The organism is Trichococcus sp. TS_SC_9 (genome assembly GCF_056156325.1).
Genome location: NZ_CM149591.1, coordinates 2,464,538 through 2,695,223 on the forward strand (window position 1 = coordinate 2,464,538; position 230,686 = coordinate 2,695,223).

200 protein-coding genes and 2 pseudogenes (1 of these 202 only partly in view) are annotated in these 230,686 nt (G+C 45.7%); 64 read left to right on the forward strand and 138 right to left on the reverse strand.

Annotated features, from left to right (window positions below):
- Nucleotides 1-345 precede the first annotated feature (345 nt).
- Genes AC0J5I_RS12080 through AC0J5I_RS12095 form a run of 4 tightly spaced genes read left to right on the forward strand, consistent with a single transcriptional unit; the run spans nt 346 to nt 3,224 of the window.
- Nucleotides 346-1,074, forward strand: coding sequence for an amino acid ABC transporter ATP-binding protein (locus tag AC0J5I_RS12080; RefSeq protein ID WP_107995210.1), 729 nt, complete (start codon nt 346-348; stop codon nt 1,072-1,074).
- A 28-nt stretch (nt 1,075-1,102) separates the two neighbouring features.
- Nucleotides 1,103-1,900 (forward strand): transporter substrate-binding domain-containing protein, encoded by a 798-nt coding sequence (locus AC0J5I_RS12085; protein ID WP_475300116.1) that lies wholly within the window; start codon nt 1,103-1,105, stop codon nt 1,898-1,900.
- A 12-nt stretch (nt 1,901-1,912) separates the two neighbouring features.
- Entirely contained in the window at nt 1,913-2,560 is a 648-nt protein-coding gene (locus AC0J5I_RS12090) for an amino acid ABC transporter permease (RefSeq protein WP_107995212.1), read from the forward strand.
- A 7-nt stretch (nt 2,561-2,567) separates the two neighbouring features.
- Entirely contained in the window at nt 2,568-3,224 is a 657-nt protein-coding gene (locus tag AC0J5I_RS12095; protein WP_107995213.1) for an amino acid ABC transporter permease, read from the forward strand.
- A 53-nt stretch (nt 3,225-3,277) separates the two neighbouring features.
- Here the strand turns inward: AC0J5I_RS12095 and AC0J5I_RS12100 are convergent, their stop codons facing one another.
- Nucleotides 3,278-3,445 (reverse strand): hypothetical protein, encoded by a 168-nt coding sequence (locus AC0J5I_RS12100; protein WP_159072144.1) that lies wholly within the window; start codon nt 3,443-3,445, stop codon nt 3,278-3,280.
- Nucleotides 3,446-3,507: 62 nt separating this feature from the next.
- Here AC0J5I_RS12100 and AC0J5I_RS12105 point away from each other — a divergent pair, with 62 nt between their 5' ends.
- Nucleotides 3,508-4,077 carry an SF0329 family protein gene (locus AC0J5I_RS12105; protein WP_475300126.1) on the forward strand — a complete coding sequence of 190 codons (570 nt, stop codon included), beginning with the start codon at nt 3,508-3,510 and terminating at the stop codon, nt 4,075-4,077.
- A 77-nt stretch (nt 4,078-4,154) separates the two neighbouring features.
- Here the strand turns inward: AC0J5I_RS12105 and AC0J5I_RS12110 are convergent, their stop codons facing one another.
- Entirely contained in the window at nt 4,155-5,660 is a 1,506-nt protein-coding gene (locus AC0J5I_RS12110) for an amino acid permease (RefSeq protein WP_475300131.1), read from the reverse strand.
- A gap of 120 nt (nt 5,661-5,780) precedes the next feature.
- Between AC0J5I_RS12110 and AC0J5I_RS12115 the strand changes: the two genes are divergently transcribed.
- From AC0J5I_RS12115 to AC0J5I_RS12195, 17 genes and pseudogenes are all read left to right on the forward strand, one after another.
- Nucleotides 5,781-6,227, forward strand: a complete 447-nt coding sequence (locus AC0J5I_RS12115) for a GAF domain-containing protein (protein ID WP_475300135.1) — start codon at nt 5,781-5,783, stop codon at nt 6,225-6,227.
- Nucleotides 6,220-7,212 carry a sensor histidine kinase gene (locus tag AC0J5I_RS12120; RefSeq protein WP_475300139.1) on the forward strand — a complete coding sequence of 331 codons (993 nt, stop codon included), beginning with the start codon at nt 6,220-6,222 and terminating at the stop codon, nt 7,210-7,212. Before AC0J5I_RS12115 ends, AC0J5I_RS12120 begins: the two co-directional genes overlap by 8 nt.
- Nucleotides 7,209-7,841 carry a response regulator gene (locus tag AC0J5I_RS12125; RefSeq protein WP_107995219.1) on the forward strand — a complete coding sequence of 211 codons (633 nt, stop codon included), beginning with the start codon at nt 7,209-7,211 and terminating at the stop codon, nt 7,839-7,841. The genes AC0J5I_RS12120 and AC0J5I_RS12125 overlap by 4 nt, the downstream gene beginning before the upstream one ends.
- 10 nt (nt 7,842-7,851) lie before the next feature.
- Nucleotides 7,852-8,541: a sirohydrochlorin chelatase gene (locus AC0J5I_RS12130; protein ID WP_475300144.1), complete on the forward strand. Its 690-nt coding sequence runs from the start codon at nt 7,852-7,854 to the stop codon at nt 8,539-8,541.
- Nucleotides 8,529-8,990, forward strand: coding sequence for a precorrin-2 dehydrogenase/sirohydrochlorin ferrochelatase family protein (locus tag AC0J5I_RS12135; RefSeq protein WP_107995221.1), 462 nt, complete (start codon nt 8,529-8,531; stop codon nt 8,988-8,990). The genes AC0J5I_RS12130 and AC0J5I_RS12135 overlap by 13 nt, the downstream gene beginning before the upstream one ends.
- A gap of 380 nt (nt 8,991-9,370) precedes the next feature.
- Nucleotides 9,371-11,794 carry a nitrite reductase large subunit NirB gene (nirB, locus tag AC0J5I_RS12140; protein WP_107995222.1) on the forward strand — a complete coding sequence of 808 codons (2,424 nt, stop codon included), beginning with the start codon at nt 9,371-9,373 and terminating at the stop codon, nt 11,792-11,794.
- 1 nt (nt 11,795) lies between these two features.
- Complete coding sequence (locus tag AC0J5I_RS12145; protein ID WP_107995223.1) at nt 11,796-12,113, forward strand: nitrite reductase (NAD(P)H) small subunit; 318 nt, start codon at nt 11,796-11,798, stop codon at nt 12,111-12,113.
- Nucleotides 12,110-13,081, forward strand: a complete 972-nt coding sequence (gene cobA, locus AC0J5I_RS12150; RefSeq protein WP_107995224.1) for a uroporphyrinogen-III C-methyltransferase — start codon at nt 12,110-12,112, stop codon at nt 13,079-13,081. The genes AC0J5I_RS12145 and cobA overlap by 4 nt, the downstream gene beginning before the upstream one ends.
- Nucleotides 13,069-13,842 carry a formate/nitrite transporter family protein gene (locus AC0J5I_RS12155; protein WP_475300159.1) on the forward strand — a complete coding sequence of 258 codons (774 nt, stop codon included), beginning with the start codon at nt 13,069-13,071 and terminating at the stop codon, nt 13,840-13,842. Before cobA ends, AC0J5I_RS12155 begins: the two co-directional genes overlap by 13 nt.
- 61 nt (nt 13,843-13,903) lie before the next feature.
- Nucleotides 13,904-14,788, forward strand: a complete 885-nt coding sequence (hemC, locus tag AC0J5I_RS12160) for a hydroxymethylbilane synthase (RefSeq protein WP_475300163.1) — start codon at nt 13,904-13,906, stop codon at nt 14,786-14,788.
- Entirely contained in the window at nt 14,785-15,456 is a 672-nt protein-coding gene (locus AC0J5I_RS12165; RefSeq protein WP_475300165.1) for a uroporphyrinogen-III synthase, read from the forward strand. The genes hemC and AC0J5I_RS12165 overlap by 4 nt, the downstream gene beginning before the upstream one ends.
- Nucleotides 15,457-15,621: 165 nt before the next feature.
- On the forward strand, nt 15,622-16,752 hold the full coding sequence (locus AC0J5I_RS12170) for an AAA family ATPase (protein ID WP_475300168.1): 1,131 nt from the start codon (nt 15,622-15,624) through the stop codon (nt 16,750-16,752).
- A gap of 186 nt (nt 16,753-16,938) precedes the next feature.
- Nucleotides 16,939-17,862, forward strand: coding sequence for a cysteine synthase A (cysK, locus tag AC0J5I_RS12175; protein ID WP_475300172.1), 924 nt, complete (start codon nt 16,939-16,941; stop codon nt 17,860-17,862).
- Between the two features lie 166 nt (nt 17,863-18,028).
- A pseudogene (locus AC0J5I_RS12180) lies at nt 18,029-18,289 on the forward strand (phosphodiester glycosidase family protein); the annotation flags it as partial.
- A complete protein-coding gene (locus AC0J5I_RS12185; RefSeq protein WP_475300175.1) occupies nt 18,267-18,689 on the forward strand; it encodes a hypothetical protein in 423 nt (140 codons plus the stop codon). The pseudogene AC0J5I_RS12180 and the gene AC0J5I_RS12185, both read left to right, overlap by 23 nt.
- 36 nt (nt 18,690-18,725) lie before the next feature.
- Nucleotides 18,726-19,649: a metallophosphoesterase gene (locus AC0J5I_RS12190; RefSeq protein WP_475300179.1), complete on the forward strand. Its 924-nt coding sequence runs from the start codon at nt 18,726-18,728 to the stop codon at nt 19,647-19,649.
- 209 nt (nt 19,650-19,858) lie between these two features.
- A complete protein-coding gene (locus AC0J5I_RS12195; protein WP_159072146.1) occupies nt 19,859-20,557 on the forward strand; it encodes a DNA/RNA non-specific endonuclease in 699 nt (232 codons plus the stop codon).
- Nucleotides 20,558-20,620: 63 nt separating this feature from the next.
- Here the strand turns inward: AC0J5I_RS12195 and AC0J5I_RS12200 are convergent, their stop codons facing one another.
- Nucleotides 20,621-21,079: a VanZ family protein gene (locus AC0J5I_RS12200; RefSeq protein WP_107995233.1), complete on the reverse strand. Its 459-nt coding sequence runs from the start codon at nt 21,077-21,079 to the stop codon at nt 20,621-20,623.
- 244 nt (nt 21,080-21,323) lie between these two features.
- Between AC0J5I_RS12200 and AC0J5I_RS12205 the strand changes: the two genes are divergently transcribed.
- From AC0J5I_RS12205 to AC0J5I_RS12230, 6 genes are all read left to right on the forward strand, one after another.
- Nucleotides 21,324-23,771 (forward strand): Lon protease family protein, encoded by a 2,448-nt coding sequence (locus tag AC0J5I_RS12205; RefSeq protein ID WP_475300187.1) that lies wholly within the window; start codon nt 21,324-21,326, stop codon nt 23,769-23,771.
- A 262-nt stretch (nt 23,772-24,033) separates the two neighbouring features.
- Nucleotides 24,034-26,433, forward strand: coding sequence for a L,D-transpeptidase family protein (locus AC0J5I_RS12210; protein WP_475300191.1), 2,400 nt, complete (start codon nt 24,034-24,036; stop codon nt 26,431-26,433).
- 101 nt (nt 26,434-26,534) lie between these two features.
- Nucleotides 26,535-27,338, forward strand: coding sequence for a carbon-nitrogen hydrolase family protein (locus AC0J5I_RS12215; protein ID WP_475300193.1), 804 nt, complete (start codon nt 26,535-26,537; stop codon nt 27,336-27,338).
- A 190-nt stretch (nt 27,339-27,528) separates the two neighbouring features.
- A complete protein-coding gene (gene nifJ, locus AC0J5I_RS12220; RefSeq protein WP_475305707.1) occupies nt 27,529-31,053 on the forward strand; it encodes a pyruvate:ferredoxin (flavodoxin) oxidoreductase in 3,525 nt (1,174 codons plus the stop codon).
- A gap of 178 nt (nt 31,054-31,231) precedes the next feature.
- Nucleotides 31,232-32,488 carry a hypothetical protein gene (locus AC0J5I_RS12225; RefSeq protein ID WP_475300195.1) on the forward strand — a complete coding sequence of 419 codons (1,257 nt, stop codon included), beginning with the start codon at nt 31,232-31,234 and terminating at the stop codon, nt 32,486-32,488.
- Between the two features lie 76 nt (nt 32,489-32,564).
- Nucleotides 32,565-32,795 (forward strand): MerR family transcriptional regulator, encoded by a 231-nt coding sequence (locus tag AC0J5I_RS12230; protein WP_107995239.1) that lies wholly within the window; start codon nt 32,565-32,567, stop codon nt 32,793-32,795.
- 72 nt (nt 32,796-32,867) lie between these two features.
- Here AC0J5I_RS12230 and AC0J5I_RS12235 read toward each other — a convergent pair whose 3' ends face one another.
- Together AC0J5I_RS12235 and AC0J5I_RS12240 are read right to left on the reverse strand one after the other, a co-directional pair.
- Nucleotides 32,868-33,848 (reverse strand): hypothetical protein, encoded by a 981-nt coding sequence (locus tag AC0J5I_RS12235; RefSeq protein ID WP_475300202.1) that lies wholly within the window; start codon nt 33,846-33,848, stop codon nt 32,868-32,870.
- Nucleotides 33,849-34,098: 250 nt separating this feature from the next.
- Nucleotides 34,099-34,818, reverse strand: coding sequence for an IS1096 element passenger TnpR family protein (locus tag AC0J5I_RS12240; RefSeq protein WP_475300205.1), 720 nt, complete (start codon nt 34,816-34,818; stop codon nt 34,099-34,101).
- Nucleotides 34,819-35,005: 187 nt separating this feature from the next.
- Here AC0J5I_RS12240 and AC0J5I_RS12245 point away from each other — a divergent pair, with 187 nt between their 5' ends.
- The 7 genes from AC0J5I_RS12245 to AC0J5I_RS12275 all read left to right on the forward strand — a co-directional run bounded on the left by AC0J5I_RS12245 (nt 35,006) and on the right by AC0J5I_RS12275 (nt 41,116).
- Nucleotides 35,006-35,566, forward strand: a complete 561-nt coding sequence (locus AC0J5I_RS12245; protein ID WP_475300209.1) for a hypothetical protein — start codon at nt 35,006-35,008, stop codon at nt 35,564-35,566.
- A gap of 56 nt (nt 35,567-35,622) precedes the next feature.
- Nucleotides 35,623-36,600, forward strand: coding sequence for a hypothetical protein (locus tag AC0J5I_RS12250; RefSeq protein WP_475300212.1), 978 nt, complete (start codon nt 35,623-35,625; stop codon nt 36,598-36,600).
- 181 nt (nt 36,601-36,781) lie between these two features.
- The gene (locus AC0J5I_RS12255) at nt 36,782-37,720 is read left to right on the forward strand and encodes an AEC family transporter (protein WP_475300217.1); all 939 of its coding nucleotides are present in this window, start codon (nt 36,782-36,784) and stop codon (nt 37,718-37,720) included.
- Between the two features lie 142 nt (nt 37,721-37,862).
- A complete protein-coding gene (gene udk / locus AC0J5I_RS12260) occupies nt 37,863-38,480 on the forward strand; it encodes a uridine kinase (RefSeq protein WP_475300221.1) in 618 nt (205 codons plus the stop codon).
- Between the two features lie 155 nt (nt 38,481-38,635).
- Entirely contained in the window at nt 38,636-39,340 is a 705-nt protein-coding gene (locus tag AC0J5I_RS12265; protein WP_475300224.1) for a TrmB family transcriptional regulator, read from the forward strand.
- Nucleotides 39,337-40,602: a diaminopimelate decarboxylase family protein gene (locus tag AC0J5I_RS12270; RefSeq protein ID WP_107995244.1), complete on the forward strand. Its 1,266-nt coding sequence runs from the start codon at nt 39,337-39,339 to the stop codon at nt 40,600-40,602. Before AC0J5I_RS12265 ends, AC0J5I_RS12270 begins: the two co-directional genes overlap by 4 nt.
- Before the next feature lie 133 nt (nt 40,603-40,735).
- Nucleotides 40,736-41,116, forward strand: coding sequence for a hypothetical protein (locus AC0J5I_RS12275; protein WP_475300227.1), 381 nt, complete (start codon nt 40,736-40,738; stop codon nt 41,114-41,116).
- A gap of 66 nt (nt 41,117-41,182) precedes the next feature.
- Here AC0J5I_RS12275 and AC0J5I_RS12280 read toward each other — a convergent pair whose 3' ends face one another.
- Together AC0J5I_RS12280 and AC0J5I_RS12285 are read right to left on the reverse strand one after the other, a co-directional pair.
- Entirely contained in the window at nt 41,183-41,896 is a 714-nt protein-coding gene (locus AC0J5I_RS12280; protein WP_159072147.1) for a M50 family metallopeptidase, read from the reverse strand.
- 190 nt (nt 41,897-42,086) lie between these two features.
- Nucleotides 42,087-43,055 (reverse strand): DUF1002 domain-containing protein, encoded by a 969-nt coding sequence (locus AC0J5I_RS12285; protein ID WP_475300234.1) that lies wholly within the window; start codon nt 43,053-43,055, stop codon nt 42,087-42,089.
- A gap of 366 nt (nt 43,056-43,421) precedes the next feature.
- Between AC0J5I_RS12285 and AC0J5I_RS12290 the strand changes: the two genes are divergently transcribed.
- Complete coding sequence (locus tag AC0J5I_RS12290; RefSeq protein WP_475300238.1) at nt 43,422-43,973, forward strand: tyrosine-type recombinase/integrase; 552 nt, start codon at nt 43,422-43,424, stop codon at nt 43,971-43,973.
- 158 nt (nt 43,974-44,131) lie between these two features.
- Here the strand turns inward: AC0J5I_RS12290 and AC0J5I_RS12295 are convergent, their stop codons facing one another.
- On the reverse strand, nt 44,132-44,809 hold the full coding sequence (locus AC0J5I_RS12295) for a PspA/IM30 family protein (RefSeq protein WP_107995248.1): 678 nt from the start codon (nt 44,807-44,809) through the stop codon (nt 44,132-44,134).
- Nucleotides 44,810-44,822: 13 nt separating this feature from the next.
- Nucleotides 44,823-45,956 carry a hypothetical protein gene (locus AC0J5I_RS12300; RefSeq protein ID WP_475300245.1) on the reverse strand — a complete coding sequence of 378 codons (1,134 nt, stop codon included), beginning with the start codon at nt 45,954-45,956 and terminating at the stop codon, nt 44,823-44,825.
- A 277-nt stretch (nt 45,957-46,233) separates the two neighbouring features.
- Here AC0J5I_RS12300 and AC0J5I_RS12305 point away from each other — a divergent pair, with 277 nt between their 5' ends.
- Together AC0J5I_RS12305 and AC0J5I_RS12310 are read left to right on the forward strand one after the other, a co-directional pair.
- Nucleotides 46,234-46,788, forward strand: a complete 555-nt coding sequence (locus tag AC0J5I_RS12305; protein WP_475300250.1) for a redoxin domain-containing protein — start codon at nt 46,234-46,236, stop codon at nt 46,786-46,788.
- Nucleotides 46,789-46,958: 170 nt separating this feature from the next.
- On the forward strand, nt 46,959-47,342 hold the full coding sequence (locus AC0J5I_RS12310; RefSeq protein WP_107995250.1) for a hypothetical protein: 384 nt from the start codon (nt 46,959-46,961) through the stop codon (nt 47,340-47,342).
- Between the two features lie 604 nt (nt 47,343-47,946).
- Here AC0J5I_RS12310 and coaBC read toward each other — a convergent pair.
- From coaBC to trpX, 11 genes are all read right to left on the reverse strand, one after another.
- Nucleotides 47,947-49,167, reverse strand: coding sequence for a bifunctional phosphopantothenoylcysteine decarboxylase/phosphopantothenate--cysteine ligase CoaBC (coaBC, locus tag AC0J5I_RS12315; RefSeq protein WP_475300256.1), 1,221 nt, complete (start codon nt 49,165-49,167; stop codon nt 47,947-47,949).
- 24 nt (nt 49,168-49,191) lie between these two features.
- A complete protein-coding gene (locus AC0J5I_RS12320) occupies nt 49,192-50,670 on the reverse strand; it encodes a phosphate:AMP phosphotransferase (protein WP_475300261.1) in 1,479 nt (492 codons plus the stop codon).
- Nucleotides 50,671-50,772: 102 nt separating this feature from the next.
- The gene (locus AC0J5I_RS12325) at nt 50,773-51,189 is read right to left on the reverse strand and encodes an OsmC family protein (RefSeq protein ID WP_107995253.1); all 417 of its coding nucleotides are present in this window, start codon (nt 51,187-51,189) and stop codon (nt 50,773-50,775) included.
- Between the two features lie 137 nt (nt 51,190-51,326).
- Nucleotides 51,327-51,566 carry a glutaredoxin-like protein NrdH gene (gene nrdH, locus AC0J5I_RS12330; RefSeq protein WP_068559518.1) on the reverse strand — a complete coding sequence of 80 codons (240 nt, stop codon included), beginning with the start codon at nt 51,564-51,566 and terminating at the stop codon, nt 51,327-51,329.
- A gap of 120 nt (nt 51,567-51,686) precedes the next feature.
- Entirely contained in the window at nt 51,687-52,340 is a 654-nt protein-coding gene (locus tag AC0J5I_RS12335; RefSeq protein ID WP_475300269.1) for a YczE/YyaS/YitT family protein, read from the reverse strand.
- 89 nt (nt 52,341-52,429) lie between these two features.
- Nucleotides 52,430-53,707 (reverse strand): dihydroorotase, encoded by a 1,278-nt coding sequence (locus AC0J5I_RS12340; protein WP_475300272.1) that lies wholly within the window; start codon nt 53,705-53,707, stop codon nt 52,430-52,432.
- 29 nt (nt 53,708-53,736) lie between these two features.
- The gene (locus AC0J5I_RS12345; protein ID WP_475300277.1) at nt 53,737-54,678 is read right to left on the reverse strand and encodes an aspartate carbamoyltransferase catalytic subunit; all 942 of its coding nucleotides are present in this window, start codon (nt 54,676-54,678) and stop codon (nt 53,737-53,739) included.
- Between the two features lie 397 nt (nt 54,679-55,075).
- Nucleotides 55,076-55,930 (reverse strand): LD-carboxypeptidase, encoded by an 855-nt coding sequence (locus AC0J5I_RS12350; RefSeq protein ID WP_475300281.1) that lies wholly within the window; start codon nt 55,928-55,930, stop codon nt 55,076-55,078.
- A 19-nt stretch (nt 55,931-55,949) separates the two neighbouring features.
- Nucleotides 55,950-56,744 (reverse strand): ABC transporter ATP-binding protein, encoded by a 795-nt coding sequence (locus AC0J5I_RS12355; protein ID WP_475300284.1) that lies wholly within the window; start codon nt 56,742-56,744, stop codon nt 55,950-55,952.
- Nucleotides 56,737-57,633: an ABC transporter permease gene (locus tag AC0J5I_RS12360; protein WP_107995259.1), complete on the reverse strand. Its 897-nt coding sequence runs from the start codon at nt 57,631-57,633 to the stop codon at nt 56,737-56,739. Before AC0J5I_RS12360 ends, AC0J5I_RS12355 begins: the two co-directional genes overlap by 8 nt.
- A 5-nt stretch (nt 57,634-57,638) precedes the next feature.
- Entirely contained in the window at nt 57,639-58,682 is a 1,044-nt protein-coding gene (gene trpX, locus AC0J5I_RS12365; RefSeq protein ID WP_234402568.1) for a tryptophan ABC transporter substrate-binding protein, read from the reverse strand.
- Nucleotides 58,683-60,574: 1,892 nt separating this feature from the next.
- Here trpX and AC0J5I_RS12370 point away from each other — a divergent pair.
- Complete coding sequence (locus AC0J5I_RS12370) at nt 60,575-62,278, forward strand: NFACT RNA binding domain-containing protein (RefSeq protein WP_475300293.1); 1,704 nt, start codon at nt 60,575-60,577, stop codon at nt 62,276-62,278.
- Nucleotides 62,279-62,579: 301 nt separating this feature from the next.
- Here the strand turns inward: AC0J5I_RS12370 and rpoN are convergent, their stop codons facing one another.
- The 8 genes from rpoN to lspA all read right to left on the reverse strand — a co-directional run bounded on the left by rpoN (nt 62,580) and on the right by lspA (nt 69,340).
- A complete protein-coding gene (gene rpoN, locus AC0J5I_RS12375; protein ID WP_475300297.1) occupies nt 62,580-63,905 on the reverse strand; it encodes an RNA polymerase factor sigma-54 in 1,326 nt (441 codons plus the stop codon).
- Between the two features lie 164 nt (nt 63,906-64,069).
- The gene (gene pyrE, locus AC0J5I_RS12380) at nt 64,070-64,702 is read right to left on the reverse strand and encodes an orotate phosphoribosyltransferase (protein ID WP_107995263.1); all 633 of its coding nucleotides are present in this window, start codon (nt 64,700-64,702) and stop codon (nt 64,070-64,072) included.
- 1 nt (nt 64,703) lies between these two features.
- The gene (gene pyrF, locus AC0J5I_RS12385) at nt 64,704-65,417 is read right to left on the reverse strand and encodes an orotidine-5'-phosphate decarboxylase (RefSeq protein WP_107995264.1); all 714 of its coding nucleotides are present in this window, start codon (nt 65,415-65,417) and stop codon (nt 64,704-64,706) included.
- Nucleotides 65,407-66,336 (reverse strand): dihydroorotate dehydrogenase, encoded by a 930-nt coding sequence (locus tag AC0J5I_RS12390; RefSeq protein WP_086941438.1) that lies wholly within the window; start codon nt 66,334-66,336, stop codon nt 65,407-65,409. The genes pyrF and AC0J5I_RS12390 overlap by 11 nt, the downstream gene beginning before the upstream one ends.
- A complete protein-coding gene (locus AC0J5I_RS12395) occupies nt 66,333-67,109 on the reverse strand; it encodes a dihydroorotate dehydrogenase electron transfer subunit (protein ID WP_475300303.1) in 777 nt (258 codons plus the stop codon). Before AC0J5I_RS12395 ends, AC0J5I_RS12390 begins: the two co-directional genes overlap by 4 nt.
- 120 nt (nt 67,110-67,229) lie before the next feature.
- Nucleotides 67,230-67,769 (reverse strand): bifunctional pyr operon transcriptional regulator/uracil phosphoribosyltransferase PyrR, encoded by a 540-nt coding sequence (gene pyrR / locus AC0J5I_RS12400; RefSeq protein WP_475300307.1) that lies wholly within the window; start codon nt 67,767-67,769, stop codon nt 67,230-67,232.
- Between the two features lie 173 nt (nt 67,770-67,942).
- A complete protein-coding gene (locus AC0J5I_RS12405; protein ID WP_107995265.1) occupies nt 67,943-68,848 on the reverse strand; it encodes an RluA family pseudouridine synthase in 906 nt (301 codons plus the stop codon).
- A 12-nt stretch (nt 68,849-68,860) separates the two neighbouring features.
- A complete protein-coding gene (gene lspA, locus AC0J5I_RS12410; RefSeq protein ID WP_107995266.1) occupies nt 68,861-69,340 on the reverse strand; it encodes a signal peptidase II in 480 nt (159 codons plus the stop codon).
- Nucleotides 69,341-69,600: 260 nt separating this feature from the next.
- On the opposite strand from lspA, the gene AC0J5I_RS12415 reads away from it, so the two are divergent.
- Both AC0J5I_RS12415 and AC0J5I_RS12420 read left to right on the forward strand, forming a co-directional pair.
- Nucleotides 69,601-70,980, forward strand: a complete 1,380-nt coding sequence (locus tag AC0J5I_RS12415) for a polysaccharide deacetylase family protein (RefSeq protein ID WP_475300315.1) — start codon at nt 69,601-69,603, stop codon at nt 70,978-70,980.
- Nucleotides 70,980-72,227 (forward strand): putative glycoside hydrolase, encoded by a 1,248-nt coding sequence (locus AC0J5I_RS12420; protein ID WP_475300320.1) that lies wholly within the window; start codon nt 70,980-70,982, stop codon nt 72,225-72,227. The genes AC0J5I_RS12415 and AC0J5I_RS12420 overlap by 1 nt, the downstream gene beginning before the upstream one ends.
- Before the next feature lie 85 nt (nt 72,228-72,312).
- Here AC0J5I_RS12420 and AC0J5I_RS12425 read toward each other — a convergent pair whose 3' ends face one another.
- The 7 genes from AC0J5I_RS12425 to AC0J5I_RS12455 all read right to left on the reverse strand — a co-directional run bounded on the left by AC0J5I_RS12425 (nt 72,313) and on the right by AC0J5I_RS12455 (nt 79,898).
- Nucleotides 72,313-72,945: a copper homeostasis protein CutC gene (locus AC0J5I_RS12425; RefSeq protein ID WP_475300324.1), complete on the reverse strand. Its 633-nt coding sequence runs from the start codon at nt 72,943-72,945 to the stop codon at nt 72,313-72,315.
- 27 nt (nt 72,946-72,972) lie between these two features.
- A complete protein-coding gene (locus tag AC0J5I_RS12430) occupies nt 72,973-73,470 on the reverse strand; it encodes a mannose/fructose/sorbose PTS transporter subunit IIB (RefSeq protein ID WP_475300329.1) in 498 nt (165 codons plus the stop codon).
- 70 nt (nt 73,471-73,540) lie between these two features.
- Nucleotides 73,541-73,921 (reverse strand): DUF956 family protein, encoded by a 381-nt coding sequence (locus AC0J5I_RS12435; protein ID WP_107995269.1) that lies wholly within the window; start codon nt 73,919-73,921, stop codon nt 73,541-73,543.
- A gap of 130 nt (nt 73,922-74,051) precedes the next feature.
- On the reverse strand, nt 74,052-74,978 hold the full coding sequence (locus AC0J5I_RS12440) for a PTS system mannose/fructose/sorbose family transporter subunit IID (RefSeq protein ID WP_475300335.1): 927 nt from the start codon (nt 74,976-74,978) through the stop codon (nt 74,052-74,054).
- Between the two features lie 17 nt (nt 74,979-74,995).
- Nucleotides 74,996-75,796 (reverse strand): PTS mannose/fructose/sorbose transporter subunit IIC, encoded by an 801-nt coding sequence (locus AC0J5I_RS12445; protein WP_475300339.1) that lies wholly within the window; start codon nt 75,794-75,796, stop codon nt 74,996-74,998.
- Nucleotides 75,797-75,817: 21 nt separating this feature from the next.
- Nucleotides 75,818-76,804, reverse strand: a complete 987-nt coding sequence (locus AC0J5I_RS12450) for a mannose/fructose/sorbose PTS transporter subunit IIA (protein ID WP_107995272.1) — start codon at nt 76,802-76,804, stop codon at nt 75,818-75,820.
- Nucleotides 76,805-77,021: 217 nt separating this feature from the next.
- Nucleotides 77,022-79,898, reverse strand: coding sequence for a sigma-54-dependent transcriptional regulator (locus AC0J5I_RS12455; RefSeq protein WP_475300343.1), 2,877 nt, complete (start codon nt 79,896-79,898; stop codon nt 77,022-77,024).
- A gap of 192 nt (nt 79,899-80,090) precedes the next feature.
- On the opposite strand from AC0J5I_RS12455, the gene relB reads away from it, so the two are divergent.
- The 3 genes from relB to AC0J5I_RS12470 all read left to right on the forward strand — a co-directional run bounded on the left by relB (nt 80,091) and on the right by AC0J5I_RS12470 (nt 81,193).
- A complete protein-coding gene (relB, locus tag AC0J5I_RS12460; RefSeq protein WP_475300346.1) occupies nt 80,091-80,312 on the forward strand; it encodes a type II toxin-antitoxin system RelB family antitoxin in 222 nt (73 codons plus the stop codon).
- Nucleotides 80,313-80,314: 2 nt separating this feature from the next.
- On the forward strand, nt 80,315-80,581 hold the full coding sequence (locus AC0J5I_RS12465; protein ID WP_475305713.1) for a type II toxin-antitoxin system RelE family toxin: 267 nt from the start codon (nt 80,315-80,317) through the stop codon (nt 80,579-80,581).
- Between the two features lie 150 nt (nt 80,582-80,731).
- On the forward strand, nt 80,732-81,193 hold the full coding sequence (locus AC0J5I_RS12470; protein WP_475300350.1) for a DUF2798 domain-containing protein: 462 nt from the start codon (nt 80,732-80,734) through the stop codon (nt 81,191-81,193).
- A 107-nt stretch (nt 81,194-81,300) separates the two neighbouring features.
- Here the strand turns inward: AC0J5I_RS12470 and addA are convergent, their stop codons facing one another.
- The 25 genes from addA to AC0J5I_RS12595 all read right to left on the reverse strand — a co-directional run bounded on the left by addA (nt 81,301) and on the right by AC0J5I_RS12595 (nt 115,993).
- The gene (addA, locus tag AC0J5I_RS12475; protein ID WP_475300353.1) at nt 81,301-85,113 is read right to left on the reverse strand and encodes a helicase-exonuclease AddAB subunit AddA; all 3,813 of its coding nucleotides are present in this window, start codon (nt 85,111-85,113) and stop codon (nt 81,301-81,303) included.
- Nucleotides 85,110-88,739 carry a PD-(D/E)XK nuclease family protein gene (locus tag AC0J5I_RS12480; protein WP_475300357.1) on the reverse strand — a complete coding sequence of 1,210 codons (3,630 nt, stop codon included), beginning with the start codon at nt 88,737-88,739 and terminating at the stop codon, nt 85,110-85,112. The genes addA and AC0J5I_RS12480 overlap by 4 nt, the downstream gene beginning before the upstream one ends.
- 273 nt (nt 88,740-89,012) lie before the next feature.
- Entirely contained in the window at nt 89,013-89,471 is a 459-nt protein-coding gene (locus tag AC0J5I_RS12485) for a hypothetical protein (protein ID WP_475305716.1), read from the reverse strand.
- Nucleotides 89,472-89,906, reverse strand: coding sequence for an AbaSI family restriction endonuclease (locus AC0J5I_RS12490; protein ID WP_475300360.1), 435 nt, complete (start codon nt 89,904-89,906; stop codon nt 89,472-89,474).
- Between the two features lie 58 nt (nt 89,907-89,964).
- The gene (locus tag AC0J5I_RS12495; protein ID WP_475300363.1) at nt 89,965-91,476 is read right to left on the reverse strand and encodes a zinc-ribbon domain-containing protein; all 1,512 of its coding nucleotides are present in this window, start codon (nt 91,474-91,476) and stop codon (nt 89,965-89,967) included.
- A 104-nt stretch (nt 91,477-91,580) separates the two neighbouring features.
- Nucleotides 91,581-92,342, reverse strand: coding sequence for an exonuclease/endonuclease/phosphatase family protein (locus AC0J5I_RS12500; protein ID WP_475300367.1), 762 nt, complete (start codon nt 92,340-92,342; stop codon nt 91,581-91,583).
- Nucleotides 92,343-92,636: 294 nt separating this feature from the next.
- Nucleotides 92,637-94,238, reverse strand: coding sequence for an IS66 family transposase (gene tnpC, locus AC0J5I_RS12505; protein ID WP_475300370.1), 1,602 nt, complete (start codon nt 94,236-94,238; stop codon nt 92,637-92,639).
- Between the two features lie 89 nt (nt 94,239-94,327).
- The gene (gene tnpB / locus AC0J5I_RS12510) at nt 94,328-94,681 is read right to left on the reverse strand and encodes an IS66 family insertion sequence element accessory protein TnpB (RefSeq protein WP_475300374.1); all 354 of its coding nucleotides are present in this window, start codon (nt 94,679-94,681) and stop codon (nt 94,328-94,330) included.
- Nucleotides 94,678-94,872, reverse strand: coding sequence for a hypothetical protein (locus AC0J5I_RS12515; RefSeq protein ID WP_475300378.1), 195 nt, complete (start codon nt 94,870-94,872; stop codon nt 94,678-94,680). The genes tnpB and AC0J5I_RS12515 overlap by 4 nt, the downstream gene beginning before the upstream one ends.
- A gap of 326 nt (nt 94,873-95,198) precedes the next feature.
- Nucleotides 95,199-96,740 carry a hypothetical protein gene (locus tag AC0J5I_RS12520; RefSeq protein WP_475300381.1) on the reverse strand — a complete coding sequence of 514 codons (1,542 nt, stop codon included), beginning with the start codon at nt 96,738-96,740 and terminating at the stop codon, nt 95,199-95,201.
- Nucleotides 96,741-97,229: 489 nt separating this feature from the next.
- Nucleotides 97,230-98,261 carry a phospholipase D-like domain-containing protein gene (locus tag AC0J5I_RS12525; protein ID WP_475300384.1) on the reverse strand — a complete coding sequence of 344 codons (1,032 nt, stop codon included), beginning with the start codon at nt 98,259-98,261 and terminating at the stop codon, nt 97,230-97,232.
- Nucleotides 98,258-98,386 (reverse strand): HTH-like domain-containing protein, encoded by a 129-nt coding sequence (locus AC0J5I_RS12530; RefSeq protein WP_475300387.1) that lies wholly within the window; start codon nt 98,384-98,386, stop codon nt 98,258-98,260. Before AC0J5I_RS12530 ends, AC0J5I_RS12525 begins: the two co-directional genes overlap by 4 nt.
- Nucleotides 98,383-98,496 carry an HTH-like domain-containing protein gene (locus AC0J5I_RS12535; protein WP_475300390.1) on the reverse strand — a complete coding sequence of 38 codons (114 nt, stop codon included), beginning with the start codon at nt 98,494-98,496 and terminating at the stop codon, nt 98,383-98,385. Before AC0J5I_RS12535 ends, AC0J5I_RS12530 begins: the two co-directional genes overlap by 4 nt.
- Before the next feature lie 470 nt (nt 98,497-98,966).
- A complete protein-coding gene (locus tag AC0J5I_RS12540) occupies nt 98,967-103,043 on the reverse strand; it encodes a HigA family addiction module antitoxin (RefSeq protein ID WP_475300394.1) in 4,077 nt (1,358 codons plus the stop codon).
- A gap of 245 nt (nt 103,044-103,288) precedes the next feature.
- On the reverse strand, nt 103,289-104,113 hold the full coding sequence (locus AC0J5I_RS12545; protein ID WP_475300398.1) for a hypothetical protein: 825 nt from the start codon (nt 104,111-104,113) through the stop codon (nt 103,289-103,291).
- Between the two features lie 635 nt (nt 104,114-104,748).
- Nucleotides 104,749-105,639 (reverse strand): hypothetical protein, encoded by an 891-nt coding sequence (locus AC0J5I_RS12550; protein WP_475300402.1) that lies wholly within the window; start codon nt 105,637-105,639, stop codon nt 104,749-104,751.
- Between the two features lie 83 nt (nt 105,640-105,722).
- Nucleotides 105,723-105,902 carry an SEC-C metal-binding domain-containing protein gene (locus AC0J5I_RS12555; protein ID WP_475300405.1) on the reverse strand — a complete coding sequence of 60 codons (180 nt, stop codon included), beginning with the start codon at nt 105,900-105,902 and terminating at the stop codon, nt 105,723-105,725.
- The gene (locus tag AC0J5I_RS12560; protein ID WP_475300408.1) at nt 105,865-107,808 is read right to left on the reverse strand and encodes a hypothetical protein; all 1,944 of its coding nucleotides are present in this window, start codon (nt 107,806-107,808) and stop codon (nt 105,865-105,867) included. Before AC0J5I_RS12560 ends, AC0J5I_RS12555 begins: the two co-directional genes overlap by 38 nt.
- Nucleotides 107,809-108,908: 1,100 nt before the next feature.
- Nucleotides 108,909-109,229, reverse strand: a complete 321-nt coding sequence (locus tag AC0J5I_RS12565) for a hypothetical protein (RefSeq protein ID WP_475305718.1) — start codon at nt 109,227-109,229, stop codon at nt 108,909-108,911.
- 8 nt (nt 109,230-109,237) lie between these two features.
- The gene (locus tag AC0J5I_RS12570) at nt 109,238-110,158 is read right to left on the reverse strand and encodes an MFS transporter (protein ID WP_475300412.1); all 921 of its coding nucleotides are present in this window, start codon (nt 110,156-110,158) and stop codon (nt 109,238-109,240) included.
- Between the two features lie 562 nt (nt 110,159-110,720).
- The gene (locus AC0J5I_RS12575; RefSeq protein ID WP_475300416.1) at nt 110,721-111,584 is read right to left on the reverse strand and encodes a cysteine ABC transporter substrate-binding protein; all 864 of its coding nucleotides are present in this window, start codon (nt 111,582-111,584) and stop codon (nt 110,721-110,723) included.
- Between the two features lie 39 nt (nt 111,585-111,623).
- On the reverse strand, nt 111,624-112,367 hold the full coding sequence (locus tag AC0J5I_RS12580) for an amino acid ABC transporter ATP-binding protein (RefSeq protein WP_475300420.1): 744 nt from the start codon (nt 112,365-112,367) through the stop codon (nt 111,624-111,626).
- Between the two features lie 17 nt (nt 112,368-112,384).
- Nucleotides 112,385-113,062 carry an amino acid ABC transporter permease gene (locus tag AC0J5I_RS12585; protein WP_475300424.1) on the reverse strand — a complete coding sequence of 226 codons (678 nt, stop codon included), beginning with the start codon at nt 113,060-113,062 and terminating at the stop codon, nt 112,385-112,387.
- Nucleotides 113,043-113,702, reverse strand: coding sequence for an amino acid ABC transporter permease (locus AC0J5I_RS12590; RefSeq protein ID WP_475300427.1), 660 nt, complete (start codon nt 113,700-113,702; stop codon nt 113,043-113,045). Before AC0J5I_RS12590 ends, AC0J5I_RS12585 begins: the two co-directional genes overlap by 20 nt.
- A gap of 401 nt (nt 113,703-114,103) precedes the next feature.
- Nucleotides 114,104-115,993, reverse strand: a complete 1,890-nt coding sequence (locus AC0J5I_RS12595; protein ID WP_475300430.1) for a S8 family peptidase — start codon at nt 115,991-115,993, stop codon at nt 114,104-114,106.
- A 237-nt stretch (nt 115,994-116,230) separates the two neighbouring features.
- Here AC0J5I_RS12595 and AC0J5I_RS12600 point away from each other — a divergent pair, with 237 nt between their 5' ends.
- On the forward strand, nt 116,231-116,569 hold the full coding sequence (locus AC0J5I_RS12600) for a GNAT family N-acetyltransferase (protein ID WP_107995289.1): 339 nt from the start codon (nt 116,231-116,233) through the stop codon (nt 116,567-116,569).
- Between the two features lie 89 nt (nt 116,570-116,658).
- On the opposite strand, the gene AC0J5I_RS12605 is transcribed toward AC0J5I_RS12600, so the two are convergent.
- Nucleotides 116,659-119,241, reverse strand: a complete 2,583-nt coding sequence (locus AC0J5I_RS12605) for a glycosylhydrolase-like jelly roll fold domain-containing protein (RefSeq protein WP_475300434.1) — start codon at nt 119,239-119,241, stop codon at nt 116,659-116,661.
- Between the two features lie 19 nt (nt 119,242-119,260).
- Entirely contained in the window at nt 119,261-120,646 is a 1,386-nt protein-coding gene (locus AC0J5I_RS12610) for a PTS transporter subunit EIIC (protein WP_475300436.1), read from the reverse strand.
- Between the two features lie 176 nt (nt 120,647-120,822).
- Between AC0J5I_RS12610 and AC0J5I_RS12615 the strand changes: the two genes are divergently transcribed.
- The gene (locus AC0J5I_RS12615; RefSeq protein ID WP_475300439.1) at nt 120,823-121,824 is read left to right on the forward strand and encodes an AraC family transcriptional regulator; all 1,002 of its coding nucleotides are present in this window, start codon (nt 120,823-120,825) and stop codon (nt 121,822-121,824) included.
- A 206-nt stretch (nt 121,825-122,030) separates the two neighbouring features.
- Here the strand turns inward: AC0J5I_RS12615 and AC0J5I_RS12620 are convergent, their stop codons facing one another.
- The 5 genes from AC0J5I_RS12620 to AC0J5I_RS12640 form a co-directional block, all read right to left on the reverse strand.
- The gene (locus AC0J5I_RS12620) at nt 122,031-122,798 is read right to left on the reverse strand and encodes a SagB/ThcOx family dehydrogenase (protein WP_475300442.1); all 768 of its coding nucleotides are present in this window, start codon (nt 122,796-122,798) and stop codon (nt 122,031-122,033) included.
- 108 nt (nt 122,799-122,906) lie between these two features.
- Nucleotides 122,907-123,125, reverse strand: coding sequence for a helix-turn-helix domain-containing protein (locus AC0J5I_RS12625; RefSeq protein ID WP_475300445.1), 219 nt, complete (start codon nt 123,123-123,125; stop codon nt 122,907-122,909).
- Between the two features lie 10 nt (nt 123,126-123,135).
- Complete coding sequence (locus AC0J5I_RS12630) at nt 123,136-123,615, reverse strand: DUF2975 domain-containing protein (protein WP_475300447.1); 480 nt, start codon at nt 123,613-123,615, stop codon at nt 123,136-123,138.
- 172 nt (nt 123,616-123,787) lie between these two features.
- Complete coding sequence (locus AC0J5I_RS12635; RefSeq protein ID WP_475300449.1) at nt 123,788-124,624, reverse strand: Cof-type HAD-IIB family hydrolase; 837 nt, start codon at nt 124,622-124,624, stop codon at nt 123,788-123,790.
- Between the two features lie 23 nt (nt 124,625-124,647).
- A complete protein-coding gene (locus tag AC0J5I_RS12640) occupies nt 124,648-125,031 on the reverse strand; it encodes a VOC family protein (RefSeq protein WP_107995294.1) in 384 nt (127 codons plus the stop codon).
- Nucleotides 125,032-125,221: 190 nt separating this feature from the next.
- Here AC0J5I_RS12640 and AC0J5I_RS12645 point away from each other — a divergent pair, with 190 nt between their 5' ends.
- Nucleotides 125,222-126,136, forward strand: a complete 915-nt coding sequence (locus tag AC0J5I_RS12645) for a LysR family transcriptional regulator (RefSeq protein ID WP_475300453.1) — start codon at nt 125,222-125,224, stop codon at nt 126,134-126,136.
- A gap of 83 nt (nt 126,137-126,219) precedes the next feature.
- A complete protein-coding gene (locus AC0J5I_RS12650; protein ID WP_475300457.1) occupies nt 126,220-127,161 on the forward strand; it encodes an NmrA family NAD(P)-binding protein in 942 nt (313 codons plus the stop codon).
- 123 nt (nt 127,162-127,284) lie between these two features.
- Here AC0J5I_RS12650 and AC0J5I_RS12655 read toward each other — a convergent pair whose 3' ends face one another.
- Nucleotides 127,285-128,619: a hypothetical protein gene (locus AC0J5I_RS12655; protein ID WP_475300461.1), complete on the reverse strand. Its 1,335-nt coding sequence runs from the start codon at nt 128,617-128,619 to the stop codon at nt 127,285-127,287.
- Nucleotides 128,620-128,721: 102 nt separating this feature from the next.
- Complete coding sequence (locus AC0J5I_RS12660; protein ID WP_475300464.1) at nt 128,722-129,693, reverse strand: PD-(D/E)XK nuclease family protein; 972 nt, start codon at nt 129,691-129,693, stop codon at nt 128,722-128,724.
- 263 nt (nt 129,694-129,956) lie between these two features.
- On the opposite strand from AC0J5I_RS12660, the gene AC0J5I_RS12665 reads away from it, so the two are divergent.
- Entirely contained in the window at nt 129,957-131,681 is a 1,725-nt protein-coding gene (locus AC0J5I_RS12665; RefSeq protein ID WP_475300468.1) for an ABC transporter ATP-binding protein, read from the forward strand.
- A gap of 81 nt (nt 131,682-131,762) precedes the next feature.
- On the opposite strand, the gene AC0J5I_RS12670 is transcribed toward AC0J5I_RS12665, so the two are convergent.
- Nucleotides 131,763-133,304 carry a flavocytochrome c gene (locus tag AC0J5I_RS12670; protein ID WP_475300472.1) on the reverse strand — a complete coding sequence of 514 codons (1,542 nt, stop codon included), beginning with the start codon at nt 133,302-133,304 and terminating at the stop codon, nt 131,763-131,765.
- A gap of 243 nt (nt 133,305-133,547) precedes the next feature.
- Nucleotides 133,548-134,321, reverse strand: a complete 774-nt coding sequence (locus AC0J5I_RS12675) for an ABC transporter ATP-binding protein (RefSeq protein ID WP_475300476.1) — start codon at nt 134,319-134,321, stop codon at nt 133,548-133,550.
- A 174-nt stretch (nt 134,322-134,495) separates the two neighbouring features.
- Here AC0J5I_RS12675 and AC0J5I_RS12680 point away from each other — a divergent pair, with 174 nt between their 5' ends.
- The 5 genes from AC0J5I_RS12680 to ilvA all read left to right on the forward strand — a co-directional run bounded on the left by AC0J5I_RS12680 (nt 134,496) and on the right by ilvA (nt 140,119).
- The gene (locus AC0J5I_RS12680) at nt 134,496-135,365 is read left to right on the forward strand and encodes a patatin-like phospholipase family protein (RefSeq protein ID WP_475300480.1); all 870 of its coding nucleotides are present in this window, start codon (nt 134,496-134,498) and stop codon (nt 135,363-135,365) included.
- Nucleotides 135,366-135,736: 371 nt separating this feature from the next.
- Nucleotides 135,737-137,425, forward strand: a complete 1,689-nt coding sequence (ilvB, locus tag AC0J5I_RS12685; protein ID WP_234402573.1) for a biosynthetic-type acetolactate synthase large subunit — start codon at nt 135,737-135,739, stop codon at nt 137,423-137,425.
- A gap of 4 nt (nt 137,426-137,429) precedes the next feature.
- Nucleotides 137,430-137,690: an acetolactate synthase small subunit gene (gene ilvN / locus AC0J5I_RS12690; protein ID WP_107995301.1), complete on the forward strand. Its 261-nt coding sequence runs from the start codon at nt 137,430-137,432 to the stop codon at nt 137,688-137,690.
- Nucleotides 137,691-137,777: 87 nt separating this feature from the next.
- Complete coding sequence (gene ilvC, locus AC0J5I_RS12695; RefSeq protein ID WP_475300490.1) at nt 137,778-138,773, forward strand: ketol-acid reductoisomerase; 996 nt, start codon at nt 137,778-137,780, stop codon at nt 138,771-138,773.
- Nucleotides 138,774-138,856: 83 nt separating this feature from the next.
- The gene (gene ilvA / locus AC0J5I_RS12700) at nt 138,857-140,119 is read left to right on the forward strand and encodes a threonine ammonia-lyase IlvA (protein WP_107995303.1); all 1,263 of its coding nucleotides are present in this window, start codon (nt 138,857-138,859) and stop codon (nt 140,117-140,119) included.
- Nucleotides 140,120-140,292: 173 nt separating this feature from the next.
- Here ilvA and AC0J5I_RS12705 read toward each other — a convergent pair whose 3' ends face one another.
- The 5 genes from AC0J5I_RS12705 to opp3b all read right to left on the reverse strand — a co-directional run bounded on the left by AC0J5I_RS12705 (nt 140,293) and on the right by opp3b (nt 146,198).
- Nucleotides 140,293-141,942, reverse strand: a complete 1,650-nt coding sequence (locus AC0J5I_RS12705; protein WP_475300493.1) for a peptide ABC transporter substrate-binding protein — start codon at nt 141,940-141,942, stop codon at nt 140,293-140,295.
- Between the two features lie 161 nt (nt 141,943-142,103).
- Nucleotides 142,104-143,048 carry an ABC transporter ATP-binding protein gene (locus AC0J5I_RS12710; RefSeq protein WP_107995305.1) on the reverse strand — a complete coding sequence of 315 codons (945 nt, stop codon included), beginning with the start codon at nt 143,046-143,048 and terminating at the stop codon, nt 142,104-142,106.
- The gene (locus AC0J5I_RS12715; RefSeq protein WP_475300495.1) at nt 143,048-144,193 is read right to left on the reverse strand and encodes an ABC transporter ATP-binding protein; all 1,146 of its coding nucleotides are present in this window, start codon (nt 144,191-144,193) and stop codon (nt 143,048-143,050) included. Before AC0J5I_RS12715 ends, AC0J5I_RS12710 begins: the two co-directional genes overlap by 1 nt.
- A gap of 11 nt (nt 144,194-144,204) precedes the next feature.
- Nucleotides 144,205-145,251, reverse strand: coding sequence for an oligopeptide ABC transporter permease (opp3C, locus tag AC0J5I_RS12720; protein WP_234402574.1), 1,047 nt, complete (start codon nt 145,249-145,251; stop codon nt 144,205-144,207).
- A gap of 2 nt (nt 145,252-145,253) precedes the next feature.
- Nucleotides 145,254-146,198 carry an oligopeptide ABC transporter permease gene (gene opp3b, locus AC0J5I_RS12725; RefSeq protein ID WP_107995307.1) on the reverse strand — a complete coding sequence of 315 codons (945 nt, stop codon included), beginning with the start codon at nt 146,196-146,198 and terminating at the stop codon, nt 145,254-145,256.
- Nucleotides 146,199-146,367: 169 nt separating this feature from the next.
- Here opp3b and AC0J5I_RS12730 point away from each other — a divergent pair, with 169 nt between their 5' ends.
- Nucleotides 146,368-146,730 carry a DUF3899 domain-containing protein gene (locus AC0J5I_RS12730; RefSeq protein ID WP_475300504.1) on the forward strand — a complete coding sequence of 121 codons (363 nt, stop codon included), beginning with the start codon at nt 146,368-146,370 and terminating at the stop codon, nt 146,728-146,730.
- Between the two features lie 54 nt (nt 146,731-146,784).
- On the opposite strand, the gene AC0J5I_RS12735 is transcribed toward AC0J5I_RS12730, so the two are convergent.
- The 9 genes from AC0J5I_RS12735 to parE form a co-directional block, all read right to left on the reverse strand.
- Nucleotides 146,785-148,461, reverse strand: coding sequence for a peptide ABC transporter substrate-binding protein (locus AC0J5I_RS12735; RefSeq protein ID WP_107995309.1), 1,677 nt, complete (start codon nt 148,459-148,461; stop codon nt 146,785-146,787).
- 361 nt (nt 148,462-148,822) lie between these two features.
- Nucleotides 148,823-150,826: a type I pullulanase gene (gene pulA / locus AC0J5I_RS12740; protein ID WP_475300510.1), complete on the reverse strand. Its 2,004-nt coding sequence runs from the start codon at nt 150,824-150,826 to the stop codon at nt 148,823-148,825.
- A 139-nt stretch (nt 150,827-150,965) separates the two neighbouring features.
- Complete coding sequence (locus tag AC0J5I_RS12745) at nt 150,966-151,925, reverse strand: magnesium transporter CorA family protein (protein WP_475300514.1); 960 nt, start codon at nt 151,923-151,925, stop codon at nt 150,966-150,968.
- Nucleotides 151,926-152,078: 153 nt separating this feature from the next.
- A complete protein-coding gene (locus AC0J5I_RS12750) occupies nt 152,079-152,903 on the reverse strand; it encodes a metallophosphoesterase (RefSeq protein WP_475300518.1) in 825 nt (274 codons plus the stop codon).
- Between the two features lie 95 nt (nt 152,904-152,998).
- Entirely contained in the window at nt 152,999-153,928 is a 930-nt protein-coding gene (locus tag AC0J5I_RS12755) for a manganese-dependent inorganic pyrophosphatase (RefSeq protein WP_107995313.1), read from the reverse strand.
- Between the two features lie 99 nt (nt 153,929-154,027).
- A complete protein-coding gene (pflA, locus tag AC0J5I_RS12760; RefSeq protein ID WP_107995314.1) occupies nt 154,028-154,789 on the reverse strand; it encodes a pyruvate formate-lyase-activating protein in 762 nt (253 codons plus the stop codon).
- A gap of 163 nt (nt 154,790-154,952) precedes the next feature.
- A complete protein-coding gene (gene pflB, locus AC0J5I_RS12765) occupies nt 154,953-157,181 on the reverse strand; it encodes a formate C-acetyltransferase (RefSeq protein WP_107995315.1) in 2,229 nt (742 codons plus the stop codon).
- A gap of 300 nt (nt 157,182-157,481) precedes the next feature.
- Complete coding sequence (gene parC / locus AC0J5I_RS12770; protein ID WP_475305720.1) at nt 157,482-159,917, reverse strand: DNA topoisomerase IV subunit A; 2,436 nt, start codon at nt 159,915-159,917, stop codon at nt 157,482-157,484.
- A 26-nt stretch (nt 159,918-159,943) separates the two neighbouring features.
- Nucleotides 159,944-162,013: a DNA topoisomerase IV subunit B gene (parE, locus tag AC0J5I_RS12775; RefSeq protein WP_475300529.1), complete on the reverse strand. Its 2,070-nt coding sequence runs from the start codon at nt 162,011-162,013 to the stop codon at nt 159,944-159,946.
- 181 nt (nt 162,014-162,194) lie between these two features.
- Here parE and plsY point away from each other — a divergent pair, with 181 nt between their 5' ends.
- On the forward strand, nt 162,195-162,800 hold the full coding sequence (plsY, locus tag AC0J5I_RS12780; protein ID WP_475300533.1) for a glycerol-3-phosphate 1-O-acyltransferase PlsY: 606 nt from the start codon (nt 162,195-162,197) through the stop codon (nt 162,798-162,800).
- Between the two features lie 95 nt (nt 162,801-162,895).
- On the opposite strand, the gene AC0J5I_RS12785 is transcribed toward plsY, so the two are convergent.
- From AC0J5I_RS12785 to AC0J5I_RS12860, 16 genes are all read right to left on the reverse strand, one after another.
- Nucleotides 162,896-163,768 (reverse strand): aldose 1-epimerase family protein, encoded by an 873-nt coding sequence (locus AC0J5I_RS12785; RefSeq protein ID WP_475300537.1) that lies wholly within the window; start codon nt 163,766-163,768, stop codon nt 162,896-162,898.
- Nucleotides 163,769-163,804: 36 nt separating this feature from the next.
- Nucleotides 163,805-164,623 (reverse strand): GTP-sensing pleiotropic transcriptional regulator CodY, encoded by an 819-nt coding sequence (gene codY, locus AC0J5I_RS12790; protein ID WP_107995319.1) that lies wholly within the window; start codon nt 164,621-164,623, stop codon nt 163,805-163,807.
- A 71-nt stretch (nt 164,624-164,694) separates the two neighbouring features.
- Nucleotides 164,695-166,101: an ATP-dependent protease ATPase subunit HslU gene (hslU, locus tag AC0J5I_RS12795; RefSeq protein WP_107995320.1), complete on the reverse strand. Its 1,407-nt coding sequence runs from the start codon at nt 166,099-166,101 to the stop codon at nt 164,695-164,697.
- Nucleotides 166,102-166,117: 16 nt separating this feature from the next.
- Complete coding sequence (hslV, locus tag AC0J5I_RS12800) at nt 166,118-166,642, reverse strand: HslVU peptidase proteolytic subunit (protein ID WP_475300545.1); 525 nt, start codon at nt 166,640-166,642, stop codon at nt 166,118-166,120.
- 12 nt (nt 166,643-166,654) lie between these two features.
- Nucleotides 166,655-167,572, reverse strand: coding sequence for a tyrosine recombinase XerC (gene xerC / locus AC0J5I_RS12805; RefSeq protein ID WP_475300548.1), 918 nt, complete (start codon nt 167,570-167,572; stop codon nt 166,655-166,657).
- Nucleotides 167,573-167,643: 71 nt separating this feature from the next.
- Nucleotides 167,644-168,954 (reverse strand): methylenetetrahydrofolate--tRNA-(uracil(54)-C(5))-methyltransferase (FADH(2)-oxidizing) TrmFO, encoded by a 1,311-nt coding sequence (gene trmFO, locus AC0J5I_RS12810; RefSeq protein ID WP_107995323.1) that lies wholly within the window; start codon nt 168,952-168,954, stop codon nt 167,644-167,646.
- A gap of 17 nt (nt 168,955-168,971) precedes the next feature.
- Complete coding sequence (gene topA, locus AC0J5I_RS12815; protein WP_107995324.1) at nt 168,972-171,041, reverse strand: type I DNA topoisomerase; 2,070 nt, start codon at nt 171,039-171,041, stop codon at nt 168,972-168,974.
- Between the two features lie 114 nt (nt 171,042-171,155).
- Nucleotides 171,156-172,064 (reverse strand): DNA-processing protein DprA, encoded by a 909-nt coding sequence (gene dprA / locus AC0J5I_RS12820; protein ID WP_475300555.1) that lies wholly within the window; start codon nt 172,062-172,064, stop codon nt 171,156-171,158.
- 137 nt (nt 172,065-172,201) lie between these two features.
- On the reverse strand, nt 172,202-172,978 hold the full coding sequence (locus AC0J5I_RS12825; RefSeq protein ID WP_475300558.1) for a ribonuclease HII: 777 nt from the start codon (nt 172,976-172,978) through the stop codon (nt 172,202-172,204).
- The gene (gene ylqF, locus AC0J5I_RS12830) at nt 172,975-173,853 is read right to left on the reverse strand and encodes a ribosome biogenesis GTPase YlqF (RefSeq protein WP_107995327.1); all 879 of its coding nucleotides are present in this window, start codon (nt 173,851-173,853) and stop codon (nt 172,975-172,977) included. Before ylqF ends, AC0J5I_RS12825 begins: the two co-directional genes overlap by 4 nt.
- An 86-nt stretch (nt 173,854-173,939) precedes the next feature.
- Complete coding sequence (lepB, locus tag AC0J5I_RS12835) at nt 173,940-174,602, reverse strand: signal peptidase I (protein ID WP_475300564.1); 663 nt, start codon at nt 174,600-174,602, stop codon at nt 173,940-173,942.
- Between the two features lie 33 nt (nt 174,603-174,635).
- A complete protein-coding gene (gene lepB / locus AC0J5I_RS12840) occupies nt 174,636-175,184 on the reverse strand; it encodes a signal peptidase I (protein ID WP_475300568.1) in 549 nt (182 codons plus the stop codon).
- 155 nt (nt 175,185-175,339) lie between these two features.
- Nucleotides 175,340-176,821 carry a S41 family peptidase gene (locus AC0J5I_RS12845; protein ID WP_107995330.1) on the reverse strand — a complete coding sequence of 494 codons (1,482 nt, stop codon included), beginning with the start codon at nt 176,819-176,821 and terminating at the stop codon, nt 175,340-175,342.
- 21 nt (nt 176,822-176,842) lie between these two features.
- Complete coding sequence (deoD, locus tag AC0J5I_RS12850) at nt 176,843-177,544, reverse strand: purine-nucleoside phosphorylase (RefSeq protein WP_107995331.1); 702 nt, start codon at nt 177,542-177,544, stop codon at nt 176,843-176,845.
- A gap of 21 nt (nt 177,545-177,565) precedes the next feature.
- Nucleotides 177,566-177,679: a YozE family protein gene (locus AC0J5I_RS12855; protein ID WP_475300577.1), complete on the reverse strand. Its 114-nt coding sequence runs from the start codon at nt 177,677-177,679 to the stop codon at nt 177,566-177,568.
- A 109-nt stretch (nt 177,680-177,788) separates the two neighbouring features.
- Nucleotides 177,789-178,412 carry a YpmS family protein gene (locus AC0J5I_RS12860; protein ID WP_475300581.1) on the reverse strand — a complete coding sequence of 208 codons (624 nt, stop codon included), beginning with the start codon at nt 178,410-178,412 and terminating at the stop codon, nt 177,789-177,791.
- A 177-nt stretch (nt 178,413-178,589) separates the two neighbouring features.
- Between AC0J5I_RS12860 and trhA the strand changes: the two genes are divergently transcribed.
- Nucleotides 178,590-179,246: a PAQR family membrane homeostasis protein TrhA gene (trhA, locus tag AC0J5I_RS12865; RefSeq protein ID WP_106448815.1), complete on the forward strand. Its 657-nt coding sequence runs from the start codon at nt 178,590-178,592 to the stop codon at nt 179,244-179,246.
- A gap of 60 nt (nt 179,247-179,306) precedes the next feature.
- On the opposite strand, the gene AC0J5I_RS12870 is transcribed toward trhA, so the two are convergent.
- The 6 genes from AC0J5I_RS12870 to ahpC form a co-directional block, all read right to left on the reverse strand.
- Nucleotides 179,307-179,795 carry a dihydrofolate reductase gene (locus tag AC0J5I_RS12870; protein WP_475300588.1) on the reverse strand — a complete coding sequence of 163 codons (489 nt, stop codon included), beginning with the start codon at nt 179,793-179,795 and terminating at the stop codon, nt 179,307-179,309.
- A 99-nt stretch (nt 179,796-179,894) separates the two neighbouring features.
- On the reverse strand, nt 179,895-180,842 hold the full coding sequence (locus tag AC0J5I_RS12875) for a thymidylate synthase (protein ID WP_475300592.1): 948 nt from the start codon (nt 180,840-180,842) through the stop codon (nt 179,895-179,897).
- 19 nt (nt 180,843-180,861) lie between these two features.
- Complete coding sequence (locus AC0J5I_RS12880) at nt 180,862-182,757, reverse strand: ABC-F family ATP-binding cassette domain-containing protein (RefSeq protein ID WP_475300596.1); 1,896 nt, start codon at nt 182,755-182,757, stop codon at nt 180,862-180,864.
- 191 nt (nt 182,758-182,948) lie between these two features.
- Nucleotides 182,949-184,625, reverse strand: a complete 1,677-nt coding sequence (locus AC0J5I_RS12885; protein WP_475300601.1) for a formate--tetrahydrofolate ligase — start codon at nt 184,623-184,625, stop codon at nt 182,949-182,951.
- Nucleotides 184,626-184,788: 163 nt separating this feature from the next.
- The gene (ahpF, locus tag AC0J5I_RS12890; protein ID WP_475300604.1) at nt 184,789-186,321 is read right to left on the reverse strand and encodes an alkyl hydroperoxide reductase subunit F; all 1,533 of its coding nucleotides are present in this window, start codon (nt 186,319-186,321) and stop codon (nt 184,789-184,791) included.
- A gap of 11 nt (nt 186,322-186,332) precedes the next feature.
- Complete coding sequence (gene ahpC / locus AC0J5I_RS12895) at nt 186,333-186,893, reverse strand: alkyl hydroperoxide reductase subunit C (RefSeq protein ID WP_107995336.1); 561 nt, start codon at nt 186,891-186,893, stop codon at nt 186,333-186,335.
- 429 nt (nt 186,894-187,322) lie between these two features.
- On the opposite strand from ahpC, the gene AC0J5I_RS12900 reads away from it, so the two are divergent.
- From AC0J5I_RS12900 to AC0J5I_RS12915, 4 genes are read left to right on the forward strand one after another with little or no spacing between them, the layout of a single operon-like run.
- Nucleotides 187,323-187,760 (forward strand): MerR family transcriptional regulator, encoded by a 438-nt coding sequence (locus tag AC0J5I_RS12900; RefSeq protein ID WP_107995337.1) that lies wholly within the window; start codon nt 187,323-187,325, stop codon nt 187,758-187,760.
- The gene (locus AC0J5I_RS12905) at nt 187,702-188,322 is read left to right on the forward strand and encodes an NAD(P)H-dependent oxidoreductase (RefSeq protein WP_475300613.1); all 621 of its coding nucleotides are present in this window, start codon (nt 187,702-187,704) and stop codon (nt 188,320-188,322) included. Before AC0J5I_RS12900 ends, AC0J5I_RS12905 begins: the two co-directional genes overlap by 59 nt.
- 13 nt (nt 188,323-188,335) lie before the next feature.
- Nucleotides 188,336-188,638 (forward strand): YciI family protein, encoded by a 303-nt coding sequence (locus AC0J5I_RS12910; RefSeq protein WP_475300616.1) that lies wholly within the window; start codon nt 188,336-188,338, stop codon nt 188,636-188,638.
- A 39-nt stretch (nt 188,639-188,677) separates the two neighbouring features.
- Nucleotides 188,678-189,613: an aldo/keto reductase gene (locus tag AC0J5I_RS12915; RefSeq protein ID WP_475300620.1), complete on the forward strand. Its 936-nt coding sequence runs from the start codon at nt 188,678-188,680 to the stop codon at nt 189,611-189,613.
- A gap of 283 nt (nt 189,614-189,896) precedes the next feature.
- On the opposite strand, the gene lepA is transcribed toward AC0J5I_RS12915, so the two are convergent.
- The 9 genes and pseudogenes from lepA to truB form a co-directional block, all read right to left on the reverse strand.
- Nucleotides 189,897-191,720, reverse strand: a complete 1,824-nt coding sequence (gene lepA / locus AC0J5I_RS12920) for a translation elongation factor 4 (RefSeq protein ID WP_107995341.1) — start codon at nt 191,718-191,720, stop codon at nt 189,897-189,899.
- A 171-nt stretch (nt 191,721-191,891) separates the two neighbouring features.
- Nucleotides 191,892-193,538 (reverse strand): phosphoenolpyruvate carboxykinase (ATP), encoded by a 1,647-nt coding sequence (locus tag AC0J5I_RS12925; protein WP_107995342.1) that lies wholly within the window; start codon nt 193,536-193,538, stop codon nt 191,892-191,894.
- 214 nt (nt 193,539-193,752) lie between these two features.
- The gene (gene dnaJ / locus AC0J5I_RS12930; RefSeq protein WP_107995343.1) at nt 193,753-194,898 is read right to left on the reverse strand and encodes a molecular chaperone DnaJ; all 1,146 of its coding nucleotides are present in this window, start codon (nt 194,896-194,898) and stop codon (nt 193,753-193,755) included.
- Nucleotides 194,899-194,997: 99 nt separating this feature from the next.
- A complete protein-coding gene (gene dnaK / locus AC0J5I_RS12935; RefSeq protein ID WP_107995344.1) occupies nt 194,998-196,818 on the reverse strand; it encodes a molecular chaperone DnaK in 1,821 nt (606 codons plus the stop codon).
- A 47-nt stretch (nt 196,819-196,865) separates the two neighbouring features.
- Nucleotides 196,866-197,405, reverse strand: a pseudogene (gene grpE, locus AC0J5I_RS12940) (nucleotide exchange factor GrpE); the annotation flags it as partial.
- A gap of 19 nt (nt 197,406-197,424) precedes the next feature.
- A complete protein-coding gene (gene hrcA, locus AC0J5I_RS12945) occupies nt 197,425-198,459 on the reverse strand; it encodes a heat-inducible transcriptional repressor HrcA (RefSeq protein WP_107995346.1) in 1,035 nt (344 codons plus the stop codon).
- A gap of 135 nt (nt 198,460-198,594) precedes the next feature.
- A complete protein-coding gene (gene hemW / locus AC0J5I_RS12950) occupies nt 198,595-199,725 on the reverse strand; it encodes a radical SAM family heme chaperone HemW (RefSeq protein WP_475300637.1) in 1,131 nt (376 codons plus the stop codon).
- A complete protein-coding gene (ribF, locus tag AC0J5I_RS12955; RefSeq protein ID WP_475300640.1) occupies nt 199,726-200,688 on the reverse strand; it encodes a riboflavin biosynthesis protein RibF in 963 nt (320 codons plus the stop codon).
- Nucleotides 200,689-200,710: 22 nt separating this feature from the next.
- Entirely contained in the window at nt 200,711-201,622 is a 912-nt protein-coding gene (gene truB / locus AC0J5I_RS12960; RefSeq protein ID WP_475300642.1) for a tRNA pseudouridine(55) synthase TruB, read from the reverse strand.
- A 172-nt stretch (nt 201,623-201,794) separates the two neighbouring features.
- On the opposite strand from truB, the gene AC0J5I_RS12965 reads away from it, so the two are divergent.
- The gene (locus AC0J5I_RS12965) at nt 201,795-202,646 is read left to right on the forward strand and encodes a DegV family protein (protein ID WP_475300644.1); all 852 of its coding nucleotides are present in this window, start codon (nt 201,795-201,797) and stop codon (nt 202,644-202,646) included.
- A 46-nt stretch (nt 202,647-202,692) separates the two neighbouring features.
- Here the strand turns inward: AC0J5I_RS12965 and AC0J5I_RS12970 are convergent, their stop codons facing one another.
- From AC0J5I_RS12970 to tig, 10 genes are all read right to left on the reverse strand, one after another.
- Nucleotides 202,693-202,956 carry a DUF1294 domain-containing protein gene (locus tag AC0J5I_RS12970; RefSeq protein WP_107995351.1) on the reverse strand — a complete coding sequence of 88 codons (264 nt, stop codon included), beginning with the start codon at nt 202,954-202,956 and terminating at the stop codon, nt 202,693-202,695.
- The gene (gene pepT, locus AC0J5I_RS12975) at nt 202,953-204,194 is read right to left on the reverse strand and encodes a peptidase T (protein ID WP_107995352.1); all 1,242 of its coding nucleotides are present in this window, start codon (nt 204,192-204,194) and stop codon (nt 202,953-202,955) included. Before pepT ends, AC0J5I_RS12970 begins: the two co-directional genes overlap by 4 nt.
- A 14-nt stretch (nt 204,195-204,208) precedes the next feature.
- A complete protein-coding gene (locus AC0J5I_RS12980) occupies nt 204,209-205,342 on the reverse strand; it encodes a Nif3-like dinuclear metal center hexameric protein (protein WP_475300654.1) in 1,134 nt (377 codons plus the stop codon).
- Nucleotides 205,339-206,040 (reverse strand): tRNA (adenine(22)-N(1))-methyltransferase, encoded by a 702-nt coding sequence (locus AC0J5I_RS12985; RefSeq protein ID WP_475300659.1) that lies wholly within the window; start codon nt 206,038-206,040, stop codon nt 205,339-205,341. Before AC0J5I_RS12985 ends, AC0J5I_RS12980 begins: the two co-directional genes overlap by 4 nt.
- 137 nt (nt 206,041-206,177) lie before the next feature.
- A complete protein-coding gene (gene rpoD, locus AC0J5I_RS12990; protein ID WP_107995355.1) occupies nt 206,178-207,314 on the reverse strand; it encodes an RNA polymerase sigma factor RpoD in 1,137 nt (378 codons plus the stop codon).
- Nucleotides 207,315-207,340: 26 nt separating this feature from the next.
- A complete protein-coding gene (gene dnaG / locus AC0J5I_RS12995) occupies nt 207,341-209,218 on the reverse strand; it encodes a DNA primase (RefSeq protein WP_475300665.1) in 1,878 nt (625 codons plus the stop codon).
- Nucleotides 209,219-209,328: 110 nt separating this feature from the next.
- On the reverse strand, nt 209,329-210,612 hold the full coding sequence (locus AC0J5I_RS13000) for an MFS transporter (RefSeq protein WP_475300669.1): 1,284 nt from the start codon (nt 210,610-210,612) through the stop codon (nt 209,329-209,331).
- Between the two features lie 119 nt (nt 210,613-210,731).
- The gene (yihA, locus tag AC0J5I_RS13005) at nt 210,732-211,340 is read right to left on the reverse strand and encodes a ribosome biogenesis GTP-binding protein YihA/YsxC (protein WP_475300673.1); all 609 of its coding nucleotides are present in this window, start codon (nt 211,338-211,340) and stop codon (nt 210,732-210,734) included.
- A gap of 145 nt (nt 211,341-211,485) precedes the next feature.
- Nucleotides 211,486-212,739: an ATP-dependent Clp protease ATP-binding subunit ClpX gene (clpX, locus tag AC0J5I_RS13010; RefSeq protein WP_107995359.1), complete on the reverse strand. Its 1,254-nt coding sequence runs from the start codon at nt 212,737-212,739 to the stop codon at nt 211,486-211,488.
- A gap of 244 nt (nt 212,740-212,983) precedes the next feature.
- Nucleotides 212,984-214,264, reverse strand: coding sequence for a trigger factor (gene tig / locus AC0J5I_RS13015; RefSeq protein WP_475300677.1), 1,281 nt, complete (start codon nt 214,262-214,264; stop codon nt 212,984-212,986).
- Nucleotides 214,265-214,488: 224 nt separating this feature from the next.
- On the opposite strand from tig, the gene recU reads away from it, so the two are divergent.
- Together recU and AC0J5I_RS13025 are read left to right on the forward strand one after the other, a co-directional pair.
- Nucleotides 214,489-215,103, forward strand: coding sequence for a Holliday junction resolvase RecU (gene recU / locus AC0J5I_RS13020; RefSeq protein ID WP_107995361.1), 615 nt, complete (start codon nt 214,489-214,491; stop codon nt 215,101-215,103).
- Nucleotides 215,104-215,119: 16 nt separating this feature from the next.
- Complete coding sequence (locus tag AC0J5I_RS13025) at nt 215,120-217,687, forward strand: PBP1A family penicillin-binding protein (RefSeq protein ID WP_475300683.1); 2,568 nt, start codon at nt 215,120-215,122, stop codon at nt 217,685-217,687.
- Nucleotides 217,688-217,761: 74 nt separating this feature from the next.
- Here the strand turns inward: AC0J5I_RS13025 and nth are convergent, their stop codons facing one another.
- From nth to AC0J5I_RS13085, 12 genes are all read right to left on the reverse strand, one after another.
- Nucleotides 217,762-218,409 carry an endonuclease III gene (nth, locus tag AC0J5I_RS13030; protein WP_107995363.1) on the reverse strand — a complete coding sequence of 216 codons (648 nt, stop codon included), beginning with the start codon at nt 218,407-218,409 and terminating at the stop codon, nt 217,762-217,764.
- Nucleotides 218,410-218,424: 15 nt separating this feature from the next.
- Nucleotides 218,425-219,132 (reverse strand): DnaD domain-containing protein, encoded by a 708-nt coding sequence (locus tag AC0J5I_RS13035; protein ID WP_475300690.1) that lies wholly within the window; start codon nt 219,130-219,132, stop codon nt 218,425-218,427.
- A 105-nt stretch (nt 219,133-219,237) separates the two neighbouring features.
- Nucleotides 219,238-220,521, reverse strand: coding sequence for an asparagine--tRNA ligase (asnS, locus tag AC0J5I_RS13040; RefSeq protein WP_475305722.1), 1,284 nt, complete (start codon nt 220,519-220,521; stop codon nt 219,238-219,240).
- A gap of 47 nt (nt 220,522-220,568) precedes the next feature.
- On the reverse strand, nt 220,569-221,759 hold the full coding sequence (locus tag AC0J5I_RS13045; protein ID WP_475300693.1) for a pyridoxal phosphate-dependent aminotransferase: 1,191 nt from the start codon (nt 221,757-221,759) through the stop codon (nt 220,569-220,571).
- 15 nt (nt 221,760-221,774) lie between these two features.
- Nucleotides 221,775-222,251 carry a cell wall elongation regulator TseB-like domain-containing protein gene (locus AC0J5I_RS13050; protein ID WP_475300697.1) on the reverse strand — a complete coding sequence of 159 codons (477 nt, stop codon included), beginning with the start codon at nt 222,249-222,251 and terminating at the stop codon, nt 221,775-221,777.
- 97 nt (nt 222,252-222,348) lie between these two features.
- Complete coding sequence (locus AC0J5I_RS13055) at nt 222,349-225,096, reverse strand: helicase C-terminal domain-containing protein (RefSeq protein ID WP_475300700.1); 2,748 nt, start codon at nt 225,094-225,096, stop codon at nt 222,349-222,351.
- Between the two features lie 271 nt (nt 225,097-225,367).
- Complete coding sequence (locus AC0J5I_RS13060) at nt 225,368-225,844, reverse strand: hypothetical protein (RefSeq protein ID WP_107995368.1); 477 nt, start codon at nt 225,842-225,844, stop codon at nt 225,368-225,370.
- A gap of 112 nt (nt 225,845-225,956) precedes the next feature.
- Nucleotides 225,957-227,522: a CCA tRNA nucleotidyltransferase gene (locus AC0J5I_RS13065; RefSeq protein WP_475300705.1), complete on the reverse strand. Its 1,566-nt coding sequence runs from the start codon at nt 227,520-227,522 to the stop codon at nt 225,957-225,959.
- A complete protein-coding gene (gene dapB, locus AC0J5I_RS13070; protein ID WP_107995370.1) occupies nt 227,519-228,307 on the reverse strand; it encodes a 4-hydroxy-tetrahydrodipicolinate reductase in 789 nt (262 codons plus the stop codon). Before dapB ends, AC0J5I_RS13065 begins: the two co-directional genes overlap by 4 nt.
- Before the next feature lie 63 nt (nt 228,308-228,370).
- Nucleotides 228,371-228,922, reverse strand: coding sequence for a YpiB family protein (locus tag AC0J5I_RS13075; RefSeq protein ID WP_107995371.1), 552 nt, complete (start codon nt 228,920-228,922; stop codon nt 228,371-228,373).
- A 31-nt stretch (nt 228,923-228,953) separates the two neighbouring features.
- Nucleotides 228,954-230,237 (reverse strand): tetratricopeptide repeat protein, encoded by a 1,284-nt coding sequence (locus tag AC0J5I_RS13080; protein ID WP_475300712.1) that lies wholly within the window; start codon nt 230,235-230,237, stop codon nt 228,954-228,956.
- 202 nt (nt 230,238-230,439) lie between these two features.
- Nucleotides 230,440-230,686, reverse strand: the 3' portion of a protein-coding gene (locus AC0J5I_RS13085) for an HU family DNA-binding protein (RefSeq protein ID WP_068560639.1). 29 nt of this gene lie beyond the right edge of the window; 247 of the gene's 276 nt are visible here — the last part of the coding sequence; its start codon lies beyond the right edge, outside the window; it ends in the stop codon at nt 230,440-230,442.

The following is a 230,686-nucleotide window of genomic DNA, read 5'->3' on the forward strand; positions in this document are numbered from 1 at the left end:
CATATATTGGAAAATGCAAAAGAAGGATATGGCAAAATTAAAAAAATATTCTGGACAGCTCCTGATTGCGGGAAGCAATCTGATTGGTTGGGATTTTCTAATCATTAAGTGGTGAAACTGCCATAAAGTCAACTGATCGCCAATTATCCATTTAATCGATCCGGCCTAGAGTATCGTACAAATTGCGAATGATGTGAAGGTAAAAATCCGTAAACCAAAAATGGAAGCGCTATATACGAATTATTTTGTGAATAATCGAATTAACATTAAGAAATTGCTATTGTAATTTGTTTCTAACTTTGCTTTAATAAAAGTTAAATATTACACAATGGGGAGATCCAAAAAATGATTGAATTTAAGAATGTCAACAAGTATTACGGCAGTTTCCACGCTTTGAAAAATATCAATGTCAGGTTTAATCAAGGAGAAGTGACCGTCATACTTGGTCCATCTGGTTCCGGTAAAAGCACCTTGATCCGCTGCATCAATGGATTGGAGGAAATATCCGAAGGCGAATTATTGATCGAAGGGGTTAATATCCACGACAAAAACACCAACATCAACTTGATCCGTCAGGAAGTCGGTATGGTGTTCCAGCATTTCAATTTATATCCGCATAAAACAGTGTTGGAAAATATCACTTTGGCTCCGATCTTCAAGTTGAAGAAATCCAAAACAGAGGCTATCGAGCAGGCCGAAAAACTTTTGGACAAAGTGCAGCTGTTGGATAAAAAGGACATGTATCCGAATCAGTTGTCCGGAGGGCAGAAACAGCGTGTCGCAATTGCGCGCGGTTTGGCAATGAATCCGAAAGTGCTGCTGTTTGATGAGCCGACTTCTGCACTGGACCCTGAAACGATTGGAGAGGTATTGAAGGTCATGTCGGACCTTGCCAAAGAGGGGATGACGATGATTGTGGTGACCCATGAAATGGGCTTTGCGCGCGAGGTTTCCGACCGTACGTTGTTCATGTCAGATGGCGAAATCCTGGAAGACCGCCCGAGCGAGTCCTTTTTCTTGGATCCTCAAGACGAACGAGCCAAGCAGTTCCTCAGCAAAGTTATCAACCACTAATTTAAAGTCGAAAATAAGGAGCAATGGTATGATTAAAGTTACGAAGAAAAAAGTGCTCTTGACAAGTGCGCTGTCGCTGCTTCTGATGAGCGGCTGCATGAAAGTTTCGGATAAAAGCGTGATGGAGCGCATAGAAAGCGGGGACAAGAAAATTGTCTGGGCCACCAACGTTACCACACCCTTAGTAGGGCAATTGAATGTAGAGACAGGTGAAGTAGCCGGGTATGATTCTGATGTTGCGCGCGCGCTGACTGAAGTGATCACTGGGTCTGCTGAAAATGCGGTTTTTGTTGAGGTATCTAGTCAGAACCGGGTGGCATTTGTAAAGAACAACATAGCGGATGCCGTCATCAGTACGATGACGATTACAGACGAAAGAGAAAAGCAAGTTGATTTTACGGACTCCTATTATATCGGCGGTCAAGCATTGATCGTGCCCGAGGACAGCGAAATCCAAGCGATCGAGGATTTGACTGCCGACACGATTGTCGCAGGAGCCAAAGGAACAACGATGATGATCAATATGAAGACGATTGCGCCGCAAGCCCCGACAAGGGAATATGACACGGAATCCGAAGCCTTTACGACTTTGATTGCCGGCCAAGCTGATGCCTACACATCCGACAATGTCGTTTTGATGGGGATGATGTCGAAAACGGCCGGTTTCCGATTTGCCGGCGGAAGAATCACCGATGAACCATACGGAATCGCGCTCAACGAGGATGAGGACGCATTCCGGGAAGCATTAAACGAAGCAATCGCAATCATTCGAGAAAACGGCACTTTAGCGGAAATCGAAGATAAGTGGTTCGGCGACTATTACTAAGGAGTGCGAAAAATGATTGAAATATTAACGGAGCATTATAGTACATTACTAACAGCTTTTTGGCACACTTTGGCCATCAGCATGGTTTCGATGCTGCTGAGTTTGCTTTTCGGAACCATTTTGGCCATGTTCCATGTTGCCAAGAACAAGACTTTGAATAAAATCAGCGGCTATTACGTGGAATGCTTCAAAAATATTCCGCTGCTGGTCATCACCATGTTTTTCTACATTGCCATTCCGATGGCGTTGGACATCAAAGTGAACGGAATGATTGCCGGGGCGATCGGCTTGGTCATCTACTCGACCTCGTTCATCGCGGAAATCGTGAGGACCGGAATCCAAGCGGTACCGGCCGGCCAGCTGGAAGCTGGGCTTGCTTCAGGCTTCTCCTACTGGGAAACGATGTACCATATCGTATTGCCGCAAGCTTTCAAAATCGTCATCCCGCCGTTAGGGAATCAATTCATTACCTTGGTGAAGGATTCCTCGGTTTTAGGCTTCGTAGCCGGAATGGATTTGATGTACTACGGGGACCTAATAGCAGGCGAAACATTCAATATGATGGGCTCCTATCTGGTCATCAGCATGTTCTATGTGATCATCACGCTGCCTTTGAATTACCTGATGGCGCATATTGAACGAAAAATGGAAATGGCATAGGGGGACAATGAAGATGTTTGATATTACAGGTGCCTTGTCAAATGGCAATTTTATTTATCTGATGAAGGGCGTAGGCAGCACACTATCTTTCTCCGTACTGGCCATCGCAATCAGTTTCATCATCGGCTTAGGACTCGGGGTCATCCGTTACATGAAGGTTCCGGTCGCGTCGAATGCTCTCGGCTTCCTTATGGACGTCATCCGCAGCGTGCCTTTGCTCTTGATTATCGTGGTCTTCTATTTTGGTTTTCCGCAGTTAGGCTATCGTTTCAGTGCCTTTGGAGCGGCATTGATCGCCTTCGTTGTGTTCGAATCATGCATGATCGCAGAAATCGTACGCGCCGGACTGAAATCAGTCGCAGTGGGGCAAATGGAAGCGGGGCTTTCGACTGGGTTCACTTTTGCCGAGACGATGCGGCACATCATCATACCGCAAGGCGTCCGTTCGATGGTTCCGTCTTTGGTGTCGCAATTCATTTCTTTGATCAAGGATACCTCCCTGACGACGATCATCTCGTTTTCGGAGCTGACTTATCGCTCAAAGATCATCTATTCGATGGATTCGGCCTATGTATTGCCGATGTACGTCATCATGGCTTTCCTGTACTGGATCATTTGCCACACGCTTTCGAAGGCTTCCAAACGCTTTGAAGTCGATTATTGATTCTACTTATTGAAAAAATGAAAAGAATAGGGTCCCGGGATAAAACCGGAATCCTATTCTTTTGTCTGCGTTTCCGTCTGATTGGGCGTCCCTGCTGCAATGTAGATGGCTTGTTTGTCCATCTGTTCCCAGGTCAGGATAAAGTTCTGCCGATCGACTTTCAAAAAAAATACGATTTTGATGTTAAAATAGGATTGACCTACCCTATCTTTATTGTCCATAATGATAAAAGTCAGATTGAAGAATAAATGGACAACAATAAAGTTGTCTGATGGAGGATATTATGATCTGGAGTAAGATGAAGCCGCTGCTGGAGAACTTCCTCGCGCCTGCGATGGCGGACAGAGTGGGGTACCTATCCACTAGCTACCGCTATTCACCCGATAAAAACGGCCAGTGCTGCATAGCCGTGGACAATAAAAAAATCTTCAACATGAAGGACGGAACGACTGGGATGAAGTGGTACCAGTCGGAACAGGATATCAAAAATGATCCCGCCGTCGTGATTCCGCTCAGCGAGGCCGAAATTGAGCATATCAGGCAGGAAACCGGCGGAAAAGTGCCGGAAGAACGGTTGGCAGTGATCGCGAGGGACCGCAAACTGTTGGCTTACGCGAAGGATACGATTGCCGCCCAAGTGGCTTTAAGCAAATCTGATTTCTACAAAACCGCAAATGTGTTTCTTACCCAACCCATCGAAGCCAGTCTTGCCAGTACGGATATATTATTGAATTGTTTGGCGTTGCTGGACAGGCGCATCGGCAAAAAGCGAATCATGGACATGGAAAAATCCGTAAAAATGAAGCATCCGATTGTGCAATACTTCTACAGCTTAAGACGCGCCGCGATTTAGTGGCTGGTGCAGAAACAAAAAAGGAACCGCTCAAGCTAGTCAGCTGAGCGATTCCTTTTTTGTTTCAGTAAAATCCGTTAATTAGTTTCAAACAATAATTGTGCCCGTTTCTTTTCGAACCTTTGGTAAATACCGCTGCCGAGAAGCCCGAAGAGAATCGGTCCAATGATCAGCAACAAGGCTTGGACATATTCTCCGGTATGGAACGGCTGATACACTTGGAAAGTGATGGCGATTAAGGTAGCCGTGCAGACGCTCAGCGAGCAAAGGTACCCTTGCCAGTGCGAAGCAATCAATGAATGCTTCAGCAGTCCAGGGTTCTTGATGCGATAGAACGGATAACTTGCGGCTACGACGAAATATGGAATGGCGCGGGCTACATTTGTCATATAGGTCAATTGATTGAATAATGCACCTAAAATGGTACTATTTAAAGATAATCCAATGATGCATACAGAAACAACCCCGGCTTGGATCCAAAGCGCCGTTTGCGGCATTTCTTTTTGATTGATTTTTGTCAGGAATTGCGGCCAGATTTCCTTTGGCGTTCCTTGAATCAAACTTTTTAACGGAGTGTAGGTGATGGACGACAACAACCCAATATAGGCTACGAACAAGGTAAAGGCAGTGTAGCGTATGAACGCTTGATAAAGGAACGTCTGAGCGGCTGCTGAAAGACCGAATGAAATGCTGATGTTATTGGCCAGGCTACCCATCAAGCCGTACATCAGATTCCCCAGGTGAAATTGATCGGTTTCGCGCAGCACATTCAGGTTGTTTGCGCCGCTCCAAAGCATGATGCCACCGAAATAGAGGACGACGATGATCGCGGCACTGATGATCAGCGCTTTTGGGAATTTCTTTCTTTGTTCGCCGGATTTGTCGACCAGGCTGGCGATTGTGTCGAGCCCGCCGAATGCGGTGATGGCGAAAATAAAGAAGGGCAACTGCGAAAGGAATGAGTCACTGGTTCCTTTGAAGAAACTCGGGGCGGCCAAACTCTGTTGCATGTTTTGCAAGATGAGTTGCGGATTGTTCACCATCAGCAACAGGTTGCCAATCCCGGAAATGAGCAACAGACCGACCATTGCATAACTACTTGTCTTCAGAAATGAAAAGACGGCTTGGTGTCCACGGTTGATCACCCAAGTCATGCAGAATACGGCGAAAAGCGAGAGCACCATGATCCAGTACGCTGTGTCGATTCCGAACCATTGCTCGGCGGAGGTCAAATCCTGTCCGAAAAGCATGATGGTAAATGGAATCAACAATTTCATGAATAGGCTGATGATCCATGTGAAATAGCTGCAGTACCACAGGAAAGCCGTGATGAAGGCGACTTTGGGTGAAAAAGCATCTTTCAGCCAAGCATATATGCCACCGGTGCGATTCGAATAACTTCGCGTATATTCTGATACAATAAGGGCATAGGGGATAAAATAAAAAAACGCGCTGATCAAAAACCAAGGGAATGCTTTCAGACCCATCATGAAAAAAGAGGACGACATACTTGAAAAAGAGTATACTGTCATGACGATGATCAGAATCAGATTGAAAAATGATAGACTTTTGATTTGTTTCATAATAAACTCCTTAGTAAATAATTTACTTCCAACAATTGGTATCATCATAGTAACTTTTTGGAAAAAGGGCAACAGAAATCCACAGATTTCGAAAAATATAGGGAATTGGAGTAGTGAACTATGTCACAAATGGATGTGTGGTTGGAAGAGCAAAGAAAGGAATGGCAAGCGGATTTTTTGGGTTTGGCCCAGGATGTTGCCCCGCCCTGCCAACAAACCGAATTGCGCTGGACGCATGTAGCCGGAAATACAAGTGATCACTACAAATCCATTCGCTTGCGGATCGGCAAGGGCATCGCTGGTGAAGTTTGGCGCACAGGCAGGGAACAACGCGCCACTGATATTCAATCAGACAGTCAAAATCTTTTGAAGTATCCAATCGCAAGGCTCGAGCAGCTAGATATGACAATCGGTATTCCGATAATGAAGAACGGCATCATCCGAGCAGTTTTGTTGCTGGGGTACCGCAAACCGATCGATTCCGATAGGCCAGACGTGGTTGCTGTCTATGCAGGTTTGCCAGGTTTAACGGCCCTGTTGGAAGAGGTGGGGCAAATAGATGACTAATCTGAAGGAACGCATTCCCCAATTTTTGCCCCAACCGACTTGGCTCATGGATGCTGACTATAATGTAGTCGAAAAAAATGCCCAGGCAGAAAAGTTCGAGAAAGATTATGTTGTTTTAATGGAATATGCGGTGCAGGTAGCCAAGGGCACTTGTTGCGCTTTCCATACCGATAAAACAGCATGCAAAAACTGTCCGCTCGAGAATAAATGGGCTGCCTCGGATGGTTTTCCCATTACTTTTATGGGCCGCGACGGGGTGTCTTATGAATTTTTCGGAAAACTTGTAAAAAGGGAACACCATTGGATTCTCGAGATCCGCTATATCGATAAACCCTTCGAATCGGAGGGAAAAAGCATGCTGACATACTTGAACGAAGCACGAGAGAGTGAGCAAAAAAGGATTGCGCGCGAACTCCATGATGGGATTGCCCAGAGCATCTACAGCTTGATGCTTGAAACGAGAGGGCTGAAGTGGACGCCTATTGAAGATCATCAGCAAAAGCTTCAAGCAATCGACCGTCATTTCGCGGACGTATTATTGGAAATCAAAAGTTTGGCTACCGAATTGCGACCGAGTATTTTGGATGATGTCGGGCTTATCCCGGCGATAAATCAGTTTGTCGAACAGACAATGGAAATGACAGGATTCGTCATCCATGTTAACGTTGACGGGGAGCGGAATGCTCTCACCGGACGAGGGAATGTTGTCATCTACCGCAGTATTCAAGAGGCAATCTCAAATGCTTTGAAATATTCCGGAGTGAACGAAGCGAGCCTCACCCTTAATTTTGGCCATGAGGAACTGCGTGTCACGATTGCGGACGAAGGTAAAGGGTTTATTTACGATCCTTATCATCTCGGATTCGGTCTGCTGAATTTGCGGGAACGCGCCCACTCTGTAGGTGGAAAAATAGAAGTCGATACAGGTATAGAAAAAGGGACACGCATCACCATGAGCGTGCCTTATAAGGAGGGGTTGGCATGAAAATCATTATTGCAGACGATCATGCACTGGTGCGTAACGCGCTGACCTTCATGTTGAACGCGCAACCGGACATGGAAGTCGTCGGGGACGCCGCTGACGGCAATGAAGTTTTCATGAAGCTGGAAAATACGCTGGCGGATCTGGTGTTGATGGACATCAGCATGCCTCCAGGGGAAAACGGTTTGCATACAACGCGTCGAATCAAAGAAACGCATCCGGATGTCAAAGTGATTGTCTTGACGATGCATGATGAGGAAAGTTACGTGAGGGAAGCTTTGAATGCGGGAGCTGATGGTTTCATCCTCAAAAGCACAACCGACGACATCTTATTGGACGGCATCCGGAAAGTCCATGCCAATCAACGTTACTACAGTGGCTATCCAAGCGACAGGTTGGATGAGATGGATACGTTTGAGGGCGACAGTCTTTACGCGAGTCTTTCGAAACGTGAAAAAGAAGTCCTTCCGCTCGTCGCTTTAGGGCACAACAATCGGGAAATAGCCGAAAAACTGTACATTTCCGTCAAAACGGTAGAAGTCCATAAAGCAAACATCAGGAAAAAACTGAAGGTCGACAGTTACGCCGATCTTTTGCGTTATAGTGTGAAAAACCATCTGGTCGATTTCTAGGAGGAATAAGATGAAAATCGGAATCATATACGTGCTTCACGGCAGAAAAACCAGCATACCTCAAAAACTTTTTGATATCGTCAAAGATTTCAGTGACAGCTTGGATCTGCCCCAAGCGATCGGAATGCTGGAAGGGCAACAACAGACATTGGAGGACGCAATCCAAGAGGTGGAAAAACAAAAGGTGGACAAAATTATTGTTGTTCCTGTTCTGCTTTTCCCGGCCACGCACGCCCGCGAGGATATCCCGCAGCGCATGCAGTCATGCGCTGCGGTTCCGTTTGAAATCAGCGAGACACTGGGGACGACGAAAGCAATCTATGACTGGTTGAAAGACCGGTTGCAGGAAGCCGCCGAGAGCCACCCTACGTTCCCGGTCATGTTGGTCGCGCACGGCACGACCCATTATCCTGAACCCGGCGAACAACTAAATAGGATCGCGTCGGCTTTGAGCTCCGATTTGGGGCGCGAAGTTTACGCGACCAATCATTTGGGGGAACCGCATTATCAGGCGATTTCCGGAGAAGACCCCTTCATCATCCAAAGGCTGTTCTTTACAGACGGCTATTTGGCCAAAAAAATAGGATTCTGGTTCGAAAAAAATCGGCCTCAGGATGTGCTGCTGGAGCAGTTGCTCGATTCGGAGGCAGTCCATAAGGCCCTTAAGGAACGGTTGGAGGATGCTGGATGTATCCGATGATGGTCGACATCAGCAAACGGAAAGTCGTGGTGGTAGGCGGCGGCAAGATTGCTACGCGGAAATTGAAGGAATTGATCCTTTGCGGCGCTAAGCCGACCATCATCGCCCCTGCCGTCAGTCCGGAAATCCAGGAGTGGGCAGCAAGTGGCAAAGCAATACTGGTCGGACGCGCCTACCAAACCGGCGATCTATCAGGGGCGAATTTCATTTTCATCTGCACGGATCATCCGGCAACAAACAAAGCGGTACGATCGGACGCCGGTCCGCATCAGCTCCTTAATGATACGACCGACCACAGCAACAGCGACTTCATCAATCTCGCGACGCTGCGCCAAGATGACTATCTCGTGGCTGTCTCCACCTACGGGAACGACCCGCGGAAAGCCAAACAGATACTTCATGAAATAGCCGAAAAAATAGCTGAAAACACAAATCCGACTCAAGCCTAGTGCTTGAGTTTTTTTGTTACGGCGGGAGCTTTGCGGAGCGGTGACGACCACGGGAAACCAGGTGGTACGATACTGTACCTCCGACGAGCGCCGCTTCGCAGGGGGTCACGACTCTTTTACGGGCGGTACGCCGGCGAAGGCTGCTTAATCGGAGCTGAACATGGTGAAAAACGGCCTAACTCCGGCCGGCTTGCCTTTAACCGGAGTTAGGCAAATTGGGCCGGATCCAGATGCTCCTTTTGTTCCTCCGTTGCGCCCGCGCACAACATTTTTTGTCCAAAATATGGCATCCCTCAAAACATAGGCGTTTCCCTAATATTAAATGATTCCTAAAACCTTTATTGTGAATTTTATAACAACGAATAGAAGAGGGTGCGCAAATGAGAGAACAGTTGGTCTTGATCGGAAACGGTATGGCAGGGGTTCGTTTGGTTGAAGAGATTCGGGAAAGGGATCCGGAACGGTATGATATCACCATCATCGGGAAGGAATGCTACCCGAATTACAATCGTATCATGCTATCCAATGTGTTGCAGAATAAAATGACGGTGGATGAAATCATCACCAATCCTTATACATGGTACGAAGAGAACAATATCACGCTGATCAATGAAGATCCGGCGGTCGGCGTCGATACAGCGAACAAACTTGTCACAAGCGAAAAAGGGCTGAAAATCCCTTACGATAAATTGGTTTTTGCCACAGGTTCCCATCCGTTCATTTTGCCAATACCCGGTTCGCAGAAGGATGGAGTAGTCGCTTTCCGAACCATCGATGATACAGCTGAAATGATGGAAGCTGCAGGCAAGTACAAGAAAGCTGTCGTCATCGGCGGCGGATTGCTTGGGTTGGAAGCCGCAAAAGGCCTTCAGCTGCAGGGAATGGATGTCACAGTAGTCCATTTGGCAAAATGGTTGATGGAAACACAGTTGGATGAAAGAGCCGGAAAATTATTGCAGGGCGATCTGGAGGCACAGGGATTGAAATTCCTGCTGGAATATGCGACAACCGAAATATTGGGTGACGCGCGCGTCACCGGCCTGCGCTTCAAGGACGGAACCACGCTCGATACGGATCTTGTCGTCATGTCGATCGGTATCCGACCAGCTGCCGAGTTGGCGCGCGAAGCCGGTCTGGAAGTGAACCGCGGTCTTGTCGTGAATGACTTCATGGAAACCAATTTGCCTTCAATCTACGGAATCGGTGAATGTGTCGAGCATGACGGGAAAACCTACGGATTGGTGGCCCCTTTATTTGAACAGGGGAAAGTGCTTGCCGACGTATTGACCGGCATCGAAGCCAAACCATACCAAGGTTCCAAGACGTTCACTTCCTTGAAAGTTTCTGGATGCGATCTGTATTCGGCCGGGAACATTATGGAGACTGAAGGCATGCAGAGCATCGAAGCCTTTGATGGCGTCAACCGGAACTACAAAAAAGTGTTCATCAAGGACAACCGCATCGAGGGCATCGTCCTCTACGGCGAAACAGCTGACGGCAACCGATACTACAACATGATGAAAAAAGGCCAGGAAATCGCTGATCTGCAATCCATCGCGATCTTGCAAGCCGTAGGTGAAGACGCAGTCAGTGATGACGTCGTTGCTTGGGATGATGAAGAGACCGTCTGCGGCTGCAATGGCGTCACGAAAGGCGACATCATCAGAGGCATCCGCGATAAAGGATTAACGAATGTGGCTGAAGTCGGCAAAGTAACCAAAGCCGGGACCAGTTGCGGGAAATGCAAACCGCAGATCCAAACTTTGTTGGAGCATGAACTGGGCGAGGGCGTCACAGCTTCAACCGGCATCTGTTCCTGCACGGATTTGAACAGGGACCAGGTCATGACACAGATCTATGCGAAGCATCTGACGACCAGCTCGGATGTATTCAAGGAACTTCATTTCGCAAATCCTGAGGGTTGCGCGAAATGCAGACCGGCAGTCAATTTCTACTTGAATGTCGCCTTCCCTACTGAACATAAAGATGAACGCCAATCACGCTACGTGAATGAGCGGATGCATGCCAATATCCAAAAGGACGGAACGTTCTCGGTCATTCCGAGAATGAGGGGCGGCCAGACGAATCCGCAGCAATTGCTGCAGATCGCCAAAGTAGCCGAAAAATACAGCGTGCCATTGGTGAAAGTCACAGGCAGCCAACGGATCGGCCTTTACGGCGTCAAGAAGCAGGACCTCCCGGCCATCTGGAAAGAATTGGACATGGTTTCTGCGCAAGCCTATGCGAAAGCCTTCCGCTCGGTCAAAACCTGCGTCGGCAAGAACTTCTGCAGATTCGGCACCCAGGATTCGATGGGGCTGGGCATCAAACTGGAAGAACGCTTTGAGTTCATCGACACACCGCACAAATTCAAAGTCGGCGTATCGGCTTGTCCGCGCAGTTGCGTAGAATCCGGCGTGAAGGATTTCGGCATCATCTGTGTGGAAAACGGCTATCAGATCTATATCGGCGGAAATGGCGGTACTGAAGTCAAAGAAGCGCTGCTGCTTACGACAGTGGAAACGGAAGAAGAAGTCATCGAATATTGCGGCGCTTTGCTTCAGTACTATCGCGAAACAGGCATTTATGCCGAAAGGACCGCACCATGGATGGAACGCTTAGGATTTGAAGCTGTCAAACATATCCTGAGCGATGCTGAAAAACGGAAAGACTTGATTGAGGCACTGGATGTGGCAACAGCAGTGAAACGGAAAGATCCATGGCATGAAATTGTCGGCGATCGCGACATCCAGGAAAAATTGTATTCGATTGACAGAAGAGAACTTGTGACGGTGGGTGATTAAGATGACAGAAAAAATATTATTGACAACAACAAACGCCTTGCTTCCGCAAATCGGACGCTCCGTATCAATCGGGAATAAAAAGATAGCCCTGTTCCAACTATCCGACGGCCGCATCACAGCCATCGAAGATTTTTGTCCGCTGACAAATGGGCCTGTACTGGAAGGGATTGTATCAGGGGAATATCTCTACGAACCACTGCGGGATTATAAAATTTCCTTGCTGGACGGGCGCATCCAGGATCCAGATGAAGGCCACTTAAAGGTGTATGAGCTGTTGCTTGAAGACGGGAACATATACTTGAAGGGCGCTTCCTTATGATCCATTTCGTCGGCGCCGGACCGGGCGATCCGGAATTGATGACTGCCAAAGGTGTGCGGCTGTTGCAGCATGCCGATGCGGTCATCTATGACCGGCTGGTTAATCCATTGTTGCTCTTTCATTGCAAGGAGGATTGCCTTTTCATCTATGTCGGCAAAACACCTGATCGAAAATCGATCAAACAAGCAGAAATCAATGCGAAACTGATCGAAACCGCCGGCACCAATGACTGTGTCGTACGTCTGAAAGGCGGCGATCCAGCCATCTTCGGGCGTCTGACCGAAGAATTGGAGGCTTGCCAAGCTGCGGGCTTCGGTTTCGACATCACGCCAGGAATCACTGCCGCCAGCGGCACAGCCAGCTACAGCGGCATTTCGCTGACGCAAAGAGGCGTAGCCACTTCGGTGACTTTCACTACCGGCAGACTGATCGATAACGAGAAAAACACTTTCCGGCAATTATTGAATGGCCAGACCGTCTGCCTTTATATGGGCATCGAGGCGCTCGACCGCTTCGTGGAGGCGGCCCTTGCGCAAGGGATGCAAGCGGAAATGCCCGTCCTGATCGCGCAATGGGGGACATACGGCAGGCAGTCGAAAATTCAAGGAACGCTTATGGACATCAGGCAAAAAATCAGCGATACAAAAATCGAAAACCCGGCCATGATCATCCTTGGGGAAGTCGTCCACGCCGGGGAACGCTTCGACTGGTTTTCGGACTTGCCGGAAAAAGGCGAAGCTAAGCTTTATGTCTCAACCCGGAAGCCGGCTATGGAAGCCTTGCTGGAACAGACGCAAAGAGGCGCGGATGTCTGGTGGCTGCAAGTAGGCGATGGGCGGGACCGCCGCTTTGATGCAGTAAACAGCCACTATTTGGCAGAACAGCAATTCGAGACCATCATTTTTGATGATGCAGCAGCAAAAAATATATATGAATCGGAAAAGGTGAAGCCATTATGGGAGCGTTGAGCCCGAAAGAATTATTAGAAGAAGCCATTCTAAGAGGCAAACATAAAACCGAGTACACTTTCATCACGATGGCTACATTGGGCATCATGGCGGGTGTCTTCATCGGGCTGGCGGGCGTTGCCATGATCCGCACGATGGGATCGATGCCGGCTGAATGGGGTACGCTCGTCAATTTATTTGGAGCGATGGTTTTCCCGGTCGGACTCATCTGCCTACTGTTGGTGGGTGGTGAATTGGTGACAGGGAATATGTTGTCCGTATCACTCGCATTGTTCGCAAAAGAAATATCCGGAAAATCATGGCTGAAGAACATGGCGGTCGTCACACTCTTCAACCTGATTGGAGCCCTTTTTGTAGCTTACTTCTTTGGCTATCTGTCCGGTACGCTGCAAGGCGCGTTTGTCGATAGGACGATTGCTGTTGCCAGAGGACGGATCGATGTAGCACCCGTGCAACTGTTCTTCTCTTCGGTTGCTTGCAATATTTTGGTCTGCACGGGCGTTTACATGAATTATGCAGCCAAGGATTTCATTGGGAAAATCTTCGGTACGTTTCTGCCGATCATGGCTTTTGTGATCGCTGGCTATCAGCATGTCGTCGCAAACATGTTCTTGATTCCGGCAGGGATTTTTGCCGGTGGGGCGACTTGGGGGGAATTTATGCTGAACATCAGCATCGTCTGGATCGGAAATCTGGTAGGAGGCGGTTTCTTCATGGGCGGACTCTATTTCTTGGCATACAGAATCGGTATGCAAAAGTAACGATATCCGTTTGATTACAAGCGAAAGTCCTCTATAATAGTGAAAGAAGGGAGGTCGCTGCATGAAGACACTAAAAGTAGGGACGCGCAGCAGTGCGTTGGCCCTGAAACAAACCGAGCTGGTCATTGCGGCTCTGAAAAGAGTGGACCCCACAGTGACTGTCGAGGTGGTCGGCATCACCACCAAAGGGGACAGGCTGGTGCATGTGCCTTTAACGCAAATCGGCGGCAAGGGTGTATTTGTAAAGGAAGTCGAGGCCCAATTGTTGGATAAGACAATTGATTTTGCTGTGCACAGCCTTAAGGACATGCCTGCCCGTTTGCCGGAAGGTTTGACCATCGTCGCGACACCCAAGCGGGCTAATCCGCTCGATTGCTTGATTTGGAACGACGACAAACCTTTTTTGGGTATAACAGCGCCTACGGTGATAGGAACGAGCAGTGTGCGCCGAATCAACCAATTGAAGTCTGCATATCCGAACATGTCGTTTGTGCCGATCCGCGGCAATATCGAGACCCGCCTCCGGAAGATGAAGGAGGAAGGATTGGACGGCATCGTGTTGGCGGCGGCAGGCCTTGAAAGGATGGACTACCTGAAGGATCTGCATACGCGCATGCTTGAACCGGAAGTCTGTGTTCCGGCGATCGGACAAGGGATCATGGCTGTCCAATGCCGTGAGGAGGATAAGGAACTGATTGAGCTGCTCAGCGGCATCAATGATGAAGCTGCTTCATTAGCTTGTCTTACGGAGCGTTTCTTCCTGCATCGCGCCAATGGCAACTGCGACTTGCCGATAGGCGGGTATGCGCATCGATTGGACGATGGGAAATGGGAATTTTTGGCGTTTTTGGCTGGTTCGATCGACGAACCCGGAGTCACGAGATGTTACATCGGGGATGATCCGTTGAAACTGGCGGAAACAGCAGCAGACGAATTATTGCCATGACGAAAAAAATGTTGTTGACGAGACCGCTAGCCATGAATGCCGAAGATCAAATTCGGTTCCGTGCGCAAGGGTTCGGACAGTTTTATGAAATCCCCCTATGTGCAATCAAACCGTTGCCGATAACGGAAGCCATCAAAAGAAAAATCAATGCGGCCGAGTGGCTTTTCTTTACGAGTCAAGCGCCTGTAGCAAGTGTTCTGGCAGTCATCGAAAAGGGACATTGCCCGTTGATTGCCGTTATCGGCAAAAAAACCGGTGAAATGGTCCGGTCCTGCGGATTTGAAGTGGCTTTCGTCAGCCCACAGGAAACAAAAAAACAGTTTGTTTCAGCCTGGCAAGAACAATTTCCGGCGGGGACATCGATTTTCTACCCTAAGAGCCAGCTCGCCGATGATTCTATCGAAAAACTCTTGGGGATTGAAAATGAGGTAATCGGTTCGGTCCTGTACCGCAATGTCTTCCTGGAGGAACGCAAAGCGGAATTGGCGGAGCTGCTCAACTTGGGCGAACTGTCCGCTGTTTACTTCGCCAGCCCATCGGCATGGAAAAGATTTCTTTCGGTCTACAATAAAACCGACAAAAAATCGCTCCTTTTCTTCGCCATCGGAGAAACCACAAAGAATGCTATTAATCAAAGCGGATATGAGGCTGTTCTGTTCCGACGATAAGCAAGCAGGCGCAAGGATCATCCCGATCTGAGCGCTTGCTTTTGTAGTTGAATCAGCCTGGAAGAGGACATTCGTGCTATGAGATGCGGGGAGGAAGTTGTAGAATGTATATAAAAGGTAGGTTAAGTACCGTAGAGAATACGTTCTGCAGAAGGGAGAATCGAGATGGGGAATCTGTACAAGGATAAATTAAGCGGCAGCCGGATCGGCATCGTTTTCGGAGCCTTCGCGCCTTGCCATATCGGTCATTTGGAAGTCATCTTGGAGGCCAAGAAGGAGAATGACGGTTGCGTCGTGATCGTCTGCGGCCAGGAGGGCGATTTCGGCGAGCCGTTCGGTCTGGATGTCTACAGAAGATTCCGCTATATGCGTGAATTGTTTGCAGATGATAACCAGATTTATGTCGTGATGGCAGCGGGCCAAGCTATCCCGCAAAAAGAAACCGAGTGGGAGTCCTGGTTGCAAATCATCAACCTCAAGATAGCTGATTCGCTTCAGCACAACGATGCTCAAAAAATATGGTATACCGGAAAAACAGCGCAAGCTGAGGCGTTGGGAAACGAGTCCACCGATGAAGTCCATTTGGTGGACACCAGTCTCTATCCGGTAACCGGCCTGAATATCCGTAATGATGCCTTGCGCTATTTTAACGCCATCGCATTGCCTTTCCGGCGCGCATTCACGAAAAAAGTGCTGGTTTTGGGCGCCCCGAGCGGCGGCAAAACGACACTTGTTAAGGATTTGGCTAAACTGTATTCCTGTCCCTACAGTTTCGAATATTCACGTCAGTACCAAGAGGAATCGAATGTGAATGATTTTGAACTGGATGGCATGGATTATCAACGGTTGGTCACCGGTCAGTTCCAGCTGAACCGGGACACGATAGCTGATCCCGCCAGCCAAGGGATGGCAATTTTGGATACAGATGTGATGGTCACAAAAGTATACGCTCGCCTAGGCGCGGAAGATAAAGATTATGCTATCACTTCGGATGAATATGCGATAGTGGCGCAGTCGGCCAACGCTTTCATTGCGCGCCAATTGTGGGATCTGATCCTGGTTGTGCCACCGACACTGAAATATGTCGACGACGGCTACCGCAATATGGAATTTTCTGAGAATGCGTTTTTGACGACCATCCACGAGATGATGCTTGAGGAGATCGCAAGCAGCGGAAACATGGATAAAGTCGTCATGCTGGATGCGAAAGGGATCGGCGAGAAGGACGAATTCAGCTATTATGCCCGTTACAAACAAGCAAAAGCAGCGATAGATCTATTGATGGGGCACAAATAATAGAACAATGATAATCGAAGGTGAAGGGTGTTCGGGAAATCCGATCACCCTTGTTCGTTTATGTCTGATTTTCACGGAAGCTTTCGCGTGTTATGCTACCCCTATCACCAAGTTCAGAGAAGTGACATCATTCTCGGATTTTGGCACATGTATTCATAAATAACAAACTCAATGGGGGAATTCAGCATGGTTAAAATAGTATCGTCTGTAGCAGCGTTGATCGGAGATACGCCAATCATCAAATTAAACAAAGTCGTACCGGCAGGCTTCGCCGATGTGTATTTGAAATTGGAGGCGTTCAACGTCGGCGGCAGCATAAAGGATCGCATTGCCTTGAATATGATTGCGACAGCGGAAGCAGACGGAATCTTGAAGGCGGGCGATACGATCGTTGAGCCGACCAGCGGCAACACAGGCGTAGGCTTGGCGATGTTGGCGGCAGCGAAAGGCTATAAATCCATCTTTGTGATGCCGGATACGATGAGTATCGAGCGGCGTCTGTTGCTTTCGGCTTATGGCGCTGAGCTCGTGTTGACTCCAGGGGCTGAGGGGATGCCTACAGCAATCGCAAAAGCCAGAGAAATTGCAGCCCAACCTGGCCATTTTCTGCCATTGCAGTTTGAAAACCCAGCCAATCCAGCTATCCATGAAACGACAACCGGTCCGGAAATCATTGCAGCTTTCGATGGCATCGGCCCGGATGCCTTCCTATCGGCTGTCGGAACAGGCGGCACGATCTCAGGGGTAGGCAAAGCCTTACGAAAAGCGAATCCGGATGTGGGCATATATGCCTTGGAACCTTCCGAATCAGCGGTATTGAGCGGCGGCCAAAAAGGACCGCATAAGATCCAGGGAATCGGTACTGGCTTCATTCCGCAAGTCTTGGACACAGCTGTCTTCGACGGCGTGTTCCAGGTTTCGAGTGAAGAAGCTTTCGAGATGACCCGCAGATTGGCCAAGGAAGAAGGCATTCTTGTGGGCATCTCCAGCGGTGCAGCAGTTGTAGGAGCTATCGCCTTGGCTGGTCAACTGGGCGCAGGCAAGTCGGTAGTGACGATCGCACCGGACAATGGCGAAAGATACCTTTCCACACCAGTGTTTCAAAATTAAGCATCATATAGACTAATGATAGTGCCCCAACCACAGGAATTTCTCCTGATGTGGTTGGGGCACTTTTTTTTGCGCGCCAGATTTGATGGCGGCTTTTATTTGTGTGTGTTTCGCTACTTTTTTTCCGCAATTCTTCGTATAGATTTCGAGGAAATGAGGGGGGGCTCCGCGGACTGCCATCGGCCAAATCTCGCCGTTGCACTACATCATCATCGTATCGGATGGCCGGATTGATGAAAGCGAAGGCTTTTCGCTGTTGCAGTTGGCAGAAGAAATGCAGAACAGAGGGGCTGTCACGGCCTACAATTTGGCTGGCGGCGGTTCATCAACACTATACTTCAACGGCGAAATCATCAATAATCCGACAAATGGCAATAACACAGAGGAAAGGAAAGTGAGCGACATTGTCTATTTTGGATATGAATAACAAGTTTTCGGCATCAAAGAAAACGGGCATCACCTATTTCATTTTGACGGTTGTCACGGTCATCATCGAAAAAATTTACAGGCTTTTCGGCCACGGCATCACCTCAGCGTCAATGACTTGGATGCTCCTGTATCCTTTAGCAGGAGGACTGCTCATTTATCTCGTGAGCCTCGCTAAGGTTGGTAGCGGCGATGCTGAGCGGTTCCGCAGATTTTCCAACCACTACCATTCGGGGATCGCCACTCTCACGATAGGCAGTTTCCTGAAGGGGATTCTCGAAATAGCCGGAACTGATTCAGTCAATCTCCCTTGTTTTTACATTGTTGGCTTCGGTATGGTCCTTTTGGGCATCCTACCATTTACTCTAAATAGTGGCACTTCTGGCCTCAGAGAACTATAATAGAGTTAACTTGTTTAATGAGATGAGGTAAAGTGCATGTTTACGGATAAACGGCTGACAGAGGCCTACGAGAAAGCCAGAGTGGAATACATCGATGATACATCCAATTATGTTTTTTTGAGTGACTGCCACAGAGGCGATGGGAGTCTCTCTGATGAATTTTCACGGAACAAAAATATTTTTTTGCATGCGATGGAGTACTATTATAAGAATGAATTCATATACGTTGAAAACGGAGACGGTGATGAACTGTGGGAACACCACGAGTTCAAGCACATCAAAAATGCTCATCCGGAGGTATTCGCTATCCTGAAACGTTTTTATGACGAAAAACGTCTGATCATGATCTACGGGAACCACAATATCTTTCTGAAAAATCAATGGTATGTGGAACGAAATTACTTCCGGAACTACGATGAGTATACCGAGTTCTTCTATGATTTCCTCCCTGGGATCCGACCGATCGAAGCCTTGGTTTTGAAGGACCGGAAGACGAAACAGGAAATATTCGTCGTTCATGGGATGCAGGGCGATCTGCCGAACGATCAACTGTGGTATCCGACGATGCTTTCCCTAAAGTACTTTTGGCGGTTCCTGCACGCATTCGGCGTCAAGAGCCCGACAAGTCCTGTGAAAAATATGAACAAACGGCACAAAATCGAAAAAAACTATGTGAAGTGGATTCAGAAGCATGAAAAAATGCTGATCTGCGGCCACACACACCGTTTTAAATATCCGAAGACTAAAGATTTGCCTTACTTCAATTCGGGTTGCTGCATCTATCCAACAAGCATCACTGCCATCGAGATTACCGCGGGCCAGATCCAATTGGTCAGATGGAAAACACGGGTGAATGAGGATGGAATGCTCCAGATCAAACGGGAAATCATGCGCGGACCGGATCCGATCGGAAAATTCGATATCCGGGCGAGTGTCAAAAATGAAGAGGCAACAGTGTAATCTTACCCAAACGACTCTTCTTTTCGTATAGAAGAGTCGTTTTTATTGCAAAAAAAGCTTTAAAAACTATGGGATTCGATTTGATAGTTGACAGAATTTGGTTTGCACTCCTAATGGTTGACTGATAGAATGAAGGAATGCGTTCATTGGATGAAGCCATTCTTTATCCATACGGAACGACTTTTCAATTTTTGACAGTGGGGGTAGAAATGGCAAAAAGAAAAACCTCAGGCAAGCACAAACTGTTGCGGCTGCTGTTGCTGTTTACATGGTTTCTCATCCTTACCTGGATAGAGATACATGAAGGAGTCGATCCGACTTCAAACCAGGACGGCCCAACCAACACGTCAGTAATCCTGTCCGCGGATGATGCGCCTCAATATACAGGTCCGGACTTTCTTGAAATAAACGGTGGAAAGAGCACCTTTGATGATTCAGAATTGCACTTTGAAGGGGAAGGCTGGATCAGTTACGGCGATCTGGATGAGCTGAACCGCGTAACGACAATGAACGCCATGATCACACCGGAAATGTACCAGACGGGAACCGATGCAGACAGCCGCATCCTACCGACTGGCTGGTCGAAAAGCAATCAGAATGATTCGAATCCCAAACAGCTGAACCGCGGCCATCTGCTGGCGGATGTGCTCGGCGGAAGCGGTGAGGACTGGCGCAATCTGGTGACGTTGTACCGCAACGCGAACTATCCGGCAATGTATTTCGCCTCGGAATTCATTGTCAGTGAAGCAATCCAGTCGGGCACCACGGTCCGCTATCGGGTAACGCCGATTTTCAAAGATGATGCATTGATCTGCGAAGGGCTGCACATCATGGCGAAGAGTGTCACGGATGATTCGGTCGACCTGAACATCTACGTATTCAACGAGCCAAAAGACGCTGTCGATTAGGGCTGCGGGATAAAGCTCCTATCATTTCAAAACAGGCATCCATCAGCAATGACGGATGCCTGTTTATTTTTTGAAGCAAATCTGATTTTTTCGCTCCATCACCCTCTGTTTCCATTCATAAAGAATGATGCCGGTCAGTCCCCCGGCTGTATCGATCAATACATCGGAAAAGGCTGGACCTCTCCCCGGAACGAAGGATTGATGGAATTCGTCCGATGAGGCATACAGAAATACGAACAGCACTGTATAGAAAGCTGATTTTCCCGATGGTCCTCGTTCTTTCCGATAACGCAAAAACAGGATAGCCAAAATCAAATATTCAGTGAAATGACCTGCTTTGCGGACCAGGAAACTGAGAGCGCCCTGAACGGAACTGCCGGGCCCGATCCCAATGAATTTCAGCAACTCCAAAAGGATGCCGCTGGTTTCGGATGAATCTTGACCATTTTGGTGCGACAAAAGAAAAATGACGCCCATCCAGAGGCATAAAACTGCAAATTTGGTGTTAAAAGTAAAACGCATGCTCGTGAGTCCCTCCGTCCTATTGCATCAGTATAGCGCAGCAATCCATACCTGAAAAGTGGCTAATGTTTTTTTGCGCAATAATTGCGGGTGTAATAATCAAATCAAAAAGGAAAACATTCCACATCTCATCAAAATTGTTATACAATAGAGATAGAAGAATGTGAACGCTTACTATAGCGAGTCCGGCGACCCTTTTTTGCCGGCACAAACAGCGCAATCCAACAGTAAAGGAGTCCTTTGCATGTCGCTTGAAGAAAAATACCGTATTCCGGTCGAGAAGCTACGCTGGAGTTATCTGCATACCGGCGAACTGAATTTTTGCGAATCATCTAGGGATGTCCCTCCCTTGCAGGGCATCATCGGCCAGGATCGGGCCGTGAAATCGATGGACTTCGGTTTGGGAATGACAGTGCCTGGCTACAATATTTTCGTTTCCGGCCCACCAGGAACCGGAAAGAGCACCTACGTCCAGACGGTAGTATCCAGATTGGCCGAAAAAGGTATTACGCCTGATGATTGGTGCTATATTTATAATTTTGCCGATCGGGACAAACCAATCGCGGTGTCTCTGCCACCAGGGCAAGGCAAAGTATTCCGCAATGACATGACCGAGTTTGTTGAGGACATGCGCAGCCTCATTCCGAAAACGTTCGAGAGCAGTGATTATGATCAACAGAAAGGCACCATTATCCAAGTGGTTCAAGAAAAGGTGGATGCTGTTTTTCGTAACATCGAACAGGAGGCACTCAAGGCGGGATTCGTCGTCAGGCAAGCACCTGGACGCGTGGCTTTGATACCGATCAAAGATGGCAAGCAGCTTTCCCCGGAAGAATATAAAGCTCTTTCGGCTGAAGAACGCAAAACCATTGATGAAAATACCTACAAGCTTGAAAAGAGGCTCGATGAAATCATCCGCGGATCCCGTGCACTCGAAAAAGAGGCCGACAAACAGCTCAAGGAATTGGACAGGCAGATAACCCGATTTGCGACAGAGCCTCCCATCGCCAGATTAAAAGAAAAATACGCATATTCGGAAAAAATCCAGGATTACCTCGACAAAGTGCAGACGGACATCACCGAAAACAACATCATTTTCCGTTTGGCCGATGCACCGCAAGCGCAAAATCCGTTTCAACTGCCGGAAAACGACGGTGACCCCTTCATAAAATACAAAGTCAACCTCTTTGTGAACAATGAAAACAGTAAAGGCGCTCCCGCGATCATTGAACCTTTTACGAATTATTACAATATTTTCGGGAAAATCGAATACAAAAATCAATTCATGTACACGACCACTGATTTCACTATGGTAAAAGCCGGCGCTATCCATCAGGCAAACGGCGGATATCTGGTGCTGCAGGCCAAAGATGTCCTTTTTGATCCATTCATGTGGGATGCCCTGAAAAAAGTTTTGAAACATCAACAAGCCTTGATCGAGAACATCGGCGAGCAGTACCGCTATGTGCCGACCGTGACTCTGAAACCAGAGACCATTCCATTGAACGTCAAAATCATTTTGATCGGTAGTCCGATATTCTACAAAGTGCTGACTTATGATGAAGATTTCAGGAAACTGTTCAAAGTAAAAGTCGATTTCGATATCAGTATGGACCGCAACGGAGAGAATATCAGAAAATATGTCTCATTCATCAGCTCAATCTGTGAGGAAACAGGAATCCTCCATTTTGACCGAAGCGGCTTAGGTAAAATCATTGAGTACGGATCACGTCTTGCGGGCAATCAGACCAAATTATCCACTCAATTCAACGAAATCACGGAGATTGTCCATGAATCCAGCGCCATCGCCAAATACGAGGGGGCACCGATGGTTTCGGATATTCACGTGAAAAGAGCTCTTGCTGACAGGAAATACAGGGCAAATATGATCGAGGAAAAATTCCAGGAAATGTTATTGAGGGACAAAATCATGATCGATACTCAGGATTCAGTCATCGGTCAAGTGAACGGTCTCTCAGTGATCCATACAGAAGAATACGCTTTTGGCCACCCGACGCGGATCACAGCCCGTACCTATATCGGTTCGAACGGAGTGACAAACATTGAGCGCGAAACCAAAATGAGCGGCAGTAGCCATTCAAAAGGGGTATTGACGTTGGCAGGCTTTCTCGGCGGGCAGTTTGCACAGGAAAAACCGCTGGCAGTAAGCGCCCAATTGACTTTTGAACAGAATTACGGAGGTGTCGACGGGGACAGTGCCTCCAGTGCTGAACTTTATGCGCTCCTGTCCAGCCTTGGTGATGCGCCACTGAGACAGAATCTTGCTGTCACGGGTTCCATCAATCAGAAAGGTGAAATCCAACCAATAGGCGGTGCCACCGAAAAGATCGAAAGCTTTTTCGATCTTTGTGAGGCGAAAGGTTTGACTGGAGAGCAAGGGGTCATCATTCCGAATCAAAATGTGGACGATCTGATGCTGAAGGAGGAAATCATCGAGGCAGTGAATGCTGCTAAATTCCATATCTATTCCGTCAAAACCGTTTCGGAAGGTATCGAGCTGTTGACGGGGCTGAATTGCGGAAAACGCGAATCGGACGGAAATTTCACGGAAGGCAGCGTCTTCCGTAAAGTCCAACAGAAACTGGAAAAATACAACAAGAGCATCGAAGCTGCTCAAGCTGCAAGTGACCGGTACGGCAGCGTCAGTAGCGACGAGTACGACTTAGAATGATGCAGCTTTGGCTTAGTGTCCTCGTGTACTTTAGATGAAAGGAAGAGTTGAGCAGGGACCCGATCGGTTTCAGCTCGGCTCTTTTCATATGTCCGGCAGCCAATTTTTCAATAAAAAGCAGGGATTTGATGAAATATATTGAAGATACAAAATATATTGATATACTAGAAGTATAAAGATGATTTTCGAATCGCTATCACTAAATTTTCTGCGTGAATATATGTAAGCCTTTACAATATCAAACAGATTGGTGGGGTAAGTCATGAAAAAATTGCGTAAAGTCAAATCTCAATGGTGTGCCGTTTTGGTTTGCGGTCTGTCCGCAGCTATGCTGACTGCGGCACCGGCACCTTCAGTTTTTGCGGAAACTACCGGAGCGAATGCAAGCAGCACCATTGGGAGCGAGTCGTCCCAAACAGAAACACCGGATATAATTGAGCAATCATCCATCCTCTCTGAGGATACAGACAAAACTGCTATTCCCTCAGAGGAAACAGTAACTGCAACACCAAATCTTTCAGAAGATGCCCTTTCGGATAGCTCTTCGGAAGAACCTGGAGAAGATATATCAGCAATCAAGAATGACACTCCTACAACAAGCGAATCAATTCCAGCAGCTATCGAATCCAGTACTCAATCAAGCGATCCCACTAAGATTCAGTCTGCACCCACAATGGAAATGACGGCAGCGCCATCAACTTTACCCGAAGTGAAGGAAAGTGCTTCTGACATTGCTGTTTCCTACACAGCCGTCATTGCCAAAGGGGATTTTACGCTCGACAGTCTTCCTTGGGGCTACTCAGGCTATGCATTCCGCTACATGACGAACGATTTTGTAGGTCAAAAAATCGAGGTAACCAGAGAATCGCAGAACGGTCTTTACGCATTGGCAGTGCTGAACGGAGAAAAGTTGGGTTGGGTCGACAAGCGCGCCTTATCCGATGTAGTCGTCATTCCTAAGGTACGAGACCTAGCATCAGCGATTGCCGTGGATTACACTGCACGCATTAACGCAGCAAATTTTTCGATTGATAGTCTGCCATGGGGTTACTCGGGGTACATGCAGATGACGACGAGCGCAACTTATTTGAATCAAAAAATTCAGGCCGAAAAGGAAAGCCCAAATGGTCAGTACGTGCTGATTTCCCTCAATGGAGAAAAGTTAGGTTGGATCGACAAGCGCGCTCTGTCGGATATTTACAGTCAGCCTAAAGTGCAGGATATTGCATCAGCTCTGACGGTGGACTATGCCGCCCGGATTGGCGCAGCCGGTTTTTCCATAGACAGCTTGCCGTGGGGCTATGCCGGTTATGCTCAGATGACAACGAGTTCGGCTTATTTGAACCAAAGTGTAAAGGCAGTCAAGGAGACTGCTAACGGCCTCTATGCGCTGATCGCATTGAACGGCAACAGATTGGGGTGGATAGATAAACGGGCACTGACGGATATCTATATCCAACCAAAAGTACAGGAGTTGGCAACGGGGATATCCGTAGATTATAAAGCGACCATAGCAGCCCTTGGATTTTCTATCGACAGCCTGCCATGGGGTTATGCCGGGTATGGGCAAATTGATACGACCAGCAACCATATCGGAGAACGAATCCAAGCTATTCAAGAGTCGCTGAATGGACTTTATGTTTTGATTTCTTCCAATGGGACCCGATTGGGATGGGTTGATAAACGAGCACTCACCGATATCGCCGTTACGCCAAAACTGCAGGATGTAGCATCTGCAGTCGTTGTTGCTTATACGGCAGCCATCACTTCGCCGGGCTATTCGATCGACAGTCTGCCGTGGGGTTACGCCGGCTATCAACAGATGGCCACTTCAACCGACTATCTCGGACAACGATTTGAGGCGGTGAAAGAAGCAGCCAACGGATCGTATGTGCTACTTTCCCTGAACGGCAAAAAATTAGGTTGGATCGATAAAAAAGCTTTGGGGGATTTCAGCTACAGATCCCAGGCACAGAATATATCCGGCGGAACCGCCGTGAGCTATTCACCGACAATCGCTAAAGCGGGTTTTTCGGTCGATACCTTGCCATGGGGCTATGCTGGTTATCAATGGCGTACGAGCACGGACAGCTATGTCGGACAGAAGGTCGATGCGATCAGGGAATCCGCTGACGGTCATTATGTCCTTCTTTCCCTGAACGGCAGCTACATCGGTTGGGTGGACAAAGCCGCTCTTTCAGGTTTGCCAACCTATGCAAAAGGTCCGGATTGGACAGTGATCAACGGATATTTCCGTAGCAATTCGGGCGTCAATTACTACATTGGCAACAGTTATATCATCGTCAGCTTGAGTCAACAGAGCGTCTGGGCCTATAAAGGCGAGACGATGCTTGTTTCCGCTCCGGTCATCACCGGTAAACCATCGGCCAATAACGCAACGCCGCGAGGCTTGTTCTATATTCAGCCGTTTAAACAATCGCCATCCGTTCTGATCGGTGAGGACTATGCTTCACCCGTCAGCTTCTGGATACCGTTCGTGGGAAACATGGTGGGTTTGCACGATTCGCCTTGGCAGACGCATGGCTATGGCGGCGATATCTACCTCTACTACGGATCGCATGGTTGCGTCAACACACCGTATGAAGCTGTCCGGACGTTGTATTACAGTTATCCGGTTGGTACACCAGTTGTTGTCTATTAGATTTCTAAAAGCAGAGATGGGCAATCCAGCCGTCTCTGCTTTTTGTGACACTAGGGCAGTAAAACGTTATACTTATGGAAACAATCAGGAGGGTGATGGGAATGAAAATAGCCTTGCTTCAGATGATGGTCACAGCGGATAAGGAAACGAACCTGAAACGTGCAGAGGAAATGGTCAAAAAAGCAACCCAGGGTGGAGCGGATATGGCGGTGCTCCCGGAAATGTTCAATTGTCCTTATGATAATGCTTATTTCAGAGAATACGCAGAGCCGAAAGGCGGAGAAACCTACCGAAGGCTCGCAGAGATGGCGAAAGAAAATGCCATCTATGTGGTCGGCGGATCGGTTCCTCAGATCAAGGAAAACAACATCTACAACACAAACTATACATTTGATCGCCAAGGCAACGAAATCCACGACTACAGCAAAACCCATTTATTCGATATCCAGGTAGAGGGCGGGCAAGCGTTCAGAGAATCCGATACGTTGACTCCCGGGGACGGGCTGGGCGTGTTTCAGACAGAATTCGGACTGTTCGGCTTGGGTATCTGCTTTGATGTTCGATTCCAAAGCGACTGGCAGCTGCTCCAAAAACAAGGAGCCCTCGTTTGCATTGTACCCGGTGCATTCAATATGACGACCGGCCCGGCCCATTGGGAATTGCTGTTCCGAGCCCGCGCAATCGACAATCAGCTGTTCATGGTGGGGGTCAGTCCTGCTCGTGACCTCGATTTCAGTTATCATGCTTACGGCCACTCGCTAGTAGCGGATCCTTGGGGAAGCCTTCTGACCCAGCTGGGTTTCGAGGAAGATATCGCGATTGTGGAGATAAATCTCGAACGCGTTGCCTCCGTCAGAAGGCAAATCCCTATCCTCATTCCAAATGAAATGATAAAGAACCCTTAAGCTTTCAGAAATCCGGGAAGAAACGCAGTTCTTTGTGTACCGGAGCACTTACTATTTTGCTATAATAAAATCATGCAAATGCATCAGCTGATGCCATTCTGCAGGATATGGCCGAAAAAAACAGTTGTTTTATCACCTATATGTGAACTATACGATTTGAGAGAAGGAATCCTTTATGTCCAACGAGAAAATGTATATGACTGTCGACGGAAATACGGCCGCAGCCTATACATCTTATGCTTTTACTGAAATTTCAGGGATTTATCCCATTACACCCTCTTCCCCGATGGCCGATTCTGTCGATCATTGGGCGCAGGAAGGCCGCAAGAATATCTTTGGTCAAACCGTAAAAGTGACCCAAATGCAATCTGAAGCCGGCGCGGCGGGTACTGTGCATGGCGCCCTGCAAGCAGGCGCTTTGGCATGTTCCTATACATCATCGCAAGGATTATTGCTGATGATACCCGACCTGTACAAAATGGCCGGACAATTGTTGCCATCCGTCATCCATGTAGCGGCGCGTGCGTTGGGGGGGCATGCGCTTTCTATCTTCGGCGATCACTCGGACGTGATGGCCTGCAGACAGACCGGCTATGCTTTGTTGGCTTCCTCGAGCGTACAGGAAGCGACGGACTTGGCAGCTGTCGCCCATTTGGCGGCAATCAAAGGGCGCGTGCCATTTTTGCATTTCTTCGATGGTTTCCGGACTTCGCATGAAATTCAAAAAATCGAGGTCCAATCGTATGACGACCTAGCGGAAATGCTGGATCAGGATGCTTTGAAAGCCTTCCGTGACCGCAGTCTCAGCCCGAACCATCCGACATTGCGGGGAACGGCCCAGAATCCAGATGTCTTTTTCCAGACCAAAGAAGCCGCGAACAGATATTATGATGCTGTTCCGGAAATTGTCGAAGGATACATGGAAAAAATGAACCAGTTGACCGGCCGGGACTACCGCCTGTTCAATTATTACGGTGCTGCGGATGCAGAGCGGGTCATCATCTGTATGGGCTCCGTATATGAAACAGCCTGCGAGACGGCAGATTACCTGAATCGCTTAGGGGAAAAAGTAGGTGTCCTCAATGTGCATCTTTACCGTCCATTCAGCGTCGGACACTTTTTGAAGGCTTTACCGGACTCAGTAAAACGGATTGCGGTACTTGACCGCACGAAAGAAGCCGGCTCCATCGGCGAACCGCTCTTTTTGGATGTCGTCGCGGCCTTCAACAATCGAATCGATCGTCCGATGATCATCGGCGGCCGTTATGGCTTGGGTTCGAAGGACACAACGCCGGAGCAGCTGTTCGCAGTTTATAAAAACCTGAAGAAGGAGGAACCGAAACATCCCTTCACGATCGGCATCAACGATGATGTCACCCACCTATCGCTTGCGATCGATGAACAGATCGACGTCCGTCAGGAAGGCACGTTCGAGGCGCAGTTCTGGGGATTCGGTTCTGACGGGACAGTCGGGGCCAATAAAAATTCGATCAAAATCATCGGGGATCATACCGATATGCACGTACAGGCTTATTTTTCCTACGATTCGAAAAAATCGGGTGGGGTCACCATTTCCGATCTGCGTTTCGGCAAGGAGCCGATCCATGAGCCGTATTTGATCGAAAAGGCTGATTTCGTGGCTTGCCACAATCATGCCTACGTAAAAAAATACGACATGCTGAAGAACCTGAAGCCAGGCGGCGCTTTCCTGTTGAATACCAATTGGCGCGCAGAGGATCTCGAAATGCGTTTACCTGCCAAGATGAAACGGTACATCGCCAAAAATGAGATTGCCTTCTATACGATCGATGCCATCAACCTTGCCAAGGAAATCGGCCTGGGCGGACGGATCAATACAATCTGTCAAGCAGCCTTCTTTAAAATACTGCCGGTCATACCTGCTGAAGAGGCCATGCAGTACATGAAAGAAGCGGCCCACAAGTCATACGGGCACAAAGGCGAAGCAATCATCTCCATGAACGAGAAAGCGATAGATGCCGGCATGGAAGCAGTCCAAAAAATCAGCATTCCGGAAAGCTGGAAAGATGCACAGGATGAGCCCGAGGTATTGAATGACCACCCGGACTTTGTCCGCAACATCGCCAACATGATGGAGCGGATGGAAGGCAACCAATTGCCTGTCAGTGCCTTTTTGGACCGGGCTGACGGAACTTTCCCTCAGGGGACGACACAATACGAGAAACGCGAAATCGCTGTCCAGATCCCGATCTGGAATCCCGAGGAATGCATCCAGTGCAACCAATGCTCCTTTGTTTGTCCGCATGCCGCCATCCGACCGTTCCTGGCTACCGAAGACGAGGCAGCCAATGCACCTGAAGGCGTGGAATTCCTTGATGGGATGCGCCCATACAAAGACTACAAATACCGAATCCAAGTGTCCGCTGCCGACTGCACGGGCTGCGGCATCTGCGTCTTGACTTGTCCTGCCCGCAAAAAAGCGATCGAGATGAAAAACCGCGAGGATCATCTGGAGGAAAACAATAACTGGGATTACATGATCCGTCTGCCGCACAAGGAAAATCCTGTCGGCATCAACACAGTGAAAGGCAGCCAATTCGAAAAACCGTTGTTCGAATTTTCAGGTGCCTGTGCTGGCTGCGGCGAAACGCCATACATCAAACTGGTCACCCAAGTGGTGGGGGATCGCATGCAGATAGCGAATGCGACAGGTTGCTCATCCATCTACGGCGGATCGGCCCCTTCCACACCGTATACGACAAATGAATCCGGCTGCGGGCCATCATGGGCAAATTCCCTGCTGGAGGATAATGCGGAATTCGGCCTTGGGATGCACCATGCAACGAAACAATTGCGCCAACGGACACTGGAATTGACAGGTGAGCTTCTGAACCTGCAGATCGACGATTCGCTCAGAACGGCCGCCACAGCTTGGACTGAGGGATTCAGCGACAAAAACAGCGCCCGCAAGTTAGCCGAAGCGTACATCAAGGCTTTGGAAACTGCTGACACAACAGATCCGAAAAACCAACAATTGGTCCACGAGCTAGTGGACTATAAAGATTATCTGATGAAACGTTCCACTTGGATGATCGGCGGAGACGGCTGGGCCTATGATATCGGCTTCGGCGGAATCGACCATGTTCTCGCAAGCGGGGAAGATGTGAACATCCTCGTGCTGGATACGGAAGTCTATTCCAACACAGGCGGACAGGTCTCGAAATCATCCAACCTGGGTGCCATCGCCGAGTTCGCTTCCGGCGGAAAATCCGTCCGCAAAAAAGATTTGGGCATGATGATGATGAATTACGGGTATGTCTATGTCGCGCAGATTGCGATGGGCGCAAACCCTAGGCATACGCTGAAAGTCATCTCCGAGGCGGAAGCCTACGATGGTCCTTCCATCGTCATCGCCTACTCGCCATGCATCAGCCACGGCATCAAGTGCGGGTTGACCGTATCGCAGGAACACGAAAAAGATGCTGTGGATGTCGGCTATTGGCATCTTTACCGCTTCCACCCGGAAAACAAACTGAAAGGGAAAAACCCGTTCAAGTTGGATTCCAAGGAACCACAATTTGAACGATTCCAGGATTTCCTGATGGAAGAGGTCCGCTACTCTTCATTATATAACCAGTATGATGCTGAACATGTACAGGCGATCTTCGATGAAAGCCTCCTGGCAGCAAAAGACCGTTATCAGTCCTATGCACGCTTGGATTCTTATACTGACTAGCTCCAATCCGGACCAGACACCGCCTAATCGTGGTGTCTGGTTCTTTTTTCGCGTTCAGTCAAGCGTCCAAAGTTACGACTGCGTCCGTAATGTTTTGAGAAAAGCGACAGGTAAGGCTATAATGGAGGAAAGAAAGCGCTTTTGGAGAACGGTTTTGCAAAGGAAGCGAGGAAGCATCATGACGGCAGAAGTAGGGATATTGAACGCGAACGGATTGGTACTGGCGGCTGATTCCGCTTTGACGATGGGGAACAGCGAACAAATGAAAATATTCAATTCCGGCAATAAGATCTTTTCGCTCGGACCGAGCCACTCGATTGGTATCATGATGTTCGGGAATGTCCAATTCATGGGGATTCCATGGGAAATCATCGTAACTGGCTTCCATCAGAAAATTGGGGCACGGCCGTTGAATACAGTTTGGGATTACTGCACGGAATTCTTCAATTATCTAGAGAGTGTGGATGAAATCTACTCCACGATCTTTACCGAAGTGCTCATCATCGGGTATGCAGAGAATGTCAGCAATATTTTGGAGAATACGACATATATACCTTCACCCGGTGCATTCACTCTGGCCGATTACCAAAAGGCTGTCGAGGAAAAAATTCCGGCGTTGCTGAAAGAAAGCGAAAAGATGAAGAGCATCACCAAAAAGGCGCCGCTCAAAGCCTTCTCTGACCGTTACGGGGAGAAGCTGGATGAAGTTTTTAAAGAACTTTTCGATACCGTATTCTTGGGCTTGAACCTCTACGATAAATTCAAGCCGGATCTTTACAAAATCGTGCGGAATTATGTTTACAGCGACAGCTATTATCCCGACACGTACTCAGGTCTGGTGATCGCCGGCTTCGGCTACAACGAGTTGTTCCCCAGCATATACCAGTACGACATATCCGGCGTCGTCGATAGAGTGATCAAAAAACGGCTGACTGTGCGCCAGATCGTGATGAACGATTTCGCCGAAGACAGGTGTTCCTCAGCCATCGTCCCGTTTGCGCAGCAGGATATGGTCCATACGGTCATAAACGGCATAGCGCCTGATTTGGAGGCTGACCTCGGGGAATTGCTCCGCGCCACACTTGAAAAATTTGTTTCGGAATTGACCGAGAAAAAATTGTTGAAGGAAAGCGATGCTCCGGAAATCAGCAAATTAAAGGCGACGCTGATCGAATCGGGCTTGAATGCCTTCGAAAACATGAAACAGGAACGGCATTTGACCCCCGTATTAATGACGATCGATTCGATGCCGAAAGAGGAACTTGCTTTGATTGCGGAGACGTTGGTCAATATCACTTCCTTCAAAGGGAAAATTTCCTTTTCCATGGAAACGGTCGGCGGACCGATCGATGTGCTCTTAATCACAAAAGGGGACGGCCCGGTCTGGGTCAAGCGGAAGAACTTCTTCAATCCCGATATCAATCGCCTGCGCTGATGGGACAGAAAATTTTCCCCCAAATTTCCGGACTTGGTGTAAAATGAATGAAATGAAGTTTATGGAAGGTGTTATTATGTATCTGAATATTCAAGAAACAGCCGACTATCTGGAAGTGCCGATCAGCGAAATCCATCGTTTGATCCGCGAGCGTCAAATCCGCACAATCAGCGTGGATGATGACATACTGCTGAACCGCGATCAGTTCAATTTTTTCATCGAGCAAAGGGAAAAGTACAAACACGAATTGGAGGCCTATTTAAATACGCCTTTGCCAGAAGATCCTGACATCAAGGACGAGGATTGAAAAAAGCAGCGGGCTCTCTTTTGAAGAGAGCCCGCTGCTTTTTTCGTTTTTGAAGGTGATGATTTGATGGGCTTACAGGTTTTGTTGGCGTCGGTATTCTGAACGCGAGAGGCCGTTTGCTTCCGTATTTTCGACAGCCGGCTGTTCCGGTGTGAAGACAGCTTTCGGTTGTTTGGGGTGCTGCTTGGCAGGCTTTACGGTAGAGCGCTTCTTGCTTTTGAATTTGCCCGATTTGAACAGATCCAGCGCAAGGAAGACCGCTGCTGCGATGAAGAGACCGTACGAGAGGGTGCCCATCCATCCGGAAACACCCAATAGGTCGTCCAGCGTTGTCCGGAGATGGATGTATCTAAACAGTGCCCCCAAACCTGCGCACAGGATCGCTCGTTTGCTGTTGCCGCTGGTCACTTTCAAGCGTTTGTTGCCCTCCATAAGAATACTGAAGACAGCAATCGCATAACTGGCGAGTGCGGCGTACAGAAGCAGGCCGTTCTGCCCCGTGGTGTTCGCCAATAAGGCGCCGGCCATCGTTTGCGTATCCAGAAAAAGAAACAATGTGCCGAACAGTGCGCCGAGTACGCCGTTTCTGATATGAGTGCCTTGCTTCTTCAGCAGTTTATTCAGATTAGCCGAGAAGGAAAGGAACGCCAGTGCGTAGCAACCGATAGCCAAATAGAGTGTCAAATCGGAAATGCCTGTTCTGGCAGTTATCAGTTGATCGCTGGCTGTTTGGGTGTGCAGATAGAGGAAACCGGTCCCAAGAATCAAGCCGGATACGCCGCTGCGGAATCGGGCATTCGCTTCGCGTTTCTGCCTGCTTTTCCCAACCAAGACCTGGAGAGTGGCCAAGCTTAAAAAGGCGAGCGAAAGATAGAGGCCAAGATCCGGAATGCCGATGATGCTGCCGACAGCAGTGGCTTGCTGCAGGTATCCGAAGAGTACGCCGAGAAATACTGATGTAAATGGAAATCTGGATTCCTTGCCGTTGCGTTTTTTCATGATATGGATAAACGTCAGGACGAGAATAAAAACGAAGATGATCGGGTAGGTCATACCTATTCCCCCTTGTATGTCTATTTGCTCAAAACAATAGTTGCAACGAAACTGCTTTTGTTGTTCAGGAGCATTCAATGGACATCATAACACAGATTTATGATGCATTTGTTTCGGAATGACGATTATTTTGTTAAGAAAGTATGACCTAGCCAAATTATTGTTTGAGATAAAGCGCGACTACAATATCAATTGGCACAGAAACAGCAGACCACTTTTTACGGGTGGCCTGCTGTAATTTTTTGAACTTTCAATAATTGGGCGGCGAATCTTCCGTCTCATCAGGCAATGCATCATCCCAACTTGTATCGATCGCATATTCTGACCCAAAGTCTTCATATTCCGTGTCGAAAATATCCGAGTCGCCCAACTGGGATAATGCGAAGTTAATCAAACGGATCAACTCTTGTGTGTCCGTCAGTTTCAATTTATCCCGATTCTGCAGAATCGTGGTGCGGTCTTCCATTTCGTCGGGACTGGCATTTTCCGCGGCTACACAAATCGGATAGCTACAATCTTCTCGCGGCACAACCATCTCCGTGAGGTGGATATCCACTTCTAGGACTGCATCCGTGAAATAGATGTAGGTCGCCGCATCATCGATATCGGTGAAAAATTTCTGAAGCATCTGGTCCTCATTTTCTGCGCTGTCGTTTTCATCGTAATAGTCGTAGTCATTTTCTTCGATTTCATCCACGTCTTCACGTTCCTCATCGGAATATTCCCTGAGGTCGCTCTCGTCCGTATAATCTTCCAAGGTGTCCAACGGTGTCTCCTCGATGATGATGGGAAGCAGGTCTGTGCCGCCGGAGCGCGTGATTTCAAAACGGTGTTCAAAAAACCCGCTCCAACTGAATGCCGCTTGGATGATGCTGTTGAAGTCGTAGAAAGTCTCATCGCTGTTCACCTGGATATCCCGCCATATAGGCACGCCGATGTCGCGGACAGCAATCCTGAATTCATAAATCATCTTGACCACCCCTGTTCTCTGCTTTACTCAAGTATAACCCTTTCTCAAGGGTGCGAGCAAAGATTAACACACGGCTTTTTTATTGGAAATGCAAGGTTTTGAAATGCAGTTTACAAATCTATTTCGTTATAATGGTACTGACAAAGGTTTTTCAGGGAGAGAATGTGATAATGGAGGAGGAAGTTGTATGTTGGACAGTAGATACATCAGCGCTTATGGATTGACGAGTGAGGAAATCGACTATTTACGCAAATGCAGCGAAGGGATAGAGTGCGAGCTGTTGACTGTAGGGGATTATCGCGATTTGATGTCAACAGGCCATTTCCTGTCCATCATTACCACGGAGAGGCTGGATAAGGAAGCCGTTGTCGTACTGTCGGAATATTTCCGGGAGGTCGACGGCAATTTGACAAAAGTGATATTGGTTGGCCCGGTGGTGGACGGATTGACGGAAGCCGCACATGCAGAAGCTTTTGAAAACTTTTCCGAACTGAAGGACAAGTTGCCTGGGCTCTTGTCGAAGGCAAACCAGAAAGCGAAAAGTGACGAAGCCACGATCCATACACTTTCCAATATTATCCAGATCCGGGATCTCATCGAAAAAAATCCGGAAACCACGACACAGAAATTGGCGAAAGCCATCGACAAAAACGAAGCCACCATCAGAAGGTATATTGAGATTTTGAGGATCATGGGAAATCAGATAGATTATGATCCCAACAGGAAGACATGGTCTTGTAGGCAATAACCCGGATTAGGTCAAACTGTATCAGCCGAACTAAGGCCAAGAGAGGAGCCTGTGTCATGTATCCAGTCGTTGCAAAATTATTACAATCTCCAGAGCCATCCATCCGGTATGCAGCCAGGGTCCGGTTATTGGGAGAAAATCCTGATTCATCCGAAATCGGCGAGCTGCTGTCGGAAATAAAACATTCAGATCGGGTCAATAAAATCCTGAGCAAAAAAGATGCCTCCGGACTGTTGCTGCCGTTGGACAATCCATACAAAAAATGGGATGGCGCGCATTGGGCTCTAACGCTTTTGGCTGACCTCGGCTATCCAAAAAACGATCCCACTATCTTGCCGATAATCGACCAAGTCTGCAAGCAGTGGCTGAAACCGGAATTCTGGGAAAATGATCCTGTCAACGGAAGGTTCCGAAGGCATGCCTCTCAACAAGGGAATGCCTTGTATTCCCTGTTAAGCTTAACCGATCAGTCCAGGATGGAGTCGGCAGTGTTGTTGGTGGATTTGCTTTTGAAATGGCAGTGGCCGGATGGCGGATGGAACTGTGATCCGAATCCGCAGGCTGACGATTCGTCTTTCACTGAATCTTTGATCCCATTGCGGGCATTGGCTCTCTACGGAAGGAAGACTGGTGATAAGGAGGTTATGGAGGCATGTGGAAAAGCAGCCGAGGTCTTCCTGTGCCGCCACCTTTTCCGCAGGCGTTCGAATAACAGGATCATCAAGAGCGATTTCACATTATTGCATTATCCTTGTTATTGGCACTATGATATCCTCTTCGCCTTGAAGGTCATGGCAGGGATGGGGATCGTTAAAGACAGTCGTTGCGATGATGCGTTGGAGCTGTTGGAATCCAAACGGCTCCCGGATGGCAGCTGGCCGTTGGAAGCAAAATATGGCCGAACGCTTGATGAAAAAACTGCAGATAGACCATCAAACAGTACTTATCTGGATTGGGGGGAAGTGGACGGCAAGAACGGCAATGAGTGGGTAACATCAGATGCCTTGTACGTATTGCGCGCAGCAGGAAGATAAAGTGTACTCTGCTATTGATCAGCACCCTGACAAGGATCCATTCAAATTATCCCTGCCTCCTGCAAACAGTGTCCCTTCAACGAAAATCTATGGTACACTGATATTGTCGCTTGATTCAGCCTTTTACTACGCAGAAAGGCTATGTATTATTAATTATACTTCCAAAAAAGGAGATGATTTGTTGGGGAATTTTTCCATTGCGGTGAATGCAGTAATGCCTTTATTGTTGTACATGTTGATTGGGCAGGGATTATTGCGGGCCAAGCTGTTGGACGGCACGACTTATCAAAAATTGAACAATGCCATTTTTCGGTTCTTTTTGCCGATCAATCTCCTTATGAACGTTTACGAAGCGGACGTGAGAAGTACTTTCAGAGTCGATGTGCTTTTTTTTGCTGTCGGACTTACTTTAAGTTTCTTTTTGCTTTTTGCATTGTTCATTCCGCGGATCGAAAAGGACAATGCCAAACGCGGTGTGATGCTGCAAGGGACATTTCGTTCCAATTTCGTCCTGTTCGGATTGCCGATTGCTACTTCGTTGTTGTCGGAAAGCCAATTGGGGATGACCTCGATACTGATTGCAGTCATTGTTCCCTTGAATAATGTCCTGTCCGTTGTGGCACTTTCCATCTATTCGGATCATAAAATCCAACCCGGTCGCATCCTATTGGATATCCTTAGGAATCCGATGTTCATTGGTACGATAGTAGGTATCCTGATCAGCCTGTCCGGATTGAAATTCCCGCTGTTCCTCGACGATACGCTGAGTGGCATCAAAGGGCTGGTCACACCTCTAGCACTGATTGTCATGGGCGGTACTTTCCGCTTTGATGCTTTGAATAATGCGCGGATCCAACTGGCAATGACGGTATTCTTCAAGTTGGTTTTGATCCCAATAATCGGTCTGACGCTGGCTGTCCTCTACGGATTGACCAGAGAAAATTTGGTGCCGATGATGACGATGCTGGGCGGTCCAACAGCCGTATCCAGTTACACGATGGCGCAACAGATGGGCGGGGACCCGGATTTGGCGAGTCAAATCGTCGTTTTCACTACCATCTTTTCGATGTTCAGTTTGGTTGTGTTCATAACGGTCCTGAAATCATTATTCTTGATTTGAATACAATGTAAGGAAACAAGAGCCTGCTGCAGAAGCAGATTCTTGTTTCCTTTTTTGTCCATTCGCGTTCGCCTATGGCCCGGTGAAAGCTTATAATGGATGTATAAGGAACACAACCATCTTATGACAGGGGACGATAAAGATGATTATCATCGGGATTACCGGAGGATCGGGAGCCGGCAAAACAACCGTAGCAAAAACGATCGCGAAAAGACTGGGCAAGGGCAATGTCGTCTATGTATCGCAAGATTGGTACTACAAGGATCAGACGCATCTGAGTGTGGAAGATCGCGTAAAATTGAATCTCGATCACCCCAATGCGTTCGATAACGAACTCTTGATTTCAGATTTGGCCAAACTCCGTTCAGGACAAGATATTGAGGCGCCGATCTACGATTTCAGTGTGCAAGCCCGTTCGGACAAGGCAATCACTATCGAATCAAAACCCGTTGTCATATTGGAAGGCATTCTGATTTTAGCCATACCCAAGTTAGTTTCCATGATCGACATCAAAATTTTTGTGGATGCGGAACCGGACATCCGCCTGATCAGAAGAATCGAAAGGGATATCCGCGAACGGAACAGCACGTATGAGAGTACGATTGCCCGCTATCTGACGACCGTAAAACCGATGCATGATGCCTTCATCGAGCCGTCCAAAGTGCAAGCCGACATCATCGTGCCGCGTGGGGGCCAGAACGACATCGCAACCGATATGCTGGGAGACTTGGTGGAGCACTATAGCCATCATCATGTCTAAAGAGTAGTATGTTCCCAACAGGTAATTCTTTTAAAATTATTTCATGAAAAAGGATTAGAAATAGACAAGAAAACAGAAATAGTATATAGTGTTCCTATGCAGTAATACTACTGTCAAAAAAGCAGAACACGCATCGAAATGAGAGGATCTATTCAGTGGACAACACAGAATTATTGACGCGATTTAATCTGACCAGGCACGAAGCAACCATCTACCTGACCTTGCTGTCGGACGGGGACCTCAACGGCTACGAAGTATCGAAAATAACCGGTATTTCACGTTCGAACGCCTATGCCTCATTGGCTTCGTTGGTTGAAAAAGGAGCGGCCTTCATCATCGAAGGGGAGACGACCCGATACACTCCAGTACCTGTGGAAGAATTCTGCGGGAACAAAATCCGATCCCTTCAGGAATCCAAGCAGGAATTGATCAAGAATATCCCTCAAAGAAGAGAAGATGCGGAGGGGTACATAACCATCACAGGCGAACACCGTATAATGGACAAAATGCGCAATATGATTTCCGAATCGAAGTCTCGCGTCTATTTGTCCGTTTCCGGTAATATTCTGCCGGAACTTTTGAAGGAAATGCAGGCAGCGCATCAGCGCGGCATAAAGCTGGTCGTCATAACCGATACTCCGTTCCCTCAGGAGGGGATGACCGTCCATCTTCTGGAGAAACCGAAGAAGCAAGTAAGGATCATTGTGGACTCCACAACCGTTCTGACTGGAGATATCGATGAGGGCGAGTTTTCCACCTGCCTGTATTCCGGAAAGAAAAATGTAGTTGATTTGTTGAAAGAATCTTTGCAGAACGAAATCAAAGTAGTCGAAATGATGAGAGGATTTGAAGCGAAATGACAAAAAAAGTATTTGTTGAAAAAGAGCAATTGGAAGAAATCGTGCAACAGTATCCTACACCCTTCCATTTATATGATGAAAAAGGTATCCGTGAGAATGCGCGCAAATTGAATGCGGCTTTCTCCTGGAACAAAGGCTACAAGGAATACTTCGCTGTGAAGGCAACACCGACACCGGCCATTCTGAAGATTCTGAAGGAAGAAGGCTGCGGCGTTGACTGTTCGACTTACACAGAGCTGATGATGTCAGATGCGCTCGGCTTCAAAGGCGATGAAATCATGTTCTCCTCGAACGTGACGCCTAAGGAGGATTTCCAATTCGCCCGCAAAATGAATGCGACCATCAATTTGGACGACATTACCCACATCGATTTCCTGGAAGAGGCAGCCGGATTGCCGGAAACGGTCAGCTGCCGTTTCAATCCAGGCGGCGAGTTCACGATCAATAATGAAATCATGGACAAACCCGAAGACGCAAAATACGGCTTCACACGTCCGCAATTGACGGAAGGCTTCAAAAAGTTGATGGCAAAAGGCGTGAAACACTTCGGCCTGCATTCATTCTTAGCAAGCAACAACGTTGCGGATGAGTACTATCCGATCCTGGCAGGCATCCTCTTCCAGACTGCCGTTGAACTGAAGGAAGAAACCGGAGCGGATATCACGTTCATCAACCTTTCAGGCGGAATCGGCATCCCGTACCTTCCGGATCAAAAAGCTGCGGATGTAGCGAAAATCGGTGAAGGTGTCCGAAAGGCCTTCGAAGAGATCATGGTGCCCGCCGGCTTGGGCGATGTCGCGATCTATACGGAGCTGGGCAGATTCATGCTTGGGCCATACGGTTGTTTAGTGGCAACGGCCATCCACGAAAAGCACATCTACAAAGATTACATCGGTCTGGATGCCAGCGCAGTCAATTTATTGCGTCCGGCAATGTATGGCGCTTATCACCACATCACCGTGATGGGCAAAGAAGATCAGCCAGCAGACCACCTATATGATGTGACCGGCGGATTGTGCGAAAACAACGACAAATTCGCCATCAACCGCATGCTGCCTAAAATCGACATCGGTGACTTGGTCGTGATCCATGATACAGGAGCGCACGGCTTCTCGATGGGGTACAACTACAACGGAAAATTGCGCTCGGCCGAAATCCTGTTGAAGGAAGACGGTGGCACGGAAATGATCCGTCGCGCGGAAACACCAGCGGATTACTTTGCAACGTTCGACTTCACCGGTCTTTTCAAAGACGTGAAATAAACGGAATCAAATAAGAGGGGCCAACGAGCACATAAACTGTTCGGTGGCTCGTCTTTCTTTTGCTTCGCTTCAATAAATTGATCTGACTGCATGATATAATGTTCCCTGGATGAACAAACGAGGGGTGAAATACATGTTCCGAAAAGAAACAATCAAGGAAAGCGTATCGGCGCTTCCATTGAAGCCGGGAGACTATTGCGTCATCACCGGAACGGCACTGGTTATGCATGGCATAAAAGAGGAAACAAAAGATATCGACATCAACTGCACCAAGGAAGCGTTCCATATTTTAGCGGCTCAAGGATACCCGATCAAACAGGGTGCCTTTGCCCGCAAAGTGATCTACAGCGATGATGTGGAAATTTTTGAGGATTGGCACAGAGGAGCTATCACGATGATCGAGGAGGTTGCGGTCGCGAGCCTGGAATCAGTCATCGTCATGAAGAAACAACTGGGCCGGGAAAAAGATCAGATCGACATTGCCAAAATTGAAGCGCATCTGGCCCAACAATAAAAACACAAAAAAAGCTGAATAAACGCCTCTATAAGAGCGTTTATTCAGCTTTTTGGATTATCTGATTTAAACCAACAGTAGTTGCAGCCAAGAGGGGGCGAAATAGGCTCCGCCTAGGCCAAGCAGAAAGAGACCTTTCCAGATGAAGGTAGGGATAAACGTCCTTGTCGCCAAGGCTGTTCCGTCCCAATGGCTGTCATTTTTCAAAAGCAAAACGATGAAAAATTGATGCGCCAGTCCAAGCATATACCAGATGACGAAACCGATTGTGATGACATCCACTGATTGATAGATCCTCACCAGAACGCTGGAGTCGTTCCGGTAAATCAGAATCGAACCGCCGATCACAATCAGGATGATCAGGTTCTGCCAAAAGCTCTTTTCCCGCGCCAATAAATTAGTAAGCAAATAGATGCCCAAGAAAAGCGGAATGATCCAAAGCAACAGTCCCTGTACATAGAGATAGGATATCACGACAAAGAACATCGCCTGCGACACATAACCACCCAGCAGGCTAAAGAACATCCCTAACCCGCTGCGGTTTCCGATTTCGGCCAAACCGAGGATGCCGCCGCTTCTGACGATTGAGGGAAGGACATTGAATTTAATCGACTGGATGCTTCCGCCCCACAAGCGCGCCGTCAGAGCATGGCCGCATTCATGGATGATGACGTTGGGGAGGTCGAGATAAATGCCGAACGTATACGCAAGCATGCCGCGGCCGGAAAAGGTTAAATAGGCCACCGCAATAAAGAGGACAATCAATAAGGGAAGGTCCATCTTACTATACCTCCTATCGTTACATGCTTCAGCACTCTTCCAAGCGGTTAACATGCAAATTTTATTTTTTGTGAAGAGGATAGGGAACTACCTTGATTAATTCCAATTGAACCCATAAATAGAGAGAAGCCTTCCTTTCGATAAAATCAGAAAGGGAGGCTTCTTCATTATGCAGCTGGTAAAGCTTGGGTTATTCGGTTTCAGTCGTTGTGCTGTCATTCCCGCCGAATAGGTTCGTGAAGAATTGGACGATGGATTCCCAGATGCCCATGCTGTCTTCCTTCAGTTGTTCCTGATCGACATTGCTCCAAGCCGTTTTTGCTTGCTCGAACAATTCTCCGCCCGTCGCCTGTAGCTCTTCACCAAAAGCGGCGATTTGTTCTTTTTGCTCAGTTGTCAGATTGATGTCGCCAAAATTGATCATCAGATTCTGGATGTTCGTGATGTTGTCCGCGGAAAGGATGCTGTCAAGGTTGTAGTTCTTCAGCACATCCTCAACAATTTGGCGGATTTCGTCAGCGCTGATGTTGCCGTTGTTGGCATCCTTCGCTTCTTGGATATCCTGTTTCATTTCCACGATCGCCGCGTTCATCAATTCATCCGAATAGCCGCTATTGGCTTCGTTTTCCTCGGTTACTGCAGAAGTGACAGCCAATTCTTCCTGGGCGACCTCAACAGCCGCTGCGTCCAGTGTGTTCCCTGAATCAGCAAAGGCTTTGTAAACTCCGGCCAATGCACCGGATCCGTCAACTGTGACGGCGGATGCTACCTTGATGTCCACATCCACTGCGCCGGCAGTGATGGCTGCATTCTTGTATTGCGCCTCCGTGATCGCAGTGATGGTTTCAGGAGTCAGGATTTCCACCGAAACAGCACCATCGCTGTCGGCAGGCGTGATGTACGTACTGGAATAGACTTGGCTATAAGGGTAATCATCCTGCAGCAAGCCATTCAATTCATTGACTGCCACGACCAACTCGTTCGTCCCCTCGGCTACTCCCAGCGTTTCTCTGGTTTCTTCCAGTTGGGCGGCGTTCAGGCTCTCGCCGTAAGTGAAGATCGGTTCGATTGCGACTTTATCGGCGAACGCTGCCGGAGCGGTAATTCCCAACAAGGTAAATGAAGCCAGACCCACTGTAATAAATTTCTTCAGTTTCATGATTAAACCTTCTTTCTTTCGTAGCATGCTTGCATTGTATCAAAGATAACCTACGAAATGTATTATGATTTCTTTAATTAATTATGAAGCTTCCGCGACGCAAAGTCAAAGCATTCCCTAAGATTAGCCTGTCGCGCCGTTTCACGCACAGTTGGCCGCAATCATGCCCGAAATCGTCTGAAAAGTCGTTTCTGCAGCTTGCTAAATTATGGGTTTAGACGCTGAAAGAGGGAACACATGTATAATTGTGTTCCTCATAAAACGTTGATTTATCAACACCAAAATGGTATGCTTTTTTTATCGAAATCAACCGAAAAGCCCCGGATATCGGAGGGCACAAAATAGAGGAAACAAGAGGACATTTCAGTGAATACCACCCACGCAATCAAAGACATCAGCCAAATCCAAACATTGATGGATGTTTATCCGCCATTTTCCAAAAATCGCCTGCTGCTGGAGTACGCCATTCGGACCGGATTGCGCATCAGCGACATCCTGAACGTGAAAGTAGGGCAAGTGCTGGGGAAAGAGTCGTATCAGATCGTCGAGATGAAAACGAGCAAGAAGAAAGAACTGGCCATCCATGACCGCTTGAAACAATCCATTTCGGAGTATGTGGAAAGGGAAGGGCTAGCTACAGCTGATTATTTGTTCTATTCCAACGCCGACAGGAACAGCCATATCAAGCGTACACAGGCACACCGTATCATCGCGCATGCCGGAGATATGATCGGCATCACGTTGAGCGCCCACTCGCTTAGGAAGAGCTTCGGCTATCACTCCTACAAGCAGGGTGTGGACATTTCCTTGCTCCAAACAATCTTTCAGCATTCTTCGCAGGCGGTCACACTCCGCTATATCGACATCACCCAAGAGAACATCAACAACGTATACAAGCGGGTCGATTTCGGGTTTTAACACGTTCAAAAAAATAACGCGTTTTGAGATAGTTTCGTGATGGTCGGTACGTCTTTCCATTTGAAATCGCCTCAAAATACGTTTCCGCAAAACAAGCAAAAAATGCACCTTGCCATCGAAAACGGGCAGGGTGCACTTTTCATAAATTTGGTATGGGATTACACGCCCATATCTTTTTTCATTTTCTCAAGCTCCTCTTCTACAGATGCCGATCCTTGGCTCGCATATTTTTCTTCCAGCGCTTTCGCTTCATCGATCGGCTTCATGTTCAGCTCGGACATCGCATTCGCCTGATCCAACATTTTGTCGGCTTTTTCTTCCATACGTTCAAAGGAACTCATGGCACCTTTCGTGCTGGCAATGGAATCCGTCGCTTTGTTCAGAGTCTCCTGCGTTTTGGCGACCGCTATCTTGGATTTGATCATTTCGCGGCGAGATTTGAGCGTTTCGATGTCGGTTGCCAGTTTATCGTGCATCTGGCGCATCTTGACGGCATTCTCATGTGCTGAAGCATATGAAGTCGCTAATCCTGAACCGACATTTTCCAATTCCTGCTTTTTGGTCAGGAAGATGCGGGCATCATTTTCATTGCCGGCTTCTAAGGCTTTTTTGGCGTAATCCGTGTATTTGATGACTTCGGCTTGGTTTTCATCGACCAATCGCTTGGTCCGAGTCTCTTCGGCCATGACACCGGCCGTGCTTCTTTTCACTTCAGCCAAATCTTCCATCATGTCGCGCAGGTATTGGTCGATCATTTTTGCCGGATTTTCCATTTTGTCGATCATAGCATTGATGTTCGCACTGATGATATCCGAGAATCTCTCTAGTATTGCCATTTCTGTTTCCTCCTTATGGGGTCGTGTCTTCGTGGGGTTCGTCTTCTGCCTGCGGGGTAGGGCTGGAATCGACTTGCTGCGGGACAGCGGCATCACATTTTTTCGTCAATTCATCCGCCTCTGTATTGCCAAACGTATCCAACGGCGTCTTAAGTATGTCTTCCGTTTGCTGCGCTTCCAGATTCTTCTGATTTTTGGCATGCCGCCACCATAAGAACAGGAGGGCGAGCAGGATGATGACTCCGAATACAATCAGAACAGCAATCCATGGGGAACGCGTTACTTTCATGATGCGATCAGCTGAATCCCGGAATGCGTCGCTGAAAAATTCTTCATCCGTTTTATTGTCATCATAATAGTAGGAATCGATGTAATCAAGCAAGACATCTCCAGCCTCTGTATCGATTACAGTGGCAGCCTGCGTGCCGACCACATAATAATCCATGTACATGCCGGACTGGTATTCGAAGAATACCAGCAACAGATGGGCTTCGTCCGCAAAAAGTTCGTCATATTTTTCGTTTGCAAAGTTTTCCAAATCCTCCAATGAAGGATTTGTGGAACCATTTATGTCATCCGCCAAGAATAGGTAGGGTTGCACACCGGTTTGCTCGTAGAAATGTTTCATTCCTGAGGTCAATTCAGAACGGTTTCCGATCCAACCAATCGTATCTGTGTAATAATCCGTTTCCGTGACTGAACCATCCGGAAGGGGCTCCCGTTCCACTGTAGAAAGGGTGATTTCATTGTTCCCACTCGAACCGGAAAGCGAAGAACCTGTGCTGAAAGAGAAAATCAAACCGAACACCACAGCCAGAATGATCAGTACCAATGCGATCGTTCCACAACCTAAACCGCAGCCTGGAGCACCTCTGGGACTTCCTCCGGAATAATTTGGCCCACCGGAAGATGGCCCTCTAATAATAGGGCCGCTTCGGAAAATCGGACCACTTGAACCGGATCGGGGGATATTAAACCCGCCACTTCCAAAAGATCCGCCACCGCCTCCACGACCGCCTTTGCTGCTGCCGAAAGAGCCTCCGCCAAAAGAACTGCCGCGACCGCCGCTACTGCGGCCTCCGCCACCACGGCTTCCGCCGAAAGAACCACCACCGCCCCGTGATCCGCCACCGCCTCCTCTTGCCATACATACACCTCCTTGAGTGCTTGTTCGCCTCATCAAAGTCAATCTATCACAGTGAGTAAGCGCTGTCAATTTAAAGCCATTGGATAAATATGATAACACTTACAGCCCTCAGAAAAAGATATGTCAGATTTTCTGACGAATAATGTAACAATATCATCGACAAAATCTGAAAGAAACGGTAAGATATTCTTACATAGAGTCAACAAATTGTGTTAATTGAACGGAAAACTGCATCAGCAACAACCTGGTGCGGGGAAAAGCGAAAGGGGTGGGCCAAGTGAAGTTGACCGAAGGAACCGAAATAGAAGATTTTTTATTTTTGACGAAGAATGGAAATTGTGAAAGTTTTCGTTCTCAGCTGAAACGCGATTTCACTGCGGTGATTTTCCTTAGACATCTGGGGTGCGGCATGAGTCAACTGGATATGCTTAAATACCGTGATGCCTATCAATTCCTCAAAGATCAGGGGATCGAGATCATGATGGTGATCCAAGGTGCAGAAGCTGCCGTTGCAGAAAGAACAGCGAAAATGAAAATACCATTTACGGTCATAGCAGACCCAGAGCAGTCCGTGTATGAACACTTTGAAATCCCTTCTTCGGAATCCATGCGCGATCTTGTTTACGGCGTTTCCGAAGAAAAACTGCTGGAATTCGAATACTATGGGATCGAGTGTCAACGTTTTGAGGGAAATGAACTGCAACTGCAAGCGAGCATCGTCCTCGATAGAAAAGGGCAAGTTGTTTTGAGCCATTACTCTGAAAACATAAGCGACGTGCCATCTCCATCAGAATTGTACCAAATGCTGCAGGCGGTGCCTGTAAGAAACTAAAATAAAAAAATAGAAGCGAATGCGTCCATTTCCTGAAAGAAGAAAAGGGCGCATTCGCTTTTTTGTTGCCTATCCTCCAAATGCTATCATTCGTCCAATCAGCTTCCATGGTGGTAATATATAGGTGTAAACGACACTGGTAGCCTGTTTGGAGTGAGGAGTGAATGACCATGAAAAACGTAACAGTCAACAGGTTGAAATTGGAGCAGTTTTTGCTGGTTCTGAAAGAAAGGGTGACTCCGGAATACAAGAGTCAAACGGAACAAGATATTCTGACCTTCATGGAAGAAATCATCACGGAGCAAAGAAAAAACGTGAATTATGATGATTTAATCAGAAAGCTTCAGTCCTATTCAGGTTGTAATCGTGCTTATCTGGAAGCTGGGCTCGACATTCGCATGAATAAATTTCCCCATGGTTCTTTAGCCGAACTGGTTATCAACAGCGTGGATACGGATGATTATCTCACCTTGCTGGAAATCGAAAATCCTGTTGCGTCAGATTTGGAATTCCTTGATGAAGTCAAAGAAAAGCTTTTTGAATATTTCGATTGACAATTATGATGTATAATCTGGCCATTCAGCTCAGATAAGCCTATTTATATTTAGGCTCAGCTATATATGAAAAATCTCATCATTCCGTCGAATGACCCGAATCCCATTGCAAACCTTCCTGTGCCTTAAGATTCCTTTATTCGTGGATCAATAACTTGAATCAGCTGGTCTTTCAACAATAATTATCTACAACGCGATCTGATTATGTTCGTGTCAATGTAATCCATAAATGCTTGTATTAGCTGACTGTCCAACTAATTATTTTGTTGGATCGCCAGCATATATGGCTTGAATAACCCTGAATTACATTGAATCTAACAGATAAGCATGAATAATAAGCGATAATTGTGAGTCGATAACCTGAGGTGAATTTGGGCCGACAAACCCTTGAAAAACAGGGGGTTACGGCCAATCTAAAGCCCAACTGTAAAAATTCCATATTCTAGTTTACATAATATATATTATACGAAGTTATATGTAGAAGTTATAAGAAACCGCAATAATCAAATTTAACCTAACCGTACCATGAGAAAATAGCAAAATTGCGAAATAATTACTATTTTCGCAATTTTGCTACATTATGTTATTTTTTTGTTTTTACGACTTAGTTTGATCCGCCTTCATCATGCATCGATTCGATGGCGGCATACAAGATTTCTTCAGCAATCAAATCTTTTGATCTCACCGAAATTTGGATTGGTTCTTTATCCACTTGGTAAATGATCACTTCGTTTGTGTCTTTATTGAATCCTGCATATTCTTTTGAAACGTCATTTGCTACGATCATATCAGCGTTTTTGCGTTTCAGCTTATCTATCGCATAATGTTCGACTTCATGCGTTTCAGCCGCAAAACCGATCAAAAATTGACCCGTTTTTCTTTTTCCAAGTTCAGCCAAGATATCCGTCGTTTTCTCTAACACCAAGGTCAAATCCTCGTTGGTTTTCTTGATTTTGACTGTTGCTTGCATTTTTGGTCTGTAATCTGATACAGCCGCTGCCATGATGACCATATCGATATTGTGAAATTTATCTAAAACTGCTGATTCCATCTCTTTGGACGATTGCACGGGTATAGATTCGACCCCGAAAGGAATCGGCAACAGGTTCGTTGCGGTGACCAATGTCACTTCAGCACCTAAGTCACGGGCAGCTTTCGCCAAACTATAGCCCATTTTTCCGGAAGAATCATTGGTTATGAATCTGACCGGGTCTATGCGCTCCTTCGTCCCACCTGCTGTGATGAGCACCTTTTTGCCTTTCAAAGGTAGTTCTTTGGCATTATTCAAAACGATCAGCTGCGCTGCTTCAACAATATTTTCCGGTTCAGGCATGCGCCCTTTGCCTTCGTAGCCTTCAGCCAAAAAGCCCGTGTCAGGTTCCATGATTTCATAGCCGTAACTTTTCAGAGCTTCCATATTCCGGACCGTAGCCGGATTCTCCAGCATATGCTGGTTCATGGCAGGAACGATTAGCCTTGGAGCCGTCGTCGCCAATAGCGCAGTCGACACAAAATCATCGGCAATGCCGTTCGCCATTTTGGCGATGATGTTTGCTGTTGCCGGCGCTACGACGGCAAGCTCAGTCCAGTCAGCTAAATGGATATGACTGACGAACTGCGCATCTTTTTCATCGAAGGTGTCTGTATATACGTCATGCTTGCTCAATACTTGAAAAGTCAACGGTGTGACGAATTCCTGAGCTGAAGCGGTCATCGCGACTTTAACTACGGCGCCCGCTTTGATAAATTTTCTGACGAGGTCGGCTGCTTTATAGACTGCAATGCCGCCCGTTACATAGATGGTTACTCTCTTGTTTGTTAACAAATTATACGCCCCGCTTACATTCGACTATTTTCCTTGCTTTTTGCCCTCTTGGATAGCGATGAAGGCTCTTGCCCGGCTGATGAATTCTTTCAACACTTTGATGCGGGCATATTCTTTCTGAGTCCCTTCGACAATAATCCACGGAGCATCTTTCGTGTCCGTTCTGGCGACCATTTCGTTCATCGCTTTTTCGTATTGCTCGAATTTTTCATGATTCCGCCAATCTTCATCGGTCAGTTTGTAGTTTTTTCCCGGATCGTTTTCCCGGTCTTTGAAGCGTTTCTTTTGCTCTTCTTTATCTATCACGATCAGGAATTTGATGATCAACAAACCATCGTGGGCCAAATTGTGTTCCATTTCATTGATTTCTTCATAGGCAGCGGCCCATCGGTGCTCTGGCGTGAAGCCTTCCACCCGTTCCACCAGTACACGGCCGTACCAGCTTCTATCATAGATGGTCATCTTCCCTTTTATCGGTAATGTCTGATAGAAGCGCCAAAGATAGTTATAACGGCTCTCATTTTCCGTAGGTGCTGCTGTCGTGGCGACGTCATAACTGCGGGGATCGATCAATCTTGTCAAGCGGCTTATTGCTCCGCCCTTACCGGCAGCATCCGTCCCTTCGAATACCAGGACACACGGTATCTTTTTCAACCACATTTCGTATACCAATTCACTTGATTCTTCCTGCAGTTTCGCAAGCTGAGCTTCATACTCTTCTTCTGTTATTGCAGCTTTCAAATCGACTTTGGCTAGTGGCTTTTCCTTCAGACCGGAACGAATCGGCACTGGGGGTTTCTTTTCGGTTTGCTCAAGGTGGCTCTTCAAAGTGCTGCTTGCAATGCTTATCGCTTCTCGGGAAGCATCTTTCAAATCCTCTGATGAGAGCACGTGCCACGGTGACGCCTCGAAACTGGTCATTTCCAATATTTTATCAAAGTGTTTCAAATATTTATTGTATTTGTTGAGTTGTTTTTCATCGTCTTTCGTGATCAGAAACTCTCTGTACGGATCTCCTTTCAACTTCTCAATCCGTTTTTCCATCGTTTTTTCCGAGTGGTGCAAAAACAGTTTCAGGACGATTGTGTTATCGGCCACCAACATGCGTTCCAGAAAGCTGATATAGCCAAGATGATGTTCCAAGCGTTCATTTTTCACTTTCAAATCGTTCATGAGTTCAGAATAGAAACTGCGATCAAAAAAAGCTATTCTGCCTTTTCCGGGCAAATCCCTCGCGAAGCGCCATAAAAAAGGATGATCTGCATCATCGTCCAGCGCGTCATCAAAGACACTTACTTCGAAATAACGCGGATCCAATTCCCTCGTCAGGTCCTTCAATATATGCCCTTTACCTGAGGACTCCCAGCCATCGACGATGATTAACATGGATGAATCGCTGTTGACCAGTTTTCTTTGCAAAGCGGCCAATTCACTGCCGAGTTCAGACCTTTTTGTGCTGGATAATGTCGTGTCTTTTTTGTCAAAATCAAAATCTTTTAACATACGCTACGCCACCTTTTCTGCTTTTCACTATTTTATCATAAAACAGACTGGAACAAAGGGATACGGTTTAGCTGCCGATTGAAGCAACGGGTTTGAAGCCCTTTATTCCGCGTACGGGACAACTTCCAGCGTGACATGATTGTAGTCACCGATGATTTTTGAAACAGGACAGCGTTTATGGGCGGATTGCGCAAGTTTCTCGACGTCTGCAAACTCCATGCCTTCGACCGAAATAAATGCCTTTAAATCGAAATAAAAACCTTTGCCATCTGCTTCCCTGCAGAAATCTACATGAACTTCGGCTTTGCTTCTGGCCGCGGCTCCCCTCGCCTTCAGTAAGGCTTCGATGGTCGCATTCAAGCAAGTTGACCATGATAATCCGAATAGTTGTTCCGGATTGAAGCCGGCTAAATCCTTCAATGGATCTGATGTTTGCAGGGATTCTCCATCCGAAACGGAGGCAGTCCCGTTCAATCCTTGATCATTGATTACTTCCGTATGGTATAACGATTTATTCATAAAAAATATGTCCCCTTTCTAACCGCGGATATTGTTTTTGCTTTCCTATATCTTAACATGATTCACCGCATTTGGCTGAAAAAAACAGCACCGGATGTCCCCTAAAGGGAAATCTGGTGCTGTCGGATGTTGCGAAATTAAGCCGTGATCAACTGTTCAAGCAGATCAGGTCTGAAGCCGAAAAATGGCTCAACGCCATCAAAGACGACTACCGGCAAAGATTGGAAACCCAATTCTTTGACTTCGGCCAAGGCCACTTCGGATTCCTGAATGTCTTTGATTTCATAACGGATGCTGTTATCATCCAAAAATTTCTTTGTGAAATTGCACTGCATGCAATTCGGTTTTGTATATACTGTGACATTCTTGTTAGACATGATAGTTTCCTCCATTGGTTATCCGATAAGAATTCTCTTTTCGAATAAAGCTTATGGATACATCATACAGTATTATTTTGTAAAAAACAAACCATATATAGTGATTCAGAGCGGAAATAATCAGTCCAGATCGATGGAAAGTTCTTGTGCAGCGGCCGATGCTTTGAGTTTTTCATAAACGAAATTCATACTTGGTGGGAAGAAAAGCATGCTGATGATGGTCCCTTCGCGCACCGTAATAGGGGTGTCGGTAGAAAATGCGATCAGTAATGCGGATGCGATCAACAAAATATCGACTATTTGGCGCACTTTTCCAAAGTTGAAGCCAAAGCGGCTACTGAAGGCCATACAAGCGCCCTCCAAAGGCATATTGATGTAATTCAAGGCCATCATTGATCCGACACCGATTGCTGCTATAATGCCCCCTAAAATGACCATCGCGATTTTCACCCAGTAATGGTCGATCGTCACGCTGGAAAATACCGTGTAAAGCATCAGGTTCATCACTTGGCCGAGGATCAATGTGACAGGAATCTGAAATAATTGTCTCAGTGAAAAATCTTTTTTCATCAAAAACCATTGGATCACTACACATATGATATTCAGTATAATCGCCAGTGTTCCGATTTTGATGCCGGAAAGTTGGCTGATGCTCATGTTAAGGGCTTCGTAGGCACCCACGCCGACATTGGCTTTTACTGTTATGCTTGCTCCGATAGCGGTTATGATTACCGCCACGATGACCAATAGCATGTTCTTTAAATGTTTCGTCATTTTTTCACCTGTCCATTCATTATTCTGCCTTGTCATTATAAAGAAGTAAGCAACGAATTGCAATTCGTTGCTTACTCCGGATCATCTATTTATTTTGAGTAGACGACTTTGCCGTCCACTAGTGTATAAAGCGTTTCGCCTTTGACTTTCCAGCCGGTGAATGGCGTATTTGTAGCTTTCGAAAGGAAATCTTCGCTGCGGATTTCATATTCGTTATCTAAGTCGAATATGACGATATCCGCTTGGGATCCGATATCCAGTGTTCCTGATTCCATGCCGAACAGTGCAGCAGGCTTGACGGTCATCCAATCAACCAGTTGTTTCAAAGTGAAAACGCCGCCCAAAACGAAGTTGGAGTACATCAGTTGGAAAGCTGTCTCGATGCCTACGATGCCGAATGGAGCGCCTACCATGCCGCCTTGTTTTTCTTCTTCGCCGTGCGGTGCGTGATCAGTTGCAATGCAGTCGATCGTGCCGTCCAACAAGCCCTCGATCAAGGCTGCACGGTCCTCAGCTCCACGCAACGGCGGGTTCATTTTGTAGATGGCAGTATCCGTCGGGATGGAACCATCTATCAGAATCAAGTGATGCGGTGCGACTTCGGCAGTGACATGGATCCCAGCGCGTTTGGCATCACGGATGACGCGTACGCTTTCTTTCGTGGAAACATGGCAGACATGGTAATGACAACCTGTCGCTTCCGCCAAAAGCACGTCGCGGGCGATTTGCGTCGATTCCGTCACGCTCAAGATGCCCGGCAGATCCAATTCGTCGGAACGGGTGCCTTTGTGCATCACGCCTCCAAACAACAGCGAGTCGTCTTCTGTATGCGCAACAAGCGCGACATTATTCTTTGCGGCTTCCTGCATTGCCAAATACATCGTTCCGGCTGTTTGGACACCTACACCGTCGTTGGTGAAGGCGAAAGCGCCGGCTTCCAACAATTGTTTCTGATCGGTCAAGACGTCACTGCGCAAGTTCTCGGTGATGGGCGCGTACTGTTTGACTTTAATGATGGCAGTGTCTTTGATCAGTTGTTGGATAGCAGCGAATTTATCAGCCGTATCCGGAACTGGATTCAGGTTCGGCATTGCGCAGACTGTCGTGAAACCTCCGCGAGCGGCTGCCTGTGTTCCTGTTTCGATCGTCTCTTTATAAGTGAAGCCTGGTTCACGCAAATGCACGTGCACGTCTATCAATCCGGGAGTTACCAGACCGCCCTTGGCATCGATGACTGTTGCATCCGCAGCTGTTCCTTGCAGATCCTGGCCGATTGCGGCAATTTTATCGTCTTTCACATATATCTCTACAGGAATAAGTTCCTCTTTTTGACCCAACATTTTCGCATTTTTTATCCAAACTGACATGTGATCCCTCCACTGGTGAATTTTTATGATTATACGTTCGTTGTTCTTCCGTTTACGATGGCTTCCAATATGGCCATTCTCGCAAAGACGCCATTCTTCATCTGCGTCACGATCCGTGAGCGGCGGCATTCCACTAGGCTGTCTGCCAATTCCACGTCGCGGTTGACAGGAGCTGGATGCATGATGATGGCTGATTCCTTCATACGGGCTTCGCGTGCGACTGTAAGTCCGAATTGATCGAGATACTCTGCTTTTGTATAGCGCATTGCTTTTCCGCCATGGCGTTCCGTCTGGACGCGGAGCAGCATCATGACATCGACTTCTCCGATGATGTCATCGATTTCCACATGCGTGCCGTATTGATCAAAAGTAGGATCGTACCATTCTTTAGGACCCGTGAAATAGACTGTCGCTCCAAGTCGTTGCAGCATCTGCATGTTTGTTTTGGCTACACGTGAGTGCGACAAGTCGCCGCAGATGGCTACCTTCACTCCGCTGAAAGTATGGAATTCTTCATAGATCGTCAATAAGTCCAGCAAGCATTGGCTCGGATGCTGGCCGGCACCGTCTCCGCCATTCACGACGGACGCTGTAACGCCCGGGCTTTCGATCAACTCTTTGTAGTAGGCTTCCGCGCTGTGGCGGATAACGACCACATCCACGCCGATCGCCGACAAAGTCAGGACTGTGTCATACAGTGTTTCGCCTTTGCTGACGCTGCTAGTCGAAGTGTCAAAGCCGATGACTTGCATCCCCAACTTGTGTTCCGCCATTTCGAAACTTTTGTGTGTGCGTGTGCTGTTCTCGAAAAACAAGTTTGAAGCGTAGATGCCCTCCGTCAAATTTCGATCTGGGAGGACTCCGTTTTTGAATTCGGATGCACGCAGGATCAGGGACATGATTTCCAAATTCGTGAGTTCCTCGACACTTACAAAGTTTTTTAATGCAATCTGATTTGTTGTCTGCATCATTTTAAAGCCCTCCAATTAGTTTTTTGTGAATGGAGGCAAAAAGAACCCGAAGAATTTGTAAGTTCTTCAGGTTCTAGGCCAGCCGCTCGCATATTTGGATACAGAGCGGCCATCTAGTGACCTTGCGGGCCTCACTGGACCCCCTTAAAGTCTCACATTCGCTATTAAGTTGTGCGATAGGATAAATCTCCAGAAAAAAAGCCCATGGTCAAAGAGACAATGGGCATAAAGTCATGATAAAGGCGCAGTAGGCCTGATATGCTCCTTAGTAGTCTCTCTGGACTCTCGTTAAAGGAAATTCATTCTGTTGCTAAAATAATAACGCGCACAATCGCTTTTGTCAATGCTGGCTAAGCGGATGTTGTGTTTTTTCTCGATCAGGCAAAACAAAACCCCTTCAGCCGATGCGTATCGGCTTGGAATAGTCATCATGTCCGATGAGGTCCGTTTCCCATACCGGGAACCCGTACCGAGAAGCGTAGTTTCGGCACACTTTCAAAAAGGCAGGCATTTTATCGTCCAAAGCCAGTTGTGTGAATTGTCCGATCAGCATGCCGTTGATTTTTCCGAATGCCCCCAACTGCTCCAGTTGCGCTAAACCGCTGCACATCGCTTCGTATCTGCCGCCTGCCGATTCAAGGACCAGAACTTTATTTTTCATTTCCGGCCAATAAGGGGTCCCTGCCAACTTCAGGAAGCAACGCAGATTCCCGCCTGCAAAAACTGTAGCAGATTGCTTAGAGGTGCGATGATCGCCTATTTTAAATACTCCAGTCCAATCAGCATCGATTTGGTCGATCAAATCACGTAGGGCTTGAGTTTGGAACGCTTCCGCCTCACTCACAAGCACTTTCGGGTTATAGAGGATGTTCTGGATGCCAGTTTTGGCTTGGATTGCATTTACGATTACAGTATTGTCGCTATAGCCGAAGTAAGGCTTGGGATTGCTTTTGATGATCTCAAAATCGAGATAAGGCAATATTTCATTGGCTAAATCCCCACCGGATAAATCAAATATCGCTTTTACGCTCGCATCAGAGTAAAGGGACAATAAAGCCCCTGCACGGGATGCAGGGGCCTCGGTTTGCTGTGTCTCTTTATCCAGAAAAAGGACGTCACTCATTAAGGTCTCAAGGCCAAAATCATTCTTGAGTTTTCGGCTTAGCGACGAAACGATTTCCTGCGAGCGATCATTATTCGTCAATCCGTTCGAACAGCTGATGAAGCCGATCGCATCTCCCGGATGCCACATAAAGATCACTACCTTTCTGTCAGACCAAGATATCTTGGATGGATAATTCCTGAAGTTCAGCAAATATTTTTTCGGGCGTCAATGTTTTCTTCGTTTCAGCGTCATAATCATTCATGATTTGACCGTGATGCAGCACCAGCATACGATTGCCGTACTGAATGGCGTCCTGCAGGTTGTGGGTGATCATGATGCTGGTGAGGTTGTTGTCGAGCACTTGTTGATTCGTCAATTCCAGAACCAATTTGGCCGTTTTCGGATCCAAAGCTGCCGTATGTTCATCCAACAACAGGATGTCCGGGCGTTTCATCGTTGCCATCAGTAAAGCGATAGCTTGTCTCTGACCACCGGACAAGAGCCCAATTTCTGAGCCCATCCGGTTTTCCAGTCCTAAGCCTAATTTTTTCAGTTCCTCTTTGAAGAATACTTTTTCTTCCTGTGATGTCCCGAAGCGCAGCGTCCGTTTTTGCCCTCTGCGGTATGCCAAGGATAAATTTTCCTGTACTGTCATCCGTGGGGCGGTACCCATTTTGGGATCCTGAAAGACCCGGCTGATGTAAGGCGCCCGTTTGTCTTCTTTGAAGAAGGTAACATTTTGTCCGTTTACGATGATATCGCCTGTGTCAGGCAGAAAGTTCCCGGAAATGGCATTCAACAGGGTTGATTTGCCGGCTCCGTTGCCTCCGACCAAAGTGATGAAATCACCTTGTCTGACAGTCAGATTGACGTCCTGCAGTGCGTTGACCTGATTTGCTGAACCAGGGTAGAACGTTTTGGAGACATGTGACATCGTCAACATCGCTTCCTGATTAGTCATTTCGCTTCACCTTCTTTCGCAATGAGTACATGTAGTAAGTTTCCTTGATTTTCGGCAACGCCAAGAAGAAGGTCAACAATACAGCTGAAATCAACTTGAAGTCATTCGGGTTCATACCTGCTTCCAATACCATGACCATGATCAGGCGGTACAGGACCGAACCGAGCATCAAGCAAACCAAACGCATTTTGAAAGAGACATTCGTGAACAATACTTCGCCGATGATGATCGAAGCCAAACCGATGACGATCGTTCCGATACCCATGCTGATGTCGGCGTAGCCATTGTCCTGTGCGATGATGGATCCCGCCAAAGCGACGATCCCGTTCGAAATCATCAAGCCGACGATTTTCATTGTGTTGGTGGAAATGCCCAATGAGCGGGCCATTGCTTCGTTGTCACCCGTTGCGATGACAGCTTGACCGAATTCCGTTTTGAAAAAGATGACGTAGAGCCCGATGATCAGGACTACCACCAACAAGCCCACTGTGATCGTATCGAAATGTCTGGGAAGATTCATATTTTTGAAAACTGTGAAAATCGTATCTTTACCCAACAGACTGATGTTTGCTCTCCCCATCACGCGCAGGTTGATGGAATAGAGTCCGGTCATCGTCAAAATACCTGCCAAAAGACTGGGAATCTGCAATTTTGTGATTAAAAAACCAGTGATCAAGCCAGCTGAGCTGCCAGCAATGATGGCAAATATAATAGCGATATAAGGATTCGCCCCTAAAGTGATGGCTTGAACAGCCACAGCCGCGCCGAGGGGAAACGCACCCTCGGTTGTCATGTCGGCCAAATCCAAAATACGGAAACTTACAAATAAACCAAGCGCCAGAATACTCCAAAGCAATCCTTGGGAGACGGCGGAAATAATCATATTCATTCAGTCTACTCTCCTTTACCTACAAAGATGGCGTTCTGTGCGACATCATCGGGAATCGTGATACCCAATTGGTCCGCTTTCGCTTGATTGATGACCAATTGAATGCCTGTCGCGTATTGTACAGGATAAGTAGCTGGATCGGCTCCCGCCAAGATATCAGCTGCCACAGCACCAGTCTGGGTGCCCAATGCATATTGATTCAAACCGATTGTCGCCAACCCGCCTTCTTCAACCATTGTGTCCACAGCAGGGAACACCGGGATGTTGTAAGAATCCGCAACCGGGATCAATGTCGCCAATCCACTTGCAATGGTGTTGTCTGTCGGTACGTAGATGGCATCCACTTCAGAAGCAAGGCTTTCAGCGACTTGCGCGATATCGTTCGTTGAAGTGACAGTTTTTGTTATTGTCTTCAAGCCTAATGAAGCAGCAATTTCCTCAGCCTCTTTAGCGGAGCTGATTGAATTGTCCTCAGCCGATGAATAAAGGATACCGATCGTTTTGGCTTCAGGAAGCAATTGTTGAATCAGAACAAATTGATCGCGGGCCGGAGTCTTGTCGCTGACGCCGGTGATGTTGCCGCCCGGTTTTTCCATAGATGCCACTAGACTGGCAGCTACCGGATCAGTGATGGCTCCCAAAATGATCGGAATATCGCTGGATGCATTAGCCAACGCTTGTGCTGCAGGGGTAGCGATGCCGATCATGATATCCGCGTCATTCGAAACGAACCGCTCTGCTATCGACTGCATATTGGACTGATCGCCTTGCGCATTCTGGAAATCGATTGTTGCCGTTTCGCCGTCCACATAACCGGCTTCTTCCAATTGGTCGATAATGCCTTCCCCAATCTGATCGAGTGCCGGATGGGTCGTCAATTGCATAATGCCGATGTATGGCAAATCCGGATTGATGCTGTCGGTTGAGCTTGCTGCGGAACCGTCTGAAGAGGTGTCTGAATTATTGCCTTCTGTATTGCCGCATGCCATCAATACTGTTGCTGCCATTAGGGTCAAGATACTTGCCCGTGCTCTGAATAGTTTTTTCATTTCTGATTCCTCCAATTTTTCTGCTTCTTATTCTGTAAAAAGGTGATAAAAAAGCCGCCATCTGAACCCAAGTATGGCGGCTGAATACAGAAAACGCCACACAGACCGATATTGTCTATGTGGCGGCTTAAATATCTTTAGTAATCCACATAGATACTGTTCAGATGTTTCATCTGAGGCTGTATCTACGGACAATCAATACGTCACAAAGAACAACCTACTCCACGTGGCTTTGCCAATCGAAAAAATTCACTTTGGAAACGCGAGTAAATGTTGACATAAATGATTGCTCCTCTATATGATTGATAATTTAATAGTAACCAATGCGAAAAACAAAGTCAAGAGTAGGATTAGAAAAAGATGAGGTATTCTCATATTACCTTCCCCACCCTTAAAAAAAAACAAAAAAATGACCCAGGAAACCTCCTGCGGTCATTTTTTTCCCTTGAATGGCCCAAAAAAACTTCGTGGGGGAAGTTGATATTGGCTTTCGAGATGATCTTACCTGTTTCGCGTGTACGTGTAATCGAAGTGTGCAGAATAAAAGATGGATATGCATTGAATAATGGCAGTATACATCTGCAAAATGAGCTTATGAATAACTGAGCAAAACTCCACACCTTGCAATCTTGTTGATTCATCCATTACGTACTCCATCCCCCCAAGGTTATCCCTCATTACCACACACAGTAATGAGATTGTTGATATGCGACAAGCCGCCAAGTTAAGCTGTCGCGATGGTTTCATTTTGGATATCGCAACCTTTTTCTTCTGCAACACCGCATGAAGCTACATGTAAACAACTATCTGTTGATCATTAGGAATGAACAGCAGGCCCCCATTATGACGGGCTCCAATCATAGTGGTGCTGACATTCAAAAATACCGAACAGTAAGCGTTTACAATTACGTTCGTGTTTCGATTACTTTCTTAGTATAAGTCACCATAATCGTAAATGCAACATTAAATGTTAATTTATTTACTATTATATAATCAGTCGCAAAAAACAGTCTGATGCCTGTCCAGGATTCAATTTATATGGTGTCATTTCATAAAACGGATTTCTCGAGATCTATCCACCCGGAAAATCAGTTGGGAATGCTGACGATACCTATGTATAAGCATTTCATCATACTATCTTTACACTCTGTTCACTAGGACTTTACATTTTTTGAATGAGATATCCAACACAACTTGCATTGTTGTTTATTAAAAATCGGCAAACTCTGAAAATCAAATATAATAGCACTATGTTGAGTATTTGCTCGGGAAACTAACAGTATTTTGTTTTCATCCCCCCCTCCCGAATTTTGAATGTCCAAAAAACGAATAACTCCCCTTGCCTTTCAGGACGTTGGAACGTCTGTATGGTGCTCCGAAAGAAACTCGAAGGAGAAATCATCGAAGAGATTCACTAATTAGGCAATGACCGGATCCTCATTTTCTGTTTTCAGAACTTCGATGAACTTGGCGACCAGCAGTAACTGGAGCCCATCGTCGAATTGATACTATTCTTGTTTGAATACACTTTGTAGTTGTCGCATTTTTTAGCGACCGTTCGTTTACAACATGTGTTTATTTCTAAATCTACTTCTTTTAGAAAAATAAAAGTAAAAACCCGAATATTTTCGCACGTTTCTTCTTTATTCTGAGATTACCAAAATTAACGAAACTTATGTTTGTGTATTTTTCCGTTGTTAGGGTTGTACATTGTCTTTCCGCATGCCGTTTTGGATATCTGCCATCCGGTGAATGATTATATAGGTACATACCAAGTGCGCCTTCCCTTATGGTTTGCACCAAAATATGACACAATGAAGAAACACGCCAGACGGCGGAGATGATATGGTATAATGAAAGGCGTATATTGACATGTACTAGGAGGTGTTTTCATGTCTTTTGATGGTGTATTTACACGTGCCATGGTCAAGGAATTGAACCGCGACCTGGAAAACGGAAGGATCAGTAAGGTCTATCAGCCGTTTCAGCACGAAATTATTCTTACCATACGAGCCAATCGGAAAAACAAACGGGTATTGCTGTCAGCTCACCCATCCTACGCTCGGATACAAGTAATCAATGATAACTTATCCAACCCCGATTCAGCGCCCAATTTCTGTATGGTGCTGCGCAAAAATCTGGAGGGTGCCTACATCGAAGACATCAAACAATTGGGCAACGACCGGATCATCATTTTCTCATTCCGGAATTTCGATGAACTCGGCGACCAGCGCCAGATGGAATTGATCATCGAATTGATGGGACGCCACAGCAACATCTTCCTGATCGATAAGCAAACTAGGATGATCATCGATTGTCTGAAGCATGTGCCGTTTTACCAAAACAGTTTCCGGCCGCTGCATCCAGGCGTCGCCTATCAGTTGCCGCCCCATCAGGACAAAGCGAACCCTTTTGAGATGGAAAAGGAGGAACTGGCATCTGTCTCAGCCACATTCAACGATGAATTACCGCTGTTCAAATCATTGCAAGGAGCTTTTCAGGGCTTGGGCAGCGATTCCGCAATGGAAATCAGCTACTATACGGAGCAGGATAGTTTGTCTGCAGCGGATGCGATTCTCGCATTTAAACAACAGCTGGACACAGCTATCCCTACATTGACCGAGGAATCCGCAAAGAAACAACATTTTACACCCTTCCCGTTCCGGAGTCTTCCGGGAGAGAAAAGGCATTACGACAGCCTCAGCGAATTGTTGGACGCCTACTATGATGAAAAAGCATCCCGGGACCGCATCAACCAAGTGGCTTCCGAGCTGCTCCATGTCGTCAACACGGAACGCAAGAAGAATCAGCTGAAGCTGAAGAAGCTGGACCAGACGCTGTTGGAGACGGAAAAAGCTGATGTCTACCGGATCAAGGGAGAGATCTTGACGGCCTATCTGCATCAAATGAAAAAAGGCGATATGGAAGTGACGCTCAACAACTTCTACGATGATGAGAATCCGATAACGATTGCTTTGAATCCAGCGCTGACCCCTTCCCAGAATGCCCAAAAATACTTTTCCAAATATCAGAAGCTCACCACTGCCGTCGCATACGTGAATGAGCAGGTCGAACATACCCATGCAGAGAACGAATATTTGGAATCCATCGAAACGCTGATCCAACTCTCCGACCCGCAGGACTTGGAGGACATAATGGACGAGCTGCGCGAATCTGGATATTTGAAGAAAAAGTACAAAGGTAAACAGAAAAAACACAAAACCAGCAAGCCCCACAAATTCCTGTCATCGGACGGCACGACCATCCTGATCGGAAAGAACAATGTGCAGAACGACCAGCTGACGCTGAAGACGGCAAAAAAATCGGATATTTGGCTGCATACGAAAAACATACCCGGTTCGCATGTCATCATCGAAAGCAATCACCCTTCCGAGGAGACGCTCTTTGAAGCGGCGACATTGGCCGCTTATTATTCCAAGTTCCAGAATTCTTCGAACGTCCCTGTCGACTACGTTGTGGTCAAGAACATACGCAAACCAAACGGTGCGAAACCCGGCTTCGTCATCTACGAAGGGCAAAAAACCCTTTATGTAACACCGGATAAGGAACTGGTCCGGACGCTGAAGGCCGATTGAGAGCAGATTACCGTTGCATCGCAAAATCGATAATACAAAGTCCGCTTCTCCTAAAGCGTGCAAAGAGGCCCGAGAAATATTTCTCGGGCCTCTTCATATGCCTGCGCGATTTTCGTATTTGTGCTGTGCGGAACGTCGGGTTGCCTCTAAATGAGGCAGTCATTTTTTTCGCATCCGGTTTCCGTTCAGAGTGGTTTGATAATGTTCCCGATAAGATTGGCTCACCAACCCCTGCCAATGATCGCATCATCCCTACTTTCATCCATTGATCGTCTTGTTATCCACTCACCGATTGACATAATTATGGCCTTTTTCTTTTCGAACTGGAGGGAATGCCCAGACCCATGCGGTATTTCGCTACTGTCCTGCGGGAAATGTCGATTCCCTGCGCAGTGAAATGATCGGCAATCACCTGGTCGGAAACCGGCTTTGACTTTTCTTCGCTGCCGACTATTTGCTTTATTTCGGTTTGGATGACGATGGATGAGATGGCTACCTGATCTCCGTCATCCTCTTTCATAAAACCGCTCCGGAAGAAAAAACGCAATTCAAAGATGCCTTTCGGGGTCGCCATGTATTTGTCGTTCACGACCCGGCTTACCGTCGAAATACTCAGGTCCGTCAGTTTGGCGATGTTTTTCATCGTCATAGGCTTCATCGAGGAGGCTTTTTCCAAGAAATAATCCGTCTGCAGCTGCAGGATGGCTTCCGTTATTTTGATGACGTTCTGTGTCCGTTGGAGAACACACTGCTGAATCCAGGATATTTCTTTCTTTTTTTCTTCCAGATAACGTTTCATATCTTTATCCGCCAACGCCAGCAATTCGCTGTAATAGTCTTCGTTGAACGCAACCGATGGCAGACCGCTTTGATTGAACGAGACGTCCAGTGAGTTGTCCTCGGCTATTGCTACATAGATGTCTGGTTCGATGAAGACCGTCTCCTCGAATACGGTCTCCCACTGCAGCTTCGTCTTCAGCTTGCTCATGTAGGTGATGATTTCGATCAGTTCGTCATGTTCGATCTCCTCGACGTCCCTAATCGACTCCAAGCGATAGGTAGATAGCTCCTTGAAATAATTTTCCAGTATGTAGTAGGCCAGCGGGGGCGACTGTTCGTCCCTTTCGGTTTGCAGCATCAGAAACTCCTGCAGGTCGCGGGCACCGACACCGGGAGGATCCAACTGTTGCAGGAGCGTTAGGGCATCCAACACTTCCGTTTCCTCGGCCGCAGTTGCCTCCGCAACCTCTTCCAGCTTGATATCCAAATAGCCGTCATCCGTCACGTATCGGATGAGGAACAGAACCAGCTGCCTGAGCGGCGTGTTTTTCATGTTCAGATAGATCTGTTCATGCAGAAAATCATAGAGGGATTGATTCTTGCTTTCCATGCGTTCATACCAGGGCGTCTGATTATCCGCTGTGTATACATTGGAGACGGCCACAGCGCCCGTGTCCGATGCCCGCTTTTTGATGTCCATCAACGGATTACCCAATGCCTGGTCCTCTATGTAGCTGGAAAGTTCCGACATGGGCATCTGCAGAATGTGCAAAGCCTGTCGCAGCTGCTGCGTCATCTTGATCGATTGTTGTTGCGTTTGCTTCAGCTGGAATTCCTGCCTCGCCATCACTATCACCTCTTCTCTGTTCTTCTCTTCTGTGTCTAAAAATACATGGAACCAGTATACCACCATTGGAGCGCTTACTTGCAAAAAATGAATCAAAAAACCCGACAAACAAGATTCCAGATCTTGTTTGCCGGGTTTGACATGGCAACTATTCGGACGTAGGATTAACCCTTGAACCAGTTCTCAGGGTCTTTGCTCCAGTCTTTCAATAACTCCAATTCTGCTTCGGAGATGTAGTTTGTTTCATGGGCAACTTCCAGCAATGTGCTGTAGTTGGACAACGTGTCGATCGCAAGACCGGCATCGGCGAAATTTTTCGTTCCTTTAGCCAATTCATAAGTGAAGATAGCGACGCAACCCAATACGTTTGCGCCTTCCAGCTCAGCTGCTTTGGAAGCTTCGATGACGCTGCCGCCAGTGGATATCAAGTCTTCGACTACGACCATTTTTTGGCCTTCAGTAATTTTGCCTTCGATTTTGCGGCCTGTTCCGTGGTCTTTCGCTTTGCTGCGAATGTAGACCATCGGCAAGTCCAAAATGTCAGCGATCCAAGCTGCGTGTGGGATGCCTGCAGTCGCAGTTCCGGCGATCACTTCTGCATCCGGGTATTTTTCTTTGATCAGATCAGCCAATCCTTGCGCAATCTGTTTGCGCACTGCCGGAAAGCTCATTGTCACACGGTTATCGCAATAGATTGGGCTTCTCAAACCTGATGCCCAAGTAAACGGGTCTTGCGGGCTCAAGCTCACTGCTTTGATGTCCAATAATGATTTTGCTACTTCTTTTGCTATCGTCATTTTATTCCGCTCCATTCCATTGGTTCTTGATTTCGTGATAGGCTGCAACCGGATCAGCCGCCTGGGTGATCGGACGACCGACTACGATGAAGGTTGAGCCGATTTCTCTTGCGCGCCCTGGTGTCGCGACACGCTTTTGGTCTCCAACCGCACTGCCGGCCGGGCGGATACCCGGTGTCAAACAGATGAAGTCATCATTCGTGTGATCCTTGATCATGCGCGCTTCCCATGCGGAACAAACGACGCCGTCGAGTCCGGATTTGCAGGTAAGGTCTGCGTAATGCAGGACGCTCTCCTGCAGGCTGACTTTGATCAACTGTTCTGACTGCATCGCTTCTTCGGAAGTGGATGTCAATTGTGTGACCGCGATCAGTTTCGGAACGGCGCTTCCTGCCGGGGTGCCTGCGATCAAACCTTCTTTAGCGGCTTTCATCATTTCCGAACCGCCAGCTGCATGGACATTGACCATATCGATATCCAATGCGGCCAAGCCTTTCATGGCGCGGTGAACAGTGTTCGGGATGTCATGCAATTTCAGGTCCAGGAAGATTTCGTGGCCCATTTCCTTGATTTTTTTCACGATTTCCGCTCCGTGTTGGTAATACAGTTCCATACCCACTTTTACATATAGCGACTCATCTTTGAATAGCAAAAGGAAGTCCTTGATTTCTTCGCTCGTTGAAAAGTCCAACGCTATTATCGGTTTATCGTTCATTGAGGATGCCTTCTCTCACTTCATTGATTAATTCCTGCAGGCTATTGATGCCCAGTTCGTCCATGCGTTGCGGAAGCTGTTCGATCAATTTCGGGCAAACGAACGGATCGGTGAAGTTGGCCATGCCGACGCCGACTGCGCTTGCTCCAGCCATGAACATTTCCAGCACATCATCCACCGTGTAGACGCCGCCCATCCCGATAATCGGAATATTGACTGCACGCGCCACTTGATAGATCATGCGGATCGCTACCGGTTTGATGGCAGGACCGGAAAGGCCGCCCGTCTTGTTGGCGATGATCGGTTTGCGTGTGTGCAGATCGATGCGCATGCCCACCAAAGTGTTGATCATTGAGATACCATCCGCCCCGGCTGCTTCAACCGCTTTGGCGATTTCGACGATATCCGTAACGTTCGGTGATAATTTGACGTAAACCGGAACGGTTGCACCTTCTTTAGCCGCACGCGTTACGGCAGCTGCCATCTCCGGATCGGTGCCGAACTGCAGTCCGCCTTTATGGACGTTCGGGCAAGAAATGTTCAATTCGATCGCTTTGACGTTCGGTGATTGGGAAACGGCTTTGCAGACTTGGTAATAATCATCGACTGTGTTTCCGGCGACGTTCGAAATCAAAGGCACATCGTATTTCTCAAGCGCTGTGTGCTTCTGTGCAACAACGACCTCAACACCAGGATTCTGCAATCCAATGGCATTCAGCATGCCGGATGGTGTTTCCGCCAAACGCGGTGTAGGATTGCCTCTGCGGGGCTCCAACGTCGTTGCTTTCGTCATGATGGCGCCCAATAGGCTCAGGTCATAAAACTTGCCGTAATCCTCGCCGAAACCGAAACATCCGCTTGCAGGGATGATTGGGTTTTTTAATTCTAAACCGGGTAAACTGACTGCTAATCGATTCATAATACTATCTCCTCTGCTCTGAAGACCGGTCCTTCGACACAGACTCTGAAATTATCATAAGCTGATGTGCTGTCTTTCTTGTCGCAGACGCAACCGTAACAGGCTCCGATACCGCAGGCCATGCGCTCTTCCAGCGAAAGGTAGGTTTTCCTCGGGTCGAATGTCTTCGCTACCGCAACCAACAAGCCTTTCGGGCCGCAAGCGAAGACTGCGTCCGGAACGAAGCCGTCCAGTTCATCGAAGTATTGCGTCACGAAGCCTTTCTTGCCGTAGCTGCCGTCATCCGTCGCGATGTTCACCTTGCCGAATGCTGCAAATTCTTCTTCATAGAAAACTTCTTCTTTATTTTTGAAACCGAAGCAGCTCACCACATTGATGCCTTTCGCATGCAATTGTTTCGCCAATTCATAAAGCGGAGGAACACCGATGCCGCCGCCGATCAGCAGAGCATTCTGCCCTTTTTCAAGCATGTCGATCGGATAACCGTTGCCTAATGGCCCCAGGATATCCAATTCGTCGCCTGCTGTAAGCTGGCTGATGATTGTGGTGCCTTTTCCTTCGGTACGGTAGATAATGACGCATTCTTCCTTTTCGGCATCGATTGAAGCGATGCTGATGGGGCGTCTCAAAAGCAGTTCATCCCCTGGGACACGGATATGCAAAAACTGATCCGGTGCTCCCATTTCATTGACCAACGCGCCTTTCAGGCGCAATTCGAAGATATCCTTTGCGATTTCTGTCTGGCTGACGACTGTCATCATAGCTTGACTCATAATTATTTTCCTCCTTAATTTTGACAAAAAAGGTGATCTAAAAAAATGCGATGGAGCAAGCTTCAAAGCAAATTCTTCTGTGTCTCTCTGGACACAGTTAAAGAATCACCGACCTATTGTTTACGCTCTGATCAATGTAACTTTTTCGATGCCGTCGACTTCATCCAACTGAACGGAAATCTGTTCTGCCTGGGATGTCGGGATGTTCTTCCCGACGTAATCCGCCTTGATCGGCAGTTCCCGGTGGCCTCTGTCGATCAGGACCGCGACTGTGATCCGTTTCGCTCTCCCCAGATCCATCACCGCATCCATGCCGGCCCGTATCGTGCGGGCGGTGAACAGGACATCATCCACCAACACGACATGCTTGCCGGCAACCGAAAACGGAATGTTCGTTTCGTGCAACACAGGGTTGTCATTCGTGTCTCGGTGCACATCATCGCGGTAAAGCGTGATGTCCAATTCCCCTACCGGCAGCTCGACTCCTTCAAAATCTTTGATCCGTTCGACTATGCGCTTGGCCAGGTAGATGCCGCGCGTCTTGATGCCCACCAAAATCAGGTTCTTGGTGCCGTCGTTCTTTTCCAATATTTCATGTGTGATGCGGGTCAGCGCGCGTTTCATCGTCTGGGCATCCATGATTTCGATTTCTTCTGACATTTCCACTACTCCTTCATCGCCAAAATGAAAAAAAATACCCTTATGCATGTGGGCATAAGGGTACAGTCACGTGACGCTATACAAAATGTGATGCACCTTTTAGCCTCTCTGGACTATTTTAAAGGTTCCTTCAATATTACTGTAATGATAACGAATAGAGGCGTTGCTGTCAATCAGTTTTTGCGCAGTTCCGCCAGTTTTTCGCTGTAGAAATCAGGCAAAGGTGCTTCGAAGCGCATTTCCTTGCCCGTCGTCGGGTGGATGAAGCCCAAAGTGGACGCATGCAAATATTGGCCATGGCCGCTGAGTGTTTCAGCCGGTCCGTACATAGGATCGCCAGCTACTGGATGGCCGATGTATTTCATATGGACACGGATCTGGTGCGTACGGCCGGTTTCAAGGTGCAATTTCAGCAAAGTGAAATCACGGAAACGCTCGATGACATCAAAATGCGTCACTGCCTTTTTGCCGCCGTCAGCCACTGTGCGTTTTTTGCGGTCAATCAACATCCGGGCGATCGGCGCATCGATTGTGCCGTCTTCATGCGGGATCACGCCATGGACCAAAGCAAGATAGGCCCGTTCCATCGTGTGGTTCTCCAACTGCTCCGCCAATTTCTGGTGCGCTTCGTTCGTCTTGGCGACGACCAACAAGCCGGATGTGTCCATATCGATGCGGTGAACGATTCCTGGACGGATATTTGCCGTGCCGTCGGATAGCGCGTTTACGTGAAACAACAAGCCGTTGACCAAGGTACCGGAAAGATGCCCTTTGGATGGATGCACGACCATGCCGGTTGGCTTATTGACGACCAACAGCGCATCGTCTTCATAGATGACATCCAATGCAATGTCCTCCGGAGTGACGTTGATCTGTTCCGGTTCCGGAATCGTCAATTCCAGAAGATCCCCTTCTTGGACCTTGTAATTCGATTTGACGGCTTTGTCGTTCACCATCAGATTGCCGTCTTTGACCCACGCCTGAATTTGCGAACGGCTGGTGCCTGTCATGAAATCCGCCAAGATCTTATCAATCCTGCCGGTTTGACCATCAATGTTAAATACGATTTTTTCTGTCATTTGAATCCCACTTTACTTTAGCTTATTTTTAGAACTTATTTTTTCTTCTTCCTCTTCCATGAAAAGGATATAGATCGTCATCAGGATGACGCCTATCGTCAAACAAACATCCGCCACATTAAAAATCGGAAAATCAATGAAGTCCAGGCGGAACATGTCCACCACATACCCCAAACGCATCCGATCGATGAAATTGCCAAGAGCACCGCTCAAAAGAAAAGCGTAACTGATGCCCACGATTTTTTTGTCGAATCCCTGCTTGTGCGCATTATAGACCATTGCGCCCACGACAACTACAGTGATGATGAAGAAAAAGAACATTCTTCCTTCAAATATCCCCCAGGCAGCGCCCTCGTTCTGAATGTAGAACAGGGACAAAATGCCCGGTAACACTTCCTTCACTTCGTGCAATGCAAAATTATTTACGATGGCAATTTTACTCCACTGGTCCAGGACCAACAGCAAGATGGCCAATATATAATAGATAATCATCCGATAGCCTCACTTATTCTGAAATTAACGTTTTTCCGTATCTTTTGCCTCTATCTATTGTAAACTAATTTTTCAAATTGTATAGTCATTGATTCCGGCATTTCCGCCTACAAGCTGACTCATCATGGCAATTGTGACCCTTTTTTAATGATTCTTTAACAATTTTCCGAAGATATGGCAATCTACCTTGATAAAGAATAGCCATTTTCGGTATAATGAAGCTTGTATTGTTATATATCACGTAATAAAGGAGCTTGTTTATGTTGAGAGGTAAGAAGATTGGATTAGTGTTTGCCGGTGCTCTGGTATTGTCAGCTTGCGCAGACCAAGTGAAAGAAACGTCAGAGACGATCACCCAGATCAAAACCGAGGAAACCGAAATTGTTTCCCAATTGAATGAGCTGCAACAATTGGAGACCGCGTTACAGAAATCATTCGATGAATCGTTGGCCAGCGATGAAGAATTGAAGAATTTCAAAGACGGCTCTGCAGCCGTGTTCAGCAACTTGGAAGAACGCCGAACCTTAGCCGATTCGATTGAAAGCGCTTTGGAAGGCTTATCCGAGACGAAAGCCGACTTCGTTGCGTTCGACGAAGAAACCCTACCACTGGATCAGATGCAGGCAATCGGCGAAACGCTGGATTTGTTCAGCGAAAATTCATTGACTTACTTGGCGGCCTATCGAGACAGCTTGGATAAAGAAGAAGAACTGTTGACCGGATTTGGAGCGGACGATGCCACTTTCGATACCTTCTTTGCGGGAATCGAAGCAATCAATCTGAGTGCCGAAACAAACCAAACCAATCTTGCGCCCGTCGCTGAAAATTTGACGACTCTGGATGCACAATTGGTTGAATTGGAAGCAGCCATCACCGCAATAGGGACGGAAGGAAGCACAGCCGCCGATTCTTCTGCCGGCACCGCGGAATCCTCAGAGACTGCCGCTGCAGAAAAACCAGCAAAAAAAGTTGAACCTGTAAGCTATGAATACCGCATCAATCCGGAGATTTCCACAGTCCAACCGATTGCTGAGGATGGCAACACGCAAGTCGCTTTGTTGACTTTCGATGATGCACCGCAGCAACCGAACAGCTACACCGTGGAAATTGCCGAAACCGTCAAATCGAAGGACGCCAACGCCATTTTCTTCGTGATGGGACAATTCCTCACGAATGAACAGGCGCGCAAAGACATCAAGACCGTCTATGACATGGGCTTCGAAATCGGTAACCATTCCTATTCTCATCCGGATTTCCAAAGCTTGACCTACGATCAGCAACTGGAAGAAATCAAATCAACAAATGATCTGATCGAAGAGATCACCGGCGAGCGTCCGCGCTTCCTGCGCGCCCCTTACGGACAGTACAATGACGACACCATCGCAATCGCTGCAGCAGAAGGCATGACAATCATGAACTGGACCTACGGCTATGATTGGGTGGAAGAGTTCATGGAAGGCACTGCTTTAGCCGACGTTATGGTGAACTCGCAGTACCTGGGAGACGGCGCGAACTTGCTGATGCATGATCGCCCATGGACAAACGACGCGATCGCTGCCATCATCGATGGCCTGCGCGCGAAAGATATCACAATCGTAGACCCGAATGTGATCGAATCGCCTGAACGGGAGGAAATGTAATGATGACCTATTTTAAACAGACACTCGCTGCCGCCAGTTTATTGTTTTTCCTATCAGGTACGACAGTCGTATTGGCCAGCGAAACCGAAAGCTCCGCTGCCAGCGACAGCGCAACCGCGGAAACAACAGCAACCACAACCACTACAGCGCTTACGCTGCGCCAAGGTGCCCTTTTGAAGACACCCACAGCTAAGGAACTGCCGAAGAAATTCTTCTATGACAGCGGCGTCGAAATCGCCTATCCAGCTGACGGCGTCAAAGGAATCTATGTGACGGCCTACTCGGTCGGCTACGAAGAAAAATTCAACAAATTGCTCGCTTACGTCGATTCGAACGACCTGAACGCGATGGTCATCGACATCAAGGACGACATGGGCGTTGTGACGGCTGATTTCAACTCCGATGATACCCACATCCAGGAAAATACGGAAGAGTATATCCCGGATGTCAATGAGCTGATGGACGTGATGGAAGAGAAACAGATCTATCCAATCGCCCGCATCGTGACCTTCAAGGATACCTTGTTGGCTAACGAACAGCCGGAAATGTCCTTCACCGAAAGCGATGGCTCCGTCTGGGTTGCATCGAATGGCGAATCATTCATCAACCCATTCCTGAAGCAGACTTGGGATTACGCCGTCAATGTCGGGATCGAAGCTGCCAAAGTCGGATTCAAGGAAGTCCAGTTCGACTATGTCCGCTTCCCGGAAGGCTTTGAAGTCTGGGGAGATACATTGAATTACGACATGGGCGAATACGCTGATCTGAATATGACCGATGACGAAAAACGTGTGCAGGCCATCACCGATTTTACCGCTTATGCGAAAGAAAAACTGATGCCTTACGGCGTGGACGTATCCGTTGATATCTTCGGCTATACCGCCTCTGTCGTTGAAGCATCCGGCATCGGCCAGAACTTCCCTGAGATTTCCGAGAATGTCGATGTTATCTCTTCGATGATTTACCCGAGCCACTGGGGCACCGATTACTTTGGCATCTACAAGCCGGATCTGTACCCGTATGAACTGGTATCCGAATACATGATAGTCGAAAACGAGTTGCTTGCAACGCTTGAGACTCCGCCAATCAGCCGTCCTTGGCTGCAGGACTTTACCGCTTCCTACTTGGGATCCGGATTCTACCAAACCTACGGCAAAGAGCAAGTCGATGCTCAAGTACAGGCACTGTATGATGCCGGCGTCAACGAGTTCCTGTTGTGGAATGCGTTGAATAACTACACTTATTAATAATGCATAACAAAAAGCTCGGCCGGGAAAATTTCCCGGCCGAGCTTTTTGTCACCGATTGTCGGCTATTCCGTAATGGAGAATCCTACACAATTCTTGTCCCGTGCACTTCGGTGAATTCCAATATTTTTTCAAGGTCTGCGAGATTGTCTTTCGTAATGCCGCCGCCCGGCATGATCGTCATGTCTGGACTGATTCCCGCGAGTTCGCCGAGATGCGCTGCGTTGTCGAAAATTGTGTTTTCTTTTGGACCGCCATGCGTCAAAATCCGTGTAAACCCAATTTCTCCCAACCACAATAATGCGTCTTTTTGCTTATCTTCCGGTATTTCATCAAACGCCATATGGAAAGCAAGTTCAATCCCATTATCGTTGGCCAGCTTGGCTATTTCTTCCAAAAAGGGTTTATCCAACTCGTTGGGTGCGGTTAAAGCTCCTACCGCTATACCATTGGCCTGCAAGGCAATTATTTCTTCCAAATCCCGCATCATGATGGCTTTTTCCATAATCGAATAAACAAAATCTCCGCCTCGTGGCCGCAGGATCACAATAAGGGATACACCTTTTTCGGAACAATACTCCGTTGCAATTTTGATGACGCCGACGCTGGGTGTTGTGCCCCCTACCGCCAAGTTGTCACACAGTTCGATCCGTTTAGCCCCGCGTGCGATGAATTCCGGAACGTTCGTAAAGTTTTCTGCACATGCTTCTTTTAGCATTCTGTCACCTCATGGATACTTTAGCCCTTAAGTTAATCCTTCTTTTTTCAGCACTTGCATGAGATCCAGTTTATTGTCAGCGACGACTTTTCGGATATCCAAGTGGATGCCCTTATAGTTCAAGTACTCAAAAGCCTGAATATCGCGTTTGCCAACCGCTACTGCGTTTGTGATCATCTTCTTACCGTCCGAATAGCTCATGCCGCCGATATTGACGGAATCGATTTTGACACCCTTTTGCACGATTCGGGCGACATCGGTAGGGTTCGTAAACAAGAGCATCGCCCGAAATTGGTTAAGCGTATCATCAAAGTAAATTTCGACAAACTTTTCTACTGGAATCACACTGACCTTCACACCTGGTGGAGCAACCTGACGCAAGAGTGTCTTACGCAGATGATCCTGCGCCACCTCATCACTGATGACAAGAATCCGCTCTGCTTTGCTTATCTTCGTCCACACGGTTGCCACCTGTCCGTGAACCAAACGATCGTCGATTCGCACTAATCGAATATCCATTACCACTGTTTAGCACCTCCTTAAATCGCCCATCCAGCAACCGCCAACAGAATGCATCTTGATTTCCCGCCGCAATTTAGGATGCTTTCTTTTTGAACATGTGCTTGAAGGCATTCTTCAAAACATCGAAGAAACCCAATGATTGAACCATATGATCTGGGTTTACATAGATGCGAATCGCACGTAACACGTCCTTGGGATTTTTTGATGAAAAAGTATACGTACCATCTTTCTTTGTCTGAAGCGCAAAACGTGGAATCCATTTTCCTTTGAACATCACGGATGCCATGACATAATCGACCTCTTCCCAAGGAATTTGAATGAACTTTCGTGGATCACGATGATGATAAAATTCAAACGCTTGATCTCCTATCATAATTTTACCGTAGTCCGTTAACCCCATATAAGAAGTGCCATCCACTACCATATCAACCTTTGCATTCAGGGATTCAACCATTGTATATGCCCCTCTCTCTTTTCGTCTGGTTTGAGTATAATATACACTCATTGCTTTTTACAAGAAAAAGTAAGGCTCAGGCAGCTTTGCCTGAGCCTCACAAACGTCATTTTTTTGATGCATTTGAAAATTACAGCAATCCGATCAAGCGTCCGCCGATACCAACAACGAACAGACCAAGAATGATCACGATTGGAGAAACTTTCTTCTTCAACAACCACATGCATAAGAATGTCAACAGCAACGCTGCCAAGCCAGGGATCAATTGATCCAAGTTATTTTGCAAAGTCGTTACTTTTGTATCAGTCAGGGACAAGCCTGAAGTATACTGTGCCAGGGCTTGCTGGATGCCAGCAGTGCCACTTGGCAGGTTTTCCCAATCAATAAACGCACCTTCTGAAAGTTTCACTGAAGAAACGATCGGAGCAAACGAGATGGATACCCAACGTTGCACCAAGGCAGCCAATACGAACATCCCAAGAATGGAAGCTCCTTTTGTCAAATCTTGAAGTATTCCGCCAGATAAATCCTCAGTGATTTTTGATCCAGCCTTATAACCGAATTCTTGGGTATACCACATGAATCCCCAACGGATAATGTTCCATGCAACAAAGAATAGGATAGGTCCTAAGATATTTCCTGTTAAGGCTAAAGAAGCACCTAAAGCTCCAAGAATCGGACGGACTGTAAACCAGAACACAGGGTCACCGACACCGGCAAGAGGTCCCATCATTCCGACCTTCACACCTTGAATCGTAACATCATCCACTGGAGCTCCGTTTGCGCGTTCTTCTTCCAACGCCAGCGTTACTCCTAATACTGGAGATGCCACATATGGATGTGTATTGAAGAATTCCAAGTGGCGTTTCAATGCCAGGACGCGATCTGCTTTTTCTGGATAAAGTTTCTTGATTGCTGGAATCATTGCGAAAGCCCAGCCACCGTTTTGCATCCGTTCGTAGTTCCATGATCCTTGAATGAAGGTGGAACGCCAAGCAACCGCTAGTCGATCTTTTTTAGTTAATACAAATTTTTTATCTACCGTATTTTGTACCATGTTTGCAGTCTCCTTTCCTAATAGTCATTCAGAATTTGATCGAGTGGGTCACCCATATTGCCAGAACCGCCATTACCGGAACCGCCCATTTTGGAAAGGTTCAAGTAGATCAAGGCCATTGCAACACCTAGGGCTCCTAATGCGATCAACGTCAATTGTGATACAGCGGCAACAACGAAACCAATGATGAAGAATGGCCATACTTCTTTGGTGGCCATCATATTGATTACCATTGCATAACCAACGGCTACGACCATACCGCCACCGATTGCCATTCCATCAGTCAACCAACCTGGCATTGATTCCAACCCAGAACGGACAGCGTCAGCAGGGATGAACAGAAGCAAAGCAGCAGGAATTGCGATACGCAAACCTTGCATGGCAATAGCCCCCATTTGAAGCCATTCAATCTTGCGATAGTCGCCTTCTTCTGCAGCTGCGTCCATCAAATGAACGATAGGAACAGCGAGTGTACGAACGAACATTGTCAATACCAATCCAGCAACAGCCAGAGGAATCGCAATGGCGATAGCGGATGAAACGCCATTTACGCCTTGACCACCTAAAACTAAAATAATTGCCGATGCAACAGATGCAAGTGCTGCGTCAGGAGCTACAGCAGCTCCGATATTTGCCCAACCTAAGGCGATCATTTGTAATGATCCACCAAGAATAATACCAGCTTCAAGATTACCTGTGACAAGTCCGATAAGTGTACATGCAACGAGCGGTTGATGGAATTGGAATTCATCTAAAATGCCTTCCATCCCGGCAAAGAATGCCACGATGATGACAAGAATAATTGAAACGACTGACATAATATACCTCCTCTTTTCTTGTTATGCCTTAGCTAATTCTTCTTTAGCTTTTTTCAGCAACGTATCCATTTTTTCCGATGAATCATTCGGAACTTTCCGGACATCAAATTTAACACCTTTTTCTTTCAATGCTTCAAATGCTTTCACATCTGCAGGTCCCATTGACAAGACCTTATTCACAACAACTTTGCCGACAGAGTGAGCCATTGATCCAACATTTAGTTGCTCAATATTCACGCCACCTTCCAACGCCCGAAGGACATCTTGCACGTTTTCAAAAAGCAACAGAGCATGAGTGTTCCCAAAACGTGGATCCTTAGCAATTTCAATCATTTTTTTGATTGGAATTACATTGGCTTTGACTCCTGGAGGAGCCGCTTGCACGATAAGGTTTTTCCGCAATTCATCTCTTGAGACATCATCCGAAACCACGATGATCCGATCTGTTCCAGTTGTTTTCGCCCAGGTTGTTGCCACTTGTCCGTGAAGCAACCTTGAATCCAAACGAACGAGAGATAACTTGATTTTGCCATCGCCAACGACTGTCCCTGCGGGAAGGCTGCCTTTCAGCGCTTGCCCCTTAGAAGCCGCTTCCACTTTTACAGGCTCCAGGCTTTCCGGTTTAGCTTTTACGCCATCCTTCGCTGCTGGAAGAATTTGTGCAGCAACTTTAAGTGCTGAGTCAGTGCTCAACCTTGCTGCGTACGCTTCGATGACCATTGGAAGGTTCATTCCAGCGATGATTGCCCATGTGTCTTTATGTGCTTCATAAAGACTGTTGGCTTGGTTAAACGGTGTTCCGCCCCATAGGTCGACTAAGAACAATACTTCCTCTGGGTTGTCAAAAGATGCGACGGCCTCTTGCATTTTAGCTTTGACATCGGCCGGTCCTTCGCTAGGCGCTAAGGTCACTGCTTTGACATTTTCTTGTTCGCCGAAAATCATCGAGGCAGATTGCATAATGCCTTCAGCGAAATCCCCGTGACTTGCTAGGATAATTCCTACCATTTGTTTACCTCCTATTGAATGTATTTTGTGACTGTTTGGATAAATAACTTGGCAGGCCATTTACCAGACATAATACTATATGCAAAAAGCGTGCCAACTTAGTGTATGGCCCATTCCTTTGGATAAAAAAGCGAAAAAAATACACTAAAACCCACAGTGTTTTAGTGTATCGTTTTTGTTCGGCTTTAGTGTATCAGACACTGTATCGCTAATAGCGTTAGTCTTGGTAGGCCAACAATTGCTGCAAATAGTATATTTCATCTTTCGGCATTTCAATTTGGAAGGTGCTGCTGAGGAGATTCATGGACTGTTCCAGCTGTTTAAATGTTTCTGTCTGTTCCGTCATTTCCAGTTCTTCTTGCGGTGCGATCAATGTATCTTGGCGCAGGGAACGCTCAAACATTCCCGCGATATGCATCAATTGATTGATTGCTTGGGAATAATTTTCTTCATTTTTCAATAAGGAACGACTGAATTTCCACAAAGGTTCGATCAGTTTTTGCGGGTTCAAGAATGTAAAGCTTTCCGTCATGTATTCCACGCATATCTGCTTAGCCTTTTCCGCTGTCAACTCACTGTCATCATAGGCTTCGGACTCTTCCACTAAATAGTCCAATACTTTTTCGGCATCCCCATTGAAAAAATGTTCCATTGGAATGTAAACGGCATCGATTTTGGGTTTGACGATCCCTGTTGTAGCAAGGATTTCATACTTCTGTTGCAAGCTAACCAACTGCTCATCCATTTCAATCACCGAAATCGGCAGCACCTCGATTTCCACATCAAAATATTTCTCCAAATGCTTGTCGATGAGCTCTTTCATCTTTTGCGCTGTTCCTTCACCCGAAGCGCAGATCGCAATGATTGCCTTTTTGCGCTTTAAAGAATGGCCGTTCTCTTCGCGCGTGGTCACGTTGCTGCCTGCATACCCACGAAAAGATTGGAGCGAACGATAAATTTCATCAAGTGTCGTTTCAACAAGATCCGTCTTGCGTACCGTCTCCAATACGAGCGGGGTCGTGACCATATCGATCGTTTTGACCTCAATCCCTGTTTTTTCTGTGATTTTTTCCGAAAAAGTCGCCAGTGAGCCCATATCGACCAACAAAATGACGCCGCTCCCTCGATCGATTTCTTGGACACAATGAATAATTTTTTCGAGCGCCACTTGGGGCTTCATCTCAAGAGGCATGTCGACAGCGCGGATATTGTCGACCCCCAACAAGGTCGTGACAACCTCCGCCATGCTCGTTGCCGTACTCTTGCCATGGGCTGCAATAACAACACCCACTCGCCCTGTGGCCTTGTCCTGCTTTAATGAAACAAGCAGCAACGTCAGATAATAGGTTTCTACCTCAGGAATTTTAATGCTGTATTCTTTTTGCAGCTCCTGCTTCATCCATTTAGCTACAGTAAACTCTTGGGGATAATCCTCCACCATATTTTTGATGCTTGCATGGAGCGTCCGGCTGCTTTCCCCTAGTTGAATCCGCTTTAAAAACGAACTGATATGGAGACTCATCGCATAGACGAAATTCCGTTGGAAGTGATAATCCAAATGATCTTGGGCATACTCAAACATATTTTTGGCAAAGCGGATAATGCGTTGATCAATGATTTCGGAAAGCTTTTTCTCGGTGTCAAAGGTCAAACCGGTATCGCGATAAAAAGACTTCAGATGGACATTGATGTCGGTCGTAATATAATGGTTGATGGATTCCTTATCAAGCCCCTCATCCCGCAGCAGCGCGGCCTTATTCCCGATAATTTCATACAAATTATAAGGTAGCTCATAGGAATCGGTTATCAGCGGACTTTCCGCTCCTTCATTCGGCACCAACGTCAGCACGGGCTCCAGCATCCGAGTCAGCTCATTCAAGCGCTCGCGATGATTATTCGCCAGATTGAGCAGACCGTTTTGGATCTCCGGCGTGAGCTCATCCAGCGTGATCGAAATTTCACTGGAATTCATATAGTTCAAAAAGGCCCGCGCGCAAACCAGCTGGACATTCGATTTCAGCTGCCCGACATTCCCGTAGGTTACGCTGCCGATCAAAGCCTTCACAGCATCCTGTTTCACATGGATACTTCTTTGGATTCGGTTGGCTTCGATCGCGACCATCCGCTTCAACAAATCCACCTGTTCCGCAATCGGACGCTCCGAAAATTGCGGCAATTTGATGACGATCGGGATGCGTCGCACAAAGGTCTGGAGCAAACTGGAAGCGGGATCTTCCGTCGTTGCACAAACAAGACGGACGTTGACTTTATTGGCTTTATCGGTTTCGCCTAATCGATTATAGGTGCCGTGATCCAGCAGATAAAAAATCATTTCCTGCCCTTCAGGCGGCAGGCGGTGCACCTCATCCATAAAGAGCATCCCGCCGTCTGCCCGTTGGATCAAGCCGTCCGTCGTTTCCGTCGCTCCTGTAAAAGCACCCTTGCGGTATCCGAACAAGTGAGCCATCAATAATTCGGGATTGTGCGCGTAGTCGGCACAATTGAACACAACCAGCTCCTTATCAGCTGCGAACACTTGATTTGCCTGCGCGAAACGAAACATCGAATGCACAAAAAAGGTTTTGCCGCTTCCTGTCGGTCCGGTGATCAAGCAACTTAACCCCTTGGGAGGATAGAGAATCGCGGCCTTTGCCTGATCAACTTGAGTCCGCATACTGTCATTCGACCCGACTACATTCGCAAATCCTTCGTTATTTTTATCGCGGCTGCCCACAGCCTTTCCCTCCCGGGTTGCGGGAACACGAGAAATTTCAGAACCAGGCACGCGTGTTTCGCTGGTTGCCCTTGCTGTTGGCTTGGGTTGGTCTTCTATATATGAGTCCATCTTTTTATATGGTCGCTTCTGGCTTTTCAAAGAGTGATCCGCATATCTGACTGGCCGTCCAGAGGATTTGATCAGCTTTCCCTGACGCACGAGCTCATTTAAGTCGCTGCTTGCGTTGGGCCGTTTGATATCGAGCTGCATCACGACTTCCTGAGTCGTCACACCGTCGTTCTCTTGCTCAAAAGCAGCTTCTGCCCACTCCTCTGAGCGGATTTTGATATACTCGTAGATTCGATCAATTCGTTTCATCGAGATTCCTCCTTTTACTTCATCCCCATAAAAGTACCATAGTCCCGAAAAAAACGAAAGTGGAAGCTTACGAAAAGTGCCGTTCCACAGCCTGCTTTTTCAGCGGGTTGGCAAATATCCCCAATAGGCTTTCAAAACATTTGAACAATAGTTGCATTTGTAATACAATGTACATACAAAGGAGTGATTATAATGAGCACTATATCATTACGCATGGATGAAGAAGAAGAAAAATTAATCAAAGAATATGCGAAAGCCAAAAACATTACGATTTCTGCTCTCTTCAGGAATGCAGTATTAGAAAAAATCGAAGATGAAATTGACTTAGATCTTTACCATGTAGCCATGAAACAACACGTTGAGAACCCTCAAGTTATTTCTTTCGATGAAATGATGAAGGAATTAGATTTCTGATGGTGGCATATAAAGTAGAATTTGAAAACAGTGCTCAAAAGACACTGAAGAAAATGGATCGTTATCAAGCACAAATCATTTTATCTTGGATAAAAAAGAATCTGGTGGATACGGAGAATCCCAGACAGCACGGAAAGGGACTTGTCGCGAACCATTCTGGTGAATGGCGTTATCGGATTGGTGATTACCGTCTGATTGCAGACATCAATGATGATACAATCACTATATTAGTTCTTGAAATCGGCCACCGGAAAGATATCTATAAATAGAAAGAGTCTGTCTCTAGTCACACTCCCCTATATAATAGCCAGATAATGAATTTCAAAATACTTAAATTAATCCTGAAAATACTTCTTACACGCTTTCTATATTTGTGATACCATGGTTGACGTTGCACAAAAATTAGAAGGAGTGTTTATATGCCCACAAACAAAAAAGAAGGAATTATTTTTACGACGATAATGTGCTCTATGATGGTGTTAGGAATGAGCCTTTACAATCTGCTGTTACATGATAAATTAGGGTTTGTGCCGCTTGTGGCAGGCTTAGTGCCAGGATTTGTTGTCGCATTTATTTTGGACGTATTCGTTGTAGGAGTGATCGCAAAGAAAATTGCTTTTCGACTACCCATCAAAAAAGAAAATAAGTTGCAGTTAATTTTGACAATCTCCAGTTTGATGGTTCTAGGGATGGTCACTTTCATGTCATTATTCGGTGTTCTTATTGAAGGCGGCATCCCTGATAATTTATGGGCGGCCTATAGTGAAGCGTGGAGAATGAATGTTATTGTCGCTTTGCCATTACAATTGTTGGTTGTTGGACCTATTTCTCGGACAATTCTTGGTAATATCCAAGCCAATAGTCAGCTTATTTTGGAATAAACTTTAGCGCACAATTGTTGAAATATCAAAAAAGGTGCAGCACACTTGGCAATAACCAAGGATGCTGCACCTTCTGTTTATCGTTCAATAACAACATACCGCATTAATCAGACAACCACATTCGTATGGTTCGACAACAGCGCGATGTAAGCAGCGCTGACGGGCTTCTGACGGATAGTCTCGAGGCCTTTTTTGTACAGGTTCATCTGGCCGCGGTACTTGTCGACGATATTCTCGGGCAATACCGGCGCTTGATCGCCCACGAAATCGGTTTTGAAGTCGTAGAGGACGATATGATCGTCGTATTCGATGAAGCCGTCGATGATACCGTGGATCAGCAGATTGTCGGTTGAGTCTTCCGGCATCTCCGCGAATATCCGGCTTGCCGGGATCAGCAGCGAGAACGGCATCTCCCGTCTCACCCTGTCGGCATTCGCCTGGATTTCTTGGCCCAATTCCGTCCGGAAGAACAACGCAATCTGTTCCGCGTCGAGCCTCTCCGCAACAGCCTTCTCCAGCAACCCTTCATCTACCAATTCAAGCAACAGTTGCGCCACATAGGCTGCGGTGATTTCCTTTTCCAGATCCACGGACTGCATCACGAAGTGGGTCGCGGTACCGATCTCGGCGCTGTTAGGCATCACCATCTCCTGCATGAAGCGCGGACGCGGGAATTCGGGCTCCACATAGCGGGAGACCCGTTTGGTGTCGGAAAGGTCCAGCTTCAGCATATGGCTCTCATCCGGATCCTCGAACAGGCGCTTGATCTCCGAAACGGATTGGTAGCTGGTTGTAGTCGTTGCCGCTTCGTGGTTATATTTCGCCTCCATCAGGGCAACAGCCAGCTTCATCTCTTCCGCCAGCGAATGTTCATGCGTTTCGACTTTTGCCGTCGCCATCTGCTCGATTTCGTCTTTCCACTTCGATTCGTTGATTTCCTCCATGGCGACCGGGATGTAGGACAATAGGTCTTCCTCGCGGTAAGTCTGGATGCTAAAGTGCACCGGATAGTGCGTCAGTTCGCCGCGATACTCCTTAGGGAAATGGTCGTTCTCGGCATCCTCATGCCGGTACAGGCACATACCGAGCCATTTCATCATTGAGCTAGCTTGCAGGCGCAGATAATCCGGCAGCAGCTTTCCTCTTGTTCCGTCGGCCACCTGCCAATCGGCCCAGAGCTTCTCCTCGGATTTATAGGAACCGACCAGGAACAGTTTCTGCTCGGCGCGGGTGAGAGCCACATAAAGCTTACGCATCTCTTCAGCCAGCAATTTTTTCTTCTTCTCGATCGCCAACGCTTGGCGCGCCAAGGACGGATACTGGACCCGTTGTTGGACGTCGAAATAATCGGTCCCGAGTCCTTGCGTCTCCGAGAAGATATATTTGCTTTGCGTGTCGCTCAGGTTGAACCGCTTCGACAGATCCATCAGGAAGACGACCGGGAACTCCAGCCCTTTGCTGGCGTGGATGGTCATGACTCGGACGGCATCCTCATCGTCACTGAAGGAAGTCGGCTCCGCCAAATCTTTGTCGCGCTGTTGGATCTTCTCGATGAAGCGGATGAACTGGAACAGCCCTTTGTAGTTCGTTTCCTCGTACTTCTTGGCCCGCTCGTAGAGTGCATGCAGGTTGGCCGTCCGCTGCTTGCCGGCTACCATGCCACCTACGTAATCCAAAAAATGGGTGTCGTTGTAGATGGTCCAGATCAGGGTGACGAGACTGCTCCGTCTGGCCGTGTTGCGCCATTCGTGCAAGCGTCCCATAAACAGGGCCAATTTGCTGTGCGCGTCCTTGATTTCCGCAGTCTGGTCGATTTCAGTAGCTTCGGATATTTTGATGAAATGCTGCACGGCTTCGTAGAAATCGCCGTTCTTCTGCTGGATGCGGATCAGCGCCAGCTGCTTCTCGTCCAAACCGACAATCGGCGAACGCAGCACTGCCGCCAGCGGGATATCCTGGCGCGGATTGTCGATTACCTTCAGCAAGGACAGGATGATCGAGACCTCGGTGCGCTGGAAATAGCTTTCCGTGTCGTTCAGGATGAGCGGTATCTGGAAATCCTTGAAGATCTCAAGGATGACGAGGTTGTTTTTCTTCGTCGGCGTCAACAGCACGATGTCACGGTAGGAAAGCGGTCGCTCTTCCTTGTTCTTCTTGTCGTAGATCAGAAACTTCTCATCGATCAGCGCCTTAATTTTCTGCGCTACCATCGTGACTTCCCCGGCTGTCTTATCGTCGATCGTCAGGTCGGCTTCGAGATCGTTCTCCGGCGTGAGGGCTTCCTCGCCGTTGTCGGCATTCTCCGACAGGTAGATCAGCAGTTCCGTCTGGTTGCGCTCGCTCTCCGGAAAGGATTTGTTGCCGGCCTGGAGCTTCGCTGCTTCGTCGTAGTCCATCTGGCCAACTTTTTCGTCCATCAGCTGTTCGAAGATGAAATTCGTGAAATGAATGACTTCTGCGCGCGATCGGAAGTTTTCCGCCAGAATGATCCGTTCTCCGCCGTTTTTGTCGGCAAAGGCCGCGTATTTGCGCAGGAACAGGCTTGGATCAGCCAAGCGGAAGGCGTAGATGGACTGTTTGACATCCCCGACCATGAACAGATTCTCGGTTTCCGGCTGGTGCCGCGTCACCCAGTAGAGGATGCTCTCCTGCAGCTGGTTCACGTCCTGATATTCATCGATCAGCACTTCCTCGAATTTATTGCGGTAATAGGCGCTCGCGTCGCTCATCTTGCGCTCCCCGTCCTCGGCGATCGGCGCCAGAATCTGCAGCGTCAGATGCTCCAGATCGTTGAAATCGAGCACATTGTCGTCCAATTTTCGTTCCCAATAGGCTTCGGAAAAGCGTTTCGTCACCCGGGCCATCTCTTCCGCATAGGGGTGGATGCCGAGGAGCACTTCCTCCTGTTCAGCAAGCGGCCTGTTGAGGTACTGCGCGCTCAGTGCGGCGAAATCCTTCTTGTATTTGTCGCGCAGGCCTTTCAGCAGCGCCTTTTGATCCTTCACTTCATCCGGATCGGCCTTCTTGCTGCTCGGCCAACGCGCAAACTGCACTTGTTCGTTTGCGATCGTGTAGGCCAATTCGTAGTCATCCTGCTGGACAGCTTCCAACAGGCGGTCGGCATAGCCCTGTTCGGTTTCAAAAATTTCGCGTTGGGCAGCCGTATCCACGTCATCTCCGGCCAGATGCCGCGCTTGTTCGATGTCGTAGCGGATGCCTTCAATCAGGCTCAGCAACTGCGGCTTCAGCAATTCTTGGTAGAGCACACTGTTCGTCAACCCGTCTTCGGTGTTGTACAGAGACGGCAAGGAATCCAGCCAGCGGTAAGGAATCGGATTCGCGCGCGAAAAATCATAAAGCGAGAAGATCAGCTTCATCACATCGTCATCGCTGCGGTCCTTCGAATAGGCCTTGGCCAGATTCTTGAAGTGCGTATCCGGCTCCCCGTAAAGCTCCTCCTTGACCTCTTCCCAGACGTCCTCCTTGAGCAGCTCGACTTCGATCGTGTCCGCCAATAAGCGGAAGACCGGATCCAGATCGATTAGATAGAAATAGCGTTGGATGACCTTCAGACAGAAGGCGTGGATCGTCGAGATGTTCGCTTGCGGCATCAGCGAGAGCTGCTTGATCAGGTGCAGGTATTGTTCCTGCGACTGGGCTTCGTTGATGGCGGTCTGGATGGCGCCCGTCATCCGCTCCTTCATTTCCTTGGCTGCCGATTCGGTGAAGGTGACGACAAGCAGTTCATCGACGTTCGTTCCGCCCTTCACTTTTTCGATGATCCGCTGAATCAGGACCGTCGTTTTGCCGGATCCTGCCGAGGCGGAGACGAGGATGTTGTCCCCGGTCTGGTAGATCGATTGCCATTGCGTTTCCGTGAATTTTTCATTGGGTGTGCGTGCCGGTATGCCCGTCATCATTGCTCCTCCCCTTCCTCGTTGGATTCTTGATTATTCTCGTCGCGTTCTTGCTTGATCTTCGAAAGGACTTCATCCTTCGTCAACTTGCTGAACTTGCGGTAACGGTTCTCCGGCAGCGTGTTGTCGAACTGCGAAATGGCGCGATAAGGCCCGCTGACGGTCGGCGTATACGGCCGTTCCTTGATCGGGTCCAGCTTCAGGTCGCCGGAAAGAATCTTGTCGCCGGCCTCCACCATGTTTGCCCGATTCTTAGCGATCAAATGGTTGAAATCATCCAGTGTGATCAAATCGTCATTTTTGCCCAGATTGCCGGCCTTGAGTTTTTTGAAGGTGAAGATTTCCGAAGCCTGGCCGCTTTCAACAGACGGATCAATCAGGTCCAACACGGCCGTATCGTTCAACAACAACCCTTTCAGCTTGTAATCGGTGATGATCGTCTTTTGGTAATCCTCTAATGTCATGAAGCTGTTCTGCTTGATGAACGGATTCTTGACGTGCAAGTAGAAGGCCCCTGCCGGCAAGGTTTTCCCGGCCAGCAACTTGTCCGCGTTCAGCAAAGCCACATCCAGATAGGTGATCATCTGCATCGCCAAGCCATAGTAGGCGTCGGAGAAATCGAAGCTGTGCGCGCTCGATTTGTAGTCGAGGATGGTCAGGTAATTCGAGTCCCCGGCATTGACCAGATCGATCCGGTCAATCTTGCCGCGGATGTGCAAGGTGCCGCCGTTGTTCAGCGGCATGTCGAGCCCATCCAGCATCTGTTCGCCGCCCATTTGCCCGAAGACCGCTTCGGTGCGGATGTTCTTCAGCGCCGTCCGTCGGCTGTGCTGGTTGAGCACCCAAGCCATTTTCTGGATCGTTTCACCCAACTGGTCGCGGATGAAGGCCATTCGGTTGGAGGTCCTCAGAATTTTGAATTTTTCGCTCCCGTAGAGCTCATCCAGGACGGCATCGGCAATCTGTTTGACCGTCTCCTCGCTCAGATCAGCGGTATCGATGAGCCTGCTCTTCAGCTGGTTGACGATCTTTTCCAAAGCTTCATGGAAAAATTCGCCTGTGCCGGCAGCGGACAGCTCGTATTTCGCCCGTTCCTTGAGCTTCAGGCCGTATTGCAGGAAGTGGCTGTACGGATCTTCGAAATAGCGCTCGAGCTGCGAGACTGACAGATACAGCTCTTTCCCGTAGAGTTGTTCGGCTACCGGAGCCGTCAGCTTGCTCGGCACGTTCTTGTGCCAGAGGCTGGCGAAAACCTGCTGCATGATCCGTTTGGCTTGCGGATCCTTGGAGATGTAGGTCAAAATGTATTTCCATAGCGTCGGAACCGGCACGTTCGTCGCGCGCTGGTGGCGCAGCAGATGGACCAGTTGGCTGATGTTCTGTTGTTTGCTGCCAAGGAATGCAGTCGTATCCTCCGCATCGGCGATGTCCTGGTGTTTGATTTCGACAGGGATCTGTAGCGCATTGGCTACGCGCGACACATAAGGCGAAATCTTCGGCGATTTCTTGCTGTCATCCGCACTCATCGGATAACTGAAGATGACCCTCTCCGTCCCCGAAAGGAAAGCTTGGTAGGCCACATACGGTTCGGCGGCCATCGATTCCGAGGTCGTCGGGTGCAGGTATTTCTCTTCATTATTATTCAACGAAGCGCTGAGACGCTCGCGATCCTCTTCCGTCAGCAATGATTTGTTTTCTTTCTGCGCAGGCAAATGGTCCTGGGTCATCCCCATCAGGAAGACCACCTTGGCCGGCTCGAAACGTGCCCCCTCGATGCTCGAGAAGACGACCTGATCGATGCTCGGCGGCACCAGGCTGAAGGTCGCGTTCTGGAAACCGGTCAAAAGGATCTCATGGAAAGCTGCAGCCTGGAAAGGGCTGTCCCCCAGAATTTCGACGTATTCGTCCAGCAGATTCAGGAAAACTTTCCAGATCTGCTCCTGTTGCCGCGCCTGGATCAGGTTCCCCTGCGCCAAGGCTTCATCGCGCCAGAACAACATCTGTTTGTCGACTTTGGCGGCGATCAGGAAATTGTAAAGGTTTCTCGCTGCTTCCCGTCCGGTTTTGGCCTTCGCCATCTTCTGGAAGAACGGCAGCAGCAGATCCCTCAGATAATTGCGGACCTCGTTGGAAGTATCCTGCATCCGCCTGTCCTCGGGGCTCTGGTTGCTGTTGCCGTCCTCGTCCCTGAATGTCGCGAAATACCAGTCATCTTTAGAAAGCCAGCTGTTGCCTTCATAGCCATATGCCAGCAAGACATTCTCAATCACGTCGACCTGTTCGCGGAAGCGCAGAACGGCTGCCGATATTTCCTCCAGCCCTGCCGGATTTTCATGGTTTGCCGGCGTCAACAGTTCCGTGCGCAGCAAGCGCATGATGTCCGGATAGCGCCAATGATGGCGGCGGATGCGGAACAATGCGTCGATGAAGTCCATGAACGGATGGTGCTTCATGGCATCCGCTTTGTCGTAGAAGACATCCATCCCATCCTTGTCGAAAACCGGCTTCACCATCGTTTCGTATTCTTCGACTGTCCGCGCCAAAATCAGGATGTCTTTGTAGCGGTAGCCGTCCTCGGCGACCAGTTTCTTGATCTCGTTGGCAACGTGGAAAACTTCCGCCTGTTTCGTTTCGCAGCCCCAGACCCGGATAGCTTCCTTCTGGTCGGCAGTCAGCTCGAATGAGCCTTGGACTTTGTTGGCGGTCGCATCGGTGGATGCGATCCAATAATTCTCCAGAACCAACATAGCATCCTTATACCCATCCGTGTCCTTCGCAATCCGTTGGTCCTTCATTACAGGAACGCGCAGACCCCTAGCCAAATGATAGAGCGTGTAGTAGGTCGATCCGGCCGTATAGAACAGCTGATGCATGGCCGGCGGTTCGCTGACATAGGCTTTGTCCAGCGCCAATGTGATCGTGACTTGTTTTGCGGAGCGCAGCAGCGTCGTGACGATCTGCAGCTCGCGGGCCGTGAAACGGTAGAAGCCGTCGATGAAGACATAGGTGTTCTGCATATCCAGCGTTTCGATGACACCGGCCAGCGCCTCAAGAATGACCTCCTTTTCGAGGTACTTATCCAGCAGCGCTTCATTGAAGGCATGGTAGAGCTCCTTCAGTTCCGTCAACTTGAGCTGGAAATCGGCCTCATTGCCGGATTCGGCTTGGTTCGCCAGAATCCCCTGCAGATCTTCCTCTTCGATGCGGCCGCTGCGCAGCTCCAGAAACAGATCAGTCAGCTGTTTGATGAAGCCTTCCTTGTTGGCTTCCCGGCGGAAAAGGATCAGCTCCTGTTCTTTCTCCATCAAAATCTTCCGCACCAGCATGCTGAGGCCGGCTTCCGACAATTGCTGCTGCTGGAAGATCGGCGACTTCTTCAGCAAATACCACGCCAACCGGCTGAAACTGAACGTCTGCAGATTCATCGAACCCATCATATCCTGCCCGCGAAAAGTCTCGAATTCCCAAAGCTTTTCCAAAATCGACATCTCCGCTTCGAACTTCGCGTGCTCCGGAACCAGCACAAACACCTCCGCATCCGGCTCCTCAGTCATGATTCCCGAAATCCGCTCATATATCGCTTGTTTCTTGTCCGCCGATTCCTTGCCTAAAATAAACTGCAACCCCATCGGATCGCCTCCTGTTCGTGTATGTCAATAATGTTATTTTACCATAAGGGGGTGGGGATACCTTGAGTTAAAGGGTAAATAAAAAGCGGAAATCCATTTAAGCTGGATTTCCACTATTTTCATATTTTATAATAATAAGCAGTGTCATGATACGCACATGCATATCACATGTGTTGCTGCGGCTTTTTATCTCATCAGCTATGTTAGAATCCCCTAACTAAATTGGCCAATCAATTATTGATAGGGCTCTCCGTATTGTGTCTAAATGAGGTTTTAGAGTTTCTCCATCAATAACTGTTCGTTTTCATAATTAATATACAAGCGATCACTTACTTTTTGATATCTACGCAATTTACTGTCCACTGAAATTTCCCTCAGCCGAAAATTCCCAATATATCTATAACTAAATTTCCCAGAATTATCTTTGATTCTAGCAAAGACCACTCTTAAATTACCTACTTCATGATCAACTGTTTTACCGTCTTCACGAATATTCTTTTCTATGATAACACTCCAGTCTTCATTTAAGTAGTTCAACCATTGACTATGCTCTTCTTTTTCTTTTGTTGAAATAGTCGGAAACCAAACCTGTGTATGTTCATCAACAATAGTAACTACGAAACTTGCCTGTTGATATCTTGTATAATTTTTGAAAAACAACTGGTTAGCAACGTCAGGAATTACACGAAAGCGGTAAAAATCATCAACCGATATATATCCATTTTTCTTTATTCACTCTTTAATAGGTATATCTGTATCCCATTCTTTAATTTTTTTATCTACTATTTTTTCTTTTATCTCTGCTGAAACTGTTTCTATTCGCTCTGTTAAATTTCGTAATGGTAACGTTGCATCAATCCGTTTTAATTCAAATAAGCTATCTTTACGAATGGATGATAATTTTTCTTCGATAGTTAATTCACGTTTTAAATCAGATTCAATATTTTTTTTATGAAAAGCCTCGTCTACTTCTACCCCTATATTTAATTGAGGAAAGTACAAATCGATTAAATAATATTCATTATTATCACCCTTTACATACTGCTGCGTTACAGGTCTTATATCTAAAAAATCAATTTTTTGCCAGATAGCATTCAGTATATAATTCTCATAATCTTTTCGTTTAGTCCGAGAAAAAGTCTTAATTAAATATTCCAGCTTGTCCATCTAATCCTCCTTGGAAATTTCTCACTTTTAGGAATCTCTTTTAACTATGATACCGTTCTCAACAATATTCACACTTAACACTTCTTCTACTATTAGGTGATCTCTCAAATTCATGCCCTTTATCACACTTCCACCAGAAAACTTTTTTCGAAAATCTGGTTATTTTATCTGGAGTAATCTTATTTTTTTCAGTATCCCATTGTTTAGCTATCTCTGGAGCCTTAGCAGCTAAAGAGTTCTCTTTTTGTGTTTTTTTAAGAGCTTTTCTTCCGTATAGTTCATAACACTCTCGACAACCTGTTCCATTCTTTCCTGCTCTCCTAGAAATAGTAGCTTCATAACTATGACTTTCTTTACATAGCCAATATACCTTCTTCTTGCTTCCTCTTGTTATTTCATCAGGTTTAACGTTAAGATTTTTTTCATAGTCCCATTCTTTGATTAAATCTTGATGTGTAGTAGAAAGACAATTTGTAGCATTCACTCTTTTTCCGGCACAATAAGGACAATTCTCACCGCCTCCTGTCCTCTCATTAATAATCTTATCGTAAGTAGTTTTACAAATTTGACAGTCCCAATATACTGTTTTATTGGAGTATGGTAGATACTCATCCGGATTCTTTTGGTTTTTACTATAGTTCCATTCTAAAGCAAGATTGGGGAATGATAGTGCTAAGTTATTTTCTTTTGTCGCTACTTGTCCATCACACACCTTACAACTATGCCCTTTTGTTTTACTGCCTATCTGAGCTAAGTAAGAGTGCTCTTTGTCACATTTAAAATACGCCATGTAGTTTGAGGAAGGAGGGAAATGTTCAGGTCTCATTAGGACATTTTTTTGATAGTCCCATATTTCTTCTATAAACGGATAATAATCTAATACATTTATCTTTGCTACTACAGGAGGCAGCGTTGATAATATAGCCATATTATCTCTATCTACATCAATATTCTTTCTTATCTCCCCTATTACTAAATCTAGCTCTTTGAATCTATTGATAAGCATGTCTAACAAGTGATTAAGCATGTGTTGAACTGACTTATTGCCTTCCCGTTTGTATGAATATTCTTCAACGTCTTCAATATTTATAAGAGGCAATCCATTATCTCTTATTCTAATGATTACATACCCTTGCTCTACTATTAATTCACTTTTCTCTATATCATTGTTAACTTTGTTAGCATGAGTATGTCCTCCGTCATACTCAATGATCAATTTTAAAGAAGGTACATAGACGTCTACAGACTTATAAGGTTCAATATTTTTTATTTCAGAATTTAACTTTATATCTTCAAAAGAGTCTTTAAGATAATAGAATATTGCCATTTCAGGAAAAGAAACATTGTAGCGTTCCATGCACTTAGGACAACCGGTTTTTTTAATTGCTCTACTTTTTACTTGTGCATTCCAGAGGTGGCCACATTTCTTACAACGCCATTTCACTATTTTATCTGATCCAGCTGAGACATTATAAGGAGTATCCTCTTTATTAGAGGATTTATACCATTCTTCTATTAAGTCAGGCTGTTCTACTGCTACTGAATTTCTTGCTTTGTACTTTTTCGCCATACTCTATCCCTTTCAGATTTTGAATGTGTTTCTTATTTTCTTCTCATTTTCATATCGATTTTCTGTTTTTGGAAGACTCAGCAAATGCTTTTACCATTGGTCCTTCATATAGAATTAAAATGTACAATTATTGCAGAATGATCTGTGAAATTATTGACTCTTAATGTATCATCAATTTCAACTTCTATAAGATCTCTATACAGTGAGGGTGTCATTAGTGCATAATCAATTCTCTTTTCTGTATTAGCTGTTGGTTTACAATCTGGTTTTCCCTTTTCTAACCAGGCATCAATCGCGCCATATCCCAGCAATTCATTAAACTTCTTTTTTTGAGTTGTTCCAGGATCAAAAACATTCATATCTCCTATAAACAGTAATTTTTCATTATTTTTACATTTATAATAATTAATCATACTATTCCAATAAGGTTCATCCCCTAAAGGAACATGAACTCCAACAATTGTATAATCATGTAATTTAATTTCAACTGATCTTCTTGTTCCAGAAAAGTTTTCTTTTGAATCTTGAAATTTTTCATATTTAATAAACATTGCTGTAATGCTAGGATCACCTTTTAAGCATGCTTCTTTAAAACTATTAGGATAAACTATTTCGTAACCCCATTTATTCAGTTTACTAGTAAATGATTTTGCAACTGGTGAATTACAATCAAACTCTTGAACAATAACAATATCAAATTTATTGTCGTATATATATTCTTGGATTTTCTCCGCATTAAATTGAATATTCAGATTTTTTCTCCAATTTCTAACTGCTTCTTTCCAACCGCTGGGGTCTTTAGGTGTATATAATGGTTTAGAATTTATTCCGCCAAAGTTGTTTAGATTTATACTTAAGATTTTCATTATTTAGAATCGCCTCTCTCCATTTAGCATATTTATTATTCATAGCCTTTTTAATGGCTTTTTCCGATAGGGTAAAAAGCCCCTTTTACTATCTTTTTATATAGATTGATACCTTTGGTACTTAAATTTATAACTACTAGTTATCAGTTATTGTATCATTTATGTGCTTAAACAAATATATTTAATCTGTCTTAATGAAAGTAAGCCCGAAATATAAAAAATAGCGCACCCTCTGGTGCGCATCACGAATAGCCGTATACCATGCGATTTTTTCGCGAGTATCCGGCTATTTCTTTATTTGTTGCCACATGCCTCTTGGATATTTTTCGACCACGGCATATACTCTTCTAGCACATCGTTGCTTTGATGGAAGTCCAGATTGGGTAAATCCATAAACAGCTTTTTGATGTATTCATAGAAATCAACCCCATTGCTTTTGGCAGTCTCTGCCAGACTCAAACAAATGGCGTTCGCCTGCGCTCCAGCTTCACTGAAAGAAAAAAGCCAATTTTTTCTCCCTAAAACATTGGGTCTTATGGCGTTCTCGGCAGCGTTATTGTCGATTTCAATGCGCCCATCGTATAAGAACGCCTTTAATCCATCCGCTCGTTTCAATGTGTATTCAGCTGCAGTCACTAAGGCGCTTTTGCCAGTAAACCACGAGGTTTCAATCCATTTGAAAAATTCGTCTATGATCGGCTTCGAGTGTTTTTGGCGTTTTTTGCGGTGTTTACTTGGAGATAGCTTCTTGAAAGACTTTTCCAGTCGATACAATTTATCGCAGTAATTCACGCCAATCCGTCCTTTTTTACTGTCTACTTTTAACCAGTAGCGACGCACGTGTGCCCAACAATTCGCAAAAGTCACATCTTGAAGCTTGCCGTAGGCAGAATAGCCATCACAAATGATCGTCCCTTTGTATCCTTCCGTGAAATGTTCAAGAACCGCACGCGAGCGTGACAAGGCGCTATCGAACAAGACGATTGTTGGTCCTTGGCTAGGTACACTGCGATAAACCCAGTTATAGGCATGCGTTTGTCCCTTTTTCCCGTCGGAACGCTGAATGATTTGGGCATACGTTTCGTCGACATGTAAAATGGATTTGGCCATTAGGCCTGCCTTCATGTGTTCATAAACGGGCAACAACCAGTCCGTAGATGCCCGGATGACCCAATTGGAAAGATTTTTGTCATTGGTTTGCAGTCCGTAGCGGTCCCATTCCTTTACCTGGCGGTAAAGGGGAAGGTATTGCACAAATTTGTCATAGATAACTTTGGCGAGGACAGTAGGACCTGCGAGGCTGCGCTGGATTGCTGATTTTGGCGCTTTTCCGCGTTTGATTTTAGCTGACTGTAAGGTATCTCCTTTGCAGTTCTTGCACTCATAGGCATGTTTAATATGCTGTACCCTCATCATTTTTGCAGGAATAAAGGCAGCTTCCTCGCGGGCAAGCGTACTGCCGATTTCGGTCATCTGATGTTGGCAACAGTCGCAAATGGTGTTGTCCGGATGGTGGTGAATCGTCTCCGTCTCGACATCCCCACGAAGGGAGTCGTTTCTTTTCTTGTTGTGGAGCTTTCGTACAACAGTATAAGAAATCTCCTGTTGGCTTTGTTCTTCTGTATGCTCAGAATCTGAAAAAGACGAGGGATGCTCATCTTCAAATAAAGATCCTTGCCCATCGGGCGTAAGGTACTTGGATTTTTCCGTTTTGGATCCGTACAAGAGCTTGGTTAATTGCTGTAGCTGTTGGTTTAAAAATTCGATTTGATCCAAGGATTTATCCAGCTTTTGGGATAACGTATTAATTTGTTCGTTCGCATGGGCTAACTGCTCCTCTAGCAATCGGATTAATTTCTCGGATTGATCTTCCTTCTTAAAAGAATCTTTTGCCACAACACTCACCACTTTCGTCCAATTTCGTTCTTTATATTATACGCAATTTCAGAAGCGAAAAGAAAGAGTAAAATGGTAAGAGTGTGAATTCAGAACACGCCTTTTGACGAAGGCAGAATCGCTTTGGGTTGCTGAATGGATAGACCTTCCAAAAGCCAACGCAGTTCTTTCTGCGAAAGTAGGCGCACTTCATTTTCATCTTTGGGCCATTGCAGCTTTCCGGCATCTAATCGTTTGTAAAGCAAGGCGAATCCGTCTCCATCAAAATACAAGCATTTATAGCGGTCTTTGGATCTCCCAGAGAACAAGAAAATGGCGTCTTCATAAGGATCAAGTTCATAAACGTCTTGAACAAGTGTAGCTAATCCATCGATGCCTTTCCTCATATCCGTCTTGCCGCAAACGATGTAGATGTTTTTTACGCTGGTATAATCATATTTCATCGAGGCTCAATCCCCCTCATAATCACCTGCACGACGTGCGGATCTATGCCATTGAAGAACGATATTTCAACGGTGGGCGTTTTAATCGTACAAATCGGTTGCAAAGGTGGTATCGCTGAGTCGGTGACAGAATGAAATTCTTGTTCGGGGTGTAATTGAACGGGGACAATGATGGGTTTTTGTTGTGGCATATGAAAAGCACCTCCTTAAATTGATACGTTTATCGTACCAGGAGGTGCGGATCGTTTATATGCGTCTTTTGAATGCGGGCTTACTATGATATAGAGCATGACTTTTTATCAGATGGTTCCACTTTACAAATATCAAAGAGGAACCGATGGGCGTGTATAAGATAATCAGAAAAAGCAGCTATTCTTAGAATAGCTGCTTTTTCTAACAAATAAAAACCTCATTTACTTATGGTACGGTTCTCCGTATTGGATCTAAATGAGTTTTTTAAATTATATAGTATGCTATAACAAACATAAAAATTAATTCATTTCAATATTATTCAAATTTAATCGTCAAACTTAAAATTAGTTTCAAGAATAGACTTAATTCTAGGTCCTATCCCTGGAATCTCTAAAAGTTTTGAAGAAGAGGAAATCGAATTCTTTCGTTTGAAAATATCGTATGCTAATTTGCCCCCTAATCCATTTACACTTAGCAAATCTGCCAAACTAGCGGTTTGAAACGAATGATTTATCCTTGTTTCTTTATTTCTCATAAAATCATGTATATCTTTTTCACTTATATTTACCTCTTCCCTTTCATCAGTTCTTCCTGAAAACTGTGATATATCAATAATATAAGTATTAATAGCCTTAGAATCATTAGAATATACTGGAGTACAGTTAATTTTATGTGATTCACAATCTGCAAATATTACATAATATCCAGTATTTGTTAAATGTTGTTTCATATATTTATCTGTCTGGACAAATCCTTGAAATATATCTATTAATGATTCTAAATTCTTAAATACTTTAACTTCTATTACTTGATCTCCTTTAGTAGTTGTAAGTATATCTAATCTATCTTTATAAAACTGTTTTTCTATTATAGGTTTGAAACCTTTATCAAATAAATATTCTGCTAGATTTAATTGTAAAGTTTTTTCTAGTTTAGAAGGGCCAAAAGTTTTAATAAGCTTTTGTACTTTCGTAACATTAAACTGTTCTATTTTCATAGCGTACTGCTTTATACTAAAATCAATACTCCAACTTGAATTTAATTCATTTATCAGAGATTCTTCGATTTTTATTAATTTATATTCCCAATCACTTTTATCAATATATCCGCCTACTATCAAAGTTCTATTTTCGTTTCGATATTTTTCGATTACCGAATTATTCATATACACCGATTTTAAATTAGGATAAAAATAATAAAATTGTTTCAAATACGATAATATTTCTATTAAATATTTTTTTACATTAGTTTGCTCAATAAATTTTATCTGTTCATTGTACATAGAAAGTTTTCGAATAAGATTTTTAAGATTTTCCCAATTTAGTAATATACTTACTTCTTGTAAAGTTACTCCATCTAATATTTGCTCCAAAAAGATGTTTTGATTTCGTATTTTTAATTTCATCGGATTTTTTGCAAGGTATATTTCTTCTATTTCTTTATTTAATTTATGTTTTTCTATAAATTTTTCAAATTTTTCAAAGACATGTAATAAATAATCAGCGTCGTGTATCGAAGGCTTTTTACTTAAACGCAATGAAAGTGGAATGATATAATCATCTGGGTCTTCTTTCTTTAATAGTGTTTTCCAGTTTTTAGAAGCTTCTTCAATTTCCATGAATATCATAAGATATTGATTGTAAATAATATATATATCTTTATAAAAATCGATTAATTCATTTTCTAAGTATACTTCTTTATTAATTAATTGAGACAAACCTGCGGTAATAAAAGTATCTCCAGATAAATCATTGAATAAAGAAGCAATATAATTAGTAAAATCAGGACTATCTTTTTTCATTAAAGCCGATTGAAAACCCCTCTGAACTTGTTCTACTTTGAGTTCATATTGATATAAGTTTTCCATTTCCCATTCCTTTCACCTTGAATATTCTAAATCCCCTTACTTTTTTGCAGCCAAAGATACGTTTACTTCATCCGGATTCCCATTGTCAAATGTACCAACGACTTCTTTATGCATTAAAGTATAGGTATACTGCGAGTTTGAAGGAATCTGCGTTCCGGTATTTAGACAGGTAATGATTGCTTCAAAATTCGTAGTTCCATCTGTGTCACAGATGACGTCTTCCATACAAGCTTTATTACCATGACGGTTGAGCATACTCTCTTGTAGGGAAATGTTATAGTCTTTCGACACCCCCCTTCCGAGTAAATCCGGAATGACATATCTAACAAGTCACTTACGACACTATGAACCTTCGCCTCGTCAGAATAGTATCTGCCAGACGATGAGACAAATTTATTACTATCATTTTGTATAACGATTTCTTCGGCAAGGACACGAACATGTGACCCAATTCATCTGCAATATTCATTATTGCCACGAACCCTATTCTTAGCTAAGTTTCATTACTTCTATTACATGATTTGCAAACTCTTTTGTTAATCGAATTTTATCTGCTCCAAAGTTCAATGCTCCAAGTGTTCCGCCACCTTTGTAAGTTATTGGTGTTCCAGAATCATACGAACTTTGAATGTTACAGATTGTATTATTGTAGTTATTCCATTGACTGCTATATTTCGGCAAAAGATTTTTAGCTTTTACTGACCAAGGCCAGCGATCTCCATTGATCCCAGAATGCACTGGATCTTCCAGCGCTTCAAAATACCCTAGCAGTTTAGTGGTTCCTACTCCATAGCAAATTAAGATGTCTCCAGATTTTACTGACGCTGATTTTCTTCTAGAAAAGTGGAGAGTTTCAATATCATGAGACAAGACCCTACTTGTTGAAAATGGGTTTTCCGACCAGCCAACGGGTTTTATAAAATAACTTATATGCGCTTTATCTACTCTTTCAACTGAATCAATTATATTGCTAACCTTCAAATCTACTCTTGCTTTTTGAGGTAATCCTTCTTGCTTTACATAATCATCAATCTTAATGATTATATTCGCTATATCTTCCGCCGTTAACGGCACGCCTCTCACACTCGAAATCTCTTGTTGAATTTTTTCTACTTGAATTTGATCATTTAATACAAGTCCCCATTCGTGATTTTTTTCTAGACCTGCTCTTGTAAAGTTTGCTGAAGTGACTATTCCTTGAGTAGGTTTCCCATCAATTGAAGAGATATAAATCTTTCCATGTAATTGATTGTCTACGAATAGATTATAATCTATTCCTGCTTTCAGGCAATTTACACAAAAAGAGTAAAAAGAGTTTGCCTTAGGCAATAAATCTGGGTCATTGTCTTTCAAAGTAATAGTTAAGGTAATATACTTTATATCTGCTTTTTTAGCTTCGGCAATAAACGCTTCAAAAGACTCCGTTAAGAAAGGGCTTACAATATGAAATTCATTTCCTTTCAATAATAATGCTTTTATATAATCGTAATGGGTTGAAGAAAGGTTATTCAAAATGCTCATTGCTTGACTTCATTTTTTAATGCGACATACTTTGAGAGATTAACACCTTTATTTACTTCAGTAGCATAAGAAACCTTCATACCTGCGACTCGAACGATTTCTTTAGGTTTGTAATTGTGCTTCAAATATACTGCCCATACTTGATTCCAAACAGGTGAATATTAAGAACCTGTTCTCCCTCTTTCGCATTTGTATACATATCTTTTAAATATTTAGCTAAATCATCTCTCGTCAATTATATCGGCTCCCTTCAAATTCTGAATTAATAGATAAATATTACTAAATAAATATTATCACAAAAATCTAAAAACAAATATATGTTTTGTATATTTTTAGTAGATACTCATCACCTCCTTTCATCAAGTCCCTTTACCATTTCAATAAGAACAGAAAAGGGCCGGGAGAACTCTGTAATAGTAGAGTTCTCCCGACCCTTAGTAGTGAAGTGTTTGACGACTTCTCTATTGAGTATTATTTGAATGGTATCGATCTTTCGCGTTTCTGAAATGGTAATTTTGTCGATCAACAGATGTAACAGTTGCTTTCGTTGTTCATAGGTAAGTGATTTTTTATAGAATCTTACAAATTCATTCAAAATGATTAGAACATAAACAAGCTCATAAATAACTTTGGTGAAAGACAAGAGTGCCCCTATTTTTATTAGGGGCACTCTTGTACTTTAAAGCCTAATTCCATAAACTAATCCTAATCGTGTAATCTATTCATAACACTTTCTTCAGAATCCTGTCTTCTAGCATCACTATCGTATGACCTAGCGATGTCCTCTAAAATTGTCCCAACATAAGGATATTCAAAATGTAATTGTTCAGCTAAATCTCGATATTTTTTTGCTAACTTTCGTTCTCGTTCTCCACCTGAGCTCTGCCAGAAAGCACCTTGAGAATTTAGAACTCGTATTAAAAATCCTTTAGCAATATCTGGAGATGATATTTCTTGCATTACTTCACAGATTTCTTCTGATGGCCATATACCAAATTCAGAAACAGGTGCATTAGCAAGAAGCTGCCCTACGCATTGATCAGCGATCTTTTTGCGACCAAGATCTTGACATACGCGCTGTACTTCTGCAATCCATTCACTCAACACTGTTACATCAACTCTACCACTTTTATTCATACCTGGAATTTTAGTGATATTATCTAACAGAAGATGTGCTGATGAGGCAATTGCTCTTCTTTGCTCAGGATTATCGATTTTCCATTCTATCGGGTCATCACCATCGTTGCTTCTTTTATAAGCAAATCCAATTGCTTGGATAAATAGAGAGGGTGATTCTCCAATTTGGTATTCAAGATTGGGAATTCCGTGTTTTGTTTGAGTTAATGCATCAATATAGAGAAATTCTAGTTGGGCCATCTCTTCACGGGTGACATTCACCCGACTCTCCAGCGAATTTAATGCTTGAGAAATAGAGTAACTCTCCAACTTATACTGGCTATAAGGTTCAGTATCAACTTTTGCTACATCGTATAATAATCTTTTCAGGAGCGAGGTCTCTAGATTATTAAAATCCATCCGTACTGCATTGAAAGCGGCGCGTGGTCGTTGGACTTTTAAAAGAGAATCGACTATTTCAATTAACTCGGAAGGTGTATGTGATCTCCAAGAAGGGTTAACGATCTTCCAATAACCTATGCGGATATCATCTCCATACTTGTCCAATAATCGCCAAGTAGATGATTTAAATGGTGCACATTTAAATAATCTCTGTTGATCTTCTGCTGATAAATCGTTGGCTGCCTCATTTAATATCTCCTGACGTGAATCTTCATCAATTGCTAAGAGGAAGGTCTCAATGCACCAATCATACTTACTTCTTAATTCACCATTAACTGAAAGGCATTTATGAATAAATTCCACTCTCTGTTCAAGTCGGGTAATACTTGCAGAAGCATAGTGTCCTATAACCCCGCTAGCCTTACTACTAGAAATCAAGTCCAAAACTCCATCGAAACTATATTCTTTCCAAATTTTTAACATAGCGTCTTGGCGCAGCCTATCAATTCTTTCATCACGCTTTAAATAGTCGAAATCTTGCTCGTCAATTTCGTCAGCCGATTCTTGCACCCAACTATCAACGAACAACCAAGCATGACGGGTCACCAAATTCAAGGGTTGAAGAATAGTGTGAACTTCTCGAGCACGATCACGGGTAGCAATCTCCCCACCCCGGTGACGACTTCTCCGGGTAAAGGCAAATTTTCTTATACACTCCCGCAACTCTGCTTTCGAACTATCATTAGCAGTTTCGGACCACTTCTCAATCAAATCCCATACCTTGGTTTGATCTTCTTCAGACATATTCTGTAAGGACGCTACAAGATCAGCAAAGGTCTTTTCATTATGATCTGGCCATGTTATTAAGAGATCTAGAGATTTTCGAGTAAAGTCATACATTTCTTTTTTTGTAACAACTTGTCCTGCACCTGACGCATCCCCACGCCATTTTGGCTTATAACTAGAGTGACCAATTCTAGAACCTGGTTTAATTTGATCGATACATATCTCCCAACCAAGATCTGGGTAACGTTTAGCAAGTATATCTATCGCCTTATTTCTCTGTTCTACTGAGGCAGCGGTCTGTGGCATCCATGATCTAAAGATTGCTTTAAGACTTGCATCTGGTTTATTTGTCCAATTATCATCAATTTTTAGTTTTGAAAGTTGAGCTAGTATTGTTGACACCCGTAGAAGGTTTTGCGGTTTCCATGCAAGACACTCCAACGCCCATAAAAGTCCGGTACGCGCTGGGGATACTCCAAACAAACTGCTATCGACCGGTTTAAGAAGTCCAAAGACAATCGGATCTTTGTGTTGCAGATCACCTTCAATGATTTTAAGAAATTCGTCAGGTGCTGCTTCTGCGTAGTGTGGCATATTGAGATTTTGAGAAAGTAGTTTCTCAAAAGTTAAGGGAGTTAAAAGTTTTCGAATTAGTAATGCTACACGACTATCAATATCCATACCAATACGGTTTTGAAATAAGTTGTTCCCGTGAACGGATAAAATGACTAGTGTTTCACAAATACCTTGATTTAATGCACTTGAGTGATTTCGTGTCTTGTTATAAAGTGCAGCAGCCCATCTATCCTTTTCTGGCAATTCGAGCGCCGGATCAGACTCAGAAAGGACGTATTCAGCAGCCACAAAGAAGCGATCGAGGTCCTCCCATGTAACCATCCTCTCAATAGCAAACAAAGTATCAATCTTTGAGATGACACCTCGGTAACGTCCTGCAGACCAAAGTGGACTGTCATCAAACCGAAGAAGACGAGCGATGTCATTCTCAATTAAATCATACTTTCGAGCTGCTACATTGGAGATTATCTTTCGATCAGCTTCCGACTCTGCATACCAAGCACCAATTAGAGCCGTCGGTACTAGCGCCTTTGCTCTTTCGTCATCATTAGCCCAAATTGGTTTCCTTATTGCAGCATTTTGAGAAAGGCGGCGACGTAGAATCGTTGGCGAACGACCTGACTCACTAGCAAGTCTTTTAATATTCTCTTCTTTAACTCCTATAGAGATAAGGGCTTTTTCGAAATTTTCGTAGCTTAATATATCAAGCTTGATATCTGCTTCTGTATCGACTGCATTGCGAGGACGCAGAACGATATATTTTAGACGTTTATGGGCATCCAATAGCTCACGTTCAGCCTCTTCTGAAGTAACTATTGGAATGAAATTTATAGATGAAGCAACTAATTTTTTTAGCTCCTCGGGTGATGTGAAGATCGCAGTTATATCTTTAAATTGTCTAACATCCTCTTCATTGAACAGACAAGCAAGAAAAGCTAGAGACTCGTCTCGAGAGTCAGCTGCGACAACATAGGACTTATCGGTAGATTGAATAAGCCATTCTTTAAATTGTGCTTTGTAAGCTTCGATTGATGGAACAAATAATTCAGAAGTAAGGCGAGGCTCACTTGCATTTGCCCAGCGGTTCCATGCCTGCTCTAGTGTTTCGTAACCTTTAGCTGTTGACTCAAGTTGTTCTGCTAGCCATATTTGTGCAGGTACCGATTGTTCAAGCCACTGTTCGAGATCACTCGCATCGAAAGCTCTGACAGATTTCCAGTCGCCATCTTTATTCTTCTGCTTTAACCACTCACTCTTACCATGCCAATGGCGAGGCGTTACAAAAACAAAAGTGCTATTTGAGCGTTCTGATGGATTAATTGAAGCTAGACGTGCGATGTAATCACTTTCAGCTTTACTCCCCGCTCTCTTATCGGTGCCGAACTCCCAATAAGATTTGCCCTCAGGAATCCAAGGTGTAGCTGCTCCTGACACGACAAAACCGTCGGAACCTTTACGCTGAGAATTATCATAACCTGGAAAATCTACCTGATGTAGGTCATTACCCGTCGAATGAACCAATTTTCTTAATAAAACTGGAAATCGACTACGAGCATCAAGTTGGCTATTTACCCAGTCCTCAATCTGCCTCGACTTTATTGTTAAAAAGTCAGGAACAAAGGCGCGCACAGCGATCTCTTTGTTAGCAGATAGTTGCAGTTTTCTATCATATTGGATTTGCAATTGAAGCAATTGCTTCTGATCGACGTCAAAAGTTTTTGCTAATCTGGCTGCCATCATTGGCGAAAGCGATGATTTACCGTTTAGGAAGTTCGATAATGCTGGCCTGCCGATACCCAACCTTTCAGCTGCAGCTTTAACCGTCATGCCTGAAGGAATGATATTCTGTTTAACATACGTACCTGGATGAGTTAAGTATTCGATTATATCCAACTCCCTCAAAATTAATATTTACTCTCACTCACCTTAGTGTATCGTGTAACGCTACACGCGTCAACAAAAAGCATTTAGAGTCTAAAATACATAATATTTGAAGATAAAATAATTTTTAACAGAAAAAAACAAGGAAGATGTACCTTCCTTGTTTACTGACAAATTAATATTGAGTTATATTTCAACTCTGGCAAGCTCCTCGCTTCCCCATATATTTATTATATTTATGGCGGGGACCCAGGGAGTTGCCAAATTCAGTACTTCTTTAATTCATTAGGTTGGGATTGGGCGATATCTTTTTTCTTCATTGTATTTCCGTCACACAATTCAAACAAATCATTTCTCCATTCTATATTATCAAAATTCGTTAATTTGTCAATTTGCGCTCCAAATAAATATCTTTTTTTGTTTTTTATTATTCCAAATCTCTGGGCAGAAGAATTTGGTTTTCTATATATTCCAACGAGCTGAGGTGCACCACCGCAATGCTTATCTTTTATATTAAATAATGTATCAGTAAAGCAGTGAAACACATTTCTAGAAGTATTTTGATTTTTCCCTTCTTGGTATTGCTTATAATTCTTCGAGAATTCTACCTTTCCGCTTCCAAGCACAAGAAGTAAATCTGATTGCTTTGGAAGTGGAACTTCCTGGCCCCTCCAACCTTTTCCACGGCTCCATTCAATTAAATGACAAAAAAACTTTTTATTATCACTGGCTTCACGAGATATGTAGACAACTTGCAAAACGTCGCTTGTTATTGTATTAACTTCATTAGGATATTTTAAGAACGATTGAACTAGAATTTCTTTTATAACTTCAAATTTTTGTTTAGATGTATATTCTTCTTTAAATAACAATCCGCAATTCTCCATCTCTACTATTTGCGAAAGAACAATAGAAGGAAATAATACATCGCCACAATATCCTATTATATCTGGAGAATTATTAAACGCGAAAACCTTTCGTCCATAGTCAAACTTACTTCTATTTCCCCAAGAAATTCTACTATCACTAGTTAGATAGGCTGCACTTGCTCCATGAGTATCTACAGCTAACCAAGAAACAAGAAGAGTCATCTATTTCACCTCAACTTTATTGAATTACAAACTACTAATAAATTACCCTCACATTAATGTTATTCATCCTACTTCTCGAAGACATAAAAATTTTTCAGTTATATAAAATTCTACTTTATCTTTTTCGACTACACGCTATATAATCCAAAACCTCACTTACTTATGGTACGGTTCACCGTAATTTATCTAAATAAGATTATTGAATATATTAATTTCCATTCTTCGAATTCATTATTACTTGGTAAATACTTTCTACAATTTCATCTAATGTATATTTTTTTGTATCTAGAGCAAATGTGTCCAATAAAAAAGAGTTATAATCCCGAACTTACTCATAAGAGACGTTATGCCAAATTGGTAATATGATAATCTTTTTTTCGTTAATTTCTCGATTTAAGAAGCTTTTAAAGAGGATAGCACTTATCCTTCTATCCAACGTATTCAATTTTCGTTTGATCAGTATACTCCTGAAAATATAATGTCCCATCTTCGTCAAACCACTAGAATCAATAAACCCATTAATCTTCCATTTCAGTTTTATAGTCTCACAAAAGCTTGACCTTACCTTGACCTCATATTATGCTACCACAAATAGTCTACCTACATCAATGATTATTTTTTCACTTTTACTTCCACTACACAAAAAACTCATTTATCTTTGGGTACTTTTTCTTATTTGCTTTAACCCTCTTCACAATAAATTGTTTGAACTCTATAGCATCATGAATGGCTTCATCAACTTCTTTGAATGTAGGTATTCTCCCCCTATGTATTGTTCTATTTCTTAATTCATATGTGTTTTTATACCACTGTCCAATCTCTGTTTTATCTTTGGTAACGTCCCAAATCCCACCCAAGTACGCTGACATTTTCTTTTTAATTATTGTCATAAACGAAGTATTCTCTAATGTTTCTTTTACTTTGTCAGCTGTCATACCGTCATTCTTTAACAATTCTTCGAAGAGTGTCCTTATTAAAACTTCTACACTTATTTGAGCATGGTTTATTGCTTCCATATAGAATCCCTGCTTGAAATATCTCTTTGCACTTAGCACGTGCTGTTCACCCGCTACAAAAGGGTTATTATCCCATAAAACAACTCCTTGTAATCTTGTAAATTCATAAAACTCATCATTTGTAAGTGGCTTCTTTTCAAATGGCACATGTGGGTGTAGCATAAATACACTCAGCTCATTTTCCCATGTTTCAAGATTTGTTGACCTAACCAATATTGTCGACTGTAACATTTCCTTTGTTAGATAATGACAGTCATCATCTTTACTTGAAACCATATAGCCTAATACTAATTTATTCAGGTCATTTAACAATATATCAAAATAAGTATTGTAGTAAGCCTCTGTATCTTTTAAGAACTCATCATAATCTAAATCAATAGCTGCCATCATAAGCATCTTTGTTTTATGAATATTAAGAACAGGTACATCTTCTCCAAATGGATACTTATAAGATTCATTTGTTGTAACCATATCAAATCTAAAGCTCAAATATCCCTGTTGTGTACCCAATGTCATTGTCTTGCTAATGTACATTGGTATATGGAATGGTAGAACTATCTCGAATTCAATAAATGTTTTTGGCTTACATAGCTCTAAGTTATAGACAGGTAAAAATCTTTCTCATATACCTCTTTTGTCAATATCATAGGTGACTTATCTTTCTTATTTAAACAACAATACTTATATTTTTTACCACTGCCACAAGGGCACGGATCATTTCTCCCTGTTTTCATATTAATTCCCCTCAACCTCGGCTGTGCAAAGATCATCATTTATCTTTATCATAATCGTTATTAATAATTTAAGAGCATACAAATAATTCACATAATGCTCATTTTCATTATTATGGCTAGAAGATGTACCATGTAAATACTTGTTCCTCAAGTCATATCCATTGATAAACTTGCTTTTATTCAGACAGTAATCTATATAATCAGATTCTTGTGTTGTTAGTAATCTATTTTCAGCAACTAAAGCTCCCTCGTTCAATAGCTTATTAACTTCTTGCTTTAGACTATCTGATAGTTTACTAGTTACAACTACTCCGTTAATGTGAATATAATAATATATTAGCGTACGTTTCTTCTTGACCAAAACTATTTCATTCTTGTCGTTTACTGTTACAAATTCATGTTCAATAAGCCAATCTAAAGATGATTTTTGATAATCCTCTAGGTCATGTAAATATAGCTTGTCAGCACTCAATCTTTCAAACAGCGTATCATATTGACTGTCCCCATAACTCGAGAAATAAGTAATATTACTTTGGTCAGAGAACATAATATTTTTCATTATTCTAGCCTCATCATTATTTGGCGATATGTATACGTATCTATCATTTGTCATGCTTGGACATTCAGAAAATGGCAAAGGCTTGCTTTCCATTTGTACAAGTTCTTCATCAATGTAACCATCTTCTAAATAAAACTTATACTTTTTAAGTATACTTTCAATAGTCGGAAATATAGATTTACACTTTTCAAAACTCGGATTATCAATAGGTGGCAGCTTAATATTGAAGTTTTCAATAGAGAATTCCTCTTTGAGATAAACGTTGAAAAACCATTCAATTATTGCTTCAAAGTCTTTATTTTTACTTTTTAAAAATGAATAATAGACATGCATTTGTGCTAAGGAGCGAGATTCACTCAATGAGAAAGTTGTACATGTCCTGTATTCTTTCTCATGAGAAAAACCAAATCTTTCAAAAACACTTGCATATATTTCCTTGTATGGAAATTTAGAGACCATATTACTATCTACGAAATCGAATATGTATATAAAGTTGTTTAATAATGTTGGGTTATCAAGATTTGATTCTAACCAGTCTGTATCAACTTCTGTTCCCACTTTACTTAATGTGAAATGATGCCTTACAGTCCCCTCTACATTTTTTTTGAACTCGACTACTATATTAGTTCCATGCCCGCTACTATCTTTAAAGAGTTCACTTTCAATTCTTTCGCTTACTCTTTTTGCTTTCAGTTTAACTCTTGCATCAAGAGCAAACTCTTTCGTATTCTGTAGATTACTAAGAAGCCTTGTGTAATTCAAATTAGGCTTATCGACATCTAGATAGGCGCTAATAATTTCCCCTTTGTCTTCTATATTCAATGAATGTGGCAAATAAGGTTTCTCTCGTTCGCTCACACGCTTTAGTAAATATTTATCCAAAAGTAAATCTGTACTTCTTTCTGGACAATTAAGCATATATTCTCTCAATTCCGCATCATATTTCATTACTAGTCTAGATTGCTTAAATATTTGCCATGAAAATCCATCAAGTTTATCAAGAAACATCTTGAATCTGCTTTCTGTAATATTATTCAATTTTCTTTTTTCAATTATTTCCCAAAAGGATTCCTTATATCTGAAATCAACCTCTTCATATACGGCTAGGATGTCTGAATGCTGATTAATATATTTACCTACTGACGAATTAGCTATACTATTTTTTGCTTTAAGCCATTCCTCTTTATCCTCACCAAGATATAATAGAAACGTATCGTCCTCTACATACTTGATTATATTATATAATTCTAAAGCTTCATTGATATTCACTATTGAATGATCTGTCGCCAACTCTTCATAAATTTCTTTAGCCTGATTTAACATATATCCTTTTGCCAAATCTGGCCCTTTATAGTACTCCACACCCCTATATCTTTCTTTTACCATACTTCTCTCTCCTTTCTTTAATATTCTTTTATAAACTCCTATGTTGCCTTCTCTATATATGCTCATATCGCTTTGCGTAAGCCAAAAGGGCAATCAACAGCGACTTAATTGCTATCCCATTGGGTGTTACATATTCTTTAAAATCAAAATAGGTATTCGACAGATTTGGAATCTTATTTTGCTTTAGCGTTAAAAAGTGACGTATAAAATCACTATCGTCATACGCAGTTTTTTCTTCGATAAGATTCCAATATTTTTCATAGTATGCCTCTTGGTTAAAAGGAGTTTCTCCCATCAAAATAAAGTTTGTAATTTTGTCACCCTCGCTTAAATCCAATCCGGTAGAGTTTAAATTTTCAAATATTAACTAGGAATCATCCTCTGGCGAGTCTAAGCTGACTTGCATGATTTCCAGTTTTTGTAAGGCATTGAATAGTTCATTGATATTAATGTTCTTTTCTTGGATATAGTTATATGAGTATAGATATATTACGGTCATATTTGATGACATAATAAACTCATCTGAATCGCCAAATAATTTTTGAAAAGCAAGATTATCTTTTTTTTGGCTTCAGTTTCAATTTTTCGTCACCTTTTTTAAAAGAGTTGGCCAAGTATAAATCCTTGATCATTTCAGCCTTACTTTGTTCGTTGGAAGTCACTTTCCCTTCAAATAATAGATTCATAATTGCCAACAGCAATAAGGAAACTGTAGTCAAACGTTGCTACCCATCAATAATGATTACCTCACTCATCATCCCAATAGGCTTATAAACGATACTTCCGAAAAAATGCTTCTTCTTGTAAGTCTGTGATCCATCGATCAAATCATCATAAAGTTATTTGCAGTTAGCCTTCTTCCAATCATAATTTCTTTGATAAACGGGGATAATGATGCGAGCTACCCCCCCTTGCATAATTACCCTGCTGACAAAATATTATTAATGTTATTTTAATTTAATTGTACCATTTCAAAAGCAGGAAAGATTTTTTTTATTTCGATATTTTAATTACTATATAAACAAAAAAAGATGCTCTCATTCAAGAGAGCACCCTTTCAAATCTCGTTCAGATAACAATTTTTGGTCATTTATGTGCTATTAAGCCTTTTTCAGATCACGTTTTCTTAACGTTACAGCGAAGAAGAACGATGCTAAGCACACAACCATGAAGACGATGCTAACGATGATTGTCGTGTTGTAGCTGCCAGTTGCATCATAGAAGTAGCCCAGCAGCGGGCCGCCCAAAGCTAAACCTAGGCTAGCTGCAGTCGATAAGATGCCCCAAATGGCGGTGAATTCCTTTTTGCCTAAAACCTCAAACGTCACTAATTGGTTCATTGCGGCAGGAACGCCTGTGCTCACTGCATAAATCATCGCTGCTCCGGTTAAGACAGTGATGTTATCCGTAGCAGCGAAAATACAGAATGCTAGGTCGTGAAGATGTAGAAAGCTTTTGTTGCACCCAGCTTGTCGCTGGCGATGCCCATGACGATTTTGGAAGCGATCATGACGATGGCCGCAATCGACAAAACCATACCCGCTTGAACATCCGTAGCGCCTTTTGTCGTAAAGAAGATCGGGATTTGTTGCGTAAATGTGGAAATCATTGCGAAACACACGAATGACAAGGCCAATAAGTAGAATACCGGCGAACGCAATGCTTTCGAATAAGTCATATCCGTATCTTTGTGCTTGAGGTCAACCGTCGAAGAATCATTCGTTGATTGTTCTGCTTCGGCTGAAAGCGAATTTTCCGAAACACCATAAGGCAACATGCCGACCTCAGAGGGCTTTTCGATCAACAGGAATGCTCCCAGGAACAAAGCGACTGCATACATGCCGCCCAATAATAAGAAGCCTTTTTCCCAGCCGTAATTTTGGATGAAGGAAGGGACAACTGCGCTCGTGATTGTGGTGCTTAAGCCGATTGTTGCAGCAACGAGTCCCATAACCAAGCCGTGGCTTTTGCGGAACCAATTATTCACCAGCGTTACGGCAACGATAGCCGTTGATGACATCATGAATGACCCGATGACGATTGCCGCCAAGTAGAATTCAAACAAGGATTTTCCGTTGGCCAGCAGGATGAATCCTAACGCTCCGAAAACACCTCCCAGGATGGAGGTTTTTCGCAAGCCAATTTTAGGCAGCAAAAATTTGGTGACTAAAGGTACCGCTACAATTCCGGTCAAATTAAGGAAACTGCCCACCAAACTGAACTGAGAAACTGAAAATCCGGTTGCTTCCGTTACGGGTTTGAAAAATGAAGCCAAACCATTCATCGGAATCCCTACACCTAGCATCAACAGCATGCCGGCAATGATAATCCGTATATATTTTTTCGACATAATAAAACGCTCCTCACAATGATATTTTTTATGTTGTTCAAAATTAACTCACTATCTGCAACTGGATATACTCTATTACAGGGAATAGGTTCAGCCTGTAATGTAATTATATTTATCCACATCAGGAATACCGCTTTCATTTATGAGACATTATTCACATATGTTTTCATTTAAATGCAATTTTTCGTGTAGCCAGAAAACGGACTCAGAATGATTATCGTTGTTTGTATAGATTCATTAGCAGAATACGTCCAAACCAACATCCCTCATTATAGAGAGTCCACTAGGCATGTCAAACGGCAAAATTTTCACAGAATCCCCTTTCCACACTGCAACAAAAACGTTTTTCTGAAATATTGTCTGAAATTCAACTTTTTCTTGAATTCTAATTAACTTTCAGTATAATTCGCTATATTTTCATTTTATATAAACAGATTAACTGATTTATTTTCACGATATATGAGAAATACAAAAAGGCCGTAACCGAAGTCCTGACCTTTTTGAGTATTGAGAATACTTTTATCGCTGACTAAGCTGACTAAGCCGACAATTGCATCTCTTATTATTGATTTATCAGGACTGATGCAGGATCAATCTCGGAGCTGAATGCTGGCGCTAATGTCTTTTCGTACGCTTCTGCGATAAAGCCGTTTTCATTCAACGTATCAATCTCTTCATTCACCCACTCCAACAAAGCGGTGTCGCCTTTTGCTACTGCGGGTGCGATTGTATCTTCATTTCCGATGGCTTCAACTCCTGCCACAAAGCCAGGATTTTCTTTGATCCATCCAAAGATCAAGGTATTGTCGTGTGCTAGAGCGGCGCCACGGCCATCCAATAAGGCTTGGAACGTTTCTGTGTTTTGTTCATAGACCAACAGCTCGATATCAGGGTAATTTTCTCTGAAGTAAGCTTCAGCGGTTGTTCCTTTGTTGACGATCAATTGTTTGCCTTCCAATTGGGAAACATCAGTGATGACGTCACCTTCAGGGGAAACGATGCCGATGGATACTTTCATATACGGATTGGCGAAATCAACTACTTCGGCACGTTCAGGTGTGACGGTGAAGTTGGCCATCATCAGGTCAACCTTGCCTGTTTCCAGATATTCCACACGGTTAGCCGCTTCTGTGATAACCCATTCAATTTTTGAAGAATCACCCAGCAGATCTTCTGCGATTTTTTTGGAAATCTCAACGTCGAAGCCTTGGTTATCTCCGTTCGCATCCACATAGCTGAAGGGAGGTTTGTCGCCGAATACGCCGATGCGGATGACGTCATTTTCTTTGATTGTGTCCACTGTCGTTTTATCTTCAATATTGGCAACGGAGCCTTCTGAAGAATCACTTGTTGCGCCAGCTCCGCAAGCCGCTAGACCCACTGTCGCTGATAATATGGCCAATGATTTGATAAATTTGTTTTTCATTCTTCATTCCTCCAATGTTTTTTTATCTATATTGTCTTTCTATTGAAACCTGAATGTGTTGATGAATTCGTTAGCCCTTTGCGATTGGGGCTGTTTGAAAAATGCTTTCGGATCGCTTGATACTTCAACGATGTTCCCTTTTTCCATAAAAACGATTTTGTCGCTCACTGCCTCCGCAAAAGCCATTTCATGGGTGACGATCAGCATCGTCATGCCATCTTTTGCCAAATCGAGGATGACATTCAGGACTTCCCTGATCATCTCCGGATCGAGCGCTGCCGTCACTTCATCGAAGAGCATGATTTCCGGGTGCGTCATCAACGCGCGCACGATCGCAACACGTTGTTGCTGCCCGCCGGACAATTGCCGTGGGAAGCTGTGCGCCTTATCTTCAAGGCCGACCCGTTTCAGCAACGCAATGGCCTCTTCGACTGCCTCATCCTTCTTGCGTTTTTGGACTTTTAAAGGAGCCAACAGGACATTGTCAAGAACCGTCATGTGCGGGAACAGGTCATACTTTTGAAAGACCATGCCAATTTTCTGCCGGACTTCTTTCCAATTCGTCCCTGCAGCGGCAATTTCTTTTCCATCCAGCAGGATGCTGCCGGAATGAATTTCCTCCAGCCCATTGATGCAGCGCAAGGCAGTCGATTTGCCGCAACCTGACTGGCCGATGATGGTCACAACTTCGCCTTTGGCTACAACCAACTGGATATCGGCCAAGGCCTGAGTTTCTCCATAATATTTGTTTACATGCTTCAACGTTAATATTGGGTTTTCCAAGTTTTTTTCACCCCTCCTCACTCTTGCCATTTCAATTCCAATTTTTTTGATAATTTAGATAGCGGATAACAGACGATGAAATACAGGAAGAAGATCAACCCATAGATCCAGAAGGAGGCACTCGGGTAATCCTTCACGGATACTTCAATCACTTGCTGTCCGACTTTGATGACTTCAATAATCCCTATCAGCGGTAGCAGCGCTGTCGTTTTCACCATCCTCGTGGCCAAGTTGATGGCCGGCGGAACGATGCGCCGCACTGTCTGGGGAATAATGACATACACATAGAGTTGCCCTGCAGACAATCCCAATGCCTGTCCGCTTTCCCATTGGATTTTGGGTATGGAAGTGACGGATGCTCTGACGATGTCGGCCATTTCAGCTGTTCCCCAAAAGGTAAACACGAAAATGGCGATCACCCTGTTATCAATATGAATGCCTGTCCAACGTGTAAGGCCGAAGTACAGGATGTACAGCATCACCAATACGGGGACAATCCGGACGACTTCGAGGTAGAATCTTGTGACGAATCGGACAACGATATTTTTGCTTGTCATGAGCATTCCGACCAAAAGTCCCAATACGAATGAAAGCACGACTGATAAAATTGCGATAAAAATGGTTTGCCCCAAGCCTTCCAAGATACGTTGCAGATTTTGGCCTTCAAATAAAATGTTAATTCCCGAGTCCTGCAAAACGCAACCTCCTTTCGATGAAATGGATCAAAAGGGATATCGGCAATAAAAACACCAGATAGGTTATGACCATCAAGAACAGCGCCTCATTGGTTTTGTAATACAATCCCATGATGTCTTTTGCGACAAAAACCAGGTCGGCTAATGCGATTGCGCTGAACACGGAGGTTTCCTTCAGCAAAAAGATGATGTTAGCCCCGATGCTGGGAAAGGAGTTTGCGATCGCCTGCGGGAAAATAACGTACAGGAAAATTTGAGTGTTTGACAAACCCAGGCTGGAAGCTGATTCCATCTGAATATTTGGGACGGATTCCAAACCGCCCCTTATCGCTTCCGCAAAGTAGCTGCCTCCCAAAAAAAATAACCCCAGTATGCCGCAGACTTCGGCGCTCAACTGGATGCCGACTTGCGGCAAACCAAAATACAGAAAAAACAACTGGATCATCAAGGGCGTGTTGCGCGACAATTCGATGTATCCTTCAAAAACTTGCGATAACAAAGGCAATTTATAATAGCGCACAATACTGATGATCAAGCCGATGGTAAAAGCAAAGATGATTCCGATCCCACCAATGCGCAACACAAGGAAGGCCGCTTCCTGATACATGGGGATAGCTTCTCTGATAAAATCTAAATCCATTGTCTCCCTCCAATCCTTTATTGCTTTTGTACAGTTTCTGATCATCACCTCACAAATAAAAATACTTCCCGGTATATTCAGGAAGCAACGATTACTTTAGCGCTTTTGTCAGCTTTTACAGTTTGCTTACATCAATATACCAAGACATTATTTTCGTAAAAAGATGATTAAACCAGAAATTTTCTGTCGTATTTTTTCCATTGAATTTCTATTCACATATGGTATCATGACTGCCAATAAATGAATATTATACAGAATCGAACACAGTTGATAGGTTTTACCGAACAGCTGGACGCAGCAAAAAAGACTTGAACCTTCGGCAAGTGAAGTTCAAGTCTTTTTATTAGCATTGTAGCCTAGAATGTCCAGCTATTCCCAATCAAGGATAGCTGGACGCTCTATCATTTCGTTATCGAATTTGTCGTCTGGCCGCTAAGCGTACAGTCAGCATCGCCTATAAACACGCTATCGACAACAAATGTGAAAGTTTGTTGTTCAGTCGACTGGATCACTTTTTCAGATGTGAATGATACCGTCCCGCTTTTTCCGGTGTTACCAGAATTGAGGCCTGATGTTGCTTCTTCCCAGTGGCCAGTAACAGTTGCATCGGCCACTTGTGCTCCGGCTTCCATGACCTTCACTTTAGCTGTAGTCCAAATCTGATTTATTTTGTTTATTTTTCTGGTAGTGGCACTCATCTCGACAACAACATCCACAGTCCTTGTAGCTGCAGGTGCAACCTTTATCGTCACTGTTCCGGTTGCAGTGCCGCCCGCGCTGTCTTTCACTTCATAGGTAAAGGCATCCGCGCCTGTGAAGTCTATGTTCGGAGTATAGGTGATATCTGATCCTGCCCCACTGACTGTTCCGTTTGCGGGAGCTGATGCAATCGTATAGGTCAGCGTATCGCCATCTGGATCTGCAGCGACAAGCGTGATATTTACAGAAGTGTTTTTCGTTGTGTGAACCGCCTGGTTATACGCGACAGGGGGCTTATTGGTAACAGGCACAATACCCAGCGCTGAGGAAGCGTCCACTAATCCGTAACCGTATTGGTTATCCCTCCCAGAATCCCCTAAATCCAAAGCCGTCTGATTCATTTTGTTGCGGACTGCCTCCGCAGTATAGTTCGGATCAGATGCCATCAGCAAAGCTGCGACTCCTGCAACATGAGGTGAAGCCATTGAGGTTCCGTTTGCTTCAATGAAGTACTCGCCTGCGTAACCTGCGAACGAAAACGGCTGTGGACCCGCAATGTTGAGACCGTCTTTCCATGTCGACAGAATGGATACCCCCGGCGCAGCTATTTCAACGTCCGAGCCCGTGCTGGAAAAACTGGCCCGCTGATTGGTTTTGTCGAGAGCCGCAACGGCCACCACTGATTCATAATTAGCAGGGTAACTGACATTATTGCCATTGCCCGCAGCGCGCCCGTCGTTGCCTGCTGAGCCTATGTGCAGAACCCCGGAGCTTGCCAACGCATCAAATGCTGCCCCAAGCTGGGACGAATTGGATCCGGTGCCGTAGCTATTGTTTGTGATGCGTATCGGTGAATCGGGATGCGCGGCATTGTAATTCTGAATCCACTGCAAGGCTTCGATGATCCTGCTTGCGGTGCCTTCCCCATTGTCATCCAGAACTCTGAGTGCTACAAGCTGTGCGTCTGGTGCAACGCCGACAACCCCAAATCCGTTGCTCGCTGCAGCAAGTATCCCTGCTACATGCGTGCCATGCCCATAAACGTCCTCGGGGAAGAAGTCATCCGAAACAAAATCGTAGCCTAATTCATTTGCGGAAATATCAAAGTTATCCTGAAGGTCGAAGTGATTGAAATTCACTCCGGAGTCCAAAACGGCAACCTTGACCCCCTCGCCAGAATACCCGGCTGCAAGAGTTGCATCGGCGTTGATGTGATCGGCGCCCCAACTGTTCCCAAGCTCGTTTTCTGACGAATATTCGAGTGCCTGCACAGTGTAATCCAATTCGACTACTTCCACTTGTGGATTATTTTTCAGTGCTTCGATGGCCTTCGCCGGAAGTCTTCCGGAAATCGCAGGAATGATGGTGAAAACATTGCTGACATCGCCACCCAGGCCCTTAAATGCATGTAATTCCGCCTGGCCCGGTTTGTCTTTAAATTTTACAATCACATCCTGAAAATCGGCCGAGTTATTCGGGGTTGCTGCTGCTTGGGCTGGCGATTCGGCCGCCATTGCCTCAGTAGTTAGTAAGGCATGGCTAAAAATGAACAAAGATGTGAATACGACTGCATAAAATCTTTTCGAAAACATATCATTTCCCCTTTCTTGCTATCAAAAATCGACCACGGATGGCCGGTCACGCCACAAATTAATAAATTATGAACAGAGCTTTGCCGAGATTAGCACTCAACGATTATAACATTTAATTCCCTGTACAATATTTTTATTGTATACCGTTTCATCGATGATTTACAAGTGCAAGTTGCCTTACGTCGAGACTATCTTTTCAAGGCGAATCGCTTGACGGGCATCAACCGCAGGAATATTATGAAATCAAAACAGGGTACTCAGTGGCGGAAATACATCAAAAATTTAAAAGGGGATTACACTATGAACTTTGATAGCGGCGACTCACGTTTCTACAAATATGACGAAAACGAAAACTTGATCTGCGAAATAATCTATTCTGCTGCAGACAGCAGTAAAATCAGCATCGACCGTACCTATGTGAATGACGATTACCGTGGCCAGGGAATTGCCGCGCAATTGGTTGATCGCGTGGTGGAAATGGCCAGGGAGGAAAACAAAAAAATCATCCCTCGCTGCCCGTTCGCCGAGGGCATGTTCGAAAGAAATGGCTCCCTTTACGCTGATGTAATGTGTTAAGATTTCCTCTTGATCAATTTGAAAATAGCCAAGCAAAAAGCGGAATGACTGTGTATTGAAACAATCGTTCCGCTTTTTTGCTTATACTTCTATACGTTAATTCCGTATATCAGATTTATTTCCTCAGTCATCCCGAAAGGTTCAATCAGCAAGTATTGGGACAGTGGATCCCTGATGCTGGTGCCGAGTGTATTGGTCACTTCGATGCGCAGGGTATTCTTGCCCTCGCGGAAGCAGTCTTTTTTAGCGAAAACATATGGGGGTGCGATTTTGGTGCCGATGCTTTTGCCGTTAACGAAGACTTCGGCGATTTCATAAACCATGCCCAAATCCAGTCCGATAACGTCATTGGCGTCACTCACATCCAGTTGCGCTTCGTAGGCGACTGTCCCTGTGGCACGGTCATAGCCTTCCAGCTCGCTCAAAGGCTGAATGCCATCCTGCAATGTTGTGACGGATTCGAACATTGGGTAAGCCAATGCTCCCGCAAAACTGACTTCCCATTCCGCTTCGATCGGCTTTCTTTCCGATTCTTTTTGCGGATTTCCGGTTGTCGCAGACATTTTTCCTTCCGTGAACACCCATACGAGCGTCTCATAAGGGGCCAATTTCAGTGCAATGCCTTTCTGGTTGACTTCCAGTTCGTTTACCTGATTGAGATAGGCATCGAACGCATAACCGTTTTTCCCTGGGTAGGCTGGGATGGACACTGTCGTATCGATTTCTTCGGAGATGCTCTCGTTGAAGTACATCCAGTAGTCGTTGCCGTCTTTTTCGTAATGGTAATAGACAAGCTCGCGGAAAGGCTGCGCCAGTTTCAACTCGCGGACATCATCGAGCTGATTCGGCAATTCCTGCAGCGGGCTTACTTCATAACCGACTTTGTCCGCGGCATCGAAATTCTCCGGCAAGCCATCCACGAAAACGATGCGCAAGCCTTCCTGTTTCAATCTTACGAGGATCTCCATCATGGCTTTTGGCATGTAGGAGGCGTACGGGATGACCAATGCTTCGAACGTTTCATACAGAATACGCAGTTTGTTGTCGATGACAAGCGCGTCCTTCAGATGGTCGAAGCTGACGATATCCATATCGATCTGCGCCTCGGTCAATAAGCGGACCGGTTTTTCCACCGGCATCGATTCCCCTGCCCATTCGAACTCTGCCGGATAGGCGACTGCCACCGGCGCGCGGTGGGTGCCGTCCGAGAAGATGTGCATCAAACGGTTGGCGTAATCGGTCAGGTGCGTCATGTAGCGGTATTGCGGATTGTTGCCGCGGGCGTAGAAATGCGGCGGGCAATCCCAATCGGGAAACTCTTTCGGGCTGAAGGCATGCGGAACCAGGTAATTGATGCCCCGTACAATCAGGTGGTCGGTGATCCATTTCATGGTCTTCAGGCCTTCGTTCCAGCCATAGGCGCCGAATGCCTCGCACATGGCGCGCCCGTTTTTGTGTGCAGTCAGATGCGCTGCCGAAGCGCCCAGCTTGGCCAAGGCAAAATGGTAGAATTCGCCGTCGCTGCCGCCTGTCTGGAAGGCATCGTGATGGAACGGCATGCCCGGAACCACTTGCGTTCCGATGACGTCGATTCCGGAAAAATGCTGTGCTTCCTGTGCCCGGAAGAAGTGGCCGGCGCCATAGCCGAGTCTTGCGTGCGCGCCATTGTCCTCGATGTTGTGGCCTAGGTATGCCACGCCCTTATCCTCGCACCAGTCAGCCAACACTTTTGTGAAGTTCTCGTTGTACAGAGTTGTGATCTTATCCATATAGGCATAGCGCACTTCTTTTTCCGCTCCCTGGGCAGGAGTCCAAAGCAACGGTAACAGAATCGGTTCGAAAGCCAATTCTTTTTCCAGGCCCGGTCGCCAAGGCAACACCATATCCAATTTCCCTATCCGTGATTCCGTCCCCTTCTGGTTGCCGAAGCGCGGTTCATCTGAGAAGAAGGCGGTGATGGTTTTGCCGAAATGATCCCCGACCTGTTGCAGATGCTTCTCGTACACTTCCTCGACCAGCACTTGGGTGGCTTCCTTCACCAACGGGTTGAGGTAGTCCTTCGTTGCTTCCTCGCCGCCGCTGTGCGTGGAGAAGACGACGAAAACGCTCCAGGCGCCCTTCTCCAAATCCAGTTGGATCGTATCGTTTTGATAATGGTCCGTGATATCCACTAAAGTAGTCGGGTCGATGGGATCCCCCTCGACCGTATAATTTGAAGTTCGTTTCGCCAGGTATACGCCGAGTGTCTCGATGACGTCCGTGCGTTCTTTGCTCCAAGGGCGTCCCTTCAGCATCGAAGCATCGATCCGGGCTTTCTTCATCGGACCGGCCACGTCATATCTGCGCATTGACAAGTATTGTTTACCTAAAGCCGGGAAATTGTCGCGGATTTGGCCGTTGGCGAAGCCTGTCGGGAAATGGGAATCATCCAGCACCCAAATTTCCATTCCGCGTGTTTCGCATTCGCGGATGATGATGCCCAGATCTTCCCACCACTTGTCCCCAACAAAATCCGGGTGCGGCCGCGATTCAACGCAGACCGCCCGCATGCCGGATTGATGGATCTTCTCCACATAGGTCACAAGTGTTTCTTCGTCTTCCCCGTGCTGCCAAAAGAACGGGTAGAAATGATTCGGTAATTTTTCGATCGGTCCTGTAATAGTTTTCAACATAAACTCACTGCTCTCATAATTATTGGTTTTCTTTTGGTGCTTCTCCAGCCGGGACAAGGAAATAGGCGATTGCGGCGGATACTGCCAATGCCAATGCTGCACAGGCGATGAAACCGTAGAAGCTGATGTCCAAACCTGCCGGATTGATCATAGCCGGGATACGGAACAAACCATCCCCTCCAAATGCGTACATCTTGCCGCCCAATGCTGCCAGGATGCCTCCAGCAACTCCGCCGCCAATCCAGGCAGCCGAAAAGATTTTGAAGTTCGGGATGACGATCGAGTAGATGGTCGGCTCGGTCACGCCGCACAAGCAGGAAGCCAGATTACCGAATCCCAATGATTTTTGTTCCTTGTCTTTGACTTTCAAGGCGTAACCAAGCGATACACCTGCCAGCGCCCAGACCGTAAGTCCCAAGATCGCATTGATAGGGTCGCTTCCCAAAGTGATCAGATTGTTGATCAGCACCGGGATGAATGCCGCGTGCAGCCCCAGCAGGACCATCAATTGCCAGAAAGCGCCGAACAGGACGCCGCCGATGATCGGGCTCATGTTGAAGATGCCCAATACAGCAGTCGAAAGCGTTGAGGAAACGAGATTCATGATCGGTCCGATGATCAACAGCGTCAATGGGACGATGATGGCAAGCGTCAAAGCCGGCACGAACATCAACTGCAGGATCTGCGGCAACGTGTTCTTGAAGAATTTTTCGACATGCGACGCTGCCCAGACCGCTACGATAGCCGGCAGCAACGATTGGGAATAGTTGACGAGCTGCATCGGCAGCCGCAAGAATGTCAATGGCGCGCCTTCAGCCACCGCTGTGATGATCGAAGGATACATGATGGCTGCGCCAACAATCGCTCCGATGTACTGATTGGATTTGAAAACGCGCCCTGCGCTGAAACCGACCAGGATCGGCATGAAATACAATACTGCATCTGCTGCTGCGTAAAGAGCCAAATAAGTGCCGCTTGTGTTTGTCAATAATCCGAAAGTCACCAATATCGCCAGTACACCTTTGATCATCCCCGATCCGACCATCACGCCGAGTATCGGTGAAATGCAGCCGCTGATCACCTTGAAGAATCGGTCGAACAGGCTGCCCGCTTTTGCTTCGGACTTCTCCGCGGTTGCGGTTACATTTTCCGATCCGATGTATTCGCGTACGACCGGAATGATATCCGATACTTCCGTGCCGATGATGACTTGGTATTGCCCGCCCTGGTTCATGATGCCTTTGACTTGCTTCAATTGCTTCAACGCCGATTCATTTGCGGCGGCATCGTCCTTCAGCACAAAGCGTAAACGCGTCATGCAATTCGTCACATCGACGATATTCTCTTTGCCCCCGACATGCGCTACAACATCTTTCGCTAACTGGTCATAATCTTTTTTAGCCATAATTGCAGTCCTCCTAATTGTTTTGGAATATAGCTGCGGATATCAAATATTTAGGCGCCCACCTTGACCACATCTTCATTCCGTTGTCTTAACAACTTGAATTATAGCGTTTCCAATGTATAATAAGAATATCAATCAACGGTATATTTCGTACCATATTTTTAGGTGGTGTAAACGTGAACTTCATCGAACTGGATTCCTATTTGCGCAAACACAGTGCCAGCGAGGAACGTTATTTGAAAGAGCCTGTGTTGTCGGAATGGTTTAAGGATGACAATAAAGTGCTTATTGATGGCCGCAAAGTTTTTCATTTCTCCAAACCATTTTTTTCGGTTTCTGCAAATCAGGATTATTTCGTCAACAAACATTCGCGCTTCATCCATGTCCCGGAACATATCCATGAGTACATCGAACTGAATTTTGTCTACAGCGGGCAATGCGGGCAGACGATCAACAACAAAGATGTGCTGCTGAATAAAGGGGATATCGTTCTGATCGATACCGATATTCCGCATTCCATCGGGACGACCGGGGAGGATGATATCATCATCAACCTTATCATCAATCAGAATTTCTTTTCCAAGTGTCTTTCGCAGATTGTCGCAACTGAAAGCTACCTTTCTCAGTTTCTTTTGCAGGCGATATCGGATACGCAGAAACACAACCAGTATTTGATTTTCCGCAATACGAACACGGAGAAAATTTCGCTGCTGTTTCAGCAGTTGTTGTGCGAAGTCTATGAACCGGGCATCGGCACTAAGGAAATGCAGGATCTTTACATCCAGTTGATTTTTCTGGAACTGATCCGCTCATTTTCGGTGGAGGTCAATGGTACGGAACTGGAAACTCAGCAGACGAAATTGGCTTTGGATATTTTGGGTTACATCGAGGAGCATTACGAGACTTGTTCGCTCGGCGAAACTGCCGCTCATTTTGGGTATAATGCATCCTACTTTAGTCACATGATCCGGAAGACCACTGGCATGAGCTTCAAGGAGCTGATCCTGAACAAGCGGATAGAAAACAGCCGCATACAGTTGATCCATTCAGCCAAACCGGTCCGGGAAGTCGCATTGGATTGTGGGTTCACGAACCTCAATCATTATTACAAGCTTTTCCAGGAGCACTTCGGCATGACACCTTCGAAATACCGGAAAGCGAATCAGATCAGCGAGTAGGAAATGAATAGGAATCTTTATTCTGGTCCATGGCGGGGGCCCGTTATTCCCCGCCAAAAGGGCTTTGACGGGGAATCTCGTGTTGCCCGCGGACGTTTTTCCCCACCAAAGTGGTTTTGGCGGGTTTTCTGGCTGTGTTTTGAACAGAAATAGCCCGCCAAAAGCATTTTGGCGGGCTATTTCTGTTCATACATTCTATTCTGATGTTACTTCTTCTCCACTTTCTTACCGACTGCCGCCAGGAAGATCGTGAATTCATCTTCGCCGTCCAAATGCAGCAACTCGTCGACCATGTCCTGATCGTAGATGCCCAATGCGCAAGTACCGGCATCGATCGATTCGCTCGTCAGGTACAAGTTTTCCATGACCGCGCCGATGTCGATCAGGATTTTCTTGTGCGCCGTGATGTCGTATTTCCATTCCGAACGGTATGGGATGCAGCTCCATGAGAAGATGACCGACGCGCGTTTGGCGAAGTTCGGCACGAATGGCTGATCGAGCGTCATTTTGTCTACCTGTTCATCGATGTCGTTGACTTCGCTCAAGTACAGCAGTTTGTGACAATCCGCCAAATAACGGTAAACGCCCTTTTCCAAACCGTCCACGTTCAGGATGAACAGATAGGTCTCAAAGGAATGCGTGCCGCCGCTGCATGGAACCGTGCGGAAAGTGATGCCTGATCTGTTTGTGCCTGTGATGGCTTGCGTACTCCACAAAAGGTAGGACAATTCGTCCAAAGTGAGCGCATCTTTCGCATAATGGCGGACGCTTCTTCGTTCCTTGATGATTTCGTAGATGTTTTCCTTCTTCACAACCCCGCCATCGACGGCAGGCAGGTCCACGATTTTTGCATCCGTATCGTAAGCTTTGACGTTCGGTGGCTGCGGTATCCCCTTTTGTTTATCTGTTTCGATCGCGCTGAATGTTTTGAAATCCGATTTCAGAAAATTGCGTTGTTTTTCATATCTAGCCATGGTAGGCCCCCCATTTTTCCTACTATTTTACCACAGATTGTGAATGTTCGCACTAATCCAGGCTAAGGGTTTCCCTTGTATTTTTCAGGTCAATCTGGCTCAGAATCGCTATTCCACTTCTTCATCATCTCGGTATTCCAGAATATCGCCGGGTTGGCAGTCCAACGCTTTGCAGATGGCTTCCAAGGTCGAGAAGCGGATCGCCTTCGCTTTTCCGGTTTTCAGGATGGAGAGATTGGCCATCGTGATGCCGACGTGCTGCGACAGTTCGGTGACGCTCATTTTGCGTTTTGCCAACATGACGTCTATATTGATGATTATTGCCATTTTCCGCACCTCATATCGTATAGTCGTTTTCTTGTTTGATTGCGATCGCATTTTGCAGGAGTTTCTGAAGGACGGCGGCAAATACGGCAATCACCATGCAGGCGAAAATGATGATCAAACCGATCAGGACGATGCCGGGAGCGTCATCCATATCACCCATCATAAAAATGAGCGGCATGAACAGGATGAACAACCCGCCGATCGCAGCCGCACAGCGTTTGATGTTCTTCAGCACATGCACCGTCAAATCGGAAAACGCCAAGTCCTGATCGATGTAGCCCAGCAGTTTAAAGACTTGGTGCAGAGCGACGAAATAGATGCCGGCAGATGCGTACAGGCCGATCATGAATGGATATTGCAAATACACCAGGCTTGGGACCAGTTCGACCAAGAAAGCCGCAATTTCCGGGATAATAAAAATGCATAGCGCCACTACCGGAAGCCCCATCAGAACGACGACCGCCTTCAAAAAGAATGTTTCTCGTTTCATATCTTCAACACCTCATTTGGATTTGTTACTGTTAGTTTAGTCTACGATTTATCGTTTTACAATAAATATTTATTCTTTTAAACAATTCTTAAAATATGTACTCGGCTCAAAAAAGCCAGAAGCGCGCAAAGGCGATTCTGGCTTTTCCCACTCATTTCATTATTGAATGTTCCTACAGATATTTCTCAAGCATATGCGCGATGCCGTCCTCATTGTTGGATAACGTGATTTCGTTTGCGCTCGCTTTCAGCGCATCGATCGCATTCCCCATCGCGACACCAACCCCTGCGTAGGCGATGATCGAGGTATCATTTTCTCCGTCGCCGAAGGAAATGACATTTTCGCTGCTGATCCCCAGCGGTTGCAGGGATTTATCCAGCGCAAAGGCTTTATCAATGCCTTTGTCGGTGAATTCAAAGTAGAACGGCGCGGAGAAATACCCGCTCACGCGTCCTTCGAACGGTAGCATGATTTCTTTCCAATTTTCTTCCAGATATTCCGGTTCCCCCGCGACCAGGATTTTGTGCAAGGGGAAATGGACGAACTCGGCAAGGTTGTCCACTTCGCACAATTTGAAATTGCCGCTGCGCGATTCGTACTCGATGATGTTCTTCAATCCATGCGGCGGTGCGGTGATCATGCAGTCGTAGACGTTGTTCACGTACATGTAGTCCTTGTGCGCGACCATCGGCTTCACTTCAAAGTTCGCCAGATGCGCCAGAATTTCCTTGCCCACTTCGTCGGACATGCTTTGGCTGAACAAAGTCTCGTTTGTTGCGCAATCCGTCACGCACGCCCCATTGTAGGACAAAAGCAGACCGTGGTGCTGCTCCATTTTGAGTTCCTTGGAGAACCGCTCCATTGCGGAAATTGGCCTTCCCGACGCCAACACGACTTTGATTCCGGCTTCTTGCGCTTTCAACAACGATTTCCGTGTTCTCGGGCTGATTTCTTTCTGGTCATTCAATAACGTACCGTCGATGTCCAAAACGATTGCTTTCAGATCCATTCAGTTCACCTCATAATTTATTGTCAAATCGTGATTTCGATTCTGTTTCCTTCCGGATCGCCGATGACCGATTCATAGTAGCCGTCGCCAGTCACTCTGCACGGGCTCAACAAGGGATAGCCTGCATCCACCAGTTTTTGCGTCAAAGCATCCACTATGTCTTTGCTGCCGACCGCGATGGCCAGATGCGCAAAGCCTAATATTTCATTTGTATGGGAACCTTTGATCACATCTTCGCGATGCATAATCTCCAATCTGGCACCATCCGCGAAGGACAAGAAATAGGATTGGAAGCCTGATTTCTGATTGTGGTACTTTTCACCTGCCGTTGCTTTGAAGAAATCACAGTAAAATTCTTTCATTTTTTCCAAATCTGCAGTCCAAAGACCGATATGTTCTATTTTCATTTGAATACCTCCTCGATAACTACCGTAAGTATATGCCACTCATCCAAAAATGACAGGCGAAACGCTTATGTTGAAATAAATTTGTCTGTACGCTTCCATTCAGACTCGAATTCGTGACACATTCTTGTCAAAATCTCTAATTGCCTCTTAACAGTAGGTTATGGTACTTTACAGTCAGAAGGATTTTTGATTGGAGGCGAACCGCATCAACATCGAAAAAATCAAATACTACATTGACCTGGTGGACTGCCGCAGTTTCACGGAGACAGCCAAACGGAACTATGTGTCGCAGACGACCATCAGCAAGACGGTCGCTTCATTGGAGGAGACGTTCCAGATCCGGTTGATCAACCGCAAAAAGACGCCAATCGAGCCAACGGAAGCCGGTCAGCTTTTCTATGAGGAAGCGCTGGTGCTGTGGAAGCAATACCAAAGCATGCAGCAGAAAATGCGCAATTTCCAGGTCAATCAGCGGGAAACGTTGTCGATAGAATATTCAGCCATGACGGACATCCAGACGTTGCTTTCCGTTATCCCGGCTTTCCGGAAAGAAAACCCGCTCGTCGAACTGAATCTGAACAAGGTGCTGTTGAAGAACATTTCCGATTATCTCGTGAAAGGCATCTATGATGCGGCCATCGCTTTCGATTCCGAATTCGAGGGCAAAAAGGACATCACGACAGTGCCTTTGTATGCTGGTAAATACCAGGCCGTCGTCAGTGCAGGCCATCCCTTGTTCGACAAAACGTCGGTTACCCTTGATGAACTTTATCAGCACCCGCTCGTCATGCTGGACCCTTCCGTCATCGGCGCCTCCTATGATCTGATGCTGCAGCATGCCAAAAAAGACGGTTATCAGCCGCAGATTGCCAAAACCGTGGATGATGTCGAAACCGAGCTGTTCGCGATCCGGACCGAAAACCTGATTGGCTTCTTTCCGGACAATTACAATCTGAATTACTCCTCAGACGAAATCCGCATGATTCCGATTGAAGGCTCCTTCCATACTTTCGAGATTGTCTTGGGATATTTATCCGCCAATGCCAAGCCGGCTATCCAAGCGCTGATCCGTTCCATCAAAGCGCATTATTCGATTTCCGAATAACCCATTCGCTTTTTGTATTGGAGTTTGCTCTTTGTTTCACATATCATGAAGATAGTTAAAAACAGACAGGAGACGATACAAATATGGGTAAATTATTATTGACAGGCGTTGATGGAAACCTAGGAAATCAGGCGGCGGAATACCTTTTGGATTTGGTTGAAAAAGATCAACTGATTTTCTGTGCATACAGCGAGGCTGCCCTAAAAAAATATGCGGACCTTGGTATTGAAACGCACGTCACAAACTTTAATCACAAGGATGGCTTGGCTGAAGCATTCTCAAATGCCGATAAAGTTGCATTGATTTCGATGCCTTTTGTTGGCAAAAAACGCCAAAACGCACATAAAAATGTGGTGGATGCAGCCAAAGAAGCCGGTGTTCAGCAGATCATTTACACTTCGTTGGTCAATGCGGCTGACGAATCCAACCCGAGCGTCGAAAAAATCGACCATATCTTCACAGAGGACTACATCAATGAAGTCGGTATGGATCATATTTTCCTGCGCAACTCCCAATACGCTGAAGCCATGGTCACCAACTATTTCACTTTCGTAAAAATGGGCGGCGTGATGCAGAACAATCAAGCTGACGGGAAAATGGCCTACATTTCCCGTAAAGATTGCGCCAAAGCGGTTGCGCATGCTTTGGCTACCGACAAATACCACGATGCAGTCCTGAACATCAACGGACCTGAGTTGATGACCATCACGGACTTCGTTAATTACGGCAACGCAGCGACCGGCAACAACGTCAGCTATCAAGCCATCTCTGATGAAGAAAACTACGCTATCTTTGACGCAATGGGCGTGCCGAGAACAACAGAAGGTGCATTCAAAAAAGACTCCGAAGCACCCTTCTCTTCTGAAGGCATGGTCACTTTCGGAGAAGCTATCCGCCTAGGCAAGATGGACAACTTCACGGATGATTTCAAACAACTGACCGGCGAAGAAGCCATCACAGTGAAATACATGTTCGAAAATGCTGACGACTTCCAAGTCGGCGAACGCCATTCGGAAGATAACTAAATTAATACAACAAATGGAAGCCATAAGTTAATGATAACTTATGGCTTCCATTTGTTTAGCCTAGGGCCTCTAATTTGTTGTTAAACCGTATCCTGAAACCCAGCAATTTTATGGATAACTCAACTATATTTTATTTGCTATATCCCGTAGTAATTTTGCCCCTTCTCGTGGTACAACCTCACTAATATGATCAAATACATGGTGATCGTTTACGGTTAAGTTGATTAACCTATCAAATATTTCAGACACAGACAGTAGACTTTCTTTTATATCTGTCAAATGATCATTTTCAATCATCCAAAGTAAGTGTCCCAAATTAAACTTTTCAACACATAATAATTCAATCGTCGGTATATCTTTGACAGATTCATCATTAACCGCAACATCAATATCATATTTTTCAATAATATCACTTTCCGCATCTTCGTCAATTCCAGCTTTATTTAAAAAGCTTTGAATACTTCGTATAGTATATTGAATGATATAAATGATAGAATTATCCAAAAGATAAACTTCTGCTTCTAATTTATTATTTTCATAAATCGGAAATTTAGGAATAACGACTGGCCGAAAATTCCCTGAATATATTAAATCGTATATTTGAGATCCTAGTAAAGCAGCTTCTTCTTCGGAAGGCGGATCCTCATCACACATCAAATATTCAAAATCACTTTTATATATATTTTGCGAAATTATTCCTTTATATAAGAAAGGATAATTATCGAATTCTCTCATGTAGATTGACTTCAATTCAAAATTAGCTTTCGGGCATTTCCATTCTAGTTCATCAAATGCATTCCATTTATTAAAATAATCTTGAACTTGTCTATAATATTTGATCCATGGAATTTCATCTCCAAACAAATTTACTGAAATCGATCTTCTTAATATATCAAAATAGACGGAATTACCCTTTAGACTCTGCTCAGATAGAAATTCAATATCCATGAGCCCATGATTTATTATCCCTTTGAATGGAAAACAGTATTCATGATACTCATCCAAGGATTCCCATAGTTTTGAATAATACATTGCCAAATCAAGACACTTTTCACGTTGATTCAAAATATCCGTTGTTTTTTTTGAAGATAGCATCTGAAGTTCAGTTTCACTAGCGCTTTCAATAATCTCTTTAAACAGTCTATACAAACCTGCATAAACATCTTCAAAAATAAAAGCCACACTACATTCTACAGTATCATCTTGAATAGATACATCGTCTATTATGCATAACAATGGATCATTCCCAATTTTTTTATAATATTGATTTTTTACGAAACTACTTATCTTTTCTTCATTTTCAATTCCATTGATTCTAAAACAAATGGCCACATACATGAAAACAAAAACCTTACCTTGTTTAGTCTCCTTGTAAACTTGTTCATCTAACATCGTAAACCCGATTTCATTTGTCCATTTTTCAATGGTGGATTGCCATCGACATGTATGTTTTCCCATTAGACTACTCCTTATAAGTTAAGTGTTTCTAGGTTGAGATTGTATGTTCACCATTAATTAATTGTAAAGAAGCTTATGCCATAAAGAAGGGCCTCAATACATTCAAGGCTGATATTTAAAATAACCACTGGCAATATCATCCAATATTGTTTCCATTGTTCTTATTTTTGTTTTGTAATTACTTTCATCATACGCCAATAACCCTACTGTCATAAATTTACCATTTCTATGTCTCTTTTTGTAAAATGCTCCTTCTTTTGAAGAAATATGGTTGTAGAGTGCAGTTTTAACTGCATTAACATCTTCGTTGTTAGGATTTTGTATTTTTACGGCAATTTCATTATTTTCAATTTGTAAGTACAATTCTGAGATGCCATAATCCAACACGTTGCAATTTGTTAATTCTTGTTCAGATAAATAATGCCACCAGTGCCCGAAGAACCCGCCCGATTTATTGGGTACGTATCCCCAGCCGGTAAGTTTCTTTTCATTGATAATTTTTTCCTCTTTCAGATGCTTAAAAAAACCGCCATAAGATAACCCGCTAAATTGGCTTATTGGGATATGCTTGTAACTCTCTACCTCATTATCTATGTTCATTAGTCTTTCGTGATAATCAATGAATATATTATTTTCCGTGGCACCTACATATTTGTCAAAGATTGCTATCATATCTTTTCTGGTGAAATTAATGTCTACGTTTTCCGAATGGTCTTGTTCAACAATTTTATTGTATACGGTTATAATGTTGCTTTTTCCAACATCCATCAAGGCTTGCTTATATTTCGCTATTTGGTCGTGATGTTGGCCTGTATACGTCTTATCTTCAATGATGATATGATATTTTGAGTTCACTTCTACTAAGACATCAATATTCTTTTGCTGTCTATCTATTTTTGTTACAACTAGAGGAGATTTATCTCCTGTAAAGTAAGCTAGTATTTCTCTAGCACATGAGGCTAGTGCCAGATCTTCGAGTTCATGTTCTTTCATTGCAAAAGCAAGTAGCCAACAAATAAAGGCATCTTGTGATAACTCTTTAGTAGCATAATCGAATAAGTTGTTTTTAGACATAACGGATTCACCAACCTTAATTAGTTTATTTTCAAGCGAATTCCCCATATTAATCTTTAGTTAATTGAAAATATATTTTAATATAATCTTACCACTATAATTGTTCGAAGCAATATAATTCATGTAGATATATCAATTTGATATGCTTGAGGTACTAAATTCTGACAATAGAATTTTTGACCCCATAAATTCAAGGCCAATTAATACCGCGATCAAATAATCTGTGTTATAACTATATTCGAATGATTTTAGAGGAGGTACTCATGCTTAAACGTTTTTTCGGCTATTATAAACCCTATAAGCAGCTTTTTATGCTTGATTTTTGTTGCGCTATTTTGGCGGCTGTCCTGGAACTTTCTTTCCCGGTCGTCGTCAACAGCATCATTGACTCCATTTTGCCTTCCGGGGAGTGGGATCTGATCCTCTTGGTTTCGCTGGGGCTGTTGATTTTGTACATCGTCAACACGGCGATGCAGTATATCGTCGTCTATTTCGGGCATGTCCTCGGGGTCAACATCGAGACCGATATGCGCCGGGAACTGTACGGCCACATGCAGAAGCAGCCTTTCAGCTACTATGATGACCAACAGACCGGCAAATTGATGTCGCGGCTGACGACTGATCTGTTCGAAATCTCCGAAGTAGCGCATCACGGACCCGAAGATATCTTCATCACCATCATCACCTTGCTGGGATCGTTTCTGTTGATGCTGCAGATCCATGTGCAGTTGGCGATCGCCACTTTCGTCATGATTCCCTTCATTACGATTGCGCTCGTCTTTTTCAACAAGAAAATGACGAAAATCAACACCCGCATTTTTGAAGAGCTGGGGGAATTCAGCGCGGGGATTGAAGCATCTGTCAGCGGCATCCGCGTCGTGCAGGCATTCGCAAACGAAGCCTATGAAGCGAAACGGTTTGAAGGATTGAACCAGGCTTATCGCCGTTCCAAAATTGCCTTCTACAAAATGATGGGCATCAGTTCTTCCTATAACTATCTGCTGATCCGGTTGATCAACCTGTTCGCGCTGTTCTTCGGCGCCTACTACACGATACAGGGCCAGCTTTCCTACGGCGAGTTCGTCGGTTTCATCCTCTTGTCCAACATTTTTGTCCGTCCGATCGAAAAAGTGAACACGATGATCGAAAGTTATCCGAAAGGGATCGCCGGCTTCAGACGCTTCACTGAAGAGTTGGACCGTACCCCGGATATTCTGGATAAACCGGGTGCCATCGAGGTGAGTCATTTGAACGGCGACATCGTCTACAATCAGGTGTCGTTCGGCTACGACGGTTCCAAAAAAGTGTTGGACGGGATCGATCTGAAGATCCGCGCCGGTGAGACTGTCGCTTTCGTCGGTCCAAGCGGTGCCGGGAAAACGACCTTGTGCAACCTCCTTCCCCGCTTTTACGAAGCAACGGAAGGGACCATCACTGTCGACGGCATCAACATCCAGGATCTGACACTCCGGTCCTTGCGCAACCAAATCGGCGTCGTGCAACAGGATGTCTTCCTCTTCCCTGGAACAGTGAGGGAAAACATCGCTTACGGGAAATTGGATGCTACCGATGCCGAAATCGCCCAAGCAGCCCAGATGGCCAATCTCGACAAGGTCATCGCGGAGATGCCGCTTGGATTCGATACGATGATCGGAGAACGCGGCGTCAAATTGTCCGGCGGGCAGAAACAGAGGCTTTCGATTGCGCGCATGTTCCTGAAAAATCCGCCTATCCTGATTTTGGATGAGGCGACTTCCGCGTTGGATACCGAAACCGAACAAGTCATCCAGGAATCCTTGGATAACTTGTCTAAAGGTCGGACGACTCTGATCATCGCGCACCGCTTGACGACCATCAAGCATGCCGACAGGATCATCGTCGTCGATGAACAAGGGATTTCCGAACAAGGCTCTCACCAGGAATTGCTGGCTCAGGACGGAACCTACCGTCGTCTCTACGAAGCCCAGTTTTTGGGAATCGACCAATGATCCTCAAAAGTAACTAAAGAAAAAACAAGAACGACAACCCAGCGATTGGGTTGCCGTTCTTGTTTGTTATCGGTGATTTATTTATTCCATTGATTGGACGTAGCTGGCTGATTGATTCCCTGCTTGGCGTCCGAATACGATGATATCCGCTACAGCATTGCCGCCGATACGGTTGCTCCCGTGTACGCCTCCGGTAACTTCGCCGGCAGCGTAAAGACCTTCAATGACAGTGTCTTCCGTACTGATGACTTGTGCGTTGGCATTGATTTTCAATCCGCCCATTGTGTGGTGGATACCAGGCGCAATCTGGATTGCGTAGTAAGGTGCCGTGGCTAACGGGTTATTCAGGGCTGTTTGACGGTTGAACACGCCATCCACTTGAGAAGCGACTGTTTCGTTCCATGTAGTCAATGTTTGCGCTAATGTTGCGCCGTCGATTTCCAGTTGACCTGCCAAAGCCTCGATTGTTTCATCCGATTGGACAAAGCCTTTTTCGATGTACGTATTGACTGCTTTCACACGGTCCTTCACGCCTGCATCAAAAATAAGGTAAGCATAGCCTTCTTCTAAAGCATTGATTGCTGCTGAAACTGTGTCGCGGGTTTCCATTTCATTGATGAAACGTTCGCCTTGTTGATTCACAAGGATAGCGCCTTCGCCGCGGATCGCTTCAGTGATCAGGTAAGAAGATTCCTGATGCACGGTCGGGTGGATCTGGATTTGATCCATGTCGACGACTGCGGCTCCGATAGCTTGCGCCATTTTGATGCCGTCTCCTGTCGATCCTGGTTGGTTGGTGGTGACATAGCCTTCAAGTTGAGGTGCAAGTTCTGTGACCATCTCCAAGTCAGCTCCGAATCCGCCGGTTGCGATGATGACTGCATCAGAAGAAACCGTGATTTCACCTTCGTTGTTGAAGTCGACTTTGACGCCGCTTGCTTTATCGTCAGTCACGATGACTTCCTTTACATCCGAATTCACGAACAATGGAATCTCGCGTTCCATGACATTCGCGTATAAACCTTTAACCAAGTATTGACCGACTGCTGAACCATCGGATGGACGATGCGTACGGTTCACGCTCATTCCGCCTGTAACGGTGATGTTATTCAAAGTGATGCCCATTGTGTCCAACCAATCGATGGCGGATGCGGAATTGTCGACAAGATAGTGCAATAATTCGGGATTGTTTGTGCTCTTCCCGCCAGCCAATGTTTCTTCATAGAATAATTCATTTGAGTCTGCGATGCCTTGTTCCGCTTGGAATTTCGTTGCGGATGCGTTCATGCCTGCGGAAGACTTCATTGTATTTCCGCCGTGGACTGGCATTTTTTCGAAGATGACCGGATTTAGGCCGGCATCCTTCGCTGAAATAGCCGCTGTCAAACCAGCGCCGCCGGAACCGATAATGATGACATCATAGCTTTTCTTCAGTTCTTCAGGATCAGTATAGGTAACCTCTGATGCGCCTGTCACAGCCTCCACTGATTCAGAACTTGCAGCAATCGATTCCTCACTTTCAACAGCAACACTTGAGTCTGCTGCGTTGTCCGTGTTCGCTCCACAACCGGATAACAACATAAACATACTTAAAGCAGATATTAAGCCTATTCTCTTTTTCATTCTTACTCCCCCACTTCTTTTACTTACTTTTACATTGTATTTTTTTTATCATGATTTGTACAGGGATAATTTGATAAACAAGGCTTTCTAACAATATTCTTATTTACATTCGAGATGATTCACGGGAAACATTTATATTTTTCGCACAATCTTTTTTTTGGCATGGAGATTTAGAAAAAAACAGCAACGAAAACAAATATCTGCATATTGGTTTCGCTGCTGTCTTCTCTTCACTCTAATTCTTCATTTGGGAAAGACCGCCAGCCTGTTTTTGGACATGCGGACTATTTGCACCGGTTTTTCATAGAAATCATTCAGGATTTCCTCTTTCAGCAAGTCGCTTGTTTTGCCTGTCTTATGGATGGAACCGTCCTTCAGCAGCATCAGTTTTTTGAAGCACGGCAGGATTTCCTCGGTGTGGTGGCTGACATAAATCATCGTCGGCCCTTCAGGTTCATCAGCTATCCGCTGGATATCATCCAAAAGTTTCTCTTTTGCGAACAGATCAAGGCCATTGCAGGGCTCGTCCAATATCAAGATTTCCGGTTCGGCCATCAAAGCACGGGCGATTAAAATGATCTGTTGTTGGCCTTGAGATAGGATGCCGTAACGAAAACCGATCAGTTCTTTTCCGCCGCATTTTATCAAGAGATCCAGCGCCTGTTGTTTTTCAGCTTCAGTTGGGATGGTCCAGACGCCGATTGAAGCGAACTTTCCGCTGAGGACGATGTGTTCGGCGATGTCGTTGGGATTCAGCTGTTGTTGGAGCGCCGAACTGACCCAGCCTATCCGTTTGCGCAATTCCGGTATGGCCGTTTGCCCGAAAGTCTCGCCCAACACGATCAGTTTGCCGCTGCTAGGCCACAGATAGCCGTTCAACAGTTGCAGCAAGGTTGTCTTGCCGGAACCGTTCAATCCGAGTATGGCCCAGTGTTCGCCTTTGGTTGCGTGCCAATTGATGTCGTTCAAAATTTTCCGGTTTTCGCGAATGACGTTCACGTGGTCGAATCTGATCATTACATCACCCCATCTATAGTATTGTGGTTATTGGGCATCCTTTAGTGCGAATATACCACATTTGCCCCATCCGGAAAAGGCTTTCGCCACCACACACCTTACACAACAAAAAATGAGAAAAGCATCGCATCACACCGCAATGTCATCTATACTATAGAATGAGGTGGAAAATGTATGGAACAGAATAAAGAAAAAGTATCCTTGATCATAGAAGGAGGGGCCATGCGGGGCGTCTTTTGCGCAGGGGTCATCAGCACTTTGCTGCGTCAAGAAATCTACTTGGATTATGTCATCGGTGTCTCTTCCGGATCGGCCAACGGCATCAATTATGTCAGCCGTGACCTGGTCCGCACGAAAGCATCATTTGTTGATATCGCCGCCAATCCGGCTTTTTCGGGAATGAAATATCTGCTCAACGGGCAGGGATATTTCAACACCAAATATATTTATGAAGATGCAATCACGACCGATATTCCCTTTCAATTCGATTCATTCAAGCAAAATCCAGCTTCAATGAAGATCGTCGTTACGGACATGGAAACCGCTAAGCCTGTTTATTTCGATAAGGATGACATCGCAACCAGTGCAGAATTGGGCCTCAAAATCAGGGCCTCCTCCACGGTGCCTTTGCTGATGCCCCCTACCCAAATCAACGGCAAATTCTATCTGGACGGCGGCATCGTCGACTCGCTTCCGATCGAAAAAGCGATAGCAGACGGCAACCAAAAGCACGTGATCCTGCTGACGCGTCCGCGTGGCTACATCAAGGAAAAGCAGCGCTTCAGCGCCATAATCCGGCGCCATCTGCGGGCTTATCCCGAAATTATTGCAGCCATTGAACAGCGGCACATCGCCTACAACCGATCGATGGCGTTGATTGAGCAACTGGAAAAGGAAGGCAAGGCGTTTGTGATCGCGCCAGACCAGCTTGCAATCGGCAGGATGGAACGCAATGTGCAGCGTCTGGATGCCTATTATCAGTATGCCGCACGCGCCTCGGAAAGGCAGCTCCCTGATTTGCGGGACTTTTTGGCAAGACGATGATCCGCACAAAAGAATCACCCAGCCTATTCATTTTGGGCAATTATTAGAAATAAGTGAAAATAATATGAAAATTACCGTTGACACTCTCATGTAAATCTTATATGATTATATCAATCACTTAAGCAATAACAAATCCATATAGAAATCAGGTATCCCATATGAAAACGATGAATCCACTAAACATTATTATCGTCTTAATGATCTAGGAGTTAAACACTGTAGAAATTTTTTGCAGATTGTTTAAGTCCTATTTGTGGTAATCAAATGGGATGAAGCATCCCATCATTGATTGATGAGGATGCTTTTTTTTATCCATATTGCAAACGGACAAAGGAAAAACGAGAAACGGGGAGATTAAAATGGAATCTGAAATGAAGACTAAAACAAAAAAAGGCGTAACCCTTCTTGTTGAAGCGTTGAAAAATGAAGGTGTTGAAGTTCTGTTCGGCTATCCAGGCGGCTCTGTTCTTCACATCTACGATGAATTCTACAAGTCCGAATCGAATCACGTATTGACAAGGCATGAACAAGGCGCTGTCCACGCGGCTGACGGCTATGCCCGCGCTACCGGCAAACCTGGCGTCTGCATCGTTACAAGCGGGCCCGGCGCAACAAATGCTTTGACCGGTATCGCGACTGCTCAAATGGATTCCGTTCCATTGATCGTGATCACCGGCCAAGTGCATGAAGCAGGCATCGGCAAAGATGCTTTCCAGGAAACGGACATGATCGGCATGACGACACCTGTGACGAAATACAACTATCAAATCCGTGATGCCAAGGATATCCCGCGCATCATCCATGAAGCTTTCTACCTTGCGAATACGGGCAGAAAAGGACCGATCGTCATCGATATCCCGAAAAACATCGGTGTCCAGGAAGTCGCCTACGAAGATTACAACCAACCCGAAAAAAATCTGCCGGGATACAAACCGGAATGTCTGCCTGTTCCGGAACAGATCGCAAAAGTGAACGAAGCGATTGCAGCAAGCAAGAAACCGATCATTTTGGCCGGTCATGGCGTTATCCATGCAAAAGCTGAGAAAGAATTGCTGGCTTTCGCGGAATACTACCAAATTCCCGTTGTAAACACGCTATTGGGTCTGGGAAGCTTCCCTATCAAACATGAACTTGCGTTGGGCATGGGCGGTATGCACGGCTCTTACGCTTCGAATATGGCTTTGATGGAATGCGACTTGCTCTTGAACTTCGGCGCTCGCTTCGATGACCGTGTAGCAAGCGACCCAACTAATTTTGCACCCGATGCTGTCATTGTCCATGTTGACCTTGATAATGCTGAAATCGGTAAAATCATGCACACGCATATCCCGGTGTTGTCTGATGCCAGATTGGCTCTGATCATGCTGAACGACACAAAATTGGCTGAAGTGCCCGACCACTCTGTTTGGTTCAGCCACGTGATGGACAACAAAAAGCAACACCCTTTCCGTTATGAAAAATCCGATACGTTCATCAAACCGCAACATGTAGTCGAGTATGTCGGCGAATTGACGGACGGTGAAGCCATTGTCGTAACCGATGTAGGCCAACATCAGATGTGGGCGGCTCAATATTACCCGTTCAAGTACGGCAAGCAATTGCTGACAAGCGGCGGCTTGGGAACGATGGGCTTCGGCATTCCGGCAGCGATCGGCGCTCAAATGGCTTATCCTGACAAAACGGTTGTCTGCTTCGTCGGCGACGGCGGCTTCCAGATGACTAACCAAGAATTGGCGATCCTGAATGCCAACAGGCTGAATGTGAAGTACTTCATTCTGAATAATGAAGTACTGGGCATGGTTCATCAATGGCAGAACAAATTTTACAAAGGCCGTTACTCTCATTCCGAGCTTCCGGATTCTCCTGATTTTGTTAAACTTGCTGATGCTTACGGCATCACAGCTGCGAGAGTATCCGATCCCGATAAAGTGGATGAAGCGATCCAGACAGCCTTGAATTATCCTGGTCCTTATGTTTTGGATATCCTGATTTCCAAAGATGAATTGGTATACCCTATGGTTGCTTCAGGCAGGCCAAATAACGAAATGGAAGGTGTGTAGGACGATGCTAAGATTAATCCAAGCCAAAGTCGTGAATAAACCCGGCGTTTTGAACCGCATCACGCAAGTTATCCTGAAGCCGCAATACAATATCGATACCTTGACGCTGACAGGTACGGAAGATTACGACGTATCCTTGATCACAGTCGGCCTCAACTTCGATACCTTGGAAGCAGCTGAATTATTGACGAAACAGTTGGAAAAACAAGTAGACGTCATCAGCGCAACCGACATCACCGAAAAACGTTTAGGCTTAAGAGCATAAACCCAACCTACCGCACCACCCTACTGACCGAATCAAATTGCTTAAAAAGCATTGAGAATATAAAAAAAATAAGGAGGTCATTTCAATATGACTAAAGTATACTACGATCAAGACGTAACAGTAAAAGCACTAGAGGGCAAAAAAATCGCCGTTATCGGATATGGTTCTCAAGGACATGCACATTCACAAAACCTACGCGACAACGGTAATGATGTCATCATCGGAATCCGTGCAGGTAAATCTGCAGACAAAGCAAAAGAAGACGGATTCGAAGTATTCTCTGTTGCTGAAGCAACAAAACAAGCTGACGTAGTAATGATCCTTATCCCTGATGAGCAGCAAGCTGAAGTTTATGCAGCTGAAATCGCTCCTAACTTGGAAGCTGGAAATGCCATCGCATTCGGTCACGGATTCAACATCCATTTCGGTACGATTACACCTGCTGCTGATATCGATGTATTCATGGTTGCTCCAAAAGGCCCAGGCCACATGGTTCGCCGTCAATTCGCTAAAGGATCGGCAGTGCCTGCTTTGTTCGCAGTCTTCCAAGATGCAACAGGCAACGCAAAAGATATCGCTCTTGCTTGGGCACAAGGAGTCGGCGCTACACGCGTAGGCGTTTTGGAAACAACTTTCAAAGAAGAAACTGAAACTGACTTGTTCGGTGAGCAAGCTGTACTATGCGGCGGAACGACTCACTTGGTTCAAGCTGGTTTCGAAACATTGGTTGAAGCTGGTTACCAACCAGAAATCGCCTACTTCGAAGTATTGCACGAATTGAAATTGATCGTTGACTTGATGTACGAAGGCGGCATGGAAAAAATGCGCCACTCTATCTCAAACACAGCTGAATACGGCGACTACGTTTCAGGACCACGCGTCATCACTTCAGACGTGAAAGACCGCATGAAGGACGTCTTGACTGACATCCAGACAGGCGCATTCGCTAAACGCTTCACTGACGATTACAAAGCTGGCTTCCCTGACTTCCACGCAATGCGCGCTGAGCAACAAGGCCACCAGATCGAAGCAGTCGGTGCTGAATTGCGTAAAATGATGCCTTTCGTGAATGAACAACAATAATGAATCAGGTGTAGGTTGAGAGCATCCTTATTTTTAAGCCTTCTCTCTTCATCATTGTATTCAATAGATTAGGAGCAGATAGAATGACGGATGAGTTAGTGAACAAAGAAGACGTGCTTAAAGCATATAAAGTACTGCGCAACGTGGTCAAGCAGACACCTTTGCAGCATGATGCGTATCTATCGCAGAAGTATCATGCCAACATCTTTTTGAAACGGGAGGACCTTCAGATCGTCCGTTCCTTCAAATTGAGAGGCGCTTATTATGCCATTTCGCAGCTGAGCGAAGCCGAAACGGAGACCGGAGTAATCTGCGCCTCAGCCGGCAACCATGCGCAAGGGGTAGCTTACACATGCAATCATTTGGGCATCAACGCTACCATTTTCATGCCGTCGACAACCCCTTCTCAAAAAATAGACCAAGTCCGTTATTTTGGGAAAGAGTATGTTGAGATCAAACTGATCGGCGATACCTTCGACGAATCGAATGAAGCCGCCCATGCCTACGCGGATGAACACAATCTGACTTTCATTGAACCTTTCAATGATCGCAATGTGATCGCCGGGCAAGGCACTTTAGCAGTGGAAATCCACCAGGATCTCGTTGCTGAAGGCGAAACGGCTGACATGGTATTCGCGGCAATCGGCGGCGGCGGCTTGATTTCAGGCGTCAGCAGCTACATGAAGGAAGCCATGCCCGAAACAAAGATCATCGGCGTTGAGTCCATGGGCGCCCCTGGCATGAAAGCTTCGCTTGATGCGAATAAAGTGACGACTTTGACTGATATTGATAAATTCTGTGATGGGACAGCCGTAGCGACTGTCGGTGACTTGACTTTTAGACACTGCCAACAAAATGTCGATGACATTTTGTTAGTGCCTGAAGGACAAGTTTGCGGAACCATCATCGATTTATACACTAAACAAGCTATCGTAGCGGAACCATCCGGCGCACTCTCCGTTTCTGCCTTGGAACAATACAAAGAAGAAATCAAAGGCAAAACGGTTGTCTGTATCGTCAGCGGCGGGAACAATGATATCAACCGCATGGCTGAAATTGATGAACGCTCCCTACTCTATAAAGGTCTGAAGCACTATTTCATCGTGAACTTCCCGCAGAGGGCCGGCGCGTTGAAGGAATTCGTGAATGACATATTGGGCAGTAACGATGACATCACCAAGTTCGAATATACGAAAAAGGTTCACCGCAGCGAAGGGCCTGTATTGATCGGAATCTTGTTGAAAAATAAGGACGATATCGAAGGCCTGCTCAGCAGGCTCGAAAAATTCGATCCGCATTACATTTCGGTGAACGAAAATTCCAAACTGTATTCATTCCTGATCTGATCCGTACCAATTCTTGTGAAGTAACTAAAGAGACTGACGTGAGCCACTTGAGTGGGTTGCGTCAGTTTTTTTGTTTTGTTGATTTGGTTCGGCGCGATGTTACCAGCGGCCGCACAACACACAAAAGGACCGACTCTCAACGGAGTCGGCCCTTTTGTGTGTGCTGAACATTCTTATTCTTCGAGATACGCTCTGCTCAGGTCAAATTCATTACCCACTGAATTGAAAATGATGCCCTTCAGGTTAGGGTTTCTGAGTTGTGTTTCTGCTTCTTGGTACAGTGGGATGATCGCTGCATCTTCCATAATCAGCTTGTGTGCAGCCATTAGGTCAGCCCAACGCGCTTCAGGGTTGTTTGCGTTTGTGGTTTTTGAAGAATCGATCAAAGCATCAAATTCTGCATTTGCATATTGCCCTTCGTTGTAAGCGGATGTGCTGTACAGCAAGTCCATGTAGTTGATTGCGTCGGCGAAATCCGCACCCCAACCGGTCTGCAACAAGTCGAATTCATCTTGATTCGCCAATTCCAAACGGTTTTTCTTCGGTACATTGCGCAATTCTACAGTGATGCCTTCCAAGTTGTTTTGGATTTGGCCTTGGATGTATTGGCTTATTTTTTTATTCTTTTCATCATCATCCCCGACCAAGGAGAACGTGATTTCATCTACGCCTAATTCAGCTTTCGCTTCAGCCAGAAGCGTTTTTGCTTGTTCCAGATCATAGTCCAGATAAGAGCCGGCTTCAGCGGCAAAATCTTCGCCGGTCGCAGGGTTGCTGACAAAATCAGCCGGCAGGAAGCCGCCGATTGCTGTCGAACCGTCTCCGATGACGCTATCGACCAATTCATCACGATTGATGACAAGTCCGATGGCAGCTCTCAGCTTCGCATTTTGCAGGTAGACATTGTCGTGGTTAAATTCGATGTACGCCGTGCGGGCTTTTTTCTGAACAACTACGTTAGGATCAGTCGCCAATTGTTTAACCAATTCGCCGGTCACTTGTGCGTTGTCTACTGATCCTTGTTGGAAGAGATTCACAACAGTGCTCGTTTCTTTGATTACTTGAACGTTGACTTCTTCCAACTGCACTTCGTCAGCCGCGTAGTAATCTTCATTTTTCACCAGATCCCAAGTCAGGCCGGTGCCGTCCCAGTTCTCGATAGTGAAAGGTCCGTTAGCCAAAACATTTTCGCTGCTTGTTCCGTACTTATCGCCTTTTTCAGTCACAAATTCCTCGTTTTGCGGGAAAAATGCGCTGAATGCCAATAATGATTCGAAGTATGGCGTCGGCTGCGTCAATTCGATTGTGATTTCAGTGTCGCTAACCGCTTTTACGCCCAACTCTTCAGGATCCATTTCTCCGGCCATGATCTCATTGGCATTTTTGACGGTCTCAGCCAAGTAAGCGTATGATGCGCCGGCTTCCGGGTCCACCAATCTTTGCCAAGCGAATACGAAATCGTTCGCTGTAACAGGCTCTCCGTTTGACCAGACAGCATCATCGCGGAGTTTATAAGTATAAGTCAGGCCATCTTCCGAAACAGTGCCGGCTTCCGCAGCGATTGCAGGTACAGGCTCTCCGTCTGCATTGATTTTCAATAAGCCTTCAATCGCATGGCTGATATAATTTGAACTGTTGATGTCCGTCATCAGTGTTGTATCCAACGTTGCCAACTCGGTCGGCGCTGTATAATTGACTACTTGTCCACTGGAGCCTTCACCTACTGTGTTTGCTGTGCTGTCGTCCGTTGCGCCGTCTCCTCCGCAAGCCGCCAAGATGACTGCTGTTGTAGCTAAAATGAAAGAACTTTTCAATCTCCTCATGTATCTCTCCCCTTTTTCTATTCGTATTCTAATATTATACTATAAATAATCCGGATATTCTATAAATAATGGGGAATATCATCACAATAATTTCATCATTTCTTCATTTAATTAATTTTCTATGGCAAAAAAAGCCCAGAACAAGTTCCGGGCTTTTTGTATCAATAATTTTCGTATTTCTCTTTCAAAACGGGAACATCGGATTCGCGGCAATATACAAAGTGCCCTGGAACGATTTCCCTCATTGCTTCCGGCTCACCATTCTCTTCCCGAGGGACATAGGTGAAGCGGGTGCGGGTGCGCTCATAGACCGGATCCGGCAGCGGTATGGCCGATAACAGGCTTTCCGTATAAGGATGTAAAGGTTTGTTGTAAACGTCGTCTGCGGGCGCTAATTCGACCAATTTGCCGAAGTACATAACGCCGATACGGTTGCTGATGTACTTGACCATCGACAGATCATGCGCGATGAACAAGAAAGTCAGTTTTTGTTTTTTCTGCAATTCCATCAGCAAGTTGACCACTTGCGCCTGAATGGATACGTCCAACGCGGAAATGGGCTCATCGGCAATGATGAGTTTTGGATTTACCGCTAAGGCTCTTGCGATTCCGATACGCTGTCTTTGACCGCCGGAGAACTCATGCGGATAACGGGAAGAATGATCTTTATTCAATCCGACCAAATCCAACAATTCCGCAACCTGGTCATCGACTTCCTTCTCAGTAGTCGCAAGCCCATGGATCTTCAAACCTTCCGCAACGATATCACGCACTTTCATGCGGGGATTCAAAGATGCATAAGGATCCTGGAAAATCATCTGCATATCTTTACGGAAAGCCAGTTGCTCTTTTCTGTCATGCAGCGTATGGATTTCGGTGCCATCGAAAAAGATTTCACCGGAAGTCGGGTTGTACAATCGGATGATTGCGCGACCAGTCGTCGTTTTTCCACAACCGGATTCGCCTACCAAGCCAAGTGTTTCGCCTTCGTAGATATCAAAGGAAACATCATCAACTGCGCGTACTTCATTCTTTGTGCCGACGTTGAAATATTGCTTCAAGTTTTTTACTTCCAGAATCTTTTTCTGTCCTGTTGAGTCATACATTACAGCAGTCCTCCTTTCTCAGTGATTTTCGGATCGATGGCAGGGCCATTTCCGTGAGGCAATACAGCCTGTTCCTTGTCTGATGTGTCCATTACTTTCAATTCATCGGATGGTGCGAGTTTCATTTCGGAGAAAGTCGCGCGTCGGTTCATGATGCCTATGGGAGGATTCACAGACGGTGCGTCAGGATGCAACAACCAGGTAGCGGCCGAATGGGTATCAGATACCTGAAAGAATGGCGGATCGTACATGGTGTCGATCTTCATTGCATATTCACTCCGTGGCGCAAATGCATCACCAGTCGGAGGATCCAACAAGTCCGGAGGTGTTCCCGGGATTGCGTACAGCGATCCTGCAGTGTCCAATGTAGGCATCGAGCTCAACAGCCCCCAAGTGTAAGGGTGTTGCGGGTTGTAGAAAATTTCATCGACAGTCCCTACTTCGACGATTTTGCCGGCATACATAACGGCTACACGGTCAGCGACGTTCGCCACTACACCCAAATCGTGGGTGATGAAAATGATTGATGTCTTGATTTTCTGCTGCAGATCCTTCATCAACTCCAGGATTTGCGCTTGGATCGTAACGTCAAGCGCTGTAGTCGGTTCATCCGCAATCAGAATATCCGGGTTGCAACCCAATGCGATCGCAATGACGATCCGTTGGCGTTGACCGCCTGAGAATTGGTGCGGGTACTGCTTCATTCTTTTGGCAGGGCTTGGGATACCTACTAGCTGCAGTAATTCTTCAGCTTTTTTATAGGCTTCTTCCTTGCTGATGTTTTGATGTTTGATGATTGGTTCAGCGATCTGTTTGCCGATTTTTTGAGTAGGATTCAAAGAAGTCATCGGATCTTGGAAAATCATTGCGATTTCCGAACCACGGATCTTCTGCATTTGTTTTTCGGTTTTGTGCACTAAATCTTCGCCTTTGAACAAGATTTGACCGTGTTCAATGTTGGCGTTGTTTGCCAATAGACGCATGATGCTGCGGCTAGTCACTGATTTACCAGAGCCGGATTCACCAACGATGGCTAATGTTTCACCTGGCTTCAGGTCAAAACTGACGCCACGGATAGCTTTTACTTTACCTGCATAGGTATCAAAAGTAATTTGTAGGTCTTTTACTTCCAATATATTTTCCATCTGGTTACCTCCTAATCTCTCATTTTTGGATCGAACGCGTCACGGAGTCCATCAGCCAACAAGTTGAAGCAAATCATGATGACGCTCATGATTCCGGCTGGATACCACATCAGATGCGGCAAGAAACGGAATGTCTTGTAACCATCGTTGATCAATGTACCCAGCGATGCGTTGGGAGCAGGAATACCGATACCGATAAAGCTCAAGAACGCTTCGAAGAAGATAGCCGATGGAATAGAGAACATAACTTGAATGATGATGACACCTGCCAAGTTAGGCAAAATGTGCCCGAATGCAATTTTCATCGGTGATTGACCCAACGTGCGGGCAGCCAGGATGTATTCTTGATTTTTTAATTTCAAGGTTTGCGCGCGGACGACACGCGCCATCGAAAGCCATTCAGTCAAAGCCAAAGCAATAATGATGGAACTAATGCCGGGCTTCAAAACAAGCAACATCAAAATAACGACTACCAAGTTAGGCACACCCGAAAGGATTTCAAGAATTCGCTGCATGATATTGTCGACTTTTCCACCTAACCAGCCGGATGTCAGACCATAGACAACACCGAGTGTAAGATTGAAAAAGGCTGCCATAAAAGCAATGAATAAAGATACGCGAGTCCCGTACAGGATACGCGACAACAAATCGCGACCCAAGCTGTCTGTACCAAGATAATAGTAAACATCCTCAGGAACGTTGGACGCCTCGTACTTATCGATGACGACGCCATTCTGCTTCACGGTTCCGTTCAAACCATTAATGTCGATACCGGGAATCTTCGGGGGCATATTAGCGTACTGAACCGTTTGCGCATTCGGGTCATGCGGTGCGATGACAGGAGCCAACAAACTGGACATGCTGATGATGATCAAGATGATCAAACTGACCATGGCAACTTTATTTTTCTTCAGACGACGCCAAGAATCTGCCATAAAGCTCAGGGAAGGCGCTGAGATTTTCTCTTTGTCCTGCATACTGGACTCGGATGCCGTTTCGAAAAGATCTTTCGTGACTGTCGGCATAGTTGTTGTACTGCGTAATTCATTTTCACTCATTCTTATTCCCCTCCTTCTGTAGCGACTCTGATACGAGGGTCGATGATACCATAAAGGATGTCAACCAACAAAATGACGATCACCAACATGGTCGAATACATCATCGTAACGCCCATGATTGTCGGATAATCATTTGTCAGGATGGATTTTACGAACTGTTCCCCGATTCCAGGGATGGCAAAAATATTTTCAACAACCATCGAACCTGTCATCAAACCGACTGTCATCGGGCCTATGATAGTTACTAAAGGAATCAGCGCATTACGGATACCGTGTTTGAATGCGACTTCCCAACGGCTCAGGCCTTTTGCTCTCGCGAGTTCGACATAGTCGCTGCCCAAGACATCGACCATTTCGGTTCGCATGAACCGGGCCGAATCGGCCAGCGGTGAAATGCTCAACGCGATCGTAGGCAGAATCGAAGAACGGAAGCCTTCATTCCATAGTGCGATCGGCAAGATTTTCAGCCATACGCCGAATACCAATTGAAGAATAACAGCAAAAACAAAGTTAGGGATCGAGCGGCCGACAATGGCTGTCAAAGTGGCAACTGTATCCACCCAAGTACCCTGTCTCATTGCTGCGATTACACCCAGCACAATACCGAGGATCGTTCCTATGATAACTGCTTGAAGCCCTAATTGCATGGAGGGTCCAATTCTGCTGCTCAACAAATCCGTAACCGGTGTATTGTTGAATTGGAATGAAACACCCATGTCTCCACGTAGTAGTCCAAAAATGTAGACTGCGTATTGGACCATAATCGGTTTATTCAGCCCATACTTCTCATTCATGATAAAAATTTGTTCCTCAGATAACTTGTCTTGGTTACTGTATGGTGTACCCGGCAAAGCTTTCATCAGAAAAAAAGTTATCGATGCAATCAAAAACAAAGTAATTGCCATGTATAAAATACGCTTGCCGATGTACTTTGCATAACTTTTCATCGTTTGTCATCCTCCATTATTTAGTTATTTTGTAAATAGCACCTGATAGTATATCATATTTAAATATACAAAAAAGAAAATGAACACAAAATCAAATCATATTTTAATTGAGTTTTCTTTCTTTTTTTTGTACATTTAAAATTGAGAAAACAAAAAGGAGCCAAAATAAGTGAACTTCACAAAAAAAAACATACTTGTTTCATTATTCATTTTTATATGTGCACTGGTATATCAACTGATTAAATATGGATCCTTAAGTTGGACCGAAACATCCAACATCCTGTTCATGATAGCGGGTATTTTGTTGATTATCGGTTTATCCGGCCTCGTGTTGGCTTCCGGAAGTTTCGATTTCTTCCACTACAGCGTCAGAAAAACGCTCAGAAGAGATCCAAAGGAGGATGGCTTCAAAGAACCATTGAATCCGCATGCTTTATCATCTTCCGTCGGGAAAAGTTATCAAAATATCTTGACTATCGGTCTGTTACTGTTGGGGATCAGCATGATCTGTCTCTGGGATTATATTTTATAAATAAAACATCCATCTGGCATGAATGTATGCCAGATGGATTTTTTATTGCCTTAATTAATCCACGTTCTGTGCTCCAGAATTTGAGGCCCATTTATATGAGTAGTCAGCACCGACTAAGTGCTCGCCCAAATCTGTGACATACGGTTTTTGCAGAACTGCATAAGAACGTTGATATAGAGGTGCGATTCCCGCATCTTCCATCAAGATCTTTTCAGCAGCAAGCAGGCTAGCCCATCTTGCATCAAGGTCAGTCACGTTTGTACGTGCTTCATCGATCAAAGCATCGTATTCAGCGTTAGAGTAACCTGATTTGTTGTTGCCGTTTTCTGTCTGGAACAATTCCAGGAAGTTGATTGGGTCAGCGTAGTCTGCTCCCCATCCGGATAAAGCGATATCGTATTCGCCGGCAGTATCAGCTTCTAGACGGACTTTGAAAGGTACATTACGCAATGTTACAGTCAAGCCAGGCAGGTTTGTCTGTAATTGGCTTTGCAGGAATTCAGAAGAACGTTTCGCATTTTCTGTGTCATCGCTCAACAATTCCAAAGTGATTGACTCAACACCCAATTCAGCCAAACCTTTTTCAAAGTATGTTTTAGCTTCTTCAGCGTTGAAAGTCAAAAGATCGCCATTTTGTTCACGGTAATCTTCGCCTGTTGATGGGTCCAAAGCAAGTTTTTCAGGAACCAATCCATTTGCAGGAATAGAACCATTTTGCAAGACAACATCAGCGTATGCTTCTTTGTCGAAAGCCATAGCTAAAGCTTTACGGATATTAGCATTCAGTAACGGTGTATTTTCTCTTTGTTGGTTGAATTTCAAGTAGAATACTGAAGAAGTCGGCATTGTGTGCAATTCAGCATCACCGGTTCTTTGTGTTACGTATTCCCCAGTCAAAATCATACGGTCGATCGCATCTGTATCATACAGATTCAAAGCAGTGGAAGTTTCTTTGATGACTTCTACGTTGATTGCATCCAATTTTACAGCGTCTTTATCCCAGTACTCAGCATTTGGTTCATACGTCCATGACAAGCTTGCTGCATCCCAGTTAGCTAATACAAATGGTCCATTGTACAATAAAGCATCACTGCTTAAGGCGTATTGGTCGCCTTGTTCTTCAACAAAAGCTTGATTTTGAGGGAAGAACATAGCCAATGTCAAAAGATCTTTGAAGTATGGCACTGGAGAAGCTAACGTGATTTCCAACGTTTTTTCATCGACTGCTTTAACGCCTAATTTTTCAGGCTCAACTGCGCCATCGATAATTTCAGTTGCGTTGGCAACAACACCTGCCATCATGTATGAATAAGATGCAGCCGATGCAGGGTCCACCAATTTACGCCATGAATAAACAAAATCTTCTGCCGTAACAGGCTCACCGTTTGACCAGTTCGCTTCATCACGAATAGTGAAAGTGTATACCAAACCGTCTTCGCTGACTGTAGGATCTTCTGCTGCGATACCTAATTCAACCGTTCCATCCAAACCTTGGCGATACAGACCTTCATTTACGTTGCTCAAAGCAGTAAACGCGACTGTATCCGTAGCTTGCACAGAATCCATTGTAGGGATTTCAGCGCTTTCAATCAGATTTAACACCTGATCGCTGTCTTTTGCACCTGCAGACTCTGATGAATCGGCCGTGCTTCCCTCTCCGCCACATGCAGCTAATACAAGTGCGGAGCTTAAAGATAATAACACTAAAGATGAAAGTTTCTTGTTGCCCATATTTCTTTTCCCCCATTCCCACTGTTTCTATAATTTCTATAGTAAGGTTAATTATAGTTCTGACTGATATTAAAATCAAGTTTGGGAATTTAATAAATTGATTAAATTTAGATTAACATATTCATATTTACACTTATTTTGAGTATATTTACGGATATTAGATATATATTGAGAATCTAACACGTCATGTTAGAACATTCAAAAATATTTGTAAGCGAAACCAAATGTTGTCAAAACGGCAAAAACAAGGTATGAACATTTGTTTATTAAGAAACATTGATTTAATATATGAATGTTGGTATATTTGCATGATAAAGAGATATTTAATCGTTTTCACAAAAAAATACGTACACAATCCTGTTTAAATATCATTTTCTTTCTGGTTTTCCGCATAAAATACGGAGGTCGTATGAGCTTTGACTAGAACTGTATCCATCACGGCTGCTTCAAACTTTCGATCCAAGAATACCTGGTTGTCTTCAACAAGGGTGGCATATTTTCTTTTTTCCATCCGAAAAAACGTATCATTTTGATTCGCATTGAAAACGACGATATACTTTTTGTCTTCGTCGTGCAAAGCAAAGGCCACGATATTGAAATTTTCGCTGAGCGGTGTGAAATGCGCTTCAATTTCTTCGTGGGTATGCATGCGGAACAAATACTCGCTTTTGCGCAGCGCAATCAGACCTTTTACGTAGGCCACTGATTGCTGAAACATTGTCATCCGCTCCCATTCAAACTGGTTGATTTCATCGGGAGACTGATAGCTGTTGGCTACCCCTTCTTTTGTCCTTAGAAATTCCTGTCCGCCATGGATAAAGGGAATACCTTGAGACAGCAACACAATGCTCGTTGCCAATGTGTGTCTTTTTATGCGCACCTCTTCACTGTCATTCGGATTGGACCGCAATAATTTATCGTAAAGCGTCAAATTATCATGCGCTTCCACATACTGGATGACTTGTTCAGGGTCGATGAAATTGCTATGGCTGGAAAGATGCATGCCGCCTTTTATGTTTCGGATCAGTAGATCTTCCTGATAATTTTTGCCGCTGATGAAGCCCCTGTCCTTTTCGTCACCCAAATCACTGCCTTTCAAAGCTACCCGGATTGAATCGTTGAAATGGGCAATTCTTGGCATCGCTTGGGCATTTCTCTGGGAAGCTTTTAAGTCCTCCGGGAGTGGCGTACTCATTTCCCATCCCTCACCGATGAGGATAATGGACGGGTCGATTTTATCCAACGCTTCCCGGATCGCATTCATTGTGACCGAGTCGTGGATTCCCATCAGATCGAAGCGGAAACCATCAAGATGGTATTCGTTTGCCCAGTATTTTACGCTGTCGATGATGTATTTGCGCATCATATGTCTTTCCGACGCCGTATCATTTCCGACGCCGGTGCCATTCGCCAGCGCCCCATCGGCGTCGTAACGGTAAAAATAGCCCGGAACCGACCTTTCCAAAGCTTGATCTTTTGGATCGTAGACGTGGTTGTAGACGACATCCATGATCACCCTCAGACCGTTGGCATGCAGCGTTTGGATCATTTCCTTCAATTCGATGATCCTGTTGAATGGGTCGAAAGGGTTGCTGGAATAGGAGCCTTCCGGCACATTATAGTTCAGCGGGTCATAGCCCCAATTGTATTGCGGTTTCGTCAGATTCGCCTCGTCGACTGTGGCATAATCGAACATCGGTAAAATCTGGACATGGGTGATTCCCAAATCAATCAGGTGATCCAAACCCGTGCTTATCCCACTGGGGTTTTTTGTATTTTGTTCAGTCAAACCCAGGAATTTCCCTTTGTTCACGATCCCACTCGTTTCGGATATGGAAAAATCCCGAATATGCAGCTCATAAATGATTGATTCTTCCGGAAGACCGAAGGCAGGCAGACGTCCCCCCCACCCGACCGGATTTGTCCTGAGCAAGTCCGTAATGACCGATTTTATTCCATTTACCGTCGTAGCGCGGGCGTAGGGATCAACCGTGATGGTTTCATGATTGTTCAGGAACAAAATATTGTAGACATAAATAGTACCGTGCTGATCACCTGGCAGGTAAGCCTCGAATATCCCCTTTGGTTTCTGCACCATCGATATTTTTTTTGATTTGCCCTTGAGGGAAGCGTCCGCATAAATCCAAACTTCCACGGATTTGGCTGTTGGGGTCCAGATTCTCAATAGCGTGCCTTCTTTTTCATACAGCGCTCCCAATGCGCCGTCATAAGAAAAGTAGTTGTCAAAATCATTCGATCGGACGAAGAGAAACATTTCCTTGTCGATTGTTTCTCTATCCCTCTTGTCGCTGAAGAGTTTCTCTAAATCATAGCTCTCCAACCATCCCTGGAAATCTTCCACCATCTCGCATCACCTCCCTCCTATAGTATACCAACCCGGGCAGATTTCCTGTACCCAAATGGTACAGCAAAAAGCGTAACCGACAGAAATAATTGCCGACTACGCTTAGAATGATGTTACTCATCAATATTCACACGCCATTTCAGAAGTAATCTTTCTTCTTCAACCAATAGACCGTTAAAAAACAGATGAAGATTGTGATCAGACTAGTGATGCCGAACGCCCAGGGATGATTTTCAAAAGGCAGATCGACATTCATGCCCCAGAACCCTGCCATGATGGTCGGGATTGTCAGGACGATGGTGATCGAAGTCAAAACTTTCATGATGTTGTTCAAGTTGTTTGTAATCACGCTCGAAAACACTTCGCTCAGCTGATCGATCATTTTGCTTGATTCGGTGACCATCACTTCTGCTTGGCTTGAGATATCGATGATATCACGCAGCAACTCCTGGCTTTGTACATCATCCCCTAAAACCGCCTCATGGATGGACTCTGTTATCAAAGGATGATTTTTGTTGATGGATGTCTCAAAATACACCAAACTCTTGTGCAGTGCAATCAGCTTATAAAAATATTCATTATGGGTGGCGCTGGTTATTTGAATCTGCAGATCTTCGATGATGCCATCGATTTCCCTCAGGTGGTGAACAAAACTCTTAGTCAATTCCCATAGTATGTATAGAATAATATGCTGTTGCGTTGTTGCTGGTTCATTTTTGAAGGACTCGTTCTTCATAATGCGTGTCATAAAGAAAGGCGTTTCTTTGCAGACCGTGATCAAGGTCCCATTGATCGTTATGATCGATAGGGGATGGGGATACGTATGATACTCCGTATATTTTTCCTGCACCGATCGCATTTTTGGGAAGAGGACGATCAGAAGATTAATATCGTCCCCTCCCCCATTTTTGACCTTCTCCTGTCGCGGGATCTCATATTCGTCCAACGAATCCATGATGTAGTCCTTTGGAATGCCGAAAATTGTCATTAAATCCTCAACATCATCGCTGCTCGGATTCTCCACATGAATCCAATCGGCCGCTTTCCAGTCCTTCGTTTGCGTATATACTCCTTTATCCGACAAGTCGAATGCTCTCATTGAAACCCACCTCTAACTTGTTGTATTCTGAATGTGCTATATGTGCGTGCCCACAAGATAAGCATAACTTATTTTTGCCAAAAGGAAAGCAATAACCCTCTCTCAAAGGCTGGGTGCAATCCGGTCCCTGAACCACCAAGTGAAAGCTGCCCTTTACATGTCAACCATGATTTCTTCCATTGTATAAGCCATTTCGATGTAAGGGTCCTCCGTATACCAATGCCGCGCATTGCCGAGGCAGGCGCAATAGAACGTCGTATCATTCTCATGCAGCATTTTCCGGAAGTGGACATGGCCCATGATGCTGTGCGTAATCGGGTAGCGATCATACAGTTGCATATAGCTTTTGCTGCCGAGGAAAGCATTGTAGTAATCGTATACCTTATGCGGGAGCGGGATGACGAATTGCGGATGCGTCACAACATGTGTCATCATGATTATTTTCCGGTCGCTGACTTCCTTCAGGTCGTTTTCCAGTTCCTCCTGCATGGCTGCTGCAACTGCGCGATCATCCTTAGACCAATGCACATATTGGCGGTCATTCCAACCGCCGACTTTCAGCTTTTTCCTGGAAAACTCTTCTATTGTATAGCGGTCACTGGCGAACCCATAATCATACCAACCCGGATTCCCCACCACTGCCCATTTATCCCCGATCAGAAACGGATTTCCGACAGGATTTTCATCCCGTTCCTTGAACAATTGATAGATGCGGTCCGTATCCTCTTCGTGATTGCGGATGGACCAGAAATCATGGTTTCCGGGCACGAATTGGATTTTCGAAACGTTATGGTCACGCATGCGATCCAAGAAAGTAAAGGTATCGTGGTAATCAGAAGAGACGTCCCCCGCCAACAACAGCAAGTCGATTTCTTGATTATAGAGCAGCTCCGCCAAGAGATGGTCAAACGTTTGCCCTGGCGCCAGCCTTTTCGCATTAGAGTCTATATGCAGATCCGACAATACACCAATTTTCACGTCCTCAACCCCCTCCTTTTCCTTAATGATGGTGTAAAAAAGAGCGAAGATGCATATCAGATTAACTGAGTTGCAGCTCCGCCCTTTCGCAGTGATTATTTCGAGAATGCTTCCGTCAATGGCGGCACTACTTGTTTTTTGCGTGAAACAACGCCCGGCAGCAACGCAACATTTTGGTTCAACGAGACACCAAATGCTGCCTCGACTGTGCCCAAATGCGAACCTACAGCCAATAAAGCAGAATCGCTGTCGATGATGTTGGTGATCACCAATAAGAAGACATCATAACCTTGCGCGCCGTTTTCAGCTTCCATGGCGGTAACAAGCTCAATTTGTCTATTCAGAACATCTTGAACGTCGACAGTATTCACTTGTGCGATGCGGACGTTTTTGTCGCCCATAGGGAAGGATTTAGCGTCCAAAGTCAACAATTCAGCAATCGACTTATCGTCCAGATTCGTTCCGGCTTTAAGCATTGCAAGGCCATATTCATTCAAGGAAACACCGGCGATTTCCGTCAAAGCTGCTGCCGCTTCTTCATCTTCCGGCGTGCAGGTCGGCGATTTGAACAATAACGTATCGGAAATGATGGCAGAAAGCATCAAGCCGGCGATGTCGGCTGGGATTGCGATGTTCTTTTCCTTGTACATTTTGTAAAGGATCGTATTCGTGCAACCGACTGGCTCTGCACGGTAATACAACGGGTTGGCCGTTTCGAAGTTCGCGATGCGGTGGTGGTCCACGACGGCATACACTTCAACATCTTTGATGTCGCTGACGCTTTGTTGCGCTTCGTTATGGTCGACCAAAGCAACCGTATCCGTTTCGTTTGCCGCAGTCGCGATGACGCGCGGAGCCTCTGTCTTGAATTGATTCAGAGCATAGGCTGTTTCCTCACTCGGCAGGCCCAGCGCAACGGCTTCGGCTTCGATTCCGTTTTGATTCAGATAGTAAGCATATGCGATAGCGGATGTGATCGCATCCGTATCCGGATTTTGGTGCCCAAAAACTAACAGTTTGTTCATTCAATTCACTCTCTCTTCCATTGTCTAAATTTATCATAATAAAAAAGGAAGAAAAGAGCAATGGCAATTCTCTTTTCTTCCTTTAAAAATAGTATTATTTTACAGATCCAAGTAACCTTTGTAGTCTTCCGTATGCAGAAGTTTTCTGGCATTTTCGACGCGCTCGGCGGTTGGCGGATCGATTCCGTCCAATTGATAAGGGATTCCCAATGTTTCCCACTTGTAGACGCCCATTTTATGGTAAGGCAGAATCTCCACTTTGACGATGTTTTTCAATGTTTTGAGGAAAGCGTCCAGACGGATCAAGAAATCATCATAGTCTGTCCGTTCCGGAATCAGCACATGACGGACCCAAATCGGTTGATTGATTTCCGACAAATATTTCGCCAGCTCGATGATGCTTTCGTTCGGCCACATTGTCAATTCTTTGTGCTTCCCGCTGTCGATGTGTTTGATGTCCAACAGGATCAAATCGGTCACAGCCAAGAGTTTGTTGAATTGGCTGAAGAATGGTTCATCATAAGTGAACGGCAAGCCGCAAGTGTCCAGTGTCGTATGCACGCCCTGGGCTTTGGCTTTCGTGAACAATTCAATCAAAAAGTCGATCTGCAGTAGCGGTTCGCCGCCGCTGACGGTAATGCCGCCTTTTTGTCCCCAGAAGGGCTTGTATTGCAAGGCCATGTTCAGCAATTCATCGCTTGTCATCTCATTGCCGCCACCGATGTTCCAGGTGTCCGGGTTATGGCAGAATTGGCAACGCATGCGGCAGCCTTGCATAAATATAATAAAACGGATTCCGGGCCCATCAACGGAACCGAAACTCTCTGTTGAATGCACAAATCCTTTTAAGGGTTCAGTCATTTAAAAAAACTCCTCTGTCGTTTATTTCTTAATCTCATTGTATCTCGCATAAGGAATATTTCCTATCAAAAAGAGCGACCTTTCGCTCCCTTTGATAGAAAACGGATGAATCAAATGATCCATCCGTTTAAATTTATACGATTAATATGCAAGTTGAAGCAGATTACATCATTTCGTGCATTGTACGGTTGATAACGTCCATTTGTTGTTCGCGAGTCAACTTGATGAAGTTAACAGCGTATCCGGAAACACGGATCGTCAATTGTGGGTAGTTTTCTGGGTGATCCATAGCGTCAAGCAATGTTTCACGGTTGAATACGTTGACGTTCAAGTGGTGTCCGCCTTTAGCGATGTAGCCATCCATCATTGCAGTCAAGTTTTCTTTTTGAACTTCTTCTTCACGTCCCAAAGCTTTAGGGATGATTGAGAATGTATTTGAGATACCATCCAATGAATATTTGTAAGGGATCTTAGCTACTGAAGACAAACTTGCCAAAGCGCCGTGAGTATCTCTTCCGTGCATTGGGTTAGCACCAGGTGCGAATGGTTCGCCGGCTTTACGTCCGTCTGGCGTGCTACCAGTTTTCTTACCGTAAACCACGTTAGAAGTGATTGTAAGGACAGAAGTTGTAGGGATAGAGTTGCGGTATGTTTGGTGTTTCTTAACTTTGCCCATGTACTGTTTCAACAAGTCGATACCGATTTGGTCAGCACGATCATCATTGTTACCATATTTAGGGAAGTCGCCTTCGATTTCGAAGTCAACAGCAATGCCGTTTTCGTCGCGGATTGGTTTAACTTTCGCGTATTTGATAGCAGAAAGTGAGTCGATTGTAACTGAGAATCCAGCCACACCAGTTGCCAATGTGCGGACAACGTGTGTATCATGCAAAGCCATTTCCAATGATTCGTATGAATATTTGTCATGCATGTAGTGGATAACGTTCAATGTATTCACATACAAAGCTACGATCCAGTCCATCATTACATCGAATTTTTCAGTAACTTCAGCGTAATCAAGGTATTCTGAAGTGATTGGTTGCAATTTAGGTCCAACTTGTTTTTTCTTAGTTTCGTCAATCCCGCCATTGATTGCGTAAAGCAATGTTTTAGCCAAGTTAGCACGCGCTCCGAAGAATTGCATTTGTTTCCCGATTCTCATCGCGGATACGCAGCAAGCGATTCCGTAGTCATCGCCCCATTCAAGAGTCATGATGTCATCATTTTCGTATTGGATAGCGCTTGTTTCGATAGACATTTTAGCACAGTATTTTTTGAATCCGTCAGGCAATCTAGTTGACCAAAGAACTGTCAAGTTAGGCTCTGGAGCTGCGCCTAAGTTAGTCAATGTGTTCAAGAAACGGAAGCTTGATTTTGTGACCATTGAGCGGCCATCATGTGCCATACCGGCGATTGATTCAGTAACCCATTGTGGATCTCCTGAGTACAATTCTTGGTATTCTGGCGTACGTGCAAATTTGATCATACGCAATTTCATTACGAAGTGGTCAACGATTTCTTGAGCCGTTTCTTCAGTCAATGTTCCGTTTTCAAGATCACGTTGGATATAGATATCCAAGAAAGTTGAAGTACGACCTAATGACATTGCTGCACCATTTTGTTGTTTAACAGCAGCCAAGTACCCGAAGTATAACCATTGGAAAGCTTCTTGAGCGGTTGTTGCTGGTTTGGAAATATCAAATCCGTAGATGTTTCCTAATTCTTTCAATTCTTTCAAAGCGCGGTATTGTTCGCTGAATTCTTCTCTCAAACGGATGATTTCTTCAGTCATCGTGCCGTCGCCGATTTTAGCGAATTCATTTAATTTGTCTTGCATCAGGAAGTCCACACCGTATAAAGCTACACGACGGTAGTCGCCGATGATGCGGCCGCGGCCGTATGCATCCGGTAAGCCTGTGATGACGCCGGTTGTTCTTGCTGCACGCATTTCTGGAGTGTAAGCGTCAAATACGCCTTGGTTATGTGTTTTTCTGTAGTCGCGGAAAATCATAGAAACTTCTGGATCAACTTTGTAGCCAGCTTCTTCACAAGCCTGTTCGCTCATGCGGATACCGCCGTAAGGCATCAAGCTGCGTTTAAGTGGTTTTTCAGTTTGGAAACCGACGATTTGCTCTTTTTCTTTGTTCAGGTAGCCTGCTGCATGGGAAGTGATGGAAGATACAACTTTAGTATCCATGTCCAATACGCCGCCAGCTTCTCTTTCTTGCTTAGTAAGATCCATAACTTGATCCCATAATAGAGTTGTTGTTTCAGTAGGACCAGCCAAGAAGCTTTCGTCGCCTGTGTATTCAGAGAAGTTGTTGATGATGAAGTCTCTTACGTCGACTTCTTCTTTCCAAGTTTTTCCTTTAAACCCTTGCCATTGTTCCATTATATATTCCTCCTATAAAGTGCTTTCACATTGTGATATGTGTAACAGGTTTCTACATGAATATTATAACACGTACAGATGAAAGTGCAACAACTATCAATCTTTTTTTCGAACTTTTTGTAAACTTTTCGAAAAATATTTAAAAACGTTGATATAACAACGTTCTGGAAGTCAAAAAAACGAAGAGAGCTTTCGATTAGTTAGTGAAACCTTTATTTTGATGGAAAATCTGTTTCATAAAAAAACAGAAACTGTATTATTACACAGTTTCCGTTTTGGCTTTTTGTTTATAACAGTTAATTAGAAAATTCTAATTTGTGAAAAATCAAACTCTTTCTCGATGTCCGATACTTCGCCATCCGTCTTCTCGTTGATAGCGAAACTGCCGTTCGAATACCTAGGACTGAAAGGTGTTTCTTTGCTTTCCACCACAACGCTATTCCCAACTGTGGTGCGGATCGCATATCGGTTAGGCAATGCTAGATTGCAATCCATAAAGATGATGCGGTGCGGCTTGGCCTTCAATTCCTTAAGCAGCATCAATCCCCGTTTCGCGCGGCCCAAAATTGGGACTTCGCCGGATTTGAATTTTTTGATGTTCCCTCTTTGCGTGACCACAAGGATTGGGAAGTCCTCATCACCTTCTTTAAAGGCGGCACCCCCGACCACAATGTCTCCGTCTTTCAGATTGATGGACTTGACCCCGCTGGCGCGCGTACCGATAATGCCTACTTCATTCACAGCGTAACGCAGGCTGAATCCGAAATGGGTCACAAGGAGAACATCGTAATTTTGTTGATCCTCCAAGCGTTGGATGGAGACAATCGCATCCGTTTCGCTCTTCAGCTTCATAGCGACCGCTTTTTTGTTTCTGTAGCCCCGGAAAGTCCGGAAGTCGCTCATCAGTGTCTGTTTAATGTAGCCTTCTTTTGACACGAATAGGATTGTCCCGGTTGGTTCACTGTTGTTCGGGAGAATTTCTACGCTGATGATTTTTTCTTCCGGAGCGAAGGGAATGTTTTGGGATATATGATTACCCGTATCTTTCCATTTCAGTTCCGGCAATTCATGGATCGGAAAATGAAGATAGTCTCCCTTATTAGTGAACATCACGATCGCATCAAGGGTAGATGCTTTCCCGACAAATAGCGGCTTATCTCCTTCGCGCAAGCCGATTTCGGCGATTGTCGAGGCTCCAAATGAGCGCAGGCTGGTGCGCTTGTAGTAGCCCTCTTTCGTGATCAAGACAACGACTTCCTCCACAGGCACGAGAACTTCCGTGTCGATTTTGATTTCCTCGATTTCATGCTGGATCGTAGTCCGGCGAGGATTCGCGTATTGTTTTTTGACTGAGGCTAGTTCTGTCTTCATCACAGCGTACAACGTTTTTTCCTGTTTCAGGATTTCGTGGTAAGTCGCAATCTGCTCATTCAGTTCCAGTTTTTCGTTCTGGAGGGCGGTGATGTCCGTATTCGATAACCGGTAAAGCTGCAAGGATACAATCGCTTCCGATTGCGGTTCCGAAAATGCATACTGCTTCATCAGATTCTGTTTGGAGTCCTTTTTGTCTTTACTGTCACGGATCAATTGGATGACTTCATCGAGAATTGAAATGACTCTGATCAATGCATCCACGATATGCAGACGCGTTTCTGCCTTTTTCAGGCTGTAATTCGTCCTGCGGGTGATGACGATTTTCTGGTGACGAATATAGGCTTTCAGTATTTGGTGCAAGCCTACCTGCTTCGGACGACGCTCGTCGATTGCTACCATATTGAAGTTGTAGTTCACTTGCAGATCCGTATTTTTGAGCAAATAATTGAGGATCCCTTCCGCGTTCGCTTCTTTTTTCAGTTCGACAACGATTTGCAGCCCAGAGCGGTCTGATTCATCCCGCACTTCGGCGATCCCTTCGATCTTGCGGTTGATGCGGATTTCGTCCATTCGCTTGACTAGCGTCGCTTTGTTGACGTCATAAGGGATTTCCGAAATGACGATCTGCTGTTTGCCGCCGCGGATACTCTCAATGGAGGTGCGCGAACGAACGACAACTTTCCCTTTGCCAGTGTTATAAGCGTCCTTCAGGCCATCCAAACCCTGTATAATCGCCCCGGTAGGGAAATCGGGTCCTTTTACATATTTCATGAGCGCTTTGAGCTCCGCCTCAGGGTGATCGATCAGATGCAAGGTCGCATCGATGACCTCGCCTAAATTATGCGGTGGAATATCGGTCGCGTAACCGGCGGATATGCCGGTGGCGCCGTTAACCAAAAGATTCGGGTAGCGAGCCGGCAATACGGTCGGCTCCTGATCGGTATCGTCGAAGTTCAGCACAAAGTCTACTGTTTCTTTGTCGATGTCGCGCAACAGTTCAGCAGAGATTTTTGACAACCTGGCCTCGGTATACCGCATCGCAGCGGCTGAGTCCCCATCCATGCTCCCGTTATTGCCGTGCATTTCGACTAATACTTCCCGCATCTTCCAATCTTGGCTCAACCGAACCATCGCTTCATAGACACTGGAATCGCCATGCGGATGGTAATTACCGATGACATTCCCGACTGTTTTAGCCGATTTACGGAAGCCTTTGTCAGAAGTATTCCCGGCAACATCCATCGCATAAAGGATCCGCCTTTGGACAGGCTTCAGTCCGTCGCGGATATCAGGCAAGGCACGATCTTGGATGATGTACTTCGAATATCGTCCGAAGCGATCTCCCATTACGTTTTCAAGCATCAGCTCTTTAATTTCCAGATTATCCACTATTGTTCACCACTTTCAAAATCTAAAGAAATTTGCTCTATATCATGAGCGGCCTGCTGATCTGAAGATTCTTTTTTCACTTGATCCTGCAGATGCGCCTCCCCGCTGTCGGATGCCGGCGCAATATCTTCCTCCAGAATGCTCTTATTGTCGGACATCGAAAATTCTACATGCTTCTCGATCCATTTCCTTCGCGGTTCGACTTTATTCCCCATCAGTGTCGTGACCCGGCGCTCCGCTTGGGCCTTGTCATCGATGAGCACGCGGATCAACGTCCTGGTTTCAGGATCCATTGTTGTATCCCACAGTTGATCTGCGTTCATTTCCCCTAGCCCTTTGTAACGTTGCAGAATATAGCCTTTGCCGATGATGTCGATTTTTTCCTGCAGTTCCTTTTCGGTCCATGCATACTGGATTTTTTCATTCTTGCCGACACCCTTGGATACTTTGTATAAGGGCGGCTGCGCTAGATAAATTTTTCCGGCTTCCAGCAACGGTTTCATGTAACGGTAAAAGAAAGTCAGCAACAAAATCTGAATATGGGCACCGTCCGTGTCCGCATCGGTCATGATGATGATTTTGTCGTAATTGCAATCCTTAATGTCGAAATCTGCACCTACCCCTGCACCGACTGTGTAGATGATCGTGTTGATTTCCTCGTTTTTCAATATATCCTGCATGCTCGCGCGTTCTGTGTTGATGACTTTCCCACGCAACGGAAGTATCGCTTGGAATTTGCGGTCGCGCCCTTGTTTGGCGGATCCGCCGGCGGAATCACCCTCGACGAGGTACAGTTCGTTCTTTTTCGGATTTTTGCTTTGCGCAGGCGTCAGTTTACCGGATAACAGCGATTCGTTTTTTTGGCGTTTTTTGCCGTTCCGCGTCTCTTCACGGGCTTTACGCGCTGCATTTCTGGCCTCTCTCGCTTTAAGTGATTTCCTGGAAAGCATTTGGGCTGTTTCGCCATTTTCTGTCAAGTAAATGCTCAATTTTTCGCTGATAAGGCCATCGACGGCTGCCCGCGCTTGCGGCGTGCCTAATTTTTCCTTCGTCTGCCCTTCGAACTGGAGCAGATTCTCCGGTACACGCAGGGACAATACTGCCGAAAGTCCTTCGCGGACGTCGCTGCCTTCGAGATTCTTTTCCTTCTCTTTGATCAGGTTCATTTTTCGGGCGTATTCATTGAAGGCTTTTGTGATGGCTGTCTTCGCACCGGTTTCGTGGGTGCCGCCATCCTTTGTGCGGACGTTGTTGACGAATGACAGGATCGTTTCCGAATAGCCGTCGTTGTACTGGAATGAGAACTCAATTTCGATTCCATCGGCTTCCCCGTTGAAATACACGACATCGTGCAGTGTATCCTTTTCTTCATTTAAGTAAGTAACGAATTCCTTGATTCCTTCTTCGAAGAAAAAAGTATCGCTTTGTTCGGTTCGTTCATCCTTTAGCGTGATGGTTAAGCCTTTCAGCAGAAAAGCTGATTCCCGGAACCGTTCCGCCAAAACATCGTAGGACAGTTGCGCTGTTCCGAAAACCTCTTTGTCAGGTAAAAAATGAATCAACGAGCCGGATGCTTTTGCAGTGGTTTTTGCTTTGGTCAATTTGCTGGCAGGTTTTCCGCCATCCTTAAATTTCATTGTATAGAGTGTGCTCTCGCGGATGACCGATACTTCCAGCCATTTGGAAAGAGCATTGACGACACTCGCGCCCACTCCGTGAAGACCTCCTGAAGTTTTGTAACCGCCCTGGCCGAATTTCCCTCCAGCATGCAGCACGGTGAAAATGACTTGGATGGTTGGCACCCCTGAAGCGTGCAAACCGGTAGGCATGCCGCGGCCATTATCTTTGACGCTGATGCTTTGGTCTTCATGGATCGTGATGTCGATCTTATCCGCATACCCTGATAAAGCCTCATCTACCGCATTATCGACTATCTCATATACTAAATGATGCAATCCGCGGGCATCAGTCGAGCCGATATACATCCCGGGCCGTTTTCTGACTGCTTCAAGTCCTTCCAACACTTGGATGGAATCATCATTGTATTTATTCTCTTTATTTTGTGCCATAAAAAAACTCCTTCGTATCTGTTCTAACCGAACATCTATTCTATCATACTGTATAACTTTCACTTTGGAAAGTATAAAAAATAAGACGGAATTCTGCCTCCTATAGGAAAAAAGCCGATAAAATGGTAAAATGAACTGCAATTGTATATTAACTGAGCATCAACATAGGAGTGAAGAGAGAATGACAGCAATCGTCATCGTCCTGGCCTATCTTTTGGGTTCCATCCCGTCAGGCATTTGGATCGGAAAATATTTTTATCAAACAGACATCCGCAAATACGGCAGCGGGAACAGCGGAACTACCAATACCTTCCGGGTATTAGGAAAAAAAGCCGGCATCATCGTTTTGGTCATGGATATGCTGAAAGGTTCAGCAGCGACCCTTTTGCCGATTTGGCTGGGAGTCGATATCCATCCTCTATTGACCGGGGTTGTTGCGGCCCTAGGGCATACGTATCCCCTTTTCGCCGGATTCAAAGGCGGCAAAGCCGTTGCCACCAGCGCGGGTATCCTGTTGGCCTACAATCCGCTTTTCTTTGGGGAAGCCGTCGTCGCTTTCATCATCTACCTGTACTTCTCCAGAATGGTCAGCCTATCCAGCATCCTGGTCTGTTTTACGGCGGTCGCTCTTTCCTTCTTTTTTAAGGATTGGCCATTGACGCTCGTTACGATCCTTTTGACGATCTTCATCATCTATCGCCATCGTTCCAACATTTACCGGATCAGAAATGGAACGGAAAGCAAAGTGCCTTTCGGCTACAAATCGAAGAGCGCTAAAGAAAATTAACAGAATAAGGCGGGGCACTAAATCATCGTTGATTTACTGCCCCGCCTTTTATCTGGCCCAAAGTCAAATGCTGTCTGGACTAGCGGCCGAATGAATTAAAAGAAATCGACCCGATGGACATAATAACGTTTATTCCCGGGCTCCAGCGATTGGATGGCTGTTTTCCGTTCCAGCTCCCCGCCCGAATCCGACCGGTCCGCAAGTCCGCACCAAGGTTCCAAACAAACATAAGTGGCGTCTTCCTGAGGCTTCGTCCAGATGCCCAAGTATTCGAAATCCTCATAGGACATCGTGACCCCATGCTCACCTTTATTGGAAGCCAGCGTCACAGTCGTCGGTTCCGGCGTTTTGAAAATGATGGCATCATTCAGGAAGAGGTCCCTTTGTAATGGGATTGTGTTCTGTTCCACTTCAACCGTTTTGTCTGCTGCAAGATAAGGGCCATTCAGGAACAGGCGCTGGCGGGAAGTTTCCGGAGTCATCTTGATGTAGTAATCCTCGAATGTTTCCCCTTCCGTCAACGGCACATTGAAGCCTGGGTGTCCTCCAATCGAGAAATACATCTTGTTGGCATCAAGGTTCTTCACTTTGTAGCTGATCGACAATTGACTCTCGAACAATTGATAAGTCAACTGCAGTTCAAATGAAAATGGATAAACATCTTTGAAATCACCATTCGGCGCAAGGATGAAGGTAATGCTGTCGGTCAAACGCTCATGCACCGAAAATTTTGAATCGCGCGCAAATCCGTGTTGCCCCATTTTATACGTTTTATCGTTGTGTCGGAAAGTATCATCCTTCAGGCGTCCAACAAAAGGGAACAAGATCGGCGCATGTCTGTTCCAAACTTTTTCATCAGCCTGCCAAATATATTCGATGCCGGTTTTCTTTGCGATTACACTGGTGATTTCTGCACCTTTATCCTTTACGGTTACCGTAAGGTGCTTGTTTTCGATTACAAACTCCATGACATTTCCCCCTAGTTTGGCTTTACACCATTTTGCTTACTGATCATTTTTTGGATACAAAGCCCCTTTTAAAGCATCAAGCAATTCTGCAGAACCGACTCTGATGAACGTTCCCTTCATGCCGAGCGATCTCGTCTCGAGAATGCCGGCTGATTCCAGTTTTCTTAAGGCGTTCACAATCACGGAACGCGTTATATTTTTTTCTGCCGCAATTTTTGATGCGGTTATTCGTTCCTCCAAGGATGGAAAAGTCTCAAAGATCGCTTTGACCGCCTCCATTTCGCTGAAGGACAGCGATTTTATGGCGATCTGGATCAGTGTGGTCACGCGCGTTGCTTCTTGCATGCGCAAATTGATGGCATGCAGCAATTCGATGCCGATAACGGTGGCACCATGTTCGGCAAGGATCAGATCGCTGCTGTCAAAGACGGGAAACAAACGTGCCAACACCAAGCTCCCTAAGCGCTTGCCGGAAGCGAAAATCGGAACGATCGTTGTGACACCCGTAATGAACAGGTCCCTGCTCTCGATCGGAAAGGCCGTAAAATCGGATTCGATGCCGATGTTAGCGGTCGTCTGAAACAACGCAGACAGATTGTGGGCATACTGCTCCGGAAATTTCTTGTCCTCCAGCATTTGCTTGATGCGGGCATTGTTGATATCGGTCGCCTCGCTGTAGCCCAACAGATTGCCGGACAGATCGATCAGATACGTGTTGGCGCTTAGTATGTCGCCGAGCACGCTCGCCATTTCCGTAAAAGGTAATGCCGTCGCTTCGTCGCTGACAGCAACAAAGCCCCCTTCTTTTTGCAGCATGTAGTTGATCCTTCTCAACTTTTCTAATAATTCGTCCATGTTTCCCCCCTACAATCATCCATCAGAAAATATCCGCAAGGTTCATCCAACCTAAAGGGGATTTTTTTTGCTTAAAGGATATATCTTCTTAAATCTTTGTTTTCTACAATCTTCTCAAGTTTCTCATCCACATAATGTTCTGTTATCGTGATGTCTGTCCCGGGAATTTCGGAAGCTTCAAACAGCAGATCCTCCAGCAATTTTTCCATAATCGTGTGCAGCCTTCTGGCACCGATATTATCGTTTTCCTGGTTGACTTCTGTCGCGATGACGGCCATTTTCCGGATGGCTTCCTGGGTGAAGGTGATGTTGACGTCCTCCGTTGCCAACAGAGCGATGTATTGCTTCAGCATCGCATTGTTGGGCTCGGTAAGGATCCGGACGAAATCATCTTCCGTGAGGTCGTTCAATTCTACCCGGATCGGGAAACGTCCTTGCAGTTCGGGAATCAAATCGCTTGGCTTGGAGACGTGAAACGCACCTGACGCGATGAAGAGGATGTGGTCCGTTTGGATAGCCCCATACTTGGTGGAAACTTGGCTGCCTTCGACGATCGGAAGGATATCCCGTTGCACACCTTCCCGCGACACTTCGCCGGTGTTTTGTGACTTGGAAGTGATTTTGTCGATTTCATCGATAAAAATGATGCCGTTGGTTTCGGCCAACTTCAAAGCTTCCTGGGAAATATCATCCTTGTTGACCAATTTGTCGGTTTCTTCCTGCACGAGCACCTCGATGGCATCTTCGACTAAAAGCGTCCGCTGGGTCTTCTTTTTCGGCGTCATGGATTCGAATGCCGACTGCAGCATCATCATTTGTTCGTTGTTCCCGCCACCTAGTGGATTGGCTTGTTTTTCCTCCACTTTTATGGAGACTTCACGTTTGTTCAACAAGCCTTTGCGCAATTGTTCGATGATTTCCGCTCTGCTCTGGGCGATTTCCGCAGTTACGTCTTCGGTTTCCTCTTCCTGATTTTCCGGCAGAGGCATTCCCAGGTTTTTGAACATATTTTGCCAGTCATTCATGCCTTCCTGTTTGGGCTTGGCTTTTTTGATCCCCGGCTTCATGATTTTGGCCAGGCGTTGCAAAGCCGCTTCATAGGCTTTGGTATACACGTCGCCGCGTTTTTGTTTTTCGACGATCTGGATAGCGTTCTCCACAAGGTCGCGGACCATCGATTCGACATCACGGCCGACATAGCCGACTTCCGTGAATTTGGTTGCCTCGACCTTAACGAAGGGTGCTTCGACCAACAGCGCCAAGCGTCTCGCCAACTCCGTCTTGCCTACTCCAGTCGGGCCAATCATCAGAATATTTTTCGGAGTCACCTCTTTTTGCATATCTGTGTCCAGTTGTTGCCTCCGGTAGCGATTCCGCAAAGCGACAGCAATTGCTTTTTTGGCTGCATCCTGGCCAATGATATAGCGGTCGAGCTCCTTGACGATTTCTCTTGGTGTTCTGTTGTGCTGTTCCTTCATTATACTAGCCACCTATCTAAAATTCTTCAACAATAATGTTGTCGTTAGTAAATACGCAGATTTCTGAGGCAATCTTGAGACTTTCATAGGCGATTTCTTTTGCAGAAAGCTCGGAGCCTCTTCGCTTTAAGGCTCTTGCTGCAGCCAAGGCATAATTCCCGCCTGAGCCAATCGTAAGGATCCCGTCATCCGGTTCAATGACTTCCCCGCTTCCGGAAACGAGCAGCATCTGCTCATTGTTCATGACGATCAGCAACGCTTCCAGCTTCTGAAGGGCACGATCACCACGCCATTCTTTAGCCACTTCGATGGAGGCACGCAACAGGTTGCCTTTGTATTGATTGAGTTTCTCTTCAAATTTATCTTCTAGGGTGAAAGCATCGGCTACACCGCCAGCGAAACCGACGATGACTTCATCATGATAGATGCGTCTGATTTTTTTGGCGGTTCCTTTCATGATGACGGATTCGCCCATCGTCACCTGACCGTCTCCCGCCATGGCTGAACGTCCGTTGTGCTGCACTGCACATATTGTTGTCATATGGTATTCCCCCTATTTCTTGCTGTCCCGTTTCGCCCGTGGATGGAATTGGTTGTAATTCCGTTGCAAGGCGTCTTTCGTTACATGTGTATAGATTTGAGTGGATGACAGGCTGGCGTGTCCCAGCAGTTCCTGCACGGTCCGCATATCCGCCCCGTTATTCAGCATATCGGTCGCAAAGGTATGCCGCAGCATATGCGGATGCAACGTCCCGGTCAAACCTGTTTTTTTCATGATCTGTTTCAGTATGTATTCAATGCCGCCTGCTGTAAGCGGATCGCCCAATCGATTCACAAAGAGATAATCATGGCTGCGTTGGTGCTTTGACATCAATTCTGACCGGGTCATTTCCAGGTACTCTTGGATGGCTGCGGCAGCATAATGCCCGAACGGTACATAGCGCTCTTTATTTCCTTTTCCGAAAATCAGAATGACGCCCAAGTCGAAGGAAATATCCTGTAGCTTGATGTTCTTGCATTCGCTGACGCGGATTCCGGTTGCATACAACAACTCCACCAATGCCCGGTTCCGATAATCCAGTACTTCGGTCCCTTCTGCTGCACGCAAGAGTTTTTCCAATTCTTCTTCGTACAGATACTGCGGCAGACGCAACTGCTTTCTCTTGAAAGAGATATAGGATAAAGGGTTTTCATCCAGAAGGTCATTGCGGATCAAGAAGTGATAGAATCCCCTCAAGCTCGACAACGTGCGCGAAATGGTGTTTCGGCTCAGTTTTTGTTCATCCAAAAAACTCAGATACAGACGGACATCATACAATTGTACCGCCATTAAGTCGCTGGTTCCACTTTCTTCGAGAAAGGATTCGAATTTTTTTAGGTCAAACAGATAGGCTTTGACCGTTTCGTCGGAATAGCGCCGTTCAATTGCCAAATAGTTTATGAATCGATCAATTAATTCTTGATTAGACAAAAAAATCCCTCCAACATCTTATGACTAAATTTATCACAATGTTGGAGAGATTTCAATGTAAGCTAACGAACTTAAATCGTTTGCACGAATTCATCAAGGGCAGCCAACGCTTTATCGGCTATCATTTGGTTTTTGATTTGTTTATCACGGATTTTCTTGCCCCCCAACGGTTCGATGATGCCGAAGTTGGCGTTCATCGGTTGGAAGTGTTTGCTGTCCGTATTCGTTATGTAGTGCGACATGGCACCAATCATCGTTTCTTTCGGGAAGACGACACATTCCTGCCCGTTCGCCATTCGGGCGGCATTAAGGCCCGCCAACAAGCCGCTGGCGGCACTCTCGACATATCCTTCCACGCCGGTCATCTGGCCAGCGAAGAACAGATCGTCGCGTTTTTGGCTCTGATAGGTGGAGCGCAGAATTTTTGGAGAGTTGAGGAACGTATTCCGGTGCATGACACCATAACGCACGATTTCAGCATTCTCCAATCCCGGGATCATCTGCAGGATCCTCTTCTGCTCTCCCCATTTCAGGTGCGTCTGGAAACCAACGATGTTGTACAAGGAGCCCGCAGCATTGTCCTGACGGAGCTGCACAACTGCGTAAGGCATCTTTCCGGTCTTTGGATCCTCAAGACCTACCGGCTTCATCGGACCGAACAGCAGCGTTTTTTCGCCTTTTGAGGCCATCACTTCGAAAGGCATGCAGCCATCGAAGTATTTTTCCTTTTCGAATTCCTCCAGCGGGGCCACTTCAGCAGCGATCAGTTCGCGATAGAACGATTCGAATTCCGCTTTTGTCATCGGACAGTTCAGGTAGGCGGCTTCGCCGTTGTCGTAACGCGACTTCAAGTATACCTTTTCCATATTGATACTGTCTTTTTCCAACACCGGTGCGGCGGCATCATAGAAGTACAAGCCTTCCATCTCAATAAAGCTTTGGATCGATTGGCTCATTGGTTCAGAAGTCAACGGGCCTGTCGCTACCACTGTGATCCCTTCCGGCAATGCCGTCAGTTCATCCAGGTGGATCGTGATATTGGGATGAGCTTCCAATGTTTGCGTCACGTAGGCCGAAAAATTGTCGCGATCAACGGCCAAAGCTCCGCCTGCCGGCAGAGCTGTCGCATCAGCCGCTTTGATGATCAGGGAATTCAGATGACGCATTTCTTCCTTTATCAATCCCGCGGCGTTCGTGACTTGGTTCCCCCGCAGCGAATTGGTGCAGACCAATTCCGCGAAACCTGAAGTATGGTGGGCAGGCGTCATCTTTTTGGGTCTCATCTCATAGAGATCGACCTGGATGCCCTGCTCCGCTATTTGAAAAGCCGCTTCGCTTCCAGCTAAGCCGGCTCCGATTACGGTAACTGATTTATCTGTCATAGGATGCCTCCATAACGTTATTTCTGTACATCTTCCTCATATTCACAATGACTGCATTTCACTTGGATGCCGCCCTTGACCTTCTTCTCAACCAGATAATGTTGACATTTCGGGCAATCGCGGCCGATCGGTTTGTCCCACGAAATGAATTCGCACTCTGGATACTGATCGCAGCCATAGAATATCCGGTTCTTCTTGGATTTCCGTTCGATGACCTCGCCTTTGTGGCACACAGGGCACGTCACGTTGATTTTCTTCACGATCGGTTTCGTGTTCCGGCATTCCGGGAAATTGCTGCACGCATAGAACTTTCCGAATCTGCCGATTTTGATGACCATCGGATGTCCGCATAATTCGCAATCGAATCCGGCAGGTTCATCTTTGATCTCAATTTTTTCAATCTCGACTTCCGCTTTCGCCAATTCTTCGGCGAAGGGCTTGTAAAAACGATCAACTACTTTGACCCATTCCATATTACCCTCTTCGACACTGTCCAGGTCCTGCTCCATTCCGGCGGTGAAGGAAATGTTCACGATGTCCGGGAAATAGGTGGAGATCAAACCATTGACGATCGTACCCAATTCGGTTGGCTCAAAACGTTTTGCCGTCACTTTTACGTAATAGCGTTTCTGGATCGTTTCGATCGTAGGCGCATAGGTCGAAGGTCTTCCGACTCCATTCTCCTCCAGAGCCTTGATGAGCGTCGCTTCCGAATAACGGGCCGGCGGTTGCGAGAAATGCTGATTCGGTTCGATGTCCTTCGAGAAGACAGTGTCGCCGACAGCCATTTCCGGCAGAAGGTTGTCTTTTTCTTTGGCGGTGCCTTCAACGTAGACTTTGCGGTAACCGGCAAAGTTTTCTTTGGAACCCGTCGCCCGGAACATGACGTCCTCGTGCTTGAGGTCCACCTTCATCGTATCGAAGACCGCTGGCGTCATCTGACTCGCCAAAAAGCGCGCCCAGATCAATTGATACAATTTGAACTGGTCTTTCGTCAAAAAGGCTTCGATTTCGCTCGGCACTCTTAAAACGCTGGAAGGACGGATGGCTTCATGCGCATCCTGGGCCGATGGAGCCTTTTTGTTTTCGCGCTGTTTTTCGATGGCATATTCCGGACCGTATGTGCCCGTGATGTATTCATGCGCTTCCTCTATCGAACCGGCCGACACACGTGTCGAGTCCGTTCGCATGTAGGTGATCAAACCTACGGAGCCTTCTTTGCCGAGTGGAATCCCTTCATAGAGTTCCTGTGCGATCATCATCGTTTTCCGCGTACGGAAATTCAGTTTGTTGGCGGCTTCCTGTTGAAGACTGGAGGTCGTGAACGGCTGAGCCGGGTTGCGTTTTTGCTGTTTCTTCGTTACATCGGAAATCTCAAAAACATTGGAAGTGATCTTTTCGAAAACCGCATCCGCTTCCTCTTTAGTCTTCAGCTTCAGCTTTTTCCCGCCCAAGCCATAAAAGGCTGCCTGAAAAACATGTTTGTCCTTCAGGAATGTGCCATCGATCGTCCAGGATTCCACAGGTTCGAACCCGGCAATCTCTTCTTCGCGGTTGACGATCAGTTTTAGGGCAACGGATTGGACCCGTCCGGCACTCAAACCCTTTTTGACTTTCTTCCATAGTATGGGTGAAATCGAGTAGCCGACCAGACGATCCAATATCCTTCGGGCTTGCTGGGCTGAGACAAGATCCATATTGATTGGTCTCGGATTTTTTAATGCTTCTTTAACTGCATCTTTGGTTACTTCATTATAAACGACGCGGATATTGTCTGCGGGGTCCAAGCCCAACAAGTGAGCGAGGTGCCACGAGATGGCTTCCCCTTCTCTATCCGGGTCGGAAGCCAGATAAATTTTTTCTGCCTTATGTCCATATTTTTTCAATTCTTTAATCAGGTCGCCTTTACCACGAATGGAAATATAATCCGGCTGATAGTCATTTTCGATATTGATTGCCATGCGACTCTTTGGTAAATCGCGCAAGTGGCCTTTACTTGCTACCACTTTATAGTTTCTGCCAAGGTACTTTTCTATCGTCTTGGCTTTGGTAGGTGATTCCACGATGACTAAATATTTATAAGCCAAAGAAACGACTCCTCTCAACGAAATATTTGTATGTATATTTCTGTCATTTAAATCGTTTCTCATCTTATGCCATAAACTAGGTGTTTGTCAAATGGAAGTTATTTCCTAGGTGCTTCAGTTCCACTGGGTTTTCATTTCTTCGAGCACATCATTCGCGTTCAAAACGCAGGCTGCACCGGCCTTTATCAATTGATTGGTACCGACACTGAGGCGGCTGGTAATATTTCCGGGAACCGCATAAACATCCCTGTTTTCCTGCAACGCCAAATTCGCGGTTATGAGGCTGCCGCTGTTTTCCGTCGCTTCGATGACCAACGTCGCCAACGAAAGGTTTGCGATCAGACGATTGCGCATCGGAAAATGAAAACGTTCCGGTTTCGAGCCTAAAGGATATTCGCTGATGACAAGCTGCTTTTCCATCATTTGCCGTTGCAGCGCAGCATTTTCTCTTGGGTAAGTGACATCCAGACCTGACCCGATTATGCCGATTGTGGCGCCGCCGTATTCGATGGTACAGGAATGAACCATTTGATCGATTCCTTTGGCGAGCCCACTTACCAGCGTAACGCCTTCCGAAACCAACGGTGGGATCATTTCGTCCATCACTGCTTTTCCGTATGCAGTCGGACTGCGGCTGCCGACGATGCTCAAACAAGGCTGCTCCAATAAACGGATATTTCCAGCATAGAATACAACAATAGGCGGCAGATAGCTGTTCAGCCAGCCCTCCGGATAACCATTGTCCAGAATTGTCAAAATCTGGATATTTTTGACCCGATAAAGTTCTTTCAGCTCTTCAAAAGGCCTCTTGAAGTATGCAGTCTCCAATGACAGCTTCAACTTCTGTTGTTTGGTTTCATTGGTTGTCGGCACATAGCTATTCACGATTTCTTCTATTGAATAGAAAGGATCCCTCATCCAAGACAAGTGCAGATGCTTCATAAAATTCGGCGTGCATACGCCCGTCATTGCATGATAAATCAACTTATCCCGGATCGTCAGATCCTCGCGGTTCATTTCCATAAAAAAACTCCTTTGCATACCATCTGTTAAGATAATACGAAAGGAGTTGGATTCTGCTTTTTGAATTGTAAAATTTTGATGAAATAGAGAATGTCATCCGGGGAAGTCACCTTCTAACTAATCTCAAACGGGAATCTTCATTGGTCTCTCAACATGCTTTTGATCGGATCAAACGTCTTCCGGTGGATGGGTGTGATGCCATGAGTATCCAGGCCAGATAAATGCAGCTGGGTGCCATACCCGGCATTCTTCTCAAATCCGTAGTGTGGATATTGCAAAGCATACTCGGACATGAGGCGATCACGGTATACTTTTGCGACAATGCTGGCGGCTGCAATCGAGACTGATTTGGCATCACCTTTGATGATCGATTGCTGTTCGACAGGCAACGGAAGCTTCATGGCGTCGATGAGCAGGCTGTCCGGCTCTTGTTTCAAATTGGCGATTGCCTGCATCATCGCCAGTTTGGTGGCTTGATAAATATTCACGGCATCGATCGTTTCTGGTGAAATCAATCCGATGCCGACGTCGGCAATGGCCATGATCTGATCGTAAAGTTGCTCCCTTTTTTTGGCTGAGAGTTGTTTCGAATCATTGACCGGAAGGAAAGGGAGATCTAAAGGCAGAATGACTGCTGCAGCGACCACAGGGCCGGCTAATGGACCTCTGCCGACTTCATCGATCCCTGCGATAGCGAGACGGCCTTTTGACTTCAGTTCTTCTTCGAAGGACATCATCTGGACTTGCCGCTCTTTTAGGGCAAGGACGAGTTGATAATTCCGTTCCCATGATTTGACGGCAGCTTGGACGCCTTTGCGGGAGTCGGCTCGGATTGCTTCCCAACGGTGATCATCAAAAGATTCGATCCCCTGCAATTGCTCCTTGATGGCAGCGATGCTCACTGGTTTGTTCATTCCGCTAAGCCCTCTTCAGCCTCCGCGGCCTTTACGGGAACTTGGTCCAACGTATACGGACCAAGTTTGCCGCCGCGAATATCAAAAATGATTTTTTCGCTTGCACGGCTGTAATCCTCTCCAAAACGCAGTTTCGTGGTCAATTCCATCAACAATTCCGGAACCTCTCCTTCGAATTCTTTTTCGTCCACCTTATAGAATGCCTGCAATCTGCCCGGATAATGCTGCATAAAATGACGCAATGCAAATAATGCGACGTCATCCTTATGGAAAACGGTATCCTTGATCGCTCCGGTCAGGGCAAGCTTTTGCCCGATCAGCTGGTCCTCGAACTTAGGCCAAAGTATCCCTGGCGTGTCCAGCAACTCGAAATCGCCGCCGATTTTCAACCATTGTTGGCCTTTGGTTACGCCGGGGCGATTGCCGGTCTGCGCGCGGTTCTTCTGCATCAGTTTGTTGATCAAGGTTGATTTCCCGACGTTCGGGATACCAAGGATCATCAAACGGATAGCACGGGGTTTGACGCCCTTATTGATCATCGCTTGCGTTTTGTGGGCCATCATCTCTTTCAGTTCTCTTTTGATATTCTCTACATCTTTATTGTTCAGCGTCGACATCGAAACGGCCCGTTGCGCTTTCTTATCCTGCTTGAAGTATTCAACCCAGTCTTTGGTGGCTGTCTTATCCGCAAGATCGGCTTTGTTAAGGACGATCAATCTTGGTTTGTTTCCGATGATGTCATCTATCAAAGGGTTACGGCTTGATACCGGCAGGCGCGCGTCCAGCAACTCAATCACCAAATCGACCATTTTTAATTTTTCCAACGCTTCACGTTTCGCTTTTGCCATGTGGCCTGGGAACCATTGTATTAACATATTGACACTTCCTTTTCTGAGTAAATCCTTTTGCTTCCATTCAAGACAAAACACAAGTGCAAATACACTTGTGTGCGGTTGTCCCTTTATTCTTCTGCACCATTGTCATCAATGATGCCTATTTTATTCAGCGGCCATAATCTTAAATCTGCCGTTCCTTCGATCTGTGCTGCCGGGATGAACCCGAAAACACGACTGTCTTTGGAAACGGTGCGGTTATCTCCCAGAACGAAATACATATCTTCCGGGACGGTTGCTTCCCCAGTCAGGCTGAAGAGCGTGAAATCCCCGGTCAAAGCTTGATCTGAATCTTCTCTCAGCGCCTCAAGGTAGTGCTCCTCGATTTTTTTGCCGTTGATGTAAAGCTCATCCTGGAAATAAGTGATTTCGTCACCGGGTAGCCCGATGATGCGCTTCACATATTCTTCATCGGTCCCGTCAGGAGCAGGGAAAACCACGATATCAAAACGATTGATTTCCGCCAATTTGTTCAGGATCAGCCGGTCTCCGGTTTCTAAAGTCGGCACCATCGAATCGCCGACAACTTGGAAGGGATAAAACAAATAAGTCCGGATGACAAGGAACAGCACAAAGGCGATTACCACCGAAAGGATAAGATTGAGCGCTTCCCGCAAGAAACTGCCTCGGTTTTCTGGTTGGATTTCTTTCTTTTGATCGACCCCGAATCTTTCATTCCTTGAAACAAAACCTGAGTCTTGGTCGTCATGATTTTTATTGCCAAATGACATCGAATCACCCTTTCTTATAAATCCAGTTGGTACTTAGTTTTCAATAAATCCAAAATCTTCAAGTGGATAGTACACCATCGCCGCTTTTCCGGCTATATCAGCCTGCGCTACAAAACCGAATATCCGGCTGTCCCTGCTGCGCACACGGTTATCACCCAACACAAAATAACTGCCTTCCGGGACCGCCTCCATTCCTGTCAAGGACAGCAAATCAAAATCCGAAGTGAAAACATCCATCCCCTGCTGCTTCTCTGTCCCCAGAAAAGACTCTTCAACAGGCTCGCCATTCAGGTACAGTTGATCCTCGCTGTAAGCTAAAGAATCGCCCGGCAATCCGATGACCCGCTTAATGAGCGTTTGCCCTTCTTCATTGCTGAAGATGATGATATCAAAGCGATCAATGTGCGAAAACGTCTCATATAGGAGATAGTTTCCCTGGGCCAGCGTAGGACTCATGGAATCGCCTTCCACTTTCAGTGGAATGAATACAAAAAAACGGATGATGATCACCAATAGCATGGCAAAAATGATCGCCTTCATCCAATCCCAGATGCCATCCTGCATCTTTTTATCAACTTTCATCGGTATCAACCTTTTTGGTTATAGAATGTGCTAAAACAACACTCATAGTTTAGCACATTTTGCGCATAAAAAGAATCGCAACCGGTCCAAAGACGAATATTACAAGCAACACCAAAAAGGTTTGGCACTTCGTAAGAGCTGCCAAACCTTTCGGATTATTCGTTCCCAATCAATATTTCTACAGCCTTATCGTACTGTGTATCGTTCTCCGTAAGAACTTCCCGCAATTGTTCGACTATCGCTAATGCAGTGTCACCCGTCACGATACCGGTTGTTTCCAGCTCATTCGCAGCTTGGAATGACGCTACTTGCTCGACAGTATCTTCATCGTAATAACCGTCCGCTTCGACGGCGTAGCCGATAGCATTCAGCATCGCTTCGACATTCTTGACCTCTTCCGAAACTGTTCCTTCTTCATAGGTCGCAGTGGAATCGATGATTGTCAATGTAGCGTACTCCGGAAGCGCGACTTCGTAGTCGACTGCAATCCCTTTTTCGTGTATCCAGTTGCCGTTCGGTGTCAACCACTTCGCGACCGTCAATTTCAATTCGCTGCTTTCGGTCAAAGGATACACTGTCTGCACAGTCCCTTTACCGAAGGTCGTTGTCCCGATCAATGGGATTTCCGATGATTCCTGCAGTGCCCCCGCGACGATTTCCGAAGCGCTGGCGCTTCCTTCATCGACAAGCAGGACGGTTGGTTCGGTTATCTTGAAATCTCCGAATTCGCTTGCGCTTGCCACTATTTTATTTGGATCGGCATCTTTCTCTTGCGTCTGCATGATGACGTCTCCGTCGCTAAGGAACATATTGCTGATTTTCAGAGCTTGATCCAACAAGCCACCCGGATTTTGTCTGAAATCGAACACAAAGGATGTGGCTCCCTGGGTGCGCAAATCCGTTACAGCACTGACGATGTCGTCATAGGTCGGTGTGGAGAAACTGGAGACATGGACAATGCCGATTTCCGGATGTTCTTCATCGATTTCAAATGTCACCGTTTCGATCGGAATCGTGTCCCTGACGATGTTCACCTTAAAGGTCTGATCACCTCGGACTATTTCCAGAACCACTTCACTGCCCTTTTCGCCCCGGATCAGAGCGACTGCTTCACTAGCTGTCAGGCCTTGCAATGCCTGACCATCCGCACTAAGGATGATGTCATTCGGCAATAGTCCAGCTTTTTCGGCTGGAGAGCCTTTGATCGGAGAAACAATGACGATTTGCTGATTCAAGGACATTATTTCAGCTCCGATACCTTCAAATGAGGCGGAAATCGTCTCATCCAAGTTATCGCTCGCTTCTGTATTCAAGTATTGACTGTAAGGATCGCCGACTGCTTCCACCATGCCGCTCAAGGCGCCTTCAATCAGGTCTTCTCCATCGACACCTTCGACATAATTGTTGAGCAGCGTCTGATAGACGGCTCCGATCCGGTCCGCTGCAGCTGCATCCAATGTCGAACTGTTTGTCCCTTGAATGATCTCCTCAGTGGATGGAAGCGTGACGCTTCTCCCGATCCACGCATACGTCCCGCCTATTGCCGCAGCAGCGACGATAAGCAAGGAAAGGAAATAGAAGGAGAGTTTGATTCCGCGTTTTTTGCCGTTTTTTAGTTTATGCCCGTTGTTGCCCATTCACACTACTCCTCTTTACGATTATAAGATAGATTCTAAAGCAACGAGCATCATGTCGTCGAACGTTGTCTCACGCTCTTCGGCAGTTGTTTCTTCCCCGGTCAGGATATGATCGCTGATCGTCAATAAAGCCAACGCTTTCCGGTTGTATTTGGCGGCCAGCAGGTACAGACCCGCAGCTTCCATTTCTACCGCCAGAACACCATAGTCAGCCAATTTCTGTTTATCCAACTCTTCATTGTAGAAGCGGTCCGAGGACAGGACATTGCCGACATGGACGGATAATTTCCGTTCCTTCGCGACCATATAGGCATTGTGCATCAGTTCAAAGTTGCAGATCGGCGCAAAGTTGACTTGGCCATTGAATGTATTGCTTACGACGCTGGAATCTGTTGTCGCTCCTTGAGCAATGACGATGTCGCGCACATGGATATCTTTTTGGATTGCCCCTGCCGAACCGACCCGGATCAGATTCTGCACATTGTACTCAGTGATTAGTTCGTTGGCGTAGATCATGATGGAAGGCAAGCCCATGCCTGTGCCTTGGACAGAGACGCGTTTCCCTTTGTATGTCCCGGTGTAACCAAACATGTTCCGGACCGAATTGTACTGCTCGACATCCTCCAGGTAAGTCTCCGCAATGTACTTCGCTCTTAATGGGTCGCCCGGCAACAAGACTGTATCCGCGATTTGCCCAGGTTTTGCTGCGATGTGTGTACTCATTTCATTTCCTTCTTTCTTTATCTAATTTCTGTTCCTCTCGACGTATACGTCAAACAACTCATCAAAGACGGACATGAACTCCGTGTACTCTCCGCTCAACTCCAGGTAATCGGCAAGTTCGTGGTAATCGGTCATTTGCTTCGGAAACCCGATTCGCGAATGCTGTTTTGTCGTCTTTTTTATATGGGTCTCTATACGTGAGAATGAAAAGGTAAAAAGATTGTCTCATAAATTAGGCCTCTTTCTATTCTATCAAATTTTCTGTTGGTATGGTTACTTCAAATGAATATTCTTTCGTCTCTTTATCGATGGAAAGCAAACGGATGGTACTTTCTTTCGGAAGGTCCATGCTGGCCAAATTCATCAGCACCGTTTCCGAGTCTGCATCCAAGTTGACGAATGCAGGCAGCGTCAAAAATTGAGCCAAAAGACTCAAGGCTTCTTTTTCAGGCAAAGACAACCCGCCCAGGGAAATATCCGTCACCTTCATTTGCAGATTGCCGTCCGTTGTCGCATGCGGCTCCCCTGACAAAGCAAAAGGGATTGAAAGACCCAACAGCACCGTTTCGCCTTTTAAAGTCACCACATCTGTCATTGTCACTGAATAGCCAGCCAGGCTCTCTTCGGATTTCATATATTCGTTGGCGATGACCGCCAATTCGGTATTGCTCAGGGAAACTCCGATCGAAAGCTGATCCTCCGATTGCGCCGTGACTTGTGCGTCAGTTTCAGATTGAGCGGGTTGATCCATCGTGATTTTCGAGAATAGCCAAACCACCGCGATGACTAGCACGAGCGACAATGTGACGAAAGCAATTTTCCATGGATTCGGGCTTTTTTTCGCACTTCTTTGTTGATTGGTTCCCATTCTGTTCGCCCCTTTCAAAATATTCCCGTGAAACCTTCTGTCGTTTTCAGGTGGGAGAGATACTGCTATTTTCTTAAATCTTACCATTTAATGTGCTATAATGCATTCAGAAGGACGTTGTTGGAGACTGTTTTTTTAATTGGCCAAAAAACAATTGCTTACAGGCAACAAGGAGGAATGAATGTGACTACTTTTCCGCAAACAGAAGGCAGACGCAAAATCATCGTAAACGAAGTGTTGAATGCCGTAACACATGGAATCGGAACCTTGCTAAGCATCGCAGGATGCGTCTTACTCATTTTGAAGGGGTCCCAATCAGGAAACGTTACAGAGGTCGTTGCTTATGCCATTTATGGTGCTTCGATGATTTTGCTTTTTCTGTCGTCGACGCTCTATCACAGTTTCAGTATGACCCGGTTTCAAAAAATTTTCCGCTACATCGATCACGCAGCCATATATTTGTTGATTGCAGGGACGTATACACCGTTTTGTTTGATTGCGGTCCGTAACGGCCAAAGCAGAGCCTTGTTCATTGCCGTTTGGGCAATCGCAATCATCGGCATTATCCTGAAGATCTTTTTCGTCGGAAAATTCAACGGAATTTCCACTCTCTTATACTTGGGTATGGGATGGATGGCGCTGTTCATCATTCAACCGATGTACCAGACACTCGGCCTGAACGGCATTGTGCTCATCGGTTTGGGCGGTTTGAGTTACAGTTTGGGGACTATTTTTTACTCGAACAAAAAATATGGCTTTATGCATGTCATTTGGCACCTCTTCGTTTTGGCAGGCGCCGCTTTCATGTACTTCGGCATCTTGTTGTACGTCTAAAAAATCAAAAAACACAAAAAGTGGGCTGACTCCAAAAACATTGGAGTCAGCCCTTTTTGCTTATTTAACCCGTTTGAATACTTTGAACTCATGCTCGTAGCGGTTTTTATCGTCGACAACGCCTAAGGTTGACGAGGCTAATTCCCACTCGTTCCAGTCTGTTGTCGGAAAGTAAGTGTCCCCGTCAAAGTCGGCATGTATGACGGTCTGGTACAGGATATCCGCGAAAGGCAGGAACAGCTCAAAAATCTCGCTGCCGCCGATGATGAAAAGCGTGTCCTCTGCATTATTCAGCGCCAATACCTTATCCACTTCATGGAGAACGGTAACCCCCGGATGCGAGTAGTCGGTTTGCCTTGTGAGGATGATGTTCTCTCTTCTTGGCAGCGGGCGCGACCCCATCCCCTCGAACGTTTTTCTGCCCATCACGATTTTGTGGTTCAGTGTTTTTTCTTTGAAATACTTCAGATCATTCGGCAGGTGCCAAGGCAATGTGCCGCCTTTTCCGATGATTCCGTTGTCGTCTTCAGCCCATAATAATGCGATCATCTTATGTTTTGCCGCGCAGCCGAGCCAACGCCCGGAACTATCAGGACCCTAAGCGGATCCTGATGGCGGCAACCTCCTTTTCCTCGGTGTGATGAAAATTTATACAGCGATCGGTGCTTTTATGCCCGGGTGGCTCTCGTAGCCTTCCAGGACGATATCTTCTTTTTCCATTTCAAAAATGGATTTCTCTGGATGCTTCAGCACCAGCTTGGGCAAAGCGAAAGGCTCTCTGGAAAGCTGCAGCTCGATCTGTTCGATATGATTCAGATAAAGATGGGCATCCCCGAATGTGTGAATGAATTCCCCGACTTCAAGACCTGTTTCATTTGCAATCAAATGCGTCAACAAGGCGTAGCTGGCTATGTTGAATGGTACTCCCAAAAAGATATCCGCGCTTCTTTGGTACAGTTGGCAGCTGAGCTTTCCATCCGTCACATAGAATTGGAACAGGGTATGGCAAGGCGGCAAGGCCATTGAAGGGACGTCTTCCGGATTCCAGGCCGAAACCATCAACCTTCTTGAATCAGGGTTCGTCTTAATCATTTCGATGACATCGCTTATCTGATCGATGAATTCCCCTTGGGTCGTTTTCCAGCGGCGCCATTGGGACCCATAAATGTTGCCCAATTCCCCGTGTTTGGCCGCAAAGGCCGCATCAATCAAAATCGCTTCCCGGAATTTGGCCATTTCGGCATCATAGATTGCTTTGAAGCCCACTTCCTTCAGGACCCGGTGACCGAAGTCATCCATATTCGGTCCTGTGTAATCTGCTGATTTCACATAGCGCTCGAATGCCCATTCATCCCAGATGTGGTTGTTGTTTTCCAACAAGTATTTGATGTTCGTGTCACCCTTCAGGAACCACAGCAGTTCACTCTTGATGAGGCCGAAAGCGACTTTTTTGGTCGTCAGAATCGGGAAGCCTTCCGCCAGGTCGAAACGCATTTGATGGCCAAAGATGCTTTTCGTGCCGGTTCCGGTACGGTCGTGTTTCGTCGCGCCTGTTTCCAGGACGGTTCTTGCTAAATCCAAATATTGTTTTGTCATCTTTGTTCTCCTATGTACATTAATCTTTGGCAAATTGGCTGAGATATTCCCAGCGTTCCCATTTTTCGGCAAGCGCAGCTTCCGTGTTGTCCAGGTCCTGTTGCAATTGGGTCAAATTTTCAAAGTTCGAAGCATTTTCGGCCATCGCGCTCTGCAATGTCTGCCCTTTTTCCTCAAGTGCGGCAATGTCGTCCTCGATTGTTTCCCATTCCTTCTGCTCCAAGTAGGTCCATTTAGTCTTTTCCGTGACCGCATCCTGAGACGCGACAGGTGCTGCTGCTTTTTTATTTTGCTGTTTAGCGGTTTCGCTGTCCTTTTGACTGGATACCAGCAAATATTCGCTCATATCACCAAAGAATACGCCCGGTTTGCCTTCATCATTCAGGATCAACAGCTTGTCGGCCACTTTATCCAAGAAATAGCGGTCATGTGAAACGGTGATGACGGCTCCGCCGAAGCTGTTCAAGTAATCTTCCAATACCGTCAGCGTATCGATATCCAAGTCGTTCGTCGGCTCATCCATCAGCAGCACATTCGGTTTTGTCATCAGCAACTTCAACAAGTAAAGGCGGCGCTTTTCCCCTCCGGATAACGAACTGATTAGGCTGCCGTGCGTTTCGCGCGGGAAGAGGAACGTTTCCAGCATCTCCTTGACGCTGACGATGATGCCGTCGCTTAATTTCACCTCTTCCGCGATCTCCTGCAGATAGTTGATGACGCGCTTATCGTCAGGGAGCACTTCGGAAAGTTGTTTGTAATAGGCTATTTTGACGGTCTCTCCGATGATCAGATTCCCGCCGGCAATCTCTGTTTCGCCGGCCAACATATTCAGCAAGGTTGTCTTGCCTGCCCCATTCTTGCCGACGATGCCGATGCGATCGGTCGACTGGAATATATAGGAAAAATCGTTGAGAACCTGTTTGTCTCCCCCAAAAAGCGAGATATGTTCCAGATTGAAGACGCGTTTGCCCAAACGGGAACCATCCAATTGGATTTCGAGTTTGGCATCGGTCGTGCTTTGTTGCGTGACCTTTTCCAAATCCTCAAAACGGTGGATGCGTGCCTGTTGCTTTGTCGTTCTAGCCTTGGCGCCCTTGCGCATCCATTGCAGTTCGCTCTTGTACAATTTCAGCTGCTTCTCGTCCATCTTTTGCTGGATAGCGTCGCGTTCGCTCTTCTGAAACAAATAGTCTTCGTAGTTTCCAGTGTAAACTTCCAATCCGCCGTTCTTCAGTTCGATGATTTTCGTGACGGCATTCTCCAGGAAGTAGCGGTCATGGGTCACCAAAAGGACGGAGCCTTTGTATTGGGCAAGATAGTTTTCCAACCAAGTGATCGAATCCATGTCAAGATGGTTGGTCGGTTCATCCAACAACAACAGGTCCGGCGCTTGGATCAGCACTTGCGCCAAGCCAACGCGTTTCCGTTGTCCACCGGAAAGCTCGCCTACTTTTTTCGTGATGTCATCCAAACCCAACCGGTTCAGGATTGATTTGATCTGAACCTCTGTTTGCCAAGCATTTTGCGCATTCATGTCGGCTTCTGCCTTGCTGTATCGGTTCTGATAATCCGGATTTAGACTGTCGTTCACCAACAGTTCCAAAGCTTCCTCATAGGCGCGAACCGTCTTGATGATGGGCGCTTCGCCTTCATAGACCGCTTCAAAAACAGTCGATTCTTTGTTCAGTTGGGGTTCTTGAGCCAAGTAACCGACCCGATAATCGCTGGGCACGTCCAAGTTGCCGGCATCCGGTGTTTCGATTCCCGCAATGATCTCCAGCAAGGAACTCTTACCGGTTCCGTTCTGACCGATCAGGCCGATATGTTCGCCTTCACGAATCGTGAAGGATATTTTATTGAAGAGTGTCTTCATCCCGTAGGATTTTTCTAACTCGATGGCATTAAAATCTTTCATATGTCGCAATCATCCTTTGTTTTCAATCCATGTCGTTTTATGTTCAGGGATCTTGATAGTCTCTTGACATTGTAACATATCCGGCTGGGCTGCGGGACATTCAAGGCCCAAAAATCAAGCCCTATTTCAGAAGCGCTTTTCGTCAAAAAAATAGAGAGGTTTCCCACTCTATTTTTGCGTTTTTTATGAAATTAGAACAATCCGGTAACGATTCCGTCTTCGGTGACGTCCATGCGCAGAGCAGCCGGTTCTTTCGGCAGACCCGGCATGGTCAGAATATCCCCCGTCAACGCAACGACGAACCCGGCTCCGATTTTCGGAACAAAGGAGCGGATGGTGATGTCGAAGTTTTCCGGACGGCCGATCGCTTTCTGGTCATCTGACAAGGAATACTGTGTTTTTGCCATACATACAGGCAACCGATCCCAGCCATTCTTTTTGTACTGACGCAGTTGGTTTTTGGCTTCTTTAGAATAGATGACATTTTTGCCGCCATAGATTTTGGTGACAATCGTTTCGATTTTTTCTTCGATGCTGCTCTCTTCCGCCACATAAAGCGGAACGAAAGCCTTTGTGTTTTCGTCTATTGCTTTAACGACGGCGTTCGCCAACGCTTCTCCGCCTTCAGCGCCTTTTGCCCACACTGCTGTCTGGATACATTCGACTTCCTGATCCGCGCAAAGGCTGACGACTGCTTCGATTTCCGCTGCAGTGTCGTTCGTGAATTCATTCAGCGCCACAACGACAGGTACACCATATTGTTGCATGTTTTCGATGTGCTTCTGCAGATTTGCGAAGCCAGCTTTGACCGCTTCGACATTTTCGCCATTATTGAGGTCTTTCACCAACACGCCCCCGTGCATCTTCAACGAGCGCACGGTCGCCACGATCACGACTGCATCCGGGCTCTTGCCTAGTTGCGGTACTTTGATGTCCATGAACTTCTCAGCACCCAAGTCGGCTCCGAAACCGGCTTCCGTGATGACGTAATCGGCCAATTTCAAGGCTGTTTTGGTTGCCAATACGCTGTTGCAGCCGTGCGCGATATTGGCGAACGGTCCGCCATGCACAAATGCCGGCGTATGATACAACGTTTGGACGAGATTTGGCTCCAATGCATCCTTCATCAACAAGGTCAATGCGCCTTCCACTTTCAAGTCTCTGACAGTGACGGGCAGGCGATCAAACGTATAGCCGATAACAATATTGCCGATCCGGTTCTTCAGATCCGTCAACGAAGTCGATAAGCATAGGATTGCCATGATTTCGCTAGCTACAGTAATATCGAAGCCGTCCTGGCGGGGAACACCTTGGATCGGCCCGCCCAACCCGATGACGATGTTGCGTAAAGCACGGTCATTGATGTCCAATACGCGCTTCCAGGTGATCCGGCGTTGATCGATGTTCAAGGCATTTCCTTGTTGGATATGGTTATCGATCAAAGCTGATAAGGTATTGTTCGTCGCCGTGATGGCATGCATATCGCCAGTGAAATGCAGGTTGATGTCCTGCATCGGTTGCACTTGCGCATAACCGCCGCCCGCCGCTCCGCCTTTGACGCCCATCGTCGGCCCTAATGAAGGTTCGCGCATCGCGATCATCGCTTTCTTGCCGATACGCGTCAGCGCATCTCCCAAGCCGACTGTTACGGTTGATTTGCCTTCGCCAGCCGGGGTAGGATTGATGGCGGTGACAAGGATCAACTTGCCGTCTGCTTCTTCATTCAAGGAATTGATTTTCTTGATGTCCACTTTTGCCTTGTATTTTCCGTACAGTTTCAGATCATCTTCTGTTAGGGAAAGGGTTGCCGCTACTTCTTTGATCGGAAGCATCTCATTTGCTTGAGCTATCTCGATATCCGTCTTCAAAACCATCACTCCAAATTCTTCATGTTTACATACATTTTAGCACATAGACCTGAAGAAAGAACGTGTTTTATGGCCGTTTGATTGATAAAACTGCTTACATTTACCGCAAATCAAAAAATTCCAGAAAAGGAATTCAAGATGAAATCCCTTTCTGGAATATAGCTTATTGACGGATCAGGTAATCGAATGCGCCCAAAGCGGCAGTCGCTCCGGCACCCATCGAGATGATGATTTGTTTGTAAGCACTGTTTGTGCAATCTCCGGCAGCGAATACGCCTTCCAGATTGGTTGAACCATGGTTGTCGACGATGACTTCGCCACGTTCATTCAACGCAACGCCGGAATCCTTCAACCAAGCCGTGTTCGGAACCAATCCGATCTGAACGAAGACACCTTCAAGTGCGACGGTGTGCTCTTCATTCGTAGCGCGGTCCACGTAGGAGATGGCTTCCACTTGCTCGGTCCCGGTGATCGCTTTCGTTGCCACATTCGTTATAACTGTGACGTTCTTCAAAGCATGGACACGGTCCTGCAATACTTGATCAGCTTTCAATTCGGGCAAGAACTCCAGCACATATACGTGTTTCGCCAAACCGGCCAAATCGATCGCCGCTTCTATGCCGGAATTGCCGCCGCCGATGACAGCGACGTCTTTGCCTGCAAACAACGGACCGTCGCAATGCGGACAGTTGGTCACGCCTTTCGTGCGGAACTCTTCCTCACCGGGAACGTTGACATTGCGCCAATGCGTGCCGACTGTAAGAATAGCGGTCTTGGCTTTGAGCACTGCCCCGTTTTCCAGCTCGACTTCGATCAGGTCGTTTTTGCGGATACTTTTCGCGCGTTGGCCTTTCATGATGTCGACCTTGTACTGATTCACATGTGCCTCCACTTGCGCCATCAGCTTTGGTCCTTCCGTGTAAGGCGTCCCGATCATGTTTTCGATGCCGACAGTATCCATGACTTGTCCGCCGTAGGTCTCGACGACCATGCCGGTGTTGATGCCTTTTCGGGCAGCATAGATGGCCGCACTGTTGCCTGCGGGGCCTCCGCCTACAACCAGGACGTCGAAGATATCCTTATCGGAGAACTCATCCGCACTTGTCGGACCGGCAGCCTTATCGATCAATTGCTCGATCGTCATGCGGCCGCTGGCAAACTCTTCCCCATTAAGGAAAACAGTCGGAACAGCCATGATTTTCTTCGCTTCGATTTCATCCTTGAACATGCCACCCTCGATCATAACGTGGGAGATTTTCGGGTTCAGTACGGACATGATGTTCAATGCTTGGACAACATCCGGGCAGTTATGGCACGTCAAGCTGACATAGGTTTCGAAACGGAGCTCCTTGTCGATCGCTTTGATGCGCTTGATTATGCCGTCATCCACTTTAGGGGCTCTTCCGCCCACCTGCAGCAAAGCCAGGATAAACGAAGTGAACTCATGGCCCAACGGAAGACCGGCGAACGTAATGCCGCTTTCCGTTTCCGGACGAGTGATCGTAAAACTGGGCGTACGGGTCAAGGTTGCCTTTTCGAAGGTGATCTTCTCGGACATACCGGCGATTTCCTGCAAAAATTCGCTGACTTTGCCGGAATTTTCATCCTCGCCCAGACTGGCTTTGAAAACCACATCCGATTCCAACAGTTCCAGATATTGGCCGAGTTGCCCTTTGATTTCTGTATCTAATGCCATGGGAAGCCTCCTTAAATTTTACCTACCAAGTCCAAGCTAGGTTTCAACGTTTCCGCGCCTTCTTTCCATTTCGCGGGGCAAACTTCGCCTGGATGGGTGCGGACATATTGGCCTGCACGGACTTTGTCGATCAAACCGCTTGCGTCACGGCCGATGCCGTCAGCATTGATTTCCACTGCCTGCACGATGCCGTCCGGGTCGATGATGAACGTTCCGCGTTGAGCCAAGCCTTCTTCATCCAAGACATCAAATCCAATCGAAATCGCATGCGATGGATCCCCAATCATGGTGTATTCGATTTTCCCGATGGCTGGTGAATGGTCGTGCCATGCTTTATGCGTGAAGTGCGTGTCGGTCGATACGGAATAAACCTCTACGCCCAAGCCTTGCAAAGTTGCGTATTGGTCTTGAAGATCTTCCAATTCAGTCGGGCAAACGAAAGTGAAGTCCGCAGGGTAAAAACAGACGATGTTCCATTTTCCTTTCAGGTCTTCCGATGAAACTTCAATAAATTCACCTTTGTGATAAGCATTCGCTTTAAATTCCACTATTTCTTTTCCGATTAATGACATTTCAATTCCTCCAATTAGAATAATTATTTTAGAATAATCCCTATCAATAACTATATAGAATCCGTCATAAACGGTCAAGTTTTAACACCTGGGAACTATAATTATTTTTTCATTTTTGAAAGGAGCGGACTTTATCTTCCGGAAACCTTTAGATATTAAGTTAATCCCCATTTAGCGTCCTGCCAATAATCTTGCTGTGATTCATCTCGATGTAACCATGAGAACAAATTCAGAATAAACATCAGTAAAAACGATATATTTAAAGTGCGTTTCATTCTCATTTATACTTCCCCATTCTCATTTAAAAAGAAGAACGAGGCAAAGTAACATCATTAAGTCGCACTCCTCAGAATTTCTGGTGATAAATTCACACTTGACTTGTAGTTCACTTCAACCAATATACTGAAGCCAAGAAGGGAGATGATTGTTATGCCTGATTTATCAATTACCGAAATAAGTGAAAAGTATAATATTAGAGCAGCAACCATTCGTTATTATGAACGCGTTGGTCTTTTGCCTCCGGTACCAAGGCAAAAGAATGGAAATCGATATTACGACGATGAAATTCAAGAATGGATCGAAATGATTATTTGTTTGCGCCATTCAGAGATTCCTATCGAAGTATTATATGATTATGCTGAAATGGTCCGCCAAGGTGATGACACTTTAGAAACTCGCAAAGAACTTCTAAAAGAACAGGAGCTGCTATTAGTAAAAAAACAAGAAGATTTACAGCGCTCGATTGACAGACTCCGGCACAAAATTTCTTTATATGAAACTGGGATTATAAAGAAGGGAAAAAGTTATTTTGAAGAATATAACGTTGCTGAAGAAATCATACAAAAAAGAAACAACAGCAATAATTAGAGGAGCAAAAAAATTGAAAACTATTGTTTTAGTATTCCACCCAAATATTAATGAATCTAAAGTTAATAAAAAATTAGCCAAGGCTGTTGAAAAATTGGATGACGTTTTAGTCCGTTATTTATATGACATATACTCAGATGGGCAAATAAATGTTACGAAAGAACAAGAATTTTTGGAAGAAGCAGATCGGATCGTATTACAATTCCCTGTGTATTGGTATAGTAGTCCTTCATTATTAAAACAGTGGCAGGATGATGTTTTATCCTATGGCTGGGCATTCGGTTCCAGTGGAAATAAACTACATGGGAAAGAGTTATTGCTCGTCGTATCCCCAGGCGCACCTGAAGATAACTATCAAAACAGTGGAGCCTTTAAATATACAATGAATGATTTGTTGCGACCTTTTCAAGCCACAAGTAATCTAATTGGAACCAAATACATCAAGCCGTTTATAACTTACGGTGCTTCTTCAATCAGCACTGGAGATTTGGACAAACAAACAGAAAAATACCTTAATTATATTAGCAGAGTGGCTTTAGACCATTTAGAAACTTTTGAATAAAGGATGTGACCCAATGTATCTTATCACTATTGCAATCAAAGAGAATATTTTTAAAGATGAATCAATTTCCGAGCAACAATTAATCGCACACAGAAATTGGTTTTCTGAGTATTATGACAAGGGAAAATTTTTGCTTATTGGTCCTTCTATTTCATTTGAAAAATCAGGCATCATAATAGCTCAAGCAGAAAATCGAGAAGAACTTGAAGATATTCTCAAAAAAGATAGCTACTACCCTGACTTAGCAGAGTACCAAATAAATGAGTTTACGGCTAATAAAATAGCAGAGAATTTTAATTGGTACCTAGGAAATTAAGGAGGAAATTTTATTACTAATTTACTGAAAAATTTAAATATGCCTAAAATAGCTCTTGGAACTTGGGCATGGGGTTCAGGTGCAGCAGGTGGTGATCAAGTATTCGGAAATTATTTTGATGAATCTGATTTGGAGCCCGTATTCAAGGCAGCTTTAAGCAGAGGATTAAATTTGTGGGACACAGCAGCAGTCTATGGAATGGGTGCTTCAGAACAAATTTTAGGAAATCTTTCCAAAAATGAAAATCGAAGTGCCCTTTTATTTTCTACAAAATTCACACCTCAAATCGCAGAAAAAACTTCAGAGGCAGCGAAACAGATGCTGAGTGGTAGTCTAGAAAGATTGCAGACAAGCTATGTAGATATATACTGGATTCACAATCCGGCAAATGTTGATAAATGGACACCTCAACTAATATCCTTGGTTGAGAGCGGAAAAGTAAAATATATTGGAGTTTCCAATCATAATTTAGCTGAAATTAAACAAGCCCAAGCTATCTTGAATAAGCACAATCTAAAAATTTCAGCCGTTCAAAATCACTTAAGCCTTCTGAATCGTTCATCAGAAACATCTGGAATAATCGACCATTGCAAAGAAAACGATATTACTTTTTTCTCTTACATGGTCTTAGAACAAGGAGCTCTTTCTGGAAAATATACTACAAAAACACCATTTCCAGAACATAGTGAACGCGCAAAAATATATAATGATAATTTAGAATCATTAGAAGAACTAATTAGTACTATACAAGGAGTTGCTTCTGTTCATGATGCAACCGTTTCTGAAATTGCTGCAGCTTGGGCAATATCCAAAGGAACAGTTCCAATTATCGGTGTTACTAAAGTGAATCATGTAGACGACGCATTTAAAGCAAGTCAAATTTCATTGACTGAAAACGAAATCAGAACTTTAGAAAACGCTGCTGATAATTCAGGTATTATAATTGTACGAGAATGGGAAAAAGAGATGAACTAACTATTAACTAAAGGATAATGGTATTATTCTATATGTATACCATTATCCTTTTATTTGAATTTGTAAGGGGTACAGTATGAATAAAAGGATAGATGTATTTGCGCAGGTTCTTCCACACAATTTTCGAAAAATTCATCATTGTTCTCTTTAATCAGATAGTAGCCTAAACAAAAAAAACTCCCTACCAAATCCAACGCTTTTTTTCGGCGGTGGGACAAATGGTAGAGAGTTTTATTATTTTTTGCTATTTTTGATTCCTATAAACGATTGTGCGAGAAGATTTTTAATCCTCGTCCATCTTCAGAACGGCCATGAAGGCTTCTTGTGGAACCTCGACGGATCCGACTTGCTTCATGCGCTTCTTACCTTCTTTTTGTTTATCCAGTAATTTACGCTTACGGGAAATATCCCCGCCGTAACATTTAGCCAGTACGTTTTTGCGCAAAGCTTTGATGGTAGTTCGAGCTAGGATCTTGTTGCCGATTGTCGCTTGGATCGGAACTTCGAACTGTTGGCGTGGAATCAATCCGCGCAGTTTTTCTGTGATTATCTTTCCGCGGGCATAGGCGAAATCGCGATGCACGATCAAACTTAAGGCATCGACAGCTTCCCCGTTCAAGAGGATATCCATCTTGACCAGTTTGCTTGGACGGTAGCCGATCAATTCATAATCAAGGGAAGCGTAACCCTTCGTGCTTGATTTCAATCTGTCGAAGAAATCAAAGATGATTTCTGACAGGGGCATTTCATAGACGACATTGACGCGGAAATCATCCAAATAATCCATCGTAATGAAATTGCCGCGTTTCTTCTGAGCGATATCCATGACGGCACCGACATAATCATTCGGCACCATTATGCTTGCTTTGACATACGGTTCTTCGATGCTTTCGATGGTTGTCGCATCGGGCATTTCCGAAGGGTTGTCGATTTCCAAAAATTCGCCATCGGTTTTGTTGACGCGATAAATAACAGATGGAGCCGTCGTGATGATATCCAAATCGAATTCGCGTTCGATCCGTTCCTGGATGACGTCCATGTGCAGCATGCCCAAAAATCCGGTACGGAAACCGAAGCCGAGTGCTTGCGAAGATTCCGCCTCAAACTGCAAGGACGCATCGTTCAATTGAAGTTTTTCCAAAGCTTCGCGCAAGTCATTGAAGTCCGATGCATCAACTGGGTAAATACCACAGTATACCATTGGGTTCATTTTGCGGTAGCCGGCCAAAGCTTCGCTGGCAGGATTGTTCGCCAACGTAACCGTGTCGCCGACCTGTGTATCTTGGATCGTTTTGATGCCAGCAGTCAAATAGCCGACGTCCCCGACCATCAAAAAGTCGCGTTTGATCGGTTTCGGAGAGAAAATCCCTACTTCGATGACTTCATACTCTTTGCCGTTAGCCATGAATCTGATCATGTCGCCTGGGCGGACAACGCCATTTTTGATCCGGATATTCAGTACGACTCCCCGGTATGGGTCATAGATCGAGTCAAAAACCAAGGCTTGCAAAGGTGCTTCCAGATCACCTTCCGGAGCCGGGATTTTTGCGACGATCTGTTCCAGCAGCTCAGGGATGCCCAAGCCTATTTTCGCGCTCGCCAAAACCGCATCGCTGGCATCGATCCCGATGACATCCTCAACCTCAGCCCTGACGCGTTCAGGATCTGCGGCAGGCAAATCGATCTTGTTGATGACAGGCACAATTTCCAGGTTGTTGTCCAAAGCCAAATAAACGTTGGCGAGGGTCTGGGCTTCGACCCCTTGCGCCGCATCCACTACCAGAATGGCCCCTTCGCAGGCTGCCAAACTGCGGGATACTTCATACGTAAAGTCGACGTGTCCCGGTGTGTCGATCAGATGGAAGATGTAATCTTCTCCGTCTTCGGCCCTGTAAGTCAATTCGACGGCGTTTAGTTTTATGGTGATGCCTCGTTCTCTCTCGAGGTCCATGGAATCCAATAATTGTGCTTGCATGTCACGATCGGCGACTGTATCAGTCATTTGGAGGATTCTATCCGCCAATGTAGATTTCCCATGGTCAATATGGGCAATGATGGAAAAATTTCTGATCCTCTTTTGTCGTTGCTTCATCTCTTCTAAGTTCATTATCGTTGCTCACTTTCTCTGACGTCCATTCGTTCACTTGGAAATTATACCAATCTAAAGCCTTTCTGACAAGATGCCGCCTCAGATTAGCAAGCCTTTCTCGCTTTTGTTTGGCTGATAAGCGGAAAAAAGAATCCGGAGGCTTCCCACCGGATTCTTTCCTATTGAAACTTAAAAAGCATCAATGATATTTTGCAATGCTTGGATGGATTCATCAGGCAGCGGCATACTCGGATGGGCAGCATTGAATTCTTCCAAGAAATCTTCCCGCAACTGCATGCGTCTTCTCACCAACTTCGTATAGTCTTTGTCTTCAAAATCGGGATTGAAGCCTTCCACCGGCAGATAGCTGAGATGCGGTGCAGCACCGAATGGCACGAATGATGCTGTCCCTTCAACGACACTTTCGATGACGCCTAAAGACACTTCCTTCGGTATTTTTTTACCCATGAAAAATCCAGTATTGATGATGTAGCAGTCGACATCTTCGTGTGCCAACAATTCTTTGAAGCCGGCATAATCCTCAACCAACGGATAGACCCGGAACGGATTTGCGAATGGTTCGATGACCAGTGTATCGGTCGACTCGCCTTTCTTCAGTGTTTCCGCAGTCGTGCGTTTCGTAGCCAACGTCGTGCCGAATGTTGCCGCCAAGACCGCTTCGTCCACTTTGACCAAAGGCGGCAAGGCATCGTCCTTCATGATCCAGTAGACAGCATTGATCGGCTCTTCGAACTTATCCACGCGGTTCGGAGTGGAATAACGTGATTTTACCGTACGTCCGTTGCCGTTGCGGATATCCTCGGTGACCAGCACAATTTTGCCGTCATGATCCTTCGTCACGCCAACATTCTGGACAGTGACGAAATAGTTCTGTTCAGGATGATCAGCGGGGTAATCCTGGGTCTTATCGTAATAGGAAGGTTCCAAAGCGATGGAGGAGCCATCCGTCAAATCGATCAGGAAGGCATCATCATGCAGCACTTTGACTTCATATTTGTTGTCGTGCTTCGAATGGGTCAAAGTCGATTTGCCCGACCCCGAAAGCCCGAAGAAGGAAGCGACATAGGAACCGCCATCATGCAAGCGGAAGTGTTTTTGTCCGCCATGGCAAGCAACGTAGCCATTGCGATGACCCGTTCCCCAAGCCAGCGTCAATGTGCCTTTTTTAAACTCTCCGAAATATTGCATTCCAAGGATGCAGGCCACGTTTTTATCAGGCTCGAACACAGCCACACCCAGCGGATAATCCGGATGGCGCCAGTCGGGATCCGTATAGATGTAAATGTCGCCTTCGTTGTATGCTTTCGAATGGGCATACATTTCCTGATATTCCGGGCTGTCCCACTGGAAGTTCAATAGCCAGGAGTAAAGATTGTTTTCGTTTCCTTCGGGAAAAGCGATATGCGCCTTGATGATGAAATCTTTATCCAAACCTACATACCCTGTCGCTTTATAATAATGGCGCAGTCTGTTCTGATAAATGACATCCATGATGATGGCTTGAAGTTTTTCGTCCTCTTCCTTGTTCTCTCCGATGATCCGTTTGGCGCGGGCAGTACGGCCGATGATTCTGCCGCCGTTTTCGACAAGTATCTTGGCATCTTCCGGCAATCCCAATTCTTTTGCATGGAGCACAGGCAGGTCGGTCACGACCACACCTTCAGCGTTCAGTGCGAGTTCATAGGCTTCCGTCATGTCCGTGACTTCCTGCATGTTTTTGCCATAAAAAGCTGTTTCGACCGTTGTCCGGAATTTCGTAAGTAAAGGGTTGGACTTCTTTAATTCGGATCTATTGAACGATTCTATAGTAGCCATTTACGTCACCTCTTTTATTTGATAATTCCATTATAATCCTATTTTTGTAAAATGTAACCCCTTACATCCTGGAATTAGCGAATATTTATTCTTTTTCTATAAAAAAAGTGTTGTTTATCCTCATGTTCGTTACAAAAACTCTAACAGAATAGTCCAGGGACAAAAAAAGAACCGGTGCTTGGCTGTTTCCAACACACCGGTTCTTTTGGCTTATTTATTTTTTATTTTTGAAGGCGTCCTTCACTTTATCAAAAAAATTGGCGTCATCTTCCACCAACGTATCGCCGCCTGCTGCTGCGAATGCGCGGATTGCCTCTCTTTGCTTCTCGCTAAGGTTCTTCGGTGTGACGACAGTAACTTTGACGTGCTGATCACCGTTTCCGGTTCCACGCAAGCGTGGCGCCCCTTTGCCTTTCAGACGGAAATTCGTGCCCGTTTGTGTCCCGGCAGGAATCTTCAACTTAACTTTGCCATGCACAGTCGGCACTTCAATCTCATCACCCAAAGCTGCTTGGGCGAAGCTGATCGGAAGCGTGTAATGGATCTCGGTCCCTTCGCGATCGAAAATATCGCTTGGTTCCACTTGGAAAACGACATAGAGGTCACCATACGGGCCGCCATTGCTGCCGACTTCGCCTTGGCCGTTCAAGCGCATCTGTTGTCCATCGTCGACACCTGGAGGGATTGTCACTGCCACAGAGTGATCAGTTTCGACATGCCCACGTCCGTAACACGTAGTACATTTATCCGTGATTTCCTTACCTGTTCCGCTGCAGACATCACAGACTGCTTGCGTCATTACGCGGCCAAAAGGCGTATTCCTTTCGACACCGACAGCTCCTGAACCATGACATTTCGAACACGTTTTCGGTTGCGTGCCCGGTTTTGCGCCGGAACCACTACAGGTTTTACATTCTTCATCACGTTTGTAACGGATGGTTTCTTTCTTCCCGAAAATCGCTTCTTCAAATGTGAGGTGGATACGGTACTGTAGATCAGAGCCTTGACGGGGGGCATTCGGATTTCTGCCGCGACCACCGCCTCCGCCTCCGAAAAAGGAATCAAAGATATCTTCAAAACCGCCCGAGAAGCCGCCGAAGCCACCGCCACCATAACCGCCGCCTGCGCCAAAATTGGGATCGGTGCTGGCATGGCCGTATTGGTCATAGGCTGCGCGTTTGTTGCCGTCGCTCAAGACTTCATACGCCTCTGCAAGCTCCTTGAATTTGTCTTCTGCGCCCGCTTCTTTGTTGATATCCGGGTGGAACTTCTTGGAAAGTTTCCGGTAAGCTTTTTTTATCTCATCGTCTGTGGCATCCTTCGACACACCCAAGACATCGTAATAATCTCTTTTCGCCATTGTTTCGCCTCCATTGATTGGCTTCATCTGAACATTTTGTCTCTATACAGTGAGAGAAGCCAATGCAGTTATGCGTTGGCTTCCTCTCGTTAGAGTTGACTATTTGTCGTCTACTTCTTCAAAATCCGCATCAACGACACCGTCGTCAGTCGTTGACTCATGTGCGCCTTCTTGTTGTTGCGCTTGAGCAGCTTGCTCATAAAGTTTGACAGTCAGGTTTTGGACAAGCTCATTCAAAGCATCACGCTTCGTTTTCATTTGTTCCAAATCGTTTGCTTCGACTGCTGCTTTCAGTTCGTCTCTAGCTTCTTCGGCCTTCTTCACTTCATCAGCGTCGACTTTTCCGTCTAGCTCTTTCAAAGTTTTGTCGGTTTGGAAGATCAATTGATCCACTTCGTTGCGCAGTTCAACTTCTTCTTTGCGCAATTTGTCTGCTTCAGCGTTCGCTTCTGCATCTTTCACCATTTTTTCGATTTCTTCGTCAGTCAGACCGGAAGAAGATTTGATGGTGATTGTTTGTTCTTTTTGAGTGCCCAAGTCTTTAGCGCGAACATTGACGATACCATTTTTGTCGATATCGAATGATACTTCGATTTGCGGAACACCACGAGGTGCTGATGGAATATCCGTCAATTGGAAACGACCCAATGTTTTGTTGTCGTTTGCCATCGGACGCTCACCTTGCAGGACATGTACATCAACAGCTGGCTGGTTGTCGGCTGCAGTCGAGAACACTTGTGATTTGCTTGTCGGGATTGTCGTATTGCGGTCGATCAATTTAGTGAACACGCCACCCATTGTTTCGATACCCAATGATAAAGGTGTAACGTCCAATAATACGATATCTTTTACATCACCGGAGATGACTCCGCCCTGGATAGCAGCGCCCATTGCAACAACTTCATCCGGGTTAACGGATTTGTTCGGTTCTTTGCCTGCTTCTTTACGGACTGCTTCGATGACTGCTGGGATACGTGTTGAACCACCGACAAGGATGATTTCATCGATTTCGGAAGTGGATAGACCTGCATCCTTCAATGCTTGGCGTACAGGACCTTTTGTACGTTCAACCAAGTCATAAGTGATTTCATCGAATTTAGCGCGGGTAAGCGTCAATTCCATGTGCAAGGGACCTGCATCGCCGGCAGTGATGAACGGCAGGCTGATTTGGGTTGAAGTTACGCCGGAAAGATCTTTTTTGGCTTTTTCAGCAGCGTCCTTCAGACGTTGTTTCGCCATTTTGTCGTTTGAAAGGTCGATTCCGTTTTCTTTCTTGAATTCTGCAACCAAGTAGTCGATGATTTTGTTGTCGAAGTCATCTCCGCCTAATTTGTTGTCGCCGGCTGTACTCAACACATCGAATACGCCATCGCCCAATTCAAGGATGGAAACGTCGAATGTTCCGCCACCCAAGTCGAATACAAGGATTTTTTCGTCTTTGTCCGTTTTGTCCAAACCGTATGCCAAAGCTGCAGCAGTCGGCTCGTTGACGATACGCTCTACTTCCAGACCGGCAATTCTTCCGGCATCTTTAGTCGCTTGACGCTGTGCATCGTTGAAGTAAGCTGGAACTGTAATAACGGCTTTATCAACTTTTTCGCCCAGATAGTCTTCTGCGTAGCCTTTCAGATATTGAAGGATCATCGCTGAAACTTCTTGTGGTGTGTAGCTTTTGCCTTCCACTTCCACTTTGTAGCCAGCATCGCCCATGTGGCGTTTGATCGAGCTGATTGTGTTCGGGTTTGTCACTGCTTGGCGTTTAGCGACCTCGCCCACTTGGATTTCGCCATTTTTGAATGAAACGACAGATGGTGTCGTGCGATTTCCCTCTGGATTTGGGATGATTTTAGCTTCTCCGCCTTCTAATACAGCGACAGCTGAGTTTGTTGTTCCTAAGTCAATACCGATAATTTTGCTCATGATGTTATTCCCCTCTATATGAAATTTTTTTGTGTTTATCAATAAAACTATTCTGCCACAATAACCATTGCGGGTCTTAAAACGCGTTCTTTCAAGGTGTAGCCTTTTTGGACTACCGCGACGACTGTATCAGGCGCTTGACCTTCAGCAGCCGGCTGCATTTGAATGGATTGATGGAAATTTGGATCGAAAGGCTGGTCGATCGGATCGATCGGAGAAATCCCCTCTTTGGCGAAAGCTTCCGTGAATAAGTTCATGACCATTTCCAAACCTTTTTTCAGGTTCAAAGATTTTTCATCTTCCACTTCAATCGCTAATGCGCGTTCCAAACTGTCCATCACCGGCAACAATTCCTGTGCCAAAGACTGGGAACGGAATTTCGCCGCATCCTGTCTTTCTTTTGCGTTGCGCTTCTGAATATTGGCAAGTTCAGCCTGTAGGCGCAACAAGCGATCCTCCGTTTCGGACAAGGTCGCTTTCAAGGCTTCAACCTCACTTGCTTCCGTAACCGTCTCTTGACCTTCAACAACCGTTGTTTCAACGGTCGCTTGTTCCTGGTCCACTAATTCTTCGTTATTATCCACTTCAAAATCTCCTTTGTCGTGATTATTTGTTCAGATCATTCAAGCTATCAGAAAGTTCGTAACGCATAAATTTCATGATACTGATCATTTTTTGATAAGGCATATTGGTTGGCCCCAGTAATGCAATAAGGCCCTTACCGTTGCCGGCCGTGTCATAAGTAGCCGTAATCAAGCTAAAATTATGCAGCAGCTCATTGTTCAATTCCGTTCCAATCTTGACGCCGACGCCATCATTGGGGTTTGAAAAAAGCGCATGGATGTCCGGAGACCCATTCAGCATGCTTAAAATGGCTTTTACTTTATTCTTGTCCATCGTCGCATCCAAATGGTTCAGAAGATTCATGCTGCCGCCTACATGGAAGCGGTCATGCTCCAACTTCGCAACGATGTCATTGAAGATCGCTGTGAAATCGATTTTTGCATCGACGTACTTCCGGATAATCACCGGAATGTCCGTTTGCAGTTTAATGAATACTTCCTGCAGTGTGCGGCCTACCAGTTCCTGATTGAAGATGTTGACGATTTTTTCTATCTCAGAGGCTGAGAAGCCCGGCGAAACAGAAAAAATCTGATTTTCCACATGTCCTTTATCAGTCACCAATATGGCCATCACATGCCCTTCATTGAGTGCGACCAATCGGAACCCCGTCAATCGGCTGTCCTTTGTTTCAGGCCCGATTGCCAAAGCAGTGTAGTTCGTCAAAAAAGACAGCATTTCAGCTGATTTTTCGACAACCTGCTGCACTTCCTGGTAAGGATTCTGAAAACCATGCTTAATCGTCTGTTTGACGTCGTCAGCGACTTCTTCGCTTTCTTTTCCCAATAGTTGATCGACATAGTAACGGTAGCCTTGGATGGACGGAATCCTGCCGGATGAAGAATGCATTTTTTCCAAGAAGCCCAGTTCTTCGATCCGCATCATTTCGTTGCGGATTGTGGCGGAACTCAAGGACAATGCAGATTCCTTGAGAAGCGTCTTCGAACCGATCGGCTCCTCGAATTCGATGTAATGCCTGACAATTAAATCCAAAATTAGCAACTGTCTTTCTGTTAACAAGATTTTCACCTCACTTTAGCACTTGACCATAATGAGTGCTAACCATAAATAAATTTATCACGGGTTACAGGCTTTGTCAACGGAATACAATCATTTTTCATAACATTATGGACCGCCCACAGACAACGGACGCATTCACATCAAGAAAGAACGGAATACTTCGTTGCCGAGGAAAACACCTCTTTGGGTCAATCGGATCCTGTCGCCATCGACCCGAAGCAGGCCATCCGCAACCAAATCAGAAACGACAGCAGCATACTGATCCAACAGCGGGGTTTGGAATTTATCTGCAAAATGTTTTTGGCTGACGCCCACCATCGTGCGCAGTCCCAGAATCATTTCTTCTTCCATCTGTTCCTGTTTCGACAACTGCTGCTGACGGATGATCGGCAAGCTATTTTCGCGCAAAGGCGCCAGATACTGCTGGATCGGTCCATGATTGTGGTAACGGATACCACCGATATAGCCATGCGCTCCAGCCCCAAAACCGAAATAGGATTCATTTTTCCAATAAGTGAGATTATGTTGGGATTCATAACCCGGCAATGCAAAGTTGGAGATTTCATATTGATTTCTTCCGTTTTTTGACATCGTCTCGATAGCCAAAGCATACATATCGGCCTCTGTGTCCTCCGAAGGCAACGGCAATTTCCCTTGACGCATCAAGTTATAAAACACCGTCTTGTTCTCAAGGATCAAGGCATAGATGGAGTAATGCGGCAGATCCAATTCCAAGGCTTTTTTCAGACTATCTTCAAAATCGGCCATCGTTTGGTTTGGCAGGCGGAAGATCAGATCAATGGTCATGTTTTCGAATCCGGCTCTGCGGGCATCGGCCACAGAAGTGTATACCTGCTCGGCAGTGTGGATGCGGCCGATTTTTTTCAGGATATTGTTATTGAACGATTGGACCCCCATGCTCAAACGGTTGACCCCATAATCGCGCATGATCTTCAACTTTTCGAACGAAATACTTTCCGGATTGGCTTCCATCGTAAACTCGGCGCCCTTCGGCAAGGAATAGGTGCTGCGGATTCCGTTCAAAAGCTTCTCCAGTTGGCGCTCGTTCAGAGTCGTTGGTGTGCCGCCGCCGATATAGAAAGTGCTGATCTCTTCTTGAGGATGCAGTTTCTTCGATAACTGCATCTCCTTGATCAATGCATCCACGTATTCGTCAACCGGCTGTCCTTCCAAGAACACCTTATTGAAATCGCAATAGAAGCAGATATGTTCGCAGAAAGGGATGTGCAAATAAGCCGCTGCCATTTAGAGGGTCACCTCGTTCAATGGGTGATCCTGAAAATAGGCAATCGTATCCGCTTCATCACTTTTAAGCTGCGCAATCAGCTGGTCGACGCCGGAAAATTTTATCTCGCTGCGGATAAAATGGTGCCATCTGACGGTTACTTCTTCACCGTAAATCATTTTGTCGAAGTCCAGTATATATACTTCCACGGTTTTGTCGCGTCCAGCTTCAAAAGTGATGTTGTGCCCGATCGAAGCCGTGCCGCGATGCCAGATTCCGTTCACTCTGATGCTTACGATGTAAACGCCATTCCTTGGCAAGCGTGTGTGTTTTTCGGTTTGGATATTAGCAGTCGGGAAACCAAGTAGCCTGCCCCGCGCATCGCCATGAATGACCGTGCCGTCAATCTGATAGATATAGCCTAAATAAGCATTCGCTTTTTCCATGTTTCCTTCAGCTAATGCTTCCCGGATGTGCGTGGAACTGATTTTTTCGGCTTCGTCCTTCAATTCGGCGACTTCGATGACTTCGAAGCGACCTTGGGCATAGTTCACTAATTGCTTCATATCCGCGATTTCTCTAGGTCCATAGGTATAATCGAAGCCGGCAACGACTGCAACAGCATGCAGGCCGCTGATGTATTGGTCGACAAATTCCTGCGGTCTCAAAGAGGCAAACGCAGATGTGAATGAGATGACGAAGAAATAATCAACGCCCAGGCTCTCGAATAATTCGGCTTTGCGGTTGACGGTCGATAAATATTGCATCGTTTCTGGGTTCATCTTCTGGAAAACGATGCTCGGGTGATGATTGAAGCTCATGACGGCAAGTTTGAGGTTCTTCTTTTCGGCAACTTCCTTTGCGCGTTTGATCACTTCTTGATGCCCTCTGTGAACGCCGTCAAAGTATCCCAATGCCAATACCACTTGCTCATCGGGTATCAGTTTTTGGTCATAGGGATGATGTATATGCATTATTTCCATTGCTAAGGCAACTCCTTGGTGTTTATGATAGGAACATTTTTCTGGGTTTGATGAAACCGGATTTGGTCGGATGCGGTTCGTACATCGCCACGATTTTGTCCTGATAGGTGAATAAAACGGGCGCGTCCATTGTTTCGAATGGCCCCTCTTTCGGCAGAACAGCGCCATTTTTGACCTTATCCCACAGTTCATCGTCAAGCGCAACCTGATGATACGTTCCGAATACCGAGTCGATTGGTTTCAGCCGCGCGTCAATGTCGTTGTTCGCCATTGCTTCAGCCACTTGCTGCAGCGTCAAGCAATCCTCTTTTGTGAAGGATCCGCTCATCGTGCGCGTCAGGTTTGACATGTGCGCCGGATAACCCAAAGATGCACCCAGATCGACGGCCAAAGTCCGCACATAGGTCCCTTTGCCGCAAGTGACCCGGAAGCTCCAGGACATCGTTTGCTCTTCCGCATGGTAGACGGGTTCTGAAATCCGCACGAAACTCATGACGTGGATGGTTCTTTGCGGCCTTTCGACGGTCAACCCTTGGCGGGCGTATTCGTACAGCCTTTTTCCGTTCACCTTGACCGCGGAATACATCGGCGGAACTTGGATGCTTTCGCCTACCATGGCTTCCATCGCTGCATCGATCTCAGCCAAAGACAAGTCTTGCGCAACCGGTGCCTTCGCAATCGTTTCACCTTGGCTGTCTTCAGTCGTTGTGGCGATTCCGATAGTGATTTCTCCTTCGTAAGCTTTGTCCGTGTCAGTCAAAAACTCGACGACTTTTGTGGCTTTCCCGATGCAAATCGGCAAAACGCCATCAACTTCCGGATCCAACGTACCAGTATGCCCCACTTTTTTAGTTTTCAATATTTTTCTCAGTTTGAATACGCAGTCGTGACTTGTCATGCCGCGTTCTTTCCATAAAGGTAATATTCCGTCCATATGTCTGTAACCTACTTTCTTCTACAACTAACCTATTATAGCATAATCTATTCTACAGGAAAAAACATCAACATTAGAAGAATATGCTTACAATCATAATGATAACTGCGTTACTTTTTCTGTAAAATCTGCTATGCTAAAGGAAATAAGACTGTACTTGAGGAGAATCAACATGCCAAACTTCAAAATTGTGACCGATTCCACAACGGAATTGTCCGCAGAAGAAATTGACAGATACGGAATCACCGTAATCCCGCTTTCATCCATGATAAATAACGTGCTGTATCACGACGGCGTCACCATAACCAAACCTGAGTTTCTCGAAAAAATGATGAACAGCAAAGAGTTGCCAAAATCATCTCAACCTGCAATGGGCACTTTTTTGGATAAATACAATGAATTGACAGCTGATGGCAGCGAAATTCTGTCCATCCATGTCACCGAAACACTGAGCGGAACCGTTAATTCTGCTCACCAGGCGGCTAAACTCGCCCACGGTAAAGTCACTGTCATCGATTCGAAGTTTTGTGCAAGAGCCGCTGCTTTCCAAGTATTGGAAGCAGCCAAATGTGCCGCTGAAGGATTGACAGTGGCGGACGCATTGCCTCGAATCGCTGCCGTTAAGGAGCGCACCCTGCTTTACATCTGCATCGTCAACCTGGAAAATATGGTCAAGGGGGGACGCATTGGAAAAACGATGGGACGCATCACAACCTTATTGAACATCAAAGCCAACCTGAAAATGATCGACGGCGCATTGACTACCGATATCAAAGGCCGCGGCACGAAAGCAATCGTAAAACGCTACGAAGAGATTATCGAAGAGCTGAAACAGAAATACCTGGATGTTGAAGCGATCGGCATCACGCATGTCGGCTTATCGGAATATTCAAATCAAATCGTCGACATGCTGAATGCTGCGTTCCCCAACGCCCAGCTGTACACGTCCTACGCCAGCGCCAGCGTCATGACCCACGCCGGCCCCGAAGCCGTATCCCTCCAATTCTTAATGAAAAACAAATAAAAAATGCCGCTATCTCCCGAAAATGGGTAATAGCGGCATTTTATTTTCATATGAATAAGAAATAGGATGTTATCCCGGTCAAGAGTGTCCCCAAAGTGAAGACTACCTTGAAACTCAGGTGTTTCGTTTTATGGCGGAAATGATGCATCCCCAGCAGTCCGCCTAGGCCACCACCAAAAAATCCAAGCAGAAGCAGGTTTCGTTCCGGTATACGCCAGGCTTTTTGCCGCGCTTTCTTTTTATCGACGCCCATCAAGATGAAAAGAAACACGTTCGCTAGGATGAAATATACGAGCACTGGATCTCTCATTGTTTTCCGTAACCTTGGCTCTGTCTGATGATTTCCACGATAACCGCAACGGCCTTCTCCATTGATTGGACAGACACGAATTCATAGCGTCCGTGGAAGTTTTCTCCCCCGGCAAAAATATTCGGAGTGGGCAGGCCCATGAAGGACAACTTGGATCCGTCTGTGCCGCCGCGGATCGGTTCGATGATCGGGGTGATCCCCAGTGACTTCATCGCCGTTTCAGCCAGATCGACTGGACGCATATCCTCTTTCAGCACTTCCCCCATGTTGTAGTACTGATCGTGCATTTCGATTGTGATGCGTTCTTCAGTCCATTCCTTGTTCATGCGCTCCGCAAGCGAAAGCATAGTCGTTTTCCTGTTCTCAAAAAGATCCTTGTCATGATCTCTGATGATGTAGGTCATTTTACTTTCTTCCACATTGCCTTCGATGCCCAACAGATGATAAAATCCTTCGCGCTTTTCTGTTTGCTCAGGTACTTCATTTTGCGGCAAAGCGCTGTCGTAAGCGATGGCCAACTTGATTGCATTCACCATTGTGTCCTTGGCAGTGCCTGGATGCACATTTTTGCCATGGATCGTTACGATAGCTTGCGCAGCATTGAAGCTTTCAAATTCAAGTTCTCCCAATGGGCCGCCGTCCATCGTGTAAGCAAAGTCGCAGCCGAAAGCAGCCACATCAAAAAGATCAGCTCCACGGCCGATTTCTTCATCCGGTCCGAAAGCGACTTTTATGTCCCCGTGTTCGATGTCATCCGCTGCTTTTATCGCTTCCAACGCTGTGATGATTTCGGCGATGCCGGCTTTGTCGTCCGCACCCAACAACGTTTTTCCGTCAGTAGTGATCAAAGTCTGGCCGATGTAGTTCTTCAAAGAGGGGAAATCCTTAGGTGAAAGAAGCACCTGTGCTTGCGCATCCAAAATCAAATCGTTTCCCGCATAGTGATCCCAAATAAGCGGATTTACATTCGCCGCTTCAAAATCAGCTGTGTCCATGTGGGCGATGAACCCGATTGCAGGAAATTCTTTTTGGGAATTGCGTGGCAAAAGAGCCGTCACGAAACCATTTCCCTCATTATATTGGATATCCGAAAGTCCGATGGCTTCCAGTTCCGGCATTAAAATATTTTTTGCGAAGTCCACCTGATTTTGGGTAGAAGGCACGGTCAGGCTTTCTTCATCCGATCTTGTCTCGAATTTAATGTATTTCAGAAAACGGTCCACTAATTTTTCTTGCATTTATTGACATCCTCTCACAATTGACTGTCGAAAATAAAAGGATCCGTATTGATTTCGGAAGCGATGACTTCCAGATCCCACTCATTCTCTTTTTTCCATGTATTGAATAATTCCAATAATTTCGGTTTGCAGATCTGTTCGATGTGATGGCCCGGATCTATGACGGTCAATCCATCAGCCTGCATATCGTGGGCCGTGTGATAGTAGACGTCACCCGTGATATAAACATCTGCACCCTTTTTGATTGCTTTCCGATAATATTTGCCGGCATCCCCGCCGCAGATGGCAACACGAGAGATCGTCTGATCCAAATCGGCTGCGATAAAGCGCATGCCTTCGATCTGAAAAACATCCTTCACGTACTGGATAAAGGAACGCAACGACATCGGCAATGCCAGATTGCCGACCCTTCCCAAACCATATTCACGCTGGAAATTATTGATTGTATAGATTTCATAGATGGGTTCTTCGTAAGGATGCGATTCATACAGCGCCTCCAATACTTCCGCCAAATACTTGTCTTCGACGATCATCTCAATTTTCTTTTCTTGCACCGCTTCGGGTTCGTTGATGTGGCCGATGGCAGGTTTTGCGCCTTCTAGCGGAGTGAAGCGACCTACCCCTTGCGCTTCATAGGAGCAGTGAGTGTATTCGTCGGAAATGTTCCCCGCGCCAGCATCTGTCATAGCGACACGGACACGATTGCATTCCGCATTCGGCACGCATACGGATATTTTTTTCACAGGAACGCGCTTCGTGACGTCCATAATTTCAACATCCAACAGCCCCAACGCCTCAGAGAGCCAATCGTTCATCCCGTTATTCGCGTTGTCCAGATTGGTATGGGCCGCATAGACGCTGATGTCATGTTTCAGCAGATCCACATACATCTTTGTTTGTTTGTCTGAAACGTCCAGATTTTTTAGCGGTCTGTAAATCGGGGGATGATGGGAGAAGATAAAATCGACTTGCTTTTCGATGGCCTCCTGAACAACTTCCGGACGGACATCGAGCGTCACCAAAATACGGTGGACTGGACGGCTCAAGTCTCCCAAATGGAGTCCCACCGGATCCCCTTCCTCTGCCAGCCAAGTCGGAACATGCGATTCGAATAACTCGATGAATTCATAACCAGTAATGCTTTTCATCCCAGCACCTCTTTAATTTCATTGATTTTATTGATCACTTGCTGTTCTTTTTCGTTCAGATTGTTGCTTGCTTTTTGCATGCTGTCCAATATGTATTGGCATTTGTCGATTTCGGATAACCATTTTTTGCGGAACGTTTCATTTTTTTTCTGAAGCAGGAAACGGCCGAAGCTGTATTCCAACTCCGTGTAGTTTTCTATCGTCCCTGCATTTTCGGCAACGATGATTTCATAAATCTTTCCGTTTTCTTCCAATATCGTTTCATCGATGATTTTGTATTGATGGGCAATCAACCATTCACGCAGTTTCTTTTCCCCATTATTGGGCTGAAGGATCAACCGTTCCACACCAACCAATTTATCTTTTAGTCTGCCTTTTTCCAGAATTTTGGAAATCAAGTCCCCACCCATTCCGCAGATGGTGACGACATTTATATGATCCATCGGCTCGATCACATCCATGCCGTCGCCAAGTCTGGCACTGACACGATCGCCAACTCCTGATGTTCTGATCTGTTCCGTTGCCGATTCGAAGGGCCCTTTCACAACTTCCCCTGCCAATGCGTAATTAATGACGTCGCGCGCTGCCAAAACACAGGGCAAATATGCGTGATCCGAGCCTATATCGGCCAGTCTGGCATTTTCAGGCACAAAACCTGCGACTGTCTCGAGTCTTACGGATAATTGTTGATTGTTCAACCTTATCCCTCCATTTCCATTTTTGCTGATAGCTCTATTTTAGCATAATTCTATTTCATATATCCCATTAATCCTCATATCAGTCAGAAAATGGCATAAGAAAAACCCGAGTGCAATACCTCGGGTTGGGGTGCTTATTACTCAAGAAAGTCTTTTAATTGTTTCGAACGGCTCGGATGACGCAGTTTGCGCAAAGCTTTCGCTTCGATTTGACGAATCCGTTCGCGGGTGACGCCGAATACTTTCCCAACTTGCTCCAATGTCCGTACATTGCCATCATCAAGTCCGAAACGCAGACGCAAAACGTTTTCCTCACGGTCGGTCAAAGTGTCCAACACTTCCTCAAGTTGTTCCTTCAGGAGTGTTTGGGCAGTATGGTCAGCCGGACTCAGGACTTCCTGATCTTCGATGAAATCGCCTAAATGGGAATCATCTTCTTCTCCGATAGGCGTTTCCAAAGAAACCGGTTCTTGGGCGATTTTCAGGATTTCTCTGACTTTTTCAGTCGGAAGGTCCATTTCGGCACCGATTTCTTCCGGTGTCGGTTCGCGTCCTAGATCCTGGAGCAATTGACGTTGGATACGGACCAATTTATTGATTGTTTCAACCATATGCACAGGGATACGGATTGTTCTGGCTTGGTCAGCGATGGCACGGGTGATGGCTTGACGGATCCACCAAGTTGCGTAGGTGGAAAATTTGAACCCTTTGGTGTGGTCAAATTTTTCGACAGCTTTCATCAGACCCATGTTCCCTTCCTGGATCAGATCCAAGAATTGCATCCCACGGCCCACATAACGTTTTGCGATGGAAACAACCAGACGCAAGTTGGCTTCAGCCAATTGTTGTTTCGCTTCCTGATCGCCTTCTTTGATGCGGAGAGCCAAATTGACTTCTTCCTCTGCATTCAACAAAGGCACACGGCCGATTTCCTTCAGGTACATGCGGACCGGGTCGTTGATTTTCACTCCGGGAGGCACAGCCATCGGGTCTTCTTCTTCATCTTTTTTGGCTGCTGCTGGTTTTTCAGGCTTCACTATTTCTTTGGCAAGTTGACGAGCAGTCGGACCTCCGTCTGCGTCTACGACACTGACACCGCCGTCTTCCATTTTTTGTATGAGCTTATCCATTGCATCCGCGTCCAATTGGAAAGGTGTAGCTATCTTGTCGGCCAATTCGTCGTAGAAGACGGACCCCAATAATTTGTGTTCTGCGATCAGCTTTTTGGTTACCTGTTCTAACGTGAAACCTTGATCATTTTTTTCGATTGCCATAAAATGATTCCTCCATTCGATGCGGGCTATTTCTTTGTTGCTTTTAATTCTTTTGAGAGGGAAACGATTTCCAACATGATTGTCTTCAGACGCTCATTGTCATTTTTCTTTCGGGCTTCCTTCATTTCTGCCTGTTTCTTGGTCAGCTGGTCCTGAAGGGACGACTTGTCCCGGATGATATGGACGAGATCCTGAATTTCTTGATAGGTGACTTCCGAATCCAATTGGAACCATTCGATCTCCGTAATAACATTTTGAAGTGCTTGATTGTTGATGCGGTCCAAAAAGTGGTCGATATTCCCGACCAACCCCGTCTGCCTGAAAAACTCTTCATACAAAATGTAGATTGTTTGATAATCATCGTGGATGAAATTGAAATCTGCATCAATTTCGTTCAGATACGACCAGACTTCTTCGAAATGAAACAGACGGTAAAGCAGTTGTTTTTCACTTTGCTCTGCCTGGGTCACTTTGCGTTTGTTCGTGCTTGGATACACCGCATGAGAGGCTGCATCAGGCGACATGGTTCGCCTGACCGGCTCGCGTTCAGGCCGTTGCTGCAGCACCTCTTGTTGATACCCCTTCAATTGCTTCTGCAGGATATCTACCGGAATACTGAATTCATCCGCGATATCCTTCATGTAAAGCTCTCTTTCGATCAAAGACTCTAGGGGGGCCAATGCCTTAAGCATGGTTTCGATATAGGTGATGCGATTTTTTTCGGAATCCAGATTCAGATTCATCTTGAGGTAGCGTGAATAGAACTGAATGACCGTTTCCCGGTTGTTTTTCAGTGCCTTGGCGAACGCCTCGTGGCCTTTCTCTTGGATGTATTCATCCGGATCCATACCCGCTTCCAGCGGGAAAATCGAAATATCGAAGTGCTTGTTGCGTTCCAGTATTTCTATGGCGCGCTTGGTCGCTTCGACACCGGGACGATCGCCGTCATAGGCAATGACAATTTTGTCGGCTGTCTTCGTCAGTATTCGGTTCTGTTCATCCGTCAGACTGGTCCCCATGGAGGCGACGCCATTTTTAACACCCGCTTGCCAAGCGGATATGACATCCATATACCCTTCAAATAGGATCACTTCTGAATTTCTCCGGATTTCACTGCGGGCTTTGTCGAAGTTGAAAAGGAAATCCCGTTTGTTGAACAACAGTGTTTCGGGGCTGTTCAGATATTTTGCTTCATGGTAACCTGTTTCATCCGCTGGGGTTGCATGCAGAATTCGGCCGGAAAAAGCGACCGTCTTTCCTTTAGCGTTCCGCAACGGGAAAATGATCCGGGCTGAGAACCGATCGAAAAGTTCGTTTTGGCCTTGCCTATCCGTGAAAATACCACTTTCCTGAAGGAGTCCTTCATCGAATGCCTTCGCTTTCAGCATTTGAAAAAGTGCTGTCCGATTGGATGGAGAGAAACCTATTTGATATTCTTTTAGTGTCTCCGGCGTGAAGCCGCGTTGGATCATGTAATCCAGCGCAGCTTGCCCCGTAACGGTGTTCATGAGCACCTGATGGTAAAAAGCCGCAGCTTCCTCATGGATTTGGATCAATTTTTCTTTTTTTGACTGAAGCGGATTATCTTGCGCATGGTTTTCGTACGAGAAATCCAATTCAATGTTGCTTAATTCGGCTGTCTTAATGACTGCTTCAACGAATGAAATACCCTCGACATCCATCAAAAAAGTAAAAACATTCCCTCCTCTTCCGCAGCTGAAACAGTGAAAAATCTGTTTTTCTTCTGCTACAGAAAATGAGGGGGTCTTCTCGTCATGGAACGGGCAAAATCCGAAATGATTCTTGCCTCTTTTTTTGAGTTGTACATATTGGCTGACGACATCAACAATATTTGTTTCGGTTCTGATCTGCGCTAATTTTTCTTCTGAAATACGTTCTGCCAAATGTCTCCCACCTTGAAGAAATGTCTTCATTTTATAAAAACGCGCATAAAGATGCAAAATAAATTTTACCACATCTGCACAACACATGCAAATATTTGCTCAGGCGGGCATCAAAGCGGTGATCTTTGCTGTTCTTCCTTCAGATCTGGAACTTTCACAAAAAACAACAGGATCCCGCCGATCACGAACAGGATGATCAGGGCAAAAACCCCATCCAACGAGTTTCCTGTCAGCTGCGAGATGACCCCGACAAGCAGCGGACCGACCACTGCCGCAAATTTCCCGAAGATGTTATAGAATCCGAAGAATTCGTTCGCTTGCTCTTTGGGAATCAGTTGGCCGAATAAGGATCGGCTCAACGCCTGCACGCCTCCTTGGGCTGTACCTACAAGAAGCGCCAAAATAATGAATGTCAGCAAGGAGTCCAACTGCAATGCATAGATGCAAATGAAAATATACGTTACAATACCCACAAAAATCATGTTCTTGTTGCCGAACCGTTTGGATGCACGCCCGTACAGGATGGAGAATGGGAAAGCCACGAACTGGACAACTAGCATGACTACAATCAGTTCATTCGAAGAGAGGCCGATATCCGATCCGACCGCAGTCGCCATTTTGAAGATGGTCCCAACCCCGTCGATGTAAAAGAAATAAGCCAGCAAAAACAAAAAGGCTTGTCTGTATTCCTTGATGTTCTTCAGCGTTTCCCATAATCTGAGGAAACTCTTGCGGATCACGTGCGGTTCTTTTTCGATGTAATAGTTCTGCTTGACATTCTTCCAATAAGGGATGGTGAAGACGAACCACCAAATCGCAGTAAGGATGAAGCCGCCTTTCACAATGCCACTGGTGCTCACTGGCAAAATGCCGGTCAATTGGAAAAAAATAAAAATGACGAACGGGATGGAACTGCCGATATAACCCCAGCCGAAGCCTGCAGAGGAAATGCGGTCCATCCGTTCATCGGTCGTCACGTCCATCAAGGAGCCGTCATAGAAGATATTCGCTCCAGAAAAACCGATAACCGAAAACATGTACAATCCCAACAGAAACAGCCAATTTGCAGCAGGCACAAATACGAACCCGATTGTTGCGAAAATACCGGCCAATGTAAAGCCTGTAAATAAAGGATTGCGGAAGCCTTTGTAATCCGCGACGGCTCCCAACACAGGAGCAAGCAGCGACACAACCAAAGTGGCGGCCGCATTCGCATATCCCCAATAGGCTGTCGAGTCAGCATCCGTCAATCCGCCGCTTTCCGCGATCGACTTGAAATACAAAGGGAATACCGCCGTTGTGATCATGATGGAGTAGGCCGAATTCGCCCAGTCCTGCATGATCCAACTTTTTTCTTCGGTGGTATAACGGCTTAGCTTTTTCTCAGTTCCCATATTACCCTCCCCTGTTCTTTTCGTTCGACGAGAAACACCTTGTCTGACCCATCATAACGAATGGACAAAGAATGGGCAACACCCAATAGTAGGATGTTGCCCATTGTTTTTCAATTATTTTATTCTTGTGCTGCTTCATCATACTCAGCCAATATTCCCTCAATCAAGGTCCAGGCTTTTTCCAAACCCTCACCCGTTTCTTTCGAGAACATGATCAAGGACTCATCACTCGGAAGATTCAAAGCTTTTTTGATGCGGTAGAAATGTTGATTCCATTTTCCGCGCGGAATTTTATCGCATTTGGTGGCGATGACCGAATACGGAAGATTGTAATATTCAATGAAATCCTTCATTTGAATATCGTCTTCGGTAGGCTCGTGACGAAAATCGACAATCAAAAAGACATGTTGTAACGTATCCCGTTGTGTGAAGTACGTCTCTAACATTTGGCCCCATTTTGCCCGTTCCGTTTTTGAAACTTTTGCGTAACCATAACCCGGAACATCCACAAAATAAAATGAATTATTGATCAGATAGAAGTTCAAAGTCTGGGTCTTTCCCGGTTTGCTTGATGTCCGCGCCAACGCTTTGCGATTGATCAGTTTATTGATGAACGATGACTTGCCCACATTGGACCGCCCCGCCAAAGCGATTTCTGCAAAGCCAGTGGCCGGGTATTGTTTGGGATCGACCGCGCTCATTACGATTTCCGCATCTTTTACGTGCATTTATTTCCACTCCTTTTCAAAGCCGTCTGCAATTGAAACGACGCTTAATACTATTTCTGCAACCGACTGTCATGATTATGCGAAAAAATCCGGAAATCAGATTGGAAATTGTCTGATTCGCCGGACTTCAAACGCAAGCTCATGTTTAGTTGATCTGTTTACCGTCTTCATCGAACAGCAACGGCGCACCGATGCCATTCACTATGTTATCGGTTATGACGCACTTCACGATTTCATCTCTGCTTGGGATATCAAACATGATGTCCAGCATGATGTTTTCGATGATGGAGCGCAATCCACGAGCACCTGTGTTTCTTTCCAGTGCCTTTTTGGCGATGGAGCGTAATGCGTCATCTTCGAATACCAATTCGACGCCATCCAACTCAAGTAATTTTTTGTATTGTTTTACCAAGGCATTTTTTGGTTGTGTCAGAATATGAACTAAATCGTCTTCTGTCAACTTTTCCAACGCAGCCATAATCGGTAAACGACCGATAAATTCCGGGATCAACCCGAATTTCAACAAATCTTCCGGTATGATCTGCTGCATGATGCTCTTGTCTTCCAAATGTTTGGCTTGCGGAGAGCCGAAGCCGATGACTTTCTCGCCAAGACGCTCTTTCACGATCGTTTCGATGCCATCAAAGGCACCACCAACGATGAATAAAATGTTCGTCGTGTCGATTTGGATGAACTCTTGCTGCGGGTGTTTTCTGCCGCCTTGCGGTGGAACGTTCGCAACAGTGCCTTCCAAAATTTTAAGCAGCGCTTGTTGAACCCCTTCACCACTTACGTCTCTCGTGATCGATACATTTTCACCTTTACGGGCGATTTTATCAATCTCGTCGATGTAGATGATTCCGCGTTCAGCCCGCTCGACATCAAAATCGGCAGCTTGAAGCAACTTCAATAGGATATTCTCGACATCCTCACCAACATATCCGGCCTCCGTCAAACTTGTCGCATCAGCAATCGCAAATGGGACATCCAGGATACGCGCCAATGTTTGGCCAAGGAAGGTTTTACCCGAACCAGTCGGGCCTATCAAACAAATATTACTTTTTTGTAACTCTACATTATCGTCTTCTGACATCATGCTCATTTGACCGATACGCTTGTAGTGATTATAGACCGCTACAGACAGCGTCCGTTTGGCTTTTTCTTGACCAATCACATATTCGCTCAAAATCTTTTGGATTTCCTGCGGTTTTGGCACCTCGGTGAATACCGCTTCGCTTGGTGCATAGATTTCTTCTTCGATGATTTCTTTGCATAAATCTACACACTCATTACAAATATATACATCCGGCCCCGCAATGATCTTTTTCACTTGGTCCTGAGATTTTCCGCAGAATGAACAATGTATTGTCCCGATACTTTCATCATGGAACACAATCATTCTCCTCTCTATATACTTACTTTCCGATCCAGTATAACTTGCCAGGATAGGCCAACTGCTGTGGCACATTGACCCTGACCGCTTACGAACGGTTTACATCTTAACACAGAAAGGAAAAATTGAAAAAGAATATGATCCGTTTACCTAGTGGGGTTAAAGTCCGAATATATCCCTGAGTATAAACAGATGGGACACTGACTATGGAAGACAATGTCCCGATCTCTGTATTCTGTTTCAACTTTTCTTATGCTTCGATTGCTGAATCAGTGATGATGCTCATCGCTTTCTTCATTTGGATATCGTTAGTCAACATATCAGGGCTGACCAATCCACGAACACGGTCTGCATCCATGTTATATTGTTTTGCTAGTTCTTCGATTTCTGCAGCGACTTCTTCTTCAGAAACGACGATGTTTTCATCTTTGATGATTTGTTCCAATACTAGTGATGTTTTCGTGCGTTCATCAGCATCAGATTCCATTTGGACGTGCAAGTCTTTTTCAGTAGTACCTGTGATTTGGTAGTACAATTCAGGAGAGATTCCTTGACGTTGCATATCATTCAGGAAAAGATCCATTTGACGGTGCACTTCATCGTGAACCATTACGTGCGGCAATTCAACGATTTCAGCATTGGCAACGGCTTGTCTCAAAGCTAAATCCTGAACAGCTTCGTCAGCTGCAGCAGTTCTGCTTTCTTCCAATTCCTTGCGGATTTTAGCTTTCAATTCGTCCAATGATGCTACTTCTTCGTCGACATCTTTTGCGAATTCGTCATCCAAAGCAGGTAATTGTTTTGTTTTGATTTCGTGTACGATTACTTTGAAGGTAGCTTCTTTTCCTTTAAGATCTTCAGCTTGATAGTCTTCAGGGAAAGTCACGACAACTTCTTTTTCTTCTCCAGCTTTAACGCCGACCAATTGTTCTTCGAAACCTGGGATGAATTGATTAGATCCCAACTCCAAAGAATGGTTTTGATCTTTGCCGCCTTCAAAAGCCACACCGTCAACGAATCCTTCGTAGTCGATTACAGCTGTGTCGCCAAGTTCTGCGCCTTCTTCTTTAAGGACTAATTCAGCTTGACGCTCTTGTTTTTCTTTCAAGTTGTTTTCTACATCCTCATCTGTAACGATGCGGTCTTGTTTTTCAACTTTAAGATTTTTGTATTCTCCAAGCTTCACTTCAGGTTTCACTGTTACTTCAGCAGCGATGACCCAAGGTTGGCCTTTTTCCATGCTCTTGATGTCAATTTTTGGTTGAGAAACAGGATCCAATCCAGCTTCTTCGATAGCTTGTGAATAAGCATCAGGCAAAGCGCCATTCAATGCGTCTTCGAATAAAGACTCTTCACCATAGATATTGTTGAATACGTGACGAGGAACTTTACCTTTACGGAATCCAGGAACGGAAACGTTCTTTTTCACTTTGTTGAAGACCTTATCCATTTCTTGTTTGATGATTTCTTCTGAAATTTCAAATGTTAAGACACCATCGTTAGTGCCTGTTTTTTCCCAGTTTGCAGTCATTTACTTTCCTCCAAAAATCTTGATTTTATTGCAATTAATTTGATATTGCACACTCTCCAATACTACACTAGAAAAGCGGTGTTGTAAACAAAAAGTGCTTCATTATTCCGTATTCGTGTAAAAAATGTGCCCGTTATCAATGCTTTAGCCTTCGATTTTAATGCTTTCTTAGATTTCTTTCATCATATGTTTTTGGTATAATCATTCAATGGGGGTGATCGTCAGTGGCCGTAAATTATCCGAACGGCAAAAAGTTCCATGCCGAATCGCATATACCGAAAACTGCAAAGAGGAAAGACTTCGTATACAGCAACCGCGGAATGACGCTTGAAGAAGAGATCAACAGCAGCAATGAGCATTACCTTTCATCAGGAAAAGCCGTCATCCATAAAAAACCGACGCCTATCCAAGTCGTTAAAGTGGATTACCCCAAAAGAAGCGCAGCCGTCATCAAAGAAGCTTACTATCGGCAATCCTCCACTACCGACTACAACGGCGTTTATAAAGGTCTTTATCTGGACTTTGAGGCCAAAGAAACAAAAAACAAGACAGCCATACCCTTGAGCAACTTCCACGAGCACCAGATCATCCACATGAAAAGGTGTATCCAACAGCAAGGAATCACGTTCGTACTGATCCGTTTTTCCTGCTTTAACCGCGTTTTCTTGCTGAACAGTTCCTATTTGATTGACTTTTGGGAGAATACATTGAATAATGGCCGTAAATCGATCCCATTGGCATTTATAGAGGATAATGGGTTCGAAGTGGCATACGGATTCAATCCCCGATTGGATTATCTGGATGCAGTGGATAAAATGCTTGAATGCACTATCAAATAATTAAGAGGTGAACCACATGCCGAATGAAGGCAATAATACACGATCACGCGCAACCAACAGAAAGAACAACGGAAATACAAAAGGCCCACGCAAAACGGCCTTGAAAGCGAAAACGAAAGCGAATACGAAAAAAACCGGGATGCCGCTCTGGAAGAAAATAATCTTCGGTGTTTTGGCCCTGGGGATGATTGGACTCGCTTCCGGAGCAGGACTCTTCTTCTACTATGTTTCCTCCGCTCCCGAATTGACCGAGGAAAAATTGGTCGGAACGGTGGCATCGACCATTTTGGATGCCGACGGAAACGAAATCAAGGAGATTGGCGGAAACGATCAGAACCGGACATTGGTCACCCCTGAAGAAATCCCGCAAGTCTTGAAGGACGCTATCGTATCTATAGAGGACCAACGTTTTTACGATCATAACGGCGTCGATCCGATCCGGATCATCGGCGCCTTGTTCGCGAATCTCCAGCAAGGCGGTATCTCGCAAGGCGGAAGCACCATCACTCAGCAATTGATTAAATTATCCTATTTTTCAACCAGTTCCGAAGACCAGACCTTGGAACGAAAAGCTCAGGAAGCTTGGATGTCTATGCAACTGGAACGGGAATATACGAAAGATGAGATTTTGGCATTTTACATTAATAAAGTATACATGTCCAACAATGTCTACGGTATGGGAACGGCCGCTGAATACTTTTACGGCAAATCCATCACCGATGTGACAATCGCTGAAGCAGCCACTTTAGCGGGCATGCCGCAAGCCCCTTCCTTGTATGACCCAATCACTAACGCGGTGGACACTCAGGCTAGGCGCGACCTTGTTCTGGACATGATGGTCGAGAACGAAAAGATCACTGCCGAAGAAAGTGCTGAGGCAAAAACGGTTCAAATACAAGGCAGCATCATTGATCACTCTGGTGATGTCAACACATCATTGGTGATCGATCCTTACATCCAACTCGTCATCGATGAAGTCACTGAAAAAACCGGCTTGGACGTCTACGAAGGCGGACTGACGATTACGACCAACATCGATATGGATGCACAGCAACGTCTGTACGATATCGTGAATACTTACGATTATATCGAATTCCCGGATGATCTGCTGCAGACAGGTGTTTCCATGGTCGACGTCAATACCGGCGCCATAGAGGCAGTCATCGGCGGGCGCAACCAGAATGTCCAACTTGGGCTCAATCGCGCCTCCACACTGGAACGCAGCATTGGTTCGACCATGAAACCATTGGCGGTCTACGGACCTGCCATCGAATACTTGGATTACTCAACAGGCACGTTGGTCGTCGACGAGGAATACAGTTACTCCGACGGCAGCGAAATCAACAACTACGACAACAAGTATAAAGGCGATCAGACCATCCGTGAAGCGTTGGTCGATTCGCGCAACATTCCGGCATTGAAGACTTTCCAGGAAGTCGGTGCGGATAACGCCTTTTCATTCCTGCAAAAATTAGGCATCACGATTACGAACGATGACCAGGAATATTTGGTTGAATCCAATGCGATTGGTGGCGAAGCGACACCGATTGAGCTTTCTGCAGCTTATGCTGCCTTCGCCAACGGGGGCACTTATTACGAGCCTTATACGGTCCAATCCGTGACGACTTCTGAAGGTGAAGAATTCACCTTCGAACCGACGGGAACCGAAGCGATGAAGGAATCCACAGCCTATATGATCACCGATATGCTGAAGGACGTCATCACCGAGGGAACGGCTACGAATGCCCAGATATCCGGCTTGCCGCAGGCCGGCAAAACCGGTACTACCAACTATACAGATGATGAATTGGCCGCAGTCGGCGGTACAAACGTACCTTATGCCGCTCCTGATGCCTGGTTTGCCGGATATTCGACAAGCTATTCCATTTCGGTATGGGTCGGCTATGACAATTCTAAGGAATACGGAAACTTTTTGGATTACCAGACACAAAGTCTAACGCGCGATATCTATCGTGAGTTGATGTCCTACGTTTCCGAGGATACCGATTATGCCGATTGGACGCTGCCTGCATCGGTCAGCCAAGTATCGATGGAAAAGTACACTGATCCGATCATGAAGCCCGGCCCAAATACGCCAAGCAGTCTGATCGCCACAGAACTTTTTGTCAAAGGAACGGAACCCACTTCCACCTCCAAAAAATACGGCGTGACTCTGTTGGCGCCTTCCGGTTTGAAGGCTAGCTACAACACCGATAAGGACGAATTGACCATCGAATGGGACAAATATTCAGCCAGCGGCACCGATTCAAATGCACAAGCGCAATACACGGTGACAGCAGGTGGCGCCTCTGAAACGACAACAGATACCAAAGTCATCATTGATAATCCTGATAAAGGCACAATCACGATTTCCTTGCTCGTCAAAGTCAGCTCAAGCACATCACCTGCTGCAACTATCCAGTTGACCATCGCCGACCCGGCTCAGGAATCCTCCAAAGCGGAGGAGAAAGATAAGGAAAAGGCATCAAGCGAATCCTCATCATCTTCATCCAGCTCATCAGCGGAAAGCGATGAATCATCCTCCGCTGTGCAGGACGACGAAGAATCAACTCAGAATCCATAAAAAACAGCCAGCTCCCGATTCAAAGGAGCTGGCTGTTTTTTTGTTCCGGATCCCGCAGACTGCACTCGTCCACTTCATTTCAAACCCAACCGTTTCTGCCCTTCCTGGCACATCGAAAGCAATGGGCAAACGTCGCATTTGGGATTCCTGGCTGTGCAATGATACCTGCCGAAGAAAATCATCTGGTGATGCGCATCGGACCAGCGCTCCTTCGGAATTTTTTTCATAAGCAACTCTTCCACTTCCAGCACTGATGCTTTCTGGGGAGCGATGCGCAGACGTTTGGATATCCGTTCCACATGGGTATCCACCGCAATCGCTGGGATTTGAAAACCGACACTCATGACCACATTTGCTGTTTTGCGCCCCACTCCGGGCAACTTGGTCAGTTCTTCAAGTGTGCGCGGCACTTCGCCGCCAAAGTCCTCCAGCAGCATTTTGCAGCATTTTTGGATGTTCGCGGCTTTGTTCCTATACAAGCCAATCGTCTTGATTTCTTGCATGATCGCCTCAAGTGGGGCTGCCAGGAAAGCTTCGGGCGTAGCGAATCGCCTGAACAGGCCTGGCGTAACTTTGTTGACGGAAACATCCGTTGCTTGGGCGCTGAGGAGCGTCGCAATCAATAGCTGAAATACGTTCTGATGCAGCAGTTCGCACTCCGCATTCGGGAATAGCGCCGCCATCTCATCCAGTGCTTCTATAGTCTTTTTTTTCGATAGCATTATTCTTCACCCCACCTATGCGTCCGCCTCAGTGTCCAGCCAGTTGTATAGTGGAACTTCCATCGGCGCATCCGTTCCTGTCTTTTCATCGAATTTGTCCTGATTGGTTTGGGGCCGCGTCGATTGCTGCTGGATCAGATCTTTGACGCTTTTGATATTTTTCTTCTCCCAGGCCAACAGGATGCGGTCGATGTATTTAAGGCTGTAGACGCGATTCAATACCGCTTCTTTCAAAGCTGATTCGATCAATTCGAGCGGATAGTGGTCCATATCGATCCAACTCGCAATGGTCTGCATTTCGATGGGCGATAAGTTCCTCCCGAATTCTTGCTCGAACATGGTCATGATATTCTTTCCTTGTTGCTGGATGGGCTGTTTTTTCTCGGATCGTTCCATCAATTGGAAAAGCCGTTGATAAATCGGATCCAAGGAATAGGAATCCTCCACTTTTCCCGCGAGATCATTTTTCGTCTCCATCAAAATCATTTGCTTTTGCATCAGATTATGCAGCAAGGAAAAGACATCCTTTTCGGCAATGCCCATATTTTCGGCGATCAGTGCCAGATTCGGAAAAGGTATATTCTTATCGATGTAAGCTTTCAGCTGCAGCACAAAGATAAATTCGTTATCCGCAAGCCCAATCCTTTTGTAGTTCTGCAGCAATAAATTGGGAATCAGAGTCTGCCCTGATTCGATCCATTTGGTTAATTCATTGTATGACATCTTATCAAAAAACTCCTTTGGAAAAACTGAAAGTGGAACAAATAGCTGCTATTTGCCCCACTCCCATTCTGTTGTGATTAAATTCAGATTCGCGAAACGCCCTGGTTAAGGGTAGATTCTGTTCAGTAGACGAGGGAACGGAATCGACTCACGGATATGTTCGGTTCCGGAGATCCAAGTCACCATTCTTTCAAGTCCCAATCCGAATCCGGAATGAGGCACTGAACCGTATTTGCGTAAATCCAAATACCATGAATAGTCATCCTTGCTCAGCCCGAATTTCTCGATCTGTTCGCTTAGGCGTTGGTAGTCCACTTCACGTTCGCTGCCGCCGATTATTTCTCCGTATCCTTCCGGAGCGATCATATCCGCGCACAGAACGACTTCCGGACGATCCGGATGCTCTTTCATGTAGAAAGGCTTGATCGCTTTCGGGTAATTAAGGATGAATACCGGTCTTTCCGATTGGTTCGCGATAAAGGTTTCATGAGGCGAACCGAAATCATCGCCCCAGACGATATCGTCGAATCCATTTGCGTTCAATAAGGCCACGGCATCATCATAGCTGATGCGCTCGTACGGCAATTGCGTGTATTTTTTCAGCAACTCCTTGTCGCGCTCCAGCGTATCCAAGTAGAGATCACAATTATCCAGCACCGATTGGACCAGATAAGCGACATACTTTTCCTGGACTTCCAGACTTTGGTCCTGATGCATGAAAGCCATTTCCGGCTCCATCATCCAGAATTCGATCAGATGGCGGCGCGTCTTCGATTTTTCGGCACGGAATGTCGGACCGAATGAAAATACTTTTCCGAAGGCCATCGCTGCCGCTTCCATGTACAACTGTCCACTCTGGGACAAGTATGCTTCCTCATCGAAATACTTGGTGTGGAACAGCTCGGTTGTCCCTTCAGGTGCGCTGCCGGTCAGAATCGGCGGATCCACCTTGATGAAGCCTTCTTGATTGAAGAATTCATAAGTGGCGCGGATGATTTCGTTCCGGATCTTCATGATGGCGTGCTGTCTGGATGAACGCAGCCAGAGATGACGATGGTCCATCAAGAAATCTGTCCCATGCTCTTTAGGCGTGATCGGATAATCTTGGCTTTCTCCCAGCACTTCGATACCGGTGACGAGCAATTCGTAGCCAAGCTTTGAACGGGCATCTTCTTGGATGATCCCTTTAACGATCAAAGAAGTCTCTTGCGTCAGCGATTTTGCGACGTCAAACAACTCTTCGCCGACATCATTTTTCATAACGATGCCTTGGAAATAATGAGCGCCGTCACGTAATTGCAGAAAGGCGATTTTTCCGCTGCTTCTTTTGTTGGTTACCCAAGCACCAATGGAAATCTCTTGCCCTAAATGTTCTTTCGCTTGATCCATTGTGATAAGTGTCAATCTAGTCTACCCCTTTTTCCACAAAAAACAGTTTATTTTTTATGGGTTTCGATAAATTTTTTGATGCGGTCTACTGCTTCTGCGAGTAGCTCTTCTCTGACAGTATAACTTATTCTGGCGTAATCAGGGTATCCAAAACCATCGCCCGAAACCAAAGCGACATTAGCCTCTTCGATCAGAGCCAGCGTAAAGTCCTTAACTTCCTCAAAACCGCACATCTCGGCGGCTTCTTTGACATTCGGGAACAAGTAGAAAGCTCCTTGAGGTTTTGTTACCTTGAAACCAGGAATGCTGGCAACAAGCGGATAGAAAAAGTTCAGTCGCGCTTCGAGTGCTGCGCGCATTTCCTCAACAAAATCCTGCGGTCCGGTCAAAGCAGCCAGTGCGCCATATTGGCTCGGTCCGGCAGGATTGCTTGTCGAATGGCTGGACAGTTCGATCATTTTGCTGATGATTTCCACATTTCCGATTGCATATCCGATTCTCCAGCCTGTCATTGCGTAGGTTTTGGAAATGCCGTTGATGATGATCGTTTGGTTCTTGATTTCTTCTGAAAGTGAAGCGATTGAGATGGCTTTATTCCCGTTATAAGTCAGTCGGTAGTATATTTCATCGGCAATGATCAAGACGTCGTGTTCAACCGCCCACTCGCCGATCGCCTTCAATTCTTCAGGCGTATAGATCATACCGGTCGGGTTCGACGGCGAATTCAAAAGCAAAGCAACCGTTTTTTCGGTGCGATGTTTTTCCAGGTCTTCCACAGTCAGTTTAAAGCTTTTTTCAGGCGCCGTTTCGACAAGCACGTTGACGCCGCCAGCCAACTTGATCTGTTCGGTATAACTTACCCAGTACGGCGCAGGGACGATAACTTCATCTCCGGGATTAAGAATGACCTGGAATAACGCAAACAAAGCATTTTTGGCACCTTCAGTCACGATGACCTGATTGACGGCGAAAGTGACTCCGTCATATTTCTGATGATAATCCACAATCGCTTGACGCAATGGCAGGATACCGGCAGTCGGGGTGTAGTGGTTTGCTTTGTTTGATTGGATCGCCTCTACTGCAGCATTCAGAATAGAAACGTGCGTATCGAAGTCCGGTTCCCCTACGGTCAAGTTCAGGACATCCTTCCCTTGCGCTTTCATGACGTTGACTTTAGCTGATGTCGCCAATGTCGGGGATTCGCTTATTTTTTTCATTCTCTCAGAAATTTTTACCATCTCAATCACTCCAATTTATATATTTTCTATATCTTTGAGCCATTTACCAGAAATAGCGGATATCAAATAGTAACCAATCGTATCATTTGCATTTTTGTAGGTGACTTCCCAAACCGGTTCTTCGTTCTCTATCCCCAGTCTTGCCTCCAGAATCCGTTCAGGGTTCTTGTCCGCCTGAGTGATTGACTTGGCTTCACTTTCGGTGATGACTTCCGCCGTATTCAGGATAGTGGTTTCACCGCCGTCTTTCTTGATGATGACATACAATTCTTCGTTCTTGTCATCGATGCCAGCCAGTGTGAAATACGTCTCCGATCCATTGTACCAATAAAAATCCTGGACTTTCTGGATATTGGCGTTCGTTTCCGCTATGGCGGTTGCTTCTTTTTCCGCTTGCAGCATCGGCTGCTGGCTTCGGTAAAATATCGTGTAGGAGCTGACGATCATCAGGAAAAGAAGCACAATCGTCCCAACAATGACATTCTTCTTCACATCTTCCACTTCCTTATCTTTGGGTGAAATTTAATCGCAATCTCACCTAATTGTTAATGATACCTTAAACTTCATGCTGATGGAATATCCCGCCGCATTATTTTTTCAGAAATTCTTGAATTTCCGCATTTATTTCTGCTTGATCGGCTACTTTTATCCCTACGCCCTCCGGAAGCATCTGTTGCATCCGTTTGGAATAAGTGCTTTTTATCAATCTGTCGTCCAGGCAAATGACGACGCCTTTCGTATTTCTGGAGCGGACGAGCCTGCCTATCCCCTGTTTCAGGCGGATCATCGCTCGCGGAAGAAACTCTTCATAGAATGCCTTCTTGCCTTTATCCTGGTGAAAAGCTTGGAAGGCGGCATTTTCCGGACGATGCGGCGGATCGAAAGGCAGTCTGGTGATCACCAGGATCTCAACAGCTTGATCGGAAAAGTCGATGCCTTCCCAGTAAGAAGCAGAGCCCAGCAAAATCGCAGCCTCGGCCGACATGAACCGATTGTGCATCCTTCTCCGGCTGCCGGAAAAACCTTGAGCGAGTATTTCCGTACCCGGGAATCCGGAAGAAACAGCGTTTTTGAGTTGGCTATGAACTTCCTCCAGCAAGCGGTTGGATGTGAATAAAACCAATGCTTTGCCTTGTTGCGGCAGCACGATTTCTTGCAAAGTCGAAACAATCTGTTTCGCCGCCTGTTTGTCGTCCAAAGAGGTGATGGCAGTGATATCTGTCGGAAGGAAAATCCGCAACCGTTCGCTCAACTTGTAGGGAGAAGCAAAATACGCTTCCTGCAATTCGGCTTCGCCGATTTTATTTTTGAAATAGTCCAGCGAGTCATCCACTTTGAGAGTCGAACTTAAATAAACGGTTCTGCTGAATCGCTCTTCTATTTTTGAATGGATTTCCTCCGAGAGATCAATTTGGTTTATTTCGATTGCCAGCGAAAGCAAGTCATTATCCCAATTGTATTGCAGCACATGATACGTACCTAGGCGGTCTTCAGAAAAATAGTGCAGATTGACTTGGACTGCCCCCAAGTCCTCCAAAATTGCCTTTGCGCGGGGACCCATAACCGGATCATTCCTCAGGTCGGCTTTATCCAGGCAACGCATGGCGGCAAGCCTTGTCTCCTCTATATACTGGTGCATTTTCTTGAATATTTTTTTCATTCCATTCTCAACCAAAAAATTTTCATCAAGAAAAACTTCACCTTTTTCCCCCACCTCATGGATAAGGGAACGCACCAATACTTCTTCGGAATGGGCACATTCCTGCTGTAGTTGATCGATCGCGAATTCGAGGTTGAATAAATCATAGTCCAGGGAAGCGCCATTTGGATCCTTTTCTATTGCCTCGCGATAATCTCGGAGGAAGTAGCCGAAGCGCTTCAAACGCCGTTTCAGGATGGATAGGGCTACACTTTTCTTGTGCGCATCCTGATAGACGCGCGGGAACTGATGTGCCTCATCGAGGATCAAGTTGATGGAGTCGCAATGGTCAAAAATTGCCAAATCATCGATGTGATGACTCAAAAAAGAATGGTTTGTGACGATCAGGCTGGATTGTTCTGCTTTCTTGTTATTGAAGGCAAAGAAATCATCCTCGGCCCACTTCCCTTTTAAAGGGGCTTCGTGGCTTTCAAAGGTCAGCTTATCCCAGAGAAAATCAAAGTTCTGCGCTTGGCTCAATTCGCTGATATCACCGGTTTCCGTCTCGGTCAGCCAGACATAGATGCTCATCATGATCAAGGATTCTTTTTTGGTGAGGGCTTCCAAGGTCAATGCGGCCAATTTCTCCAGGTGGACGATGTTCGTCTTCCCTTTCAATGAACTTATCTGCAGCTCAAATGGCAGCATTTTGCGTAACCGGGTCATCTCGTTATCCATGATCTGTTCCTGCAAAAGCAGTGTGGAAGTGCTGATAAGGACTTTGTTTTTCGGCGTTGCCTGATAAGCAGCAGGTAGCAGATAGGCCAAAGTCTTCCCGATGCCCGGCGCAGCTTCAATTGCCAAATTTTCAGAATTTTCGGCTTGGTGGAAGTCGAAAAGTGATTGCATCATCTCAATCTGCTCTGCACGGATTTCCAAGCCGTGATTTCCCATCAGGCTTTTGGCCACTTCCGAAAAATCGGAAATTTCTTTTTCTCTATAAGCCGTCTGTTCCGAGAGTATGTCTTTTTCCTTCAGCGCCAACCCATTTTTGACGTAGATTTTCTGCGGAAGGGGGGAGCGCATCTCTTTGGCGGTTTCATAGCTCTCATAAAAAAAAGAATCGTTGTCCACCTGACAATGCGCCGACAAGAAATTCAACTTTTCCAGCGTGACCAACGGCAAGTTGTTGGCTTTCTCCTTCAACTGGAGGAAAAGTTCCGCAGTTGCTCGCGCATCGCTTGCGGCATCATGGGCACTATCATGCGTCAGAACGAAGTGGTTTGATAGATCTCCCAACCGATAACTGGATAAGGTCGGATACAGTATTTTCGTCAACTCCACCGTGTCCATCGCGCGCAGCGAAAGCGGCGGCATGCCGACTTCTTGGAATGAATAGTCCAAAAAATGGTAATCGAAATGTACGTTATGCGCTACAAAAACGCACCGTTCTAACGTGTTGTAGATGAAATCGCATACGTCTTCAAAGTAGGGAGCCTCTTTGACATCTTTATTCTTGATTCCCGTCAGCTTCTCGATGACATCCGGTATTTTTCTGCCGGGATTGATGGTTATATTGATTTCCTGAACTATTTTGCCGGCCTGAAGCAAGGTACACCCGAATTGAATGATCCGATCCCCTCGTTTAAAGCTGGATCCCGTTGTCTCAAGATCGACAATGGCGTAGGTTTTCTTCATAAAAACAATCTCCTAAATAAACAGAAGCTTCTCCTGTTCCGGTATTTCTTTCTGCAAGACTTGCCCTGAAGGTATCTTATAAAAACAGGAGCCTCTCCGATCAAACTGTGCATTGCATGCAACTCACCTCATTATATCCTATGTCGTGGCTATTGTTACCGTAAAATCGATAATTATCGGATTTTTTTGATGGCCTGCATGAACAGGTTGCCTACCCGGCATCACAAAAATGGACCCTCGCTTTAGCAGCAAGGGTCCATTTTTTGATCTATTAAACGATTTCAGAATAAATATCTTTCACATTTTTTTCTGGATCGATTACAATATATAATTGGTTTTCTGATGAAACGAATGAAGATTGATGTTCATTGTCGAATCCATCGGTATCCAATGCTTTGTAAGGGAAGTAGATGCGGTCCACTTCTACAATGACGTCGGATTTTGGATGATCCTCATCTTGGTACAGGATATCCATTTTTTCGATGTCCTGATGGCTCGCAACGCGCTCGAACATGCCTTGTTCAAGTCCGCCCAAGTTGATATCGCTCGTATTGACGTGATCTGCTTCTTGGTTAATTTCGATACGCAAAGATTCGCAAGGGTGGATTTCTTGGAAATCACTGTTTCCGATTCGGCCGTAGCTCGTTGTGACTTGTTTGATCCATAGATCTCCGATATATTCACGCTTGATCGTCCATGTTTCGCCGTTTCTAAAAATAAATCTCAAACCTGTCATTACTTTTTTCATCGAAATCACTCCTGATATATTTACTTTTTGAATATGTAACTATTTTATCATATTTTTTATCAAGTGGGTACCCATACACTTCCGATGATGAGAAAAAAAGTAAGTTAAGTTGCTATAGACTATCCATGAATTCATTTGCGTTGACGACTGCCCTTGTGTGCTTCGCCGATGCGATTTCATGGCCTTGTGAATGGGCCGCGCATTCGAAGAAATATTTATTTCCTCTGTGTTCCGTCACTCTGACCGTCACCGTTATTTCTGAGTGGATGGGAGAAGCTTTTTTGTGATGCAGATCACAGTGTATCCCGACTGTCGTATCGCCTTCGGAAAGATGTTCCTTGACGATTCCCATACAGGCATTTTCGATCATGGCCAGCAATGCCGGCGTTGCCAGAACCGGCAATGTGCCTGAACCGATTTCGGAAGCCAAATCCTTTTGTCCGACGGTATAGGAGGCTACGAATGTCTCATCCAAATAAATCATCCTTCTTTTCATAATGAAATTCCTTAGTGCGAGATGACTATTCTCCAGTTTGTTTGCCAACACCAAGGTTTTTAGTTCTTCGAATATCTCGCCCACAAAAGGACCGCCACGTTTGATGCCCAGCAAGGACAGCAATTCTTTTCCGTCCAAGGCCAAATCTTTCAGCGTATGGATCGGCATGGATTCGTTTAATTCGATCAAGTTTTCGCTCTGGTTCGGCAAACCGAACCCTTCGATGATGGCTTCTATCTGCATGGCTATTTCGATCCCTGTTTCGAACAGGAGTGGATAGTCCCAGAATTGTTGCAGGCGTTTGTTGAGTGCCTGCACGCCTATGCGTATATCCATGATTTCCTTGCGGGAACACTTCCATTGGCGCAAAAATGGTTCGATCGCATCGTTCTTCAGATCAAGGAAATGGATCAATACAGTCCAAGCAATCGTTGTCCCTTTGAATTGCAGCGGAAAAAGGGCCAAGTCGATCAATGCCTTTTCCCGATTTTGGAAACCGGGACACATCTGGAATAAACGTGTTTCGACAAAAAATTTGATTCCGCCCTTGCGGTTTCTTCCGATCAGAAGCTTATTCCACTCTTCGCGCACGCGCTCTACCGCGATTTTTGAAAGGAGCGGATGGTACTCGACGATGGCTTCCTTCGTTGCTTTTTCGATTTCAAAATCCAACTGACTCACAAACCTGGCTGCGCGCATCATGCGCAAAGCATCTTCCCTGAAGCGTTCTTCCGGGTTGCCTACTGCCCGAATCAATTTGTTCGCCAAGTCCTCCTGCCCGTTGAAGTAGTCTTTGATATTCCCATGGCGGTCGATCGCAATCGCATTGATCGTAAAGTCGCGCCTTTTCAAATCATCCTGCAGACTGCGCACATACTGGACTTTCTCTGGCCTGCGGAACTTCTCATACTTTGATTCTGTCCGGAAAGTTGTTATTTCGTAAGTCTCACGCTCATGTAAAACCATCACCGTTCCATGTTGGATGCCTACATCGAAGGTGATCGGGAAGATCCGCTGAATTTCTTCAGGCATAGCGCTCGAGGCGATGTCTACATCCGAAATATCCAGATGAAGCAGCGTGTCGCGCACACTTCCCCCAACAAAGTAGGCCTCATATCCGGCCTGTTCGATGGCTTCGATGATGGGTATCGCTTTTTGAAATTCCGGTGCGTTTATGATCATAGGAAGTTTTCCAATCCATAGATCAGGCGATCGATTTCCATTACTTTTCTGCAGGAAAGGGCTACACCGTTCATGAAAGAGTCGCGGTCATATGAATCGTGGCGGATGATCAAGCCTTCTCCTGCGCTTCCGAATTGCACTTGCTGATGCGCAACTAGGCCTGGTAAGCGGACACTATGGATTTTCATACCATGGTAATCAGCCCCTCTTGCGCCTTCGATCAATTCTTTCTCTTCCGGATGCCCTTGTGGATGGTCGCCTCTCACTTCATAAATCAATTCGGCTGTTTTTATGGCAGTACCGCTTGGCGCATCCAACTTGTTGTCATGATGCAATTCCATGATTTCCACGTTCGGGAAATATTTTGCTGCTTTTGCGGCGAATTCCATCATCAACACGGCACCAATCGCAAAATTAGGCGCAATCAAGCCTCCCAGACCCAACTCTTTTGAGTAGTTGGTCAATTCTTCAAGTTGTTCGCTGGAAAATCCGGTAGTGCCGATTACAGGACGCATACCGTTTTCAAGGGCGAAACGTGTATTGTCATAGGCCGCATCCGGTCTTGAAAAATCAATCCAAACATCAGCGTCAACTTCCTTGACGAGGGCCGCTTTATCACTGTACACTCTCACAGGATTACCGGCATATTGCGGCAATTCATCGAGCTGCTTCTCTTTTGCGAAAGGATCGTATACAGCCGCCAAAGTAAAGTCTTCCTGACGCAAGACCATATTTGTGCAGGCGGTTCCCATTTTGCCTTTAAATCCAGAAACTACTATTTTCATTCCACACGTTCCCTTCCGTTTAACGCTGTTGGCACACATGTTCCGCACCATATCCGCGTTTTATCAGATCATATTTTTTTCTTCCAACTCTTTTAATTCTTTCGTGAACTTCCTGAAGCTTGTTTCATCGTATTGGATTAGCGCAATGTCAATCTGTTTTTTTAGATAATGGATGCGATCCTTCACCGCCAACTTTTCCAATGATTTTTCTACAATTTCTTCCAGATCTTTATCGAAAATTTCAGAGTCTTGGAGGTACGGATTGTCCTCCAGAACACCAAAAAATGAAAGGACTTGGTAGGATTGATCAAAGAACAACTCCAGATAAAAATCCTCTTTCCAATTCAAGCGCAGATCATGGAATGCCTGCTCGGGATCTTCGAATGTCTTCCCATCTTTGTAGTACATGAAGGCATCTTTCGGATTTCCGACTACGGCAAACCCCATTCCTCTGTTCGTTGTATGGACTTCCTCAATCAGATGGATATTCTTCAACAAAATCTCATGATTGAGCAGATAATTGAGTATCCAAAGGGACTCCCTGCGCTTCAATTGATAATTCTGAATAAACCAAGAAATAAAATTTTTTTTCTCCTCCAAAGTAGGATTCATCATTTTAAAACCTCCTATCCGATGGGATGATGACTTATTGATCTGAATCGTGCAGATCATCATGGAGTTGAAGCAATTCAGTGTTGGCCGGATAAAGAGCCAAGCCTTGGTGAATGACCTCACTCAACTTTTCGCGATTGCCTTCTTCTCTCAAGAATGCTGCATACTCCAGTAAAAATGCCTCGTTGTCGGCAAAATGCGGATAAGCCGCCGTGTATTCTTTGTTTGCCGAATCGTAGTCCTCCAAGGCATTATGGCTGGCTGCGAGCAACCAATTGTATTGCGGATCGTTGTCTTCCTGCTCTGCGCGGTCTGCGATATAAGTGACCAATTCCTCGAATCTTTCTTGCTTCAGCAACAAGTTGCCCAGGGCTAAATGGATACTGGAAAGGTCCGGTTCAAGCGCTGCCGCTTCACGCAAATTTTGTTCCGCATCCTGCTCCCTGTTCAACTTCAATTGCAGTTTGGCCGCTGTCGTGTAAAATTCATGCTGATAAGGATTCCGCAGGATGGCCTGTTCCATCACGGCAAGCGCTTCTTCCAACTCCAGTTCAGCCTCAAGCGCATTCGCCAAATACAAATATGCGCTCAGGTAAGCATTGTCCACTTCGAGCAATTTATTAAAAATGGTGATGGCGCGCGCATATTCCTTAAGTTGGAAATAGGTGAAGCCGAGTTGGAAATAACTGTCCGGGAAATGTTCGTCAGCCGGGATTTTTTCCAGATACTGCAGGGCTGTCTCGAACGCACCGATAGCATTGTGGCAGTCGCCCAGGAAAAAATTCAGTTGCGTTGCGGATGCGATTTCGCCGTTTCCGTATGAAAGTTCCTCGTAGATCGGGATGGCCTTCTTGTACTCCCCGATCGAATGGTAAAGCTGCGCCAACGCATAATCCAATATAGGTTCATCCGGCAACAGCGTCATTGCTTCAAAAATTTTCTTTTCGCTGACTTCGTACAAACCTTGAACTTGATAAGCATCAGCCATCGTCAACAAAGCCTGCGGGTAAACGTCACTTTCTTTATCGATTGTTAGGAGGATATCCAAAGCTTGATCGTAATCGTCTTCGTCGATGGCGATTTCTGCCAAAGCGATATTCCACTCCTGTATATGCGGGGACAGGTAGTTCAATGCTCCATATGCCTCTTTTGCTTCGCTCAAGAAGCCCAAGGCATGCATCGTTTCTGCCAATTCGGCCAAATCAGCGTTGTTGTTCTCCAGGACGGATTGCTCAACTGATTGTTTGAACAGTTGAACAGCCGCATCCAAATCATTCTTTTGAATGGCTTCTATCATTGCATGTGCTTCATTATTCATTCGTCTACTGCTCCTTCAAATACACTCTGCTTGCTGGTGCTCTTCCTTTATATTTTATCATAAAGTTCAGCATCTGTATCTATTTGTTCCTCAGGCTTTTCTCCGTCAAAAACACATTGAATCCCCTTTAGAGGCTTCCTCAGAATTTTGGCAAAAAAAATAAAGCCGAAGCCCCGTAAGGCCCCAACTTCATTTTCATTAATTATTTAACTGCATCTTTCAATGCTTTACCTGGTTTGAATGCAGGGATTTTGCTTGCTTCGATTTGGATTTCTTCCCCAGTTTGAGGATTGCGTCCTTTACGAGCTGCACGATCACGAACTTCAAAATTACCAAAACCGATGACTTGAACTTTTTCACCGTCTTTTAATGCTTCTTGAATCACTTCAAATAATGCATCAACGCTTGCTGTAACATCCTTTTTAGTCAAGTTTGTTTTTCCAGCAACT

Excerpts from the sequence above, each read along its gene's own strand:
- AC0J5I_RS12080 (WP_107995210.1), top strand. The coding sequence starts at position 346 with ATGATTGAATTTAAGAATGTCAACAAGTATTACGGCAGTTTCCACGCT.
- AC0J5I_RS12085 (WP_475300116.1), top strand. The coding sequence starts at position 1,103 with ATGATTAAAGTTACGAAGAAAAAAGTGCTCTTGACAAGTGCGCTGTCG.
- AC0J5I_RS12090 (WP_107995212.1), top strand. The coding sequence starts at position 1,913 with ATGATTGAAATATTAACGGAGCATTATAGTACATTACTAACAGCTTTT.
- AC0J5I_RS12095 (WP_107995213.1), top strand. The coding sequence starts at position 2,568 with ATGAAGATGTTTGATATTACAGGTGCCTTGTCAAATGGCAATTTTATT.
- AC0J5I_RS12100 (WP_159072144.1), bottom strand. The coding sequence starts at position 3,445 with ATGGACAATAAAGATAGGGTAGGTCAATCCTATTTTAACATCAAAATC.
- AC0J5I_RS12105 (WP_475300126.1), top strand. The coding sequence starts at position 3,508 with ATGATCTGGAGTAAGATGAAGCCGCTGCTGGAGAACTTCCTCGCGCCT.
- AC0J5I_RS12110 (WP_475300131.1), bottom strand. The coding sequence starts at position 5,660 with ATGAAACAAATCAAAAGTCTATCATTTTTCAATCTGATTCTGATCATC.
- AC0J5I_RS12115 (WP_475300135.1), top strand. The coding sequence starts at position 5,781 with ATGTCACAAATGGATGTGTGGTTGGAAGAGCAAAGAAAGGAATGGCAA.
- AC0J5I_RS12120 (WP_475300139.1), top strand. The coding sequence starts at position 6,220 with ATGACTAATCTGAAGGAACGCATTCCCCAATTTTTGCCCCAACCGACT.
- AC0J5I_RS12125 (WP_107995219.1), top strand. The coding sequence starts at position 7,209 with ATGAAAATCATTATTGCAGACGATCATGCACTGGTGCGTAACGCGCTG.
- AC0J5I_RS12130 (WP_475300144.1), top strand. The coding sequence starts at position 7,852 with ATGAAAATCGGAATCATATACGTGCTTCACGGCAGAAAAACCAGCATA.
- AC0J5I_RS12135 (WP_107995221.1), top strand. The coding sequence starts at position 8,529 with ATGTATCCGATGATGGTCGACATCAGCAAACGGAAAGTCGTGGTGGTA.
- nirB (WP_107995222.1), top strand. The coding sequence starts at position 9,371 with ATGAGAGAACAGTTGGTCTTGATCGGAAACGGTATGGCAGGGGTTCGT.
- AC0J5I_RS12145 (WP_107995223.1), top strand. The coding sequence starts at position 11,796 with ATGACAGAAAAAATATTATTGACAACAACAAACGCCTTGCTTCCGCAA.
- cobA (WP_107995224.1), top strand. The coding sequence starts at position 12,110 with ATGATCCATTTCGTCGGCGCCGGACCGGGCGATCCGGAATTGATGACT.
- AC0J5I_RS12155 (WP_475300159.1), top strand. The coding sequence starts at position 13,069 with ATGGGAGCGTTGAGCCCGAAAGAATTATTAGAAGAAGCCATTCTAAGA.
- hemC (WP_475300163.1), top strand. The coding sequence starts at position 13,904 with ATGAAGACACTAAAAGTAGGGACGCGCAGCAGTGCGTTGGCCCTGAAA.
- AC0J5I_RS12165 (WP_475300165.1), top strand. The coding sequence starts at position 14,785 with ATGACGAAAAAAATGTTGTTGACGAGACCGCTAGCCATGAATGCCGAA.
- AC0J5I_RS12170 (WP_475300168.1), top strand. The coding sequence starts at position 15,622 with ATGGGGAATCTGTACAAGGATAAATTAAGCGGCAGCCGGATCGGCATC.
- cysK (WP_475300172.1), top strand. The coding sequence starts at position 16,939 with ATGGTTAAAATAGTATCGTCTGTAGCAGCGTTGATCGGAGATACGCCA.
- AC0J5I_RS12190 (WP_475300179.1), top strand. The coding sequence starts at position 18,726 with ATGTTTACGGATAAACGGCTGACAGAGGCCTACGAGAAAGCCAGAGTG.
- AC0J5I_RS12195 (WP_159072146.1), top strand. The coding sequence starts at position 19,859 with ATGGCAAAAAGAAAAACCTCAGGCAAGCACAAACTGTTGCGGCTGCTG.
- AC0J5I_RS12200 (WP_107995233.1), bottom strand. The coding sequence starts at position 21,079 with ATGCGTTTTACTTTTAACACCAAATTTGCAGTTTTATGCCTCTGGATG.
- AC0J5I_RS12205 (WP_475300187.1), top strand. The coding sequence starts at position 21,324 with ATGTCGCTTGAAGAAAAATACCGTATTCCGGTCGAGAAGCTACGCTGG.
- AC0J5I_RS12210 (WP_475300191.1), top strand. The coding sequence starts at position 24,034 with ATGAAAAAATTGCGTAAAGTCAAATCTCAATGGTGTGCCGTTTTGGTT.
- AC0J5I_RS12215 (WP_475300193.1), top strand. The coding sequence starts at position 26,535 with ATGAAAATAGCCTTGCTTCAGATGATGGTCACAGCGGATAAGGAAACG.
- nifJ (WP_475305707.1), top strand. The coding sequence starts at position 27,529 with ATGTATATGACTGTCGACGGAAATACGGCCGCAGCCTATACATCTTAT.
- AC0J5I_RS12225 (WP_475300195.1), top strand. The coding sequence starts at position 31,232 with ATGACGGCAGAAGTAGGGATATTGAACGCGAACGGATTGGTACTGGCG.
- AC0J5I_RS12230 (WP_107995239.1), top strand. The coding sequence starts at position 32,565 with ATGTATCTGAATATTCAAGAAACAGCCGACTATCTGGAAGTGCCGATC.
- AC0J5I_RS12235 (WP_475300202.1), bottom strand. The coding sequence starts at position 33,848 with ATGACCTACCCGATCATCTTCGTTTTTATTCTCGTCCTGACGTTTATC.
- AC0J5I_RS12240 (WP_475300205.1), bottom strand. The coding sequence starts at position 34,818 with ATGATTTATGAATTCAGGATTGCTGTCCGCGACATCGGCGTGCCTATA.
- AC0J5I_RS12245 (WP_475300209.1), top strand. The coding sequence starts at position 35,006 with ATGTTGGACAGTAGATACATCAGCGCTTATGGATTGACGAGTGAGGAA.
- AC0J5I_RS12250 (WP_475300212.1), top strand. The coding sequence starts at position 35,623 with ATGTATCCAGTCGTTGCAAAATTATTACAATCTCCAGAGCCATCCATC.
- udk (WP_475300221.1), top strand. The coding sequence starts at position 37,863 with ATGATTATCATCGGGATTACCGGAGGATCGGGAGCCGGCAAAACAACC.
- AC0J5I_RS12270 (WP_107995244.1), top strand. The coding sequence starts at position 39,337 with ATGACAAAAAAAGTATTTGTTGAAAAAGAGCAATTGGAAGAAATCGTG.
- AC0J5I_RS12275 (WP_475300227.1), top strand. The coding sequence starts at position 40,736 with ATGTTCCGAAAAGAAACAATCAAGGAAAGCGTATCGGCGCTTCCATTG.
- AC0J5I_RS12280 (WP_159072147.1), bottom strand. The coding sequence starts at position 41,896 with ATGGACCTTCCCTTATTGATTGTCCTCTTTATTGCGGTGGCCTATTTA.
- AC0J5I_RS12285 (WP_475300234.1), bottom strand. The coding sequence starts at position 43,055 with ATGAAACTGAAGAAATTTATTACAGTGGGTCTGGCTTCATTTACCTTG.
- AC0J5I_RS12295 (WP_107995248.1), bottom strand. The coding sequence starts at position 44,809 with ATGGCAATACTAGAGAGATTCTCGGATATCATCAGTGCGAACATCAAT.
- AC0J5I_RS12300 (WP_475300245.1), bottom strand. The coding sequence starts at position 45,956 with ATGGCAAGAGGAGGCGGTGGCGGATCACGGGGCGGTGGTGGTTCTTTC.
- AC0J5I_RS12310 (WP_107995250.1), top strand. The coding sequence starts at position 46,959 with ATGAAAAACGTAACAGTCAACAGGTTGAAATTGGAGCAGTTTTTGCTG.
- AC0J5I_RS12320 (WP_475300261.1), bottom strand. The coding sequence starts at position 50,670 with ATGTTAAAAGATTTTGATTTTGACAAAAAAGACACGACATTATCCAGC.
- AC0J5I_RS12325 (WP_107995253.1), bottom strand. The coding sequence starts at position 51,189 with ATGAATAAATCGTTATACCATACGGAAGTAATCAATGATCAAGGATTG.
- nrdH (WP_068559518.1), bottom strand. The coding sequence starts at position 51,566 with ATGTCTAACAAGAATGTCACAGTATATACAAAACCGAATTGCATGCAG.
- AC0J5I_RS12335 (WP_475300269.1), bottom strand. The coding sequence starts at position 52,340 with ATGACGAAACATTTAAAGAACATGCTATTGGTCATCGTGGCGGTAATC.
- AC0J5I_RS12340 (WP_475300272.1), bottom strand. The coding sequence starts at position 53,707 with ATGTCAGTTTGGATAAAAAATGCGAAAATGTTGGGTCAAAAAGAGGAA.
- AC0J5I_RS12345 (WP_475300277.1), bottom strand. The coding sequence starts at position 54,678 with ATGATGCAGACAACAAATCAGATTGCATTAAAAAACTTTGTAAGTGTC.
- AC0J5I_RS12350 (WP_475300281.1), bottom strand. The coding sequence starts at position 55,930 with ATGTGGCATCCGGGAGATGCGATCGGCTTCATCAGCTGTTCGAACGGA.
- AC0J5I_RS12355 (WP_475300284.1), bottom strand. The coding sequence starts at position 56,744 with ATGACTAATCAGGAAGCGATGTTGACGATGTCACATGTCTCCAAAACG.
- AC0J5I_RS12360 (WP_107995259.1), bottom strand. The coding sequence starts at position 57,633 with ATGAATATGATTATTTCCGCCGTCTCCCAAGGATTGCTTTGGAGTATT.
- trpX (WP_234402568.1), bottom strand. The coding sequence starts at position 58,682 with ATGAAAAAACTATTCAGAGCACGGGCAAGTATCTTGACCCTAATGGCA.
- AC0J5I_RS12370 (WP_475300293.1), top strand. The coding sequence starts at position 60,575 with ATGTCTTTTGATGGTGTATTTACACGTGCCATGGTCAAGGAATTGAAC.
- rpoN (WP_475300297.1), bottom strand. The coding sequence starts at position 63,905 with ATGGCGAGGCAGGAATTCCAGCTGAAGCAAACGCAACAACAATCGATC.
- pyrE (WP_107995263.1), bottom strand. The coding sequence starts at position 64,702 with ATGACGATAGCAAAAGAAGTAGCAAAATCATTATTGGACATCAAAGCA.
- pyrF (WP_107995264.1), bottom strand. The coding sequence starts at position 65,417 with ATGAACGATAAACCGATAATAGCGTTGGACTTTTCAACGAGCGAAGAA.
- AC0J5I_RS12390 (WP_086941438.1), bottom strand. The coding sequence starts at position 66,336 with ATGAATCGATTAGCAGTCAGTTTACCCGGTTTAGAATTAAAAAACCCA.
- AC0J5I_RS12395 (WP_475300303.1), bottom strand. The coding sequence starts at position 67,109 with ATGAGTCAAGCTATGATGACAGTCGTCAGCCAGACAGAAATCGCAAAG.
- pyrR (WP_475300307.1), bottom strand. The coding sequence starts at position 67,769 with ATGTCAGAAGAAATCGAAATCATGGATGCCCAGACGATGAAACGCGCG.
- AC0J5I_RS12405 (WP_107995265.1), bottom strand. The coding sequence starts at position 68,848 with ATGACAGAAAAAATCGTATTTAACATTGATGGTCAAACCGGCAGGATT.
- lspA (WP_107995266.1), bottom strand. The coding sequence starts at position 69,340 with ATGATTATCTATTATATATTGGCCATCTTGCTGTTGGTCCTGGACCAG.
- AC0J5I_RS12415 (WP_475300315.1), top strand. The coding sequence starts at position 69,601 with ATGTTGAGAGGTAAGAAGATTGGATTAGTGTTTGCCGGTGCTCTGGTA.
- AC0J5I_RS12420 (WP_475300320.1), top strand. The coding sequence starts at position 70,980 with ATGATGACCTATTTTAAACAGACACTCGCTGCCGCCAGTTTATTGTTT.
- AC0J5I_RS12425 (WP_475300324.1), bottom strand. The coding sequence starts at position 72,945 with ATGCTAAAAGAAGCATGTGCAGAAAACTTTACGAACGTTCCGGAATTC.
- AC0J5I_RS12435 (WP_107995269.1), bottom strand. The coding sequence starts at position 73,921 with ATGGTTGAATCCCTGAATGCAAAGGTTGATATGGTAGTGGATGGCACT.
- AC0J5I_RS12440 (WP_475300335.1), bottom strand. The coding sequence starts at position 74,978 with ATGGTACAAAATACGGTAGATAAAAAATTTGTATTAACTAAAAAAGAT.
- AC0J5I_RS12445 (WP_475300339.1), bottom strand. The coding sequence starts at position 75,796 with ATGTCAGTCGTTTCAATTATTCTTGTCATCATCGTGGCATTCTTTGCC.
- AC0J5I_RS12450 (WP_107995272.1), bottom strand. The coding sequence starts at position 76,804 with ATGGTAGGAATTATCCTAGCAAGTCACGGGGATTTCGCTGAAGGCATT.
- AC0J5I_RS12455 (WP_475300343.1), bottom strand. The coding sequence starts at position 79,898 with ATGAAACGAATTGATCGAATCTACGAGTATATCAAAATCCGCTCAGAG.
- relB (WP_475300346.1), top strand. The coding sequence starts at position 80,091 with ATGAGCACTATATCATTACGCATGGATGAAGAAGAAGAAAAATTAATC.
- AC0J5I_RS12470 (WP_475300350.1), top strand. The coding sequence starts at position 80,732 with ATGCCCACAAACAAAAAAGAAGGAATTATTTTTACGACGATAATGTGC.
- addA (WP_475300353.1), bottom strand. The coding sequence starts at position 85,113 with ATGATGACGGGCATACCGGCACGCACACCCAATGAAAAATTCACGGAA.
- AC0J5I_RS12480 (WP_475300357.1), bottom strand. The coding sequence starts at position 88,739 with ATGGGGTTGCAGTTTATTTTAGGCAAGGAATCGGCGGACAAGAAACAA.
- AC0J5I_RS12490 (WP_475300360.1), bottom strand. The coding sequence starts at position 89,906 with ATGGACAAGCTGGAATATTTAATTAAGACTTTTTCTCGGACTAAACGA.
- AC0J5I_RS12495 (WP_475300363.1), bottom strand. The coding sequence starts at position 91,476 with ATGGCGAAAAAGTACAAAGCAAGAAATTCAGTAGCAGTAGAACAGCCT.
- AC0J5I_RS12500 (WP_475300367.1), bottom strand. The coding sequence starts at position 92,342 with ATGAAAATCTTAAGTATAAATCTAAACAACTTTGGCGGAATAAATTCT.
- tnpB (WP_475300374.1), bottom strand. The coding sequence starts at position 94,681 with ATGAAATATGATTATACCAGCGTAAAAAACATCTACATCGTTTGCGGC.
- AC0J5I_RS12515 (WP_475300378.1), bottom strand. The coding sequence starts at position 94,872 with ATGCCACAACAAAAACCCATCATTGTCCCCGTTCAATTACACCCCGAA.
- AC0J5I_RS12520 (WP_475300381.1), bottom strand. The coding sequence starts at position 96,740 with ATGGAAAACTTATATCAATATGAACTCAAAGTAGAACAAGTTCAGAGG.
- AC0J5I_RS12525 (WP_475300384.1), bottom strand. The coding sequence starts at position 98,261 with ATGAGCATTTTGAATAACCTTTCTTCAACCCATTACGATTATATAAAA.
- AC0J5I_RS12545 (WP_475300398.1), bottom strand. The coding sequence starts at position 104,113 with ATGACTCTTCTTGTTTCTTGGTTAGCTGTAGATACTCATGGAGCAAGT.
- AC0J5I_RS12555 (WP_475300405.1), bottom strand. The coding sequence starts at position 105,902 with ATGATGATCTTTGCACAGCCGAGGTTGAGGGGAATTAATATGAAAACA.
- AC0J5I_RS12560 (WP_475300408.1), bottom strand. The coding sequence starts at position 107,808 with ATGGTAAAAGAAAGATATAGGGGTGTGGAGTACTATAAAGGGCCAGAT.
- AC0J5I_RS12570 (WP_475300412.1), bottom strand. The coding sequence starts at position 110,158 with ATGTCGAAAAAATATATACGGATTATCATTGCCGGCATGCTGTTGATG.
- AC0J5I_RS12575 (WP_475300416.1), bottom strand. The coding sequence starts at position 111,584 with ATGAAAAACAAATTTATCAAATCATTGGCCATATTATCAGCGACAGTG.
- AC0J5I_RS12590 (WP_475300427.1), bottom strand. The coding sequence starts at position 113,702 with ATGGATTTAGATTTTATCAGAGAAGCTATCCCCATGTATCAGGAAGCG.
- AC0J5I_RS12595 (WP_475300430.1), bottom strand. The coding sequence starts at position 115,993 with ATGTTTTCGAAAAGATTTTATGCAGTCGTATTCACATCTTTGTTCATT.
- AC0J5I_RS12600 (WP_107995289.1), top strand. The coding sequence starts at position 116,231 with ATGAAATCAAAACAGGGTACTCAGTGGCGGAAATACATCAAAAATTTA.
- AC0J5I_RS12605 (WP_475300434.1), bottom strand. The coding sequence starts at position 119,241 with ATGTTGAAAACTATTACAGGACCGATCGAAAAATTACCGAATCATTTC.
- AC0J5I_RS12610 (WP_475300436.1), bottom strand. The coding sequence starts at position 120,646 with ATGGCTAAAAAAGATTATGACCAGTTAGCGAAAGATGTTGTAGCGCAT.
- AC0J5I_RS12620 (WP_475300442.1), bottom strand. The coding sequence starts at position 122,798 with ATGGCTAGATATGAAAAACAACGCAATTTTCTGAAATCGGATTTCAAA.
- AC0J5I_RS12625 (WP_475300445.1), bottom strand. The coding sequence starts at position 123,125 with ATGGCAATAATCATCAATATAGACGTCATGTTGGCAAAACGCAAAATG.
- AC0J5I_RS12630 (WP_475300447.1), bottom strand. The coding sequence starts at position 123,615 with ATGAAACGAGAAACATTCTTTTTGAAGGCGGTCGTCGTTCTGATGGGG.
- AC0J5I_RS12635 (WP_475300449.1), bottom strand. The coding sequence starts at position 124,624 with ATGGATCTGAAAGCAATCGTTTTGGACATCGACGGTACGTTATTGAAT.
- AC0J5I_RS12640 (WP_107995294.1), bottom strand. The coding sequence starts at position 125,031 with ATGAAAATAGAACATATCGGTCTTTGGACTGCAGATTTGGAAAAAATG.
- AC0J5I_RS12650 (WP_475300457.1), top strand. The coding sequence starts at position 126,220 with ATGGGTAAATTATTATTGACAGGCGTTGATGGAAACCTAGGAAATCAG.
- AC0J5I_RS12655 (WP_475300461.1), bottom strand. The coding sequence starts at position 128,619 with ATGGGAAAACATACATGTCGATGGCAATCCACCATTGAAAAATGGACA.
- AC0J5I_RS12660 (WP_475300464.1), bottom strand. The coding sequence starts at position 129,693 with ATGTCTAAAAACAACTTATTCGATTATGCTACTAAAGAGTTATCACAA.
- AC0J5I_RS12665 (WP_475300468.1), top strand. The coding sequence starts at position 129,957 with ATGCTTAAACGTTTTTTCGGCTATTATAAACCCTATAAGCAGCTTTTT.
- AC0J5I_RS12670 (WP_475300472.1), bottom strand. The coding sequence starts at position 133,304 with ATGAAAAAGAGAATAGGCTTAATATCTGCTTTAAGTATGTTTATGTTG.
- AC0J5I_RS12675 (WP_475300476.1), bottom strand. The coding sequence starts at position 134,321 with ATGATCAGATTCGACCACGTGAACGTCATTCGCGAAAACCGGAAAATT.
- AC0J5I_RS12680 (WP_475300480.1), top strand. The coding sequence starts at position 134,496 with ATGGAACAGAATAAAGAAAAAGTATCCTTGATCATAGAAGGAGGGGCC.
- ilvB (WP_234402573.1), top strand. The coding sequence starts at position 135,737 with ATGAAGACTAAAACAAAAAAAGGCGTAACCCTTCTTGTTGAAGCGTTG.
- ilvN (WP_107995301.1), top strand. The coding sequence starts at position 137,430 with ATGCTAAGATTAATCCAAGCCAAAGTCGTGAATAAACCCGGCGTTTTG.
- ilvC (WP_475300490.1), top strand. The coding sequence starts at position 137,778 with ATGACTAAAGTATACTACGATCAAGACGTAACAGTAAAAGCACTAGAG.
- ilvA (WP_107995303.1), top strand. The coding sequence starts at position 138,857 with ATGACGGATGAGTTAGTGAACAAAGAAGACGTGCTTAAAGCATATAAA.
- AC0J5I_RS12705 (WP_475300493.1), bottom strand. The coding sequence starts at position 141,942 with ATGAGGAGATTGAAAAGTTCTTTCATTTTAGCTACAACAGCAGTCATC.
- AC0J5I_RS12710 (WP_107995305.1), bottom strand. The coding sequence starts at position 143,048 with ATGTATGACTCAACAGGACAGAAAAAGATTCTGGAAGTAAAAAACTTG.
- AC0J5I_RS12715 (WP_475300495.1), bottom strand. The coding sequence starts at position 144,193 with ATGGAAAATATATTGGAAGTAAAAGACCTACAAATTACTTTTGATACC.
- opp3C (WP_234402574.1), bottom strand. The coding sequence starts at position 145,251 with ATGAGTGAAAATGAATTACGCAGTACAACAACTATGCCGACAGTCACG.
- opp3b (WP_107995307.1), bottom strand. The coding sequence starts at position 146,198 with ATGAAAAGTTATGCAAAGTACATCGGCAAGCGTATTTTATACATGGCA.
- AC0J5I_RS12735 (WP_107995309.1), bottom strand. The coding sequence starts at position 148,461 with ATGGGCAACAAGAAACTTTCATCTTTAGTGTTATTATCTTTAAGCTCC.
- pulA (WP_475300510.1), bottom strand. The coding sequence starts at position 150,826 with ATGGTGGAAGATTTCCAGGGATGGTTGGAGAGCTATGATTTAGAGAAA.
- AC0J5I_RS12745 (WP_475300514.1), bottom strand. The coding sequence starts at position 151,925 with ATGAGAGCATTCGACTTGTCGGATAAAGGAGTATATACGCAAACGAAG.
- AC0J5I_RS12755 (WP_107995313.1), bottom strand. The coding sequence starts at position 153,928 with ATGAACAAACTGTTAGTTTTTGGGCACCAAAATCCGGATACGGATGCG.
- pflA (WP_107995314.1), bottom strand. The coding sequence starts at position 154,789 with ATGACTGAACCCTTAAAAGGATTTGTGCATTCAACAGAGAGTTTCGGT.
- pflB (WP_107995315.1), bottom strand. The coding sequence starts at position 157,181 with ATGGAACAATGGCAAGGGTTTAAAGGAAAAACTTGGAAAGAAGAAGTC.
- parC (WP_475305720.1), bottom strand. The coding sequence starts at position 159,917 with ATGCTTGAAAACGTAATGGGAGATCGCTTCGGACGATATTCGAAGTAC.
- parE (WP_475300529.1), bottom strand. The coding sequence starts at position 162,013 with ATGGCACAAAATAAAGAGAATAAATACAATGATGATTCCATCCAAGTG.
- plsY (WP_475300533.1), top strand. The coding sequence starts at position 162,195 with ATGACAGCAATCGTCATCGTCCTGGCCTATCTTTTGGGTTCCATCCCG.
- AC0J5I_RS12785 (WP_475300537.1), bottom strand. The coding sequence starts at position 163,768 with ATGGAGTTTGTAATCGAAAACAAGCACCTTACGGTAACCGTAAAGGAT.
- codY (WP_107995319.1), bottom strand. The coding sequence starts at position 164,623 with ATGGACGAATTATTAGAAAAGTTGAGAAGGATCAACTACATGCTGCAA.
- hslU (WP_107995320.1), bottom strand. The coding sequence starts at position 166,101 with ATGAAGGAACAGCACAACAGAACACCAAGAGAAATCGTCAAGGAGCTC.
- hslV (WP_475300545.1), bottom strand. The coding sequence starts at position 166,642 with ATGACAACAATATGTGCAGTGCAGCACAACGGACGTTCAGCCATGGCG.
- trmFO (WP_107995323.1), bottom strand. The coding sequence starts at position 168,954 with ATGACAGATAAATCAGTTACCGTAATCGGAGCCGGCTTAGCTGGAAGC.
- dprA (WP_475300555.1), bottom strand. The coding sequence starts at position 172,064 with ATGGAAATGAACCGCGAGGATCTGACGATCCGGGATAAGTTGATTTAT.
- AC0J5I_RS12825 (WP_475300558.1), bottom strand. The coding sequence starts at position 172,978 with ATGAACAAACCAGTGAGCATCGCTGCCATCAAGGAGCAATTGCAGGGG.
- ylqF (WP_107995327.1), bottom strand. The coding sequence starts at position 173,853 with ATGTTAATACAATGGTTCCCAGGCCACATGGCAAAAGCGAAACGTGAA.
- lepB (WP_475300564.1), bottom strand. The coding sequence starts at position 174,602 with ATGTCATTTGGCAATAAAAATCATGACGACCAAGACTCAGGTTTTGTT.
- lepB (WP_475300568.1), bottom strand. The coding sequence starts at position 175,184 with ATGAAAGTTGATAAAAAGATGCAGGATGGCATCTGGGATTGGATGAAG.
- AC0J5I_RS12845 (WP_107995330.1), bottom strand. The coding sequence starts at position 176,821 with ATGGGCAACAACGGGCATAAACTAAAAAACGGCAAAAAACGCGGAATC.
- deoD (WP_107995331.1), bottom strand. The coding sequence starts at position 177,544 with ATGAGTACACACATCGCAGCAAAACCTGGGCAAATCGCGGATACAGTC.
- AC0J5I_RS12855 (WP_475300577.1), bottom strand. The coding sequence starts at position 177,679 with ATGACCGATTACCACGAACTTGCCGATTACCTGGAGTTGAGCGGAGAG.
- AC0J5I_RS12860 (WP_475300581.1), bottom strand. The coding sequence starts at position 178,412 with ATGGGAACCAATCAACAAAGAAGTGCGAAAAAAAGCCCGAATCCATGG.
- trhA (WP_106448815.1), top strand. The coding sequence starts at position 178,590 with ATGAATGTGACTACTTTTCCGCAAACAGAAGGCAGACGCAAAATCATC.
- AC0J5I_RS12870 (WP_475300588.1), bottom strand. The coding sequence starts at position 179,795 with ATGATCGCATTATTATGGGCTGAAGACGACAACGGAATCATCGGAAAA.
- AC0J5I_RS12875 (WP_475300592.1), bottom strand. The coding sequence starts at position 180,842 with ATGACAAAACAATATTTGGATTTAGCAAGAACCGTCCTGGAAACAGGC.
- AC0J5I_RS12880 (WP_475300596.1), bottom strand. The coding sequence starts at position 182,757 with ATGAAAGATTTTAATGCCATCGAGTTAGAAAAATCCTACGGGATGAAG.
- ahpF (WP_475300604.1), bottom strand. The coding sequence starts at position 186,321 with ATGGCATTAGATACAGAAATCAAAGGGCAACTCGGCCAATATCTGGAA.
- ahpC (WP_107995336.1), bottom strand. The coding sequence starts at position 186,893 with ATGTCATTAATCGGAAAAGAAATAGTGGAATTTAAAGCGAATGCTTAT.
- AC0J5I_RS12900 (WP_107995337.1), top strand. The coding sequence starts at position 187,323 with ATGCCTGATTTATCAATTACCGAAATAAGTGAAAAGTATAATATTAGA.
- AC0J5I_RS12910 (WP_475300616.1), top strand. The coding sequence starts at position 188,336 with ATGTATCTTATCACTATTGCAATCAAAGAGAATATTTTTAAAGATGAA.
- AC0J5I_RS12915 (WP_475300620.1), top strand. The coding sequence starts at position 188,678 with ATGCCTAAAATAGCTCTTGGAACTTGGGCATGGGGTTCAGGTGCAGCA.
- lepA (WP_107995341.1), bottom strand. The coding sequence starts at position 191,720 with ATGAACTTAGAAGAGATGAAGCAACGACAAAAGAGGATCAGAAATTTT.
- AC0J5I_RS12925 (WP_107995342.1), bottom strand. The coding sequence starts at position 193,538 with ATGGCTACTATAGAATCGTTCAATAGATCCGAATTAAAGAAGTCCAAC.
- dnaJ (WP_107995343.1), bottom strand. The coding sequence starts at position 194,898 with ATGGCGAAAAGAGATTATTACGATGTCTTGGGTGTGTCGAAGGATGCC.
- dnaK (WP_107995344.1), bottom strand. The coding sequence starts at position 196,818 with ATGAGCAAAATTATCGGTATTGACTTAGGAACAACAAACTCAGCTGTC.
- hemW (WP_475300637.1), bottom strand. The coding sequence starts at position 199,725 with ATGGCAGCGGCTTATTTGCACATCCCTTTCTGCGAACATATCTGCTTC.
- ribF (WP_475300640.1), bottom strand. The coding sequence starts at position 200,688 with ATGGAAATAATGCATATACATCATCCCTATGACCAAAAACTGATACCC.
- truB (WP_475300642.1), bottom strand. The coding sequence starts at position 201,622 with ATGGACGGAATATTACCTTTATGGAAAGAACGCGGCATGACAAGTCAC.
- AC0J5I_RS12965 (WP_475300644.1), top strand. The coding sequence starts at position 201,795 with ATGCCAAACTTCAAAATTGTGACCGATTCCACAACGGAATTGTCCGCA.
- AC0J5I_RS12970 (WP_107995351.1), bottom strand. The coding sequence starts at position 202,956 with ATGAGAGATCCAGTGCTCGTATATTTCATCCTAGCGAACGTGTTTCTT.
- pepT (WP_107995352.1), bottom strand. The coding sequence starts at position 204,194 with ATGCAAGAAAAATTAGTGGACCGTTTTCTGAAATACATTAAATTCGAG.
- AC0J5I_RS12980 (WP_475300654.1), bottom strand. The coding sequence starts at position 205,342 with ATGAAAAGCATTACTGGTTATGAATTCATCGAGTTATTCGAATCGCAT.
- rpoD (WP_107995355.1), bottom strand. The coding sequence starts at position 207,314 with ATGGCAATCGAAAAAAATGATCAAGGTTTCACGTTAGAACAGGTAACC.
- AC0J5I_RS13000 (WP_475300669.1), bottom strand. The coding sequence starts at position 210,612 with ATGGGAACTGAGAAAAAGCTAAGCCGTTATACCACCGAAGAAAAAAGT.
- yihA (WP_475300673.1), bottom strand. The coding sequence starts at position 211,340 with ATGCACGTAAAAGATGCGGAAATCGTAATGAGCGCGGTCGATCCCAAA.
- clpX (WP_107995359.1), bottom strand. The coding sequence starts at position 212,739 with ATGATTGTGTTCCATGATGAAAGTATCGGGACAATACATTGTTCATTC.
- tig (WP_475300677.1), bottom strand. The coding sequence starts at position 214,264 with ATGACTGCAAACTGGGAAAAAACAGGCACTAACGATGGTGTCTTAACA.
- AC0J5I_RS13025 (WP_475300683.1), top strand. The coding sequence starts at position 215,120 with ATGCCGAATGAAGGCAATAATACACGATCACGCGCAACCAACAGAAAG.
- nth (WP_107995363.1), bottom strand. The coding sequence starts at position 218,409 with ATGCTATCGAAAAAAAAGACTATAGAAGCACTGGATGAGATGGCGGCG.
- AC0J5I_RS13035 (WP_475300690.1), bottom strand. The coding sequence starts at position 219,132 with ATGTCATACAATGAATTAACCAAATGGATCGAATCAGGGCAGACTCTG.
- asnS (WP_475305722.1), bottom strand. The coding sequence starts at position 220,521 with ATGGATCAAGCGAAAGAACATTTAGGGCAAGAGATTTCCATTGGTGCT.
- AC0J5I_RS13045 (WP_475300693.1), bottom strand. The coding sequence starts at position 221,759 with ATGGTAAAAATTTCTGAGAGAATGAAAAAAATAAGCGAATCCCCGACA.
- AC0J5I_RS13055 (WP_475300700.1), bottom strand. The coding sequence starts at position 225,096 with ATGAAGAAAACCTACGCCATTGTCGATCTTGAGACAACGGGATCCAGC.
- AC0J5I_RS13060 (WP_107995368.1), bottom strand. The coding sequence starts at position 225,844 with ATGAAAAAAGTAATGACAGGTTTGAGATTTATTTTTAGAAACGGCGAA.
- AC0J5I_RS13065 (WP_475300705.1), bottom strand. The coding sequence starts at position 227,522 with ATGATCATAAACGCACCGGAATTTCAAAAAGCGATACCCATCATCGAA.
- dapB (WP_107995370.1), bottom strand. The coding sequence starts at position 228,307 with ATGAAAATAGTAGTTTCTGGATTTAAAGGCAAAATGGGAACCGCCTGC.
- AC0J5I_RS13075 (WP_107995371.1), bottom strand. The coding sequence starts at position 228,922 with ATGATGAATCCTACTTTGGAGGAGAAAAAAAATTTTATTTCTTGGTTT.
- AC0J5I_RS13080 (WP_475300712.1), bottom strand. The coding sequence starts at position 230,237 with ATGAATAATGAAGCACATGCAATGATAGAAGCCATTCAAAAGAATGAT.